This window comes from Afipia sp. OHSU_II-C1 (assembly GCF_000497575.1).
Lineage (GTDB): Bacteria > Pseudomonadota > Alphaproteobacteria > Rhizobiales > Xanthobacteraceae > Afipia.
Genome location: NZ_APJI01000006.1, coordinates 324,452 through 553,767 on the forward strand (window position 1 = coordinate 324,452; position 229,316 = coordinate 553,767).

Annotated in this window: 219 protein-coding genes, 1 tRNA gene and 2 pseudogenes (2 of these 222 running past the window's edge); 88 read left to right on the forward strand and 134 right to left on the reverse strand. The window is 61.1% G+C overall.

All coding sequences use genetic code 11. The annotated features are described in order from the left end of the window. The 4 genes from I554_RS0106760 to I554_RS0106775 form a co-directional block, all read right to left on the reverse strand. On the reverse strand, nt 1–53 hold the start of the coding sequence (locus I554_RS0106760; RefSeq protein ID WP_024574816.1) for an LrgB family protein. The gene continues 670 nt to the left of window position 1, outside the view; the window shows 53 of its 723 coding nt (coding positions 1–53); the start codon lies at nt 51–53; its stop codon lies off the left edge, out of view. Continuing rightward, nucleotides 50–436, reverse strand: a complete 387-nt coding sequence (locus tag I554_RS0106765; protein WP_024574817.1) for a CidA/LrgA family protein — start codon at nt 434–436, stop codon at nt 50–52. The genes I554_RS0106760 and I554_RS0106765 overlap by 4 nt, the downstream gene beginning before the upstream one ends. Before the next feature lie 81 nt (nt 437–517). Then, nucleotides 518–1,312 carry an LssY C-terminal domain-containing protein gene (locus tag I554_RS0106770; protein ID WP_244432724.1) on the reverse strand — a complete coding sequence of 265 codons (795 nt, stop codon included), beginning with the start codon at nt 1,310–1,312 and terminating at the stop codon, nt 518–520. A gap of 73 nt (nt 1,313–1,385) precedes the next feature. Then, nucleotides 1,386–1,904 (reverse strand): hypothetical protein, encoded by a 519-nt coding sequence (locus tag I554_RS0106775; RefSeq protein WP_024574819.1) that lies wholly within the window; start codon nt 1,902–1,904, stop codon nt 1,386–1,388. A gap of 188 nt (nt 1,905–2,092) precedes the next feature. Here I554_RS0106775 and I554_RS0106780 point away from each other — a divergent pair, with 188 nt between their 5' ends. Both I554_RS0106780 and I554_RS0106785 read left to right on the forward strand, forming a co-directional pair. Next, nucleotides 2,093–2,377, forward strand: coding sequence for a PsiF family protein (locus tag I554_RS0106780; RefSeq protein ID WP_029659368.1), 285 nt, complete (start codon nt 2,093–2,095; stop codon nt 2,375–2,377). A gap of 156 nt (nt 2,378–2,533) precedes the next feature. Then, on the forward strand, nt 2,534–3,625 hold the full coding sequence (locus I554_RS0106785) for an AbrB family transcriptional regulator (protein ID WP_024574821.1): 1,092 nt from the start codon (nt 2,534–2,536) through the stop codon (nt 3,623–3,625). 15 nt (nt 3,626–3,640) lie between these two features. Here the strand turns inward: I554_RS0106785 and I554_RS0106790 are convergent, their stop codons facing one another. Then, nucleotides 3,641–4,141, reverse strand: coding sequence for a disulfide bond formation protein B (locus tag I554_RS0106790; protein WP_029659367.1), 501 nt, complete (start codon nt 4,139–4,141; stop codon nt 3,641–3,643). Nucleotides 4,142–4,310: 169 nt separating this feature from the next. On the opposite strand from I554_RS0106790, the gene I554_RS0106795 reads away from it, so the two are divergent. After that, nucleotides 4,311–4,395, forward strand: a tRNA-Leu gene (locus I554_RS0106795). Between the two features lie 211 nt (nt 4,396–4,606). Further along, on the forward strand, nt 4,607–5,977 hold the full coding sequence (locus I554_RS0106800; RefSeq protein ID WP_006018774.1) for a site-specific integrase: 1,371 nt from the start codon (nt 4,607–4,609) through the stop codon (nt 5,975–5,977). 445 nt (nt 5,978–6,422) lie between these two features. Here the strand turns inward: I554_RS0106800 and I554_RS0106810 are convergent, their stop codons facing one another. Further along, the gene (locus I554_RS0106810) at nt 6,423–7,304 is read right to left on the reverse strand and encodes an ImmA/IrrE family metallo-endopeptidase (protein ID WP_006018773.1); all 882 of its coding nucleotides are present in this window, start codon (nt 7,302–7,304) and stop codon (nt 6,423–6,425) included. A gap of 10 nt (nt 7,305–7,314) precedes the next feature. After that, entirely contained in the window at nt 7,315–7,629 is a 315-nt protein-coding gene (locus tag I554_RS0106815; RefSeq protein ID WP_013500416.1) for a helix-turn-helix transcriptional regulator, read from the reverse strand. Between the two features lie 134 nt (nt 7,630–7,763). On the opposite strand from I554_RS0106815, the gene I554_RS0106820 reads away from it, so the two are divergent. The 4 genes from I554_RS0106820 (at nt 7,764) to I554_RS0106835 (ending at nt 10,683) form a co-directional block, all read left to right on the forward strand. Then, nucleotides 7,764–7,988: a DUF2188 domain-containing protein gene (locus tag I554_RS0106820; protein WP_006018771.1), complete on the forward strand. Its 225-nt coding sequence runs from the start codon at nt 7,764–7,766 to the stop codon at nt 7,986–7,988. A 5-nt stretch (nt 7,989–7,993) separates the two neighbouring features. Beyond that, the gene (locus I554_RS0106825) at nt 7,994–9,010 is read left to right on the forward strand and encodes a CBASS cGAMP-activated phospholipase (protein WP_006018770.1); all 1,017 of its coding nucleotides are present in this window, start codon (nt 7,994–7,996) and stop codon (nt 9,008–9,010) included. Further along, nucleotides 9,007–10,206, forward strand: coding sequence for a nucleotidyltransferase (locus I554_RS0106830; RefSeq protein WP_006018769.1), 1,200 nt, complete (start codon nt 9,007–9,009; stop codon nt 10,204–10,206). Before I554_RS0106825 ends, I554_RS0106830 begins: the two co-directional genes overlap by 4 nt. 153 nt (nt 10,207–10,359) lie before the next feature. After that, complete coding sequence (locus tag I554_RS0106835) at nt 10,360–10,683, forward strand: hypothetical protein (protein WP_192817750.1); 324 nt, start codon at nt 10,360–10,362, stop codon at nt 10,681–10,683. 458 nt (nt 10,684–11,141) lie between these two features. Here I554_RS0106835 and I554_RS0106845 read toward each other — a convergent pair whose 3' ends face one another. The 6 genes from I554_RS0106845 to I554_RS0106870 all read right to left on the reverse strand — a co-directional run bounded on the left by I554_RS0106845 (nt 11,142) and on the right by I554_RS0106870 (nt 17,221). Further along, the gene (locus I554_RS0106845) at nt 11,142–12,323 is read right to left on the reverse strand and encodes an FAD-dependent oxidoreductase (RefSeq protein ID WP_006018767.1); all 1,182 of its coding nucleotides are present in this window, start codon (nt 12,321–12,323) and stop codon (nt 11,142–11,144) included. A 146-nt stretch (nt 12,324–12,469) separates the two neighbouring features. Next, the gene (locus tag I554_RS0106850) at nt 12,470–12,970 is read right to left on the reverse strand and encodes an aromatic-ring-hydroxylating dioxygenase subunit beta (protein ID WP_006018766.1); all 501 of its coding nucleotides are present in this window, start codon (nt 12,968–12,970) and stop codon (nt 12,470–12,472) included. Between the two features lie 9 nt (nt 12,971–12,979). Further along, nucleotides 12,980–14,314, reverse strand: coding sequence for an aromatic ring-hydroxylating dioxygenase subunit alpha (locus I554_RS0106855; RefSeq protein WP_237863165.1), 1,335 nt, complete (start codon nt 14,312–14,314; stop codon nt 12,980–12,982). 184 nt (nt 14,315–14,498) lie between these two features. Beyond that, entirely contained in the window at nt 14,499–14,840 is a 342-nt protein-coding gene (locus tag I554_RS0106860) for a non-heme iron oxygenase ferredoxin subunit (protein WP_006018764.1), read from the reverse strand. Between the two features lie 35 nt (nt 14,841–14,875). Beyond that, nucleotides 14,876–15,556, reverse strand: coding sequence for a glutathione S-transferase N-terminal domain-containing protein (locus I554_RS0106865; RefSeq protein WP_006018763.1), 681 nt, complete (start codon nt 15,554–15,556; stop codon nt 14,876–14,878). A 12-nt stretch (nt 15,557–15,568) separates the two neighbouring features. Continuing rightward, nucleotides 15,569–17,221 (reverse strand): FAD-binding oxidoreductase, encoded by a 1,653-nt coding sequence (locus tag I554_RS0106870; protein ID WP_006018762.1) that lies wholly within the window; start codon nt 17,219–17,221, stop codon nt 15,569–15,571. Nucleotides 17,222–17,592: 371 nt separating this feature from the next. Between I554_RS0106870 and I554_RS0106880 the strand changes: the two genes are divergently transcribed. The 5 genes from I554_RS0106880 to I554_RS0106900 are packed head-to-tail and all read left to right on the forward strand — an operon-like array spanning nt 17,593 to nt 23,226. Further along, entirely contained in the window at nt 17,593–18,549 is a 957-nt protein-coding gene (locus tag I554_RS0106880) for an ABC transporter permease (protein WP_006018761.1), read from the forward strand. Nucleotides 18,550–18,553: 4 nt separating this feature from the next. Continuing rightward, nucleotides 18,554–19,456 (forward strand): ABC transporter permease, encoded by a 903-nt coding sequence (locus tag I554_RS0106885; RefSeq protein ID WP_006018760.1) that lies wholly within the window; start codon nt 18,554–18,556, stop codon nt 19,454–19,456. A 33-nt stretch (nt 19,457–19,489) separates the two neighbouring features. Beyond that, nucleotides 19,490–21,187 (forward strand): ABC transporter substrate-binding protein, encoded by a 1,698-nt coding sequence (locus tag I554_RS0106890; protein ID WP_024574823.1) that lies wholly within the window; start codon nt 19,490–19,492, stop codon nt 21,185–21,187. 60 nt (nt 21,188–21,247) lie between these two features. After that, the gene (locus tag I554_RS0106895; protein WP_237863167.1) at nt 21,248–22,189 is read left to right on the forward strand and encodes an ABC transporter ATP-binding protein; all 942 of its coding nucleotides are present in this window, start codon (nt 21,248–21,250) and stop codon (nt 22,187–22,189) included. Beyond that, entirely contained in the window at nt 22,186–23,226 is a 1,041-nt protein-coding gene (locus I554_RS0106900; protein WP_006018757.1) for an oligopeptide/dipeptide ABC transporter ATP-binding protein, read from the forward strand. The genes I554_RS0106895 and I554_RS0106900 overlap by 4 nt, the downstream gene beginning before the upstream one ends. Nucleotides 23,227–23,253: 27 nt before the next feature. Here the strand turns inward: I554_RS0106900 and glcF are convergent, their stop codons facing one another. From glcF to gor, 7 genes are all read right to left on the reverse strand, one after another. Next, nucleotides 23,254–24,561, reverse strand: a complete 1,308-nt coding sequence (gene glcF / locus I554_RS0106905; RefSeq protein ID WP_006018756.1) for a glycolate oxidase subunit GlcF — start codon at nt 24,559–24,561, stop codon at nt 23,254–23,256. 16 nt (nt 24,562–24,577) lie between these two features. Continuing rightward, nucleotides 24,578–25,768 carry a glycolate oxidase subunit GlcE gene (gene glcE / locus I554_RS0106910; RefSeq protein WP_006018755.1) on the reverse strand — a complete coding sequence of 397 codons (1,191 nt, stop codon included), beginning with the start codon at nt 25,766–25,768 and terminating at the stop codon, nt 24,578–24,580. 15 nt (nt 25,769–25,783) lie between these two features. Continuing rightward, a complete protein-coding gene (locus I554_RS0106915) occupies nt 25,784–27,220 on the reverse strand; it encodes an FAD-linked oxidase C-terminal domain-containing protein (protein ID WP_006018754.1) in 1,437 nt (478 codons plus the stop codon). An 87-nt stretch (nt 27,221–27,307) separates the two neighbouring features. Beyond that, nucleotides 27,308–28,177 carry a hypothetical protein gene (locus I554_RS0106920; RefSeq protein WP_006018753.1) on the reverse strand — a complete coding sequence of 290 codons (870 nt, stop codon included), beginning with the start codon at nt 28,175–28,177 and terminating at the stop codon, nt 27,308–27,310. Between the two features lie 127 nt (nt 28,178–28,304). Then, nucleotides 28,305–29,759 (reverse strand): NAD-dependent succinate-semialdehyde dehydrogenase, encoded by a 1,455-nt coding sequence (locus tag I554_RS0106925; protein ID WP_006018752.1) that lies wholly within the window; start codon nt 29,757–29,759, stop codon nt 28,305–28,307. A gap of 25 nt (nt 29,760–29,784) precedes the next feature. Next, nucleotides 29,785–31,341, reverse strand: coding sequence for a class I adenylate-forming enzyme family protein (locus I554_RS0106930; RefSeq protein ID WP_006018751.1), 1,557 nt, complete (start codon nt 31,339–31,341; stop codon nt 29,785–29,787). 215 nt (nt 31,342–31,556) lie between these two features. Next, nucleotides 31,557–32,942, reverse strand: coding sequence for a glutathione-disulfide reductase (gene gor, locus I554_RS0106935; RefSeq protein ID WP_006018750.1), 1,386 nt, complete (start codon nt 32,940–32,942; stop codon nt 31,557–31,559). 202 nt (nt 32,943–33,144) lie between these two features. Between gor and I554_RS0106940 the strand changes: the two genes are divergently transcribed. After that, on the forward strand, nt 33,145–33,873 hold the full coding sequence (locus tag I554_RS0106940; protein WP_006018749.1) for a FadR/GntR family transcriptional regulator: 729 nt from the start codon (nt 33,145–33,147) through the stop codon (nt 33,871–33,873). A gap of 87 nt (nt 33,874–33,960) precedes the next feature. On the opposite strand, the gene I554_RS0106945 is transcribed toward I554_RS0106940, so the two are convergent. The 4 genes from I554_RS0106945 to ugpC are packed head-to-tail and all read right to left on the reverse strand — an operon-like array spanning nt 33,961 to nt 38,330. After that, nucleotides 33,961–34,941: a carbohydrate ABC transporter permease gene (locus I554_RS0106945; protein ID WP_006018748.1), complete on the reverse strand. Its 981-nt coding sequence runs from the start codon at nt 34,939–34,941 to the stop codon at nt 33,961–33,963. A gap of 2 nt (nt 34,942–34,943) precedes the next feature. Beyond that, on the reverse strand, nt 34,944–35,816 hold the full coding sequence (locus tag I554_RS0106950; protein ID WP_006018747.1) for a sugar ABC transporter permease: 873 nt from the start codon (nt 35,814–35,816) through the stop codon (nt 34,944–34,946). 32 nt (nt 35,817–35,848) lie between these two features. Then, on the reverse strand, nt 35,849–37,210 hold the full coding sequence (locus tag I554_RS0106955) for an extracellular solute-binding protein (protein WP_006018746.1): 1,362 nt from the start codon (nt 37,208–37,210) through the stop codon (nt 35,849–35,851). Beyond that, nucleotides 37,170–38,330, reverse strand: a complete 1,161-nt coding sequence (gene ugpC / locus I554_RS0106960; protein WP_006018745.1) for a sn-glycerol-3-phosphate ABC transporter ATP-binding protein UgpC — start codon at nt 38,328–38,330, stop codon at nt 37,170–37,172. Before ugpC ends, I554_RS0106955 begins: the two co-directional genes overlap by 41 nt. A gap of 187 nt (nt 38,331–38,517) precedes the next feature. Between ugpC and I554_RS0106965 the strand changes: the two genes are divergently transcribed. The 5 genes from I554_RS0106965 to I554_RS0106990 all read left to right on the forward strand — a co-directional run bounded on the left by I554_RS0106965 (nt 38,518) and on the right by I554_RS0106990 (nt 44,452). Continuing rightward, complete coding sequence (locus I554_RS0106965) at nt 38,518–39,765, forward strand: CaiB/BaiF CoA-transferase family protein (RefSeq protein ID WP_006018744.1); 1,248 nt, start codon at nt 38,518–38,520, stop codon at nt 39,763–39,765. A gap of 308 nt (nt 39,766–40,073) precedes the next feature. Next, nucleotides 40,074–41,666, forward strand: coding sequence for a GMC family oxidoreductase N-terminal domain-containing protein (locus tag I554_RS0106975; RefSeq protein WP_006018742.1), 1,593 nt, complete (start codon nt 40,074–40,076; stop codon nt 41,664–41,666). Nucleotides 41,667–41,996: 330 nt separating this feature from the next. Beyond that, nucleotides 41,997–42,725: a LuxR family transcriptional regulator gene (locus I554_RS0106980; RefSeq protein ID WP_013500406.1), complete on the forward strand. Its 729-nt coding sequence runs from the start codon at nt 41,997–41,999 to the stop codon at nt 42,723–42,725. Nucleotides 42,726–42,806: 81 nt separating this feature from the next. Further along, nucleotides 42,807–43,436 (forward strand): acyl-homoserine-lactone synthase, encoded by a 630-nt coding sequence (locus tag I554_RS0106985; protein ID WP_006018740.1) that lies wholly within the window; start codon nt 42,807–42,809, stop codon nt 43,434–43,436. A gap of 56 nt (nt 43,437–43,492) precedes the next feature. Further along, nucleotides 43,493–44,452 carry a LysR family transcriptional regulator gene (locus I554_RS0106990; RefSeq protein ID WP_237863168.1) on the forward strand — a complete coding sequence of 320 codons (960 nt, stop codon included), beginning with the start codon at nt 43,493–43,495 and terminating at the stop codon, nt 44,450–44,452. Here I554_RS0106990 and I554_RS0106995 read toward each other — a convergent pair. The 23 genes from I554_RS0106995 to I554_RS0107110 all read right to left on the reverse strand — a co-directional run bounded on the left by I554_RS0106995 (nt 44,425) and on the right by I554_RS0107110 (nt 64,888). Next, entirely contained in the window at nt 44,425–44,664 is a 240-nt protein-coding gene (locus tag I554_RS0106995; protein ID WP_006018738.1) for a DUF2274 domain-containing protein, read from the reverse strand. The two genes, I554_RS0106990 and I554_RS0106995, sit on opposite strands and share 28 nt — an antisense overlap. Before the next feature lie 8 nt (nt 44,665–44,672). Next, nucleotides 44,673–45,884, reverse strand: coding sequence for a TrbI/VirB10 family protein (locus I554_RS0107000; protein WP_006018737.1), 1,212 nt, complete (start codon nt 45,882–45,884; stop codon nt 44,673–44,675). Then, complete coding sequence (gene trbG / locus I554_RS0107005) at nt 45,881–46,915, reverse strand: P-type conjugative transfer protein TrbG (RefSeq protein ID WP_006018736.1); 1,035 nt, start codon at nt 46,913–46,915, stop codon at nt 45,881–45,883. Before trbG ends, I554_RS0107000 begins: the two co-directional genes overlap by 4 nt. Then, nucleotides 46,912–47,595, reverse strand: coding sequence for a conjugal transfer protein TrbF (gene trbF / locus I554_RS0107010; protein WP_006018735.1), 684 nt, complete (start codon nt 47,593–47,595; stop codon nt 46,912–46,914). The genes trbG and trbF overlap by 4 nt, the downstream gene beginning before the upstream one ends. Nucleotides 47,596–47,695: 100 nt before the next feature. Further along, on the reverse strand, nt 47,696–48,919 hold the full coding sequence (gene trbL, locus I554_RS0107015; protein WP_006018734.1) for a P-type conjugative transfer protein TrbL: 1,224 nt from the start codon (nt 48,917–48,919) through the stop codon (nt 47,696–47,698). Next, nucleotides 48,916–49,287, reverse strand: coding sequence for a putative entry exclusion protein TrbK-alt (trbK-alt, locus tag I554_RS0107020; protein WP_006018733.1), 372 nt, complete (start codon nt 49,285–49,287; stop codon nt 48,916–48,918). The genes trbL and trbK-alt overlap by 4 nt, the downstream gene beginning before the upstream one ends. Continuing rightward, nucleotides 49,287–50,015, reverse strand: coding sequence for a P-type conjugative transfer protein TrbJ (gene trbJ / locus I554_RS0107025; protein ID WP_006018732.1), 729 nt, complete (start codon nt 50,013–50,015; stop codon nt 49,287–49,289). The genes trbK-alt and trbJ overlap by 1 nt, the downstream gene beginning before the upstream one ends. Further along, nucleotides 50,012–52,453, reverse strand: a complete 2,442-nt coding sequence (gene trbE / locus I554_RS0107030) for a conjugal transfer protein TrbE (RefSeq protein ID WP_006018731.1) — start codon at nt 52,451–52,453, stop codon at nt 50,012–50,014. Before trbE ends, trbJ begins: the two co-directional genes overlap by 4 nt. 10 nt (nt 52,454–52,463) lie before the next feature. Continuing rightward, nucleotides 52,464–52,727, reverse strand: a complete 264-nt coding sequence (locus I554_RS0107035; RefSeq protein WP_006018730.1) for a VirB3 family type IV secretion system protein — start codon at nt 52,725–52,727, stop codon at nt 52,464–52,466. Beyond that, a complete protein-coding gene (locus tag I554_RS0107040) occupies nt 52,727–53,050 on the reverse strand; it encodes a TrbC/VirB2 family protein (protein ID WP_006018729.1) in 324 nt (107 codons plus the stop codon). The genes I554_RS0107035 and I554_RS0107040 overlap by 1 nt, the downstream gene beginning before the upstream one ends. A gap of 1 nt (nt 53,051) precedes the next feature. Next, nucleotides 53,052–53,966, reverse strand: coding sequence for a P-type conjugative transfer ATPase TrbB (gene trbB, locus I554_RS0107045; RefSeq protein WP_006018728.1), 915 nt, complete (start codon nt 53,964–53,966; stop codon nt 53,052–53,054). Between the two features lie 228 nt (nt 53,967–54,194). Further along, a complete protein-coding gene (locus I554_RS0107050; RefSeq protein WP_006018727.1) occupies nt 54,195–55,523 on the reverse strand; it encodes an MFS transporter in 1,329 nt (442 codons plus the stop codon). Nucleotides 55,524–55,656: 133 nt separating this feature from the next. Beyond that, complete coding sequence (locus tag I554_RS0107055; RefSeq protein WP_006018726.1) at nt 55,657–56,082, reverse strand: CopG family transcriptional regulator; 426 nt, start codon at nt 56,080–56,082, stop codon at nt 55,657–55,659. Between the two features lie 6 nt (nt 56,083–56,088). After that, on the reverse strand, nt 56,089–58,077 hold the full coding sequence (locus I554_RS0107060; protein WP_006018725.1) for a conjugal transfer protein TraG: 1,989 nt from the start codon (nt 58,075–58,077) through the stop codon (nt 56,089–56,091). A gap of 36 nt (nt 58,078–58,113) precedes the next feature. Next, nucleotides 58,114–59,877 (reverse strand): DUF3363 domain-containing protein, encoded by a 1,764-nt coding sequence (locus I554_RS0107065; RefSeq protein ID WP_006018724.1) that lies wholly within the window; start codon nt 59,875–59,877, stop codon nt 58,114–58,116. A 385-nt stretch (nt 59,878–60,262) separates the two neighbouring features. Continuing rightward, on the reverse strand, nt 60,263–60,943 hold the full coding sequence (locus I554_RS0107075) for a lytic transglycosylase domain-containing protein (protein WP_051054937.1): 681 nt from the start codon (nt 60,941–60,943) through the stop codon (nt 60,263–60,265). A 152-nt stretch (nt 60,944–61,095) separates the two neighbouring features. After that, nucleotides 61,096–61,608, reverse strand: coding sequence for a S26 family signal peptidase (locus I554_RS0107080; RefSeq protein ID WP_006018721.1), 513 nt, complete (start codon nt 61,606–61,608; stop codon nt 61,096–61,098). Further along, the gene (locus tag I554_RS0107085) at nt 61,605–62,069 is read right to left on the reverse strand and encodes a DUF2840 domain-containing protein (RefSeq protein WP_006018720.1); all 465 of its coding nucleotides are present in this window, start codon (nt 62,067–62,069) and stop codon (nt 61,605–61,607) included. Before I554_RS0107085 ends, I554_RS0107080 begins: the two co-directional genes overlap by 4 nt. Nucleotides 62,070–62,358: 289 nt before the next feature. Further along, entirely contained in the window at nt 62,359–63,240 is an 882-nt protein-coding gene (locus I554_RS0107090) for a replication initiator protein A (protein ID WP_006018719.1), read from the reverse strand. A 22-nt stretch (nt 63,241–63,262) separates the two neighbouring features. Beyond that, the gene (locus I554_RS0107095; protein WP_006018718.1) at nt 63,263–63,544 is read right to left on the reverse strand and encodes a helix-turn-helix domain-containing protein; all 282 of its coding nucleotides are present in this window, start codon (nt 63,542–63,544) and stop codon (nt 63,263–63,265) included. Between the two features lie 134 nt (nt 63,545–63,678). After that, nucleotides 63,679–64,119, reverse strand: a complete 441-nt coding sequence (locus tag I554_RS0107100) for a DUF2285 domain-containing protein (protein WP_024337242.1) — start codon at nt 64,117–64,119, stop codon at nt 63,679–63,681. 136 nt (nt 64,120–64,255) lie between these two features. Continuing rightward, on the reverse strand, nt 64,256–64,450 hold the full coding sequence (locus I554_RS0107105; RefSeq protein WP_006018716.1) for a DUF6499 domain-containing protein: 195 nt from the start codon (nt 64,448–64,450) through the stop codon (nt 64,256–64,258). Between the two features lie 165 nt (nt 64,451–64,615). Further along, nucleotides 64,616–64,888 carry a hypothetical protein gene (locus I554_RS0107110; protein ID WP_006018715.1) on the reverse strand — a complete coding sequence of 91 codons (273 nt, stop codon included), beginning with the start codon at nt 64,886–64,888 and terminating at the stop codon, nt 64,616–64,618. A 146-nt stretch (nt 64,889–65,034) separates the two neighbouring features. Between I554_RS0107110 and I554_RS0107115 the strand changes: the two genes are divergently transcribed. Beyond that, nucleotides 65,035–65,283: a helix-turn-helix transcriptional regulator gene (locus I554_RS0107115; protein ID WP_024337241.1), complete on the forward strand. Its 249-nt coding sequence runs from the start codon at nt 65,035–65,037 to the stop codon at nt 65,281–65,283. Between the two features lie 101 nt (nt 65,284–65,384). On the opposite strand, the gene I554_RS0107120 is transcribed toward I554_RS0107115, so the two are convergent. From I554_RS0107120 to I554_RS0107155, 8 genes are all read right to left on the reverse strand, one after another. Then, complete coding sequence (locus tag I554_RS0107120) at nt 65,385–65,705, reverse strand: DUF736 domain-containing protein (protein WP_006018714.1); 321 nt, start codon at nt 65,703–65,705, stop codon at nt 65,385–65,387. 188 nt (nt 65,706–65,893) lie between these two features. Further along, nucleotides 65,894–66,190: a hypothetical protein gene (locus tag I554_RS26270; protein ID WP_080654815.1), complete on the reverse strand. Its 297-nt coding sequence runs from the start codon at nt 66,188–66,190 to the stop codon at nt 65,894–65,896. A gap of 92 nt (nt 66,191–66,282) precedes the next feature. Then, a complete protein-coding gene (locus I554_RS0107130) occupies nt 66,283–66,732 on the reverse strand; it encodes a hypothetical protein (RefSeq protein ID WP_006018713.1) in 450 nt (149 codons plus the stop codon). Between the two features lie 140 nt (nt 66,733–66,872). After that, entirely contained in the window at nt 66,873–67,796 is a 924-nt protein-coding gene (locus I554_RS0107135) for a DUF2493 domain-containing protein (protein WP_006018712.1), read from the reverse strand. 339 nt (nt 67,797–68,135) lie between these two features. Further along, the gene (locus I554_RS0107140) at nt 68,136–69,197 is read right to left on the reverse strand and encodes a toprim domain-containing protein (protein ID WP_006018711.1); all 1,062 of its coding nucleotides are present in this window, start codon (nt 69,195–69,197) and stop codon (nt 68,136–68,138) included. Beyond that, nucleotides 69,197–73,516 carry a bifunctional class I SAM-dependent methyltransferase/DEAD/DEAH box helicase gene (locus I554_RS0107145; RefSeq protein ID WP_006018710.1) on the reverse strand — a complete coding sequence of 1,440 codons (4,320 nt, stop codon included), beginning with the start codon at nt 73,514–73,516 and terminating at the stop codon, nt 69,197–69,199. The genes I554_RS0107140 and I554_RS0107145 overlap by 1 nt, the downstream gene beginning before the upstream one ends. A gap of 186 nt (nt 73,517–73,702) precedes the next feature. Then, nucleotides 73,703–75,817, reverse strand: a complete 2,115-nt coding sequence (locus tag I554_RS27205) for a ParB/RepB/Spo0J family partition protein (protein ID WP_006018709.1) — start codon at nt 75,815–75,817, stop codon at nt 73,703–73,705. 97 nt (nt 75,818–75,914) lie between these two features. Next, on the reverse strand, nt 75,915–76,877 hold the full coding sequence (locus I554_RS0107155; RefSeq protein ID WP_024337240.1) for a zincin-like metallopeptidase domain-containing protein: 963 nt from the start codon (nt 76,875–76,877) through the stop codon (nt 75,915–75,917). A 571-nt stretch (nt 76,878–77,448) separates the two neighbouring features. Between I554_RS0107155 and I554_RS0107160 the strand changes: the two genes are divergently transcribed. After that, a complete protein-coding gene (locus I554_RS0107160) occupies nt 77,449–77,727 on the forward strand; it encodes a hypothetical protein (RefSeq protein WP_006022624.1) in 279 nt (92 codons plus the stop codon). Between the two features lie 25 nt (nt 77,728–77,752). On the opposite strand, the gene I554_RS0107165 is transcribed toward I554_RS0107160, so the two are convergent. Then, nucleotides 77,753–77,941: a DUF3606 domain-containing protein gene (locus tag I554_RS0107165; RefSeq protein WP_006022625.1), complete on the reverse strand. Its 189-nt coding sequence runs from the start codon at nt 77,939–77,941 to the stop codon at nt 77,753–77,755. A 104-nt stretch (nt 77,942–78,045) separates the two neighbouring features. On the opposite strand from I554_RS0107165, the gene ligD (I554_RS0107170) reads away from it, so the two are divergent. Further along, nucleotides 78,046–78,966, forward strand: coding sequence for a non-homologous end-joining DNA ligase (gene ligD, locus I554_RS0107170; RefSeq protein WP_006022626.1), 921 nt, complete (start codon nt 78,046–78,048; stop codon nt 78,964–78,966). A 353-nt stretch (nt 78,967–79,319) separates the two neighbouring features. Continuing rightward, entirely contained in the window at nt 79,320–79,523 is a 204-nt protein-coding gene (locus tag I554_RS0107180) for a hypothetical protein (RefSeq protein ID WP_006022628.1), read from the forward strand. A gap of 95 nt (nt 79,524–79,618) precedes the next feature. On the opposite strand, the gene I554_RS0107185 is transcribed toward I554_RS0107180, so the two are convergent. After that, on the reverse strand, nt 79,619–80,221 hold the full coding sequence (locus I554_RS0107185; protein WP_006022629.1) for a hypothetical protein: 603 nt from the start codon (nt 80,219–80,221) through the stop codon (nt 79,619–79,621). A 138-nt stretch (nt 80,222–80,359) separates the two neighbouring features. Between I554_RS0107185 and ligD (I554_RS0107190) the strand changes: the two genes are divergently transcribed. Beyond that, nucleotides 80,360–81,307, forward strand: coding sequence for a non-homologous end-joining DNA ligase (ligD, locus tag I554_RS0107190; RefSeq protein WP_006022630.1), 948 nt, complete (start codon nt 80,360–80,362; stop codon nt 81,305–81,307). Between the two features lie 52 nt (nt 81,308–81,359). Here the strand turns inward: ligD (I554_RS0107190) and I554_RS0107195 are convergent, their stop codons facing one another. The 3 genes from I554_RS0107195 to I554_RS0107210 form a co-directional block, all read right to left on the reverse strand. Continuing rightward, nucleotides 81,360–81,824: a metallophosphoesterase family protein gene (locus I554_RS0107195; protein WP_006022631.1), complete on the reverse strand. Its 465-nt coding sequence runs from the start codon at nt 81,822–81,824 to the stop codon at nt 81,360–81,362. Beyond that, the gene (locus I554_RS0107200) at nt 81,821–82,327 is read right to left on the reverse strand and encodes an NUDIX domain-containing protein (RefSeq protein ID WP_028145790.1); all 507 of its coding nucleotides are present in this window, start codon (nt 82,325–82,327) and stop codon (nt 81,821–81,823) included. The genes I554_RS0107195 and I554_RS0107200 overlap by 4 nt, the downstream gene beginning before the upstream one ends. 284 nt (nt 82,328–82,611) lie before the next feature. Beyond that, on the reverse strand, nt 82,612–83,544 hold the full coding sequence (locus tag I554_RS0107210) for a Ku protein (protein ID WP_006022633.1): 933 nt from the start codon (nt 83,542–83,544) through the stop codon (nt 82,612–82,614). Between the two features lie 145 nt (nt 83,545–83,689). Between I554_RS0107210 and I554_RS0107215 the strand changes: the two genes are divergently transcribed. The 6 genes and pseudogenes from I554_RS0107215 (at nt 83,690) to I554_RS0107240 (ending at nt 91,788) form a co-directional block, all read left to right on the forward strand. Continuing rightward, nucleotides 83,690–84,085 (forward strand): hypothetical protein, encoded by a 396-nt coding sequence (locus tag I554_RS0107215; RefSeq protein WP_024337238.1) that lies wholly within the window; start codon nt 83,690–83,692, stop codon nt 84,083–84,085. Between the two features lie 46 nt (nt 84,086–84,131). After that, nucleotides 84,132–84,581: a hypothetical protein gene (locus I554_RS0107220; protein ID WP_006022635.1), complete on the forward strand. Its 450-nt coding sequence runs from the start codon at nt 84,132–84,134 to the stop codon at nt 84,579–84,581. A gap of 3 nt (nt 84,582–84,584) precedes the next feature. Continuing rightward, nucleotides 84,585–85,310, forward strand: a complete 726-nt coding sequence (locus tag I554_RS0107225) for an SOS response-associated peptidase family protein (RefSeq protein WP_006022636.1) — start codon at nt 84,585–84,587, stop codon at nt 85,308–85,310. Then, nucleotides 85,307–86,402, forward strand: a pseudogene (gene dinB, locus I554_RS25470) (DNA polymerase IV). Before I554_RS0107225 ends, dinB begins: the two are co-directional and overlap by 4 nt. A gap of 191 nt (nt 86,403–86,593) precedes the next feature. Beyond that, entirely contained in the window at nt 86,594–90,052 is a 3,459-nt protein-coding gene (locus I554_RS0107235) for an AAA domain-containing protein (protein ID WP_024337237.1), read from the forward strand. Continuing rightward, entirely contained in the window at nt 90,049–91,788 is a 1,740-nt protein-coding gene (locus I554_RS0107240) for a phospholipase D-like domain-containing protein (RefSeq protein ID WP_006022640.1), read from the forward strand. The genes I554_RS0107235 and I554_RS0107240 overlap by 4 nt, the downstream gene beginning before the upstream one ends. A 311-nt stretch (nt 91,789–92,099) precedes the next feature. Here I554_RS0107240 and I554_RS0107250 read toward each other — a convergent pair whose 3' ends face one another. The 9 genes from I554_RS0107250 to I554_RS0107290 all read right to left on the reverse strand — a co-directional run bounded on the left by I554_RS0107250 (nt 92,100) and on the right by I554_RS0107290 (nt 106,164). Continuing rightward, on the reverse strand, nt 92,100–95,414 hold the full coding sequence (locus I554_RS0107250) for a UvrD-helicase domain-containing protein (RefSeq protein ID WP_006022641.1): 3,315 nt from the start codon (nt 95,412–95,414) through the stop codon (nt 92,100–92,102). Further along, a complete protein-coding gene (locus I554_RS0107255; protein ID WP_244432725.1) occupies nt 95,411–97,867 on the reverse strand; it encodes a PD-(D/E)XK nuclease family protein in 2,457 nt (818 codons plus the stop codon). The genes I554_RS0107250 and I554_RS0107255 overlap by 4 nt, the downstream gene beginning before the upstream one ends. A 194-nt stretch (nt 97,868–98,061) precedes the next feature. Next, nucleotides 98,062–100,092 carry an ATP-binding protein gene (locus I554_RS0107260; protein WP_006022643.1) on the reverse strand — a complete coding sequence of 677 codons (2,031 nt, stop codon included), beginning with the start codon at nt 100,090–100,092 and terminating at the stop codon, nt 98,062–98,064. Next, nucleotides 100,082–101,386: an SIR2 family protein gene (locus I554_RS0107265; protein ID WP_006022644.1), complete on the reverse strand. Its 1,305-nt coding sequence runs from the start codon at nt 101,384–101,386 to the stop codon at nt 100,082–100,084. Before I554_RS0107265 ends, I554_RS0107260 begins: the two co-directional genes overlap by 11 nt. Before the next feature lie 18 nt (nt 101,387–101,404). Then, nucleotides 101,405–102,421: a nucleotidyl transferase AbiEii/AbiGii toxin family protein gene (locus I554_RS0107270; RefSeq protein WP_006022645.1), complete on the reverse strand. Its 1,017-nt coding sequence runs from the start codon at nt 102,419–102,421 to the stop codon at nt 101,405–101,407. After that, nucleotides 102,414–103,007 carry an AbiEi antitoxin N-terminal domain-containing protein gene (locus I554_RS0107275; protein WP_006022646.1) on the reverse strand — a complete coding sequence of 198 codons (594 nt, stop codon included), beginning with the start codon at nt 103,005–103,007 and terminating at the stop codon, nt 102,414–102,416. Before I554_RS0107275 ends, I554_RS0107270 begins: the two co-directional genes overlap by 8 nt. An 81-nt stretch (nt 103,008–103,088) precedes the next feature. Continuing rightward, the gene (locus tag I554_RS0107280; RefSeq protein WP_006022647.1) at nt 103,089–104,420 is read right to left on the reverse strand and encodes a hypothetical protein; all 1,332 of its coding nucleotides are present in this window, start codon (nt 104,418–104,420) and stop codon (nt 103,089–103,091) included. Beyond that, nucleotides 104,420–105,532, reverse strand: a complete 1,113-nt coding sequence (locus I554_RS25955; protein ID WP_006022648.1) for a toll/interleukin-1 receptor domain-containing protein — start codon at nt 105,530–105,532, stop codon at nt 104,420–104,422. The genes I554_RS0107280 and I554_RS25955 overlap by 1 nt, the downstream gene beginning before the upstream one ends. Next, nucleotides 105,529–106,164, reverse strand: coding sequence for a hypothetical protein (locus I554_RS0107290; protein WP_006022649.1), 636 nt, complete (start codon nt 106,162–106,164; stop codon nt 105,529–105,531). Before I554_RS0107290 ends, I554_RS25955 begins: the two co-directional genes overlap by 4 nt. Nucleotides 106,165–106,257: 93 nt before the next feature. Between I554_RS0107290 and I554_RS0107295 the strand changes: the two genes are divergently transcribed. From I554_RS0107295 to I554_RS27210, 12 genes and pseudogenes are all read left to right on the forward strand, one after another. Next, nucleotides 106,258–106,812, forward strand: a complete 555-nt coding sequence (locus I554_RS0107295; protein WP_006022650.1) for a hypothetical protein — start codon at nt 106,258–106,260, stop codon at nt 106,810–106,812. Nucleotides 106,813–106,824: 12 nt separating this feature from the next. Beyond that, nucleotides 106,825–107,748, forward strand: coding sequence for a hypothetical protein (locus I554_RS0107300; protein WP_024337236.1), 924 nt, complete (start codon nt 106,825–106,827; stop codon nt 107,746–107,748). Nucleotides 107,749–107,799: 51 nt separating this feature from the next. Next, complete coding sequence (locus I554_RS0107305; protein ID WP_006022652.1) at nt 107,800–109,194, forward strand: hypothetical protein; 1,395 nt, start codon at nt 107,800–107,802, stop codon at nt 109,192–109,194. A gap of 55 nt (nt 109,195–109,249) precedes the next feature. Then, on the forward strand, nt 109,250–109,924 hold the full coding sequence (locus I554_RS0107310) for a phage exclusion protein Lit family protein (protein WP_006022653.1): 675 nt from the start codon (nt 109,250–109,252) through the stop codon (nt 109,922–109,924). After that, the gene (locus I554_RS0107315) at nt 109,915–110,172 is read left to right on the forward strand and encodes a hypothetical protein (RefSeq protein WP_006022654.1); all 258 of its coding nucleotides are present in this window, start codon (nt 109,915–109,917) and stop codon (nt 110,170–110,172) included. Before I554_RS0107310 ends, I554_RS0107315 begins: the two co-directional genes overlap by 10 nt. Before the next feature lie 18 nt (nt 110,173–110,190). After that, on the forward strand, nt 110,191–110,694 hold the full coding sequence (locus I554_RS0107320; protein ID WP_006022655.1) for a GIY-YIG nuclease family protein: 504 nt from the start codon (nt 110,191–110,193) through the stop codon (nt 110,692–110,694). A 316-nt stretch (nt 110,695–111,010) separates the two neighbouring features. Then, a pseudogene (locus tag I554_RS26280) lies at nt 111,011–111,281 on the forward strand (ArdC-like ssDNA-binding domain-containing protein). A gap of 56 nt (nt 111,282–111,337) precedes the next feature. Beyond that, on the forward strand, nt 111,338–113,128 hold the full coding sequence (locus I554_RS0107330) for an SIR2 family protein (RefSeq protein WP_006022656.1): 1,791 nt from the start codon (nt 111,338–111,340) through the stop codon (nt 113,126–113,128). Between the two features lie 39 nt (nt 113,129–113,167). Beyond that, a complete protein-coding gene (locus I554_RS0107335; protein ID WP_006022657.1) occupies nt 113,168–115,033 on the forward strand; it encodes a hypothetical protein in 1,866 nt (621 codons plus the stop codon). A 39-nt stretch (nt 115,034–115,072) separates the two neighbouring features. Next, the gene (locus tag I554_RS0107340) at nt 115,073–116,347 is read left to right on the forward strand and encodes a DUF4238 domain-containing protein (protein WP_006022658.1); all 1,275 of its coding nucleotides are present in this window, start codon (nt 115,073–115,075) and stop codon (nt 116,345–116,347) included. Between the two features lie 253 nt (nt 116,348–116,600). After that, nucleotides 116,601–116,966, forward strand: a complete 366-nt coding sequence (locus I554_RS27565) for a hypothetical protein (RefSeq protein ID WP_237863170.1) — start codon at nt 116,601–116,603, stop codon at nt 116,964–116,966. Nucleotides 116,967–117,007: 41 nt separating this feature from the next. Then, nucleotides 117,008–117,841, forward strand: a complete 834-nt coding sequence (locus I554_RS27210; RefSeq protein ID WP_006022660.1) for a DUF2971 domain-containing protein — start codon at nt 117,008–117,010, stop codon at nt 117,839–117,841. Between the two features lie 50 nt (nt 117,842–117,891). On the opposite strand, the gene I554_RS0107355 is transcribed toward I554_RS27210, so the two are convergent. Further along, the gene (locus I554_RS0107355; RefSeq protein ID WP_006022661.1) at nt 117,892–118,494 is read right to left on the reverse strand and encodes a hypothetical protein; all 603 of its coding nucleotides are present in this window, start codon (nt 118,492–118,494) and stop codon (nt 117,892–117,894) included. A gap of 761 nt (nt 118,495–119,255) precedes the next feature. Between I554_RS0107355 and I554_RS0107360 the strand changes: the two genes are divergently transcribed. Beyond that, nucleotides 119,256–119,582, forward strand: coding sequence for a hypothetical protein (locus tag I554_RS0107360; RefSeq protein ID WP_024576879.1), 327 nt, complete (start codon nt 119,256–119,258; stop codon nt 119,580–119,582). Nucleotides 119,583–119,642: 60 nt separating this feature from the next. Here the strand turns inward: I554_RS0107360 and I554_RS0107365 are convergent, their stop codons facing one another. The 7 genes from I554_RS0107365 to I554_RS0107395 form a co-directional block, all read right to left on the reverse strand. Further along, nucleotides 119,643–120,056 carry a hypothetical protein gene (locus I554_RS0107365; RefSeq protein WP_244432726.1) on the reverse strand — a complete coding sequence of 138 codons (414 nt, stop codon included), beginning with the start codon at nt 120,054–120,056 and terminating at the stop codon, nt 119,643–119,645. Nucleotides 120,057–120,096: 40 nt separating this feature from the next. Then, the gene (locus tag I554_RS0107370) at nt 120,097–120,864 is read right to left on the reverse strand and encodes a thioesterase family protein (protein WP_024576881.1); all 768 of its coding nucleotides are present in this window, start codon (nt 120,862–120,864) and stop codon (nt 120,097–120,099) included. Between the two features lie 36 nt (nt 120,865–120,900). Then, nucleotides 120,901–121,869 carry a nitronate monooxygenase family protein gene (locus I554_RS0107375; RefSeq protein WP_024576882.1) on the reverse strand — a complete coding sequence of 323 codons (969 nt, stop codon included), beginning with the start codon at nt 121,867–121,869 and terminating at the stop codon, nt 120,901–120,903. Nucleotides 121,870–121,972: 103 nt separating this feature from the next. Next, the gene (locus tag I554_RS0107380) at nt 121,973–122,494 is read right to left on the reverse strand and encodes a hypothetical protein (protein ID WP_244432727.1); all 522 of its coding nucleotides are present in this window, start codon (nt 122,492–122,494) and stop codon (nt 121,973–121,975) included. A gap of 115 nt (nt 122,495–122,609) precedes the next feature. Next, the gene (locus tag I554_RS0107385; protein ID WP_024576884.1) at nt 122,610–123,191 is read right to left on the reverse strand and encodes a YqaA family protein; all 582 of its coding nucleotides are present in this window, start codon (nt 123,189–123,191) and stop codon (nt 122,610–122,612) included. Nucleotides 123,192–123,255: 64 nt separating this feature from the next. Beyond that, nucleotides 123,256–123,717, reverse strand: coding sequence for a phosphoribosyl-ATP diphosphatase (hisE, locus tag I554_RS0107390; RefSeq protein ID WP_024576885.1), 462 nt, complete (start codon nt 123,715–123,717; stop codon nt 123,256–123,258). A gap of 133 nt (nt 123,718–123,850) precedes the next feature. Beyond that, nucleotides 123,851–124,276, reverse strand: coding sequence for a hypothetical protein (locus I554_RS0107395; protein WP_024576886.1), 426 nt, complete (start codon nt 124,274–124,276; stop codon nt 123,851–123,853). Between the two features lie 231 nt (nt 124,277–124,507). On the opposite strand from I554_RS0107395, the gene I554_RS0107400 reads away from it, so the two are divergent. Further along, nucleotides 124,508–125,548 carry an ABC transporter substrate-binding protein gene (locus tag I554_RS0107400; protein ID WP_024576887.1) on the forward strand — a complete coding sequence of 347 codons (1,041 nt, stop codon included), beginning with the start codon at nt 124,508–124,510 and terminating at the stop codon, nt 125,546–125,548. Nucleotides 125,549–125,567: 19 nt separating this feature from the next. Here I554_RS0107400 and I554_RS0107405 read toward each other — a convergent pair whose 3' ends face one another. Further along, nucleotides 125,568–125,864, reverse strand: a complete 297-nt coding sequence (locus I554_RS0107405; RefSeq protein ID WP_024576888.1) for a copper-binding protein — start codon at nt 125,862–125,864, stop codon at nt 125,568–125,570. A 275-nt stretch (nt 125,865–126,139) separates the two neighbouring features. On the opposite strand from I554_RS0107405, the gene I554_RS27215 reads away from it, so the two are divergent. Both I554_RS27215 and ppk2 read left to right on the forward strand, forming a co-directional pair. Then, the gene (locus tag I554_RS27215) at nt 126,140–126,310 is read left to right on the forward strand and encodes a hypothetical protein (RefSeq protein ID WP_155848262.1); all 171 of its coding nucleotides are present in this window, start codon (nt 126,140–126,142) and stop codon (nt 126,308–126,310) included. Nucleotides 126,311–126,390: 80 nt separating this feature from the next. Further along, on the forward strand, nt 126,391–127,200 hold the full coding sequence (ppk2, locus tag I554_RS0107415) for a polyphosphate kinase 2 (protein WP_024576889.1): 810 nt from the start codon (nt 126,391–126,393) through the stop codon (nt 127,198–127,200). A gap of 89 nt (nt 127,201–127,289) precedes the next feature. Here the strand turns inward: ppk2 and I554_RS0107420 are convergent, their stop codons facing one another. Then, nucleotides 127,290–128,393, reverse strand: coding sequence for an alkene reductase (locus tag I554_RS0107420; protein ID WP_024576890.1), 1,104 nt, complete (start codon nt 128,391–128,393; stop codon nt 127,290–127,292). A 156-nt stretch (nt 128,394–128,549) separates the two neighbouring features. On the opposite strand from I554_RS0107420, the gene I554_RS0107425 reads away from it, so the two are divergent. Further along, the gene (locus I554_RS0107425; protein ID WP_024576891.1) at nt 128,550–129,035 is read left to right on the forward strand and encodes a helix-turn-helix domain-containing protein; all 486 of its coding nucleotides are present in this window, start codon (nt 128,550–128,552) and stop codon (nt 129,033–129,035) included. A gap of 52 nt (nt 129,036–129,087) precedes the next feature. Here the strand turns inward: I554_RS0107425 and I554_RS0107430 are convergent, their stop codons facing one another. The 3 genes from I554_RS0107430 to I554_RS0107440 form a co-directional block, all read right to left on the reverse strand. After that, nucleotides 129,088–130,716 (reverse strand): fatty-acid--CoA ligase, encoded by a 1,629-nt coding sequence (locus tag I554_RS0107430; protein ID WP_024576892.1) that lies wholly within the window; start codon nt 130,714–130,716, stop codon nt 129,088–129,090. Nucleotides 130,717–130,885: 169 nt separating this feature from the next. Beyond that, nucleotides 130,886–131,326 carry a nuclear transport factor 2 family protein gene (locus I554_RS0107435; protein ID WP_024576893.1) on the reverse strand — a complete coding sequence of 147 codons (441 nt, stop codon included), beginning with the start codon at nt 131,324–131,326 and terminating at the stop codon, nt 130,886–130,888. 105 nt (nt 131,327–131,431) lie between these two features. After that, nucleotides 131,432–132,178, reverse strand: coding sequence for a TetR/AcrR family transcriptional regulator (locus I554_RS0107440; protein WP_081710745.1), 747 nt, complete (start codon nt 132,176–132,178; stop codon nt 131,432–131,434). Between the two features lie 99 nt (nt 132,179–132,277). Between I554_RS0107440 and I554_RS0107445 the strand changes: the two genes are divergently transcribed. The 5 genes from I554_RS0107445 to I554_RS0107465 all read left to right on the forward strand — a co-directional run bounded on the left by I554_RS0107445 (nt 132,278) and on the right by I554_RS0107465 (nt 139,847). Continuing rightward, nucleotides 132,278–134,080, forward strand: a complete 1,803-nt coding sequence (locus tag I554_RS0107445) for a glucan ABC transporter ATP-binding protein/ permease (protein WP_024576895.1) — start codon at nt 132,278–132,280, stop codon at nt 134,078–134,080. A 288-nt stretch (nt 134,081–134,368) separates the two neighbouring features. After that, on the forward strand, nt 134,369–135,826 hold the full coding sequence (locus I554_RS0107450) for a D-alanyl-D-alanine carboxypeptidase family protein (RefSeq protein WP_051358617.1): 1,458 nt from the start codon (nt 134,369–134,371) through the stop codon (nt 135,824–135,826). Between the two features lie 212 nt (nt 135,827–136,038). Further along, complete coding sequence (locus I554_RS0107455) at nt 136,039–137,736, forward strand: long-chain fatty acid--CoA ligase (protein ID WP_024576897.1); 1,698 nt, start codon at nt 136,039–136,041, stop codon at nt 137,734–137,736. A 100-nt stretch (nt 137,737–137,836) separates the two neighbouring features. Beyond that, entirely contained in the window at nt 137,837–138,376 is a 540-nt protein-coding gene (locus I554_RS0107460) for a DUF924 family protein (RefSeq protein WP_024576898.1), read from the forward strand. Nucleotides 138,377–138,473: 97 nt separating this feature from the next. Beyond that, nucleotides 138,474–139,847 carry a polysaccharide biosynthesis C-terminal domain-containing protein gene (locus I554_RS0107465; RefSeq protein ID WP_192817753.1) on the forward strand — a complete coding sequence of 458 codons (1,374 nt, stop codon included), beginning with the start codon at nt 138,474–138,476 and terminating at the stop codon, nt 139,845–139,847. A 122-nt stretch (nt 139,848–139,969) separates the two neighbouring features. Here the strand turns inward: I554_RS0107465 and I554_RS0107470 are convergent, their stop codons facing one another. The 13 genes from I554_RS0107470 to I554_RS27220 all read right to left on the reverse strand — a co-directional run bounded on the left by I554_RS0107470 (nt 139,970) and on the right by I554_RS27220 (nt 151,628). Then, nucleotides 139,970–140,758 carry a 3-hydroxybutyrate dehydrogenase gene (locus I554_RS0107470; protein WP_024576900.1) on the reverse strand — a complete coding sequence of 263 codons (789 nt, stop codon included), beginning with the start codon at nt 140,756–140,758 and terminating at the stop codon, nt 139,970–139,972. A 14-nt stretch (nt 140,759–140,772) separates the two neighbouring features. After that, on the reverse strand, nt 140,773–141,954 hold the full coding sequence (locus I554_RS0107475) for a patatin-like phospholipase family protein (RefSeq protein ID WP_024576901.1): 1,182 nt from the start codon (nt 141,952–141,954) through the stop codon (nt 140,773–140,775). Between the two features lie 116 nt (nt 141,955–142,070). Beyond that, the gene (locus tag I554_RS0107480; RefSeq protein WP_024576902.1) at nt 142,071–142,580 is read right to left on the reverse strand and encodes a CAP domain-containing protein; all 510 of its coding nucleotides are present in this window, start codon (nt 142,578–142,580) and stop codon (nt 142,071–142,073) included. 193 nt (nt 142,581–142,773) lie between these two features. Next, the gene (locus I554_RS0107485) at nt 142,774–143,823 is read right to left on the reverse strand and encodes a sulfate ABC transporter ATP-binding protein (protein ID WP_024576903.1); all 1,050 of its coding nucleotides are present in this window, start codon (nt 143,821–143,823) and stop codon (nt 142,774–142,776) included. Beyond that, nucleotides 143,813–144,676, reverse strand: coding sequence for a sulfate ABC transporter permease subunit CysW (cysW, locus tag I554_RS0107490; protein ID WP_024576904.1), 864 nt, complete (start codon nt 144,674–144,676; stop codon nt 143,813–143,815). The genes I554_RS0107485 and cysW (I554_RS0107490) overlap by 11 nt, the downstream gene beginning before the upstream one ends. Nucleotides 144,677–144,684: 8 nt before the next feature. Next, on the reverse strand, nt 144,685–145,527 hold the full coding sequence (gene cysT / locus I554_RS0107495) for a sulfate ABC transporter permease subunit CysT (protein WP_024576905.1): 843 nt from the start codon (nt 145,525–145,527) through the stop codon (nt 144,685–144,687). A gap of 26 nt (nt 145,528–145,553) precedes the next feature. Beyond that, nucleotides 145,554–146,558 (reverse strand): sulfate ABC transporter substrate-binding protein, encoded by a 1,005-nt coding sequence (locus tag I554_RS0107500; RefSeq protein WP_051358618.1) that lies wholly within the window; start codon nt 146,556–146,558, stop codon nt 145,554–145,556. A 154-nt stretch (nt 146,559–146,712) separates the two neighbouring features. Beyond that, a complete protein-coding gene (locus I554_RS0107505; protein ID WP_024576907.1) occupies nt 146,713–147,462 on the reverse strand; it encodes a phosphoadenylyl-sulfate reductase in 750 nt (249 codons plus the stop codon). Beyond that, nucleotides 147,459–147,971, reverse strand: coding sequence for a DUF934 domain-containing protein (locus I554_RS0107510; protein WP_024576908.1), 513 nt, complete (start codon nt 147,969–147,971; stop codon nt 147,459–147,461). Before I554_RS0107510 ends, I554_RS0107505 begins: the two co-directional genes overlap by 4 nt. Further along, complete coding sequence (locus I554_RS0107515; protein WP_024576909.1) at nt 147,958–149,613, reverse strand: nitrite/sulfite reductase; 1,656 nt, start codon at nt 149,611–149,613, stop codon at nt 147,958–147,960. The genes I554_RS0107510 and I554_RS0107515 overlap by 14 nt, the downstream gene beginning before the upstream one ends. 25 nt (nt 149,614–149,638) lie before the next feature. Then, nucleotides 149,639–149,950, reverse strand: coding sequence for a DUF2849 domain-containing protein (locus I554_RS0107520; RefSeq protein WP_024576910.1), 312 nt, complete (start codon nt 149,948–149,950; stop codon nt 149,639–149,641). After that, nucleotides 149,947–151,371 (reverse strand): siroheme synthase CysG, encoded by a 1,425-nt coding sequence (cysG, locus tag I554_RS0107525; RefSeq protein ID WP_024576911.1) that lies wholly within the window; start codon nt 151,369–151,371, stop codon nt 149,947–149,949. Before cysG ends, I554_RS0107520 begins: the two co-directional genes overlap by 4 nt. 38 nt (nt 151,372–151,409) lie before the next feature. After that, the gene (locus I554_RS27220) at nt 151,410–151,628 is read right to left on the reverse strand and encodes a hypothetical protein (RefSeq protein ID WP_152528594.1); all 219 of its coding nucleotides are present in this window, start codon (nt 151,626–151,628) and stop codon (nt 151,410–151,412) included. Here I554_RS27220 and cysD point away from each other — a divergent pair. The 8 genes from cysD to I554_RS0107570 all read left to right on the forward strand — a co-directional run bounded on the left by cysD (nt 151,627) and on the right by I554_RS0107570 (nt 161,804). Then, nucleotides 151,627–152,463: a sulfate adenylyltransferase subunit CysD gene (cysD, locus tag I554_RS0107535; protein ID WP_081710746.1), complete on the forward strand. Its 837-nt coding sequence runs from the start codon at nt 151,627–151,629 to the stop codon at nt 152,461–152,463. The two genes, I554_RS27220 and cysD, sit on opposite strands and share 2 nt — an antisense overlap. An 18-nt stretch (nt 152,464–152,481) precedes the next feature. Further along, nucleotides 152,482–154,413: an adenylyl-sulfate kinase gene (gene cysC / locus I554_RS0107540; protein ID WP_024576913.1), complete on the forward strand. Its 1,932-nt coding sequence runs from the start codon at nt 152,482–152,484 to the stop codon at nt 154,411–154,413. A 31-nt stretch (nt 154,414–154,444) separates the two neighbouring features. Next, the gene (cysP, locus tag I554_RS0107545; RefSeq protein WP_024576914.1) at nt 154,445–155,449 is read left to right on the forward strand and encodes a thiosulfate ABC transporter substrate-binding protein CysP; all 1,005 of its coding nucleotides are present in this window, start codon (nt 154,445–154,447) and stop codon (nt 155,447–155,449) included. Between the two features lie 123 nt (nt 155,450–155,572). Continuing rightward, a complete protein-coding gene (gene cysT / locus I554_RS0107550) occupies nt 155,573–156,400 on the forward strand; it encodes a sulfate ABC transporter permease subunit CysT (protein ID WP_024576915.1) in 828 nt (275 codons plus the stop codon). After that, nucleotides 156,400–157,281: a sulfate ABC transporter permease subunit CysW gene (gene cysW, locus I554_RS0107555; RefSeq protein WP_024576916.1), complete on the forward strand. Its 882-nt coding sequence runs from the start codon at nt 156,400–156,402 to the stop codon at nt 157,279–157,281. Before cysT (I554_RS0107550) ends, cysW (I554_RS0107555) begins: the two co-directional genes overlap by 1 nt. Before the next feature lie 205 nt (nt 157,282–157,486). Continuing rightward, complete coding sequence (locus I554_RS0107560) at nt 157,487–159,649, forward strand: malate synthase G (RefSeq protein ID WP_024576917.1); 2,163 nt, start codon at nt 157,487–157,489, stop codon at nt 159,647–159,649. A gap of 227 nt (nt 159,650–159,876) precedes the next feature. Then, the gene (locus I554_RS0107565; RefSeq protein WP_024576918.1) at nt 159,877–161,547 is read left to right on the forward strand and encodes a HAMP domain-containing methyl-accepting chemotaxis protein; all 1,671 of its coding nucleotides are present in this window, start codon (nt 159,877–159,879) and stop codon (nt 161,545–161,547) included. A gap of 56 nt (nt 161,548–161,603) precedes the next feature. After that, nucleotides 161,604–161,804, forward strand: coding sequence for a CsbD family protein (locus I554_RS0107570; protein ID WP_019199909.1), 201 nt, complete (start codon nt 161,604–161,606; stop codon nt 161,802–161,804). A 71-nt stretch (nt 161,805–161,875) separates the two neighbouring features. Here I554_RS0107570 and I554_RS26820 read toward each other — a convergent pair whose 3' ends face one another. The 3 genes from I554_RS26820 to I554_RS0107585 all read right to left on the reverse strand — a co-directional run bounded on the left by I554_RS26820 (nt 161,876) and on the right by I554_RS0107585 (nt 163,695). Further along, nucleotides 161,876–162,037 carry a Thivi_2564 family membrane protein gene (locus tag I554_RS26820; RefSeq protein ID WP_152527659.1) on the reverse strand — a complete coding sequence of 54 codons (162 nt, stop codon included), beginning with the start codon at nt 162,035–162,037 and terminating at the stop codon, nt 161,876–161,878. A 114-nt stretch (nt 162,038–162,151) separates the two neighbouring features. Next, nucleotides 162,152–162,817, reverse strand: a complete 666-nt coding sequence (locus I554_RS0107580; RefSeq protein WP_192817752.1) for a DUF2865 domain-containing protein — start codon at nt 162,815–162,817, stop codon at nt 162,152–162,154. Between the two features lie 53 nt (nt 162,818–162,870). Beyond that, the gene (locus tag I554_RS0107585) at nt 162,871–163,695 is read right to left on the reverse strand and encodes a L,D-transpeptidase (RefSeq protein WP_024576920.1); all 825 of its coding nucleotides are present in this window, start codon (nt 163,693–163,695) and stop codon (nt 162,871–162,873) included. A gap of 224 nt (nt 163,696–163,919) precedes the next feature. Here I554_RS0107585 and I554_RS26285 point away from each other — a divergent pair, with 224 nt between their 5' ends. From I554_RS26285 to I554_RS0107605, 4 genes are all read left to right on the forward strand, one after another. Beyond that, nucleotides 163,920–164,078 (forward strand): DUF3309 family protein, encoded by a 159-nt coding sequence (locus I554_RS26285; protein WP_006022707.1) that lies wholly within the window; start codon nt 163,920–163,922, stop codon nt 164,076–164,078. Between the two features lie 2 nt (nt 164,079–164,080). Then, nucleotides 164,081–165,202, forward strand: a complete 1,122-nt coding sequence (locus I554_RS0107595) for an AI-2E family transporter (RefSeq protein ID WP_024576921.1) — start codon at nt 164,081–164,083, stop codon at nt 165,200–165,202. Nucleotides 165,203–165,268: 66 nt separating this feature from the next. Then, entirely contained in the window at nt 165,269–165,640 is a 372-nt protein-coding gene (locus I554_RS0107600; protein WP_024576922.1) for a DUF883 family protein, read from the forward strand. Between the two features lie 89 nt (nt 165,641–165,729). After that, nucleotides 165,730–166,170 (forward strand): hypothetical protein, encoded by a 441-nt coding sequence (locus tag I554_RS0107605; protein WP_024576923.1) that lies wholly within the window; start codon nt 165,730–165,732, stop codon nt 166,168–166,170. Nucleotides 166,171–166,243: 73 nt separating this feature from the next. Here I554_RS0107605 and I554_RS0107610 read toward each other — a convergent pair whose 3' ends face one another. Beyond that, nucleotides 166,244–166,684: a hypothetical protein gene (locus I554_RS0107610; protein WP_024576924.1), complete on the reverse strand. Its 441-nt coding sequence runs from the start codon at nt 166,682–166,684 to the stop codon at nt 166,244–166,246. A gap of 308 nt (nt 166,685–166,992) precedes the next feature. Further along, on the reverse strand, nt 166,993–167,793 hold the full coding sequence (locus I554_RS0107615; protein ID WP_024576925.1) for a response regulator: 801 nt from the start codon (nt 167,791–167,793) through the stop codon (nt 166,993–166,995). Between the two features lie 229 nt (nt 167,794–168,022). On the opposite strand from I554_RS0107615, the gene I554_RS26290 reads away from it, so the two are divergent. After that, entirely contained in the window at nt 168,023–168,241 is a 219-nt protein-coding gene (locus tag I554_RS26290; RefSeq protein WP_081710749.1) for a NepR family anti-sigma factor, read from the forward strand. Next, on the forward strand, nt 168,241–168,789 hold the full coding sequence (locus I554_RS0107620; RefSeq protein ID WP_024576926.1) for a sigma-70 family RNA polymerase sigma factor: 549 nt from the start codon (nt 168,241–168,243) through the stop codon (nt 168,787–168,789). The genes I554_RS26290 and I554_RS0107620 overlap by 1 nt, the downstream gene beginning before the upstream one ends. A 210-nt stretch (nt 168,790–168,999) precedes the next feature. Here I554_RS0107620 and I554_RS0107630 read toward each other — a convergent pair whose 3' ends face one another. The 15 genes from I554_RS0107630 to urtA form a co-directional block, all read right to left on the reverse strand. Further along, nucleotides 169,000–170,652 carry an HWE histidine kinase domain-containing protein gene (locus I554_RS0107630; RefSeq protein WP_024576927.1) on the reverse strand — a complete coding sequence of 551 codons (1,653 nt, stop codon included), beginning with the start codon at nt 170,650–170,652 and terminating at the stop codon, nt 169,000–169,002. A gap of 474 nt (nt 170,653–171,126) precedes the next feature. Continuing rightward, nucleotides 171,127–171,768 carry an urease accessory protein UreG gene (gene ureG / locus I554_RS0107640; protein ID WP_024576928.1) on the reverse strand — a complete coding sequence of 214 codons (642 nt, stop codon included), beginning with the start codon at nt 171,766–171,768 and terminating at the stop codon, nt 171,127–171,129. Nucleotides 171,769–171,781: 13 nt separating this feature from the next. Then, nucleotides 171,782–172,513: an urease accessory protein UreF gene (locus I554_RS0107645; protein WP_024576929.1), complete on the reverse strand. Its 732-nt coding sequence runs from the start codon at nt 172,511–172,513 to the stop codon at nt 171,782–171,784. Next, nucleotides 172,494–173,069 carry an urease accessory protein UreE gene (locus I554_RS26295; protein ID WP_081710747.1) on the reverse strand — a complete coding sequence of 192 codons (576 nt, stop codon included), beginning with the start codon at nt 173,067–173,069 and terminating at the stop codon, nt 172,494–172,496. The genes I554_RS0107645 and I554_RS26295 overlap by 20 nt, the downstream gene beginning before the upstream one ends. 10 nt (nt 173,070–173,079) lie before the next feature. After that, entirely contained in the window at nt 173,080–173,379 is a 300-nt protein-coding gene (locus tag I554_RS0107655; protein ID WP_024576931.1) for a putative quinol monooxygenase, read from the reverse strand. Continuing rightward, on the reverse strand, nt 173,376–173,675 hold the full coding sequence (locus I554_RS0107660) for a putative quinol monooxygenase (RefSeq protein ID WP_006022719.1): 300 nt from the start codon (nt 173,673–173,675) through the stop codon (nt 173,376–173,378). The genes I554_RS0107655 and I554_RS0107660 overlap by 4 nt, the downstream gene beginning before the upstream one ends. A 37-nt stretch (nt 173,676–173,712) precedes the next feature. Then, entirely contained in the window at nt 173,713–175,428 is a 1,716-nt protein-coding gene (gene ureC / locus I554_RS0107665; RefSeq protein ID WP_024576932.1) for an urease subunit alpha, read from the reverse strand. A gap of 31 nt (nt 175,429–175,459) precedes the next feature. Beyond that, on the reverse strand, nt 175,460–175,765 hold the full coding sequence (locus tag I554_RS0107670) for an urease subunit beta (RefSeq protein WP_024576933.1): 306 nt from the start codon (nt 175,763–175,765) through the stop codon (nt 175,460–175,462). 10 nt (nt 175,766–175,775) lie between these two features. Beyond that, the gene (locus I554_RS0107675) at nt 175,776–176,078 is read right to left on the reverse strand and encodes an urease subunit gamma (RefSeq protein ID WP_024576934.1); all 303 of its coding nucleotides are present in this window, start codon (nt 176,076–176,078) and stop codon (nt 175,776–175,778) included. Nucleotides 176,079–176,105: 27 nt separating this feature from the next. Then, on the reverse strand, nt 176,106–176,942 hold the full coding sequence (locus I554_RS0107680; RefSeq protein ID WP_024576935.1) for an urease accessory protein UreD: 837 nt from the start codon (nt 176,940–176,942) through the stop codon (nt 176,106–176,108). Nucleotides 176,943–176,973: 31 nt separating this feature from the next. Next, the gene (urtE, locus tag I554_RS0107685) at nt 176,974–177,669 is read right to left on the reverse strand and encodes an urea ABC transporter ATP-binding subunit UrtE (protein ID WP_024576936.1); all 696 of its coding nucleotides are present in this window, start codon (nt 177,667–177,669) and stop codon (nt 176,974–176,976) included. Between the two features lie 61 nt (nt 177,670–177,730). Then, entirely contained in the window at nt 177,731–178,492 is a 762-nt protein-coding gene (urtD, locus tag I554_RS0107690) for an urea ABC transporter ATP-binding protein UrtD (protein WP_024576937.1), read from the reverse strand. 5 nt (nt 178,493–178,497) lie between these two features. Then, entirely contained in the window at nt 178,498–179,679 is a 1,182-nt protein-coding gene (gene urtC / locus I554_RS0107695; RefSeq protein WP_024576938.1) for an urea ABC transporter permease subunit UrtC, read from the reverse strand. Then, a complete protein-coding gene (gene urtB / locus I554_RS0107700) occupies nt 179,676–181,232 on the reverse strand; it encodes an urea ABC transporter permease subunit UrtB (protein WP_051358615.1) in 1,557 nt (518 codons plus the stop codon). Before urtB ends, urtC begins: the two co-directional genes overlap by 4 nt. A gap of 162 nt (nt 181,233–181,394) precedes the next feature. Further along, nucleotides 181,395–182,714: an urea ABC transporter substrate-binding protein gene (gene urtA, locus I554_RS0107705; RefSeq protein ID WP_024576940.1), complete on the reverse strand. Its 1,320-nt coding sequence runs from the start codon at nt 182,712–182,714 to the stop codon at nt 181,395–181,397. Nucleotides 182,715–183,242: 528 nt separating this feature from the next. On the opposite strand from urtA, the gene I554_RS0107710 reads away from it, so the two are divergent. The 3 genes from I554_RS0107710 to I554_RS0107720 all read left to right on the forward strand — a co-directional run bounded on the left by I554_RS0107710 (nt 183,243) and on the right by I554_RS0107720 (nt 185,519). Further along, nucleotides 183,243–184,688, forward strand: a complete 1,446-nt coding sequence (locus I554_RS0107710; protein ID WP_024576941.1) for a DEAD/DEAH box helicase — start codon at nt 183,243–183,245, stop codon at nt 184,686–184,688. Between the two features lie 54 nt (nt 184,689–184,742). Next, nucleotides 184,743–185,030, forward strand: coding sequence for a translation initiation factor IF-1 (infA, locus tag I554_RS0107715; protein WP_006022729.1), 288 nt, complete (start codon nt 184,743–184,745; stop codon nt 185,028–185,030). Between the two features lie 276 nt (nt 185,031–185,306). Further along, nucleotides 185,307–185,519 (forward strand): cold-shock protein, encoded by a 213-nt coding sequence (locus I554_RS0107720; protein WP_002714433.1) that lies wholly within the window; start codon nt 185,307–185,309, stop codon nt 185,517–185,519. A 114-nt stretch (nt 185,520–185,633) separates the two neighbouring features. Here I554_RS0107720 and I554_RS0107725 read toward each other — a convergent pair whose 3' ends face one another. From I554_RS0107725 to I554_RS0107735, 3 genes are all read right to left on the reverse strand, one after another. Beyond that, the gene (locus I554_RS0107725) at nt 185,634–186,236 is read right to left on the reverse strand and encodes a TadE/TadG family type IV pilus assembly protein (protein ID WP_024576942.1); all 603 of its coding nucleotides are present in this window, start codon (nt 186,234–186,236) and stop codon (nt 185,634–185,636) included. 12 nt (nt 186,237–186,248) lie between these two features. After that, nucleotides 186,249–186,806: a TadE/TadG family type IV pilus assembly protein gene (locus I554_RS0107730; RefSeq protein WP_024576943.1), complete on the reverse strand. Its 558-nt coding sequence runs from the start codon at nt 186,804–186,806 to the stop codon at nt 186,249–186,251. A 130-nt stretch (nt 186,807–186,936) separates the two neighbouring features. Beyond that, the gene (locus tag I554_RS0107735) at nt 186,937–187,431 is read right to left on the reverse strand and encodes a pilus assembly protein N-terminal domain-containing protein (protein ID WP_024576944.1); all 495 of its coding nucleotides are present in this window, start codon (nt 187,429–187,431) and stop codon (nt 186,937–186,939) included. Nucleotides 187,432–187,737: 306 nt separating this feature from the next. Here I554_RS0107735 and I554_RS0107740 point away from each other — a divergent pair, with 306 nt between their 5' ends. From I554_RS0107740 to I554_RS0107790, 11 genes are all read left to right on the forward strand, one after another. Further along, a complete protein-coding gene (locus I554_RS0107740) occupies nt 187,738–187,899 on the forward strand; it encodes a Flp family type IVb pilin (RefSeq protein WP_024576945.1) in 162 nt (53 codons plus the stop codon). A gap of 282 nt (nt 187,900–188,181) precedes the next feature. Continuing rightward, nucleotides 188,182–188,346, forward strand: coding sequence for a Flp family type IVb pilin (locus tag I554_RS0107745; protein WP_024576946.1), 165 nt, complete (start codon nt 188,182–188,184; stop codon nt 188,344–188,346). A gap of 88 nt (nt 188,347–188,434) precedes the next feature. Next, nucleotides 188,435–188,590: a hypothetical protein gene (locus I554_RS27470; RefSeq protein WP_192818018.1), complete on the forward strand. Its 156-nt coding sequence runs from the start codon at nt 188,435–188,437 to the stop codon at nt 188,588–188,590. 84 nt (nt 188,591–188,674) lie between these two features. Continuing rightward, nucleotides 188,675–189,199 (forward strand): prepilin peptidase, encoded by a 525-nt coding sequence (locus I554_RS0107755; protein ID WP_006022734.1) that lies wholly within the window; start codon nt 188,675–188,677, stop codon nt 189,197–189,199. A gap of 213 nt (nt 189,200–189,412) precedes the next feature. Continuing rightward, entirely contained in the window at nt 189,413–190,198 is a 786-nt protein-coding gene (cpaB, locus tag I554_RS0107760; protein WP_024576947.1) for a Flp pilus assembly protein CpaB, read from the forward strand. Between the two features lie 14 nt (nt 190,199–190,212). Beyond that, the gene (locus I554_RS0107765; RefSeq protein WP_029659358.1) at nt 190,213–191,709 is read left to right on the forward strand and encodes a type II and III secretion system protein family protein; all 1,497 of its coding nucleotides are present in this window, start codon (nt 190,213–190,215) and stop codon (nt 191,707–191,709) included. Nucleotides 191,710–191,730: 21 nt separating this feature from the next. Continuing rightward, nucleotides 191,731–192,468 carry a CpaD family pilus assembly protein gene (locus I554_RS0107770; RefSeq protein WP_024576949.1) on the forward strand — a complete coding sequence of 246 codons (738 nt, stop codon included), beginning with the start codon at nt 191,731–191,733 and terminating at the stop codon, nt 192,466–192,468. Continuing rightward, nucleotides 192,465–193,727, forward strand: a complete 1,263-nt coding sequence (locus tag I554_RS0107775; RefSeq protein ID WP_024576950.1) for an AAA family ATPase — start codon at nt 192,465–192,467, stop codon at nt 193,725–193,727. The genes I554_RS0107770 and I554_RS0107775 overlap by 4 nt, the downstream gene beginning before the upstream one ends. Before the next feature lie 21 nt (nt 193,728–193,748). After that, nucleotides 193,749–195,200, forward strand: coding sequence for a CpaF family protein (locus I554_RS0107780; RefSeq protein WP_024576951.1), 1,452 nt, complete (start codon nt 193,749–193,751; stop codon nt 195,198–195,200). Nucleotides 195,201–195,210: 10 nt separating this feature from the next. Beyond that, nucleotides 195,211–196,182 carry a type II secretion system F family protein gene (locus I554_RS0107785; RefSeq protein WP_024576952.1) on the forward strand — a complete coding sequence of 324 codons (972 nt, stop codon included), beginning with the start codon at nt 195,211–195,213 and terminating at the stop codon, nt 196,180–196,182. A gap of 9 nt (nt 196,183–196,191) precedes the next feature. After that, nucleotides 196,192–197,169 (forward strand): type II secretion system F family protein, encoded by a 978-nt coding sequence (locus I554_RS0107790; protein WP_024576953.1) that lies wholly within the window; start codon nt 196,192–196,194, stop codon nt 197,167–197,169. 66 nt (nt 197,170–197,235) lie between these two features. Here the strand turns inward: I554_RS0107790 and I554_RS0107795 are convergent, their stop codons facing one another. Then, nucleotides 197,236–198,039 (reverse strand): tetratricopeptide repeat protein, encoded by an 804-nt coding sequence (locus I554_RS0107795; RefSeq protein ID WP_024576954.1) that lies wholly within the window; start codon nt 198,037–198,039, stop codon nt 197,236–197,238. Between the two features lie 214 nt (nt 198,040–198,253). On the opposite strand from I554_RS0107795, the gene I554_RS0107800 reads away from it, so the two are divergent. Both I554_RS0107800 and I554_RS0107805 read left to right on the forward strand, forming a co-directional pair. Then, nucleotides 198,254–199,630 carry a leucyl aminopeptidase family protein gene (locus I554_RS0107800; protein ID WP_024576955.1) on the forward strand — a complete coding sequence of 459 codons (1,377 nt, stop codon included), beginning with the start codon at nt 198,254–198,256 and terminating at the stop codon, nt 199,628–199,630. Next, complete coding sequence (locus I554_RS0107805; protein WP_024576956.1) at nt 199,623–200,486, forward strand: C40 family peptidase; 864 nt, start codon at nt 199,623–199,625, stop codon at nt 200,484–200,486. Before I554_RS0107800 ends, I554_RS0107805 begins: the two co-directional genes overlap by 8 nt. 4 nt (nt 200,487–200,490) lie before the next feature. On the opposite strand, the gene I554_RS0107810 is transcribed toward I554_RS0107805, so the two are convergent. The 6 genes from I554_RS0107810 to I554_RS0107835 all read right to left on the reverse strand — a co-directional run bounded on the left by I554_RS0107810 (nt 200,491) and on the right by I554_RS0107835 (nt 208,950). Then, nucleotides 200,491–202,128: an ABC transporter ATP-binding protein gene (locus tag I554_RS0107810; protein WP_024576957.1), complete on the reverse strand. Its 1,638-nt coding sequence runs from the start codon at nt 202,126–202,128 to the stop codon at nt 200,491–200,493. Between the two features lie 7 nt (nt 202,129–202,135). After that, entirely contained in the window at nt 202,136–203,314 is a 1,179-nt protein-coding gene (locus I554_RS0107815; RefSeq protein ID WP_024576958.1) for an ABC transporter permease, read from the reverse strand. Next, complete coding sequence (locus I554_RS0107820) at nt 203,311–204,420, reverse strand: microcin C ABC transporter permease YejB (RefSeq protein WP_024576959.1); 1,110 nt, start codon at nt 204,418–204,420, stop codon at nt 203,311–203,313. The genes I554_RS0107815 and I554_RS0107820 overlap by 4 nt, the downstream gene beginning before the upstream one ends. Before the next feature lie 3 nt (nt 204,421–204,423). After that, entirely contained in the window at nt 204,424–206,319 is a 1,896-nt protein-coding gene (locus tag I554_RS0107825; RefSeq protein WP_024576960.1) for an extracellular solute-binding protein, read from the reverse strand. After that, entirely contained in the window at nt 206,316–208,199 is a 1,884-nt protein-coding gene (locus tag I554_RS0107830; protein WP_024576961.1) for an extracellular solute-binding protein, read from the reverse strand. Before I554_RS0107830 ends, I554_RS0107825 begins: the two co-directional genes overlap by 4 nt. Before the next feature lie 202 nt (nt 208,200–208,401). After that, nucleotides 208,402–208,950: a c-type cytochrome gene (locus tag I554_RS0107835; RefSeq protein WP_006022750.1), complete on the reverse strand. Its 549-nt coding sequence runs from the start codon at nt 208,948–208,950 to the stop codon at nt 208,402–208,404. Nucleotides 208,951–209,161: 211 nt separating this feature from the next. Here I554_RS0107835 and I554_RS0107840 point away from each other — a divergent pair, with 211 nt between their 5' ends. Beyond that, a complete protein-coding gene (locus I554_RS0107840) occupies nt 209,162–209,908 on the forward strand; it encodes a 3-deoxy-manno-octulosonate cytidylyltransferase (RefSeq protein WP_024576962.1) in 747 nt (248 codons plus the stop codon). Continuing rightward, nucleotides 209,905–210,768, forward strand: a complete 864-nt coding sequence (locus tag I554_RS0107845) for a prephenate dehydratase (protein ID WP_024576963.1) — start codon at nt 209,905–209,907, stop codon at nt 210,766–210,768. The genes I554_RS0107840 and I554_RS0107845 overlap by 4 nt, the downstream gene beginning before the upstream one ends. A gap of 6 nt (nt 210,769–210,774) precedes the next feature. Here the strand turns inward: I554_RS0107845 and I554_RS0107850 are convergent, their stop codons facing one another. Then, entirely contained in the window at nt 210,775–211,794 is a 1,020-nt protein-coding gene (locus tag I554_RS0107850) for an LLM class flavin-dependent oxidoreductase (protein WP_024576964.1), read from the reverse strand. Between the two features lie 425 nt (nt 211,795–212,219). On the opposite strand from I554_RS0107850, the gene metF reads away from it, so the two are divergent. From metF to I554_RS0107870, 4 genes are all read left to right on the forward strand, one after another. Then, entirely contained in the window at nt 212,220–213,131 is a 912-nt protein-coding gene (metF, locus tag I554_RS0107855; protein WP_024576965.1) for a methylenetetrahydrofolate reductase [NAD(P)H], read from the forward strand. A gap of 88 nt (nt 213,132–213,219) precedes the next feature. Continuing rightward, nucleotides 213,220–213,606, forward strand: a complete 387-nt coding sequence (locus I554_RS26300) for a DUF559 domain-containing protein (RefSeq protein WP_034473688.1) — start codon at nt 213,220–213,222, stop codon at nt 213,604–213,606. Nucleotides 213,607–213,620: 14 nt separating this feature from the next. Next, entirely contained in the window at nt 213,621–217,478 is a 3,858-nt protein-coding gene (gene metH, locus I554_RS0107865) for a methionine synthase (RefSeq protein ID WP_024576967.1), read from the forward strand. Nucleotides 217,479–217,663: 185 nt separating this feature from the next. Beyond that, nucleotides 217,664–218,212 (forward strand): DUF2462 domain-containing protein, encoded by a 549-nt coding sequence (locus I554_RS0107870; protein ID WP_024576968.1) that lies wholly within the window; start codon nt 217,664–217,666, stop codon nt 218,210–218,212. A 70-nt stretch (nt 218,213–218,282) separates the two neighbouring features. On the opposite strand, the gene I554_RS0107875 is transcribed toward I554_RS0107870, so the two are convergent. The 8 genes from I554_RS0107875 to I554_RS0107910 form a co-directional block, all read right to left on the reverse strand. Next, nucleotides 218,283–218,909, reverse strand: a complete 627-nt coding sequence (locus I554_RS0107875; RefSeq protein ID WP_024576969.1) for a glutathione S-transferase family protein — start codon at nt 218,907–218,909, stop codon at nt 218,283–218,285. Nucleotides 218,910–219,175: 266 nt separating this feature from the next. Beyond that, complete coding sequence (glpK, locus tag I554_RS0107880) at nt 219,176–220,684, reverse strand: glycerol kinase GlpK (protein ID WP_024576970.1); 1,509 nt, start codon at nt 220,682–220,684, stop codon at nt 219,176–219,178. 254 nt (nt 220,685–220,938) lie between these two features. After that, the gene (locus tag I554_RS0107885; protein WP_024576971.1) at nt 220,939–221,712 is read right to left on the reverse strand and encodes a glucose 1-dehydrogenase; all 774 of its coding nucleotides are present in this window, start codon (nt 221,710–221,712) and stop codon (nt 220,939–220,941) included. 117 nt (nt 221,713–221,829) lie between these two features. Beyond that, a complete protein-coding gene (gene pimD, locus I554_RS0107890) occupies nt 221,830–222,969 on the reverse strand; it encodes a pimeloyl-CoA dehydrogenase small subunit (protein WP_024576972.1) in 1,140 nt (379 codons plus the stop codon). A gap of 167 nt (nt 222,970–223,136) precedes the next feature. Then, complete coding sequence (pimC, locus tag I554_RS0107895) at nt 223,137–224,324, reverse strand: pimeloyl-CoA dehydrogenase large subunit (RefSeq protein ID WP_024576973.1); 1,188 nt, start codon at nt 224,322–224,324, stop codon at nt 223,137–223,139. 190 nt (nt 224,325–224,514) lie between these two features. Then, a complete protein-coding gene (locus I554_RS0107900; RefSeq protein WP_024576974.1) occupies nt 224,515–225,699 on the reverse strand; it encodes an acetyl-CoA C-acyltransferase in 1,185 nt (394 codons plus the stop codon). Continuing rightward, nucleotides 225,696–227,378 (reverse strand): dicarboxylate--CoA ligase PimA, encoded by a 1,683-nt coding sequence (gene pimA, locus I554_RS0107905; protein WP_024576975.1) that lies wholly within the window; start codon nt 227,376–227,378, stop codon nt 225,696–225,698. Before pimA ends, I554_RS0107900 begins: the two co-directional genes overlap by 4 nt. 181 nt (nt 227,379–227,559) lie before the next feature. Continuing rightward, nucleotides 227,560–229,316, reverse strand: the 3' portion of a protein-coding gene (locus I554_RS0107910; RefSeq protein ID WP_024576976.1) for a 3-hydroxyacyl-CoA dehydrogenase NAD-binding domain-containing protein. It continues 334 nt past the right edge of the window; 1,757 of the gene's 2,091 nt are visible here — the last part of the coding sequence; its start codon lies off the right edge, out of view; its stop codon occupies nt 227,560–227,562.

The window sequence follows — 229,316 nt, forward strand, 5'->3', positions numbered from 1 at the left end:
AGCAGCGGCGTCTGCGACAGATACACCCAGAGCGAAAACGGATTGCCGCTCATGACGCATTGCGTCCCCGGCGCATCAGGCGGCTGGTGATCAGAAAGGTCCCGACGGTGACAACCAGTGTCACCAGCACCGAAGCCGCCAGGATCACGAAGATTGCAAGACCGTGGTGCGCGAGCAGATCGAGCTGCTGCACCACGCCCACGCCCGCGGGGACGAACAGCAGCGACAGATGCGCCAGCATGCCTTTCGCGGTTCCTTCCACCGCGTTGTCGCGCAGCGGCCCTCGCGCCAGGACCGGAAAACGATCGCGCGTGATGAGCACGGCGAACAGAAGCGCGAGGCCCACCACCGGCCCCGGCACCGGCACCCGCAATCCGCGGACGATGACCTCGCCGATCAACTGACAGATCAGGATGACACTCAGGCTGGCGATCATGGGCGGCTCCGGCGCGGATACGCTGCATAACACGCAAGACAGGTCGCCGCTGTCAATCGCAGCACGCGGATGGAGGCATTGTTATTGCTGCGAGCGCCGATAAAGCTCGGAGATGTTTTTCCAGATCGTATCCTTGAGTTCGTTCGCAACGGGCCCCGTCAGAACCACCGGCGGTCTGTGACGCTTGATGCAGCCTTCAACCAGCCGCAGCACCCATACCTCGCCGTCGGTGTAGTAAAGGTCGCCTTCGCCGTTGCGGCCACGCAATGTGGGACCGACCCCGCCGACCGTGTAGCGCGCCTCGATCATCCCGGCGGCCTGCAGATCGGTTTCGATCAACCGCCGCTCCGCATCGACATCCGGCGCGATGTGATGTGTGACCGCGCCGGTGTAATGGCTGAATCCGACGCTGCGATCGAATGTCACCGCACCGAGCCAGACCGACCGCTTCTCCGCGCCGTCCTTCAGGACCATCCACAACCGGATGTGATGCCGCTGGTCGGCGCTCTTGCCGACGGGCTTTTCGAAGGCGAGATCCTCGCGGCGGCCGTCATAAAACAGCGGGCTGACCGGTGCGTCGGGATAGGGCTTATCCAGCAACACGCTGCCCGATATTTCCAGAGAGGAGCGCAATGTAATCGGATCGGCCGGAAACCATCCTGCCTCGCGCATGGCGCAAAGAATGTCGTTCGACGATCCAACCAGTCCGACATTGATTGGATCGGCGGGAATGCCCTGCGCGGTGACTGTCACCATCGGCAGGCCATCGAGTTTCTTCTGATGTTCGTAATGCCGCCAGAACGACGGCAGCAGCAGATAGGCGATCGCGCCATACGCAACGAGAACAACCGCGAGCGCCATGAGCGCCCGCTTCATGCGGCGCGATGGCGGTCGCGGCGTTGGACCGGCCGGACTCACAGCCGACCGGTCCATAGCCGTTCAACCAGTCTCAGCCTTTCAGCCGCTTGGTGCATTCGCTGTAATAGCCGCCGCCCTTCTGAATCCACTTCAGGCCGCCATTGGCATTGGCCGCCTTGTTGGCGTTGTATTGATCGACGCAGGTGTGCATGCGTGCCTTGCCCGCGGTCTCGCTGGAATACTTTGGTGCGATGGCTGTCGGATACACGGCTGCACCTGCGGCCGCGGGAGCCGCGGCAGGCTTCGGCGCTTCAGCAGCCTTTGGTGCTTCCTTCGGAGCAGCAGCGGCTTTCGGTGTTTCCTTGGGCGTGGCGGCCGCCTTCGGAGTTTCCTTGGGAGCCGCCGTCGTTGCCGCGGCCGGCGTCGCGTCGGCGCCGCATTGCGCCTTGCGGAAATCATTCCACTTCTGGTCACCGAGTGTGCCCGCCGCCTTTGCAGCCTGATATTTGGCGCTGCATTCCTGGGCGGTCAGGGCCTGCGCCGGCATCGCAGCGAAGGTTGCCGCACCAGCCAGCAGCGCCGCACAAAACAGATTGGCTCGGATTGTCATCGAACTCTCCTGAGTGAGGGATCTCGAACGCAGCACATCCTAGCTCACGCCGATTTGCATTCAACGCGCTGCCGCTCGCGCCGATCAAAAAATAATGAACTACAAAAGGCATTCCGCGCTGCGGCGTTCACCGGCGGTTCATCCTCGCGGGCCAAGGCTCGCGCCCATCTGCAACGCGAGACTTCCCCATGATCACTCTCCCTTCACGCATCCTTGTCACCGCTGCCGCCTCGTTGATGCTTGCCGGTGCCGCCTTCGCACAAACCGCGACGCCAGCCGCTCCGGCCGCGCCAGCGGCCAAGACTGAGCCGGCCAAAACTGCGCCTGCCAAGACGGTCACACCCAAAGAGAAAGCCGAACGCACCGCGGCCTCGCTCGAATGTTCGAAGCAGGCCGACGCCAAGGGACTGCACGGCAAGGAGCGCCGGAAATTCCGCTCCGAATGCAAGAAGACCGCCGGGAAGGCGAATTGAGCCTGTGAAACAAGGCGAGCCAGTCACCGGCTGGCTCGCCTTCGTTCTCTTTCGTCACGCTGCGCATGGAGAATGTGCGAGCCATGCTCGCGCTCCGTTTGCGGTGCATGGCGGGATTTGTGATAACGGCGTTGCCGTTCCTCGAATCCCGCCGCAATGACGCCTGTCCTTCAGAAGCTGTCGCGAGCTTTTCGCAACGTCCAGCCGTGCGACATCCTCCAAACGTTTGAAACGCTCCTGATCGGTCTGGCCGGAGGAGCCCTGTTTCGATGGCTGGAATTGCCCGGCGGATTGATCTCGGGCGCGATGATCGCGGTCGGGGCAGGCGCTATCGCGGGACGCCCGATGGGCCTGCCGCCGCTGATGGCGCATATCATCCTGATGACGCTCGGTCTGTCGCTGGGGTCGATGGTGTCGCCCCAGATGCTGACCAACATGGCGAGCTATCCGGTCAGCATCGCGATCCTCGCCGCGTCTACTTTCTGCGCTACGCTCGGCAGCAGCTTCTATCTCCAGCACATCCACAAGTGGGACCGCACATCCGCCCTGCTCGCCGGCAGCCCCGGCGCGCTGTCGCAGATCATCATGCTCGCCAACGAACGACGCGCCGATGTCGCCGGCATCGCGGTGGTGCAGACCATGCGCGTGATCATTCTGACGGCGGCATTGCCGTTGATCCTCGCGGCGTCCGGACTGGCCCCGCACGGCGGCTCCCCGATGCACGCGGCGCCAGCGACACCGCTTGCGCTCACGGTTCTCGCCGCCGTGTGCGTGGCGACATCGCTGCTGCTGCGTGTCATGAAGTTTCCGGCGAGCTGGATGTTCGGCGCCATGCTCGGCTCCAGCATCCTGCACGGCACCGGATCGATCGAAGGAGGCCTGCCGGACTGGGCCTACGCTGCCGCCCTGATCGGGATCGGGGCGCTGATCGGCACACGCTTTGCGAAAATCTCAGCGCGCACGCTGTTGAGCTACATGGCCGCAGCCATCGGATCGTTCATCGTAGCCATCGTCATTTCGGCGATTTTCATCGCGCTCGCGGCGCTGGCCACGCCGGCGCGGTTCGGCGACATCGTGGTCTCCTTCGCACCGGGGGCGATGGACGCCATGCTGGCGCTCGCGCTGACGCTGCACATCGATCCGATTTTCGTCGGCGCACATCATCTGTCGCGGTTTGTTTTCGTCTCGGTGGCGACGCCGGGCATCGTTCATCTGTTCGGCCGTCAACAGATCGACGCGGATGATTAGGTATAAACCCGTATCTTATCGCGCAGTACGTAGGCCCCAAGCAGCCAGCAGGGCCATGCCAAGCGAGATCAACGCGTTGTAACCAGCCAGCGACAGCCCGAGGAAACGCCACTGCACCTCATCGCAGCGGATCACCTTCACCTTGTTGAGGTTGTCCAGCAGGTTTCCGGTGCTGCCGAAATCGACGATCGGCCCGCTGCAATCGGTCGGTCCCTGCCAGAACCCCCATTCGACTCCGGCGTGATAGGCGCCGAGACCGGCATTGGCGAGCAATGCGAGCCCGAGAATGACAAGACCCGCACCGAGAAGGCGCCGCGAAGCGCCCTGCGAGGCGCCGATTGCAATCAGCGCCGCCAGCGGAATGGCGAGGTAGTAGGCATAACGCTGCTCCAGGCAGAGCGGACAGGGCCGGATATCGAGCACCAGTTCGAAGAACCACGCTCCGGCGATGGTCGCGCCGGCGATGACCGCAATTCCCGCACTGGCAATGAATATTGCATCGCGCGTGTGGTTAATGCGTCCCGATGCCGTCGTGGTGCCGTTTGACACGCCAAATCTCCTGTCCGGCATGGGTCCTAGCTTGCCCGCTGCCCGCTGTCGACGTTTGGCGCGATCACAGGCGGTTGACCGCAACGGCGCGCGAGCTATATTCCGCCCGCTTTACGACCCTGCCTTCGGGCAGCGGGCCCCTGTGGCGGAATTGGTAGACGCGCTCGACTCAAAATCGAGTTCCGCAAGGAGTGCTGGTTCGATTCCGGCCAGGGGCACCAACCAGGCTGTTCAAGCCCGTTCCGAAACGTCCGCAACCGTCCGCACCGTGCTCGGAAAGCCTTGAAAAATAGGCACTTCCGCGTACGTTCTAGTTCGTCACCGTTTGTTCTCCTCCGATCCCAGCCGCCCGATTTGCTGGTATTTTTGCTGGTATCGGGAGAACAAACGTTCACGGCGACTTTCGCTTTGCCGAATGAAGGAATTGAGCCGATGGGCGGCAAGAACGACGGCGCGTGCGCCAATCCCAAGCAGATTAAGACCGACGTCGACTGCCGCGCCGCCCGACCGAAATTCGACAATGGCGCGTGGAGTCCCGCTAAGATTTCCGACGTGACCGGCGGCTGGCTCTATCTCTTCGTCACGCCGGACGTGAGCAGGCCCGGCAACGCTGCCTCCAAGCTCTGGCGGATGGACTACCGTTTCCACGGCCGCCAGAAAACCTACTCCATCGGCCCCTACGGCAACGGCAGGGATGGCACGTTCTCGCTCGCAGACGCGCGGCGCGAGCGCGACAAGGCCAAAGACCTGCTCAAGGAAGGCAAAGACCCGAGCATCGAGAAGCAGCTCGACAAGCACAAGCAGGCCGCCGCCCGGCCTTTCGCGCAATGGGCCGATGAGTGGCTCGCCAAGAAGAAGGTGGAGAAAGTCAAGCGCGGCAGGATCGTCGCAGTGCGCGACCCCAAGACCGTCGAGGTGCTCGAGCTGCGCGTCGGCTACGTCAAGGCTCGCTTCGGCAAGCTGTGCAGGCAGGACATCAAGCGTCCCGACGTGCTCGCTTTCATGCGTTCATATGAAGCAGAGGGAAGGCTGGAAACCCGGGACCGAGTGCGCAGCATCGGCGAGCAGATCTGCGACTATGCCGACGTCGAAGGCGACGGCTACAATCCATTCCGCAACCTGAATGGACAGATGATTGCCAACATTTCGACGCCGCGTCCCGGTGTCACCGAACCACGCGACGTCACGCGCGTCTTCAAACTTATCAGCGCACCGTGGACGAGAGCGAGATTTGGTGACGTCGTTGGCCTTGCCTTGCGCTTCAATGCGCTGACCATTCCCCGCCCCGGCATGGTCAATGAAATGGAATGGGGCGAGGTCGATTGGGATGCCAAACGCTGGACTGTTCCAGCTCCCAAGATGAAGACCGGTTGGGACCATGTTGTGCCCTTGTCACGACAGGCACTCGCGATCCTGCGTAGCGTCCAGAAGCTGACCGGCCATCGCCGGTACGCGTTTTCCTGCTCGAAGGACGCGCCGCTATCAAACAATACGCTCAACAAGCGCTTGCGGCTGCTTGGCATTGATACCAAGACTGATCATTGTGCCCACGGATTCCGGACCACGTTCTCGACTCTATCTCACCACGAAGAGATCAAGGACGCCAAGGCATGGGATGGCGATGTCGTCGAGCTGCAGCTCGCACATCTCGATAACTCTACTGTGGAAGGTCTCTACAAGAAGCACGGACCCCTCGCGCTGATCGGCTCGCGCACGAAGCTGATGCAGCATTGGGCTGATCGGATCGACCACTGGCTCGATCCCAAGAAGGTGATGCCGATCAAGGGAGGCGCGCAGGCTTGAGTCGCCTATCATCAGGCCTGTTAAGTTGCCCAATTCAACCCGTCGCAAAGCTCATGTGATAATCGTCGACGCTTGTGCATCTCGTGCTGGAAGGATCGATTTCGCATCCGTTGCATCGCGTTGCGCTTGTCCGCCTGAGATAACCGCAACAGCCGTTGTCGCCTAGATCCAATGCTTTGCCGTGGCTTCGAACGGCCGGATACAATGGAGAAGCAGTGCGACGGAGAGAGTGTCAGTCAGCCCCCGCTGAAAGATAAAGCATTTTCGACCTTCCTGGACTACGGCCACGTCCGAAATATCATCTCCGGCAGCCGAAATTACCGGAAGGGTCATAATACTGTTTCGAAGAGGGGATGGTTGCGGGGGGTGCAACACCCGTATTAGTTCGAGGGCAATCCCACGGCCCGCAGCATGGCCCTGCTAATCGGCCCAATGTCGGATGTGGCTACCGGCCATAAGCGAAGCGGGGTGTCCAGCTTCGCTCCAATTCAGCATCCTCATCCTCCTCATCGAGAGGGGCTTCGGGCAGCCCCTCGCTGGTCAACACGGTCAAGGTGTAGCCGTATTTGCCAAGGCCGATGATCTCTTCATCAAGAGTGATCCGACCCGGGCCGTCGAACCATGTCGCCAAGTCGGTTTCACCAACGGCGCGTTCGGCGCGAAGGACATTCGCCGCATCCGCGTTGAACCTCTGCGTCGCTCCGTCGGGCAAAGGAGCGCCTTTTCGCAAGAACGCTAGCTTGCCGAGATTCTTGAAAGACTCCGAGGTAAACGCATATGCGATCTCGTTGCCCTTGCTGACGATGATCGCCATCGGATAGCTGCCGCACTCCGCGGCCCGAATCGCGGCAGCCGTGATCGAACAATGGGCCTTCTCAGCCAGCTTGAGAATGCCGTCGAGGCCGATCTGATAATTGGAGAGCAGGTTGCGTGTGAGATTGGACGGCAAGAGAAGGCCGCTGGCGAAGTGGTCAGCCTCCAGCTCGATCGACGTATTCTGTGTAAAATTGGCGCGGGACATGTGCGCGCCGCCGGCCTTGATAATCTCCTCGGGATGGCCCGGCAGGAACCAATGCCCCAGCTCATGGCCAATGGAGAAATTCTCGAAGCCTTCGTTGCCGTGCTCGGTGGAGTAGATGATGGTGGCCGAATCACCGGCGAAGATGATCGCGCCGGACACGCCCGTCACTTCGGCTGGTTTCGCCTGGATGACAATATCCCTGGCCTTGGCGATCTCTCGAGGTCTAACTGGAAACTGATTGAAGCCAAATTCCTCAGCGACCTTTTCGCCGTGCTGGGTTGCCATCTTCAACCGAAAGCCCGCCATGTTTCGCCCCCTATTTCTTGTCCTTAATCATTGTGTCGATGATGTTCTGAATAAAAAGTCGATCTTTTGCGCTCAGCTTGTCTTCGTCGCGAAAGGCGGTCGTCGCGGCTTGCGCCCCGAGTAGGTAGTCGGCCGAGACCTTCAGCGCCTTCGCGAGCGCTCGCACGTTGTCGAACGACGGCTTGCGGCGCCCAGCCTCAAAATGGGCGATGGCCGAAGGTTGCATGCCGGCTTCCCTGGCCAGTTCGGATTGGCTTAGCTCCCGCGTTTCGCGCGTTTTGCGCAGGCGAGAGGCGAAGTCTTTTGGTGCGCTTGACTCGGCCATGACAGATCGTATAGAGTTCCATGTCTAGATCGTCGACAGCCCCGCGGGGCTATTTCTTCGGCTCAGGCTATGACAGAGCGTATAGCTACTTATTACGATTTGCGAATCAGGTCAAGGAATCAGGAGTTGTGAGCATGGCAGGCAAGAATCAGCATGTCGTTCCGCACGGTGACGAATGGGCCGTGCGTGGCGAAAGGAATGAGAGGGCAACCTCGATCCATCCGACCCAGGGAGATGCCGAACGGGCTGCACGGGAGATCGCGATCAACCAGCAGAGCGAAGTCGTCATTCATCGGCCGGACGGTCGGATTCGCGACAAGAATTCCTACGGGCACGATCCCTATCCTCCGAAGGGCTAAGCGACATGACGCAGGTTGCAGTTCCTTCAGATAAACCGCCGATTCGTCGAATTCTCTCGATTGACGGCGGCGGCATCATGGGAACGCAGCCGGCGTCCTTTCTTACGTCTCTGGAAGAGGATCTCGACCGGCCCATCGGAGAGTATTTCGATCTGATCGCAGGAACGTCCACGGGCGGCATTCTGGCGATCGGATTGGCGATGGGTCTTCCCGCGCGTGATCTCCTTGACCTCTATGTCCGTCGCGGCCCACACATTTTTGGACAGTCGGGCGGCGCTCTGGCGAGCTTCGCCGGCGACGCGTGGCGTCGCCTCAAGCACATCGTCACCCCGAAGCATGACGCTGATCTGCTGCGGAGCGAACTCTCTACAGTTCTCGGCAGCAGGCGCATTGGGGATGCGAGAACGCGACTGGTGATTCCCGCATGGGATGCCGACCATCGCGGTGTCTATATTTTCAAGACAGCGCATCATCCCCGCCTCAAGACCGATTACAAGCGCCTCGCCGTCGATGCCGCGATGGCGACGGCCGCCGCGCCCACCTACTACAAGCGCCACCGGACCGCCGAGGATGTCGGTCTGCTCGACGGCGGCGTATGGGCCAACAACCCGATCGCGTTGGCGGTGGTCGAGGCCGTCACTTTGCTCGACTGGCCGGCCAGCAGTCTGCGAGTGCTGAGCCTGGGCTGCGTCAACGAGGTCTACATGATCGGCGAGGCGCCTGGTTGGGGCGGTCTCGCAAAGGATGTGACCCGCCTGTTCATGGACGGCCAGTCGCATGGCGCGCTTGGTATGGCGAAGTTGCTTACCGGCCATCAATACGAACGTGAGGCGATTTTCCGGTGCTGCCCGGATGTGCCGAAGGATTTCTTCAATCTCGATGACACGCGCAAGATCGCGCAACTCAAAGGCATGGGCGCCTCATCAGCTCGTAAGGAGCGTCCTCGCATTGAACCCGTTTTTCTGACGGAAACTGCCGAATCGTTCAAACCTATCTACACCGTGAAAGGAATTGAGCCATGAATCAGATGTTCACGGCGCCTCCCCAGACGCATCTGCTTTTGCGCAAAGCCGAGGTTTACTCGCTCCTCGATCAGATTTGCCAAGCGCTGGAGTTGACCGCTGCTCAGCTTGAGGCTGCGCGGACGAGCTACGAGGCTGTCGCGGAATGGCTCTCCGGGTCGGACAACCCTCTTCTGAAGTGGATCGATATTTATGCTCACGGCTCGACCGGCCTCGGCACGACGGTCAAACCGATCGGGCGCGAAGATTTCGACGTCGATCTCATCTGCAAGGTGCTGCGCTTTACCGCTGACCGGCCACCGGCAGAGTTGAAACGCATTGTCGGCGATCGCCTGAAGGAGAACGCGCGCTACGCTGCCATGCTCGAAGAGAAGAAGCGCTGCTGGCGCTTGAACTACGCACGCGAATATCATCTCGACATCTCGCCGACGATCAACAATGCCAAATGCGCAAACGGCGGCGAATTGGTTCCCGACAAGAAGCTGCGGGAATTCAAACCGACGAATCCGAAAGGCTACAAGGCGCTCTTTGAACGCAGGGCAGCCCTAATCCCCACCTTGCGGATGCAAAAGGCTCTCGCTGCCGAGGACCGTGCGGCCGTCGAGCCCTTCCCTGTGCATGGCACCGCCAAAGGCATCCTGCGGCGGACGGTGCAGATCCTCAAGCGGCATCGTGATGTGCATTTCCTGGAAGTCGTCGAGGAGATCGCACCGATCTCCATCATCATCACCACGCTCGCGGCACAGTCGTATGAGTATTGCGTCAAGAGCTTTGTTTTCGATTCCGAACTTGACGTTCTGATCGCGACCATTCGGTTGATGCCACACTTCATCGATAAGCCGGTCGTCAATGGTCGGCGGATCTATGTGGTGGCCAACGAAACCACGGTCGGCGAGAACTTCGCCGAGCGCTGGAATACTGAGCCGGCTCGCGCCGCCGCCTTCTACGAGTGGCATGCGAAGGCACTGGCGGACTTCGAGGCCCTTCCGGATTTGCAGGGCATCGACGTTATCGGCAAGAGCTTGGAAGGAAGCCTCGGGAGTTCGGTCGTTCGCAAAGTTATCGATGCTCGCACCGACAGCATTTCGCAGGCACGCACGGCCAAGAAGCTCTACGTCGCGCCGACGGTCGGGCTCACGCTGTCCAGCGCGGCCAATGCGACGCCGGTTCGCTCCAACACGTTCTTCGGTGACTAGGTGTTTTCGCGTGACCGCCCAGACCTGACGCCCGCGCAGCAGTTTATGTTTCTGCGCGCCAATCCCATCTGTACGGGGACAGGCCGGCTGCACGCGACTGGCTTTATTTGGGATTATCGTGACAGGCCGACGCCCCTTAGCCGTGAATACTCCATGCGCATTACATTTCAGCGGGGCGAAACACCAAGCGTCTTCGTCACGGACCCCGAGCTTTCGGCTTTGGCGGGTGAGCGGCCCCTGCCGCACGTCTATCATGATCCCCTGCGCCTGTGCCTCACGTTGCCAGGAACGCGCGAGTGGACCGGCACGATGCGGATCGATCAGACATTCGTACCCTGGGCCACAACGTGGCTTTACTATTTCGAGGACTGGCTGATCTCCGACGACTGGAAGGGCGGCGGCAAGCACCCCGATCCGACGGATAACGAGCGTTATGGTCGACGGGTGCGTCGCGCGACGCGGCAACCGAGGATCTGACGGCTATATTACAATACATGCGGCGTCCCCTTCTGCTTTGATGCTATCTACCTTAACTGACAACTTCCTCTCGCCTTCCGGCCCCTTATCCGCCGCCATGACGCACTTGAACATCGGCGGGACCAGCTTAGCCGGATCGGGAAGGCGCGGCTGCGAACGCGGTCCCGGCTAGAGCTTCGGAATAGGCAACGAAAACTGCGCATGGCGCGGGCCCAAACCGGCTTTACTATTCGGCCTATTGGAGAGCCGACAATGGGAACCCCGCTCTGACTCTTTCCTGAGGATGCTCTCCGAGGGCTACCCTTCGGCTCGCTTAGCGAAATGACGCACTCGGCGAGCCTTCAAAAAAGCTTCTGTCCGTCGCCATGAACCGCGCCAACATAGGCGCAATGAGTTTGGTCGAAGCCAAGCATATCGCTCGGTATCTCGGTTCTCATGATGAACACGTAATAGGAGCGCTATCTGGCGGCTCTATTGAGCAGTTTCTCTGGAATGATTCCGTCATGAAGCAAGGCACGCTTTAGCATCGAAATATCACGGCCGTTGTTCACCGCGATTGCGCCGGCAATTTTATCGTGACTATCGAGGAAGATTGCCGTCCAATTGTTCGTTTCAGGATCGTCCAGCACGACACTGCGGTCAGCATTTTGCAGCACTCCTAACGACTGAATGTTGTGTCCAAACTGGTCCGACCATAGCCACGGCGGCTCCGCATAATGCGAGTCAATCCCTGCCATGGATTTCGCCGCGACCAGCGATTGGCCCGAGGCCACCTTCCAGGACTCAAGTCGCTGACGAAACGCGCCGCCTAAGACGGGGTGTGACGTCACCTCTCCCGCAGCGAAGATCGCCGGATCAGATGTCTGGCAGCGATCATCCACGACAATACCATCATCGACGTCCAGCCCCGCGTCCGATGCAAGTTGGGTGTTGGGTTGAACCCCGATCCCGACAACGACTGCGTCGACATCTGCGAATGCATTCCAGCGCAATCGCAACGAACCATCATCCTGATGATGAATTGAATCGATCTTTGAGCCAAATTCGAACTGGACTCCGTTCAGGCGATGCAATTTCTCAGCCCAACGGCTCAGGATAGCAGGCATGCCGCGAGATAGTATCCGATCCGTCATCTCAAACAGAAAAACCTCGCAGGCCATCGCTCGAGCGGCGGCAGCAACCTCTAACCCAATGAACCCGCCGCCGATCACAGCAATTCGACGCGATTCCCGAAGCACGGATTTCAAGCGAACCGCGTCTTCAAGCGTTCGCAGATAGAGAATTTTCGAGCTTTGCCCGACGCTATCCGGCAATTTTCTCGCCCGCGATCCGGTCGCGAGGAGTAGCCGATCGTAAGCATAAGCATTTCCGCAAGCGGTTAGAATTTCGGAGCGGTTTCGATCGATCTGCGTCGCGGTTTGTCCGGGATGATACGAAATACCGTTCTCATGATAGGTCTCCGCGTTTGCCAGATAGCGCGGTGCGCCCTCGCCAAGGACTTCTTTGGACAGCGGCGGGCGATCATACGGCAGGCCGAGTTCGTCTCCGAGAATATCGATCTTGGCTTGTGGCGCCAACTCGCGAAGATGCACGGCGGCTGTGTGCCCCGCGAGGCCTGCTCCGACAATCACAAAACGCATTTTAGCGCTCCCTGTAGGGGAAGGGCACATTCGGCGCGCCCGTCCTCCTTATCCGCCGTTGACAGGCGCCGAGCACTCTCACATTCAATACCTTCAGCCGAAGGCTAGTTGGCAGATTCTGCTGATATTCATCTGCGACGCACTTGCTAGACGCTGTAGAAATCGAGCGCAGTGGCCATTTGATCGTTCGTAAGGGAAATCTTTTTGAATCCGATCAGCCAAGCCTCTCCAAGACGGCGCAGCCGAAATTCAAGGCGTCCGAAGTTGGTATGGCTTTTACAAGCGCGCGGATCGTACGTATGAACCGTGAAGCAGGCATTTCCCTCGATCGAATCCGTCGAGGCCGCATCGACCATGATGTTCGTATAGGAATGAACCGTGCGCGGAAGCGGCATCGCCGTGATGGACTTTCGCGACTGTATCCTGTCAATTCGGTCACTCAGCCCATATGAGTTCTCATGATATATCATTGAAAGCTCGCGGTTCGGATTGGACGTCGTCTCGTACTCGTCCTTCCAGGCCGGCACCCAGAAAATCGCATCGTCAGCGTAGAGCTTGACCCAATCGCGGAATTTCTTCTGATCCAGAAGTCTTGCCTCCGTGAAGAGAACGCGAGTAGCAATCTTCAGGTAATCATCCTCTGACATGTCGCTAACCTAGCCTTCCGAGGGATCACGAGTCATAAGGCGCAGCCATTCCCGGTAACCGGAATGAAAGCATGTCTCATCGCCGAACAGGGGCGCTCCATAGGTCCACCGATCAGGTGAAACCTGCAATTCGGAAGAGTAGTTGAGTGCCTCGCCGGACTTCGGCCTCAAGCCTCGCGCATACCCCTGCGTAGGACCAGCGAAACGAGCTCCGTAGCCGGTCTGGCAAAGCTCGTACATGACGTTGTCGTCGGACGTCGCAAGACCGCTCGGATTGAAGAAATCCTCATACAGACGGATGCGAACGCGGCGCGCCTCGTCACTTTCACCAACTGGGGCAAGACAGTGAGACGTAATCTCCGTCTTGTCCGGAGCCAATGGCCGCCACGTCCGCAACTGCAGCGTGCCGATATCAACGATCTGCAGGTTAGGATAAATCGTGAGATTGCGCTGACGAAACATCCACTTGAGCTTGTCTTCCCGAGTCTGCCCCTGAACCGTCGACAGAAGTTTGCCATCCTGATTGAGAGGGCGGAGCTTATAAACCCTTGACGCATGAATGGACCACATCATCGCGTGCCCCCTCGCCAGGCTGAAGCTTCCTTGCGCGTCGGGGTCGGTCTCTGTCGGATTCCACGGCTTTACTTCTAGCGGTCCTCTCCGCACTTCACGCTTCTTGAGAACGTCGATATACGAACTGTGCGTTGAAGCGAAGTGGTAATAATCAAGCCCGTTCTCGAACTGAAGCTTCCAATTGGCGTCGAACGTGTAGCTTACGTTTCCGTCAACGAACTCCAGCCCTTCGATGCCCTGATCGACAACGAGATCGATAAACGCGCGCGCGTCACCAAGATGCTCCTCTAGCGTCGGCACGTCGGGCGACACGCTTGCAAACAGAAGCCCTCGATAGCTTGCAATCTTGGGAACAGGCTTGAGGCCATGATCATCCGCAAGAAAGGACGGCGGATACTGGCCATCCTTCTCATCGGTCATCGAAACATTCTTGCCGGCACTATCGTACGACCACCCATGATAGCGACAAACATGGAATTTCTGATTGCCCTTCTTAAAGGGGCAAACGATCGCCCCGCGGTGGCGACAGGTGTTAAAGAAGCATCGAATTTCTCCAGTCCCGTCCTTTGTAATCAGGACGGGGTGGCGCCCGATGTACGTCGTCACGAAGTCATTCGGCTTGCGTAACTGACTTTCCAGCCCGACGAAAACCCAAGTCCCCTCGAAAACGTGAGTAAGTTCGCGCTCAAAAATATCCTGGTCGGTGAACACCGTCCGATCTACCCGAAATATTCCGTCATCGGGTCGATCGTCCAGCAGCTTCGAAACCATTTCGGGTGTGATTGGCCCACCTCTGACACCACCGTCGCTCGGCCTCACAGGGCTGGGTACTTCCGACCTGAAGCTGGTCAATTCGACCTCCTCTATTTTTCTTGTAGCAAAGCGGAGCGGCTATTTCGGACGAGATGGGGGCGTCACACAAAATGGCGACATCGTCGCCCCCCTTGCCGTTAAGTTAGGTTGACGCGTCGGGATTAGACGGTGCCGAGGTGACATCGATTTCCACAGCATCACCGGCGACACGAACAGGATAGGTTGCCAGGGCCGTTTCTGCTGGTGAGGTCAACGCCGCGCCCGTTCGAACATCGAAGCGGGCGCCATGAAGCGGGCACTCGATCTCGTAACCATCGAGCCAACCGTCGGACAGAAGTGCATAGGCATGAGTACAAACGTCAGACGTGGCAAAATACTCTTCGCCGCAGCGGTAGAGCGCAACTTTGCATCCGTTGATATTGAGCTGCTGAATGCTGTCATCCGACACATCTTTCGTAAGAGCGGCTTTTACCCAGTTAGTCATTCGAGTCGACGCTCGCTTTTGGATTGTTGCGAACTTCAGTTCTTTCCGAACATATTCTTCCAGGCCTCGGTGCCCGGCTTCGCTTCCCATTGTTTGCTGTCGGACAACGTATTTATGCCCGCCCTAACCCCCGGACGGTCTTTGATCGCCTGGTACCATCGATCAATGTTCGGGTACTCCGACAAGTCACGTCGATGCAGCTTTCGCGTGCGAACCCAAGGGAATGTGCTGATGTCAGCGATGGAATACTCGCCGGCGAGATATTCAAATTCGCCAAGGCGCTTCTCGAGAATGTTGTATATTCGACCAACTTCCCGATCATAACGTTCGATCGCGTAATCGATCTTCTCAGTCGCATACACCATGAAGTGGTGCGCTTGGCCCAGCATTGGACCCATCGTCGTATTCTGAAATACAAGCCACTTTAGCGTATCGTAGCGCTTTTCAGGATCCTGAGAGAGAAATCTACCGGACTTTTCCGCGAGATAGATAAGAACGACCGCGGATTCAAAAACTGCATATGGCTTGTTGTGCGGGCCATCGTGATCCACGATGGCCGGCACTTTGTTATTTGGATTGATCTTCAGAAATTCCGGATGAAACTGCTCACCTGCCGTTATATCAACCGGAACTACACGATACTCCAAGTCCAACTCTGCCAGCATTATGGCTGCTTTATACCCGTTCGGGGTTGGCCAGAAGTATAGATCAATCATCGCAGAGGACTCCTATCCGACGATCTTGAGCCCTGCTGGCTTGTCAACGATCAGCCCAGGGTTCAACATCCACTTCGGGTCCAGTTCGGTCTTGGCGGCTGCCAGCACACGGCGGAACAACGGATCGACTTCCTTGTCGTACCAAGGACGGAACGATTTTCCGACAGCATGGTGGTGCGTGATGGTTGCGCCGAGTTCGATTAGCGCGTCCGACGCAACGTCGTGGAGCATCTTATAGGCTTCAAGGCTGTTGGCGTGCGTCGAAGGAGCCATGATCGAATAGTAAGGAGCCGGGCCGTCCGGATACAGGAAGGAGAACCTGCGGCAGACGATGCCGCCGCCAAGATTTTCCTTCTGGGCCTTCCGGATGCGACGCATGATCTCGGTATCGACTTCTTCGAACCGATCCCAAGTGTAGGCAGTTTCGAACGTGAAGCTGACGATTCCCATCGCTGCGCGCGTATGCATCAACCGGGGCAGATATCTGAACTGGTGCCGCCAGTTACCCTGCGGCCCGCTACGGCTGGTCTCCAGCGCGTTGTCCGCAGTTCCCGCCTGTTGCTTCACGACGCCACCGAAGTCCTTGCAGATTTCGAGACTACGCTCCAGCCACGCGTCCACCGGATGGTCGGCGGATTCGAAGCCCAGCAACAGGACCGAATCGGTGCCGTCTCCAGCGCCGTAGAATTTGGCGTCCTGCTCGTCCAGATAGCGACAGTTCGCCGGGAACAGTCCTGCTTGGGTGATCTGACGGACGGCCTTGGCACCCTGATAGAACGTCTTGAAGGAGATCGACGCATTCGCACGGAATTTCACACGCCCCTGTAGACGCATCCATGCATCGGTGATGATGCCCAGCGAGCCCTCAGACCCGATGAACAGCCGATCCGGATTGGGTCCCGCACCCGAGCCTGGCAGGCGGCGGTTCTGGATCGTTCCCGCCGGGGTGACCACGCGCAGGCTTTCCACCATGTCGTCAATATGCGTGAGATGGGTCGCATAGTGACCGGACGAGCGGGTTGCGATCCAACCGCCCAGCGATGAGAATTCCCACGATTGCGGAATATGGCGCAAGGTGAGGCCATGCGGCTTCAGTTGTTCTTCCAGAGCCGGACCGAGAATGCCCGCCTGGATCCGCGCGCAGCGCGACACGGGGTCGACTTCGAGAATCTTGTTGAGGTTGCCCAAGTCGATTACGACGACCCCGGGAAAGGCGTCGCGCTCGGGACCCCAGAAGCCGCCGGTGACGCTCGATCCGCCGCCATACGGGATGCATGCATAACTATTTTCCCCGCACCAGTCGAAGATGGCAGCGATGTCTTCTTCGTCGCGCGGATAGGCCACGACGTCCGGAGCCTTCTTGAAATCGCGCCGGTAGATAAGGGTCATGTCCTTGAAACCCTTACCGTACGTATGAACAATTCTGTCCCATTTTTCCGAGGTACAGAAATCCTCCAGCGTTCGCGGGATCTTTATGCGCGACGCATAAAGTTCAATCTCGTCCAGAGTCGGGTCTGACAGAATTTCGATGTCTTTAATTCCAAGCCGCTGCTCCACGCGGTCTCGCATGGTTCGGATTTCGTCCTTGGAATTAGCTTCACCTTCATATCCCCACGACCAGAACTTCCTTCGCTGGCCGTAGTAGCCACTCTTTTCCTTCGCCACAGCGCTTCTCCTTCGAGATTTTCGACGTAAATCAACCATCCAGGTGCGCATGCGTTTTGGTAGACATCGCGATCTGGTTCGACCAAATTGGCATATCCAATTCGGTCGGTCAATGGTTCTCGGAGTAGATAAGCACCCCGGAGCTACGCCACCGCGACAACATTCGCCTTGACACCGCCGCCAAGAGCACGCTTGAATGGTATGACCAGATTGGATGTGCCAGATTGCAACTGATCTGCAAATAGAGAACTCACCTCATTTTTTGATGAGCGGGCGTTCAGCGGCCTTTTTCACATAGAGAGGGACAAGAGCGTGGTGCTGTCGGACCAAGCCAATCTGCATGGTGAGCGCGCCCTCCAATGGACCGCGTCATGCTGAGATATCTAATTCGTCGCCTTGTCGCCCTTGTGCCGACGTTCCTGTTAGCGAGCGTTATTGTGTTCTCGGCCATTCGCCTGATACCGGGAAACACGATCGACATGATGATGTCGCAGAACGACATCTCGGCCAGCGTCCAGACCCGCGAAGATCTTATCAAGGCACTCGGGCTCGATCAGCCGGTCCTTGTACAATATTGGCACTGGATCAGCTCGATTGTGTTCCACGGAGATTTCGGTCGCTCGCTTTGGACGGGAGATAGCGTCACCCGCCTCGTCGCCGAGCGCATGCCGATTACTCTGTATCTAGGCGTGCTGGCCATGATATTCGCGCTCTTGATCGCGCTGCCCGTCGGGATCATCTCGGCGATCCGGCAAAACAAGCCGGTCGATTATCTCGGCCGTGTCTTTGCCATCACGGCCCTGTCCGTCCCGCCTTTTTGGCTCGGGACATTAGTGGTGGTCGTGCCGGCGATGCTCTGGGGGATCGCTCCGACCGTGCAATATGTTCGGCTGACCGACGATCCCCTCCTTAGCCTCCGCCAGATGGTGCCGCCCGCCATCGTCCTCGGCATCGCCTTGTCGGGAGTGACGATGCGGATGACCCGCACCATGGTCCTCGAAGTCATGCGCCAGGATTATGTCCGTACAGCTTGGAGCAAGGGTCTCGACGAGCGGACGGTCGTCCTGCGCCATGTCCTCAAAAACGCGCTTCTGCCGGTCATAACCATCGTCGGGTTGCAGTTGCCCCTGCTGATCGGTGGCGCGGTCGTGATTGAGCAGATCTTCGTGATCTCCGGTATGGGCCAACTACTCCTGATGGCGGTGTCGCAGCGGGACTATCCGGTCATTACGGGCATCTTTCTTCTCGTGGGCGTCGGCGTAATGACGATCAACCTGCTCGTCGACATCAGCTACGCCCTCCTAGATCCCAAGATTCGTCAGGGCTGAACGCATGACTATCGAGTCACCTCTGAAGATCGAAACAGGTCCCGGGCGAGGCGCTTGGGCAGCACCCGTCAGGACTTTCTTCAGTCGCCTTTTTAAGCAGGATATCCTCGGAACGGTTTGCGCCGGCCTTCTCGCCGCGATCGTGGTCTGCGCACTCTTGGCACCTTGGATCGCACCGTACGACTTCGACGCGATCGACCTTACATCGCTGATGCAAGGGCCGTCCTGGTCGCACCACCTCGGCACAGACGAACTCGGACGCGACATCCTCAGCCGCATCATCTATGGAGCCCGTACTTCCGTTATCGTCTGTATCACCGCCGCGCTGCTATCGCTCGCCCTATCGGTCACGCTCGGGGTTCTGTCCGGGTATTTCGGCGGACGTCTCGATGCCCTGGTTCAGCGGTTCGTCGATACCTGGCAGAGCTTTCCCGACCTAATCGTGCTGATCGCGGGCGTCGCGGTTCTCGGCCCCGGGATCGTGCAGATCATCGCCCTCCTCGGCATCCTCTACGGCGTTGCCGGTTCGCGCATCGTACGCGGCGCGGTCCTGTCGGCGCGCGAGCAACTGTACGTGCAGGCGGGCCATTCCTTCGGCGCCGGTAACTGGCACATTATTCTCCGGCACATCCTGCCGACGATCGCCGCGCCCCTCATCGTGCTTTACACCACGCGCCTCGGCGGCGTGATCCTGGCCGAATCGAGTCTCAGCTTCCTTGGTCTTGGTGTGCCACCGCCCGCACCCGCGTGGGGCCGTATGCTGAGCGATGCCCGCCCTTACATGTTCGAGAACGTCTGGATGGTCGCGGCCCCTGGCCTCGCGATAACTCTGATCGTTTTTTGCGTGAACATCTTCGGAGACTCTCTCCGCGATCTTCTCGATCCACGCGGAATAGTGCGCAATTGAGCGAAAAACCATAACACTAAGGAGGAGCAAGGAATGGTAGGCCGACATCTCGGAACTATGGCGGTTATCGCGCTCGGGACTGTGATTGCGACCCAAGCCGTGAGCGCCCAGGAACCCAAATACGGTGGCACGCTGACCATCGTTCCTTACTCCCCGGGGATTGCGGCGTTGTCGTGGGATCCCGCCGACTGGAACTGGAAGGTCTCTATCGATGCTGGGCCCTACATGGAGCAGTTGATGGTGGGCGATCTAAGCAAAGGCGTACGTGGCGGCGGGAAGAACAACTTTTTCAGCGAGGCCTGGCTCAGCGACGACGTGCTGCGCGGCGAACTCGCAGAGAGCTGGGAGGTCGTCGACAAACCGCTCTCGATCGTTATCAACCTGCGCAAGAACGTGAAATGGCAGGCCTGCAAAGGCATCATGGAAGCGCGCGACTTTACCGCCAAAGACGTCGTGTTCGCGTATAACCGTCTCGTCGCTAGTCCGAAGGCGAACAAAGTCTATTTTTCCTTCATCGACAGGGCCGAGGAGACGGGACCGCACCAGGTGACCTTCTTCCTGAAGGAGTACAACTCGGAGTGGAAGTACCGCCTCGGCTACGGCTATTACGCCGGCATCTATCCCAAAGAGATCACGGAGGCCCCTAACGGCGGTGCTGGCAACTGGCAGAATGCCTGCGGCACGGGTCCCTTCCGGTTGACGCGGTATGAGGCCGGGGCCTTCGGGGATTATCAGGCTAACAAGGAGTACTGGGACCGCGAGACGATCGACGGCAAACCTTACAAGATCCCATTCGTCGATAACCTTGTGATGCGGACGATCGGGGATTCACAGACACGCCTAGCCGCCTTCCGCACCGGCAAGATCGATGTCATGGCGAATATCAACTGGGACGAACTCAAGTCACTGGCGCCGATCCAAGATAAAATCAAAGTCATCGAACACCCCGACTATGCGGGTGAGGCACTGGCAATGCGGGTCGATGCACCACCCTTCGACAACCCGAAGGTGCGTCTCGCCTTGAATCTCGCGGTCGACCGGGCCGCCATCTCGAAGCAGATCTATGGCGGCCACGCCGACTTTCCGCACCTGCCGATGGACGAAACTTGGGAAGGCTATTTCACGCCGCCCGAAAAGATGCCGAACGATGCCCGGGAGGTTCTCCAGTACGATCCGGCCAAGGCCAAGAAGCTCCTCGCCGAAGCGGGTCTTGCGAATGGTTTCGAGTTCAAGGCACAGGTTCCGAGCTTCCCTGAGCAGCTAAAGAAAGCGCAGATTGTAGCCGGATATCTGTCGGCAATCGGCGTAAAGATGACCATCGAGCCAAAGGAGTATGGAGCGTTTCTCAGTCTGATGACCACCGGCAAGCACGGCCCCGGCTATTGGCATCTCGCAGGCATGAGCAATCCGACGGCCTCAATCGAGAAACTGTACCGGTCCTCTTCCGTCTGGAATTCGGCCCGCGTCAACGACCCGAAGGTCGATGCGGCACTCGACACCATCCAGCAGGAGAGGGACCCGGACAAGGTCAAGAAGGGCGTCGCCGCGCTCACCAATGAGATGACCGCGCGAGCGCCATTCCTGTTTCTGCCCAGGCCGCGCTCGTTCACGGTATGGTGGCCGTGGGTCAAGAATTACTATGGTGAGATTTCGGTCTCCGCTCGGCGTGATGCGCCGGTCTGGGCGCGCGCTTGGATCGATCAGGATCTAAAGAAGTCGATGGGCTTCTGATCGATGCACGGAACTTTGGAAATGTCGGGGCCCCCGATACTGGATGTACGCGGGCTCTGCGTGGGCATCTGGTCGGGCAAGACGGAGCTGAGTGCTGTCGCAGACGTTTCGTTCCGGGCCTATTCAGGCCAGGTCGTGGCGCTCGTAGGCGAAAGCGGCGCGGGCAAGAGCATCACCGCGATGTCGCTCACCCATCTACTGCCAATGCCACCGATCAAGATCACGGCCGGCGAAATACGCCTCTCCGGCCGTGATATGCAGACGCAGTCACCAAAACAGATCAGGGACATCCGAGGCAACGAGGTCGGCATCGTTTTCCAGGAGCCGATGACAGCGCTGAACCCAAGCCTGCGCATCTGGCGCCAGATCGCCGAGCCGCTGGTGCGTCATCGCCGGATGTCCTGGAGCGCCGCCAAAGCGCAGGCGATCTACCTTCTCAAGAAGGTCCGCATCCCGGATGCAGAGACCAAAGCCGAGGCCTATCCTCACCAGCTCAGTGGGGGTATGCGCCAGCGTGTCATGGTTGCTATCGCGATCTCCTGCGAGCCAAGACTCATCATCGCGGACGAGCCGACGACAGCACTCGACGTCACCGTGCAGGCGCAGATTTTGACGCTTCTCACTGACCTTACCCGCGGATTGGGCGGGGCGCTGCTTCTCATCACGCACGATCTCGGCGTCGTGGCGCGCTACGCCGACTGGGTCAACGTGATGTATGCCGGCCGCATCGTCGAGACAGCGGCGGCCGACGACCTCTATCGCGATGGGCGCCATCCTTATACGCACGCCCTCCTCGCCTCCGTGCCCAAGATCGTCGGTCCGATCGCTCATCGGCTCGAGTCGATCGCTGGGCAGCCACCCGCCCCCTCCGACGGAACCGGGGGCTGCGCCTTCGCACCGCGCTGCCCACGTCGGACCGAACGGTGCGACGAACGCCCTCCGCTTAGCGGCGACGAACGCACACGGAACGGCCATCTGTTCGCGTGCTGGAATCCGCTATGAACGACGTAGCAACGAATATTCTCGAGGTCTCGGACCTGTGCGTCGACTATGCAAGCACAACCTCTTTCGGCGTAACGGGCGCCCCCTCCGTTCGAGCTGTCAAGGGCATATCCCTCACACTCCAGCGCGGCGAAACTCTCTCGCTCGTCGGCGAAAGCGGTTGCGGCAAATCCACCACGGCCATGGCCATACTACAACTGACGCCGCCGAGCGGCGGCCGGGTCGTGTTCGACGGACGCGATATCACGGGCTTCAGTCATCGCCAGATGCGACCGCTAAGGCGTGAGATGCAGATCATCTACCAGGATCCGTTCGGGTCGCTAAATCCCCGCATGACAATCGCCGACCTGATCGCCGAACCGATGGCGATTCAGGGCGTCGGCAGATCGGGCCACGAGCGCCGCGCGAAGGCTGCCGAACTCCTAGATACGGTCGGAATGGGTACTCGCTTCCTCGACCGCTATCCGCACCAACTCAGCGGCGGCCAGCGTCAGCGGGTCGCCATCGCGCGCGCCCTGTCACTGCGTCCGAAACTGCTCATCTGTGATGAGCCGGTCTCAGCTCTCGACGTCTCAGTGCAGGCCCAGGTTCTGAACTTGTTTTCCGACCTCAAGGAGCAGTTCGGCTTGTCCTATCTGTTCATCTCGCACGACCTCGGCGTCGTCCGACACATGAGCGATCGGGTCGCAGTGATGTATCTCGGACGCATCGTCGAGATCGCGACGCGCGACGACCTCTACGGCGAACCGCTCCATCCCTACACGCGCATTCTTCTCGATGCGGTAGCGGTGCCGGACCCGCAAATCGAGCGCGCCCGCGATCACGTGCTCCTTCAGGGCGAGGTGCCGAGCGTCGCCACCCCCCCGCCCGGCTGTCCATTTCACCCTCGCTGTCAGTCCGCCATGCCGGTCTGCAGCCGCGAAATTCCGCCGCTGCGGTTGCACGGCAATCGGCAGATCGCCTGCCATCTGTATGATGAGACAGCAGCCAATAAGGCAATCGAAGCCGCGATGGACGGAAATGGCAATCCAAACTAGGACGTCAGAGCGGTCGCTTGTCCGCACCTAGCCCAAGCACCCCTTTAGGACGTCAGGCAACGGGCCGCCCATCGCCCAATCGACCAACTCCACCGTGTGGACGACTGGAATGCGTGTTCCAGCACCAATCTGCGTTATGCAGCCGAGATTTCCACTCGCAATGATTTGCGGTTTGACCTTCTCAATGTTGGTGACCTTTCGTGCGCGCAGTCGATTGGCGATCTCAGGCTGCAGTACGTTGTATGTTCCGGCGGAGCCGCAACATATGTGGCCTTCCGGTACTTCTCTCACTACAAACCCCATTCGCCTCAAAAGTGACTTCGGCTGATCTCTAACCTGCTGTCCATGCTGCATCGAGCATGCCGAATGGTAAGCCACGACCTGGCCGGTAGTCCGAACACCGTCTTGAAGCGGTAATTCATGCAAGAATTCTGTGATGTCCCGCGCTAGAGCCGAGATCCGTACGGCTTTCTGAGCGTAGGCGTTATCGTTGCGAAGTAGGAAGCCATAATCTTTAATGACCGTTCCGCAACCGGACGTCGTAACCACGATGGCGTCGAGGCCGCCGTTCTCGATTTCGCGTGTCCATACATCCACGTTGTGTCGAGCCGCATCCAGCGCCCGACTTTCGTATCCCAAGTGCTGCACGAGAGCTCCGCAGCACCCTTCGTCGATCGGTTGAACTACTTCGATACCGTGACGCGTCAACAACCGGATTGCAGCCTCGTTGATGTTCTGGCCGAGGACCTGCTGGGCACATCCGCTCAGAAGCGCAACCCGACCGCGCGGCCTATCGACGGTCGCGCCCGGTAACCTTCGGGTCGGCCTTCTTCGCTTGAATGACGACGAAAGTTCAATCATCGCGGCGAGTTGCGCGCCGCCGGGAAGATTGGCGAGCCACTTTCTGATCGGCCTGCTCACGGTAGCCACGCGTAAAGCCAACCTAAGTCGGCCCGGAAACGGCAGCACCTTCGCCAACATGCCTCGAAGCAACCGATCAGGCAGAGGACGCGTATAGGTTCGGGCGATATGGGCTCGCGCGTGATCGACCAGGTGCATGTAGTGCACGCCGGACGGACAGGTCGTCATGCAGGAAAGACACGTCAGACATCGATCGATATGCTCGACGACCTGAGGGGTCGCCGGCTTTTCCTCCTCCAACATGTCCTTGATCAGATAGATGCGCCCGCGCGGACTGTCCGCTTCGTCACCAAGAAGCAGATATGTCGGGCATGTCGCAGTACAAAAGCCGCAATGCACACAGGCACGGAGGATTTTTTCTGACTCGCTTACATGTGCATCGGCCAAGGCCGTCAGCGAGAAGTTTGTTTGCATACCAGTCCGCCTCGCCTCAGATACCGGCGTACATCCTGCCGAAATTTAGAACGCGGTCAGGATCGAAAGATTTCTTGATTTCCTGCGTCAACTTGAGCACCGCAGGAGGAAGCGGCTCGAACACATCGATCCTGCGGCGAATCTCCGATGAAGCCCGTACGAGTGTGGCGTGCCCACCGGTATTGACCATAGCTTCCCGAACGACCGACGCTCCCGCATCGTCAGCGCCCACGACCGCGAGCCACACGAGACCACCGCCCCAGTCGTAGAAATACCGCACGCCGAGTTTTCGCCGGATGTCAGCAAGAGCACGCGGCGCTTTGGAGGGGGCCAAGGACAACCGCCAAATGGAACGATCCATTGGCTGAGCCAGCCAGTGCGCGTCGCGGATGCGCAACCAAAAGTTTGCGCTTTCATCCCCTTCGATCAGGTCGGGCAGCCCAAAGGAGCACCAGAGCCTGGCAAGTTCGCGGGATCCGTAGGCTACCGAGCCCTCGGACCCCTCTAGTCGAACGATCGTAGTCGAGTCCGACCCAATACTCGCCGGGATATGCGCCGCCGCCGAGACCGCGAAAGTCGACCCGAGCGCTGCGGTTAGCGCCGAAATCGCTGTCATGTCGTCCAAGCCGCGCAATCCCAGCGATAGGGAACGCGCCGGCTTCGGCAACACCTTGAAGATGGCTTCGCTCAAAACGCCGAGCGTGCCCCACGCACCGCAGGTCAGCTTGACCAAATCGAGCCCGGTGACATTCTTCATCACGCGCCCGCCGGATTTCACGATGTCTCCGCGGCCCGTGACCAAGCGAACGCCGATCAGGCTGTCGCGACAAGCTCCGACCGCGACACGACGCGGACCCGAAACATTCCCGGCGACAATACCTCCGATTGTCGGCTCTGCGCTCGTCCCGAACAACACACGATGATCCATCGGCTCGAACGGAAGCATCTGGTTGTGCTTGGCGAGCATCCGATCGATTTCGGAAACCGGCGTTCCAGGCAAAGCACCGATGACGAGCTCTGTCGGCTCATAAAGTGAAACTCCGCGCATGCGCTCGGTCGTTAGAGGCATAGCGTATCCACCCAGCGGTCGGCCCATCGCCGACTTGGAGCCGGCGCCGCGCACGACGAGAGGCATCTTTGCTGTAGCCGCATCCTTGATGGCAGACGACAGTCCGCACTCGTCGCGCGGCTTATAGCAATCGGTCATCACACTCCCGTCACCCTAACCTTGACATCGAAAATCGAGGGGAAACACCTTATCCGTATTGAGCAGCCATCGCGGATCGAACGCGGCGCGCACCCGAATCTGTTGAGCCAGATCGGCATCGTCAAACTGGCAGCGCATTAGATCACGCTTCTCGATACCGACACCGTGCTCGCCCGTCAGGCACCCACCAACTTCAACGCAGAGCCTGAGAATGTCATCTCCCGCTGCTTCCGCCTTCGACTGCTGCGACGGATCGTTCGCGTTGTAGAGGATGAGCGGATGCATGTTGCCGTCACCGGCATGGAAAACATTCGCGACACGCAATCCGTGTCGCTGTACGATCTTGGAGATCTCCGCCAAAACGTACGACAGCTTGCCGGTCGGCACCGTGCCGTCCATGCACAAATAGTCAGCGACTCGCCCGGTCGCACCGAAAGCCGACTTCCGCCCCTTCCAGATTGCCGCCGTCTCAATTGCCGACCTGCTCTCGCGCACTGTCGTCGCACCATTCGCACGAGCGATGGCGGTGATGTCCGCCAGCGTCGCGTCCATCTCGGCGTCGGACCCTTCGACCTCTACAATCAGAAGGGCCTCGACATCGAGCGGATAGCCGGCCTTGGCGAAGGCCTCGCAGATCTCGATGGCGGCCTTGTCCATGTATTCGATGGCTACGGGAATGATACCGGCGGCAATGACGTCCGCAACCGCCTTGCCCGCTCCCTCGCAAGACGGGAAACCGAACAGAACCGGGCGCGCTCCCTCGGCCGATTTCAGAATTCGGAGGGTCGCTTCGGTCACTATCCCGAGCTGCCCCTCGGAGCCGACGACCAGGCCCAGCAGATCGAGTCCAGCGCTATCGAGATAGTCACCGCCGAGATCGATGATCGATCCATCGATCAGTACCATCCTTACGCCGAGGAGGTTATTGGTCGTGACTCCATACTTCAGGCAATGCGCGCCTCCGGAGTTGTTGGCAATGTTGCCTCCGATCGTGCAGGCAAGTTGAGAGGAAGGGTCTGGCGCATAGAAGAAGCCGTTCTCCGCCACCACCGCCGTTACGCTCAAATTTGTGACTCCCGCTTCGACGCGGATGAAGCGGTCATCGTAGTTGACCGCGAGCACCCGATTCATCTTTGAAAGTCCGAGAACGACGGCGTCTTCACTCGGAATTGCCCCGCCGGCGAGAGACGTACCTGCGCCGCGCGGCACGACCTTGACGCCGGTGTCGTGACAGTATTTCAAAACGGCACTCACCTCTTCGGTCGTCTTCGGTAGGACGACGGCGAGCGGCATCTTGCGATAGGCCGTCAACGCATCTGTCTCATAAGCCCGACACTCGTCCGTCGACGTTATTAGCCCAGCGGGGTCAACAAGGCGGGTTAGATCGTTTATGATTGAATCTCGGCGCGCGAGGATTTCTCGATTTGGTTCGGTGAACCTAATTTTGCTCATCGTATCCTCGTCATCGGATATTTTTCCGATGGGTCAGTCGCGGCCTGATGCAATCGACATAAGCCCGACGCATCCACCATCGAGCTTCTATTGCACTAACGCCACGACCCTCTCAGGGTGGCCCGACCAGCGCCAACCAAGCGTCGGCCGCGATAGCCCTAGCATCATTCCGCCAAGGGCCGGAGGATGAAGCCAGAGTTGCTCCGGATCTCGACCGCTCCGCTTCTCCTCGCGCGGATCCAGCGTGTGTCCCACGTCGTCCGCCTTCGCCGATCTTTCGATGCGACCGATCTCTCGGCTTTCGGCATACGCCATATAGAAAGACGAGCCTTGGCGGGCGTGATACCTGCCGAGCGTCTTGGTGAAGTCCGTCGGCGTGATGACTTCAAATCGGTCGAGGCGATCAGGCGCGAAGAGAGTGAGGACGCCCGTATAGCCAAAGAGCTCCGAGGTAATCGTCACGAAATTCCGTGTATCAAGACGAAAGACTTCGGCGAAGCGCGTTACCGCGGCTGCCTGGTCGGCCGCGAGCAAAGTCACCTCATAAAGGAAATCAATCCCGCCGGTCGGCTCCACCGTACGCGGGGGAGAGATTACGAAATGGACCGGCTTCCCCTCGATTTCGAACCGGAGAAAATCCTGGCCATTTTCGTGCTGATGCTCAACTCCGACCGACGTGGCATGATGCACCAGTGCACGCGGGTCGAGTGAGGTCGCGCCGGCGCCGAATAGATGAGATCGCCCGCGTCTTGCCAGTTCGTCCGCGACAACGCCGTTGCCTTCCGGCTCCAACAACTCAATCTCGCCGGTCCCGGCACGCAATGTCACTCGTTTGGCGCCCAATCCCCGGACCCGATCCGCAGAGACTTGTTCCGCCCCCAATCGGCGACGCCACATCTCCGCGGCACTTTTGGCATCCGGCGTCGCGATCTGAACGCGGTCGATGGTCAACAACACTTCGCTAACTCGCTTTAGGCGTTGGATCTTTGGGCCCTAGAGTCTGGCGCGGCGAAGGACCGTCGCGAGGTTTGACCTGCGCGACGCATGCTCCGCGACGGCGTATCAGCATTGCCGATCGCGCATGCTAACCGTGCATCTGGGTCAGGAACTTAGTGTTGAGATACGCGTCCATCGCTTCTGTACCACCTTCCGAACCGTATCCGGAGTCCTTGATTCCTCCGAAGGGAGTCTCCGGTAAGGCAAGGCCTTGGTGGTTGATCGACACCATTCCACTCTCCACGATCGAGCCGAGCGCGCCGATCGTCGCCGCTGACTTCGTATACGCATATGCAGCAAGGCCATAAGGGAGCCGATTCGCTTCGACCATGGCATCCTCGAATGTCGAGAACGACGCGATTGGCACAACAGGGCCGAATGGCTCCTCGTTCATAATGCGCGAGTCCAGAGGCACGTCCGTCAGAACCGTCGGTTGAAAGAAGAAGCCATCGTTGCGCAGGCGCCTTCCACCTGTCCGGATGCGCGCGCCGCGCTGAACGGCGTCCGAGACCAGCGCGTCCATCGCCTCGACTCGACGGAGATTAGCTAGTGGTCCCATTTGGGTCGCTTCGTCGAGGCCGTCCCCGACGACGAGAGCTTTGGCAGCAGCGGTGAATTGTTCAACGAAGTCGTCGTAGACCCGTTCATGGACCATGAACCGGGTCGGAGAAACACAAACCTGGCCGGCATTCCTGAACTTTGCCGCGGACAGCAATTTTGCCGCTTGTTTGACATCTGCGTCCTCGAAGACTAGCGCAGGCGCATGTCCACCTAGCTCCATCGTAACGCGCTTCATGTGACTTCCAGCGAGAGCCGCAAGCCGCTTCCCGACTGGCGTCGAACCCGTGAACGAAATCTTGCGAATGACAGGGTGGGCAATCAAGTATTCCGATATGTCGGACGGCACACCGAAAACGAGATTGAGGACACCGGAGGGCAAGCCGGCATCGACATAAGCATTGACCAGAGCTGCACAACTTGCCGGCGTTTCTTCGGGTCCCTTCAGAATCACGGAGCACCCGGCCGCCATCGCAGCTGATATCTTTCTGACGGCTTGGTTGATCGGAAAATTCCACGGCGTGAAGGCGGCGACAGGCCCAACTGGCTCGCGGATCACGACCTGCTGTACGGCGCCGGAACGTGACGGAATGGTCCGACCGTAGGATCGACGCGCCTCCTCCGCGAACCAGTCGATGATGTCTGCGCCGAGCAACACCTCCATCTTCGCCTCGCCCAGCGGCTTGCCTTGCTCGAGCGTCATGATACGCGCGATTGAGGCGGCTCGCTCGCGGAGCTTTTCGGCAGCCCCACGCATCAATTTGTATCGCTCGAAGGAAGACGTCCTCCGCCACAATTCGAACCCGCGCACGGCCGATTCAAGTGCGTCGTCGAGATCGGGGATAGACGCGTGCGCAACTGTTCCGATCAATTTTCCCGTCGCCGGATTCAGGATGGGCTCGACCTTTCCGCTCGTTCCATCGCGCCAGGATCCATCGATGAACAACTTTGTATCGGGGTACATCTGCTCGCGACTTGTCACCATTTCCGTCCGTCCGGTCTATAATTCGTTAAACTGAGGTAGCCGCTGACAGCGACTCCTCGGCGCGCTTTTTCAAGTCGTGCTTTCTAATCTTCCCGTTCGGGGCTACCGGAAGTTGCGGCAAGACAATGATCTGCTGCGGCTTCTTGTATGGTGCGAGCTGCCGCTCCACGAGCGCGAGCAGTTCGGCCACTTCGATGGTGCTTCCAGGGGTCGGCTCAACGAAAGCGATGATTTCCTCGTTGCCCTCGATTGATCGCCCGACTACCGCGGAATTGAGAACCGCCGGATGAGAATTGAGGACAGCCTCGATTTCGGGCGGATAGACGTTGAAGCCGGACCTGATAATTAGCTCCTTCGACCGGCCTTGGACCACCAGTTCGCCGCCCGGCGACCGGCTGACGATATCTCCGGTTTTCAAATATCCTTCGCGATCGATCGCCTCCGCGGTCATGTCCGGCTGACCATAATACCCCAACATCACGTTGGGCCCGCGAACGAGCAGTTCGCCCGCTTCGCCATCGGGTACTTCCCGCCCATCAGGTCCGACGATCTTGGTTTCGATTCCCGGGATTGGCGGTCCGATGTTGATTTCGTTGCTTCCCATGGCATACAGCGTCCGACTGATGGTCGGAGACGTCTCGGTCAGCCCGTAACCATTATGAAGCACCACGCCGAACACTCGCTCGACGCTCTGTCGCAGAGACAGATCGAGCGGTGCCGTTCCGGTATAGACATAACGAAGGTTATTGGGCGTGAGCTTGATATTGTTCTGATCGACGTAAGCGATGATCCGCGACAACATCGCAGGGACGGCATTGAAGGCGGTCAACGAACCATTCACGACGGCGTCGATTGCTTGCGTGAGAGAGAACCTCGGCATGATCCGCAGGTGTGCGCCGACAAACAACATACCTTGCAGCAACGTCAACCCGTACGAATGAGAGATCGGCATAACGCAAAGCGTGACGTCCTCGGGAAAGAGCGTGTTGGTTCTTTTGCCCCGGCCCGCCACGTAAGCGAGGTTGCGATGACTGAGCATCACTCCCTTCGGGCGACCGGTAGTCCCCGTCGTGTAGATGAGAACTGCAACCTGACGGGCGGGATCCTCATAGACCTCCTCGGGAACGGCGCTCGCCTCCAACTTACCGACCTTGATCGCTCCAATCCCCGTGAACGCTTCGGCTTCCGCGCCGCGCCGGCACGCCGCAGCATCTGCTTCCGCCGATATTCCATGCGTATAGAATACGCGTCTGGGCTTGCAATCACCCTCAATGGCGTCCAGTTCGTGCGGGCCGAGCCGTGCGCTCGTCATCACTGCCCATGCATCAAGCCGGCTCGCCGCATACATCAGGACGATGGCGCCGATTGAGTTCTCGCCCACCACCATGACCCGATCACCGGGACGGATCCCTAGACGCGCCAAGTCACCTGCAACGGCCTCGATCGTATCGATCAGTCTCCGATAGGACCAAACGATGCCCCGCTCGTCAGTAAGAGCCGGCCGGGATGCTCCTGCTTTGGCCCCCTCATCCACAATGAGGTGGATGCGTCGCGGCAGGCTAGTCAAATAATCCACTTCCATGGTGGGCCCAATCTTCTTCGCCAGAACTTCCGCATCCAGCTCCTCGACTACAAGCGGCTGCGGATGGCGAGGTTAGTCTGTTGCTGGATTTTCACCGATACTGGTAGGACCAGTTTGGTATGATCACAATCGTATTGTCAAGTGCGTTTTGAGCGGCGCCGCATAACGCGCGCGCCAACGGCCTGAATTTGCACAATCGATCGAAATTGAGCTTTCTAAGCCGCCGCGTCGCGCACGTAACGTGCAGTGCGGGTACGCATAGTCACCAGTTCCTCGGCGGAGGTCGGGTGCAGCGCCATAGTGGCGTCGAAGTCCGCCTTGGTAGCCTTCATCTTTACGGCAATGGCGATGACCTGAACCAATTCGGCCGCGTCCGATCCAACGATATGGCAACCCACGACGCGGTCGCTCCCCGCGTCAACCACCAGTTTCATCAACACCCGCGACTCGCTGCCGGACAGCGTCGCCTTCAACGGGCGGAACGCCGCCTTGTAGACATCAACGATAGCGAACTGCGCCCGCGCCTGCGCCTCGGTGAGGCCCACGGTGCCGACCTGGGGCTGCGTGAACACGGCGGTCGGAATATCGATGTGATCGACCTTGACCGCCCGCTTGCCGAAAACCGTATCGGCGAAAGCGTGGCCCTCACGGATCGCTACCGGCGTCAGATTGAAGCGATGGGTGACGTCGCCGACCGCATAGATATGTGGCACCGAGCTCTGCGAGGCTTCGTTGACGACGATGCCTCCGTTATCCGGGTTGATGGCGACGCCGGCTTTCTCCAGCCCGAGATTTGCGACGGCGGGGTGACGGCCGATGGCGAACATCACCTTGTCGGACGCGATGCTGGAGCCATTCGACAGGTGCGACGTGTACCAATCGTCGTGCTTCTCAATCCCGTCGACCGTGCAACCGGTCAGGATGGTAATGCCGTTCTTCTCCATCTCATCGCGGACATGGGCGCGGACGTCGTCGTCGAAGCCACGCAGGATGTTGTCGCCGCGATAGACCACAGTCACGAGGGAACCCAGGCCCGAGAAGATGCACGCAAACTCCAGCGCGATATAGCCACCGCCCTGGATCAGGATACGCTTCGGCAATTCGGGTAGATGAAATGCTTCGTTCGATGAGATGACATGCTCGATGCCGGGAATGGCCTTGCCGTGGTTCGGTGCGCCGCCCGTGGCGATCAGGATATACTTCGAGCGCACCCTCCTGCCGCCGTCGAGCACCAGCGTATGCGGGTCCTCGAACACGGCGCGCGACTTGATCACCTGCACGCCAGATTTCTCCACGTTGGTGGTGTAGGCCGCTTCCAGCCGGGCGATCTCCTTGTCTTTGTTGGCGATCAGGGTGGCCCAGTCGAACGTCGCCGGCGGAACGGTCCAGCCGAAGCCCGCGGCATCCGCGATGTCGTGGCTGAAATGCGAGGCGTAGGCGAATAGCTTCTTCGGTACGCACCCGCGAATGACGCAAGTGCCGCCCATCCGATATTCCTCGGCGATCATGACGCGGGCGCCATGGCCAGCGGCGATCCGCGCGGCGCGCACGCCGCCCGAGCCGCCACCTATGACAAACAGATCCGTCTCAAAGCTATCCATGCTGGGAAATCAATTCTTTAGGTGGATTTGGCGCGTTTCAGATGCTTCAATTTCCTCAACCTGATATCTACTGAAGCAGGGCGGATTCGACCGAGATCCTCAAGGTTCCTCCAAAGTACTGGTCGACCAATTTGGTCGGCCATGATTAGCTACCGAGGAAATCGAAATCAAGTGGTCGGCAGGACCAGGCAGGATATTTTAGATGACTGAGCGAAATCGAACCGACAAGCTTGAGGCTCCTTCGAACGCCATCGGAAAGATCCTTTCCTTCATCCGTGAGCGCCGCTATCAGCCCTCCGAACGGTTGCCATCAGAACGCGACTTTGCGGAAAAGTTCGACACCAGTCGCGGCGCGGTTCGAGAGGCTCTGGCCGCACTTGAAACCATGCGAGTGATAGAACGGCGCCCAAATTCTGGAATCTATCTGCGAAAGATCGAAGAGAGCAGCATCGATGCTCTAGTGCTTTATGCTGAATCCGGAGTTCCATTCGAGGCCAAGGAAATCGCCGACGTCATGGAGGTCCGGCGCATGCTCGAAGGGCAGGCGGTCAGGTTGGCCTGCACACGCAGGACCGCGGACAACATTCGCGAGATCACCGCCATACTTGAAGAGACCAACAAGCGCCTATCCAAAAAGCAAAGCATAGAGCGCGAGGACGAGGCGTTCCATCTTGCGATTTTTGCTGCAACCAAGAACGACATTTTGCTGCGCGTGGCGAGATCGTTCTACGAACTGTCCAGGCATCGACGGAAGGTCTACTTTGCCGACCAAAATCGAGGTCGACAATCTTATGAGGACCATTGCACCATCTTGGAAGCGATCGAAGAGCGGCGGGTAGGCCTAGCCGAACAACAGATGAACGCTCACCTCTCGCGAACAGTGGAGGCATGGCAATCGCTTCTAGGGGAAACCAAAGTCACAAAACGTTAGTCTTGCCGGGCACCCCGTCCGCCATCTCTACGCGAAATACCCACGGTCTAGCGCGAAGCACGAGGACGTGCTTCGCTCGAACAGTGCCTAACCTTTGAGCGCACCCGCCGTCAGCCCTGCGACGAAATATCGATAGCAGAACATAAAGATAACGAACAACGGCAGAGCAATAAGGGTTGCGCCGGCGAGTATCTCACCCCAACGCAGATCTTGCGCGCCAAGCATTGATGCCAAGCCCACGGGCAATGTCTTGCGATCATCACTCATGATGAGGATGAGCGCGAATACGTAGTCCGCCCAGGACAGCAAAAACGAGAAGATGCCGACCGTAATCAAGCCGGGGGCCGAAAGCGGAAGGACCACCTTGATGAAGGCGCCGAATTGGGAACAGCCGTCCACCATTGCCGCTTCCTCCAGATCGAACGGCATCGATTTGAAAAAGCCCCATAGCAGCCACACCGCCAGCGGCAGCGAAATCGCCAGGTGAGCGATTAGCAGGCCCCACAAGCTATCGGCTAAGCCAGCTATTCGGAACAAGGCGGACATCGGAATAACCAACATCAATGGCGGAAACATGTAGGCGAACAGCATGGACGCGACCAACGTCGTTTTGCCCCGAAACCGTAAACGCGTCGCTCCATAAGCAATGAATGATGACAGCGTCGTCGCCACGGCAATCGTAGCCATAGCCATCATGACGCTATTAACGAAATTCGCCGGATAGTTCGTAAGCTGCAAGAGTGACTTGTAAGAGCTTAGATCGGGTGGCCAGAAAACCAAGGATGAATCCAGAAATAGCTTTTCGGGCGACCTCAGACTGGAGAGGATCATCCAGTAGATCGGGAAGAAGGAATAGATGCAGATTAGCGCAACCGCGGCATACAAACCGACGCGGCCGGCAATCTGCTTCAGCGACTTGCCGTAATACCGCGTCGTTTTCCCGTGCGAGACTGAAGGTGTGGAGTCTGAGATTTCTCTTCCTGAGCCGCTAGAGCTATGCAACATCCGCACCGCTCGTGAACCAACGACGACAGCGGCAGCAGAGCGGGCTTGATTTTGAGTCGACATCGTCATCGTCCCTGCTTGGCCTCGTCGATCGGAAAAACCCTGAGGTAAATCAAGATAATGCTCGCCAACATCAAGAACGAGATGGTGGCGACAGCGGCCCCCCCTCCCAAGTCGAACTCGAGAAACGCTTTTCGGTAGGCCAACGTGGGAAGCGTCTCGGTTTCGTTGAGCGGTCCGCCCTTCGTTAGAAGCCAGATCACGTCGAACTTGTTGAACATCCAGATCCCTCTCAGGAGGATGACCACGATCAACACTGACCTCAATCCTGGCAGCGTGACATGCCAGAATTGCTTCATAACCCCTGCTCCATCGACCCGGGCCGCTTCATACAGTTGAGCCGGAATGGATTGAAGGCCGGCAAGAACACAGGTCACGACAAACGGCGTCCAGATCCAAACGCTAACAAGGACAATAGTCGCCTTCGCGCTCGTTGAATTACCTCCCCAATCGAACATCCCATATCCGAATGACGCGAAGACACTCTTGAGAAGGCCGTAGTTGGGATCAAGAATCCACTGCGTGATGAGGCAGGCGACGACCGTCGGAAGAAAATACGGCACGATTGACAGCGCCCGCACGACAGTCTGCCCCACAAACTGCCTATTGAGGACGAGCGCAATGGTGACGCCGAGAACGACTTGCAGCACGATCGCCGAGATGGCGATCGTGACACCGTTTAACAGCGAGCCCCAGAACAGCGGCTCACTAAGAACCTTCACGTAATTGCCAAGTCCCACCCACTGCGGCGGGTCGATGAACGACGCCGCTGTGTAGAAGGAGAGCTTTATCGAATAGAGGAGAGGTCCGCCAACAATTGTACCGAGTACCAGTACACCCCCGATGAACAAACCGATGATTCGCCAGTCCTGTCGCATAGCCTCGGGCCTCTATTCACCAGTTCCGATGCTCAGCCAATTTTTCGGATTCGATCGGCGGCGGCTTTCACGCAGTCGCTTGACGACATGTTCTTAAGAACCCGATTTTGCAGCATCTCCGGCATAATGTTCGCATCAAAGACCTTGCACGGTCGCAGATCAAACGACGGACCCGTCATATCTATTGAGTTAAGAACCGTCTTGCTGTCTTCATCAATGAACGACTTCATCTGCTCCATCGTCGCCCAATGCTTCTGAATCATCGGATGATTTTTCCACCGTGGATCTTCGTAAATGTCCAATCGCGCCGGTTGGAAATTCATCCAGGCGGAGTGCAGCCAGCGAATATAGTGCGCGTCAATAAACCATTGTAGAAACTTAAAGGCCGCCTCAGTCTGCTTAGTCTTGTAAAGAATAAAGCCATCGAAGGCGAAGGACAGTGCGTTCTGCTTACCAGCACTGTCTGGAGAAGCGAAAATACCATACTTGTTTGCGAGGTCCGGATTGCGAGCTTCCAGCGCCTCGACTACGCGGCCCGAATAGACGGTATGCGCAACCTTTCCCGTCGCGAAAAGACTCATCAGCTCAGCATAGCTGACCGTGTTCATGCCAGCCGGCATCGTTTTATAAAGATCGGCATATAGATCGAGAAAACGGCCGGTCGGTCCGGCATTCCCCGGCGCATCGAGAACGACGTTCCACTTGTCGTCATAAAACTTCGGCGCGTCTGCAAACAAGTTGCCGAAGCTCGCCCAGTTGGTGGCACTGTCACTCGCGAGCGGTATGACGCACCCCCCTCGCTCTATGTTGCCATCCTTCGCGACAGTCAGCGCCCGGCAATTCTCAAGGAACTCGGCCCATGTGTTGGGAACCTTCAGGCCCTTCTCCTGATACAGATCTTTTCTGTAGAAAACCGTCACCAAATTGTAGTCATAGGGATAGAACCAATTTTCTCCCTTATATGACCAGGTTCCCTGCTTCCCCCACGAATATTTTTTGACAAGATCCGTCAACGGCACGATGTGACCCGCCATCGCGTATTGCAAGATGTGCGCAATGTATCCCGCCGTGGCGATATCGTAAGGAGCGCCAGCATTGATGGCCGCCATCGACTTCGCATAACCACCACTAATCGGCGTCGAGTCGACGACGATTTTTACGCCGAACTTGCTCTCGTATTCATTGCACGCATCGCGCAAGGCCGATTGGCTCGCAGCAGTCGTTTCAGCGTTCAAAATGCGAAGCGTTACCCCGGACTGTGCGTTGACATAGGGCGCGGAAAGTGAGCCCGCGATGCCAGCCGCTGCACCAGCCGTCGTTTTGAGAAAACGCCGCCGATCGATGTCGCTCACGTTAGCCTTGGAACTCGGCGCGCCTAAGCTGAGCTTGTCCATGAAGTTCTCTCCCGTTGCCATTTTCGCCTTTCGTCGAGGTCCGCCTCAGTGTCTTGCCGCTCTCGCGCGAGAACAGGTGCAACTTCTCTTGAGACAAATTCACAAAAATTCGGTCGCCCGCCCTCAGCGCATCGTCCCGAGCAAATACCGCGCGGATTTTGTTGCCATCGATCTTACCCAGCACATAGGTTTGCGCGCCGATTTGCTCGACCAAGCCGACTACCAGCTCAAAAGCCGTGGAGGTTTCCGCGCGCTCGATGTGCTCGGGCCTAATGCCAAGCGTGACATCCCTTTCCGCTTCGGAGAATGACTGGGCAGGCAAGTTGACGCTCAAACCGCCGGAGCGCATTACGAGCGCGCCCCCGTCGCGCATCAACCCGCCATCAATCAGGTTCATCTCTGGAGACCCGATGAAAGTCGCCACGAAGGCGTTCGCGGGCCGATCATAAAGGTCAAGCGGACTGCCCGCCTGTTGGATGAATCCGTCACGCATGATCACGATACGATCGCCGAGCGTCATGGCCTCGACCTGATCGTGGGTAACAAATATCATCGTCGCGCCCAATCGGGCGTGTAGCGTCGCAATCTCTTCTCGCGTCCGGACCCGCAGCTTCGCATCAAGGTTCGAGAGGGGTTCGTCGAGGAGGAATACGTCGGGATCTCTGACTAACGCGCGACCAAGCGCTACGCGCTGCATCTGACCACCCGACAATTGGCGTGGCTTGCGCTCCAGCAGGGCCTCCAATCCGAGACTTGATGCCGCGCTGCGCACCCGACGATCGATCTCCTGCTGTGGCGTCCTACGGACCCGAAGGCCGAAGGCCATGTTTTCGAAGACCGTCTTCTGTGGATAGAGAGCGTAGTTCTGAAAAACCATCGCAATGTTGCGATCTTTCGGCGGAAGCGCGGTGACGTCCCTTCCGTCGATCAGAATCTTGCCGAATGTGACGTCATCTAGACCGGCGAGCATTCGCAACGTCGTGGACTTGCCGCAGCCGGACGGGCCGACGAACACGACCAGTTCGCCATCGGCAATATCCAACGAAAAGTCCTGAACGGCCCATGGCCCTCGATCTCCTCCAAAGGATTTCGCGACATTCTGGAGAGTTACTCGCGCCATACAGCCAGACCTTCACGTTCTTCCCGGTATTTTCATTAATTGGTTAAACCAATTTGGCAGGACCGTATGTCGCGTGATGCGCGGTGTCAAGCAGCATTTGGTTTGACCAATCTGGTCGCTCCACATATAGTTAGTGCGGCCTCGCACGGCGCGCGGCTATTTGACCCGCAGACTTCAAGGAAGCGTGATGGCTGGACCGTTGGCAGGTTATCGAGTGCTGGATCTTTCGAGAATCCTCGCGGGGCCTTGGTTAGCGCAGTTGCTGTCTGATCTAGGAGCCGAGGTTTGGAAGATCGAACGCCCTGGCACCGGCGACGATACGCGGCAGTGGGGCCCGCCCTTTCTGCGGAAAGACGGTGGAATTGATACGACCGAAAGCGCGTATTTCCTGAGCGCCAATCGCGGCAAGCATTCGATATGCGTCGATATATCGACTGACGAGGGTAGCGCCATTGTGCGCGCACTTGCCCAGCAAGCCGATCTCGTGATCGAGAACTACAAGGTCGGCGACATGGCGCGTTACGGCCTCGACTACGAGGCGCTTAAAAGGGTCAAGCCTGACATCATTTACTGTTCCATCACCGGCTATGGCCAGACCGGCCCGATGAAGGACGTCGCAGGATACGATATGGCCATTCAGGCCATCGGCGGCCTGATGAGCATTACCGGAGAGAGTGATGACAAGCCAGGCGGGGGTCCGCAGAAGGTCGGGGTTCCGATCGTCGATATTCTCACTGGCATGTATAGCGCCGCCGGCGTCATCTCCGCATTACTGCATCGCGAACGCACCGGAGAAGGACAGCATATCGACATGGCACTGCTGGACGTCCAGGTCGCGGTTCTCGCCAACCAAAATTTGAATTTCCTCACGACCGGCACGCCGCCGAAACGGTTCGGCAACGCGCATCCAAACATCGTTCCATATCAGGTCTTCAGAACCAGCGACGGTTCCTTCGTGCTCGCCGTTGGTAATGATCAGCAATTCCGGAAGTTCTGTGCAGCTACTGGTTTAAGCGGCCTGGCAACCGATAGCCGTTTCGTCACTAACACCGACCGGCTTAAGAATCGTGATCAACTCATCCCCCTACTCGATGCGCATCTGATACAGCAGACGACCCAGCATTGGATTTCCATTCTGGAGCCCGTGGGCGTGCCTTGCGCACCGATCAACCGGCTGGATCAGGTGTTCGCTCACCCTCAGGTTATCCATCGGGAGATGCAGGTCAATCTTCCTCATTCTTCCGGAACAACAGCCCCTCTCGTCGCCAATCCGATAAAGTTTTCCGGAACGAAGATCGAATATGCCAAAGGACCGCCGCGGCGAGGCGAGGATACTGCAAACATCCTCAAGTCGATACTGAAGTACGACTCGGCGGCCATCCAAGATCTAAGTGAGCGACGGATCATCGATATCGGACGTCCCGAAGTCGGCTAGGGGCCAAGAGCCCATATCACTCGTCGAATCGTCTCTTGGTCCGGCTGGATGGCAGGTTTGGCAGGAGCGAGCAGCAAAACGGCGAGCCCTGCGCCGAGGAGCAGGAACGCGGCCACGATCCTCCGGTATTGAAACATGAGACGAGCTCTCCGTTGACTACCAGGCCTTCGTCGCTATAATTGGATCGACCTGATTGGTAGGACCAATTATAGTTTGGCGATGGCTTTTGCAAGTCGGGAAGGCCTGACCTTGGCGAAACTGGTCGCAAAAACGAACCGATCGTCGGCTTTTGAAATAGGGGACGGAGGATGAAGCTCTCGAAATACGATTATATCGTTGTCGGCGCAGGATCGGCAGGATGCGTGCTCGCCGCTCGATTGAGCGAAGATCCCAACGTCAAGGTGTTGCTGCTCGAGGCCGGACGTCCCTCTTCTTCAATCTTCGTTCACATGCCGGCGGGCATTCGCGTGCTCTACACGAGTCCGAAGCATAACTGGCAATTTTGGACCGAACCGCAGACCGAACTCAACAATCGCAAGATCTATATTCCCCGTGGCAAGGTGGTGGGAGGGTCGTCCGCCATCAACTCCATGATTGCGATCCGGGGAAATCCTCAGGATTACGACTCATGGGAAGCGCAAGGCTGTCGTGGGTGGGGGTACGAAAACCTCCGCCCCTACCTTAGAAAAATCGAGGACGCCGCCCAGGTAACGTCCCAGCCCGATCAGGACCGAGGTTATTCGGGTCCGATCCGACTTTCTTATGGCGTGTTGCAGCATCCAATCTCGAAGGCATTTATTGAGAGCGCCAAGTCGGCAGGCCTCCCCGAGAACAACGGCTTCAATGGTCCGTCTCAGATGGGCGCAGGCTTCTACGAACTTACGATTTCAGACGGCAAGCGTTCAGGTGCTTTCAAGTTTCTCGACCAGGGGAAAGGACGAAGCAATCTGACCATCATGGCCAACACTCAGGTTCGGCGCCTCGCGGTCGAAGGCACGCGCGTTCGGGGTGTTGTCATTGACCACAACGGGCGTGAGGTCACCGTTTCGGCCGAACGAGAAGTCTTGCTGACTTCCGGGGCCATTGGTTCGCCGCAATTACTGATGCTGTCAGGAATTGGACCGGCCGATCACCTCCGTTCACTCGGCATCAAGCCGGTGCTCGATTCCGCCGGCGTTGGAAGCAATCTGCAAGATCATTTGGATTGCGCAATTCGATTGGAGGCGTCGCAGCCGATCACACTGACGCCGTACATCGGATTGTTCAGAGGTGCCTTGGCCGGCGCACAATATATGCTCCGAGGCACGGGGCCCGGCACCTCACAGGGGGTCGAAGCCGGAGCCTTCTGGGGGCCCGATAAAACCTCATCGTGGCCTGAGTGGCAGGCTCATCTCATCGTCGCGCTGCGAAACCCGCCGCAGGGCGAGCGCGTCCCGCACGGCTTTGCCATTCGCGTATGCCAGCTTCGTCCGAAGAGTCGTGGAACGCTGCGCCTGCGGTCGGCCGATCCCTTCGTCGCGCCGGCGATCGACCCCCGCTTTCTATCCGATGAAAGTGATTTCGTCAGCATGCAAGAAGGCGTTCGGCAGATGTGCGAGATCATCGATCAGCCGGCGCTCCGAAAACACATTAAGCGCAAACTCGATATCGATCCGTTTACCAGCACGGAATCCCGCAAAAAGTGGATACGAGCCCGCGCAGAAACGATCTACCACCCGGTCGGAACATGTCGCATGGGTGAGGATCGCGACGCCGTGGTCGATAGCAAGCTTCGGGTTCGGGGCATCGACAATCTACGCGTTATCGACGGTTCACTTATGCCGACCGTGATCAGCGGAAACACCAATCTGCCGATCATGGCTATGGCGGAGAAAGCTGCAGAGTTGATTGCCGGGAAGTGACCCAATGTTCTCTCCCTCAATGGCAGGAACAATCTGAAACCCTGCCTTTCATCGCACAGGCCATCGCTTGATTTCCCGTGGTCCCGCTCGTTGTCGGCGGTCTGACGCGAAGGTGTCAGTAAATGGCAGCAAGCGCCTGAGGGCGTCCTCCCTAGACTGCCCGGGGTCCGATGACGGGTCCCGGGCTTCTTTTATGGATTTGAGTACCCTTTTGGACATCACCCGCAATCGTCAACGATGTCCGTGCTGCTCTGACCGTTCGATAAGGAAGGTTTAACCGGGACAGCCGTGCCGGAGATCAAGTACCGACGCCACCTAACCTAGCTCGACATGCATCGCATATTTCAAGACTTCATTGATCATCTTTCGAGCGCTGAAGATCAAGCAGAGCTTTCGGGAGCCATGGCCGTCACAGCCGCGGCTCTCGACCTGTCTTGCTTTGCGTACCTCGCGCTACCGCAAAAGCTCGATGGGACACCCCGTCTTATGTCGACATACCCAAAGGAGTGGACTTCACACTACCTAAGGAGCCACTACGAACGGATCGATCCGGTTATCATGCAGGCGCTACGGGACACCGAGCCGTTTCGCTGGGGAATCGGATCGACCGAACGATATCTTTCGCCGGCACAGAAGCGGTTGCTGGACGAAGCCTCCCAATATGGCATTCGGCTAGGATTCACCGTTCCTATCCATGACGGACACGGCCCCGTTGCCGCCGTCACCTTTGCCGGCAACCAACGGGAAGCTCAATTCGAACGCTTCGTCACGTCGAACCCTCGAATGCTTCAGTTGATGGCGATGTTCTTCCACTCACACGTTCGCCGCAAACTCGCGAGCGATCTTCGTGTTGATGGAGCAGCTTTGTCCGCCCGCGAGTTCGAATGTCTGGAGTGGGCCGCCCGCGGCAAGAGCGCTTGGGACATCGGACGCATTCTGGGAATATCGCATCACACTGCTATCTCTTACCTGAACAACGCGAAAGCAAAATTGGGAGTGCGAACCGTTGTTCAAGCGGCACTACGCGTGGCCGCTGCCAAACGAGAACAGCAAAACTAAGGCGAACTCCTCCCACAACTAGGGGTGATGCTTCTTAGCGTAACTTCGCCTCAAAGAATCATGGCAACCTTGGAGGATGTCATGATTCAGCTCATCACGGAGCCTTGGTACGGCGAATTCTCCCATACGCTCTTTGCAATACACCAACTACGACATCGCGTCTTCAAGGTCCGGATGGACTGGGACGTTCAAATTAGCGGCGACATGGAAGTTGACAAGTTCGACTCGTTGCATCCGGCATACCTCGCCCAACTCTCGGACGACGGCCGGGTACAAGGCTGCGTCCGCCTGCTTCCAACCAAGGGACCGACGATGCTCCGCGACACATTTCCCGCGCTTCTGAATGGTCAGCCGATGCCCATGAGTCCGCAGATATGGGAAAGCAGCCGCTTTGCGATCGACGCTAGACTCGACACACCAAAAGGAGAACACGGAATAGCTTGTGCCACCTACGAGTTGTTTGCTGGCATGGTGGAATTTGGGCTTTCGCGGCATCTGAGCGATATTGTTACCGTTACCGACGCCCGAATGGAAAGGATCCTGCGGCGCGCTGGGTGGCCGCTACGTCGAATCGGCGCTCCCTCTAAGATTGGGAACACTCTCGCCGTCGCTGGATATCTGGATATCTCCAGTGCGGCGCTCGCGAAACTCCGTGGGGCAGGCGGACTTTCCGGGCCAGTGCTCTGGGCGCCTGTATTGCGCGTCGCCTAGAACGGTCGCACAGCGGACCCCTGGGACGCAGTTTCGCCTACTGACGGGCTACAGGCATGATGGAAATCAACAACATTGACAACCAGCAGCGCACGACCGGAATGCCCGTCATCGGCCTGCGCCTGCTTCGGTTTGCAGTCGTTGCCAACGACTGTGGAAGTCTTCGGCAAGCCGCTGAATTACTTTCCATTCCACATTCTGTCGTGAGCCGCTCCATTGGCCAACTCGAGCGCCTAGTCGGGACCAGCTTGTTTGAGCGGTCGACCGCGGGAGTCCAGCCAACACTTGCTGGTAAAGTAGTCGTGCGGATCGCAAGAATGGTGCTGGAGCAGGTTGATACACTCGTTGCAACCGGCAGATCAATTGGTCGTGGCGAAACTGGCCACCTTTCGGTCGGCTTCTGCACGTCGATTTCAGCAGGCAATCTGCGGACTACCCTCCTCGACTTTAGAACGAGATTTCCTCGGATCGAACTCGCTATAGCCGAACGGCCGCGCACTTTGCTTATGAACGCGCTCCGGAGCGGAACACTCGACGTTCTCATCGTTACGAGCGACACGCCATCATCGGACAACAAGACGCTCAGGGTCTGGAGCGAACGCGTCCTCGTTGCATTGCCTGAGGATCACCCTTTGGCGGCGCGCGACGCGGTTTATTGGACCGATCTTCGCGACGAAACCGTACTACTAAGCCATCACGATTCCAGCCGCGAGTTTGAAGATCTCATCATATCGAAATTTGTATCTACGGACGATCGGCCCAAGATCGACCGACACGACGTCAGCCGAAGCATGATCAAGGGTCTCGTCAGTATGAAACTAGGCATTAGCCTCGTCATGGAGTCCGATATGGGCGCGAGTTTCGCCGGACTGAAATATCGCGAACTACGGGACGGGACAGGATCAAGCCATATCGGCTTTTCTGCACACTGGTGCGCTGACAACGAGAATCCAGCCCTCAACCGCTTTCTCGAAATGCTGGCGGAGCGCTATTCCTCCCCATCTCTCGGCGATTGACACGCGCGTCGTAGACGGGCGAATCCTCGGTCAGCCGCCATGAACCGCGCCAGCATCGGCGCGATCAATTTTGTTGGATCGGCGCGCTGACCCGTTTCACGCGCGATTGCCTCCGCGTACGCAGCAAGGTCCCGGTGGACGGATGCAGGCAACTCCGCGGTCACCTTCACCGGCTTGTCGTCTGGGACGGCGGCGATCTTCAGCTTCGTCATTGAGGTTGTCATCCTGTGTAAGGCTCGAGGCGGAGATCCCGGTTGACGATGACACGAACCGGAAAACCCGGGCGGATCGTCAGGGTCGGCTGGATGTTGAGACTGCGCCGAACCACCTGTTGTCCGGTTTGATTCAGTGAGTCCGAGGCGCCGTGTCGCAAGGCCTGGATAATTGCGCTGTCGTTGCTGTTGGTGTCCGAGCCGGCACCCAGTTCGGTCCCGACCGCCAGAAACGTCGATAGGGCCGCAGCCTTGAACAGCTCACCCCAGTGATTGTCGACCTGGTCTTCGAGGCCTGCATACCCGGCAGCGTCAACGCCAGGCTGCCGCTCGAGAACGATAGAACGTCCGTTCGGCATGATCAGCCGGGTCCAGACGAGCAGGACGCGGGACTGGCCGAAAGTGACCTGGCTATCGTAGATGCCGATCAGACGCGCTCCCTGAGGCACAAGCAGAAAGCGGCCGGTCGGGGTATCAAAAACATTTTCGGTTACCTGCGCTGTAACCTGGCCCGGAAGGTCTGATCGGATCCCGGTGATCAGGGCACCCGGAATGACCGTCCCAGCCTGCACGACATACGGTGAGGCCGGCCTGGTGATGCGGTCAGGGCTTACCGTGCGACGGTCCACAGAGGCGTTGACGAAGGCAAGCTTCCGGTCCTGACCGTTTTGCACAGATCCATCGTCGCCGGTGCTCGTTGCGTTCGGTGGCACGACCCGCTCGCTTCCAACAGCCGCAGTCGCGGACGGACGCACTTCTCGTCCATTGGTCGAAGCGAACAGATGACTGATGCGGGCTGCTTCGGTCTCCTGATCCCGGCGCTGCTGGTCCGGATCAGCGCCGCTCGTCGGCGACTGGCCTTGAGCGGCAAGGATCGGTCGACCGAGGTCACCGGGGAGCGGCGGACCAAGCTGCGGGATTGGCTGGCGCGGAACGCCAGCATAGTCCTTCGGCAGGGTCGTAATGCCGTCGGCAACATTGTGATGGTCGGTGCTGTAAAGCTCATCGGCCGCCTGATTTCGAGCACGATTGCTCTGAAGTGACCACAACACTGCTCCGCCGATAACAAGCAGGGCAACCGCGCTCCCGCCAGCCAAGACCTTCCGCGACAACCGCGTCACGCGCGGATGCTCCGCTCTCAAGCGGAAACTTTCGGACTGCTCCGCTTGTGTCTCCGGCGGAACTGCTTGCTCGTGATCGTTTTCATTCCGGGTGTTCATGACGACGGTCTCCCGTCGGTCCTGACAATCCTGACCTTCTGCTGGTGCTCACCGCCGAGCCGGAGTTCGGCGGCCGCAAACAGCCGATCGACGATCAACACATTGCCGTAGGCGCGATAGTTGACGAGTTCTGTCTTGCCGTCTGGGCCGATGACAAAGAGCGGAGGCATTTCGCCCTGCACGATGCCGAGCGGGAATTCGACGTAGACCTTGCGGCCATCGTCATATGCGGCTAGCGGCCGCCAGGGAGGACTGTCGCCTTCGATGGAATAGCGGGAGATACGCTGCGCTGGGTCCGGAAGAACGGGCTTCAGAGCAGCTGAACGCGACCGTTCGCGTACCGTCTCAGGATAGTACCAAGCAACGGATGGCATGTACGGCCGCTCGCGAGAGCGGAGCTCAATCAGGTAGGTGCGCCGGTCAGTATTGACCACCAGGTTGGTCTCGATCGAGGCTCGGGTCGGCTTGACCAGGATATGGACGCGCCGTGTGTCGCCGCTCCCGCTCTCGGTATCGCCCACGACCCAGCGTACGGTATCTCCGGCCGCGATCGGCCCTGATCCCGTCAAAAGTTCTCCTTCCTCGAGCGCGATATCCGTGATCTGCCCCGGCGCGGCGTAAATCTGATAGAGCGCCCCAGGACTGTAGGCGTAGATTTGCGCTGCGTTGAAATACCCTCGCTTGCGCGGTTCGACCCGGGCCGCGCTATTTGCTGTCTCAACCCGGCTCACAGGTTCAGCGTCTTCCTTCCCTCCCGACTTGCCGCCGAGAGCCGGCTTCCAGAGGGGTGGAATGTGAAGCGGTCGCGATCTGTCGTCGAGAGCCACCGGCGTAGCCGGTAACGGAGGCACTTCGGCGTCATAGCTGATCTCCGGAGGAATGTAGGTCGCGCACCCACCGAGCGCCGAGGAACCAAGCAGGAGAGCAAACAAAACTGCTCGCTTCGCGGTCAAGAACGCGGGCCAAGTGGGACCGATCCCGCAGTCCGGGGCGGGGCGCTTCGAATAAACGTCAAACGGCGTCTTGGTCACTGACTCAACTCCTTTGACCAGTTGATGGCGCGGACGTAAACGCCAAGGGGATTCTTGCGCAGGCGTTCGGCATCGCGGGGCATCTCGATCACGATGGTGAGAATTGCGGTCCAGCGTTCGGTCGAGCTCAGCGAACCGTTGTCATAGGTGCGCTGGGTCCATGCGACCCGAAAGCTTTCCGACGACGCGCGAATGACGCTCGAGACGTCGACGGAGATTTGCGCCTTACCGAGCTTGGCAAAGGGGTCATTGTTCCGCGCGTAGTCGTTGAGCGCAGCGGCGCCGCGATCGGTCGTAAAATCATAGGCCCGGAGCCAGTTTTGGCGTAGAACGATGCCGTCGGCCGGCAGACCTCTGACATCCTCGATAAAGCGCGCCAGATGGTAGGCGATCTGCGCATCAGTCGGTTGATAGTCGAAGTTGGCCGGCGCAACCCTCTGGGCTTGGCCAAGATGGTCGACTTCGACCACCCAGGGCGTGATCGACCCATGGCTTGATTGCCAGACCAACCCACCAGCGAGACCGGCTGACAGTATGAGACAACCGAACGCCATCAGCCGCCAGTTTTTGGCTTGCACGCGGGCGGATCCAATGCGTTCGTCCCAAACTTGGGCTGCTTTTTGATAAGGCGTGATCGGTTCGGGCATGCGCCCGTAGTGAACTAATGGTCGTTTGATCATTGATGATTGCCCCTGAGATCAAGTGATCGGCTTTGAGCCGTGTAGTGTCTGGGTTTGAGGCGCTGCCGCGTGGCGGGTGGCGAAAGTGCGGTGATGCGTCTCAGCGCTCTCCTTCGGACAAATCGACGGAGGAGCCGCTGCCACCATGATCGCCCGAGCGGACGTGACCAGCAGCCGAGGCACCATGCCGAATAGTCTCGGCGCGCTTCATGCGGCGCGCCCAATCGGGCAGCCCTTCGGCCGAAGCGCTTGCGGCCTGCTCGCCAGCTTGCTCGCCCCCGAAGGCAGCCGCTGCACGACGCAATGGACTCATGGCAGCCGAGCTGCCCGCCTCAGCGACGCCAGCAAGGCCGCCGCTTCGATAGGCGGCTGACGCTCCCCTTATGACAGCGCCACCACCGCGCGCGGCGCCCGCAATCGCGCCGCCAGCGAGACCAACACCGCCGGCGGCAAGACCCGCGCCCGCCGCAACAATGCCACCGGCAGCAAGGCCTGTTCCAACCGCGGCACCGGCACCGAGCTGAGGCCCACCCGACACCAGGCCGTTGGCGATTCCAGGACCGAAGATGCCCAGGCCAAGCAAGGAGAGCGCCGCAAGGACCAGGGTCATCGCGTCTTCTATGGTCGGCTGATTGCCACCAAAGCCAGCGGTGAACTGCGAGAACAAAGTCGAGCCGATGCCGACGATGGCGGCCAGGACCAAGACCTTGATCCCTGAAGAGATGACGTTGCCCAAGACCCGCTCTGCCGCGAAGGCTGTCTTGCCAAACAACCCAAAGGGAATGAGCACGAAGCCGGCCAGCGTCGTGAGTTTGAACTCGATCAGGGTGACGAAGAGTTGGATCGCCAGAATGAAGAAGGCGAGCAGCACCACGATCCAGGCAAACAGGAGAACGACGATCTGGACGAAATTCTCGAAGAAACTGATGTAGCCCATCAGATTGGAGATCGAATCGAGCAGCGGTCGGCCAGCGTCAAGTCCGACTTGAGCGATCTTTCCCGGCCGAAGGAAGTCCGACGCGGAGAGACTTGCGCCTGATGCTTTTAGCCCAAGGCCGGCAAAGCTCTCGAAAACGATGCGTGCCAGACTGTTCCAATTACCGATTAGATAGGCAAAGACGCCTACAAAGAGCGTCTTCTTGACGAGGCGCGCGACGATGTCTTCGTCCGGCCCCCAACTCCAGAACAACGCAGCAAGCGTGATGTCGATCGCGGCAAGGGTCGTTGCGAGATAGCCGACGTCGCTACCGAGCAGGCCGAAGCCGTTGTCGATATATCGCGTGAACGTTTCCAGGAATTGGTCGATAATCCCCGTACCCGTCATGGCTTGCTCGCCTCAGGTGTCGCCGGTAGCAGATATCCCTGCGGGATCCGGCTCTGATCCTTTGGGGCCGGCGCCAACGCAGCGGCGGGTTCTTCTTGGCCACGAACCGCGGCACCAGATTTCTTGGCCAAGAAGCGTCGCCGGTTTTCGGCCCAGACCTGCCTGCAATGCTGATAACCTGCCGTTTCCTCCGCAGTGACGCTGCGGCAGCGTGCGAGGTCAGAGCTGGTTGCATCTGTCGTCTGCGCGGCCTTCGGCAGCGCGGGCTGCTCGTCACCACCGCGAAGCTGAATCGTGCAGGCAGTGACGACCAACACGCCGATTGTCGTAAGCAGCGACAACGCCTTGAATGCCCTTATGTCCGTCATCAGTGGAACATCTGTACGTTGGATGACTGATAGCCCTGTCCCGGAGTCAGGAACCGACGAAGCTGTTCTCGTCCCTGATCCTGGGCCGAGGCGCGCTGAGCCGCTTCAAGGCTCTGCGCCCGACCTTGCGCCGTCACGACGGCGGTGAGGTCGGCGAGCTGCTGCGCGTTCAGCGCGAGAATCTGATTGCCAGCCTGCGTTGCCTGCAGCGCGCCGCTGGCACCCTGGCTTGACGTTACGAGCGCGGATGTCTGGATGCGATTGGTGTCGAGGTTGCCAACAATGCCCGCCTGGACGCGAAGCGCGTCTTGCGTTGCGGCATAGGAATTCTGCCAACGTGACTGAGCGTTGGAGATCAGCAACTGGTTCGATTGGCTGCTGGTCGCTGGCGCGTAACTTGTCGAGAAGGCATGATCAATCTGCTGAACGTCGTAGGCGATCCGCTGGGCCTGGGCCAGCAATTGCTGGGTCCGCTGGATCGATGATTGCAGTTGCTGCAGCGATGAATACGGCAGGCTTGCCAAATTCCTTGCCTGATTGATCAGCATCTGTGCCTCGTTCTGCAACGAGGTGATCTGATTATTAACCTGCTGGAGCTCCCGCGCGGCCGTCAGGACATTCTGGACGTAGTTGGTGGGGTCAAAGACGATCAGCGCCCGTGCAGGCACCGTGACGCCAAGCAGCAGCGCGAAGGCGGCCGTGGTCGCCAATAGGCCAAGAGGTCTCATTGCGATTTCTCCAGATTGACGAGGTTGGGGATCAGGTCGAGGGCCCAGGCGACGCCGCGGTGCTGGAGCCAGGCGGGCACGAAGCCGTCAGGTCCATGTTCGGCAAGGAGCTGCGCGATGGCTGCCTGGTCTGTCTTGGAAGAGGCTGCGGTGAAGGCGAGCGCAACCTCACCAAGGCCAAGTTCGAACATCCGGTTGCCGCGACGAGACTGGCAATAGTAGTCGCGCTTTGGCGTTGCCCGGCTCAGAAGTTCGATCTGGCGATCGTTGAGTCCGAAGCGGCGGTAGATGGCGGTGATCTGCGGTTCGATCGCCCGTTCGTTCGGCAGCAACAGGCGCGTCGGGCAGCTTTCGATGATCGCCGGTGCTATCGCGGAGCCATCAATGTCAGAAAGCGACTGTGTGGCGAAGATGACGGACGCGTTCTTCTTCCGAAGCGTCTTCAGCCATTCCCGGAGTTGCCCCGCAAAATCCTCGTCATCGAGGGCAAGCCAACCTTCATCGACAATAAGGAGTGTAGGCCGGCCGTCGAGACGGCCCCCGATGCGATGGAAGAGGTACGACAGCACGGCCGGCGCAGCACCCGTTCCAATCAAACCTTCGGTCTCAAACGCCTGGACCGAGGCTTCGCCAAGGCGCTCGAATTCGGCGTCGAGCAAGCGCCCGGAAGGTCCGCCGAGGCAATAAGGTTGCAAGGCGCGTTTCAGAGAGTTCGATTGGAGCAGGACTGACAAGCCCGTCAGGGTCCGCTCCTCCCTCGGCGCCGAAGCGAGAGATGTCAGTGCCGACCACAGATGATCCTTGACCTCCGGGGTGATCTCGACCTTTTCCCGTGCCAGGATCGCGCCGATCCATTCCGTCGCCCATCCGCGCTCGGAAGGATCCTCAATCCAGGCCAGCGGCTGCAGGGCGACGGGGTTTTCGTCCCCGTCTGACAATGCACCGCCGAGATCATGCCAGTCGCCACCCATGGCGAGCGCAGCCGCCCGAATTGAACCGCCGAAGTCGAACGCAAAGACCTGAGAGTTCGGATAACGGCGGAATTGCAACGCCATCAGAGCCAGCAAAACGGATTTTCCGGCGCCGGTCGGGCCCACCACGAGGGTGTGGCCGACGTCGCCGACGTGGAGAGAGAATCGGAAGGGCGTCGATCCCTCAGTCTTGCCAAACAGGAGTGCCGGCGCCTTGAAGTGCAGATCCCTCGCCTCACCGGCCCACACGGCTGACATCGGAATCATATGGGCGAGGTTGAGCGTCGAGACCGGTGGCTGCCGCACATTCGCATAGACATGTCCCGGCAGGCTACCGAGCCAGGCTTCGACAGCGTTCACCGTCTCGATCATGCAGGTGAAATCGCGGCCCTGAATGACCTTCTCGACCAGCCTCAGCTTTTCATCGGCAGCGTTGGGATCTCGGTCCCACACAGTGAGGGTGGCCGTAACAAAGGCTTGTCCGATCTGATCCGACCCCAGTTCCTGCAACGCCGCGTCGGCGTCGATCGCCTTGTTGTGGGCGTCGGTATCGAGCAGCGTCGACGCCTCGTTGGTCATGACCTCCTTGAGAATGGCGCCAATGGATTTTCGCTTGGCGAACCACTGCCGCCGAATCTTGGTCAGCAGCTTGGTGGCATCGGTCTTGTCGAGCATGATTGCGCGCGTCGACCAACGATACGAGAATGCCAGGCGATTCAGGTCGTCCAGGACCCCCGGGGTCGTCGCGCCCGGAAAGCCGACAATCGTCAAGACCCGCACGTTCGCTGAACCCAGCATCGGCTCAAGCCCGCCGGTCAGTGGCTGGTCGGCCAAAAGCGCATCGATGTACATGGGAATTTCGGGCACGCGAACGCGGTGACGCTTAGTCGAGATCGTCGAGTGCAGATAGGTCAGCGTGGCCTGATCATCGAGCCAGGCGCAATCCGGCATGAACCCTTCGACGAGTTGCAGCACGCGGTTGGTTTGATCGATAAAGCCGCGCAACACCTCCCGGGCATCTGCTCCAACGGTGCGGTCGCGACCTTCATAGAGCAATCGCTCCGCCTTAGCCGCTCCCTCCTCCGGCGGCAGATAGAGGAAGGTCAGGAAATAACTGGACTCGTAGTGGGCACCTGCCTCCTCGAATTGCGCTCTGCGTTCGGCATCGACCAGCGCAGACGCGACATCCGGAAAGGTGTTTGGAGGATAAGCGCCCGCAGAATGACGCTGCGCCTCAACGAACACGGCCCAGCCGGATCCGAGGCGGCGCAAGGCGTTGTTCAGACGACCGGCGACGGCAACGAGTTCGGCCGGCACCGCGCTGTCGAGGTCAGGTCCCCGGAACTTTGCTGTCCGTTGGAAAGAACCATCCTTGTTCAGGATGATTCCCTCGTCGACGAGAGCTGCCCAGGGCAGGAAGTCGGCGAGACGCGCGTTGGAATGACGATATTCGGCAAGGTTCATCATGGCGGAGCGCTCAGGTGTTGAGGTGGCTGGGAATGCGCAGATGTCGGCGCACGACATCGACAAATGCGGGATCGCGCTTGGCGGCCCAGACGGCGGCCATGTGGCCGATGAACCAGAGGATGAGACCCGCGATCCAGAGCCGCAATCCAAGTCCAAGGGCCGCAGCAAGCGTGCCGTTCACGATCGCGACGGACCGCGGCGCGCCGCCCATCAGAATCGGCTCAGTGAGTGCGCGGTGAACGGGCACGACAAAACCTGTGACCGGTTCATCCATCAAACCACCACGCCGCCGCCGAAGGAGAAGAACGATAGGAAGAAGCTCGAGGCGGCAAATGCGATCGACAGGCCGAACACGATCTGGATCAGCCGGCGGAAACCACCCGACGAATCCCCGAACGCGAGCGTGAGCCCGGTCACGACGATGATGATGACCGCGATGATCTTGGCAACCGGACCTTCAACCGATTGCAGGATCTGATTGAGCGGCTGCTCCCATGGCATATTCGAACCAGCGGCCCATGCCGGCGCCGCCGCCAAAAGCACCGTGCCGAAGGCGGCCACCGATGCACCTCGAAGAAAACGAATTTGCTGACGCATGTCAGTCTCCTGCTGTTGAAAGGCTGTAGTCGCCGGCAGCTCCAAGCCCCCGGACGAGCGCGAGCTCAACGAGGCGACGATCAGCGCCACGCCCCGCCAGCACGGCGATAACGTTGATGGTCTCGGCGATCAGGGCACGCGGAACCGTGATGACGGCTTCCTGAATGAGTTGCTCAAGCCGCCGCAGGGCACCGAGCGCGGTACCAGCATGAATGGTCCCGATGCCACCGGGATGCCCGGTACCCCAGGCCTTGAGCAGATCGAGGGCTTCGGCACCGCGGACCTCGCCGACCGGAATACGGTCAGGACGCAGTCGCAGCGAGGAGCGAACGAGGTCCGATAGCGTCGCCACGCCATCGTTGGTACGCAAAGCGACAAGGTTGGGCGCTGTGCACTGCAGTTCGCGCGTATCTTCGATCAGCACGACCCGATCGGCAGTCTTTGCCACTTCGGCCAGGAGCGCATTTGTCAGAGTCGTCTTGCCGGTCGACGTTCCCCCGGCGACGAGGATGTTCTTCCGTGCGGCGACCGCGCTCTTCAGGATCTCGGCCTGCTCCGAGGTCATGATTTCCTTGGCGACGTAATCGTCGAGGGTAAACACCGCGACCGCTGGCTTGCGGATAGCAAAGGCCGGGGCGGCAACGACCGGAGGCAAAAGGCCTTCGAAGCGCTCACCAGTTCCAGGCAGTTCTGCCGAAACCCGTGGCGCCCCGGCATGCACCTCCGCACCTACGTGGTGCGCTACCAGGCGAACAATGCGCTCGCCATCCGCTGCGGAGAGAGTTTTGCCTGTGTCGATCAAGCCACTCGACAGCCTGTCGATCCACAACCGCCCATCCGGATTGAGCATCACCTCGATGATCGCTTCATCTTCGAGGTAGCCGGCAATCGCTGTGCCAAGCGCACTACGAAGCATGCGCGCGCCGCGCGAATTCGCTTCCGATTGAATGGAATGGCTTGGCACCGTCGTCCCCACCCAGTGAGAGCGTCCGCAAAGGGCCCTCAGATGGGATGATTAGAAAAAGCACCTATGGAGTTGGCGCAACAAGCGCTTTCGGTGATCGTAGACTGGCGTAGAAAAAGGAAGACTGAGAACTGATATTGGACTCCTGCTCAATCGTACCAGTCCGCTAAGAGCTATCGCTCACCACTCCGCGCCGTCGTCCGCGGGTATCAGGATGGGCGAATTCTCGTACAAGCCGACCGACTTGACACCATTGGAAACAGAGGCTGGCGTGGAGCGGGAAGTTAAACTCATCCATGAAGCGCAGACTCTACGCCAAGGCAGCGCGAACCAGACCAAGGCTGCGATCTGCAGCGCTACGTTGAGGCCGAACGCGACCTGATAGGCCTGGACGGACCTATGGCCATCGATCGTGTGCCATTGCTCCAGGATCAGGCCTGTCGCGTATTGTGCCAGAAATGCCCAACCAAAGTGCAGGACGTTCAAGACGCCGTTGGCACGACCAGCAAGCTCCGGCGGAAAGTAATCCGCTATTACCGCGAAGCTGACCACGGTTGCCGTTCCGGCAATTGCGACAACCGACCAGGGCAGGATGGACGGCAGGGGCGCTCGCAAGATCAAGGCTGAATCGGCTGCGATGAACAGCACTGCAACCACCACTAATATAGCCTCCGCTCCGATTCCTTTGCGTTTGATGTAATGGACGGCCATACCGAACAACCAGGCACCGCCGCTTAGTACGACGGACATTGTAAACAGCTGTCTGACGAGACTTGTGCGATCAAGCCTCTCCACGTCGATCAGCCACGGTGATGCCCACAGCCCCTGCAGAGACCAGGCTGATCCGACGCAAGTCGCCGACAACGGGGCCATTCGCCAGAAGCGCCGATCGCTGAAAACGGAGCTAAGAGTGGCGCAGGCTGCTGATGGGACAATGCCCCGCTCGGGAACCACGACATAGATGAAAATGGCCGTCGCGCCGGTCGCCGCCGCTAGGATCTCAAAGAGCTGCCGCCAGCTCATCCAAGCGAGTAGGTATTCTACGGGAACCGTAGCGGTCACCGCTCCTAGCGATCCCAGCATGATCATGTAGCCGTTAAGCAAGGCAACTCGTTCTCTGGGGAACCAAAGGACGATCGACTTCAGTCCTGCGGTCAACGCCGCCGCCACGCCAAGCCCGATCATTGCACGCGCGATCAAAAGCGACAGGAAACCGGTCGATATCGCGAAGAGTCCGGCGCCCGCTGCGGCTAGCAAGAGCAGAACACTCTGGACGCGACGCGGACCAAAGCGATCCAACAATATACCGACAGGGATCTGAGCCGCCGCGAATATCAGGAAATAGACTGACGTAAGCAACCCGAGGTCGGCAGTCCCGAGCGCGGTATCCGAGCTGAGATGACTGGCGATCAAAGCGTTGATCGTTCGATACAGATACGAAAGATAGTATCCAGCAGCAAACGGGAGAAAAACGCGCGAGATGAGACGCCATGTCCCGGAAATTTGCATGCTGGCCCTCTTGCTGTCAGCTCGTGCGAGCCGATAGCGCGACCAGCTTTTCGTCAGTTCGGGTAAATCCCTGCGGTCGTAGGGTGGCGTAGAATAAGAAGGATCCGCGAAATGGTCTGTCTACGTGGCTCTCTCAAGTTTCTTCGGCCGGTTCCTGACGACCGATGTCTTCTGGAATCTCCCGGAGAAAGCTTTGCCCCTTTTGCAAACGGCGCCCGAGTGCTTCGACAAATCCTTCAAAACGATCCCTGCCCTTTGCCTGCGCGGCAGCCTGTGCGTCGTTGGGTAGCGGCGGCGTGATCGTCAGCCAAAAGCGGATGAAGAGCGCCAAGCTTTCGGCCGTCAAGCCCACGTCGCGTTCCAGCCGCTGCATCTGGCGCGACAGCCGATCGAGGCGCCGGGTAAACGCCGCTTCTCGCCTGTCCGCTCCATCCGGGGACAGAAACGAAACAACTGCCGCTTCCACGATCGCCGACCGAGAAAGTCTTTTGCGATCGGCGAGCTCTGAGATCTGTTTCAGCAGTTCTGGCGGGAAGTAGACGTTCATCCGGTCGCGCATAATGCCTCAGAGCTCCATACCGTCATTCGGGTCCATGGCGACCTGACGCGCAACGCCGCGCATCTGCTGGCGTATGAGCCGGGACTGGCGGACCCCATCCTCGTCATCGTCAAGAACGGCGGCAAATTCTTCTGCCGGCGTCGGTTCGGTCGTCTCCTTGGCGATCGCGACGTGATCGGGGAGTTCGGGCTCGCGACGGAGTCCGCTGTTCGCCGTGTCTTCCTCGACCTCCGCGGCTTTGTCAGTTGGACCCGCCGTCGGCTTCAATGGTCCTAGCGCTGACCAACCGTCCGTTCTCGATGATCGGCCGGCGCTCGCCGGATTTGGCGGCGGCAGAACCCGCTCGGTGAACCGCCTATCCTCGTAGTAGCGAACTTTCTTCGCCCGGATCGGCGGCGTACCCGCCACCATGACGATCTCGTCCATCGGTGGAAGCTGCATGACCTCGCCCGGGGTCAAGAGAGGTCTGGCCGTCTCCTGCCGCGAGACCATCAAGTGCCCCAACCACGGGTTCAATCTATGGCCGGCATAGTTTTTCATGGCCCGCATCTCGGTCGCGGTCCCGAGCGCGTCCGATACCCGCTTGGCGGTCCGCTCGTCGTTGGTCGCGAAGCTGACGCGGACGTGACAGTTGTCGAGGATGGCGTTGTTAGGCCCGTAGGCCTTCTCGATCTGGTTGAGCGACTGCGCGATCAAGAAGCTCTTGATGCCGTACCCCGCCATGAAGGCGAGCGCAGACTCGAAGAAATCCAGCCGCCCCAGCGCCGGGAACTCGTCGAGCATCATTAGCACTCGATGCCGACGGTCGCGGGCGTGTAGATCCTCGGTCAGGCGCCGGCCGATCTGGTTCAGCACCAGACGGATCAGCGGCTTGGTCCGAGAAATATCCGACGGCGGCACCACGAGGTAAAGCGTCGTCGGGCGACCATCTGCGATCAGATCGGCAATCCGCCAGTCGCAGCGACAGGTCACCTGGGCCACGACGGGATCGCGGTAGAGCCCGAGGAACGACATCGCGGTGGATAGGACGCCGGAGCGTTCGTTTTCGGATTTGTTGAGGAGTTCGCGCGCGGTCGAGGCGACGACGGGATGGGCGCCCTGCTCGCCAAGGTGCGGTGTAGTCATCATCGCCCTCAGCGTGGTCTCGATCGGCTGCTTCGGATCGGACAGGAAGGCGGCGACGCCGGCCAAGGTCTTGTCCGCCTCGGCATAGAGAACGTGGAGTATGGCGCCGACCAGGAGCGAATGACTGGTCTTCTCCCAGTGGTTCCGCTTGTCGAGGGAGCCTTCGGGGTCGACCAGGACGTCGGCCACGTTCTGGACGTCGCGAACCTCCCATTCCCCGCGCCGGACCTCGAGCAGCGGATTGTAGGCTGAGGACTTTGGGTTGGTGGGATCGAACAACAGGACGCGGCCGTGTCGCGAGCGGAAGCCCGCGGTCAGTTGCCAATTCTCGCCCTTGATGTCGTGAACGATGGCCGAGCCGGGCCAAGCCAGGAGCGAGGGGACGACAAGACCGACACCCTTGCCGGATCGGGTGGGTGCAAAACACAACACGTGCTCCGGCCCGTCGTGGCGAAGGTAGTCGCGGTCGAGCTTGCCGAGCACCACACCATCCGGACCGAGAAGTCCCGCCGCTCGAACCTCGTCCGCACCAGCCCAGCGCGCCGACCCATAGGTCGCGACATTCTTGGCTTCGCGCGCCCGCCAAACCGACATGCCGATCGCCACCGCGATCGAAACGAAGGTCCCCGACGCCGCAATGAAGGCTCCTTCGACAAAGACCCGTGGCGCATAGGCGTCGTAGACGAACCACCACCAGAAGAAGACGGGCGGGTAATAGACCTTGAAGCCCAACAGTTCGAACCAGGGCCGCCCAAGCTCCGGTTGCCAGGCGAGCCGCCAGGCCGTCCACTCGGTTGCTCCCCAGATGGCCAGCAAAACGATCAGGCCGACCACGATCACCTGCCCCCAAAGGATTTTGGTTCCGGACATCCCGAACGCCCTTCCGCAGCTGGATTGGTGCGATTGTTAGAGACCGAGGTCGCGCTTGCGACCAAAGCCCCATTCGATTCCACCGCCGTCCTTCACGACGCCGGTGACGTGTTGGCCGAGCCTCCTTTCGAGTTCGCGCGACCAGGGCACGAGTTGGAAGCCGAGCCCATTGTCGATCATGGCGAAGCGTCCCGAGGCGAGCGTCAGACGCTGGCGATATGTCCCCGCCACATGCTCCCCGGATTCGGACTTCACGTAAGGGAGGCTGGTGTCGGCCGAGACTTTTGCGGCCACCTGGTCCAGTTCAAGCTGGCGCAACGTGTTCAGGAGGTTGCGCTGCAAGATGATGCGTTGGCCCTGCCGCCGCGCTAGGCCCTCCCGGATCAGATGCTCGGTACGGGCTTCCATGGCTTGGCGCGTCTCTCGGCCGAATCCGCCCATGGCAAGCGGCATGGAGTCGCGTTCGACCAGCCTGTGGTCAAGCCAGGTCGCGCCTTTTGCGGTGACCTGCTCGGCAAGATCGAGATCGGAGCGGATGGCGAGCACCACGGTCGGCCGTGGATCGCCGGCTTGACCGAAGCGTCGGACTTCGACGATTCCCCCAACGGGCGGAGCATGTTCGAAGGCCTCGATACCTCGAAAGCGCACGTGGTGCGCGCGTCCGTCGGTCCCGTCGATCAGGGCGTAGGCCTCGCCAGTCAGTTCGTCATGCAATCCACGCTCGACCAGTCGTCCCATAAGCTGAGACGTCGGCTGTCCACCCTCGATGACGAAGTCGGCGACGCCGCGCGCTTCCCCGCGCTCGGTAAAGGCGCGGTGCATGGTCTTGATGATGTCGCCGCGCATGCCGAGGTCGCGCAAGCTGCGCTCGGCCTCGAGTCCGACCATCCACTCCCCTGGTGCGGCGGATGCGGCAAGGCCCATCTTCTCGAGGTGCTGAAGACGGCCAACCATCAGGCGGCGGATCTCAGGATCCGCGCTGCCGGGATTCTTGGGTCGAAGATCGATATACCCGGTCTCTTCCGCCGCCAGTCGGACCTCCCGGTCGAGCCGCGTCCATCGTTCCGCCGAGACTTCCCTCTCCAGCGAATTGCGGATCTCGTGCTCCGGTTTTGGACCCAGTTCGATCGCGACCAATTCCTCGGCGCGTGAACGCAGGCCCCGGCTGATGTAGTCGCGGGAGATCACGAGATCAGCGCCCTCTTCGTCGACCCCCCGAACGAGAAGATGGACGTGAGGATTGTCGGTATTCCAATGATCGACAGCCACCCAATCCAGTCGCGTGCCAAAGTCGGCTTCCATCTGCTTGGCGAGGTCGCGGGTGAAGGCCTTCAGGTCGGTCATATCGCCGGCGTCCTCCGGCGAGACAATGAACCTGAAATGGTGACGGTCGTCCTTGCAGCGTTCGGCAAACGCCGCGCTATCGGCGCCGTCGCCGCGGGCATCAAACATCTCGGCCCGCTCACCACTCCGGGTCACGCCATCGCGCTTCAGATACGAGAGATGGGCCGTCAGCGGCGCTGAGCGGAAGGCTCGTCCTTTGTGGCGAACCACGCGCGCCTTCACCACAACGCGCCGCGTCGGGCTGAACAATCTCGCCCGGCTAAAGGCGAGGCGCCCGCGGCCAAACGTCGAACGCCCATGGGCCGCGGAACGCCTGCCGGCCGGGGTCTGACCCGAGGTGTGTCCGGTTTTCTTCGCCGCGCGTAGCACCTGATTGATGAAGCTTTTCGGCTTCGGCGCGCGGGTACTGCGGATGCGCCCGGGCCGGATACGCAGATCGCTGTCGCCCGTGGTCATGACTGCGCCTCGAAGGACGCCAAAACGCGTAGAGTGCCGAAAATGTAGTTGATCTCATTCTTAAAAATCCAAGGCGCGGCACGCGCCCCGACCGACCGGCACGCCGGAACCCAAGCCATGTCAATGGCTTGCGGTTCGAGCGGCGAGCCCCTTTTATCTCGCCGTCCTGCCGTCGTGGTCTCCGGGTCGCCGGTTCCCGAAAGAGCCACCGCGACCTGGCCGCCAACTCGCGAAGCCCCCACTGCTTCCGAGCGCTTGCGATAGCGATCGTTACCCGAAGGGCCGAGACACCCGAAGGGTGGCTCGGTGAGGAGCGAAGCGACGAGTAGAGCGCGGGCCGAAGGCATCGCCCATACACCATCAGCTTGCGAACCCGCACACCTGGTCATCGCGATACTCCCGAATCCGATCGAGGGACGAACATGCCAATTGGCCGGGGGACCATGGGCGAAACATCGGGCGCCGAGAACGCGGTCGTGACACCGCTAGACGGCATGAGCGCCAACAACCGATCACGCGTCTTCATGAGATCGGATCGCGTGACGAATAGCGTCGCAGCTGCTGATGACTGTCCGCCGGACGTCCACCTCGGCGGCAGTTCGACGGCAAGCAGATTTGCAAGCTTTGCGACGTATGCTCGCGTCTCGTCTGGCAGAGAGCCGCCCGCAAGATGCTCTTCATAGCGAGATGGTCCCGCATTGTACGCCGCAAACACGCCAGGCGAGCCATACCGATCGAGCAGTTCGCGCAAGTACGCCGTACCGGCCAGAATGTTGTCGTGCGGGTCGTAGGGGTCGTTCCCGAGATTGTAGCGCACACGAAGTTCCGCCCAAGTCGCTGGCATGATTTGCATCAGGCCCATTGCGCCTTTTGGCGATCTGGCGTGCACGTCACCAGCACTCTCGATGCGTTGGACTGATCGGATCCAGTTCGGCGCAATCGCAAAGCGTTGTGCGGCTTCATTGATGAAGCCGGCAAATGAGTGAGCGGTCTGACTGATCGCCGGCTGGGCGGTTGATCCGCTCTGGGCCAAAGCAGCACCGTCGAACGCGGTCAGAAGAAGCATCACGGGCACGACTGCACAAACGCGCGTGCCCAACCGACCCAAGCACGCGGTCGGGCTCGCGCCAGCCTTGCAGACATCGATCGAGACGGAGGAATGATCCCGCAATCGATCGAACAAGGGCATGGCGAGGAGAACACGTCGAATACGCACGATCACCCCTCCCACGTCCACACCGGCATCGCACGGCCGATCACGCTGGATGCCGGAAGAAATCCAAAATACCGGCCATCAAGAGAGTCGTCCGACTGCCAGTTCATCAGAAACAGATCGCCGTCGCCGACGACGCGGCAGCCCTGCCATTTCGGCAGCGGCCGGCCGCGTCCGTCGCGGTCCTTCGCCTCGCCCACCGCGACCTCGTCGACCGAAATCGTGAGGCCGGTTCTGCAAACACTCTGCCCCGGAAGGGCGAGCACGCGCTTCAGCATGGGCACGCCAATGGGCAAATAGCCGTTCAAATCGAGGAAGGTCGCGAGCGGCTCCGGCGGCTGCACGGCGACCAATTCAGTAACTTGGAATTGGTCCGCCGGTCGGAGGCGGTAGAGACCGATCGGCACGCTCGCGGATGCGTTCCAGATGTATAGCGGAATCGGCTCCAGGACGATCGTCGCGATGAGCGCAGCAGCGACCCCAATCGTCACGGCCAGCATCGGTAGGCGGCCCGTCATCGCATCACCCTTTGGCGATGGAGCCAGGCCTGATGGCGCGCTTTCGTATACGGGCGCGGGTTTTCATTAACGGACAGACGGTTGTGAACGTGATGCCAATGGTCGGGAGCGACATCAGCCGGATCGACGCCGAGCGCCTCAACGGCATCGATCATCTGCAGCACGCGCTCGACCTTCGGCCAGCCGGACAGGCGCAGCAGAATCTCACCGCCGGGCGTCACATAAGGAACGGTCGAGCAGCGCTGTCCCAGTGCGACCGCGCGCAAGATGTCGATGCGCGAAATGATCGTGCCAAAGTCGTTGGAGGTCCACCGGACGAAGGCAAAGATGCTGCCTGGCGCGAATGACAGGACACGCCGATGGCGATCAAGCTTCCGTTCCCCGACAATGCGACCGAACCGAATGCGGTTTTCGATGCGCTTCTCGAGCCACAACACTTCCACTTCCGTGAGATCGCTCATGCGGCGGCTCCCGGACGCTGGGGCTGGCAGCCGTGAGCTTGGGGCTCGGTCGAGAGTGTGTATCGCCTGCAAAGGCAGGCTGGCCTGTCGGACTGCCGTTGCCGAGCGCCATCGACGCCGCTTTCGGCCTGCTCCGTTAGAAGAAATCCGAAGGATTTCCGGTTAGTAAAGTTAGAGCGGCTGGAAAGCGCGGAGAAACAAGCTCTTAAGCTCGATTCCGGTCCCCGATAGCACGAGGATCGGGTCCCCGATAGCACGAGGGTTGCGGTCCCCGATAGCACGAGCTGATTCACAGGTTGTCCTCCGAATTTGGAATGAGACCGCGCCGGCGCAAGCGGGCCGTTAAGGGATCAACAGGCGTGGGTGCAAAGTTCAGTCGCTCGGTGCCATCAGGGTCGCGCGTGAGCACGAGCTGATAACCGGGCAATGTCTGGCGCTGGACGATCTGGCGCACGTCGTAAGCAAAGTGCTTGAGGGGCGAGAGGATGCCGGACTTGGCATGGAGGTGCACCAGATCAAAACTCCAGCCGCCGTCCTGGCGTCCGCCGTGCTTGCGCACAAGACGATAAAGCCACCTCTCAAGTCCGCCCGTCAGCTCGAAATAGGCGCGATCAATCGTCAGCACGAGCGCGTCATCGATGACGCCAGCGTAGAACCAATCCGGCAGGATCAGCTCGATCCCAAATGGGCGGCCATTTGCATCGGCCGTCTCTTTCCACTCGTTGATCCAGGAGAAGCGATGCCGTCGCCGCTCTGCCGGCTGACGGATCGACGTCAGCACGGTCGTTGACTGAAGTCTGTCGAGACCCGCCTTCAGCCGATCATAGTCGCGTGCGCCGGTGCCGCGGCCGACGAACGTCAGAATTTCATACGGCGTTGCAGCCATCAGGCGCGACGTCTTCAGGCCGGCATCACGGGCTTCGACAATCTGGGACGCGGCCCAGATCAGAACGTCTGCATCCCAGATCGTCGCCATGCCGTGTTCCGGCACGGCTTCGACACGAATTGCGATCGCACCGGCACGGAAGTCGATCGGCACGATCCGCTTAGTCTTTGCGAGGGAGAAGAACGGATACGCCATCAGATCCTGCGCGTCGCGCGGCGCAAGATCGCCGGGCAACGCCCGAAAGAGCTCAAGCTGGTCGCGCTCCGAATGGTGTTTGCGCCGCATGGTCACTACTCTCACGCGGCAATCAGCGACGTTCCTGGCCCGCATACGGGCGCAGCGCGGGCTGCTTCTTGGCCGGCAGTACCGTCCCCTTCCCGGGATCGGACGTCGACGTCTTGGCGCCGCGGTCAGCCCACGCTTTCAGGTCATCGACGGCGTAGACAACACGTCCGCCGATCTTCCGATACGTCGGTCCAGTACCGTACGTGCGGTGCTTCTCGAGCGTGCGACCGGACAGGCCAAGATAGCGCGCGGCCTCAGGTGTACGCAGGAATCGCGGTGGTAGACCGGCCATCGGATCGGGCATTTGAGGACTCCAGGAGGACATCGCACTACGCCTGGCTAGGCCGGCGTGTGTGCGGTCATCATGGAGAAGCAAGATCTCGGAGGGGGATGCCGAATATGGAGGGGGCCGCTTTCGATACCCCCCAACCGGAAGGGCTATTCGTCCCTGCGCCCGGACCGCAGAAGTTTGCGGTAACCACCGCGCATCAACGCAAGGCCGCCTTGCACCAAGCGGATTGTTCGATTGCGCAGATCATGGGTCTTCCAGGCACGGTCGGGGATTCGCTTTTTGCCGAAGAGCGCTTCGGCGATAACGCGATAGCTTCCGCCGGCGCTGCGAGCATCAAGCGCACGGATCGCGGCGCTCAAGCGTTCGCGCCGCTGTTTAGATAGTTGGTGAAAGGCAGGACCTGGTGCGCGTCCATTCATCGCGCGCCACAGCCGGCGGGCTGCATACGCACGCGCGCCGAAATCGCCGTCAAATGGCAGTTCGGCTGCATATGACGCGCCAAGCACCGGTGGATCCTTGGACCAGACACGGTGATCCACTGCACCGATGCGCAGCACGGCGTGCCAGCCGTCGGCGGCGCGGCGCATCTGGCCTGCTGCAAGGTCAAGCAGCGGTTGAGGCGCTGAACTGCGATCGGCGGCCGAGGCAACCTTGACCGGAACGACCGCCGCTAGAACCTCAGGCGCCCAAAAGATCGTCTGCTCATCGAACGACCGCCGCGGGTCATGGGCGAAAGCAGAGGCCCCACCTCCTCCTGAATTCGTCAGTCACTTCGCCGTTCGGGCTGTTGGCAATCATCACCTCGTACTCACGCCGGTAACCGGCGTTGCGGCGGAGACATTCCCAGGCGATGTCGGTGATTTCGGCGTCTTGTAGGCTCTTGTAGGATTCCGGCGACCGCCAGTCGAATTCAGGCATTGCTTCCGCCCCATTGCACGCTGCTAACAACGATTGCGCCGCAATAGGTATGAACGAGGCGGTTGTAGGAAGCCCCTAGTTTGGCACCACGTGGTGCACCGGAATGACCACCGATCAGCAAAAGAAAATAGTTCTGCCTGCAAGTCGCCGGCCGGCGGTTTTCTTCTATTTTGAGCCGGTGCCGCGCAAGAGGCGTCCCTGCTCGGTCACCCATTTGGCGCGCGCGAGATGACTCTGATATGCGCTTCGCGCACGGTCCGGCTCCCGCACCGGATCGATATGCAGCACCACTCGAGCGACTTCCATCCAGTCAGCCCCTTGGCTTTCGGCCTGCAGAAGGCGCATGTAGGTCACGACATGCTGCTCATCGTAGGCAGTGAGAATTTGATCTGCAGGCGCAGCGTCGGCGACGCCTGGGTCGAGCGGCGGCTTCCTCATAAGACTCCACGCCTTAGTTTAGACAATTTCTAACACGCGGGCAGGAAGGAGCAGAAGCGCCAAAATTGTCGCGGAAGCCGTCCGGATCGCGTTTTGTCGAAAATACTCCGTGGTGAAATACTCTTCAAGGACATGCCCTCTCGCGTATGGATATACGCGAGATACTTGCAATCAATTTGCGGAAGCTCCGGCAGGCCCGTGGTTTGTCACAGGAGGAATTGGCTCATCGTGCTGAAATTGACCGCACTTATATCAGCGCACTCGAGCGAAGCGTTTATGCGGCGGGTATCGACGTTGTCGATCGGCTCGCTCGCAGCCTGGGTGTCGAGGCCGCCGACCTGCTCACTCGCCCGCCCACAAGCACCAAGAAAAGGACTCGGGGGCAGGCCGAGTGATTGAGCCGACCCGCTCGATCCGGCGGCCGGTTCGCGCTCACTGACGCCTGGAAGGATGGGAAGCCCCGCCCGGCAGACCGGACGGGGCTTGATGAAGTGGCCTACTCGCCGGTCTTGCGCGGCCGCGACCAGAGCAGGGTGTAGCCTTCACCGCCTTCGTCGTCGAACAGGTTCGCGTAGATCGGCGCGTTGAAGGAAGGATCGTCGAGCTTGAGCGAGAGGTAGTCGCGGCCTTCCTCGGAACGCTTCGACCAGGCTGCGCCGATCTCCGCCCGGCCCACATAGATGCGGTGGCTGGGGGCGTTGTCATTGGAGCGGTTGGTCTCGGCGACGATGCGGACGCCCTTGGCCTTCAGGCTCAGGGTGACGATCTCGCCCTGGAATTCGTTACCGACCTTCTTGAAAGAACCGATGTTAGCCATGTCACTTCTCCTGTTGTGTTTCGAGCCCGCGACCACCGCGGCCTCGATGGCGATCTAGGGCCGAGGACGATCGGCGACGCACCCGCTCGGGCCGGAGCGCAGCGGAGGACGTCGTTGTGGCGACTTTCTTGCCTCGCGAGGAATGGGCGAAGCCCAGGGGAAGAAAGTCGCATCAACGGCGTTGCGGCTCAGACGATCGAGGCGAAGCCGGTCTTCGGCCAGATCAAGCCATCAACGAGGCCACGTGCGTCCGCGTGCTGAACCACGATATCTGGAGAAGCGTGGCTATCTCGGTTTTGATGAACAAGAGGCGTGAACGATTCAGCGGGGAAAGAGAAACAATCTCCTGCAAAAGGCGGTATCGTCTCCCAAGAACGGATCGAGATAAGATCGTTCTGCCGCGGCTGCGTGGGCCAGACCGAATGTCGGCAGCTTGATCGATGAATTCCGAGCAGGACGAGATCTCCGCGCTCAAGTTCGATCATCCCGTTCACCGCGCCGATCTACGCGAAACGAAGCTATTCGACATGGCAGCGGTAAGCGATCGCCCCTGGGGCCATGCGGCCGTAAGAATTGGCTAGGACGGTTTCTCCACCACCACATCGGGCTCGAACGGGCGGGTCTTCGCCAAAACCACCAAGCGCGTCATCGCCGTGCCGCCAACGCAAACCGCGCCCAAGGAAGCGAAGACTTCACGCCAAGCCAGCGAGGGCACCCCGATATTGGACACGGCGAACACCACATGATAGCCGGCGACGGCGGCGGGAACAGCGAATGCTGTTGCGATCGCGATGCGCAAGGCCGAGGACCGAGTAACAGCAAAGGCGACCTGGCCGAGGACCAGCGTCAGCGCACCGCCGGCCGTCGCGATAAGCATGGCGCCAATGAGGCCGGCGTCGCTGTGAAACGTCATCATCCCGATAATGAGTGCGACAAAAAACGGCAGGGCATACACGGCAAGCGCAATGATCGCCCAGCAGAACAGACCGATGCCGAGTGTGTTGAGAACAAGCCCAATAGCGAGCATGGTGGTGGCTCCATGTGCATAGATCTACCAGTCGCGCCTTCCACCACCACCACGGCGCAACTCTGGATATGAGACTGAAACGAGGCGGAGTTGCGGCGGGAGCAATTTCGCCTCAAAGACTTCAGTTGAGCAGACGGCGCTCATGCGCCGCCGAACATCCAGACCGGGATGCCGAGCCGTTTCGCCTTGTCGGCGAGGTTGTCCTGGATGCCCGTGCCCGGGAAGTGCATGACGCCGATCGGCAGGAGTTCGAGCATGGCATCGTTGCGCTTGAACGGTGCTGCCTTGGCGTGCCTCGTCCAGTCGGGCTTGAAGGCGATCTGGGCCACTTTGCGGTTGCTCGCCCATTTCGAGGCGATCAGTTCGGCCCCCCTCGGGGAGCCGCCATGCAGCAGGACCATGTCGGGATGCTTGGCATGAACCTTGTCGAGACGATCCCAGATGAGGTGGTGGTCGTTGAAGTCGAGCCCTCCGGTGAGCGCGATCTTTGGCCCTGAGGGCAGCAGGATCTCGGTCTCGGCGCGGCGCTTGGCTGCGATGAAGTCGCGGGAGTCGATCATCGCCGCGGTCAGGGTGCGGTGGTTCACCAGCGATCCCGATCGGGGGCGCCATAATGTGCCGGTGTGAGTCTCGAAGCGTTCGATGGCTTGGTCACGGAAGAGCTCCAGGCAGTTGCGTCGCTCGATCAACGTGGTGCCTTCCGCCGTGATGCGTTCGAGTTCGACGGATCGAACTTCGGAACCGTCCTGCTCGCGCTGACTCTTCCGTTGCGCCTGTTCGTTGTCGTCGAGTTGGCGACCGATGCGGTCGACGGCTCGGTGGAACAGGTTGACGGTCGACCAGAGCAGATCGTCGAGGTCCGGCTCGAGCCGCGTGTCGCTCAACGTCGCGACCAGGGCATCGAAGATATCGACGACGGCACCGGTAATGATCCTGCCGTCGGGAAGCGGCCGTGGATCGGGCTGGTCGTCGAAGGGGCGGTAACCGAAGAGCTGCAATTCGGCAAGAACGTGTTCGGTCGGAGATGCGTCGTGCGGTGGTTCGATGTCATCGTGGTCGGTCATGGAGGCGATCCTTTGCCGGATCGGCCGCGACCATCGCGGCCTTCGTGGCGATCACTCAGACGGCAGGCGGAACGGGCCAGAACCCGGAGCAGAGCGGAGGGCCGAAGCGCAGCGGAGGATGGCGGAGGCCGGGCTATTTTGCTTCGCGATGCAAAGCGCGCTCGCCAGATGGCTAATGTGTCTTCTCGTCGCCGGCGCGCGGCGGAAAATAGCCGGACGCAGCCATTGCCGGTCCGAGCCGCTTGCCGTCCGATCGCCCTCTAGAAGGCCGTGGTCGCGTGCTCTCCCGGCAGTGGCCGCACCGCGACCGACCTGTCGATGCCCATCGAATTGCCGGGGCTATTCCGCGGTTGCCAACGACGAATGCAGCAAACGGACGACGTCCTCTGGTACGAGCTGAAGCCGCAACGATGCGCGGAGGGCTTCGAGGCCAAAGATGTGCAGATCTTCGTTGAAATCGCCCACCCGAGGCGACAGCGGAATCGCTTCAACGCCGGCCTCTACCGCGCGCTGCGTGAGAATCGCCTGTACGGTATCTCCGGCAGCATCGTCATCGCGGGCGATATAGAGCCGACGCAGGCCAGATGGCAGCATCATCGCTGCGAGATGATTAGCCGAAAGCGCGGCCGCCATGGGCAGGGCCGGCAGTGCGTAACGCAGTGACAGCATGGTCTCGATTCCCTCGCCGGCAGCGAGCACATCATCGACCACGCCGAAGCGAACGGCGTTGCCGAGCAGGTCACCCATGGCGCGTCGTGGTGTGTCGATCGGAGCCTTGCCGAGCCGCACGCGATCAAAACCGTGTGGATCTAGCCAGGTGCGGTGCACGCCGGTGATCCGTCCATCGAGGTCGGTGACACAGGCTATCATCGCCGGCCAGGTTTCGGTCGACGAATGCTCATCCGGTCGATAGTAGCAACGAGGATGGAAGCGCAAGCTGCCACCATGGTTGATGCAACTAATTCCGCGACGCTGCAAGTACGCCTCGGCTAATGTCCCTTCAATCGGGTTGGATATCGCAAAGAGCCGACGAGCGGCTTCCTGCGATCCGGCCGGCGCGACTGGACGAACGGGCCTCGGGAGTGATTGCTCCTCGGAACGAGGCAGCTTCAGAAAGCGCCTCGCCTCCTCGGCGACCTCGCGAAAGTCTCGCAAGGCCAGACTTTCGCGGATGATGTCGAGGAGATCACCATGTTCTCCGGTCGCGGCGTCGGTCCATTTCCCAGCGGGTCCCTTCGGTGATTCGTGCAGCCGCACGAACAACGAGCGGCCCGGCGTATTGTAGACGTCGCCGACCAGCCAGTACCGCCCCGCCCGCCTGCCATTAGAGAGATAGTGTCGGCACACCGCCTCAGCCTCGCACGAGAGGCGGCGTGCCAGTTCGGAAGCATCGCCGGCCATCACGCGGCCTCCCGCTCACTGACGCCCGTAACCGGATAGGTGTCGAGCACCCTGGACAGGACCTCGATGCCGCTCGCGTCCGTGGGTACGAACATGCGCAGCTTCCAGGAGATGATCTCCCCAAAGAGGCCGTAAGCACGGAGGCGATCGCGTATCGTGTCGTTGAATCCGGACAGCTCGATGCGATAGGCGCCCATCACCCGGACGCGGCGAAGTTGGAGTTCCTCCGCGAGGTCGAGGACGGTGCGTCCCTCCATCAGCGCGGCAAAGGCAGCGTCCGGCGTCAGCGCGGGCGCGTCCCTCGAAAGGACGTTTGCGACCCATGTGGCCGAAAACTTGCGTCCGATGATGCGTTCGCCCGCATCGGTCTGGAGCCGATAGACGCGGGTTGATTCGTTCGGCAGCCGCTTCCAGATAGGGAGCAGCAAGCCCGCCACAACGTGGATCGTGCTTTCCGTGAACTGGGGCACCTCGGCAAGCTCCGCCACCCAGGCCGCAGCGAAGCGCCCACGGTCCGCTTCGATCCAGTGGCTCTCCGCCATCATGCTCAAGGGGACCGTGTGCTGATCCATCGGCCGGATCAGACGGACGCGCCGCTCGATCTCGCCGTCATCGAGCATGACGCTCGCCGCGGGGACCTGCACGGCGGCTCGTCCCGAGCGCTCATTGACCAGCAGGACGGCCTGACGATCGGAAAGACGAGCAAGAGCGTCATCCAGACTCACCGGATGATTGCGCTGGCGCTGTGTGACAGTGAGCAGCCGGGTCTCGGCGCCGGTCCCCCGCTGGTCATAGATCGTCCGCCGGTCGGTGACGACAAGGCTCTCGGCACGGAGTGTTTCCAACCCGACGTCGTAGGTGCCGGATGCAACCGCGCCTTCGATCCGAGCGGTCAAGAGCTGCTCGAAGGCGGTGAACAGCACATTCTGGAGGTCGATGGTGAGCGCCAATAACCTGTTCAGAAAGGTCGTGATCGGCGGCAGGTCATTCCTGAGCCCATTGGCATCCATGAGCTTCAGACCGGTTGCATCCTCGAACCTCCCAAGCGAGCAACCGTCGACCTTGCCTCGCGCGAGCAGCGTGTAGAGCTGACGCAACGCATCACGTCCATACTGGCTTTCGAGATTGTCCTCGGGCCGGAACAGGCCCTGTCCTCCGGTCTGACGTTGGCCGCGCGTAATGGCTCCCAACGTATCGAGCCGGCGGGCAATGGTGCTGAGAAAGCGCTTCTCGGCCTTCACGTCTGTCGCAATCGGACGAAACAGCGGCGGCTGCGCCTGGTTGGTCCGGTTGGTGCGGCCAAGGCCTTGGATCGCGGCGTCGGCCTTCCAGCCGGGCTCGAGCAGGTAATGGACGCGCAACCGGCGATTCCGCGCCGACAGTTCGGCATGGTAACTCCGCCCCGTGCCGCCGGCGTCGGAGAACACGAGGATGCGCTTGACGTCATCCATGAAGGCCGAGGTCTCGGCGAGATTGGCCGAGCCTGCGCGGTTTTCGACCACCAGCCGGTCGCCCTTGCGGATGACGCGGCGCGAGCGGCCCGTCACCTCGGCGACCAGTTCGGTGCCGAAGCGCTGGATGACCTGATCCAGTGCCCCAGGTACCGGCGGCAGCGAGGCAAGCTTCTCGATGAGGCGGTCACGGCGTGCGACGGCTTCCCGGCTCTCGACCGGCTGGCCGTCGCGATAGACAGGCCGGGAGCAGAGGTTACCTTCCGAGTCGGTGAAGGGTTCGTAGAGCTGGACCGGGAAGGAGTGGGCGAGGTAGTCGAGGACATACTCGCGCGGGGTGATGTCGACCTGGACGTCGCCCCATTCTTCAGTTGGAATCTCCGCGAGCCGGCGCTCCATCAGCGCTTCGCCCGTCGACACGATCTGGATGACCGCGGCGTGCCCAGCCTCAAGATCGTTCTCGATCGCACGGATCAGTGACGGGGTCTTCATCGAGGTCAGGAGGTGACCGAAGAAGCGCTGCTTCGCGCTTTCGAAGGCGGAGCGTGCCGCAGATTTGGCCTGCCCGTTCAGCGTTCCCGTTGCGCCGGTGATGTTGGCGGCCCGCATCGCCGCGTCCAGGTTATTATGGATGACGCTGAACGCACCGGCATAGGCGTCGTAAATGCGGACCTGCTCCGGCGTCAGTTGGTGCTCAACAAGCTCGTACTCGACGCCCTCGTAAGAGAGCGAGCGGGCTGCGTAGAGGCCGAGCGCCTTGAGGTCGCGCGCCAGCACCTCCATGGCCGCGACCCCACCCTCCTCGATCGCTTCGACGAACTCGGCACGGGTGGCGAACGGAAAGTCGGCGCCGCCCCAAAGGCCGAGGCGTTGGGCATAAGCGAGATTGTGGACCGTGGTTGCGCCCGTCGCCGACACATAGACCACGCGGGCATTCGGCAGCGCGTGCTGGAGCCTCAAGCCCGCGCGCCCCTGCTGAGAGGCCGCTTGGTCACCACGCTCGCCCTTGCCCCCGATCGCATTCTGCATGGCGTGGCTCTCGTCGAAGACGATCACTCCGTCGAAGTCCGAGCCCAACCATTCGACGATCTGCCTGACGCGCGAAAGCTTCTCGCCACGCTCGTCGGTCCGTAGCGTGGCGTAGGTGGTAAATAGGACGCCTTCCGCAAGCCGGATCCGGGTGCCCTGGCGAAACCGGGACAAGGGCGTAACGAGCAGGCGCTCCATCCCGAGCGCGGACCAATCGCGCTGCGCGTCCTCGATCAGCTTGTCGGATTTGCTGACCCAGACGGCACGTCGGCGGCCCTTGAGCCAGTTGTCGAGCAGAATCCCGGCGACCTGCCGGCCCTTGCCCGCGCCGGTGCCATCGCCCAAGAACCAGCCGCGGCGAAAGCGGACGGCATTCTCTGCGTCATCGCGCGCGGCGGCGATAACATCAAAGGTCGCATCGACCGTCCAGGAGCCCACGAGAAACTCAGAATGCGCCTCGCCGGCATAGATGACGCTCTCAAGTTGGGCGTCCGACAGAACTCCATCTGCCACCAGACTCGAAGGCAGGTGCGGACGATAGGATGGTTTCGGTGACGCAACGGACGCCATCGCCGCGGACTGCACGAGCTTGGTCGGGTGTGCGCACGATCCGGGAATACGGATCGATTGCAATCCGTATTCCTCGTAAAGGGCATCGGTGAGCCGGGTGCCTTCCGGCGGCGACCATTCGACCGTTTCGTATGTAAGTTCGACGCCTTCTGGCGCGGCGTCTCTCGAAGAAGACGATGAGCGTGGTGCAACGGCGCCCAGCGATCGCGACATAGCCGGCCGCTCGATAGCGACGATCTCCGGTGATATGGCGACGGGCAGCCTTGGAGGCACATGCTGGTTCACCCAGTCGAGCAAGGTAGCGACGTCGGCCGCCATGCCTGGCGAAGCCGGAAAAGCCGTCGGATCGGCAGCGGGCAGCTTGTCGATCACAAGCAGCCGTGTGTCGATTTGTGTTCCGTGCTTCGCGTAGATGGCGCCGTCGATCGCCGCAGAAAACGCTACCTGCCCGCGTTCCTGGAGCCGCACAAAGGCTTCTCGCCATGCCGGGTTATCCGGTGCGAAGCTGGCGCCAGTGATGGCGACAAGGCGTCCACCGTCGCCAAGACGCGCGAGCGCTGAAGCGATGTGACGGAGAGCCGCATCCGTCATCCGTCGGTCTACGTTCGTCAATGCCGAGAACGGCGGGTTCATCAGAACGACGCTCGGCACGACACTCGCGTCGAGGTGGTCGTCGATCTGTGCAGCATCGAACCGCGAGACCTTAACGCCTGCGAAGAGATGATCGAGCAGCGCCGCGCGGGCCTCGGCCAACTCGTTCAAGACCAGAACGCCGCCGGCGAGCTCGGCAAAGACGGCGAGCAAACCGGTCCCAGCAGAAGGCTCAAGAACGCGATCGGCCGGCGTAATGCCAGCCGCGGCGCATGCGGCCAGCCCAAGCGGGATCGGCGTCGAGAATTGCTGAAGCGCCTGGCTGTCCTCGGAACGCCGCGTGTGGGTCGGCAGACAGCTAGCGATCTTCGTGAGCATCGGCAGCATTGCTGCCGTCGACCCAGCCTTGGCACGCATCGCGGGGCCGAACTTGCGAAGGAACAGAACGGCTGCCGCCTCGCAGACGTCATAGGCGGTCTTCCAATTCCAAACGCCGGCCGTGTCCGAGGCGCCAAAGGCAGACTCCATGGCGCTACGCAGAACAGCGGCATCGATGCGACGGCCGCGTTCGAGCTCGGTCAGGACCTGTCGCGCGGCCCTGACAGCGGCAGAGGTGAGATTTGCAGCGGCACGCATGGAGAGCGGCGTGGCGATGCCGCCGGCAAGAGATTCGGTCATGGCAGGAATTCTTTCGGAGAGCAGGAATGGGTCGAACCATCAGGCGCTCTCCTTTGCCCCCGACGGCTCAAACCCTTCCCGGCCCGACTCTCACTCTCCGCCGTTCCCAATAAGAATGGGGACCAGCGCTACACACCGGTCCCCAAGCAACCGCGGGACGGCCAAAGCCGCCCCGCTCTGTGATGATCACTCAGCCGCGTCGAGATGTTGCGGATCTTCGTCGGCGGCGGTCTCCTGATCCTCCTCGTCGGCGAGGAATTCGGGCAGCCGGCCCGCCTCGCTCTCCTGCTCTGACGCCGCATCGGGATCGAGGAGACGCAACGGCTCCGGCAACCAACCCGAGCCATCCAGAAGTCGTTCAGCCTCCTTGGCCATGTCGGCCTTCTTCAGATGGTCGATCAGTTGCGCCGACGACTCGCCCTTGGCCTGCCGCACGGCATCCAGAATACGCGGCTTGGTAACCCGGCCGAGATAGTTGTCGACGGTCGGTCGCCAGCCGGCCTGCACCATGTCGAGCCCGACCGCGCGCGCCAGCACATCGGCCTGGTCGAGACGCGTGCGAACGCCATGGGCGGAGACGCGACCCTGATTGTAGCGATTGGCTGGCTCATGGACGGCGTTGACCGCAAACGACGCACAGTGGGCGAACAGCGACGCCTGTGCACCACCATCGAGAGCCGTCAGCGCATCCCAGAGATCGTTCTCGCTCTTTGGCAACCGTGCCTTCCAGACCTCATGTCGCGCCTCGACTGCTTTGGCCGAGACGCTTTCCCTCAGCCCCGGAGCTTGGGCGGGAAAGTTCGGCGTGCGAAGGCTGATCTCAAGACAGCTCCCGGACGATGCGAACCGGTAAAAGGCCGTCAGCACGAAGTTATGCAGAACTGCCTGGAACGCGACCGCTGGATTTCCCGCCAACGCATCACGCAATGTCAGTGTACGATGCGCCGTCAACTCGATGATGAGACGATCCGGCAAAGGTTTGGTCGCGTCCTCATCATCCTCCTCGGCATCAGCAGCGCCGCCTGCGACCGCGATGACCGTGCGCTGGACGGAAGGGCCCACTTCAAGACCTTCGGTCGACGACGCATCGGCGCCCTGCCCGACATCAGGATCAGTTGCCGGCACCTCGTCCTCCGGCCGGACGTAACCCCGGTCCACGGCGAGGCGTCCTTCGGAGTCGATGCTGATGAAGACACCAGCTCGGGCGATCTCCGCCGGTTCGTAAAGCATCGGCCGGTCTTCGAATGCAGCCAGGGCCGACTCGATTTCGCCGAGACGCTGATCGACCTCGTCGGGCAACTCGTCGGCATCCCGGTAGTCGACTTCCAGCTTGGCTTGCTCGGCGTTCAGCGCATCGATGGTGGCCTGCTCCTCAGGCGAGAGATCGACGGGCTTGCCTTCGATTTGTCGTAGGCCTTGAGTGTGACCGTAGGGGAAATCTACGGCGACCGAGATCCACTTCCAGCCTTCGGCAGCAATCGTCTCAGCTTCGGCCTTGAGCTTCTCGGTTACGAGGCGGTCGAGCAAGACGACGTCCTGAAGCCAGCCGCCGTCGTCGTGCTCGAACAGATCCCGCAGAACGCCGCCACCCGCGCTCTGATAGGCATCGAGGCCCACAAATTGGGCCCGGGGATCGGAACCGCGCACGGTGTTCTCCGTGAGCAGCCGGCGGATCTGGTATGGCTCGTCATAACCGGAGCGGCTGACATTCTCCCAGACTTGCTCCTGGCGGGCGTGATCGGCCGTGACCGAGAACGCCATGAGCTGCTCGAGGGTCATGCCGTCTTCGGCATAGACCTCATGCAGCTTTGGCGAGACCGACGCCAGGCGCAGGCGCTGCTTGACGATTGCAGGGTTCACGAAATGACGCGCGGCAATGTCTTCCTCGCTCATGCCGAGATCGCGGAGTGTCTGGAAGGCCCTAAACTGATCAAGCGGATGCAGGCCGACCCGCTCATCGTTCTCCGCCACCGAATCGTCCTCGGCGATGCCCCCTTCACGCACAACGCACGGCACCGCCTGCGTCTTTGACATCCGCTTCTGTTTTACCAGGAGCTCGAGAGCGCGATAGCGCCTGCCGCCCGCTGGCACCTCGAACATGCCGGTCTCGTTGCCATCTGCATCGACGACGGCCCGGACACTCAGACCTTGCAGAAGCGTACGCTGCGCGATGCTCTCGGCTAGCTGCTCGATCGAGACACCGGCCTTGACGCGGCGAACGTTCGACTGGCCGAGCACGAGCTTGTTGAAGGGAATGTCCCGAGAAGGGGACAGCGTGATCTTTTGTACGGCTTTCGTCATTTTGGCTCTCCACGACGGGTGGCCGTGAGACTCTCTCTCGGCTTCCAACCCGTCGCGAACAGCCTCCCCTCCTCTCACTCTCGCGCGAGGCCAGGCATCACGCCGTCTCGTGATCGGCGACAGCCGAATCCAGCGATGCGGGCTCAATGGACCCGGGAACGAAACCGAGCAAATAGTCCGCGGCCTTGCTCGCCTGCGAGGCGGCCCGCACGATGGCGCGATTGTCTTCACGCAGGACTTCGAGCCAGGAGCCGATATAGTCGGCATGGCGCACGGTGGGGACGATCCCTAGCGACGCGCAGCTGAACGCGGAACTCAATTCGGCGACCAGCTCTTCGAAGGCATATTTCTTGGTACCGTAGGATCCGCTCTGGTCGCGATTGAGACGCGACGGGTGCCCAGTCGCATGACCGAGTTCATGCAAGGCCGTACGGTGCCAGTTGATGGGTTCGAAATAGGCCTGCGGCGGCGGGACCTGAACATAGTCTTCGGCTGTTGCATAGAATGCGCGATCTCCACCGATCCGAAATGGAATTCCGCTGGCCGTGATCAGGGCATCGACCGTCGGTTCGATGAGGCCGGCCGGCGGCGGCGGCGCAGCGGTGGCAATGTCGTCGGGCAGTTGCTCGCACTGATCGGTGTTGAAAACGGTAAATCGCTTGAGGAACGGGATCGCCTGCGCGTCTTCGCCGGTCTCGGCGGCGCGGCGCTTTTCATCATTCGGCACGAAACGATCCGCGTAGACGACGGTAGTCCCGCGCTCTCCCTTGCGAACGTGGCCGCCAAGAGAGAGTGCCTGGCGGAAAGTGAGCCAACTTTGACCGGTAAATCCGCGTTCGATCACGACTCCCCAGAGGATGAGGATGTTCACACCACTGTATTGCCGGTTGGTCGACGCATTTTTCGGCATGGCCAGCGGCGCTTTCGCCGCGGCAGTACCCCAGGGCTGAACCCAGGGGACGCGTCCGGCCTCAAGCTCGGCGATGATCTTGTCGGTGATTTCGTTGTAGAGGTTCGCCCGGTCCTGGCCGGCGCGCGCGCAAGCATTAGGGTTTGACATCGCGGGTCTCCGCGACGGGCACCGCGAGCCTCTCTCGCAGATTGTAACCCGTCACGGAAAACCAGCCTGCACTCTTACTCTCAGCTTCTTGCCTTAGGCCGCAGGCCTGATCCGGCGTGCGCCAGGGGCGCATCGCCCCAAGAGAAATGGCACCCGCAGGAGCGTGAGCATAGCGACGCCGAAGGCGGCACGCGGGACCGAGTGCAGCGACGAGACCGGTTAAAAGGGCACCCGGGAACGGGGCAGTGATAACGATCGCCGCAGGCGAGCCCCTTTTCCGAGTGCCCCCGGCGAGGAGCACCAAAGCTCTGGCGCGAGGGATCGAAGCCGCAGGCCGAGACGCGGCGCGGCTCGGTTCACGAGAGCCCGGTGCGGCCCTGGCCGCACGCGCACAACCACTAAAAGACTTGAGCGAAAGTGATGCTGGCAATCCTGCGAGAACAGCCTGGCAATTTCACAGTGGTCTCAGAACGGGCGAAAACCTTGTCCTCTGCTGACTGAGAATCCCAGCCTTGTGTTAGCAGCCGGAACAAACGGCGGACCACTAGATTCGTGTATTCGGAGTTATTCAATGCTGATGACCAGTGAGCGAAGGCCGGCGATACGGACACTGCAGGGTTGGGCGATCCACGTGCTCCAGGAAGCGGGCGCCATCCGCGAATGCGAAGAGCATGGTTGGATGCAGGACCGCGCCGATCCGCATGCACGAGAGCGAGCCTTCGATATTGCCCGTCGAGACCCGCCAGCAGACGTCTCCCGTCAAGCCGCGGAGGCCGCGCTTCACGACGTGCTCGACTCGATTGGCGATACCTGCCCAGAATGCCCCCCTGACGAGGAGGACCCGCGCTAAGCACCGACGCCGACCCGTCTGCTACTCAGCGGCCTAGCCGTTTCTCCACCCGCTTGCGCGCGTTGCCGACCTTTTTGACGGCCTTTTTCACCGCCGGCGCCGACTTTCCGGTCTTCTTCGCCTCGTACTGCACTTCGTAGTCCTGCCCGCCTGCCACCCGCGCCCGGTCCTGCTTTCGTCCGCGCGCCGTTTTGCTCTTCTTCGCTGCCGCCATCGGTGCCTCCTGTTGGGACATCGAAGCAACGCGACAGGGATTCGCAGGTTCCGGAACGATTCGAACTGTGCCAATTTGAATCGGCTGTAGCGTGGAGTTCTTCAGTGGCGTTTCAGCGTAACAAGCCGGCGGCTATCGGCGTCAAGGCGCCTTTCCCCGCCTTCATCGAACCGGCCCTGGCATCCTCGACAGAGAAAGTGCCGTCGGGAGAGCGCTGGATCCACGAAATCAAGTTCGACGGCTACCGTGTTCAGGTCCATCTGGCCAACGAGACGGCGAAGATCTCCACCCGGCGCGGCCACGATTGGACGCACCGCTTCAAGAAGGTCGCTCATGACGCCTGGCGGATCAAGGCGAACTCTGCGGTGGTGGACGGCGAGATCGTGGTGCCAGCTGCCGATGGCACGACCGACTTCTCGGTCCTGCAGAACGAGCTCAAGGGTAAGTCGAGGAGCATCGTGCTCGTGGCGTTCGATCTGCTCTATCTGAACGGCCGAGATATCCGGAAGCTACCGCTTTTTCAGCGCAAGGCCGAACTCAAGAAGATCCTGACCGGCACCGACATCCAGTTCAGCGAAAGCTTCGCGATAGACGGCCGCGAGATGTTTGCGCACGCCTGCAAGCTTGGCCTCGAAGGTGTCGTCTCGAAGGTCCGGGACGGCGCCTATCCGGCCGGACGCACGAATGACTGGGTCAAGAAGACCTGCGTGCAGCGTGAGACCCTGACTATTGCGGGTTTCGCGCTCGATGGAACGAAGTGGGACGGCATCTACGTCGGCCGGCGTAAGGGCGACGATCTAATATACGCCGGGAAGGTGGACCATGGATTCGACAAGGCATCAGCCGCCGACCTTCAGAAGCGTCTGAAGCCGCTGATCCGCAAGACGCAGCCTTATGCAAAGCGGATTGCGCACAAAGGAATCTGGGTCGAGCCCAAGCTGCTGGCCGAGATAGAGTACCGTGCAAAATCAGCGGAGGGAAAAGTCCGTCATCCCTTCTTCAGGGGGCTTCGGGAGGATCTGTAATGGATGCCTTTGACCGCTTCTGGGAGTGGGCGGAAAAGCCGCTCGATAGTCCGCTGACGATCCCTGCGGAGCTCCATCGAGCGGTTATGGAGCTGTCTCCGGAGGACAGGCGGGACCGCGCAAAGGTCAATGAGGCCGCAGGGCGGGCGGTTTCCGACCGATAGTTACCAGCGAGCGCCCAGTCTGAGCGCGCCCGCTCGAGACCCACCATTCAAGATTGACCTGCTTGAATTGGACAGTGTCCGAATTCGCGAAACGGAGTATGATCTGGTCATCACCGGCAAAGGCACTCTGCCCGCGGGCACCGGTGACTGAGAGACCAATCGCGCTCCCGCCTGCAGCAGGAGCCACCAATGTCTCATTATTCCGAACGTGTCATCCTTGCCCGTCACCATGTTGCCAAAGGACGTCAGATCGTCGAAAGGCAGCAACGGATGGTCCGCAAGGGTGGCGCAAACATCGCAGAAGCTCTGAAGCTCCTGGCTCTCTTTGAAGCAACGCAAAATATCTTCGAGGATGATCTGGAGCGCATCTTGCGGGAAGAGCGCAACTGCTAAGGCTCGCGACTTGGCAGTTTAGAGTCTGGCAATTTCCGGTCTCGGCGGCAAATCAGGCGTCAACGCTAAGACACGAGATGGTCGCACTTTGAGACCTAGCCTCGCGCGCGTCGTAACGCGACTTCCAACCGGGCCTTCTCCTTTTCCCAACGCGCTTCCTCGTCCCGCGCGCTTTCCTCAAGAACTTCGAGCTGTTGTTGAATGTCAGCGGCCTTTTCTTCGTGCTTGCGACGGGCCGCGTCCAAGGCACTTTGCGCCTTGTCGACGGCGTGCTGCCGTCGCTCACGCTCCTTCTGCCGGACGGCCTCCTCCTTGGCACGTTCGCGCTCCCGTTGCATCTGCTCCTTCTCTAAAGCAAGTGCAGCCTTCCGGTCGGCCGCATCGTCGTGGGCCCGCTTAGAAGGCTTCCGCGGTTGACGGCGGCCTGTCTTCTTTGAGCTGCCGCTGGCAAGGTCGGTAGGTAGCTCGGCATGCTCCCTGAATGGCCCGTTGGAGCCGACGGGTCTCTTCAGAACGATGCCCGGCGCAGCCATAGTCGCCTCGATGACGTCCGGATCGTCGCTTTCCTTCGCCGCGCCCTGGTGGAAGAGATTGCTGTCAGCGCCCCAGGCTTCGAGGGCCGCTTTCATGGAGGGAGCGGCGATCGCCAGATCGAAGAAGCCCAGCGAGGTCTGATAGGTCTTCAGTTTTCTGGCCATCGGTCTGATCCGCCCTCGTCGATCGTCAACGTCTCGCACGCCACCATGCCTGCGGAACACGACGCGGCCCCGAAGCGTTCCCCAATCCTTGAAGGACGTCCATGCATTTCGCAACGCGCTCTTAAGGATTGGCCTTGAATGAGCCGGATGTCGACCCTGCCCAAGCGCCTGCAGCCGATGCTTGCTACGCTTACCGAGGCGCCGTTCGACGACCCCAGCTGGGTTTTCGAGGACAAGTACGACGGCTTCCGGATGATCGCGGAAATCCGGCGGGGCAAAGTTGCGCTCTACAGCCGCAACGGCAAGATAATCAGCCGCAGCTATATTGAGGTCGCCAAAGCGCTGGAGGGCGTGAAGGGCGACGCCGTGATCGATGGTGAGCTTGTCGCGATCGGTAAGGATGGCGTCTCACATTTCCAGTTGCTTCAAAACGCGCTGCGCCATGAGGCGAAGCTGCTGTACTGCGCCTTCGATCTCATGTTTGAGAACGCAGCGGACTTGCGCAACCACCCCCTCCTCGAGCGGAAGAAGCGGTTGAAGGCAATACTGCCGCGCGACAAGTTGATCGCCTTCAGCCATCACCGCAAAGCGAACGGCATGAAATTCTTCGCCGAGGCCGAGCGGAAGGGTCTGGAAGGCGTCATGGCGAAGCGCGCCGACAGCGCGTATGCGTCCGGAAGCCGGACGGCGGATTGGCTGAAGATCAAGACAGCAAAGCGGCAGGAAGTGGTGATCGCGGGCTTCACGGCGCCGAGGCGTACAAGACCATACTTCGGCGCCCTGGTCCTCGCCGTGCGGGAAGACGACACATGGCGCTATATCGGACATGTTGGCACTGGCTTCAGCCACAAGGTCCTGGAAGACCTCCACGCCAAGCTCGTGAAGCTGACGATCCCGAAATCACCCTTCCCTGCCAAAGTGAAGGACGAGGCCGCCACGACCTGGGTCAAGCCCTCGTTGGTCGCCGAGGTCAAATTTGCGCAGTGGACGAGCAAGGGCGAACTGCGCCAGCCCGTCTACCTCGGGCTCAGGTCCGACAAGCGGGCGAAGGATGTCGTGCGTGAGCGAGAACGTCCGCGCAAGTAGCTTCCCTTCGGCGAAAGCCGGCAAAAAGGATTGATGCACTCTCCGCCGACACTCACTCGCCTCCAAGGTCGTGGATTTCCGGTCGCATGCCGTCAGGCGTGAGTTCGAGCGTCGCAAACGTGATCGGCAGCTTGAAACGCCGAGGTCCCGCGCTGCCGGGATTCAGGTAGAGAATGCCACCGACCGTGTCGATCTTCGGTACGTGGGAATGCCCGGAGACGATGACGTCGAAGCCGGCGCCGAGATCGGTCTTCAGCGTCTTCAGGTCGTGCAGAACGTAGATCGACTTACCTGCCAGACGGACGAGTTTCGTGTCGGGGTAGTCGCGAGCCCACTTGCCACTGTCCACGTTTCCACGAACGGCCGTGACGGGTGCGATCCGGCGAAGCGCGTCGACGATCTCGGGGCGTCCCATGTCGCCGGCATGAATGATGTGATCGACGCCCGTCAGGCCTCGCTCCGCCTCGGACCTCAACAGGCCGTGCGTGTCCGAAATGACTCCAATCCTGAACATCATTTCCCGACGCTCTCAGCCGAGATCGCCAAAAGACGATCGAGAAACTCTACCTGAGCGGACAGCATCTTGGTCCGCGCTAACTCGATATCAAACCATTCCGCGCGGTCGACTTCGGGAAAGCTCTGCCGTCGACCGCTTCGAGGCGGCCATTCGACATCGAAGGTATTGCTGGTCAGTGCTGCCGGATCAAAGTGTCCCTCGCCGCCGAATGCGATGACGCGCTTGCCTCCTCGCTGTCGGACCTCCCCCAGCGCCTGGAGTGGACCAATCGAAGCGCTCGGGCCGAGTTCTTCGGCAAATTCTCGTTGAGCAACGTTCTCCGGAACATCATTGGCATCGATTTCGCCCTTTGGAATGGACCAGGCGCCATCATCCTTCTCACGCCAGAACGGACCGCCGGGATGAACGAGCAGAACCTCGAGCCCCCGAGCTCCTCCCTTGCGGTATGCGAGAATGCCCGCGCTCAAGGTCGATCTCCTGGAAGTCTTTTTCACCGCAGCCATATGGCTCCTACTTTGCAGAGCAATCGAGAGCCGGCGAGCCGTCGTCCCGCCATACGGGACCGCGTTCGCCAAGCGCCTGCTTAGCTTCGTCCGCGGTCCTATGCACCGTTACTTCGGCCTCGCGCTCGGCCGCCTTCCTGGCGCACGCACCTACCCGCCGGGTCGCCATTAGACGGCGACGAGATGATCTCGCGTGACCTCGTTGAGACGGATTTGCCATTCGCCAGAGCCTGCCACGGACGACGAAGGAGTGCCGTCCGGCGTCACCGGATGCTTCACGACACCTAAGCCGACTTCCGCTGCGGCTTGGCCGCCGGCTTTTTCGCCGCGGCCTCCTTCGCCGGCTTCTTGCCTGCGATCGGCATCAGCATTTCCTTCTGCCCGGCCGCCGCCTTGCGCGGCTTTTTTCCTGATTTCTTGGGTGCCTCTGTCGCTGAGGCGCCCTCTCTTCCGATGCTCTTTCGCAGCGCGTCGATCAGGTCCACCACGTTCTCGCCGCGGGGACGCGCTTTCGCGGTGATGGGTTTGCCGGCGCGCTTCTGATTGATCAGTTCGATGAGGGCGGTTTCGTATTGGTCTTCGAACTTGTCCGGCTCGAAATGGCCCGCCTTCTGATTGACGATGTGCTTGGCGAGATCAAGCATGTCCTTGGTGACTTTGACATCCTGAATGTCGTCGAAATACTCATCAGCTGAACGGACTTCGTAAGGATAGCGCAGTAGCGTTCCCATCAGGCCCTTGTCCAACGGCTCCAGCGCGATGATGTGCTCGCGATTGGTCAGCACCACACGGCCGATCGCGACCTTGTTCATCTCGCGGATGGTTTCCCGAATAACGGCGAAAGCATCGTGCCCGACTTTACCGTCGGGACGCAGATAGTAGGGGCGAATGAGATATCGCGGATCGATCTCGCTGCGGTCGACGAACTCGTCGATTTCGATCGTTCGCGTTGATTCCAGTGCGACGTTCTCTAGCTCCTCCTTCGTCACCTCGATGAAGGTGTCCGTGTCGACCTTGTAGCCTTTGACGATGTCCTCGTTGTCGACCTCCTCGCCGGTATCGGCATCCACCTTAGCGTACTTGATCCGATGGCCGGTCTTTCGATTCAGCTGGTTGAACGAGACCTTTTCGGATTCCGACGTGGCCGGATAGAGCGCAACCGGACAGGTGACGAGGGAAAGACGCAGGAAGCCTTTCCAGTTGGCGCGGGGGGCCATCGCGGGGAACTCCATTACTGATGCCGGATTAAAGACGAACGACCGGGCTTGGTTCCGACATCGCGACCCGCCCCACAGCGGGATTTTTCTCATCGGCCTGCCTGGCCGGACTCGACATTTGTTCTTGTTATGTTCTAATTCGGGCATGACCGACCGACCCGCGAGCTGGCGCATGCCGACCCCGAAACAGATGGAAAAATTGGCCGCTGAAGCCGACCGCAGACGAGCGCCGCCCGCTGCGGGTCCAGATGCCCCCCTCCCGGCCGAATATTGGGAATCGGTCCTGAAAGACGCACGCGCCGGCACGACCGGGGCTCAGATGCGGCAGCGACGTCTTTCCGAGATTCAGCGTCACGTGCTGCGCGTCTCCTGCCGCCGCTGCGAGCGGACCGTGGAAATCCAGACCGCTGATGCCGTTCGACTGTATGGCGCCAACGCGCTCTGGAAGGACGTCGCGCAGCGGCTGCTCGACAATACCTGCCGGCAGCGCACCGGCAGGCATGAAGAAGACGGGTGCTGGCCAGCGTTCGAGACGCCGTAGCCGCTCTGGATTTGCCGATCCGATCTCTTTGCGCCTGGATGTCTGGATGGCCCCGAAGTATCACCCTACGCCCTTGTCGGGCGGCGATCGCAAGGCTCTGGCGAAAGAGCTCGGCAAGGCACGCGCGATGGCCAGCATGCTGGCGACCCAATCGGCGGAGATGCGGGCCAAAGGCGGGGCGATGATCCAGCAAGCCGACAGGCTGCTTTGCGAAAGCTGGAACGAGCGGATGTGGAGTGACGGCGAACCGATCGATCCGTCGCCGACCATCGATCAGGCCGTAAATGGAGGCTTCCCCTGGCTGGAGATCAGGTGCGCGCGCTGCAAGACGCCGAGCGATGTCGACCTGGCCGCGATGAAGCACCCGCCGACCACCTTCGTGCACGATCTCGCCAGCCGGCTGCGCTGTCGCAAATGTGCCAAGGCCGGCCGGCGTCCATCCGCGACTCTGCTACAGTTGACCTGGCAGCCGCGCCACCCTCGAGCCGAATCCTGACCGATGTGCAATCTTTATTCGATCACGACCAATCAAGCCGCGATCAACGCGCTGTTCCGCGTTGTCAACCGATACGTTGGAAATCTGGCGCCGATGCCGGGGGATTTTCCCGACTACAAGGCACCGATCGTGCGCAACGGAGTGGAGGGCCGCGAGCTCGCTACGGCGCGATGGGGAATGCCGTCGTCATCAAAGGCGCTGATGGACGCCACGAAGAAGCGAGCCGAGAAGCTGCAGGCCAAGGGCAAGGCAGTGGATTTCAAGGAATTGCTGCGAATGGAGCCGGACGGCGGCACGACCAACATCCGCAATGTGAAGAGCAAGCACTGGACGCGATGGCTGGGGACTGAAAATCGCTGCGTGGTGCCGTTCAACTCGTTCAGCGAGTTCAACAAGGCCGAGGGCGGTGATATCTGGTTCGCGCTCGATGAGACACGTCCCCTCGCCTGCTTCGCCGGTATCTGGACCAACTGGACGTCCGTCCGGAAGGTCAAGGAAGGCGAGACGACCAACGACCTCTACGCGTTCCTCACGACGGAGCCCAACGCCGAGGTCGGCGCCATCCACCCCAAGGCGATGCCGGTGATCCTGACAACGCCAGATGAAGTCGAGACCTGGATGACGGCCCCTGCGGACGAAGTACTGAAATTGCAAAGGCCGCTTCCGGACGGAAGCCTCCGGGTCGTCGCTCGCGGCGTCAAGGAAGACCCAATAGGGCCGACGACGTGACGGACGAGACCGACTACCAAACGGGGCCAGCACCGCATCAGCGCAAGATCATTCTGTCGATATAGACATCTTCTACGCATCAGTGGAGCAGCGGGACAATCCGGACTTGCGTGGCAAGCCAGTCGCTGTGGGCGGGATCGAAAGAGCGCGGTGTCGTAGCTGCAGCGAGCTATGAGGCGCGAAAGTTTGGAGTTAGGTCGGCATTGCCGTCAGTGACAGCCAAACGGCAATGCAAAGAGCTAATTTTCGTAAAGCCGCCGCGCTTCGAAGTCTACAAGGAGGTCTCTCGACACGTCCGGACAATCTTCGCGGAGCATTCTGACGTCATTGAGCCCCTGTCGTTAGATGAGGCCTACCTAGATGTCACCGAGAACATCCAAGGCCTCCCAATCGCGACAGAGATCGCGACCTTGATTAGAGTCAAGATCCTGAGCGAGACAGGCCTGACCGCGTCTGCCGGCATCTCTTACAATAAGTTCCTGGCAAAACTTGCGTCCGACCAACGGAAGCCCAACGGACAGTTCGTGATCACGCCAAAGATGAGGCCGAGCTTCGTTCAGGATCTCCCAGTCGGCAAATTCCATTGAATCGGACCGGCGACCAGTGCGAAGATGCATGGCCTTGGCATCTTCACCGGCATGAATATGCGCAATCAGTCGCTCGAGTTCATGAACGCCAATTTTGGGAAAGCTGGGGCGTATTATTACTGGATCTCGCGGGGGATTGACGAGCGTCCTGTCCGTGCCAACCGAATCCGAAGGTCCGTCGGCGCCGAAAGCACGTTTCGCGGGACTTGGCAGACCACGAAGCGCTGACCATCGAACTGCGCCCACTGGTCGACAAGGTCCGGCAACACTGCGAGGCGACGGGCGCGCGAGGCCAAACGGCGATCCTTTTCAGATTTCGAGCTGATCACTCGCAGCACGTCCGTACGCATGAACGACACCGCGGACGATCTCTCTAGCCTGGCTCTTGAACTATTAGCGCAACTTATGCCGCCAAAGAGGCCGATCCGGTTAATCGGTATCTCTGTTTCGGGGGTTTGTTGGGTCAGGGCTCGATGATGATCAATTGCCACTCATGCTGGCTTGATTTGGCGGGTCCAACCGCATCTCGTTGCTGCTTGCAATAGGTGCCATCCACTCCCCCAATTTACACAGAGCATGCTTGGGAAAACGCGCAAAATATCGCTTTGCAGTCGATAACTCTGACCCAAAGCATATACTGCGCTATCATATACGAATCACCGCATTTGTACTGTTTCAAGGATGGATTACGGCGCTATGGCGCGAGCTACCATGCAAGGCAAAGCGACGCTCGACGCACGATTCAAGTTTGCTGATACCGCGTTTTCGAGCGGCACCGAAGGTTGGAATTCTCAACTTCGTTTTGCCACCGGCATCGCCGACGGCGAGGACTATCTTCTTCGTCTGTTCAAGAAGACCGGAACCCCGCTGGACGAGGACCTGAAGCGGCTCATCACGCACGGCCTCAGGCGTGTCCGGCGTGTTCTGTCGTCACGCCGTGCGCGCCAGTTATTGGTCGAGGTTCTTGAGATCGTCGAGGACCAGGAAGAGATCGGTATCTTAATGGTTGATCCTGGCAGTCCGATCTGCGGGTCATTGCACAGGGTTCGAGCGCGAGAAGGCCGGCTGCTTACGACGACCGGCCGCAAGATGTTTTGGCGCAATATCTTGCGCGTAGCTGAAGGACTTGCACTTTGTCATGATGCGGGCATCGTGCACGGCGCTGTCAGCGAACATACGATCTTTTCGCATAGCGATGAAAAAGAGGATTTCCGACTCGGCGGCTACGAAGCGTGCGTACACATTGCCGACGGCGATGTGGGCGGCGCGGGACATCTGCTGCGGCCCTCCGGCACCGTCTCGTTTCGCCGGGACTGGAGTGATCTTGGGCAGGCAGCGTCGCGGATCCTCGGCCTGACCGAGGACGGCGGCGGTCCTTCCCTGCTGTCGATCGAGCGACGCATGCTTAATCGTCTTGCCGATCCGCCACGCTACCAGCTTTTCGACGGAAGTATCGTGCTAAACGAGATCGCCGAGGTCGTGGCCGATCTTGACCGGTCGGGGTCAAGCGGCGAAGGCGAGCTAATTCTCTACCCTTCCACCCAGGTTACCCAAAGCGACCTTGCATCGCTTACATCGGGCACCATCCCGGCTGACGATAGGGATGCGGTCCTCCGTTTTGTCGAAGAGGATCTCAGCGGACCAACGGTACGCACTGTTGTCGTAGATGAGGCCTTCGTGCGTATCGTCACCGACCTTGCCGCGTATGGCGTGAAAGTCATCGATGACTATGTCGGCATGATCGAGAACGCCAACAAGAGGCGGCCTGACGACTACATCTATGATGCCGTCGAGGTTCGCCACCGGATTCATCTTGCGCGAACTCGGAGAAGCGCCGAAGAGCGAGTACGCAGGCTTGGCCCTGGCGCCAAACCGTGGATTGACGCGAGTGTCACAACAGGAGTGAGCCGATCAGTCGAAGAGATTCCCACTTGGTACGCCCTCATTCTTCTCGAAGCCTTTACTTGGCTGCGGGAGCAATTCCGAATCTATCCCGTCGAAGTGCTTCACCCGCCGTCCGGCGGGGATTCAGATTTGGCCTGGATCGCCTCCCGCGAAGATCCCGACCGGGACATGCGACGCAAGCTGATGGGACTGCGCCCGGCATACGACGCCTTGGCGCGCGAATTGAAGTACGACGACGGCAAACCAAATTGGACTCTTTCACGCAGCGACGCGCTCGCCGGCGATCGGGAGCGATTTCCGGAACTCAGTTATGAGGGAACGGGCGGTGTCGTCGACGGCCGCCTACCGTTCACGTTCGCGACAAGCGAAGCTGTTGTACCGGGGCAGCTTCTTTTTCTTCGTCCTCGAAGAGATGGTGGATTTGAACGCGCAATTCGCCGCCGCCTTCAAAATATTGTGGCGGCCCGGACGAATATTGAACTCTTGAGAGCGATTGACGATCCGGCGCAGGTCGCGCTGGACGAAGTATTACGTGATATTGCGACCCCGAATGCGGTGCCGCCGGACGAGATGGACGGTTCGAAAAAGGTGGCATGGGACGCAATCGTATCAGGCAAGTCCATCAATGTCGTTGTTGGCCCTCCTGGCGTCGGCAAGACGTTCCTAATTTCGAATCTTGTCAAAAGCATTCTGGACAAAACACCGGACGCAAGGCTTCTAGTGTCGGCGCAAAACCACGAGACCTTGATTCAAATGGAGGACGAACTCAAGGCGACACTGGCGAGCGGCACGAAGATCGTCGTTCGTGTCGAGCGGACACGATCGACCGATGAAGTCAGCTCCTTGCGTGCGAGCTCCGTTGATCTTCTTAGGTCCGTTTCGACGGTCGACCACGCCGCTGAAAGCATGATGGTCAACCAACGCTATCAAATCAAGCAGGCGCTCCGGCCCGTTGATGCGTCGGAAGCGACGGTTGCGGAACGCGTATTTCGCGATACCGACAATCTGCTGCTGCGCTCTTCCGATGTCACGCTTGCCACGACATCGTCGCACATCATCGAGGAGATGATTGCCGATGGCGATCAATTCGACTGGGTCATCGTCGAAGAAGCGGCCCGCGCCAACGGTGCGGAACTGATCGGCGCGCTATTGCTGGGCAACAGAAGAATCATGGTTGGCGATCACAACCAACTCTCTCCATTCGATGCCGCCCAGCGGCAACAATTCTACGATCCCGAGCGCGCAGTTGATCTGCTGCGGGACGCGAAGGAGCGGCTTGAAACCATCTCCGATCTACCGCCGGAAGTTACTGAGGCGCTTGATACAGTTAAGTCGAGCGAACATCTGATGAGGGAGGCTCTCGCAACAGCGGCGCGTCTTGAAGAACCGTTTCGATCAATAGCTGAGCGCGAAATTGAGCGCGAAAAGGACACGGGGCGTCCGAGCACGATCGTCAACACGCTGCTGGAACAGAGCCGCATGCACCCCGCCATCGGCGATCTCGTCTCGAATACTTTTTATGACAGAAAGCTCGCTCCCTCCGACCGCGTCAAGCGTCGCACGCTAACGGTCACGTCCACGGTCGCGTACCTCACCTCTCCAATCGTTCTTCTCGATTTTCCGCCCCTCAGCATGTCAAAACGGCGACATTTCGAACACAAAGTGGAGCGATCATTCCGCAACGAGCTTGAGGCGCAGGCCTTGATAGCGGCCTTGAAAGGGTTGCGGCCGATAGTTGGCGCGGACGGCCGCCGACCGACCCTCGTGATCATCTCGCCCTACGCGGCGCAGGTGAGATGGTTCAAGCGCTTACTGCGCGGCCAAGTCAGGAAAGACAAGACCTTGTTCGGCTTCGCGAGCCCGCGCAGTAATGGTGAGTTCGTCTTTACCAGCGATAGCTTCCAAGGTGGCGAAGCCGATGTCGTGGCCGCCAGCCTTACGCGCAACAATGTCATGGTGGGATCGCGCGCGCTCGGATTCGTCAAAAGCCCACAGCGCATGAATGTGCTGCTCAGCCGCGCCAAGCAAAAGCTGATTCTTGCCACAAGCCAGCGCTTCATTCGCGAAGTGGTCGAAGGAATCGATCCGGATGCAAAAAAGGACGATCTTGAATTCCTACGAAAGATGCTGAAGGAGCTCGCGACCCTCGCCGGGACCGATTACGAGCTCGTCAGGAAGGATGCTCCTAGCATTAAGGTGAAAGGCGCATCCATCGTCGCGATCGACGAGAACGGGAGGCTTCCGGCGTGAAAATCTACCTTCCCGCTTGGCACTATCGCGCGCGCGCCATCGTTCAACGCACATGGGGATGGAGTCCAATCGAAGAAATGATCCTGCTCGCGCTCGATCGCACCCCAGAAACGATCGAAGAGGTGGCAACGTCGCTCGGGATTCCAAGCCAGGTCGCGGGCTCGACCATCGCGCGGTTGATGCAGTTCGGCCTGGTCGAGCTTCGCCTGGCTCCTGTCCCTCAATTGGCGACAAGCGGCGTCGGTCAAGACTTCATCCGGTTGGGTGGCGCCTTGCCGGAGCGAACTGAAGATCGGGAGATTCACATCAGTCTAGTGCTGGAGAAGGTCGGACACTCGGTCTTTCGCAACCGCGACGTCGAGACCGCTCCACTCTATCGGATGACCCATACAGATCACAAGGTCAACTTTCCTCCGGGCCCAGATGAGACCGATGACACAATGGCGGTCCGCGTAACGCAGCTCGTCGCCGGCATGCTCCGTCCCGGCGAATGGCTGCGCGGCGTTCAAACGATCAACTCCGTTCTCGAAAGAAAATATCTCGCGATCGAACTGAACGACGTCAAGAACGGATTGCTCCCTGAGGGGGCCAGCCAGGACTTGATCGGCGCTCTTCAAGCAACAATCAGGACTGGTATTCTGCCGGAAGCTAGCGATCCGCAGCCAAGCCGGTCAGTGACCGTCGATACGATGATTGGCACCGATCAATTGATCGTCGGCGGCGAACAGCATCTCGAATGCTTCGAACGCATCGTGGGTCAGGCCGAGGAAGACGTTTTCGTACTTTCGACTTTTGTGACGCCTCACGGCGAAAAATACACGGAGCAACATGAACGCATTCGAAAAGCTCTTGAACAGGCTGCGCAGCGTGGCGTGCGCTGCCACTTGTTCTACGGTACTGCGCTAGACACCGACAGAAAGAACGCGATCGCGATGCAGGAGCTCAATATGCGGCTCTCGTCGGTCCGTCGCGCGCGTGGCTTTGTGTTCACGCAGCGCGATTCTGTTCGAAGCCATGTGAAATGCCTTGCCGCGGATGACGGCCACGGCGGCGCTGTCGTCGTGCTCGGCTCCTCCAATTGGCTGTCGTCGCCCTTTTCTGCCTTGGAGGTGTCTGTCGAGCTGACAGAGAACCGCGCGGCCGCGGCGGGCCTGGATCTTTTGCGTTCTATCGTGTCACCTCTTTCAAGCGCCAGCCGTTCGATTGAGACGCTCCAATTCATAGCATCGGATTTAAGGCGCTCGCGGAGCGCCTTAACATCTAGCGCCGATGCTGGAGGGAGTATTCCAGTTCGGATGAGCATTCTCCAGGCTGACGATCATGAGCGATTGATTCGGAGGGTTGCTCACGAAGCCGAAGAGCGATTTGTCTGCTGTACCAACAAGGTCGGAGCTCCCATGGTGCCGGCGATCTTTAACCCCGCCGAAATCGCAGGACGCCGACTCGACGACGTCCGTGTTTACTACTCGCGCCAGACCGGGCCGATCAAACGGCGGCACGTCAAGGCCCACCGCGAACGGCTACATGGTGTAGTCGATCTGATCGCCGTGGAGGATCCGCAAGTCCATGCAAAGTTTCTTTTGTGGGACAGAGATCACGTCGTGGTGAGCACGATGAATTGGGGCTCTCAGTCGGGTTCACCGGATAATCCTCTCGACGAGATCGGCCTCCATTTGGAAGGGCCTGGCATAGCCGAGTTCCTCCTAATGAAGTTCGAGAGTCAACTCGACGATTAGTATCTGACACGTATTTTGGGCTGCGTCCAAATTGTCAACGCGCTGCGCGCCAATTGCGCTGAAATTGCTGAGTTCTTTGTTCAAGGTGGAAAGAGAACCTTTCGCCATCTATCATCAGGCGCAGCCAAAACGCCTGATAAATACAAAGCAGACCGAGCTCGCCGATTTTCCTACAGACTACGACGAAGATCGGTATGACCCCCAAAAATCTGCCGTCGTGAAAGCCACGCCGTCATAACGCAACCCGTTTGCAGTGCTTAGCCGGGTGGGCAGCCCCGATCGGGAGCGTCCAAAAGACCGCCTCACGAATTTTACCGTGGCGTTCTAGTCGTGACCCACCGAATGACGCCATCCGTCATGTAAACCACGGCGCCCCGAGGTGCTCCTGTGGCACGAAGATAGTCGCTCAGCTGAGCGGCATGATCGCGCCTATCCTGCTCGCTGGGCGCGACATCGCTCTTCCAATCCAGGACAACGGCAGGCTGACCATCTTGAACAGCGATGGCATCTATCCGCCCAGCCAGCGCAGTCGCCGCGGGTGAAGCCGAGAGCATCGCATAAATTGGCCACTCCGGAGCGAGGCTTGGCCTGAGTGCGGCGATTTCGGGCAGTGCAAGGGTGCGCGCGACGGTCACCGCTATTTCCTCTGGGTCCGGAAGCTTCGCTCCGTTGTCAGCATCAATTATAAGCTGCGTCATCAGCACTCGCGCACGTGCAGCGACGACCGGCATCTCCTCGGCCAGTTCGCCGGTAAGCATCTCCTCCATCAGCTTGTGGAGAATAAGGCCCCGCACGCGGCCGGCGCCGACCGGCAATTCGGTTTCTGGGGCTTCGCCAGGCTCCATCGCGATCGCCTCACCTCTTGGCGCTCGATCAGGATCGTGATCGCTTGGCCGCAGCCACTGGAGCGGCATCGCCGCGGCGGCGATCGCGGCACGCTCTGCCCCGAACAGCTCCGGCGTCTGCGTATTCGGAGGCGCGACGTCGGTCACGCGGGCGACCGGCGTCAAGTGCGACAGGACAAGCTGCGGCAAGTCCCGATGCGCAAGATCAACGATCCGTGCCCAGGACCGCTGCTCAGCCTGAGGCAATTCCGGAACGATCAGAAGTTCGCGGGCGCGCGTGCAGGCGACATACCAGAGGCGCTCCCGCTCGCGGGCCAAGCTATCGTCTTCAGACTCGAGTGCGCGAAGCAGTTCCGGCGGAACCACGTCGCCAATCAGCCAATGCAGTGTTTCGTCGTCGGCGCGGTAGACGAATGCCTCGCGCGAGCGCAGCAAGGTGCCGGTGTTGATCGGAATTACCACCGGCCATTCGAGACCCTTAGCGCTGTGGATCGTGATGATTTCGATCGCATCGCCTTCCGCATCAACTCGTCCCTCATTGTGGGGCACGCCGTCGCGCCATTCCCGGGCGAGATCCCGAACGAACTTCCTGAGGCCTCGCACACCGTAAGGCCGCGCACGTTCCAGGAACGCTTCGAGATTGGCGGCCGCGCGCGCACTACGATCACCCTCGCGCGCGGCGAGGGTTGCACGGACCGCGAGGCGTTCGATCGCTTCGGCCAAGAGCAGCGCAGGCGTGGTCGCCCGCACGCGTTTTCTGAGGTCTTGTAGGATCGCGAGCGTGCGACGTGCCAGAGGATGGGCGACATGATCGACATCGGTCAGCACCGAGAAGCGCTGGGGCGCTTCGGCGCGATCGAGATGCGGCGGAAGACCCACGGTGATGTCGAGTAGCTCCTCCTCAGTAAGCCCGACCAGTGGGCCACGCAGCAGCGCGCCGAAGGCCAATGTGTCGCCAGCGTCGGCGAGTACGCGAGCTAGCGCGAGCAGGTCCTGCACTTCTTGCCGGCGGAACAAACTCTTGCCGGCCTGCGAGGCGATCGGCAGCCCGCGCTGCTCGAGCGCGCGCTCATAACGCCAAAGCTCGGCGCCAGTTGGCGCAAGCAGGGCGATGCCGCCGGCAGTGAGCGGTACGATTGCGCCGTCCTCGTCGCGGATAGGGAGATTGCCGATAAGGCGGGTGCAGAGATCGGCAACGGCTTCGGCCTCCGCGTCGCGGATTTGAGCGGGCCGAGAATCAGGCGGCACATCCACTGTGATTCGCGCCGCGCAGGGCAGATCATGATCGGGGTCGCCGAGCGTCGACGTGAGCGGCACGTAACCGGGCTGGCCTTCTCCCGACAACGGGCGCGCGAAGCAGCGGTTGATGTGCCTAAGGATGTCGGGACGCGAACGAAAATTGGCGGTGACCTGAACGATATTTTCCGGCAATTGCCGCTCAACAGCGGCGCGCGCCTGCGAGTATGAGCCGATATCGGCGCCTCGGAAGCGATAGATTGCCTGCTTCGGGTCACCGACCATGAATAAAGCCCCGGCACGCAGCACGCTGTCCTGCCAGCGTCCGGCGCGATCCTTCCCCGCGATCCCGAAGAGGATCTCTGTCTGAACAGGGTCGGTGTCCTGAAATTCGTCGACGAAGATGTGGCGATAGCGTTCTCCAAGCGCGCGGCGCACGTCGTCATGCTGGCGCACCAGCGCACGCGCCTTCTCGAGCAAGTCGTCGAAGTCCAAGACTGCAGCGGCCCGTTTGAAGGCGGCGTAGTCATCGAGTACTTCGTCGAGCTCGGCCGCAAGCTGGGCGACAAGCGCGGTCGCGAACCGACCAAGAACGGTCCGGTAGCAGCGATTGACCCGCTCAAAGCATGCGGTCGCCTCTTCATTGAGGAGCGCGCCTCGCTCTTTGCCCGCGACACGCTCCCAAGCTGATTTCCGTCTCGGCGTGAGAAGATCGAAACTGTGTCGGCGCATGCACGCGAGCTGTGGCGGATGGGCGAGACGCCAGAGCGTGGCAAAATCCGGTGGAGGGTCGAAACTACCGGCGTAGAAGTTGGCGAGCGTCTCAAGCTCTCCGACCAATTCTAGGGTCTTGGGCTCGACCGGCTGCGACGAAATCCAGCGTCGGAAGTCCGCGACGGCGTCGACCAGGTCGATGTCGGGCCGACCGCCGAGCTCGGCGGGCAGAGCGCGTGCGCCGCGATATCTGAGACGGAAGCGTGCGAGTTCCTGAAGAGTATCGACGATGCGACGCGGATCATCGCGCGAGAGTGTCGCGATGGCATCGCCTGGCCGCTCGGGCGCATTCAATCGCCGTTTCAGCCACTGCTCGAAGACGGAATCGAAGGCCGCCGCCGCCTGAACGGCGTCAAGAATGCGCGCGCCCGGATCAATGTCGGCCTCAACCGCATAGCTGGAGATGATCGTCTGGCAAAATGCGTGAATGGTGGCGGTTGTCAGTTCGTCGAGCTTCGCCGCTGCACCGGAAAGTGCGCGTCGTTGGTCCACGTTTAGTCCGTTGGGCAGAGCAAGCCGCAAAGGTTGAGGCACACGTCCCGCAAGCAGCTCCTCGACATAGCGTTGCACGCGCGTCGCCAGCCCGCTCGCGGCAAGCTCTGTGAAAGTGATCGCGGCGATCGCGCCGGGCTCGGTGCCACGCGCGAGCAGCATGGTCAGGCGTCCGGCCATTAGCGCCGTTTTGCCGGTGCCGGCGGCGGCCTCGACGAGCAACGTGGCGTCGAGATCAGTCAGGATGCGAAGCCGTGCGGGATCGTCGGCGAGTGTCATCGGCAGCCCCACACTCGTGCAAACCCTCCGAAAGCGCGCATGAACGCGCCGTTCTTGAGCTGAAGATAGGCTGCTGGCGACGACGGCAGGGCTATGCGGAAGTCATTGTGCTCTTCCTGAGCGTCGGGGCCAGGCAGGGCATGGCCACCGCGCAGGAGGGTGATGGCCGCCGTGACATGCCCGCCGAGTTCGGCGATCGCCTGGTCGACGTCCGGTAGGCGATAGGGCCTCGGCTCTTTGTTGCCGAGAAAGACGAGGCGCGCGATCACGCGCGGATTGTCGGGGAGCAACTGACTGGCCGCGACCGAATAGATGACGCGCTGAAGCTCCGCACCGCGGCCAAGCACGATCTCCTCCGCTCGGCGCGGTTCTACGCCGGTCTTATAGTCCGACACGCGCACGCCGCGACGGTCGCCGGTGAGATCGAGCCGATCGATATTGCCTCGGATGCGCACCTGGGTACCGGGAATCGTAACAAGGGAATCGGGGCGCCAGGGTAGATCGTGTGCCATCGCACCATCGCCAGCTTGACTGAAAGCAAGCTCCGTCCAGCTTCGCGTACCGGGTTGGAACGTCTCGTCAAGCGTCAGTGCCTTGAGGGCGAGCTGAGCTGCGGCAGCGAGCGTGTGTTTCCAGAGCAACGCGGGCGGCGCCGATCGCTTGAGTGGCCAATGCGTGCGGACCGTCTCCGTCGAGGTCGCGAGCGCAGCTTCGATTTCCTCCCGGGACGCACGCGCATAGCCCGGCACAGGTTCGAGCGCATCAACCGTGCGCTTCAGCAACTCATGGACCAGCTCACCATAAGAGCGTGCGTCCAGCGTGAGGGGCTGATCGTCTTCTGGGACCGCGCGCCAGCCCAGCGCGTAGCGCCAGACGAAGGCGAGCGGATCGCGCAACATCAGCCGCAAGGAGGTGGCGGACTGGACATCACCGATTGCGCGGACGATTTGGGGATGGTCTGCGCGAACCTGGCCATCGTGGGCGGTGACGATCGGGCGCCGCCAGTTGCGCCAGCAGAGATTGGCTGCGGTGAGCGCCGGCGATGTCGCCGCTTCGTCCGGCCGTGCAAGAAGACGATCGGCCTCGCTGAATGCATGCTGCGGAATGCGCGCCCGCTTCAGGATCTGCAAAGATGCGCTCTGCGGGATCAGCGGGCTGGCGGACAACTGCCCACCTTGAGCGTTACGCCGGCTTCGCGAGAGAACGCAGCCGCGCGCCGCCTGACTGGTGATGACGGCAAAGGCGCGTCGATCTTGCTCGGCGACGGGATCAGGGTCAAGCACAGAGCGCGGCAGGATGTGGGCCGGTATCAGTGGGTCCTCGGCCGTGCGGCGCGGCCAAGAGCGCGATGTCATGCCGAGCAGGCGCACCCAGGGACGCGGCGCACCTGCAAGGTGGCTCGCCGGGCACCAGACAGCGCTCGCGCCTGGATCGCGTCCATCGGGCAGCCGCAAGTCCTCTAGTGAGAATTCGAGCCCTTCGGCCGGCGCGCGTCGAAGCGCCTCGGTCCAGAGCGCACGGGCCGCTGTGCCCAATAGCATCGCGCCGGCCTGCGCAGCCGCCTCGGGGCCACTCGCAAGCAGCCGCAGAATGGGCATCACGACCGGTCTTGGATCGCCTGCGTCGGCGCGGCGGCCGGTCGCCTCGTCAAGCGCGCGCTGCCACTGATCAATCTCGAACAGCGCCGCACCAGGCTGGAGGCCGAGCGACCAGTCCGCAGGCAAGTCGGCCAAGGCACGGCTTCGACCCGCGGCATGGCCGAACAGTCGCCGGAGGCGATCCTGGCCAAGCCCGTTGAGCAGGACGTCGGCAAGTGCGGCGCACGCTTGTCCCTCGCGCGATGCGAGGACCGGCACGCCGTGCGAGAAATGGAGTGGGAGATCCGCGTCCGCGACGAGAACCAGGAAGTGCTCGTCCCAGTCCTCGGTGGCCGTGGCACAGATCGCGATCTCATCGGGTCGCGCGCGGCCAGAGGCAATGAGTTCACGCATCCAACGTAGCGCTTCGACTGCTTCGGCGCGCGGGTTCGCGCAGGAAACTAAGGATATGTCCGCAGCCATCTCGCGGTCGCTGGTAATTAACTGGCCCGGAAACCAGTTCGCATCGGAGGTTCCAGGATTGCGCCAAGCGAGTGGGACCGTCTTCGCGAGCGTCGCAAGAAGCGGACGCCAGACCGATGCAATCTCACTGAGCTGATCGATATCGATTGACCCGAGCGCTGCAGCCGCATGGGCCGCGTGCGCAATTGCGGCATCGCGCAAGTCGCGCGGTGTCAGAACCCCTGCTGGGAGGTTGGCGCGAACGCGGCGCTCGACCTCCGCAAGCTCGGCAAGCCGAGCATTGTGGCTAGCGAGCCCCTCAAGATCGAGGTCGGCTTGCCAAACCTTTGCGAGCGTGCGGGCGATTGACCGTGTCGTGCCCGGAAGCTGACGGATACCTTCGAGCTCCGTCAAGCCGCCGGCGGCGAGTGCAGCGCGAATGGCTGGGTCGAGGTCCTGGGATCGCGCCGGTCGGTTAAAGCCTCCGGCGAGACGTGCAGCAAGCAGTGGAAGTGTGAAAATCTGCAGCCCAGAATCCGCTCGCTGTGCGGCAGCGATCCGCGCTGTACGGAATGCAAGCGGCCCTTCGACAACTATCGATCGTCGACTCATTTCCCCTCAGCCGCGACGCTATCATCGCCATGTTCGAAAGTTGCCGGCGTAATGCGAACCTGAGCCGCTCGCCCCTCCTCATGGAACCACAAATCTCTAATTCTCGCGTCATCGCTTGCAGGCAAAGGATTTGCGTCGCGCACGCGAAAGGTCGTGGGAAGGTTCACGGAGGTGCCGAAGACCAGCGCATGCTGCTTCGGAAGCGACGGGAGCCGCTTCAGGACCGCCTCGGAGATGAACGGGGTCATCTGCCGTATATGAGCAAGGTCGTCGGGATTCTGGATTCGATGGATGACGAAATTCGAGCACTGCGAAAGAATGGTCTTCGAGAGTTCACTGGGCCTCTGCGAAGCGGCGAGAATGAACAGCCCGTACTTTCGCCCTTCCTTGGCAATCCGCTCGTAAACTCTGCTGGCGTCTATGGCATAGCGGGATGGCTTCTCCGCGATGTATCGATGCGCTTCCTCAAGAAGCAGATGGATCGGAAACCGATTGCGTGGATCTGCTTGTCGGAGCAGCCGAAAGGCCATTCTAGCGAGCACTGACGCTACGAGCTCGACAACCTCATCCTCCACCGCATTCATGTCGATGATGACGATCTGGTTGCGTTTGACCCAACCCGCTCCGTCGCGTGCCAAACCGAGGAGCTGCTCAAGGAAGTTTTCGAGCGACGGCCCAGCTTGGCTTCCTTGAAGGTCGTAGCGCAGGAACGCATATTCAGGTCGCTCCTCGAGCGACTTAAAACGCGTCAGCATCTGCGAGCAGTAATCTCGGATCTGACGGTTACCGTGAGCCTCCTCGTATAGGATCGCCAGATCGAGCGCCTCTCCCAACGCGGAAAACTCAAAGGGAAGGTTGGCATATGCCGGGAATTTCAAACCTTCGATGATAAATCCGCCGCCATTGGCGTTTCCCAACAAATAGGTTGTTAAACCGGCAGGGTTGGCCATCTGGCCGAAGCCGATTTTGATGAATGGCGCGATCTTTTGATTGTTGATCTCCGGCGTGTTGAATCTTTGCAGCAGACCGACCATGCGATCGTGTTTTGACGGACTGCCTGTGTCGTCACGAAGAATTTGGCTCAGGCAGGTTGCCAGAATGTGGTTCTTGATCCCCTTCAGCTCCGCCGCGCTGCCCGCTGAGAACAATGTTGCCAGCCCGAGCGCCATGCGCAGTATCGGTAGTTGGGTGCGCTCGCTGGCCTGCAGAAGCAGCTCCCACTCTGACTGCTCCAGAAACCAATGGGGCAGACGAAAACGCTCCGTGCGTGCGGTGCCGTCCAGAATGACATGGTCCACGCCGATCTGCTTGCGCTTTGCGAGCGGCGACAGCGCCTTCGCATATTCTCCATTGACGTCGAATACGACGAACGTGGCACCGCGAGCATGGTGTTCTTCCGCCTTTTCGAACAAGGATTGGAGGACCGATGCGACCGTGCAGGACTTCCCGCTCCCTGTGTTTCCCAGGACGGCAGTGTGTCCGCCGAAGAAATCATCGATCCTGACCTTAACGTCGTAACCCTCGAATATGACGGACCGGCCGATCGTCAATGCGCGATAGCGGGTGGCATCAGGTGGCGTGGGTGGAACATTGTCGATCGGGGGTGTAGGCTCCGAAGGATGATCGGTTTCGAAGACTCGATCCAGTTCAGCGTCCAGCGCATACAGTGCGTCGCCGTAGAGTGACGGGAACACGGAGACGCCGAAGCGAAACCTTTCGCGCCGATCTTGAGGCAGCATCCCGACGGGAACGACATCGAGGTACTTCGCCGAAGAAGCCTTATCCAGCTCCCCTTCACTGCGACTAACATGACCAACGTCGCGCTCACGCAGGCCGACGACCTCGACAACCACGTACTCGGTTTGCACCGCGACCATCAGGAACGATCCGAGCCTGGCGACATAGTGAACGTCGTCGAATCCGACGACGGTGAAGTTGTCGGTGCCCGCATGCATCTCGATCACGAAACGGTCGGCCGCGACCGAGACCACCTTGCCGATTGCGCGCTTCCGATCGTCACGACTCATCGTCATCCTCCCCCTTCTGGGGAGCCGCGGCCTCCTTCTTCGGGGCCATCGCCTCGATCACCTTCCGAACGGCGTCATCAATGCGCTCGCTCGGGCGTTGCGGCATGAACTCTTCGATAATGGTGTCGAAGTAATGGGCTTTGCGTCCGGCGCTGCGTCCGGCACCCCCAATGATCCAAATTCGTGGATCATTTAGCGCGCGAAGCTTCGCAATCTCCCCGTCCAAATCTGGATCTACAAAGATCACGAGCCGGAACGTGGGAATCGTCAGGGCCTGATAGATGATATTGTTGATGTGCTCGTCGCCGAAGGCATACCCCATCGTAAATAGCACGCTCTGTTCGCGAACAATGCGTGACTGGAATTCCCGAAACAGATCGGCATAGGGAGACCCAAGGCTCGAATTCTGCTTGGCAGGCGTCGGATAGATCATCACCTTGCCCGGTTCTTTGGAGACGGCCGTTTCTCGGATCGGGAAAAGTCCGTGATCGTCCTCTGTCCAACTAATGGACCCATGAATCTTACACAGATAGACAAAGCCATCGACCGCAGACCACTTGCGGCTGGTGACATCGAGCTGTTCAGCGAGGGCGTACCGAAACGTCGCTGGATTGAACCGCCGTTCGACAACGCCGGAGAAGCCGTTCGTGTATGGCAGGCCGAGCCTATCCATTGCGGTCTCGTTGAAGAGATCGTAGTTCGTGGTGAACACCCAAGGACGCGGAAGAGATCGGTCGCGCAGCACAAGCTTGCGATAGAAGGATTCATAAAGGCCAACGACGGTATGGTCGCCATTCGCGAAGGCGCCGTTCGTGCATTTGGCCCAAAGAAATGTTTGAACCTTCTTGATGATCGATTCGACAGTCTTGAGTCTTGTGGCGGCATCACTCAGCGAACTGCGCACTAAGACGAAGCGCAGGCTGAAAAGAAGCTCCATCAGCCGCTCTAGGTTGCGCGCATACTCCGCGGCACCGAGGTCGATTCCAAACTGCTTCAACAGAGCATCACGTTCGTCGGCTGTCGGGAACGATTGATCCCCTTCCTTCGGTGCCGCCGTGAATTCCTTCGCGAGGGGCGCCATCGTTGGGATGCCGACCTCCTTGTCATTAGCCCACGACGAAGAACAGCCAGCTCCCAGGAGGAACGCCACATTTTTGGCATTCAGTGACTCAGCCAACGCCTTTCTGACAATATCCGCCCCATCAGGCCAATCATAATCAGCCTTCTCACCCTCGACGCCGCGAATAAACTTGAATGTGAGCTTCGATGGCTCCGTCTTGTCTGCATCCGCCACCGCATTCCCCCCAAATCTCTATTTCGCCGCCTCGTTTGCCCGGCGCGCGACATCTGCACTCCGCGCCATGAGGACCTCGAAGGTTTCAGCATCTTCCAACAGCAGACCGTCCTCGACCATGCGACCATAATCTTCTTCCAGCGCCTTCGCGGCATCACCGCCAGGCACGAGCTGCAAACCGCCATTCACGGCAGCCGCATAATCGATCGGACTTCGATCGGCCGCCCTCTCAACGAAGAACATGCCCTTGTGGCGCGCGACCGCGTTCGCCAGCTCCCTATCGGCGAAAGCCGCATCCGCCAGGCCGGCGTCATCCAGACGCGCTATGTCATGCCAGTGGCGTGCGAAGCGATCACCGCGCAGCCGCTGCTGGAGGCAGAAGACGTGGACAGCCGTCGCCTTCTCCCAGAAGGTCCGCTCGGCGTGCATCACGCGCGGCCGCGCTGTTGGGAACGTTACGCCTTCAACCAGGCCGGATGCATCGCATTTGATGTCGCGGAGGCTCGCCGGCTCGCCCGTTGATCGCGCCCCGAACTCCAGCATCACACTCGGTGCGACGTAGCCCGAGCCAGCGGTGGTCGCCTCGTAGTCGACAAACAGCTTCTCGCCTTCCACGCGGACGGCAGCCGCCAACGTCGCGGCAGCCAACGCGTCCGCGACGACCGGCTGCGCGGTGCCCGCCACCCAATCCGGCAAGCGCTTGCGCACCTCGCTCGACCAGCGCTTCTCCTCGCTACGTGTTTTCGGCAACGCCTCGCCGTTGCCGTCCACCAGGTCGGGCGCGATCGCCCGGATGTCGTAGGTCAGGTCGACGTCCTCGGAAAACCGCCGGATGACCCCATAGGCCTTCGACAGTGACGTGCCGCCCTTGAACACCAGATGCTCGCCGAGCGCCGACCCGTAGAGCGTGGCGAGCGCCCAAACCACCCACACATCCTTCTCGAGAAGGTGCGCCGGTCGTCCCGACTGATCGGCCGCGACGCTTAGCGCCTCGCGGCGGTCAGCGACCGGAAGGTGGAGAAAGGCGTCAGCCATGCGCCGCCTTTCCTACGCTGCGCGCGAGCCAGGTCGGAAGCTGCGGCGCTGCCGCGACCAGTTCGCTGAAAGTGGACGGCGAGAGCTTCCGCTTCAACGTTTTCAAGGCGGCTTCCGCTTTCTCCGGCCCAAGCCAGGCCAACGCCCGCACCGCCTCGCCAGCCGGCTTATGAGCCAGGGCGAGTTGCCAGCGCGGAGCATGACGAAGTTCGACAACCTGTTTGCCGAGATTCATCGTTCGGCTGCGGCCGGAGGTTAGATAGACCGACCGAACCGGCACCTGGGTCGTCAGGCCGAGAGTGTTGGCCGCCGCCGCCCCGCTCGGGACGATGACTTCGCCGCGCTGGTTGGCGAGCGCCTCGACCGCTTGCTGGACGGAGGGGGCCCTCGTTCCGAACCGGCTCGTGATGGGACGGAGATAGACGCCGCGACCGGCCCGGATCAGTTGGCCCCGCTCAGTCAGACGCGACAAAGCCTGATCCACCGCGGCGCGATTACCGAGGTGAAGCAAGCTCTTAGCCGCCACGGGCGTACCTTCCGGCAACCCTTCGGCATGCGCGAGAATCTGTTCGGTTAACCGTTGCATGGCCGTTCTCCTGTCAGAAATATACGCGGTTTTCTGACAGTTTTCAAGCCAGCGGACTTGCTGGGGAGCCGTCTATTTCGGCTAGATCAAGGGCGAACCCCTGTCGAGTAGACCATCCAGGAAATCCTCCCGCGAGCTGATCGGCCCCGCGAGCGTCGCAAGGATCAACGCCTCGACGATCTGGCGGGCCAACGACCGCGCCATCACCCGCTCTTTCGTCGAGATGGCGGTCATGGCTCGGCCGTGCAGGAATGCGCTTCGCACGTTGAAGAGCTGCTCATACTGATCGGCGAAGCGTCGATCGCCCAGCAGGCCGGCCACCCGTCCCCGAATTCTATTCGTGGCGCGCATCCCTTTGTGGCGGTCAGGCGCGATGCGAAAATTCTTCTGATAGTCCGCGCGCAAGCCGAGCGCCGCCTCGATCGTCGTGATGTGCGCAAGGAATTCATCCACGCCCTCGGCCAGGAACGCGCGGACGAGGAAGTGAGGGATCGGCGTCTCAAACAAAACCGATTGCTTCGCCTGCTCGACGGTCGTCCATCGGCTCTGGTCCCACACCGTCAGCTCGGTCTTTGCATCCTCTTCTAGGTGCAGCTCGACCGGGCGCTCTTCCTCGTATGTCCCGCCATAGCCATCGTCGTAGACCCGGTCCTCCCAGCTCAACGTGTCGGGGGACGGCGGCGAACTGGGACGAACGAAGATGTCGCTGTCGATCGTGTAGACCCATGGCACACGGAAGCCCCGCCAATCGACTTCCTGCATGGTCGACCAGCTCTCCCAGGGGGCCAGCAGGAGGAAGAACAGCGCTTCTTCCAAGGCAGTCGGGAACCGCCCTTGATGCGGTTCGACCCGCCCCAGATCTAGGCTCAGGTCCATGAACAGGACCGGGACCGCGCGTTCCTCCGGCTCCTGCTCGAGCACCACGACCTCCTCAACGATCAGCCAGTGGAATTCGGCGAAGCGCTCGGCATCGAAGTCCTGACGCGGATAAAGCCGCCTCAGCCGGCGCGCATCGATCACGCCGCGCAGCTCGTCGGCGCTCAACCGGCACACCCTGGCCGGACCGAATGCGTGCGGCGGCAGGTCGGCGGCAAGATCGAGCGGCGCAAGGTGAATGCGCCTGGCCCGGGTAGCGCGCAGCGCCGCGTCCAATCCCTTCGCCGCTTCCTCCACAGGCATGGCAAGATGGGCCGTGTCCTTCTGCAGGTGACATGGAAGGCCCAACGCCCGCAATGCCGTCGAGAGCGCGAAGTTCGGCCCCTTCTTGCCGGCGTTTGGGTAGTCGTCGCGGCAGATCTCACGCAGCCGCATGAAGGCCGGGTGCGCAAGAATATTGTCGGGCCCGGGCGGTCGTATGCGCCACAGGTCCGTCATCGCCATCAGCATCGCCATTCTCGGACCCGTCTCGCTCATCAGGAGATCCGGAGCCGCCGCAAAAGCTTGCCGAGGACCGCCTCGTACTCCTCGGGCTTGGAGAAATCGGCGTAGAGCTTGCCTTTCAAGAACTCTGGCAGCTCACATTCCTCGTAGAGCAGCGGCAGCACGACCACCTCGCCGCTCGCGATCTCGCGGTTCATCGCCACGTCGAGCTCCTTCTTCACCCAAGGAGCGCCGATCGACTTTTTCGACAGGACGACGGCGATGTAGCGGCTGAGCTTCATCCCCTCTTCGATCTTGGCGATCAGCGAGTCCCCGATGTCGATTTCGGCCTCGTCCAGCCACACATGCTCTACGCCATGAGCGAGCAGATCCTTGCGAAGCTGGCGCACGAAGGGTTTGTCGACGCCAGTATGGCTCAGGAAGATGCCGTGATACTTCTCATGCGCCGGATCGGCCTTCTCCAACGCGAGGCTGTCGCGAACGAGCTGGTTCTGGGCTTCCTGCGACGTCGGCGGCGTCAGCAGCCAGCCCGTCGGGGTGCCGAGCATCAGCTGACCGCCGAGGCTGTAGCCCTCCGGCGTCGCGGCGATCGACCCATAGCCTTCGCCGGGATCGGATAGGCACAGCGTCCAGCCGCCGGTCCGCGACAGAACCTCGAAATAGCGCGCGAAGGGGCTGTCGAGATCGACCGGCCCCATCCTGCGCCCCTTCTTAATGAGAAGCTCCGAACGCTTTACGAAACTCGCCACTTTCGGCGCCACATATCCAAGATGGGTTTCGCGATAGCCGAAGAAGTTCACCCGCTTCGGCTCGGACAGGCACCAAACGACCGTCGCGCCACCCGCAATCGCGGCCTCCATCTCCTTGCGTCGGTCCTCGCCATCGAAGGCGGAGTCGAGGTCGTAGCGGTCATTCTGCCCCTTCAGCTTGCCCAGCTCGTAAAGTTCGTTCGAAAACTCTCCGGCCTTACCGAACAGAAAATGCGTGTAGCTCTCCGGATTGATGATGATCGTGTCGTATTCGTAGAGCGGATAGGCCGCCCGCTCTCGATCGACATCGGGCTGGCAGAGCCCGAGATTTTCGATCTCCACGCCATCGATCTTGTCGCCGGTGTAAGTCAGCCCGACAGTCAGCACCCGTTTCACGTGTCGTTCCTTTCCGCCGCCTGCTTGGCCGCCTCTCTAGCTTTCACTTCCAAAACCTCGCCGCGGCTGCCGACGAGCGCGATCTCGATGCCGGCCAAGGCGCACCGCGGCGCGAGCCGCTCGGCCAGGCGCAAGGTGCCGTCCGTCAGCGGAACCACGGCCACCTGACGCCCCTGCGATGGCGTGGCCATCAGCAGGCCTACGGTCTCGCAAAGACCCCGGTAGAGCCGCGACAACTGGCCTGGATGCCGCGCGTTGATAATGCCGCCCTTGCATTCGGCCGAGATGACGTGGTCGCCGATATTCGCGACGACATCACCGAGCCCGGACTTCGGGTTGACGGTGATCGTCTGGCCCGCCGGATTTCGATAGACTCCGCCATAGGCGGTGCTACCGACGCCGGAGACCTTGGTGAACGCTCGCCGCCCCAGCCAGCCCGCGAAATCGAACTGCTTTCCGTGCTCGCCGTCGGGATGGACACGGACGTCCCGTGCGCCCTGCGTGCGGAGCAAGTGCATCGCGTAGGCGACCATCACCGCGCCCTCATACAGATGATGTTCGTGGGCGCCGTCCGATTTTCCGGCGCGGTTCGGCGGCGGCTCGAGCGCCGTCACGAGATCCTCGAAATCCAATCCAGCCTCCCCGCGATATCTGCGGACGCGCAGCGCGCACCATTGACAGGAGCTTATAACCGGCCATATTTGCCCGGTAAAGGAAGGCCTGTCATGTTTACCTATAGCCCCGAAAAATTTGCGTCGCTCTACGCCTCCGAACTTGGCCAGCGCATCTGGGCCTTTCTCACGCGGCCCGAAAACGTCGCCCGCCTGGAGACCGCGTCCGAACTCGGCAAGCCCGCGGTCGAAGGCATCGAGGAGCAGCTCCTGGCGGAATTCCGCGAGGAGGTCTTGGCCGACCGCGTGAAGCAGATGGTCGGCCATATGGTGCGGCAGATCCTGGAGCAGCGAGATTGGGTGCTCGACCAGACCGATGTGAAAGTTCAGTCGGTGCCCTTCAGCAAGGCGGCACGCTATCGCCGGCCTGACTGGTTCACCTTTCACGCCTTCCGCAACAGCAGTGATCCGCGCGACGTCGTTATCACCGATCGCCGGCAAAATCCGACGCTGCCGAACGGCGCGCGCTGGACCTTCTACGCTACCTTCGCCAGCCCGCTAAAAGCGGCGGTGGCGTTCGGCGTCAACGACATCAAGCAGCTTCGTCAGCAGGTCCATTCGCACGGCTTCCACCGTGTTCGCATCGAGCGGATGCTGCGCCGGGCATGAGACGAGCAGATGATGACTGATCTATTCGATGTCGACGGCGCCAATCTCGATCGCGGGTTTGAAAACCTGAAAGCCGCCGAGCTTCCGATCGAGCAGCAGCTTCACGCCATGCTGCAAGAGATGTGGGGGCGTTACGAGCCTTATGCCGACCCCGACTTTCGGCAGGGTTTCGCACGCGATGTCGATGGCCGATTTTGGGAGATGTATCTGGGCTGCACGCTGCTCGAGGCGGGCCGCACCCTGCTTCCCGTCGTCGAGCGCCAGCGCGAAGGCGGTCAGCCGGACCTCTGCGTCCTGGAAGATGGCCGCCGAATCTGGATCGAGGCCATTACCCCAGATGAAGGCGCACCGGGTCCTGACCAGATCGTGCGTCCGGTCCCCCTCAACGAGGGCGGCGGCCTCTTCGCCGCACCGATCCGTCAGGCGCAGTTGCGCACGTCCGGGGCGTTCTGGACCAAGGCGCAGAGGATCGCGCGCTATCTCGAACAGGGTGTGATCGGCCCGGAAGACACGAGGATCATCGCGATCAGTGCGAGCCGCTTCGGCGTCTATGTCGCCGACCAGCCGTTGCCGCTGATCATGACCACGTTATTTCCGATCGGAGATGCCTACATCACCATCGATCGCGAGACCGGCAACGTCGTTGACGAAGGATTTCACCCGGCCCCCTTCATCGACCGCGAACGCAATCCGATCCCGCGCACGGCGTTTCTCGACGAGCGTTTCGCTGACATCTCAGGTGTGATCTGGTCGCGCGTTGGCCTCGGCAACCTCTCGCGTCGAAGCCGCCCGCTGACCTATGTCCACAACCCCTTGGCGCAGGTTCCGCTGGCGACAAGCTGGGGCGTCTGGGATCGCGAGTTCGTCATCACGCCGCGCGGCGACGAGTGGGAGGCCAACGACATTCTGGCGCAAGCCGCAGCGGAGGCATCATGACGATGCGCCCGAGTGCCCGCGTCTGGCGCCTTCCGTTCCGTGAGGTTGATCATGGCCGTCGGCGATGAGCAGCGACTGATCACGCCGATCAGCCAGCGGCAGTTTGAGCTCTATGCGCTGTCGCTCGAACGTGGGCCCAATTTTGATCCCGCGCAGATCTTCGGGAGCTATCAAGCCGGACACGGCAGCGCGAGCGGCTGCATCCTCCTCGATCCGGAGCGCGGGACCTTCACCGCCCTGGCCTTGCGCAGGCGTGTCGATCATCGCTGGGTCCGCGTCGATGAAGGCGGCCCCTATCCCACTCCCGAAGCCGCGCTGGATCAGCTCACCATCAGCATGCGCGCTGGCGAGCCGCCCGAGCCATTGCCGCCGGGCGCACGGCGACGGCCGCTTCTGCTGAAGACCGGATCGCGAGGCACATCGCCGGAGTTCGACCTGCTGACGAGCACGATCAGCCATTTCCCGGCGCTGATGGCGGTCGGCGAATGCTACCTCGCGCTTCCCAATCCGGATGCCAATTTCGTCCCCGATCTGCAGACCAGCAATTTCGCGTCCCGCCTCTTCGAACTCTATCTTCTTGCCTGCTTCCGCGAGCAAGGCCTGATCGTCCGGCAGAAGCATGTCTCACCGGACTTCCTGATCGAGAACGATGGCGCCGCCTGCTGGATCGAAGCCGTGACCGCGAATTCCGAGACGCCCCGCTCCGGCGGGATCGGGGACTGGGTGCATGCTCCGGTCGATCGAAATGAACGCTTAACCGGCGCGCCAGCTGAGCGCTTCGCCAAGACGCTGCGCGGCAAGCTTCAGCGCAACTATCATGAGCTGGATCATGTAAAGGGGATACCCTTCGCTCTGGCGATCGCTGACTTCTATGAATCCGGCTCGATGGTTTGGAGCCGCGAGGCTTTGCCGACCTATCTCTACGGCCTGCGGGCAGATGTCGAAGGCGAAGGCGCCGGGCGACGTGCGATCGGCACGCCGATCAACAATCTTACGGGCAGGCACGGCATTCCGGCCGGGCTATTCCGCGATCCCGACTTCGCTCACCTCTCTGCCGTCATCTTCAGCAACGCGGCGACGCTCGCCAAATTCAACCGCATGGGCTTTCTCGCTGGATGGCGGCCGCCGGGCCTCACGATGACCCGCCGCGGCATTCTCTTCGACCGAACGCCGGGCGCGCTGGAGCCCATTGATTTCGATCTGTCGGTCGACAGCGCCGAATACCAAGCGCTCTGGCCTTGGGGCGAAGCCTGGTGTCAGGAACTGGAGGTCTTTCACAACCCACAGGCGACGCACCCCATTCCCTTCGATCTCATACCCGGCGCGACCCATTGGTTCGAGCGCGGCGGCGACGTCGAGTGCAACACCATGTGGGCGAACTCGGTCATTTCATCGATCACTCATCTGCGCATGGCCGGCGCGCAAGGCGAAAGCGAGCGGCCATGATCTGCCCGCCATGCATGCGTCGCCGTCCTCGCCCATCAAAGGAGCATCGTTGAACATGGAAACGGAACCATCCGACCGGACCATCGTCCTCCATCTCCTGCGCGGGGCTGTACCCGAGCGCGCCGACGAGATCAGCGGCCTATGGAGCCAGTATGGTCATGGTGTGGAAGTCGCGCCGAGCACCAAGGGCGTGACGATGAAGGCCGATGACAAGCGCATCCAGTTCGACACCAAGACGATCGACTTTTTCTGGCTGCTCGGCTTCAGCGCATGGCGTGCCATCGAGGTGTATTCGCCGGCCCTGCTGGTGGCGACATGGACCGGAATGCCGCTTGATCAGGCCCTCAAGATCGATGCCGAACGGGGGCAATACGAATTCGATTACAAGCAGCGCGTCAGCACCGCTCAATCGCTCATCGCGGCCGAACAGACCGCACAGATTTCCTGGCCTGCGGACATCCCCGAGCCGACCGCTGACCGCGACAGCTTGGGAGATGTCCAGCACAAGACGATGTTCGACCTCGTCGCGTTTGCCCTGGCCTTCGCGCTGCTGCACGAATTCCGGCACGTCATGTATTGCGCCGACAAGAGCGCACCGTCGACACTGCCCGAGGAGGAAATCGGCTGCGATAACTGGGCCCGCGAGTTCATGACCAGCGGCCTCGCCGCCTATGCGAAGGAGCATAGGACAACTACGCTCAAGTCCAGCAGAAGCGCGCGATGGGAATAGCGCTCGCCGCCGTGATCATCCATGCGATGACGCCGACCCACGCGCATTGGGGCAATCGGCAGTATCCACCGATCGCCGAGCGGCTGACGGCGATGATCGGAGGCTACAATCTGCCGCCCGGCTCGTCCTTCTGGCCCTTCACGGCCTGCCTTTTGATCACGCTGATGAGGCAGGAGGGCCGGCCGCTCGACATCATCGCGTACTCAAATCAGGAAATGGTCGAGGCCCTGCTCGACCGGCTCCGTTGACGCTGCGGGGAGCGCGACGTGCCGGTCTATTTCATTGGCGAAGATGAAAACGGATGCTCCCCGATCAAGATCGGCGTGGCGAAGAACATCGAGGCGCGCCAGCGCAACCTCCACACGGGGAATCCTTTGGAGCTGCGACTGCTCGGGTGGATCGAAGCGACCGACGCCTTCCAGCTTGAACGAGAGCTGCACAAGCATTTTGGATCGACCCATGTGCGTGGAGAATGGTTCGACATCGAGCCGGGTGACATCCTGGCCATTCTCAAGCGCGCCGGCCGCGCTGGATTTGTCGCCAAGAACGCCGATGCTTTCCAGATCGTCGGTTATGATCGCGACGCCATTCCCGAATACCTCGGCGTGTGGGAATGGGCCGATCTGGAAATCGACGAATGCTGCCCGTTCTGCGGATGTCTATGCGGCATGCATTTTCAGGAAGCCTCGCAGATGTACTATTGCATCCGATGCGACACGCTGACCGACTTTTCCGAGCTCGATCCGCGTGAGTATCCGCCGGACGAGTGATGTCCTGAAAGGCGGAAAGATGCCAATCCTGAGAAGCTGAAACCCGGCTTTGCGCTTCTGAGGGGAACGCCATCCCCTGCGGCCGGCCTTCGTCTCAGCCGCCCCCTTTTGCGGGGAGCCCCCGCAACGCCCCCTTCAGAGTGAGAGTGCGGACCGGCTTCGCCGTGACGGGTTGAGGGCTGAAAGAGGGGCCCCGGCGCCGGTCGCGGAGATCGGTGATGTCCAGAAAGACCTGACAAGCTCGGGCTGGCCAGGACCGGGCGAGCTATACGATGAACTTACCGACAATATCATCGCAGAACTTGAGGCCGGGCGCGTGCCTGGGTCCAACCTTGGAGGACGGCGGCTGCGAAGGCGCCACTTGCCAAACGCCGCGACCGGGCGGAATTATTCCGGGATCAACGTGCTGATCCTTTGGAGCGCCGCGGCACGGCTTTTCGGGCCAGAGCGGGCCCACCTTCCGCCAGGCGCTCGCGCTCGGCGGCAATGTCCGCAACGGCGAGCGCGGCACGTCCGTCGTGTACGCCGACCGATTCGTACCCGACGACGAGAAGCGGCGCGCCCGAGCAGGCGCGAGCGGCGATTGATTGCTGCGCAATCTTGCTATGCTCGGACCCTTCCCTCCTAGTGATTCGCGCCTGCCATGAGCATTTTATCAAGCGATCCGATTACTCAGCTCGCATTCTCGATGTTCGAGAGCAAGGGTGTCTATGCTTTGCTTCTCGGCTCTGGTCTCTCTCGTGCAGCCGGGATTCCAACTGGATGGGAAATCACTTTGGACCTAGTTCGACGAGTCGCGCTCGCGCAAGGCGTCAAGAATCAGTCCGATTGGGCGACGTGGTATCGCAAAACGTATGGTGCGGAACCCGATTATTCAGCGATTCTAGCAGGACTGGCGGCCTCGCCTGCCGAACGGCGATCCATCTTACATTCGTACATCGAGCCTGACGAAGACGATCGTGCAGAGGGTAAGAAACTTCCGACAGCCGCGCACCATGCAATCGCGGGCCTGGTTCGCGACGGGTATGTCCGAGTGATACTAACGACCAATTTCGATCGGCTATTAGAAAATGCACTGCGAGAAGTTGGCGTTGAGCCAACTGTCGTCACCTCCGTCGACAGCTTGTCAGGAGCCGAGCCGCTCACACATAGCCCGTGCTACGTGCTGAAGCTTCATGGTGACTACAAGGATGCACGCATCCTGAATACCGACGAAGAGTTAGGCGTGTATCCGCCGCAATACGATGCGCTGCTCGACCGCATTTTGGATGAGCACGGTCTTATAGTTTGCGGTTGGTCAGGCGAGTGGGATGACGCGCTACGGGCAGCATTGTTGCGCGCTCCTAACAGGCGTTACCCTACTTTCTGGAGCATACGGGGGAAAGTTGGGAGCGGCGCAGAGCCCATCATCAGTCAGCGTAAGGCTGTGACCATTCCGGTTGCCGACGCCGATAGCTTTTTTCTGAAGTTGGCCGAGCTGGTGAAAACACTCGCCGAGACTCGGAAGCAGAGTCCGCTGACGATTGATATCCTCGTCGGCTCTATCAAGCGGTACGTTGCGAGGCCGGAATTTCGCATTCGACTCGATGAAGTCATCACACAGGAAGTTAACAAGCTTTTCGACCGCCTCGACGCGAAGGAGCTCTCTCCGCAGGGTGTGTGGTCCGTTGAGGAATTCCGCCGACGCCTTAAACTCTATGAGGCCACTACCGAGCCGCTCGCGAAAGCCTTTGGTGTTCTCGGACGATGGGGGGATGACGCCGAGCTTGCACTCATTGCCGATACGATCCGCGGCGTCGTTGCCAGGGCGAACAAGGTGGGCAGCGGCCTGAATATATGGCTTGATCTAAGGACGTATCCGGCCGTTCTGCTCATGACTGCATATGGGCTCGGACTTGCGAGAGCAGAGCGTTGGAAGACCTTGCATGACCTGTTTTCTCTCTCGATGCCTAGGGACGAGCGGGACCCAAAACGTCTCGTGAATTCGCTCTTCCTGTGGGACTGGAGGGGGTCAGACGACAATCTCTGGAATAACGTTGAAGGTTTCACGACAGGCAACAACCGCCGAAAAACACCACTCAGCGACCATCTATTCGACGTATCCTTCGAGTGGGGCACGGCGTTTTTGGGCGTCCCCACAGACAATGCTCTGCTGTTCGATCGTTTTGAGGCGCTGGGGGCGTTGGTCCACCTTGAAGAGAACAGTGAAAGGGCACTGAAGGATCAACTGGAGAACGGCGACAGGAAGGCTAGGATGTCTGTCGGTCGCATCGGCTGGCGAAGCGAGGGGCGACGCTCAATAGAACACGAGCTGAAATCAACTCCTACCAGGCAACAACTGCTTAAAGCAGGGTTCGCATTGGGCAGTGAAGCATACCTCGATCTATTCTTGGAAAACCTATCACGGGTAGCACGATGGATGGAGTGGCGCTGACACTCCACCTGGCGATACCGGCCAGGGAGCAGCCGGACGATGTCTATACGCCTGAGAGAACTGTTTGCCTGTACGGAGCAAGGCGGCGCTTTCGTCGCCGAATCTGCCGATGGTCGACTCCTGCATATTGGCGAGGTGCCCTCCGGGCTCGCCTGCAACTGCGTCTGTCCCGGCTGCGGAAGGCGGATGGTTGCGAAAAAGGGAGATGTGCAGGCCCACCATTTTGCGCACAATGCTCAGCAAGATGGCCGGTCATGCGCGTCCGCCGGCGAGACGGCCCTGCATAAGTTTGCGAAACTCATTTTGGATGAGCGCCTGGAAATTACTTTGCCAGCGCAGGTCGTGGAGGAGCAGAAGGATCGCGAAGTTGTTGTCCGGGCGGCGAAGCGTACTTTCGATCGAGCGATCCTAGAAACCAAAGATGGGCAGATCGTTCCCGACGTCGTGCTGCTCTTACGCGATCGCAGGCTCATCGTAGAATTCAAGGTCACTCATCCGTGCGACTCAATAAAAATCGCCCGGATCCAAGCGATGGATGTCGGCGCAATCGAGATCGACCTCTCCCAGTACCGCGACCACAAGCTCAGCGAGATCGGAGACCGGATACTTTACGACGCGCCGCGAACATGGCTGCACAATCCGCGGGAACGTGAAGCGCGCGCACGCCTCGAAGTGAGAGCGCTACAGCGAGCAGAGGAGAGGCGGACGCAAATCGAAAATTACCGCGGCTCCTATCGCCATCGTTCACCGTCAGAATCCCCGGGAAGCGGGGCATGCGAATCTTCGGCCCGGAAAAACGGCCTCGCCGACCTCATCAATCTGCCGGTATATGGGGCTGGTTGCTTCACAGTGGCCGTTGCGGAATGGCAAGCGGCTATTCTGGAAGCATTGCTCGCTCCAACGAAAACGCCTTTCCGAACTCGAAATGGGCTCGCGGCACTCCGAAGCAGACGATGGCTCGACTCATCGTTTGCTGACATTTCGGACGAAATCGTATGTGGGGTGCGAGCGGCCGGGATTCCGTTCAACTCCCCCTTCCAGGCCGTCGAAGCATATCTAACGCAACTCGAGCGCCTTGGCTTCGTTCATTCGGATCCGACTGAGATTTGGCGGCCCTCACATACGCTACAGGCACGGATCGATAAGGCGCGCGAGCTCCGCGCGCGACCGGTCAAGCGTACGCGCGAGCTCCGTCAATTAGTTGAGGAGCTGATTGCCACTCTTCCAGCGGATGAGACCGCTGCTTTCGTATTTGAACAATGGTGGAGTTCAATGCTCCCGGAACGCGGCCATTCACCTCGTGATGCGATCGACTTCGATGAAACGAAGTGGCGATCGCTCACGAACGACCTGGATAATATCGCGACGCAAATCCGGTTCTCGCCGCGAGAACGCTTAGACCTTTTTGGGCTTCCCTACCACGGCGCCCTGGCGCGCGCACTTGAGCGCAAGCATGCAGAAGAAGCCGAACGTCAACGCGCCAATCAAGCGAAAATCGAGGCAGATAAAGCTGCCCGCGTCGCCGATCTGCAGCATCGCGCGCTTCGACAGATCGGGAGAGAAGCGGAACTCTGGCTCGTGACGACAAACTCTAACACTGGGGGACGCCCTCCCATCGAGGTCGCTTTGGATAGCGAAGCTGGTCACGAGGATGCGGTCCGCGCGCTCCATTACCGAGCAAGAGAGATTGAGGTTCAGCATCGAGCAAGCGAGCGGAAGGCAAAAGCCGTGGCGGAGCTCGCCGCGCTCGCCCAATCCCGGTATTACGACGACGAGCGAGCTAATTTATGGATGCGAGGCAGGAGGCGGGAATTAGGTGGTAAATCGCCGGAGGAGTTCACGGTTGATGATGCTACCCGGCAGCGGTGTAGTGAGCTGCTACCTACGAAACGTTCGCGTCGATAGGAACTCGGATGTTCTGTGTCAATACACCGCATAGAGACAATGAACCGGCCTTCTAAAAAGCACCACTTCGTACCACAGGCGCAGCTTCGAAATTTCTCTGCGGACGCGGAGCGCCGTTTTCTCTATGTGCTCGACAAACAAACGGATCGATCATTCCGAACTTCGATCCTCAACGCTGGCTCAGAGAACGACTTCAACACCATCAGTCTCGGCGCCAGCAAGTGGAACTTCGAAGATCTGTTCCAGGAAGTCGACACCCGGTCGGCTTTGCTTATTGCGGAGATCCTCTCGCGCAAATCGCTAGCCTGGCTATCCGAGGATGATCGGCTTGCTTTGGCCGACTTGTTCGCCACCCAGATGCTTCGCACGCATTTCAGTCGAACCACGCGGGCGCACCTCGCTGATCGTCTTCGGGAGATCACACGGCAGCTCGGCTACGATCCGGATCAGAATCCGACCATGGCGACGCCCCCCGATGCAGCACTGCGCCTCGGCGCAGTACGGACATTCCTTGATCGCAGCGAGCAGGTCGTCGCGCTTCTGCGCCTGTATCCCGCCTTATACCGAGCAAACGGGGACCATCGGTTCATAATCTCTGATCATCCCACCGCAGTGATGAATGCTTTTCCCTATGGGGAACTCGGACTTACTTCGCACGGCATACTAGTCGTCCTGCCGATCTCACCAGAGATTATGATTGCCTTGCACTGCCCGACAATTGTGAAGCGCTATGAGTTCGCTGAACAAGCGAGTCTCGAGGCAGATCAAAAGGAGCGAGTGTTCCGATACAGAGACGGCCTCAGGTCCGGCAATCCGATCGATATTGATGAAGATGCGGTCCTGTTCCTCAATCATCAGCAAACGGTTCATAGTGCGCGGTACCTCTACGCGGCCACCGACACATTCGATCGCGCGCGTGAAGCGTTGGAACAGCAACCTCACCTTCGGTCCGTCACGACACACCTTACGTTCGGCGAAATGGGACGGCCGTCTAAACGACATTCAGAGATGCAATCGGGAATACACCTCGTAGTACGCGGTCCTGCCGATCACGGGATCCTCACAATCGAGGAAATCGATCCTTCCGGAGAAGGGATCACCGCTCGGACCGGCCAGATCACATTGTTAGCCCAAATGGCATCGGATCAGGGCATGCTCCGTGTCGAACTCTACGTCGATGGACGCCCCATGCGCACCTTGGGCGCTGCCATGGTGGAGCCTCTTGGAAACACAGCCGATGGCTGGTTCCGCGTAGTTCACCGCGATGCCAGTTTGAGAGAGTTAGGCAAGCGTCTCGATCGCAACCGCTTGTAGCCTTCCATTTCCGGCGAGCAGGTCCCCGATATCAAACTTCGAGCAGTTGGCAGCACAGGCCTGTTCCACAGCATGCAGCGCAACCTCTCACGTCAAAAGCACTAGGTGACAATACAAGCGTCCGCGAGCCGCGCTTCCTCGTCCATCCGATTTGCACGCTACAGCACTCTGGACTTGGGGGCGGCATCAGGGGACCCTTTGTTTGGCATCGTAGACAATTTAGATCGATGCATGGCAATTGGGTTACGCGTAGATGGCGCCGAAACGGGTCAGCAGGAATCTCGTCAGCCACCACAACGGTAGGTCTTCTGGCGAGCCCGCACCGACAGCGTCGCGCCATGGATATGCGCATCTCACTCAGCGCGGTTTTGATCTTATCGGGGGATCATCGAAGCGCTTGCAGGGACTCATGGTTGAGAGTGATAACAACAAGCGGCGCCGGCTCGTCGAGTTCAAGGATGGTTGCCGCTATGGCAAATTTGGAAGAACTAAAGCTTATGAGCTGATCGCCCACGAGAGGATCAGGGCCTACAAGATGGGGGGCAAGACCATGATTGATCTCAACAGCATAGATGAATATCATGCTTCGCTGCCGAGGGTCGAAACGAGAGCAAGCTAGGCCGCCGATCTGCGCAGCCGCTAAGTCCTCACACTGCTGCCATGACCGAAAACACCGATAATGCTCCGTTCGACCCCGCGCTGGGGGCCATCGAACCGCACGCCGGAACGCTGACCGCACCGCCGGACGGGCAACAGCTTTACAAAATCATGACGATTGAGAACCTGCTCCGGTCGGTGAGCGGCGGATACCTCTATTTCAACCGGGTCGATAGCTACAAGGACTTCCGGAATGCCGACGGGCATGACGGTGAGCAGTTGCAACAAGATCGCGCCGCCAATGAGGCCGCCAAGTTCGAAAGGGCACCCGATTTCTCTGGGGCGGACTATTATGACCGCTGCCGAAACCGGACCTATGCGTGCTGCTTCTCGCTGGAGAACTCCGACTACATCTGGCACGAGTACGGGAACGGCAGCGCACATGGTAAAGTCGGCATCGCTTTCGATTTCGCGAAGCTGCGTGCCGTCATCAATGAGATCATGAGCGTCAGGAATGGACTGCTGTACCGGGGAAACGCCTGCAAGCAGATATTCTCCGTAAACTACGGAATCGTCGATTATTTGTCGTGGGAAGAGGTGCGGGAAAATATCGATCGGATGCCCAATCCGATCCGCTACACCTACGTCAAGGACAAGAGCTATGCTGATGAGCGCGAGTTGCGTATTTCGCTTTCGGCGATTGGCATGGGACATTTTGTCTTGGCCGATGGCACGAAAATGGAATTTGCCCCCGGACTCGAACTCGGCTTTGATTATCGAAAGGCCATGACAGATGGCACGATCACGGAGGTTTTTCCCGGCCCCGGCTGCGACCTCGATTTCCTCCGCGATGAACTCGGCAAGCTCGGCATCAAAGCGGTAGACGGCGCGGCCTAAAGGCTAGGCAGATAATCCAGCGGCACTTCGCCGCCGCTGTGCGTCCCAATCTATAGGTCTTGTTCGGGCGCCGGCTTCTTTAAACCGCGCGGCTCCAGTAATTCGGCGGGGGTTTCTTGCAGGCCACAGAATGCGCTTATCCGGTGATTACCGTCGAGGATGCTCAAGCCATCGGGAAGCCTTATCGCAACTAGCGGCTTTTCGAAGACGCCATTCTTCATCAGGTAATCGGCCCCCCTCTTGAATCGCCTCCCGGTCTCCTCATCAATGGTGCCGCTTGCTTTCTCCATCAATATCTGCGCCACAATGACCTTCGTACCCTGGCAGAGATTTGCAAAGCCACAGTCAGTCGTTTCGCGCTTCCAGCTAACCTCTCGCCACCATGAAAGGGGCCTGTATCCAAGGATGGCTGCCCATGCGTGATTGCCGAGCGGCTCCGGCGGCGGCCAACCCGTATCGCCAGCGCTGCGGTTTGCGAGGTAGAACAGCCACAGTTCAATGACTGCATCGGGCCAATGCGGAAGATAGCGCTTTATATCGGCTAGAGATACCTCCGGCGGTCGCCACTTCTTCTTCAGAATCTCGGCGAGTTCTATAGCTTCGAGCAGCGTTAAGCTCCACAATTCCTCGACGAGCTTCGGCACATCAGCCATGGCATGATCCTGCGGTCATGATTTCATTACCACTATCACGCAAACGCCAAACGGAGGCGCACGGCGGCTTTCTGCTTTCCGGTTGCCGACGTGCCCTCATCGTTAAGCAGGGTCGAGGCGATCGAGCGGAAGCCGCGGGCGTAGTGGTCGCTGCCGGCGCTTTCAGTGTTGGTCTGGCCAGGCGCAACCGACTCGCCCCGAAGTCGTTCAACACGAGGTACGTATCTCGCTCGGCATCGTGGGGCAAAGTGTAAAGACTACGCATGACAAGGCGCTCCCTTGACCTCGCGATATCAAGTTTGGGCGATCCTATCGGGATTCGAGTCGGAGCCGGGTTCGATTCCGGTCGTGGCGCTTGTGGAGACCAGAACGGCATGGGGCGCGCCTGCTGCCGGGGAGCCTGCTGGCTTATTTTTTGCCAGCGAGTACCGCGCGTCTCAGCTTGCTGGTATTTCTGCTGGTATCGGCAGCAATCCGTGACTAAAATCGCCATAAATTCGGATAGTTAAGGAAATAGGTGACTGCCGGCCAGGGGCACCAAGACTTCTGTACTAGGCTTTTGTCTAAAGTCCGAACCATCGGCGAGACATCTCCGGTGATGCTATATTCTTTCTGACTGCGCGAACACAAACTACCGACGATACAGGCGTCACGCTTGAAGACCAGCTTCAGCGGCAATACCGGAATGACAGCGCATGCAACACCAGACCAGCCCGCAACAGACGGCACCCTCTGACAAATCCCCGATCCCCGAAACGGCCATGCTCCGCGGCCTGTACAAGGTCGAGTTTGAAACCCCGCGCGGAAAGGCGTTGGGCGTCATTCACGCCGAGAATGGAAAACTTCGGGGCGGAAGCTCGGCGTTCGCGTATATGGGGTCCTATACTCAGGACGGCCAATCGTTCACAGGCAATGTGTCCAGCCTTCGTCACACGCCGGATTCCAGCCATCCCTCGGTGTTCGGTTTCGACGACGTCAGGATCAATTTCAACGGAACGGTCAAGGGCAACTTTGCGATCTGCGAAGGAACTGCGACCGAATTTCCGAGCCTCGCGTTCAAAGCCGTGCTGACGCGGGTGGCCGATTAACCGCACCTCGAAGCACCACCGCCTGCCGGCCGATCAGGCTCGAGCAGGCGAGCCCGCGCCTCAGCCGCATTTCATCTTGCCCTTGAAGTGCTTCTCGCTGCCGGACTGAGGCAGCGACAGGACATATTGCCCGGAATAGCTGTCATCGTCGGCCTTGTACGTGCCGATCAGGATCAGGCTGGCGACAGGTTCATCCTTGGCGGCGGGAATTCCGAAGCGGACCCGCAGTTCCTTGCCATAGATCCACTGCTGCTCGATATTCTTCAACTCAAGGGTGCGCCTGGACCAGAGAGCCTTGTCGTCACCGACCTTGATCTCGATGGACGCCTGGTTGATCTGGACGATGCCGCCTGCACCGCCGGTGAGGGCGAACAATTCAAAACTCAACTGCTTGTCATTGATCGCACAGTCGAGGTTGCCGGTGGCGAAGGCGCTTTGCGCCGCAAGCGGCAGACAGACCAAGGCAATCTTCAATCCTGAAACGATGCACGATCTCATCTGCCGGCTCAGCCGCCTAGCGTGGCTCGACCACAAGGCACTGAATGGCCGCGCCGAAGTAACCCCGGGCATCGCCGAGGCGGGAGACCGCAAGCCCCGCGCCATCCGCGCCCAACATCATTTCCGAGTTCAGCAAAATCCAGTCGCCCACCGGCTGACGCGCGAGAGTCACCGTGAGGTCGGCGTTGATGAATATCCATTTCTTGAAATCGAGCACCGATCCCACGCCGTTGCTGCAGTCGGCGGCAAGGGCCGTGCGCATCGCCTGCGATATCGGCGATCCTTCGACGATCGAACGATTAGGACGAAACCAGATCGCACCAGGCCCTAGTCTGAGAAACCCGCCCTTCACCGCGCGCATGGAAACACCGGCCAGGAACTTGTTCAGAGCCTGCGGCTCATCCCGGCCCGCTTCCGGGCCGGGCACGTCGAGCGGCGAGTGCGCCACCGTGTCAGGCAGGTCGACCGGCTGCACCCTGACCTTGAGGACCGTGGCCCGCACGACCTCGACGCCATCGGCGAAAAGACGAACCTCGCAGAGCTGAATCTTGCGGCCCTCGCGAACCACCTTCGTCTCGATCGTCAGCGGCGCCACCGGCACCGGACGCATCAAGTCTATGGTCAGCCGTGCGACCTGCATCGGCTGCGGCGACGGAATGCGCTCCGCTGCCCAAACAACGAGAGAGGACGGCGCGCCACCGTGCTGCATGCTGGGGTCCCAAGGTCCCCCGGCATGCTCGCTCGTGAACACGCGATCGCCGTCGACACGAAAGACCGCTTCCATCGGTGGGGGTGACCCGGACAACGCGGCGCCTGCCGTCTAGAGCGGCGCGTCGACGGCCGCCTGATATTCGGTCTTGAGACGCGCCACCAGTTCGGCGACCGGCTGCACCTTGTCGACGCTTCCGATGCCCTGGCCGCTGCCCCAGATTTCCTTCCAGGCCTTCGGCTTGTTGCGTTCGCCGCTGGCATCGGTCCCGAAGTTCATCTTCGACGGATCGGACACGGGCAGATTATCCGGGTCCATGCCGGCCGCCACGATCGACGGCTTGAGGTAATTGCCGTGCACGCCCGTGAACAGGTTGGAATAGACGATGTCGTCGGCGGACGATGACGCGATCATCTCCTTGTAGTTTTCCGGAGCATTGGCTTCCTGCGTCGCGATGAATGCCGAGCCGATATAGGCAAAGTCGGCGCCGAGCACGCGGGCCGCGCGGATGGCGCGGCCGGTGCCCATCGCGCCCGAAAGCGCGATCGGGCCGTCGAACCACTGCCGCGTCTCGGCCACGAAGGCGAACGGCGAAATCGCACCGGCATGACCGCCGGCACCCGCGGCAACAAGAACGAGGCCGTCGGCACCCTTCTCGATCGCCTTGCGCGCGAACTTCTGGTTGATGACATCGTGAAAGGTGATGCCGCCCCAGGCATGCACCGCCTGATTGAGTTCTTCACGCGCGCCGAGCGACGTGATGACCATCGGTACCTTGTGCTTCTCGCAGACCGCCATGTCCTGATCGAGACGGTTGTTGGATTTGTGCACGATCTGGTTGACCGCGAACGGCGCTGACGGACGGTCCGGATGCGCCTTGTCGTGCGCGGCAAGTTCTTCCTTGATCCGGTGGAGCCATTCGTCCAGCAGCGCGGCGGGTCGCGCGTTCAACGCGGGGAACGATCCGACGATTCCGGCCTTGCACTGGGCCATGACGAGATCGGGGCCCGACACGATGAACAGCGGCGATCCGATCACCGGAATTGAAAGGCGACCCTTGAACAAGGCAGGCATCGACATCAAAAAAATCCTCTTCCGCAGAATGAAACGCGCGCGAACATCGGTGCCGCGGCAATTGTCACGGTCTTAGGGGCTATAGCCATTTCTTGAAAGAGGCTTGCGTTTACTGGCAGACGGCCCGGGTGACGAAATTTTCTGTCCGGCACGCACCCTGGCCCGAAAAGTATGATTTTGCCGAGCATTTCTGGGTCGATTCGATATCCACACTCCGACCCTCGACGTAGCCTTTCTCCTTGCAGAGCAGGTCTGCCCCGCGCTTGCAGTCCGGCGCGCCGTTGGCGGCGGGCGGGCAAAGGGTTCGCCCACTGGCCATGGTCTGGCCGGATGGAGGCGCGAGCCGCTTCAGGCTGTCGGTCGCATCCTTGGCGCTGGAATTCAGCCCCTCGAGCGCGCGACCAGGACTGGGCAACGTGGATGTCAGACCCGATGCCGAATCCTTCAGCAATTTGCCGATCTCCTCGACCAGTCCCGGATTGCTCGGCGGAGTTGCGGGAGGCGTTGGCGGCGCGGTCTGCTGCGACGGCGCGACCTGAAGCTGCGGCTGCGCCTGCTGCGACCAGGCCGCCGTCGTTCCAAACACGGTCGTCAGCACAGCGATCAGGACAATGCGTCCCCGCACGTCCATAAAAAAATCGCTGGAGTGATTGAACATGACTTGAGCGTAGCCCGCCGTTGCCGCCGGGAAAAGGCTTTATGTTCGGCGTGTTTCGTCACGCGAACGAGTGTCCGCAAACAAATTTCTAGAACAGCCGGAACGCGACGATGAAACCGAGCACCAGACCGCCGGCCAATATCGCAACCCAAAGCCCGAGGCGCTTCTCGATGACTTCGCGAATCCAGGTGCCATAACGATTCAGCACGATTGCGACGATGAAGAACCGGCCGCCACGCGCGATGATCGAAAAAACAATAAACAGCAGCAAATTGTAGTTGGCGAAACCGGATGTGATGGTGACCAGCTTGTAGGGGATCGGCGTCAGGCCCTTCAGCAGGATGATCCATGCGCCGTATTCGGCGTAGGACGCGCGGAACGCCTCCACCTTGTCACCGTAGCCATAGAGATTGATCAACCACTGTCCGACGGAATCATAGAGCAATGCGCCGATGGCGTAGCCGACAACGCCGCCTGCGACCGACGTCACCGTACAGACCAGCGCGTAGAGCCACGCCTTCTGCGGCCGCGCCAGCGACATCGGGATCAGCATCACGTCCGGTGGAATCGGAAAGAACGAGCTTTCCGCGAAGGACACTGCCCCCATCAGCCAGAGGGCATAAGGTTTGTCTGCGGCGGCTATGCACCAGTCATACATTCGTTTCAGCATGGCGCGATGAACCACCGTCCAGCCGATTTGTCCATGTACGGAAATGTGGAATGTCAGCGGCTAATTAGCGCCGTTTCTTGAGCCGGCCGCCCTGGAGCGCGACAATTGGTCGCCGAGCCACCTTTTCAGGGGCTGACGGGGCAATTTTTGGCGCTGCCTTGGCCGCAGGGCGAGGCTTGTCGGCAACAACCTTTTGCACCGGCTTGTCCGCATAGATCTTGGGCAGCTTCTCGGCGATGCCCTGGACCCGCTCACGGCGATCCATTTCGGCCCACACGTCTTCCGGGCGAACACCTGCCGCCACCCAGAGCACCGAGAGGTTGTAGAGCAAATCGGCGCTTTCCCGGACCACGGCGTCGGAGTCGCCATTCACCGCATCGATCACGACTTCGATGGCTTCTTCGGCAAGTTTCTTGGCCATTTTCGCCGGGCCGCGCTGAAACAGCCGCGCGGTGCGCGACGTTGCCGGATCGAGATCCTTGGCCGCGATAATTGCGTGATAAAGCCGTTCTAGCGAATCACTCATCCCTCGAACCTAGATCAAAACCCTCGCCAGCGTGTTAACGCCTGCCCCAACCGGCTGAAAATGCTCCAAAAAAGCAAATCGCCGGGATCACCCCGGCGATCGGCAGATGTCAGCGACGTTACCGGTCGGCCGCTCAGTAGCGCGGGACGGCATAATAGCCGCCGCCGATATACGGATTGCCGCCGTAATAGGCCGGCCCGCCGTAGTAGTGGCCGCCGTAATACGGGCCACCGCCGTAATAGTAGTTGTCGCGATAGTAGTCGCGGCGGCGCTGCTCAGCGACGATCGCGCCCACGGTGCCCAGCGCCAGACCCATGAAAGCGAGGCCTGCGGCGTTGTTGTTGTAGCCGCGGCGCGCGTAGCGACGACGAGCCCGGGAGCTGAAATCGGTGGCCTCGCTGGCGTTCGCCGGCTCGGCAGACGAGGTTTTGGCCGCCGATGAGGCCAGCGGATATGCCTGCGCGGCAGGTGCAACAGCCAATGTCGAGACCAGCGCGGCAGCCGTCGCCAGAACCACAGCTCGGCTGAAGGGTGAAGGCAAAGTCTTCCGAACAAGCATTTCAACGTCCTCACAGGCCATCCCTGGCCTGAATGACCAGTCGAGGATAACCCTTTCTAATACATTGGGTTCCCTGACCTGAATGCAAGCTGAAGGGCAAAAGGCGAAACTGCGGCAAACCGAAGCGGAAAAGGCAAAAAGGTGACGGACGCCGCACAGTGTGGTTGTCATCATACTAACACAGCCGATACCCAAAAGCCGCCTCAGGCCTCCTACGTCCAAGTACCGCGCATGCCCAAAAGTCCCGACCGCATTCTCCGCAAAACACTCCTGCCGCTGATCGCGCTGCTGTGTGCCGCCTGCCTGGGTTCGGCGCCCGGCGCGGCGGCATCGGCCCTGCACTTCTCATACGATCGGCCGATCGACGGCGTGGCGGCGCCGTTCGTGCTGGCGTCCGGCAGGGGTCTGTTTCGTGCCGAGGGCCTCACCGTCACCACCGATTCCGCGACCAGCTCGCTGGATGCCATCGCCCGCGTCGCATCGGGCAGCAGCGACATGGCGCTGGCGGACATCAATGCGTTGATCCGCTACCGCGACAAGGAAGGCAGCCTGCCGATCAAGGCGGTGTTCGTCCTCTACAACAAGGCGCCCTATGCGATCATCGCGCGCAAGAGCCGCGGCATCGCAACCCTGCCGGACATCGAAGGCAAGACCATCGGCGTTGTCGAGGGCGACCTCGCAGCGTTGCTGTGGCCGACCATCGCACGCATGAACCACATCAAGCTCGGCAAGATCAAAACGGAGAGGATCAGCGCCGCGGTGCGCGAACCGATGCTCTCGGCCGGTCAGGTCGATGCGGTCACCGGCTTTTCCTTTCTGTCCGCGATCAATCTGCGTGACCGCGGCGTCCCGGCGAACGATCTCGCAGTGCTGCGCTTCTCCGAATTCGGCAGCGAGGTCTACGGACACGCGCTGATCGTCAACCCGAAATTCGCGGCTGCCAGTCCCGATGCGGTGAAGGCATTCGTGCGCGCCACGATTGCGGGCATCCGTCTTGCGCTCAAGGACCCCGCGCGCGCAGCCGACGAGGTCGTGACGCAAATGAGCAGCGGTTCACGCGAACTCGAACTCGAGCGCCTGCGCGCTGTCCTTCAGGACAACATCGTCACCGACGAGGTGAAGCGGAACGGTCTCGGCGGCATTGAGGACGGCCGTTTCGACGCCGGTGTCGACCAGATCGCCGACACTTTTGAATTCCGTAAGCGCCCCTCAGCCGGCGACATTTTCGACAGTACGTTTCTGCCGCCGGTGAGCGCGCGGAAGCTCAATTGAGCCAGCACGGTTCGCGGATCTATTGTTTCTGAAGCCTGGTGATTGTCTTCATTCCACCTGTTTCGGTGATGGAGTAATTCACCTTGTCGCCGGCGTGCACGGCATCCAGCCATGATCGGTCCTGCGCCCTGAATTCTTCCGCAGCACCGCCGGTGCTCGATCCAACGGTGCCGCTTTCGTCCCGTCGAATCGCAACCGTGCCCCTGGTCCGGTCAATCTTTGTGATCATTCCTGTGTAGGTTTGTTGGGCCAAGGCTGCCGAGCTGATGACGGTGAGGAGCACCGTACCAGCCAAAACGATGTTTGCGATTTTCATGGCAGTCTCCGGTTTTCAGGATATGCCGGACAAGCCATGGTGGCCCGATTGGTTCCTCAAGGCATGCGAGACAAATGGTCCCGCTGCGAGCCATTTGTGCACCTGCGACCGTGGAGGTTTTCCACGACGCGTGACTGCCTTCCTTGAACACACGCAAAATCAATCAAGCCACAGAACCAGAGTGACTGCGGAGCCCTGCCGGCGTTGACCGGGCTGCTCGGCCCTGCCATCATAAATGGCTTGAGCGAGCGCCACCTCCTGCAAGGGACGACCGATTGGCGAGGACGCTATGGGCGACAAACCGTTTCTGGGAATGGCGCGCGCTCAACAGCATGGAAAAGGATTGGCCGGACACACTGATTGGGAGACGCCTTCAGGCCTTCGAGTTCTGGCGCGACCACCTGCAGCCCCAGGGCTACGGCCTGAAGGCGATGATCCTAGACTGACCAGAGGGCTTTCCGGGAGACGTCGGGCTTTTCGTGACCTGGGGCGACACCACGCACTGACAGCCAGCGGGGACTGAAACATGAAGCAGGCCGCCAGGAAGAAACGCAACACCGACGTCCCGGCGCTCAAGCGCAAGGACTACGAACAGAAGCTCCGCAAACTGCACATTGAACTCGTCAAGCTTCAGGAATGGGTGAAGCGCGAGGGCAAAAAGATATGTGTGGTGTTCGAGGGGCGAGACGGCGCTGGCAAGGGGGGTGTCATCAAGGCCATCACCGAAAGAGTCAGTCCGCGCGTTTTCCGCGTCGTTGCCCTCGCCGCCCCGACGGAACGCGAGAAGTCACAGATGTATGTTCAGCGATACATGCAGCACTTTCCCGCAGGAGGAGAAATCGTGATCTTCGACCGCAGCTGGTACAATCGCGCCGGGGTCGAACGAGTCATGGGCTTTTGTACGCCGGATCAGGTCAAGCGTTTCCTGAAAGTGGTCCCTCTGGTCGAAAAGGCCATGGTCGAATCCGGAATTGTACTTCTCAAGTACTGGCTCGAGGTCAGCCCGGAGGAACAGACCAACCGGCTCACCGCGCGGATCGACGACAGGCGAAAGATCTGGAAACTGACCCAGATGGACCTGGATTCCTACAAGCGATGGGACGACTACACGCGGGCGCGAGACGAGATGTTCAAGGCGACCAACTCCGCGTGGGCGCCATGGTTCATCGCCCGATCCGACAACAAAAGGCAGGCGCGGCTCAATATCATAGCGCACCTGCTCTCGCGTATTCCCTACAAGAAAGTGCCGCGAGGGAACGTCAGATTGCCGAAACGCAAGATCGCGCGCGGCAGGCCGCTGAGCGCCTCGCTGAAATTCGTTCCGGAAGCACGATGAAGGCAGGCGCTCCCGTCGCGCCGGCGATACAGGTTTTCGCCGAGGCCGTTTCCAGCCTCGGCGAATTGTGCCGCCGTTTGGTGCGCCGCTTACTCCGCGGCTTCCGCCGATTCCAGCGCGGGATAATCGACATAGCCGACATCGCTGCCGCCATAGAACGTCGCGCGGTTGTAGGGATTGAGCGCAGCGCCAAGTTGCAGACGGCGCGGCAAGTCCGGATTGGCGATGAAGTGCCGCCCGAAGGCAACGGCGTCGCCCTGCCCGGCGCGGATCGCCGCATCGGCCGACGGGCCGATGAAGCCGCCGGCGAGGATCAGGGTGCCGGGCCAGAACGGACGCAGATCGTTGATCGCAAGCGGCGCTCCGGCTTCGCCGGCATCGGTGTTGCGGGATTCGATCAGGTGAACGTAGGCGAGATTGAGCGGAGCAAGCCGGGTCAGAACATGGCTGTAGAGTCCGATCGGGTCCGCCTCGCCGGCATCGTTGACCACGCCGAAGGGTGACAACCGGACGCCGACGCGATCTCCGCCCCAGATCTCGACCAGTGCCGTCATCACCTCCATCAGCAAACGGGAGCGGTTTTCAACCGAGCCGCCGTAAGCGTCCGTGCGCTGGTTGGTCTTGCTGTGGAGGAACTGCTCGATCAGATAGCCGTTCGCACCGTGCAGCTCGACGCCGTCAAATCCGGCAGCCAGTGCGTTCCGCGCGCCTTCACGATAGGCTTCAACGATCGCCGGAATTTCTCCGATATCGAGCGCCCGCGGCGTCTCGAATGGCACCATCTGGAACGACGGCGTGAACGCCTTGCCTGCCGGAGCAATCGCCGACGGCGCGACAGGCTGCACGCCATCCGGCTGGAAGCTCGGATGGGAAATGCGGCCGGTGTGCCAGAGCTGCAGAAAGATCACGCCGCCCTTGGCGTGGACCGCGTCGGTGATCTTCTTCCATCCAGCGATCTGTTCGGCGGAGTGAACGCCCGGCGTTGCCGGATAACCCTGTCCATAGGGCGTGACCTGCGAAGCCTCGGCAATGATCAATCCCCCGGACGATGCGCGCTGCGAATAATACTCGACGGCGAGATCTGTCGGCACATTGCCGGTCGAGCGCATGCGCGTGAGCGGCGCCATCACGACGCGATGCGCGAGTGTGTAGCGGCCAAGCTTGAGCGGGGCGAACAGGTGCGCGGAACTCATGGATTATCCCTCTGGGTTGAGAACGGGCAGAAGCCGCCTGGCACGCGCCGCTCTGGTTTAATTTTGAAACCAGATGACAGCATGATGCAGATGGTTTAAGTTTGCAACCGGTATTTGGATTGGCCCCGCCCGGCGGAGCCGCAGACAAGGAATGCAGTGAAAGGCAAACGCACCAGCCTTGACGGCACAGCCTGCGCCATTGCGCGGTCGCTCGGCGTGATCGGCGACTGGTGGTCGCTCCTGATCATCCGCGATGCGCTGGCTGGCAAGCGGCGCTTCGGTGAGTTTCAGAAAAGCCTCGGGATGGCGAAGAACATCCTGTCTGCCCGGCTGCAAAAGCTTGTCGAGCACGACATCCTTGCCACCGCTCCGGCATCGGACGGCACGGCCTACAAGGAATATGTCCTCACCCGGAAGGGAAAGAAGCTTTACGTCGTCCTGATTGCGCTCTGGCAATGGGGCGAAGAATTCTGCTTCGCGCCGGGCGAACTCACCCACGACATGGTCGACAAGGATACGCAGAAGCCGTTCCAGCCGCTTGAACTCAAGGCGCGAGACGGCCGCGTGCTCGGACCGGCGGATATGCGGGCCTTGCCACGGACCCCCTCAAGGACAAGACGCCGCGCTGCATCAAGCCGGTAATACAGCCCCCCACATCCCGGCAGGCAGCGCGTCCGCCGGGATATGCGAACGTTCACGATGCTGCGCTCGGGAAACGATAATCCTTGAACCGGTCGCGCAGCGTCATCTTGTGGATCTTGCCGGTTGCCGTATGCGGAATGTCATCCACGAAGGCGACGTCCTCCGGCATCCACCACTTGGCGATCCTGCCGTCCATGAAACCAAGGATGTCGTCGCGGGTCGCCGCGTTGTCCTGCTTGAGACGCACGATCAGGAGCGGACGCTCGTTCCACTTCGGATGATGAACGCCGATGACGGCAGCCTCCGCAACGGCGGGATGCCCTGCGGCGAGATTCTCCAGATCGATCGATGAGATCCATTCGCCGCCGGACTTGATCACATCCTTCGAGCGGTCGGTGATCCGCATGTAGCCGTGCCGGTCGATGGTGGCGACGTCGCCGGTGTCGAAATATCCCTCCTCGTCGAGGATATCCGTATCGACGCGGTAATAGGCCTTCGACACCGCCGGCCCGCTGACTTTGAGCCGTCCGAATGTCTTGCCGTCCCACGGCAACGCTTGTCCGTCATCGTCGGTGATTTTCATCTGGACGCCGAACGGCGGAAAGCCCTGGGTCTGCAGGATATCGAGCCGCTCTTCGCCCGTGAGGCCTGTGAACGGCGGCTTCAGCGCAGCCACCGTGCCGAGCGGCGACATTTCCGTCATGCCCCATCCATGGCGCACCCGAATGCCCATATCGACAAACGACTTGATCATGGAGCGCGGCATCGCGGAGCCGCCGCACGCCACCGTTTTCAGATCGGGAAGCTTCAATCCTTCGGCAGCGATATAATTGAGAAGCATCTGCCACACCGTCGGAACGCCCACGGTGAATGTGACTTTCTCGCTCGAGAGCAGTTCGTAGACCGAGGCGCCGTCGAGCTTCGCGCCAGGCATCACCAGTTTGGCGCCCATCGATGGCGCAGAAAACGCAGCGCCCCAGCTGTTGGCGTGAAACATCGGCACCACCGGCATGACGGTATCGGCGGCGCCGGTGCCGAGCGAGTCGCCCGCATTGGCGATCAGCGCGTGCAAGACGTTGGAGCGGTGCGAATAGAGCACGCCTTTCGGATTGCCCGTAGTGCCGGAGGTGTAGCACATCGCCGCCGCGGTGTTCTCGTCGAACGTCTTCCAGGCAAAGTCGCCGTCGACCGTGCCGATCCATTCTTCATAACAAATCGCATTCTTCAGTTTGGTGTCCGGCATGTGCGCGCGGTCGGTATAGACGATGTAGCGTTCGACCGTCGGCAGCATCGGCGCGATGGCTTCGAGCAGCGGCACGAAGGTGAGATCGATCATCACCACCCGGTCGCCGGCGTGATTCAGGATCCATGCAATCTGCTCCGGAAACAGGCGAGGATTCACCGTGTGGCAGATGGCGCCGATGCCCATGATGCCGTACCAGGATTCCAGATGCCGCCAGGTGTTCCAGCCGAGTGTGGCGACGCGGTCACCGATCCTGATCCCGTCCCTGTCCAATCGCTGCGCGACCTTCAGCGCGCGGGCGCGTATCTGGCGATAGTTGGTGCGGTGGATCGGTCCCTCGACTGAACGCGTCACGACTTCACTGTCGCCGTGGATGGCGGCGGCGTGATCGATGATCCGATTGCACAGCAGCGGCCAGTCCTGCATCAAACCAAGCATAAGAAACTCCCCGATGTTCTTTCGCGCACGAGCTCACGCCCATGCCCCTTGGAGACGAGATCGTCCCGAGGCGCACCTGCCGCGTGTTCCGCGCTTTGCGATGATGTTGAAGAAAAAGAGCCGACGACACTCCGTCGGCGAAGTGGCCAGGCCTGAGACAACCCCGGCGCTAGTTTCTGCTGGCGCTCAAGCCGGCACGGGTGAAGGCGTCAACCCGTTGCGTGCCATTCACATAAACATCCTTGCGGGTCACTTCGCCGGCGGGATTCACGGTGAACACGTCGAGCATCTCGATCTTGGCCGTGAACGGCTTGCCGCCCGTATCAGTGAGATCGACAACCATCAGCCATTCGAAAACCCAGAAATCGGAGCCGTAAAGCAGCCGCCCTTCTTCAAACCGGAATTCGAGCCTGTCGAACAACTCAACGCAGTGCTGCCGGAGGGCTTCACGGCCACGGATCGGCCCCGCCCCGTCATGCACCCAGAAGATGGTGTCCTCGGAATGAAGCGACGCGATCAGATCCGGATTCCGGGTCTTCCATCCCACATGATAACGCTCGAACAACGCTTCGGTATCAAGACTCTTTTCAGCAAGCTGCGCTCTCGACATGTTCGTTCTCCCATTGATTTTATTATGGGGGATCATTTACCGACTTTAAGTCGGTAAGTCAAGAGAGCTTCAGAAATGCGGCATCGTGACGCCGTTTGCTTTCGCCTATGTGGTTTTCTGAAGACCGTACAGCATGCTCCTCAGAGTCGCGCAGTAAACGCGCGCGACCTTGACCGGATTGTCGGACGCACCCGTCGCCAGCGCGGCTTCGATAATCGCGCCTGTGACAAGCCGCGCCGCGGAATCGATCTGCTTGCGGGATGCTTTCGGCCCCATGATCTCCACGATCCCGCTGTGAATCGATTCAAAGAAGTGCCGATCGTCCATCTCGCGCCATCGCTGCAAACCCATGACGACCGGCCCGTCCATCAGGATCAGCCGGCGCAGTCCCGGTTCGCTCGCAGCCTTCAGATAAGCGTAGGTGTTCATCGCAACGGTTTCGGGCGTGCGCGGACCCTTGTTGGCTGCAAGCCGCGAATTGAGCTGAGCGGCGAGTTCGGCCTGCGCGCGATCGAGCACCACCTCGAAGATCGACTGCTTGGACGAGAAGTGATGATAGACGCCGCCCTTCGCGATGCCGGCGGCGGCGGCGATGTCATCGATGCTCACGGCCTCGAACCCGCGGCTCATGAAGAGCTTTCGGGCCGCGCTCAGGATTCCATCGATTGTCGCTGCTGATCGTTCTGACTGCCGGGCCATCGTTGTCACGTCCAAACATCTTGAGCCGACAGGGAACTTTCGGCATCGCGAAGTCTTACTTCGTCCGGCGCGAAAACTCACCCTCGTCCTGAAACCATCAACGGCCCAAGAGGTCTGCCACCGCCAAATGCCCGCAATATCAATTGAGTGCATAACGGGTCTGCCCCTGTCTCTCCCGCCCTGTATTCGGCGGCGATCCCCGGCTAGGATGGCCGCTCTTTTCGTTGACGTCAGACTTGCAGGACTGTCCCTTTGATCCGTCTTTATGTTCGCGTTCTTGAACTGCTCGGCAAGGAAGCCCGGCTCGGCTGGTTTCTCGCTGTCGCCAATCTGCTGCTTGCCGTGGCGCAGTTCGCCGAGCCGGTGCTGTTCGGCCGCATCATCGACGTGCTGTCCGGCAAGCCAAGTCCCGACACGCTGTTCGGCGCCATCACATCGCCCTGGCCGCTGCTCGGCGCGTGGGTGGCGTTCGGACTGTTCACGATCATCTGCAGCGCGTTCGTCGCCCTGCAGGCGGACCGCCTCGCGCATCGCCAGCGTCAGGCGGTTCTCACCGGTTATTTCGAACACATCATGCAGCTGCCGCTGACCTTTCACACCGGCACCCATTCCGGCCGCCTGATGAAGGTGATGCTGCAGGGCACCGATGCCTTGTGGCGGCTGTGGCTGAGTTTTTTCCGCGAGCATTTCGCGGCGATCGTCTCGCTGGTCGTGCTGCTGCCGCTGTCGCTCTACATCAACTGGCGGCTCGCGATCCTGCTGTTCGTCCTGTGCGTCGTTTTCACCATCCTGACCACGCTCGTGGTGCGCAAGACCTACGGCCTGCAGATGGAGGTCGAGGAGCATTACGGCGATCTCGCCGCCCGCGCGTCGGACGCGCTCGGCAACGTGGCGCTGGTGCAAAGCTTCGTGCGTGTCGAGGCCGAGGTGCAGGGCCTGCGCGGGGTCGCCGACAAGCTGCTGTCGGCGCAATTGCCGGTGCTGTCATGGTGGGCGCTGGTGGCGGTCATGACCCGCGCCTCCACCACCATCACGATTCTGGCGATTTTCGTGGTCGGCATCATTCTGAACAGTCAGGGTCAGGCCAGCGTCGGCGAGATCGTCATGTTCGTCTCCTTCGCGACCATGCTGATCCAGAAACTCGAACAGGTGGTCAGCTTCATCAACAACGTGTTCATGGAAGCGCCGCGCTTACGCGAATTCTTCGACGTGCTCGACGCGGTGCCTGCCGTGCGCGACCGGCCCGACGCCATCGATCCCGGCCGCCTCACCGGCCTCGTGGAATTCAACGATGTCTCGTTTTCCTATGACGGCAAGCGGCCCGCGATCGAGGACCTGTCGTTCACCGCGCTGCCGGGACAGACCTTCGCGCTGGTCGGCGAAACCGGCGCCGGAAAATCCACTGCGATTGCGCTCCTGCACCGCGCGTTCGATCCGCAATCGGGCTTCATCAAGATCGACGGCATGGACATCCGCGGCATGACGCTCGCGGCGCTGCGCCGGAACATCGGCGTCGTGTTCCAGGAAGCGCTGCTGTTCAATCGCTCCATCGCCGAAAACCTGCGCGTCGGCAAACCCGACGCCACCGACGAGGAATTGCGCGCGGCCGCCGCGGGCGCGCAGGCGCTCGACTTCATCGAGCGCAGCGATCTGAAATTCGAGACCAATGCGGGCGAGCGCGGCCGCATGCTGTCCGGCGGTGAACGCCAGCGCCTGTCGATTGCGCGTGCGTTGCTGAAGAATCCGCCAATCCTGATCCTGGATGAAGCCACCAGCGCGCTCGATGCGGTCACCGAGGCCAAGGTCAACGAAGCTCTCGATACCGTGATGAAAGGCCGCACCACATTCGTGATCGCCCACCGGCTCTCGACCATCCGCAATGCGACGCGGATTCTGGTGTTCGACAAGGGCAAGGTGATCGAAAGCGGAACGTTCGATGAACTGGTGGCCAATGGCGGCTATTTCGCCAGGCTCGCAAGGGCACAGTTCATGGTCCAGGAAGATACCCGTGCCCATTCGCCCGCACTCACCGCAGCCACGACGTCACGGACATAACCCGGGAAGGAACCGGAGCCCTCAAGAAGTGTGGGCATCGCCGAATTTTGGCCCATTTCATGCTTGATTGAGCCTCAAAACCCCTGTTCCGACGGGCGCGCTCCGGTATAAGTAGTGGGCGCATCTGATTTGGCGATTTCGATTGCTCTGAACCCGCATGCAACACGCCGAGGAGACCATGGTTTCATTCGCCGCAGGCGTGCTCTCGAACATCGGAATCCGGTAGTGGCGTTGTTCTCTGCCCTGTTCCGGCTGCCGCCACTGCGATCGTCTGCGCTCATCGCAACGATGCTGCTCGCGGTGATCGCGCCGCGCGTCGCGCAGGCGGAAGCGTTGCTGCTCATCGAGGCCGACACCGGCAAGGTGCTTCAGGCAGAGAACGCGACCTATCCGTGGTATCCCGCATCCGTCACCAAGATCATGACGGCCTATGTTGCGCTCAAGGCGGTCAAGGACGGCCGCATGACGCTCGACACGCTGCTGACCGTGTCACCGACGGCGGCTGCGCAAGCGCCCTCGAAAATGGGCTTCCGGCCCGGTACGCAGGTGACGCTCGATAATGCGCTCAAGATGATGATGGTGAAGTCGGCCAACGACATTGCCGTTGTCATCGCCGAAGGCGTCGGCGGATCAATCGACGGCTTCTCCGCCGAAATGAACAAGACCGCGCAGCGGCTCGGCATGACGCAGACCAGCTACGTCAATCCGAACGGCCTTCCGGCGGAAGGACAAATCACTTCGGCCCGCGACCTCGGCATTCTGGCCCGCGCGATCATCCGCGATCTGCCCGAGTACGAATATTTCATGCACATTCCGGCCATCAAGTTCGGCCGCCGCGTGACCGCGAATTTCAACAAGCTGATCGGCCGTTATCCCGGCGCCGACGGCATGAAGACCGGTTTCATCTGCGCCTCGGGCTTCAACCTTGTCGCGACCGCGACACGCAACAACAAGCGGCTGATCGCCGTGGTGCTCGGCGCACAGTCATCCGCGCAGCGCGCGGCGAAAGCGGCGCAACTGCTCGAACGCGGCTTCGGCGGCAACAAGCTGTCCTGGCTGAAGCCGTCGCTCGGCACCGTCGACGCGCTGGCCCCGATCGACGCTTCGCCGCCGAACCTGCGCGACGAGATGTGCGGACCGAAGCGCAAGCGTCCGGCCGCCGAGAACGAGGAAGACGATCCGGATATTGTGGCGGACAACAACGGCGGCAATGACTCCGGCGTATCGATGTTCACCGCCGGCCTTCAGGGGCCGACCATGAAGGTGTCCGACCTGCTCGCGATGCCCGCGGCCGCGGCAACGCCCGTGATCGTCTATACCGGCCCGGCCCGCACCGGCGCCGCCATTCTGGAGGCCGATGCCGCCGAAGCCGCCAACCAGGCGGCCTCCGTGGCAAAGCGGAAGAAGGGCGCCAAGGCGGCCAAGCTGGCTGCCAAGCCGGAGGCCGAGGCCGCCAAGAAGGACGCAAAACCCGCCGCGAAGCCGGACGCCAAACCGGCGGCAGCGGCCGCAAAGCCGAAGGCCGCTGCGGTGGCTCCTGCCGCCAAACCGGCCGGCGCGCCGAAAGCCGACAAGAAGCCGGACACGGCCGCCAAACCGGCGGCAGCAAAACCTGCAACTGCCAAGCCCGCGGCAGCAAAGCCGGCTGCGGCCAGTTCAGCAGCCAAACCTGCGGCCGCTCCCGCTGCCAAACCGGCGGCCAAGCCTGCCGCCCAGCAAAAGCCAGACGCCGCGCCGCGCGGTTAACGCACTCACCGGGCTGTGATTTGTGCCTTGCGAAATCCGCATACGTGAGCGGGCGCACGCCCGCGTTTAGAGCCCCTAAAGTGCGTCGTTACCACGCACAGGCTTGCTATGGCCTGCGGCTTCGCTCAATACTTATTTCAATACTTGAAACATAGCCCGCGCACCCCGCCACAAGACGGGGGCCGTCAGGAAACAAGCCGAGGGGAGAAATCATGGAACGTATCTGGCTCAAGCAATATCCGGCCGGCGTGCCCGCCGATATCGACGTTAACCAGTATCCGTCGCTGGTGGAATTGCTCGAAGAGAGTTTCAAGAAGTTCGCCGATCGCAAGTCCTTCATCTGCATGGACAAGTCGATCACCTACCGCGACCTCGACGAGATGTCGGCGGCGCTCGGCGCCTACCTGCAGAGCAAGGGCCTGAAGAAGGGCGCACGCGTCGCCATCATGATGCCGAACGTGCTGCAGAATCCCGTCAGCACGGCGGCGGTCCTGCGCGCCGGCTACACCGTGGTGAACGTCAACCCGCTCTACACGCCGCGCGAACTCGAGCACCAGCTCAAGGACTCCGGCGCCGAAGCCATCCTGCTGCTGGAAAACTTCGCCACCACGCTGGAGAAGGTGCTGCCGAACACCAGCGTCAAAACCGTCATCATCGGCTCGATGGGCGACCTGCTCGGCTTCAAGGGCGTCATCGTCAACTTCGTCGTGCGCAACGTGAAGAAGATGGTTCCGGCCTACGCGATCCCGAGCGCGGTGTCGTTCAACGATGCGCTGGCGCAAGGCCGCAAGCTGAAGCTGAACAAGCCGACACTGACCGGCGATGACGTTGCGTTCCTGCAATACACCGGCGGCACCACCGGCGTGTCCAAGGGCGCAACGCTGCTCCACCGCAACATTCTCGCCAACGTGTTGCAGAACGATGCGTGGCTGCAACCCGCGCTCAAGAAGCCGCCGATTGTCGATCAGCTCTTCATCGTCTGCGCGCTGCCGCTCTATCACATCTTCGCGCTGACCGCGTGTTACCTGCTGGCGGTGCGTGCCGGCGGCGTGAACCTCTTGATCCCGAACCCGCGCGACATGGCGGGCTTCGTCAAGGAGCTGTCGAAGTATCAGGTTAACAGCTTCCCGGCGGTGAACACGCTCTACAACGGCCTGCTCAACACGCCCGGCTTTGACAAGCTCGACTTCTCCAAGCTGAAGAGCTGCTTCGGCGGCGGCATGGCGGTGCAGAAGCCGGTGGCCGACAAGTGGACGCAGGTGACCGGCGTGGCGCTGTCGGAAGGTTACGGCCTGTCCGAGACCTCGCCGACGCTGACCTGCAACCCGGCTGACACCGACAAGTTCTCGGGCTCGATCGGCATTCCGGTGCCCTCGACCTGGCTGTCGATCCGCGACGACGACGGCAACGAAGTGCCGCTCGGCGAGCCCGGCGAGATTTGCGCCAAGGGTCCGCAGGTGATGGCGGGCTACTGGAACCGGCCGGAAGAAACCGCGAAGGTGATGACCGCCGACGGCTATTTCCGCACCGGCGATATCGGCATCATGTCGCCGGACGGCTACACCAAGATCGTGGACCGCAAGAAGGACATGATCCTGGTCTCGGGCTTCAACGTCTATCCGAACGAGGTCGAGGAAGTGATCGCGAGCCATCCGGGCGTGCTCGAATGCGCGGTGATCGGCGTTCCGGATGCGAAGTCGACCGAGGCCGTGAAGGCCTTCGTGGTCAAGAAGGATCCAAACCTCACCGCCCAGGACATCATCAAGTTCGCGTCAACCGAGCTCACCGGCTACAAGGTGCCCAAGCACGTGGAGTTCCGGACGGAATTGCCGAAGACCAATGTCGGCAAGATCCTGCGCCGCGAGCTGCGCGACGAGAAGCCGAAGGCGGCGGCGGCCGCGGCAAGCTGAGATCGACTGCCGTCATTGCGAGGAGCGATAGCGACGAAGCAATCCATGTTTGTTAAAGCGTGGATTTCTTCGCTTCGCTCGCAATGACGAAAGATACTTCATGATCTCCTCCCCCTCTGACATCGTCTCCTTCTGGCGCAATGCCGGATACGAGCGCTGGTACGGCAAGGACGATGCGTTCGATCAGGAACTGCGCGACCGCTTCATGGGCACATGGGAAGCGGCACGCGACGGCAAACTCAGCGCATGGCAGGACAGCGACGAGGGCGCGCTGGCGCTGCTGATCGTGCTCGACCAGTTTCCGCGCAACATGTTCCGCAACGATCCGCGCGCCTTCTCGACAGATGCTCTCGCCCGCACCATTGCGTCGCGCGCCGTCGCGGAGGGGCGCGACCAGCGCATCGAAACGGGCTTGCGCGCCTTCATCTATCTGCCGTTCGAGCATTCCGAGGACATGGCCGATCAGGAGCGCAGCATCGAACTGTTCGCGCCGCTCGGCGCAGACAGCCTGAAATGGGCGGTGCTGCACGCCGACATCATCCGCAAGTTCGGCCGCTTCCCTCATCGCAATACGGTACTGGGACGGACCACGACGCCGGAAGAAGCGGCGTTTCTGAAGGACGGCGGCTTTTCAGGCTGACCATCCGGTTACCCGATCCAACCAAATCTTAACGAATCCTTGCTAAGGCGCATCCTGCCGCCCGGTTGGCGGCTCAGGATCGAATGCCGTGGCCATCATGGAAGCTGAGCGCGCGTCTGGAGCGAAACCCGCGGGTGTCATCGCAAGGCTGCGCGACGTGCTCACCGGTACCTCCGAAGCTTCGCTGACCAAGCGCCTCGCCGGCACTGTCTTCCTCATTCGCGTGCTGAGCGCCGGCCTCGCCTATTTCTCGCAGGTGCTGCTCGCCCGCTGGATGGGCGGCTCGGACTACGGCATCTATGTCTATGTCTGGACCTGGGTTCTGCTGCTCGGCAGCGTGCTGGACTTTGGCATCGCGGTGTCCGCGCAGAAGATCATTCCCGAATATCGCGCCAGCGGACAGCTCGCATTGCTGCGCGGATTCCTGTCAGGCAGCCGCTGGATGACGCTGGCGGCCTCCACCACCGTCGCGCTGTTGCTTGGGGGACTGGTGAAAATCCTGTCGCCCTGGATCGATGCGCATACCCAGATCCCGCTCTACATCGGCTGTCTTATCCTGCCCGCCTTCGTCGTCGCCAACACACAGGACGGTCTCGCGCGCTCCTACGACTGGATGCGGCTCGGCCTGATGCCGCAGTTCATCATACGGCAGACGCTGATTATCGGATTCACCGCAGGCGCAGTCGCGCTCGGCATGAAACTCAACGCGACCGATGCGATGATCGCCAGCGCCGCAGCGGTGTGGATCGCGATGATCGGCCAGTTGATCGTTCTCAACCGACGCCTGACTGCCAGCGTCGAGGCCGGACCGAAGGCCTATGAGGTCCGGAGTTGGCTGAAGGTGTCGCTGCCGATCATGATGGTCGAAGGCTTCTACCTGCTGCTGTCCTACACCGACGTGCTGGTGCTGCAGCAGTTCCGCTCATCGGAGGAAGTCGGCGTCTACTTCGCGGTGGTGAAGACTCTCGCGCTGGTGTCGTTCATTCACTACGCAATGTCCGCGACCACGGCCCACCGTTTCAGCGAGTATCACGCATCCGGCGACAAGGAACGCCTGTCGGCCTATATCGCCCATGCGATCAAGTGGACCTTCTGGCCGTCGCTCGCGGCGACCGCAGTTCTGCTGGCGCTCGGCAAGCCGCTGCTCTGGCTGTTCGGACCGCAGTTCACCGCCGGCTACGGCATCATGTTCGTCGCCGCCATCGGCCTGATCGTACGTTCCGCCATCGGTCCGGTGGAACGGCTGCTCAACATGCTGGGGCACCAGAACATGTGCGCGCTGGCCTACGCGCTGGCGTTCCTGGTCAATCTCGTGCTGTGCGTCTTGCTGGTGCCGCGCTTCGGCGGTTACGGCGCTGCCGCCGCAACCTCCATCGCACTGGTGTTCGAGACGGTCCTGCTGTTCTGGATCACCAGAAACCGCCTCGGCTTTCACGTTCTCGCGTTCGGGAAGAAGGCGCTCTCAACATAACCGTCATTCCGGGACGCGCTCTTCGCGCGGTCCCGGAATCTCGATCAGTCTGACATCAGAACTTATAGCATCTGGATTCCGGGCTCGCTCGCTATGCTCGCGCCCCGGAACGACGGCGATAATTACTCCGCCGTCCAGCCGCCATCGATCGACAGGTTCGCGCCGGTGATCTGCGCCGCAGCGTCGCTGGTGAGAAACAGCGCCAGCGCCGCAACCTGATCGACGGTGACGAACTCCTTGGTCGGCTGGGCGTCGAGCAGAACGTCGTTGATGACCTGCTCCTTGGTCAATCCGCGCGCCTTCATGGTGTCGGGAATCTGCTTTTCCACCAGCGGCGTCCAGACATAGCCCGGCGAAATACAGTTGGCCGTGATCTTGTGGGTCGCCACTTCCAGCGCCACGGTCTTGGTCAGGCCGACGATGCCGTGCTTGGCGGAGACATAGGCCGACTTGAACGGCGAAGCGACCAGCGAGTGCGCCGACGCGGTGTTGATGATGCGGCCCCAGCCGCGCTTCTTCATGCCGGGCACCGCGGCGCGAATGGCGTGGAACGCCGACGACAAATTGATCGCGATGATCATGTCCCATTTCTCGATGGGAAAATCCTCGATCGGCGAGACGAACTGGACGCCCGCGTTATTGACCAGAATGTCCACCGAGCCGAACGTCTTTTCGCCAAGCGCGATCATTTCGGCGATTTCCGCGGGCTTGGTCATGTCGGCGGGCGAATGAACCGCCTTGACGCCGAACTCCTTCTCGATGGCCGAGCGCTCTTTCTCGATGTCGGCCGGCACACCGAAGCCGTTGATCACGATATTCGCGCCCGCGCTGGCAAAGGCGCGCGCATATGCGAGGCCGATGCCGCTGGTCGAACCCGTCACCACTGCCGTCTTGCCGGAAAGAGTACCCATTTATTCGCTCCTGTTTACCGCTTGATGTATTGCAAACCGTTCTCGCAAAGATCGTAAGTCACCATGGTCTCGCCGGATTGCGGCCGGTTCAGCCATTCCGGATGAGACATGGAGGTGTAGACGTCGCGCTCGCCCGCCGCCCAGTGCTCGACCATTCCGATCCGCGAGAAATCGTAATCCTTCGACGAGGCTTCATGCGTCTTGCTGCGATAGATCAGGTGAACCACCGTCACGGTGTTCTCCTTCGCCGCCTCATTGAGCGTGGCGACCAGCGGGTCGTCCTTGAAACTCTCCGGCAGCTTGGCGATCAGTTCGCGCACGGCCTTCTTGGCATCGTGAACCTTCTTGGCCTTGTCGGTGTTCATGCGCGTTCGGCTGGAATACCGGATGTCCTTTTCACGCTCGGCCGCCTCGACCAGTGACTGCGGCAACGGCCCGCGCGCGCTGAACAGATCGACCTGAAAAATCAGGAGATCGGTCTTGGTCTCGGCATCCAGCACATAGTCCAGCGGCGTGTTGGAGGCGATGCCGCCGTCCCAGTAATGCTCGCCCTCGATTTCGATGGGCGGGAAACCCGGCGGCAACGCGCCGGAGGCCATGATGTGCTCCGGCCCGATTTTCTTGCCGCGTTTCTTGAACTCGTGATTGTCGAAGTATTCGAAATTCCCCGTCCTGATATTGACCGCACCGACACTCAGGCGCACGCCGTCACTGTTGATGCGATCGAAATCCACCAGCCGCTCCAGCGTTCCGCGCAGCGGCGTGGTGTCGTAATAGCTCTGCGACTGCGGGCTGCCCGGCGGCCAGACCGGCGCCGGCGGAAAACGCGGCGTGAAAAAGCCCGGCACGCCGAAGGTCGCGATCAGCGCGGCGCTGGTTTCGTTGAACACCGAGCGCACATGATCGCTCTGCACGAGCGGAGCCCAGGGCATCGGCGAACCCGACGACACCAGTTCCCAGAACTCCTTGAGCTTTCCGACCCGTTTTTCTCTCGGATTGCCGGCAATGATCGCAGCGTTGATCGCACCGATCGAAATACCCGCAATCCATTTCGGCTCGAAATCGTGATGACAGAGCGCCTGATAGGCCCCGGCCTGATAGGAGCCAAGCGCGCCCCCGCCTTGCAGGACCAGCACGCGCTGCGCCTCTGCGGGGATCGATACGGCTGTCTCTCTGTGGGGGGAAAGCTGATCCATAGGCCATCACTCGACGACACCGGCAGGGAACCGATGTTGCAGCACGGTGGCCCCAGTTCGCAGCCGCGTCAATCGGCGAAAATGCGAGGAACGTCACAGAAGTTTTATCTGGCTGCCTATCTGGAATCCGGCGCGGCCAGGATCAATGTCCAGAACACCTTGTATTTGGTGTTCGGGACATAAGTCGCCGCAATGCCCATTTTTGTGACACCGCTGGCCAGCATGTTGGCCTTGTGCGGCGGCGAGTCGCGCCATCCCGAGAAGGCTTCCGCGAGGGTGTGATAGCCGGCCGAGACGTTTTCGACCGCCTTGGTGGCGTCGAAACCCGAGGCCTTGATGCGCTTGTCGAGCGGTCCCGCCACGTTGTGATCGAGTTTGTTGCGGGCGCCCATGGCGTTCGACTGCGCCTCGGCGGCCTTCATCAGCAGGGGATCGACCTGAACCGCGCCGAGGCCGTTGTTCTGCCGGTAGCCGGAGATCATCGAGGCCGCGACGTTGGGATCGAGCTTCGCACCGGCATTGGCCATGCTGAGATAGAACGCCGGCTGCTCGGTGGACGGTTCGCCGCCCGTTCCGCAGCCGCTCAGGATCGTCAGCGCCAGAATGGCCCCCGCCACGCGTATCATATGCTTCCCCAACCAATGGTCGGCACTTGTTGCACACCAACCGTGGCTGAAAGGTGAACGCGGCGTTGATTAGGGGAACCTGCCATTCCGGCGACAGTCCCAACGGTCATTGCGAGCGAAGCGAAGCAATCCATTCTTGGGAAAGCTGGATTGCTTCGTCGCTTGCGCTCCTCGCAATGACGGAAAAGAGCGATCAGGAGGCGGCCGGGAACAGCCGGTAGCGGCGCGGCTGCAGGCTGACCACATCGCCGGGCTTGAGGTCGCGGTCGCGCGGCGCATCGATCTCGATCAGGGTCTCGTTGGCGCCGTTATGCAGCACCACGTCCGCCCGCTGGGTCGGGCCGAACGCACGCACATACTTGACGTCACCCTCAAGGATGCCGCTGCCGTTCGGCACGATCGACACGTCATGGCGACGGATAAAGAGGTTCGACGGGCCGGACGCGGCGTCGCGCGGCTCGAGGTTCAGCACCTTGTCGCCGAGGCGGACCTTGCCGTCCGACACCTGCACCGGCAGCACGATGGATTCACCGATGAAGCCGTGCACGAAGGCGGTGGCCGGATTGTCGTAAACGTCACCGGGCGTGCCGATCTGCTCGATCTTGCCCTTGTCCATCACCACCACGCGGTTGGCGACTTCCAGCGCCTCTTCCTGATCGTGGGTGACGAAAATCGAGGTGACGTGAATCTCGTCATGGAGCTGGCGCAGCCAGCGGCGCAGTTCCTTGCGCACCTTGGCATCGAGCGCGCCGAACGGTTCGTCGAGCAGCAGGATGCGCGGCTCGATGGCGAGCGCACGCGCCAGCGCGATGCGCTGCCGCTGACCGCCGGACAACTGGCTCGGATAGCGGTCCGCCAGCCAGTCGAGCTGCACCAGATCGAGCAACTCCTTTACGCGCTTCTTGATGTGCGCCTCGTCCTTGCGGACCGATCGCGGCTGCACGCGAAGACCGAACGCGACGTTCTCGAACACGCTCATGTGGCGGAACAGCGCGTAGTGCTGGAATACGAAACCGACATGACGCTCGCCGGCGCCGCGCGACAGCGCATCCTCGCCGTCGAAGATCACCGAGCCTTCATCCGGCCAGTCGAGACCCGCGATGATACGCAGCAACGAGGTCTTGCCCGATCCCGACGGCCCGAGCAGCGCCACCAGCTCGCCGGTGGCAACCTTGAGATCGACATGATCGAGTGCGGCAAAGGTGCCGAACTTCTTCACGATGTTGCGGACTTCAATCGTCACTTGCGGTCTGTCCTTCTTCGAGATGGCTTTCGAGGACCGTTTTCACGATCAGCGTGACGAGCGCCAGGAATGCGAGCAGCGAGGCGATCGCGAACGAAGCCACAAACTGGTACTCATTGTACAGGATTTCGACGAGCAGCGGCATGGTGTTGGTCTCGCCGCGGATATGGCCCGAGACCACCGAAACCGCGCCGAATTCGCCCATGGCGCGGGCATTGCAGAGCAAAACGCCGTAAAGGATGCCCCATTTGATGTTGGGGATGGTGACCCGCAGGAAGGTGCGCAGGCCGGATGCGCCGAGCGAAATCGCCGCCTCCTCCTCCTGGGTTCCCTGCTCCTGCATCAGCGGGATCAGTTCGCGCGCCACGAACGGAAACGTCACGAAGGTCGTCGCCAGCGCGATGCCGGGCACCGCGAACAGGATCTGGACGCCATGCGCCATCAGCCAGGTGCCGAAGTAGCCCTGCGCGCCGAACAGCAATACGAACACCAGACCCGAGATCACCGGACTGACGGAAAACGGAAGATCGATCAGGGTGATCAGGAACACCTTGCCGGGAAATTCGAACTTCGCGATGGCCCAGGCCGCGATCACGCCGAACACGAGGTTCAGTCCCACCGAGATGACGGCGACGGTCAGCGTCAGCCTGATCGCCGACAGCGCTTCAGGATCGGACAGCGCAGCGAGATAAGCGCCGATGCCTTTCGAGAACGCTTCGGTGAACACCACGACCAGCGGCAGCACCACAAAGATCGTCAGGAAGCCGACGGCAATGGTGATGAGAAACCAGCGCACCCAAGCGGGCTCGGTTCTGACCTGATACGCGGGCGCGATGCGTTGTTTGGTGGCCATGACGCCGCTCAGACCGAAACCGCGACGCCGCGCGTTTGCGCCCAGCGTTGAATGCGGTTGATGGTGAAGATAATCAGGAACGAGACAACCAGCATGATCACAGCGATCGCCGTCGCATCCGCGTAACGAAACTCCGACAGCCGGATCACGATCAGGAGCGGCGCGATTTCCGAGACGTTCGGCAGGTTGCCGGCGATGAAGATGACCGAGCCGTATTCTCCAACGGCGCGAGCGAACGCGAGCGCGAAGCCGGTGAGAATCGCCGGCGTCAGGCTTGGCAGGATCACACGCCGGATAATGTCCCAGCGCGACGCGCCGAGACTTGCGGCGGCTTCCTCGACCTCGACTTCAAGATCGAGCAGCACCGGCTGCACCGTGCGCACCACGAACGGAAAACCAATGAAGATCATCGCCACGAAAATGCCGATCGGCGTGAAGGCGACTTTAATGCCCCACTCCGCCAGTGGCGCACCGAGCCAGCCCTTCTGCGCGAACAGCGCCGTCAGCGCCACGCCGGCAACAGCCGTCGGCAGCGCGAACGGGACATCGACAATGGCATCGAAGATACGGCGGCCGGGAAACCTGTAACGCACCAGCACCCAGACGATGACCATGCCCATCACGAGATTGACGAGCGCGGCAAGGAACGCGAGGCCGAACGAAATCTTCAGCGCGTTGAGCGTGCGCCGGGCGGTGAGAATGTCCCAGAACTGAAGCAGGCTCAGTTCGGAGGTTTTGAGGAAAAGACCCGCGAGCGGAATCAGCACAATGATCGACAGCCATGTCAGCGTCAGCCCCATGGTGAGGCCAAAACCCGGCAATGCCCGTCGTCGTCCTGCTCCTCCGCTCACGATGCCCCCATCACTCCGCGATCAGATCAGTTCTTGTAGATCTGATCGAAAACACCGCCTTCACCGAAGTGCTCCTTTTGCGCCTTGGTCCAACCGCCGAACACGTCGTCGATCGTAAAAAGGTCAACCTTTGCAAAGGCGTCCGCATATTTCTCGCCGACCGCTGCGTCGCGCGGGCGATAGAAATTGCGCGCCGCAATTTCCTGGCCTTCCTTGGTGTACCAGTATTTCAGGTAGGCTTCAGCAGCGGCGCGGGTGCCCTTCTTGTCAGCAACCGTGTCCACCACCGCGATCGGCGGTTCGGCCAGGATCGACAGCGGCGGCGCCACGATCTCGAACTTGTCCTTGCCGAATTCCTTCACCGCGAGGAACGCCTCGTTCTCCCACGCCAGCAGCACGTCGCCGACGCCGCGCTCCACGAACGTCACCGTCGAGCCGCGCGCGCCGGTATCGAGCACCGGCACGTTCTTGAAGATATCGCCGACGAATTTCTTGGCCTTGTCCTCGGAGCCGTACTTCTTCAGCGCGTAACCCCACGCCGCGAGATAATTCCAGCGCGCGCCACCGGAGGTCTTCGGGTTCGGCGTGATGACCTGCACGCCGCTCTTGATCAGATCGTCCCAGTCCTTGATGCCCTTCGGATTGCCCTTGCGCACGAGGAACACGATGGTCGAGGTGTACGGCGACGAATTCTGCGGCAGGCTCTTCTGCCAGTCCTTCTTCAGCAGCCCCTTGCCCGCGATCGCATCGATGTCATAGGCGAGCGCCAGCGTCACCACATCGGCCTGCAAACCGTCGATCACCGAACGGGCCTGCGATCCCGAGCCGCCATGCGACTGCTTGATCTCGATGCTCTTGCCGGTGTCCTTCTGATACGCAGCAGCGAACGCCTTGTTGAAATCACCATAGAGCTCGCGCGTCGGATCGTACGACACATTGAGCAGCGACACATCCGCAGCAAGCGCCGAGCCTGCCCAGACCAGACTTCCGATCAGCAGAAGACGGCTAATCACTGAATTGGGGCGAACCATTTCAAACTCCATTCGAACTGACGACATCATCGCCATCAGGGAAGGCGTGAAACTCTGGAACTCGCGTGGTTATGTCAACGAAACCGGATTTCATTCTTAGCAAGGATGCTGGACAAACGTTCCAAGAAATCGCGATTTTCAAGAAGGCAAAATTTTACGAAGTTTTGGTGACGTGAATCCCGCACTCCGTCTTGCCTCGGTCGCGCCAGCGGCCCGCGCGCGGATCCTCGCCGGGAAGCGTTCGGCTGGTGCAAGGCATACACCCGATCGAGGTGAAGCCGGATGCGACCAAAGGATGCGGCGGCAGATTCATTGTTGAATACAGCGCTTTCAGTTCATCCAGCGTCGCATTCGCAAGAGGATTGAACTTCAGCCGCGCACCGTCGGCCTCGACCACCGGAATTGCGGCGCGGTCGCCGCCCTGGAACCGCTTGCGGCCATTGATCCAGCCATCGAACGACGACAGCGCACGCGCCAGCGGCTCGACCTTGCGGATGAAGCAGCACTGATCGGGGTTTGAGAACCACAGATCGCGATCCTTGTCCTCGCGATCAAGCGTCTCCGTCAGCGGATGAATCGTGCGCACATCGGTCAGCCCAAGCAGCTTCGTAAGCGTATCGCGATAGGCCAGCGTTTCCTCGAACAGCCAGCCGGTGTCGAGAAACACGACCGGGATCGCCGGATCGACATCCGCTGCGATCTTCAGCAGCGCCGCCGACTCGGTGCCGAATGACGACACCACCGCCAGCTTGTCGCGGCCGACAGCCTTGATGGCAGCCGTGATGATCTCTCCCGGCGACGCCTTGGCGAGCGCGCGGTCGAGTTCGGCCGCTTCGGCAACGATCCGCGATGACGACGGCGTCGCGGATGACGGCGACAGGAAGGACGGTGTAGCAACGGTCATGAGCGTACTCCTTCCGGCAGATGCATCAGCCGGCGATGAAACGCCGTGACGCGGCCGTCGCCAGTCGGCTGATAGAACACCGAGTAACGCTTCGCGACGATTGCAAAGGCCTCGGCATCGCTCTGCTTCTTCACTTCAAACGCATCGAACCCGGCGCGCAGCATGAACACGAACTGATCGCGCAGCACCTGACCGGTGGCGCGCAGCTCGCCGCGAAACTTGTAACGCTCCCGCAGCAGGCGCGCCTGCGTGTAGGCGCGGCCGTCCCGGAACACCGGAAACACCAGCGCCACCGCCGCCAGTCTGCCGAGATATGGCAAGAGATCGTCGACGTCGCGGTTGTTCGGCCAGATCACGCCAGTCTTGCCGCTGCGCGACAGCGCGGCTTCCGGATCTTTCAGGAAGCGCTCGGCGGGAACCAGCACCGCGCCGCCGGCGGGAAGTTCCGCGTCGTCGGCAAGATGCACGAATTCGTCGGTGACGATGGCGTTGCCCTTAACGAGTGGCATAGACCCGCTCCTTGAAAGGCTCGACGCCAAGACGCTTCACCGCATCGACGAACAGCTCCTGGGGCCGCTGGCGCAGCGCCAGATAGGCTTCGACAATGTCCTCAATCACATCGGCCACCTGATCGAACGGCACCGCAGGCCCCACGAGGTTGCCGAGCACGGCATTCTCGTCGGCGCGGCCGCCGATGGTGATCTGGTAGAATTCCTCGCCGTTCTTCTCGACGCCGAGAATGCCGATATGGCCGACATGGTGATGACCGCAGGCATTGATGCAGCCGGAGATATTGACGTGCAGCCGGCCTATCAGGTTCGCCGTGTCGTGGTTGGCGAACCGACGGGTGATCTCCTGTGCGATCGGAATCGAACGGGCGTTGGCGAGCGAGCAGTAATCGAGACCGGGGCAGGCAATGATATCGGTGACGAGATTCACGTTCGGCGTCGCGACGCCGATCTTGTCGAGCGCACGCCACAGCGCCGGCAGATCGCGCCTGGCGACATGCGGCAGCGCCAGATTCTGCTCGTGACCGACCCGGATTTCGCCGAACGAATATTTGTCGGCGAGATCGGCGATCTCATCGAGCTGCTCGGCGGTCGCATCGCCCGGAGGGCCGCCCACCGGCTTCAATGACAGCGTGACGATGCCGTAACCGGGCTGCTTGTGCTCAGCGACGGAGTTCTTGTACCACGCCTCGAAATTCGGATTTTGCAGCGCCTTTTTCAGCTCGTCCGGCGTGTCCGAAAGCTTTTCGTACTTCGGATAGAAGAAGCGCGAGCGGATGTCCTCGATCTCGGCCTCGTCGAGCGCCAGCGCGCCGTCGCGCATCTGCACCCACTCCTCCTCGACCTCCCGCTTGAATTTCTCGATGCCAAGCTCGTGGACCAGGATCTTGATGCGCGCCTTGTAGATATTGTCGCGGCGGCCGTACTGGTTGTAGACGCGCAGAATCGCCTCGACATAGCTCAGGATGTCGCGGTGGCTGACGAATTCATTGATGGTCTTGCCGATGAACGGCGTGCGGCCCAGACCGCCACCGACCAGCACCTCGAAGCCGGTCTCGCCGGCGGCATTCCTGTGAATGCGCAGGCCGATGTCGTGAACCTTGATGGCGGCGCGATCGTGTTCGCTTGCGGTGATGGCGAACTTGAACTTGCGCGGCAGGAACGAGAACTCCGGATGCAGCGTCGAATACTGCCGCAGGATTTCCGCCCAGATGCGCGGGTCTTCGACTTCGCCCGGCGCCACGCCCGCCCACTGGTCGGAGGTCACGTTGCGAATGCAGTTGCCCGAGGTCTGCATGCCGTGAATGCCGACCTCGGCGAGATCCGCCAGCGCGTCGGGCAATTCGGCGAGCTTGATCCAGTTGTACTGGATATTCTGCCGGGTGGTGAAATGGCCGTAGCCGCGGTCATACTTGCGCGCGACATGCGCCAGCGCGCGCATCTGCTTCGACGACAGGGTCCCGTACGGGATCGCGATCCGCAGCATGTAGGCGTGCAGTTGCAGATAGACGCCGTTCATCAGGCGCAACGACTTGAATTCGTCTTCCGTCAGTTCGCCGGACAGACGGCGCGCCACCTGGTCACGGAATTCCAGGACGCGTTCGTTGACGATGGTCCGGTCGAGTTCGTCGTAAGCGTACATAACGATTGCCTTGAAGGGTCGCGGCTCAGGCCGAAACGAGAAGATCGATGGTGACGCCTTGCTGGCGGATTTTCTCGCGCAGATTGCCCGGCTGGATGCCATCCTCGCCGATTTCCACCGGCGCGATGTAGGCGCCCACCGCGCCGACATCGTCGGCGACCGATTCAGCGAGCAGGGCGCGCGCATCATCTGCGTTCCGGACGATGGCGGCGTCGGACAGCCTGACCGACCAGCCATGAGAAACGGTGCGATAGATCACGGCTCCATCGCCGGTGCGGTTGGCGGTGACGATGGACGGGCCGTTGATTTTGATTTTCTGTTGCAGAGGTGAGGTCATTCGGCAGCCATTAATAGGTCAGAGATGAGGTCATCCGGGTTCGCATTGCGCCACGGGGCGGATCGAGCGACGACGTCGCCGATAATCAGGATTGCGGGACCACGCTCGACCTGTTCGGCGAGCGCAGGCAGATCGCGAAGCTTGCCGACCACGGCCTTGGCGTCCGGCCGCGTCGCGCGCGCGAACACACCCACCGGCGTTTCGGGCGAGCGTCCAGCAGCCAGCAGGCCTTCGCGAATGGTCGGTGCGGCCGTCATGCCCATGTAGACCACGACGGTCATCTTGGTGTCGGTCAGCGCGGACCAGTCGACGTTGCCGGCGTCCTCCGCCTTGTGGGCGGTAAGGAACGTGATGCGCAGCGCCTCCTGGCGATAGGTGAGCGGCACTTCGGACTGGGCTGCGGCGCCCAGACCGGCTGTGATGCCGGGAATAACAGAGTAAGCCACACCTGCCGCGCGCAGCGCCGCGATCTCTTCGCCGCCGCGCCCGAAGATAAAGGGATCGCCGCCCTTGAGACGCACAGCTCGCTTGCCGGACTGCGCCGCTTCGATGAGCAGGCGATGGATCTTGTCCTGTCCGATGCCGGGCTTGCCAACACGGCGGCCCACCGGCACCCGCGCGGCGTCGCGGCGCACACGATCGAGAATCTCGGGCGTCACCAGATCGTCGTAGAACACCACGTCGGCATCCTGCAGCGCGCGCAGCGCCTTGACCGTCAGCAGATCCGGATCGCCCGGCCCCGCGCCGACCAGCGTGACAAAACCTTCGCCGCCGCTCGCCGCGAATGCCACCGGATCATGAATCGAGATCAGCTTGCGCTCGGCGTCCTGCGTGCGTCCCGCAAGCACGTCCGCCCCGATCGGCCCGTCGATCACGCGCTCCCAGAACAGCCGGCGCATGGCGAGATCGGGGAGCCGCGACTTGATCGAGTCACGCCAGCGTCCGGCAAACGACGCGAGATCGCCGATGCGCGCAGGCAGCAGCGCCTCGATACGCTCGCGCACACGGCGCGCGACCACAGGCGATGTACCGCCGGTGCCGACGGCGACGACAACGTCACCGCGATCGACGATGGCCGGGACAATGAATGTAGAATGCGCGGCTTCATCCATCACATTGACGGGAATGCCGAGGACGCGTGCGCGCGCCGCCATGGCGTGACCGGTATCACCGGCGCCTGCGCAGAGAATGGCAATGACATGGGAAAGATCGGCGGCGAGCGGATCGCCGTCGGCGCGCTCAATGCGCTCGGCCGACGCAGCATCAAGCCGCGAGACATCATGATGGCCGTCGGTCGCGTACCAGCGCACGCGTGCATCCGCCGCCAGCAGCAGGCGTAATTTTGCCTGTGCAGGCTCGCCTTCCCCCACCAGAACGATGGGACCGGCTTGCAGATCAAGGAATACCGGCAGAAACCGCATGCGAAACTCCGCTTCCCCATTTACAGGGTTGACTGAAATTATTTTCTATTTATGTATCTTGCAAGCGGCATAAAGAGAAAATTATTTCTTCTACGCTGCGCCGCAAAATTAGAATTTGGTACCACAAACAGCGCGCAAAAGAGATGCATCTTCTCATCACCCATCTGGATGGCGATCCGTCCCGTCTGAGGGCTGCTGCGTTCCGCGAAACCGATAGCCTTTGGGCGCCCGCCGCGTCCGGGATGGAGTAACGTCATGGCGTCTTCTTCCGCACCTTCCAAACTGTCCGTGCCTTCAATGGACCATCTGGACGAGCTCGAAGCGCAGAGCATCTACATTTTCCGGGAAGCCTTCGCGCGGCTGAAGAAGCTCGCGCTGCTGTGGTCGCTCGGCAAAGATTCCAATGTGATGATCTGGCTGGCGCGCAAGGCGTTCTTCGGCAAGGTGCCGTTCCCGGCGCTGCACGTCGACACCCAGAAGAAATTCCCCGAGATGTATGCCTTCCGCGATCAGTACGCGAAGGAATGGGGTCTCGATCTCAAGGTGGATTACTGCCCGCCGATCGAAGAGATCGATCCGACACTGCCGCCAGCCGCCCGCTCCGCCGCGCGCAAGACCGAAGGCCTGAAGCTGGCCCTCGCCAAATATGGCTTCGACGGACTGATCGCCGGCATCCGCCGTGACGAGGAAGCGACCCGCGCGAAAGAGCGCGTGTTCTCCCCACGCGGCCTTGAAGGCGGCTGGGACGTGCGCGACCAGCCCCCGGAATTCTGGGATCATTTCAACGCATCGCCGCCGCAAGGCGCTCACCTGCGCATCCATCCGATCCTGCATTGGACCGAGGAAGACATCTGGGCCTACACCCAGCGCGAAAACATTCCGATCATTCCGCTCTATCTATCGAACAACGGCAAGCGCTACCGCTCGCTGGGCGATCAGGACATCACCAATCCTGTGGTATCGGATGCCTCGAACATCGAGGAAATCCTGGCCGAACTGAAAGCCACGAAAGTGCCGGAGCGTGCCGGACGCGCGCTCGACCACGAAACCGAAGATGCCTTCGAGCGGCTTCGTGTCGCCGGTTATCTCTGACGTTAGATGAGCGCCCCGATGAACATCGCTGTTTCCAAAATCGAGTCCAAGGCTTCAATCGCCCCCGCGCCGCATAGTGCGACCCGTCCTCAGGTCCGCATCGTCATCGTCGGACACGTCGATCACGGCAAGTCGACGCTGGTCGGACGCCTGCTGCATGAAACAGGCAGCCTGCCCGACGGCAAGCTGGAGATGCTGAAGGCCGTCAGCGCAAGGCGCGGCATGCCGTTCGAATGGTCGTTTCTGCTCGACGCATTGCAGACCGAGCGCGACCAGGGCATCACCATCGACACCACGCAGATCCGCTTCCGCACCCCGTCGCGCGACGTGGTACTGATCGACGCGCCCGGCCACGCCGAATTCCTGCGCAACATGATCACCGGCGCCTCGCAGGCCGATGCCGCCGTACTGATCATCGACGCGCTTGAAGGCGTGCGCGACCAGACCCGCCGTCACGGCTATCTGCTGCATCTGCTCGGCGTCAAACAGGTCGCCGTCGTCGTCAACAAGATGGACCGCGTCGACTACGGCGCGGCGCGCTTCAAGGAGATCAGCGACGAAATTTCGGCGCATCTCACCGGGCTCGGCGTCACACCTACCGCGATCATCCCGATTTCGGCCCGCGACGGTGACGGCGTTGCCGAACGAACGCCCAACATCAAGTGGTACAGCGGACCCACGGTGGTCGAAGCGCTCGATGCGCTGACCCCGGCGCGCCCGCTCGACGAACTGACGCTGCGGTTTCCGGTGCAGGCGATCTACAAGTTCGACGACCGCCGTATCGTCGCCGGCCGCGTCGAATCCGGCAACATCGGCCCCGGTGATGAAATCGTCATCATGCCCGCAGGCAAGGTGGCCAAGGTCAAGTCGGTCGAGAGCTGGCCGCAGACCCCGCTGCTCGCACGGCAAGGTGCAGGCCGCTCGGTCGGCATCACGCTGGACCGCGAACTGTTTCTGGAGCGCGGCGACATCATCGCGCATTCGCATGCCACGCCCCGCGACACCCGCCGGCTTCACGCACGCATTTTCTGGCTGCACGACACGCCGCTGAAAGCGGGCATGTCGGTGCTGGTCCGCCTCGGCACCATGGAGACCCGCGCCACCATCGTCGAGATCAACAAGGCTGTCGATCCCGGCGAACTCGCCAGCGTCGAGACCTCTGCGATTGCGCGCAATCATGTCGGCGAGATCGACATCGCGCTGGCGAAGCCCGTTGCGGCCGACCCCTACACGGACAATCCGCGCACCGGACGCCTTGTGATTGAGGTGAACGGCCGGATCGCCGGTGGCGGCCTGGTGCTCAGCGTCGATTCCGGCCAGCGCGCCGAGCCGGTCGATATCGTGCCGGTCGAATCCGCGCTGCGGCCGGATGAGCGCTCCGCACGCTTCGGCCATGGCGGCGCCGTGGTCTGGCTGACCGGATTGCCGGGTTCGGGAAAATCAACGCTGGCGCGCGCGCTCGAACGCAAGCTGTTCACGCGCGGCGGCTCGCCGGTCCTGCTCGACGGCGACACCGTGCGCGCAGGCCTCAACCGCGACCTCGGATTCTCGCACGCCGACCGCACGGAAAACATCCGCCGCCTTGCCGAGGTGGCGACGCATCTGGCGCGCAACGGCCATATTGCCATTGTCGCCGCCGTCTCTCCCTCCAGCGACGACCGGGCACAGGCGCGGCACATCGCCGACGACCTGTTCCGCGAGGTCTATGTCGCGACACCGGCCGAGGTTTGCGAAAGCCGCGATCCGAAGGGCCACTACGCCAAGGCACGCGCCGGCAACCTGCCGAGCTTCACCGGCATCGCCAACGATTATCAGCCGCCTGCCAACGCCGAACTGACCATCGACACGTCGGCACGTTCGGTGGCGGACGCGGCCGACGAAATCGAACGGCTGCTGGCGAATACCGGCGTCCTGTTCGGCGAACTCGTCGATCTCGCCGCCAATATCTGAGCGTCTTCGACGCACGTCACAGGAGACCACATTGCGTAAGACCCTTATCGCTCTCGCCGCCAGCTTCGGTTTCATCACCGCGGCCCACGCGCAGACACCGAACACGCTTTTGAACGTGTCCTACGACATCGCCCGCGAGCTCTACGCGGCGATCAATGTCGAATTCGCCAAACAGTGGAAGGCCAAGACCGGACAGGACGTTACCATCAACCAGTCGCACAACGGCTCGACGCGTCAGGCCCGCGCCATCCTCGAAGGCCTTGAAGCCGACGTCGTGACCTTCAATCAGGTGCCGGACGTTCAGGTGCTGCACGACAAGGGCAAGCTCATTCCCGCCGACTGGCAGAAGCGGCTGCCGAACAATTCGTCTCCGTACTATTCGCTGCCGGCGTTCCTGGTGCGCGCAGGCAATCCGAAGAACATCAAGGACTGGGACGATCTGGTGAAGCCCGGCGTGCAGGTGATCTTCCCGAACCCGAAGACCTCGGGCAACGCCAAGTACACCTATCTGGCCGCCTATGCCTACGCCAAGACCAAGTATGACAGCGCCGAGAAGGCCGACGAGTTCGTCAAGAAGCTGTTCGCCAATGTCCCGGTGTTCGACACCGGCGGCCGCGCGGCGACCACCACCTTCGTCGAGCGCCAGACCGGCGACGTGCTGATCACCTTCGAGGCCGAGACCAACGGCATTCGCGACATCGCCGGCGCCGACAAGTATCAGGTCGTGGTGCCGTCGCAGAGCCTGCTGGCGGAATTTCCGGTGGCTGTGGTCGACAAGTATGCCGACAAGCACGGCACGCAGGCGCTCGCCAAGGCCTATCTGGAATTCCTGTACACGCCGGAAGGACAAACCATTCTGGCCAAACAGTACAATCGCGTGAACGACAAGTCGGTCGCCGAGAAGTTCAAGGACAAGTTCCCGGCGGTGAAGCTCGTCACCATCGAGAAGGAATTCGGCGGCTGGGACAAGGTCAACGCCGAGCACCTCAATCCCGGCGCGAAGCTCGATCAGTTGTTTGGCGGCGCGAACAGGTAAGGCGATTGTTTCGTCATTGCGAGCGAAGCGAAGCAATCCACCGAAGATGGATTGCTTCGTCGCTACGCTCCTCGCAATGACAGGGAAAGATCGTTCTTTCACTTCGGAAGTGGATGATTCAATTTGCGACGCCGGGTCATCCCAGGTTTCGGATTGGCGCTGGGCACGACGGTCCTCTATCTCGGGGCAATCGTCCTGCTCCCGCTTTGCGCGCTGCTGCTGAAAGCATCGGGCATCGGACTGACACAGCTTTGGGACATCCTGTCGTCGCCGCGCACGCTCTCGGCGATCCGGGTCACCGTGACGATGGCCTTCGCGGCCACGATCTTCAATGCCATTTATGGTTTGCTGCTAGCCTGGGTACTGGCGCGCTACGAGTTTCTCGGCAAGCGCATTCTCGACGCACTGGTCGATGTCCCGTTCGCGCTGCCGACCGCGGTTGCAGGCCTCGCCCTGACAGCGCTGTTCGCCAAGAACGGCTGGTTCGGTGCGCCGCTCGACAAAATCGGCATCGCGGTTGCCTACACGCCGCTCGGCATCGCGATGGCGATGGCCTTCACCAGCATCCCATTTGTTGTGCGCACGGTGCAGCCGGTGATCGAGGATCTCGGCTCGGAAGTCGAGGAAGCGGGCCGCTCGCTCGGCGCCAACGATTTCCAGATTTTGTGGAAGATCATCTTCCCTGCGATCTTCCCGGCCTTCCTTGCCGGCTGCTCACTGTCATTCGCCCGCAGCCTCGGCGAGTTCGGCGCGGTGATCTTCATTGCGGGCAACCAGCCGATGAAGACCGAAATCGTCGCGCTGCTGACCTACATCCGGCTTGAAGAATACAACTATGAGGCTGCGGCGGCGATTGCCACCGTCATGCTGCTGATGGCGTTCGTGATGCTGCTCTTCACCAACGTGGTGCAGGCCTGGCATCTGCGTTACGTTGGCCGCGGGGAAGTTTGATGTCGATTGCACCAGACCGCGCCAGCGAACAGGCCGAATGGATGCACCACCCGGTGGGTGGCGGCAAGGTCACGCGGCGGATCGTGCTGTGGACCGTGCTGGTTCTGACGGCATTTTTTCTGGTGGCACCGCTTGTGCTGATCGTCACGTCGGGTCTGTCATCCGGCGTCGGCGTTTTCATGCGCAACCTCACGGAACCCGCGACAGTCCACGCCATATTCCTGACGCTGCTGACGGCGCTGATCGTGGTGCCGATCAACATCCTGTTCGGCCTCGCGGCGGCGTGGACGGTGACCAAGTTCGATTTCCCCGGCCGCACGCTGCTGATCTCGCTGATCGAACTGCCCTACTCGATCTCGCCGATCGTCGCCGGTGTCGCCTATCTGTTCGTCTACGGCTCGCAGGGGCTGTTCGGACCGCTGCTAGAGTCGCTGGGCATCAAGGTGATGTTCGCACTGCCGGCGATCTTCCTGGCGAGCCTGTTCGTGACCGCACCCTTCGTTGCGCGCGAACTGATTCCGCTGATGCAGGTGCAGGGCACCGACGAGGAAGAAGCCGCGGTGACGCTCGGGGCGGGTGGCTTCACCACATTCTGGCGGGTGACGCTGCCGAACGTGAAATGGGCCGTGGTCTACGGCGCCATTCTCTGCAACGCGCGGGTGATGGGCGAGTTCGGCGCGGTCTCGGTAGTCTCGGGCAATATCCGTGGCCAGACCACCACCCTGCCGCTGCAGATCGAACTGCTCTATCAGGACTACAATGTCGCCGGGGCCTTCGCCGCCGCGACCGTGCTGACCGCCGTGGCGCTGATCACCATCCTGATCAAGATGGCGCTGGAACGCTACAGCAACGAAGTACCGCACAGCGGAATTGGCCACTAATCGCGGCAGAACTGCCTGCGAAATGCGCTGGTTGACGGCCCCTGCGGACGGGGTGGTATACGCCTTTCGGACGAGGGAAGGGCCTTCTCATGGGCCCGTCTTTGGCGCTAAAACCTTCCGCACGACGCCACTTTCCGTGGCCATCATCACCTTACCTGAGGCCTCAAAACAGCGTTTTAGAACGCCGTTTTCCGTGGGATTTATCATGAAACGTATCGACGCCAGCGGTCTGAAGATCGCTCCTGTTCTGTTCGACTTCATTGCCAAGGAAGCAACCGCCGGTACCGGCGTATCGACCGACGCCTTCTGGGCGGGCCTTGCCGGAATCGTCAAGGATCTGGCCCCCCGGACCCGCGAGCTGCTCGCCACCCGCGATGCGCTGCAGGCCAAGATCGACGGCTGGCACAAGGCGAACAAGGGCAAGGCGTTCGATATGAATGCCTACACCGCCTTCCTCAAGGAGATCGGCTACCTGCTGCCGGAGCCCGCCGCCAAGGAAGTGCAGACCGCGAATGTCGATGAAGAACTCGCCTCGATGTTCGGGCCGCAGCTTGTGGTGCCGCTCACCAATGCGCGCTATTCGCTGAATGCGGCGAACGCCCGCTGGGGCAGCCTCTATGATGCGCTCTACGGCACCGATGCGATCCCGCACGATCCAAGCGAAGGCGGCAAGGGCTACAACAAGGCACGCGGCGACAAGGTGATCGCCAAGGCCAAGGCGTTCCTCGATCAGGCCGTGCCGCTCGCGACCGGCAACCACAGCGACGTCACCGCCTATCACATCGAGCACGGCCAGCTTGCCGCCAAGCTCAAGAGCGGCAACGCCACCGCGCTCAAGAACAAGGCCCAGCTCGTCGGCTATCAGGGCGATGCCGCCTCGCCGACCTCGATCCTGCTGGTCAACAACGGCATGCACATCGATGTGCAGATCAACCGCAACAACACCATCGGCAAGGACGATCCGGCCGGCGTGGCCGACATGATTCTGGAATCGGCCGTCTCGACCATTCTCGACATGGAAGACTCGGTTGCCGCCGTCGATGCCGAGGACAAGGTTCTGGTCTATCGCAACGTGCTCGGCCTGATGGACGGCACGCTGTCGGCCGACTTCGAGAAGGGCGGCAAGACCCTGACCCGCGCGCTCAATGCCGACCGTGTCTACACCGCGGCAGACGGCAAGGGCGAAGTGAAGCTGCACGGCCGCAGCATGATGCTGATCCGCAACGTCGGCCATCACATGTTCACCGACGCCGTGCTCGACAGTTCGGGTGAGGAAATTCCGGAAGGCATTCTCGATGCCGCCGTCACCGGTCTGCTCGCGCTTCATGACCTGAAGGGCAAGGGCAAGCTGAAGAACAGCCGCAAGGGCTCGGTTTACATCGTCAAGCCGAAGATGCATGGCCCGGATGAAGTCGCGCTGACCGTCGATCTGTTCGGCCGCGTCGAAAAGATGCTCGGCCTTCCGGCCAACACGCTCAAGGTCGGCATCATGGACGAGGAACGCCGCACCACGGTGAATCTTCAGGCCTGCATCCAGAACGCAGCGCAGCGCATCTGCTTCATCAACACCGGCTTCCTCGACCGCACCGGCGACGAAATCCATACGTCGATGGAAGCAGGCCCGATGATCCGCAAGAACGACATGAAGGCGCAGCCCTGGATCAAGGCCTACGAGGACTGGAACGTGGACACCGGTCTGGCCAACGGCCTGCCGGGTCACGCCCAGGTCGGCAAGGGCATGTGGGCCGCGCCCGACAAGATGGCCGACATGCTGGCGCAGAAGATCGCGCATCCGCAGGCCGGCGCATCGACCGCGTGGGTCCCCTCGCCCACCGCCGCAACGCTGCACGCCCTGCACTATCATCAGGTCGACGTCGGCGCGCGCCAGAAGGAACTGAAGAGCCGTCCGAAGGCGAAGCTGTCGGACATCCTGACCATTCCGGTGTCGCAGTCGAACTGGGCGCCGGACGACGTCAAGCAGGAGATCGACAACAACTGCCAGGGCATCCTCGGTTATGTGGTGCGCTGGATCGATCAGGGCGTCGGCTGCTCCAAGGTGCCGGATATTCACGATGTCGGTCTGATGGAAGACCGCGCCACGCTGCGCATCTCCGCGCAGCATCTCGCCAACTGGCTGCATCAGGGCGTCGTCACCAAGGATCAGGTGATGGAATCCCTCAAGCGCATGGCGGCGATCGTGGACAAGCAGAACGCAGGCGATGCGCTCTACAAGCCGATGGCGCCGAAGTTCGACGGCGTGGCATTCCAGGCCGCGTGCGACCTGATCTTCAAGGGCCGCGAGCAGCCGAACGGCTACACCGAGTTCATCCTGCATGCGCGCCGCAAGGAAGCGAAAGCGGCAGGCTGATCGGCCGACTTCATTGACGTAAAGATGGAAACCCCGGCGCCCGCGCCGGGGTTTTTGTTTGAGCGGGCCCAGATACCAAGGCGTTCTGCGGTTCGTTTACGGTTTACGCCATCTTAACAACGCGTCGTGAATGATCGATTCGGTGGCACGCCTCGCGCTGACCACCCTCAAAGACGGTCCCGCCCTTCCTGCGCGAATGCAGGGCTCACACAAGGAAGAAGAACTCTATGCGTGCATCGCTTGCCACGAAGCTGTCCTCTATGGCCGCCATCGGCCTCGCCGCAGTCACCGGCGCCAGTCTCTGGATCGCGGACGCCAGCATCGAATCCGAACGGCAGGCGGTCGCACGGCAGGCCGAATTCAAGCAGTTGGGCGCCGATCTCGCCGCCGGCTCCGACTTGCTGACCAACGAGGCGCGGCGATACACCATCTTCGGTGAGAAGAAGCATTACGACGCCTATTGGCGCGAGGTAAATCAGACCAAAACCCGCGACCGCGTCGTCCAGCGCCTGACCCAGCTCGGCGCTCCGAAGGCTGAACTGGACTTGATCGAAAAGGCCAAGGCCAATTCCGACGCCCTGATCAAGACCGAGGAAGCGGCGATGGCCGCCGTGCAGAAAGGCGATCTCGAGCAGGCCCGCAAGCTGATGTTCGATGCGAACTACGATCGCAACAAGGCCGTGATCGTGCAGCCGCTGGATGAATTCCAGAGCAAGATGAACACCCGTGCCAGGCTCGAAGCGGAAAGCGCCCAGAGCCGCGCACGCTGGATGGGCAACATCGCCGAGGTGATGACCATCCTGTCCGCCCTCACTTTCATCGCGATCCTCTATTTCGTGTTCAACCGCCGTGTGGTCACGCCGCTGACTCAGCTTGTCACCGTCGTAACGCGCCTTGCCAAGCAGGACTACGCCGCCGAGGTGCCGAACACGCAGCGGCAGGACGAAATCGGCGACATGGCCCGCGCAGTGCAGATCTTCAAGCAGAACGGTATCGAGCGCGAAAGGCTCGAAGCTGAACAGCTCAACGAACGCACCGCCAAGGAACGGCGCGCCGCGCAGATGGAACGGCTGACGCTCGAGTTCGAAGGAAAGGTCGGCAATCTCGTTCAACTCCTGTCGAAGGCGTCGAGCGACATGCAGATGACAGCTCAATCGATGTCGGCCACCGCGGAAGAAACCAACCAGCAGTCCACCGCCGTTGCTTCCGCCGCGGAAACGGCATCGCTCAACGTCGAATCGGTCGCCGCGGCGGCAGAGGAGCTTTCATCGTCGATCGGTGAAATCAGCCGTCAGGTCACGCAGTCGGCGACCATTGCCAACACCGCAGTGGCCGAGGCTCAGCGCACCGACCAGACGGTGCAGGCGCTTGCCGAAGGAGCCCAGAAGATCGGCGAAGTGGTCACGCTGATCCAGACCATCGCGTCGCAGACCAACCTGCTTGCGCTCAATGCCACGATCGAAGCGGCTCGCGCGGGTGAAGCGGGACGTGGCTTTGCCGTCGTTGCGACGGAAGTCAAAAGCCTCGCCACCCAGACCGCCAAGGCCACCGAGGAAATCTCGGCGCTGGTGGACGAGATTCAGATCGCCACGCGCGATGCCGTCGGCGCGGTGCAGAACATCGGAACGACGATCAACGACATCAGCAAGATCGCGTCCGCCATCGCTGCCGCAGTCGAAGAGCAATCCGTCGCAACCAAGGAGATTGCCCAGAACGTGCAGCTCGCTTCGGCCGGCACCGCGGAAGTCACCGCCAACATTGGCGGCGTCCGGCAGGCTGCAACCGATACCGGTTCTGCTGCCGAGAAGGTACTTGGTGCGGCTGGCCGGTTGTCGCAACAGTCTGACGATTTGCAGAGCGAGGTTCGCGTGTTCCTCGGCAGCGTGAAGGCGGCTTAGCGGGAACGTTCACGCCACCGCATCGTTATCGGTCTTTCCAACACTGGAGGATGACGATGGATTGGAACCGCGTTGAAGGTAACTGGAAGCAGTTCAAGGGCGCCGCCAAGGAAAAATGGGGCAAGCTCACCGATGACGATCTCGATGTCATCGAGGGCCGCCGCGAACAGCTCGAAGGTAAGCTCCAGCAGCGCTACGGCTTCGCCAAGGATCAGATCCACAAGGACGTGGACGACTGGTTCAAGACGTTAAAGTAATCGCACCAGATTGATGAAAAGCCCCGGCATTCCGCCGGGGCTTTTTGTTTGTCACGAACCGGTCGCGACGACTAGAACACCGCGAGATATTTCAGGATCGAGATAATGCCGATGATAATGACAATGGCACGCACGATCTGCTTGGCGCGGCCGTCGATCGGCAGCAGATTGACGAGATAAAGAACGAGAATAACGACAAGAAACGTGATCAGGATACTGATAAGCAAAGACATGGTAACCCCTCATGATCGGTTCGGCTGGGTGCGAGAGCCATGTCCCGTATCCCGGCACGTCAACAATTCCGCTGAGGTTTGGTTCCCTTTAGGGAACAACGATCATGGTCATGCTTACTGCGCAGCGACGACAGGCAGCCGTTCGAATTTCGCGCGAACGGATTTCGGTGCCGGCGTAAAATTCAGCGCGGCGCTGCGGCGGCTATAGCCCGCAACCATCAGGCCATCCGCGCCGGCGACGATGTCGCCGCTGCGCAGGGTCGGATCATCTTCGATCTTGACCGGTGCCAGTCCGACGGAATCCTTGCCGTTACAGGTACAGCCGGCGACAAGCTCCTTGCGATAGCGGAACGCGTTCGGCAGATCCGAATACGATCGGCCGGTATCGCTCGACGCGTTGTCGATCGAGCCGCCGTGATAGATTTTCGTCTCGGTCGCAGGACAGAAGCTCTTGCAGGCCTCCGCTTTGGTCTGCCCGTCGGATGCGGTGACGGGGAAGTAACGGCCATCGCAAGTCCGCACGCAGTACGTCGTCGATCCGCCGCTGTAGCTGCCGCCATAGATGTTGACGCGCCGGTTTGGCTGCTGCCCGTCGCCGAACGGAGAAGCGAACGGCATCGACTCCGGCGGCGGGCTTGGACGCGCGTTATCATTGAAGGCGCCGCCGAAGAAGGACGAGAAAAAATCGCGGGCATGCGCTGAGGGTGCACCAGCTAACGCGACAAGCCCAATCGCGACGGCAGCCGCCATCGATCGGTAATACAACTTTCCCTGACGCATCATGCCCCCTTCAGCCTCGGTCCATCCGCTACACTGCATGCTCAAATTTTCGCTCAATACAATCCGGACAATTTGACGTTATGTGACGTGTGCGGCACCGTGTCGCTGACGCGAAGCGGCTTCGGCGCGCCTGCCCTCGGCACCACTCGTTCCTTGCTCACACCCGCTTCGAGACGGCTGCTCTTCGGCAGCACGATCACTTTGGTGCCGACGGTGACGCGGCTGGCCAGATCCTGCACGTCCTCATTGGTCAGGCGGATGCAGCCGCTGGAGACAAACTTTCCGATGGTCGAGGGATCGTTGGTGCCATGAATGCGATAGGAGCTGGTGCCGAGATACATCGCAGCAGCGCCCAGCGGATTTCCCGGACCGCCCGCAACGAACCGCGGCAGGTACGGCTGGCGTGCGATCATCTCCGCCGGCGGATGCCAGTCAGGCCACGCCGCCTTGCGCGAGACGGTCTGCACGCCCGACCACGTGAAGCCCTCTCGGCCGACGCCCACGCCATAGCGAATGGCGCGGCCCTGGCCCAGCACGTAGTAGAGCGTGGTGTTGCCGGTATCGATCACGATCGTGCCCGGCGCTTCGCGGCTTTCGAACGAGACGATCTTGCGCTGAAGCCGTTCGGGAAGAACCGTAGCGCCATCGTCTTCGGTCACGCCCGGCGAGGGCAGAGACTGCTGGTCCGACCAGAAGGTCCTTTCCGGCGCTCCCTGGTAAACACCTGCATATCCAAGCGTTTGCGACATCGCCGGGGTCGCCGCAAAGATCGGGAAAGCCAGCGCCGCGACGGTGAGACCGCGGGCGGATCGAAGGGACGCGGTGAAGATCCGGGAAGAATTTCGAGACACTGAATTCGCCTGTGCCGAATGTGTCATGACCTGCCCTCGGGTTCTGCGATGGCATCGTGTGATGCGGATACAGAGCGAACGCGGGCCTGCGGCTTTTGGTTCCGAACGCGCCTCGCCCCGAAATGATTTGTGAGAATCCGCAGCCGGCAGGTTCAAGCCGCGGCGGCGGAACATTGGGACTGCCTGCCGGTTAGCGGTCCCTGAAGCCGGTGCATGACAGTGGGCCCCGGCGCAAATCGAGGACTTTAGTCATGTCTCTTGGCACCATTCTCGTCATTATTTTGATCCTGATCCTGCTCGGCGTCATTCCAAGCTGGGGCCATAGCGCGAACTGGGGTTATGGCCCGTCGGGAATTGTCGGCACCATTCTGGTGATCGTGGTCATCCTTCTGCTGCTAGGCAGAATCTGACGATGCCCAGCTTGCGCCGGGAGGTGCGCGAGTCAAAAGGTCCGGCGGTAACAGAACCGCCGGACGAGCGGAAAGAACAGCGGCCTCTGACCGTGAGCCGTGCGGACATCATTTCGTTTTCGCTGGTCGCATTGCTGATCATCAGCGTCATCGCCGTTCTCTATGTCGCGCGGGCATTCTTCCTGCCCACGGTCACCGCACTGGTGATCGGAACGATGCTCTCGCCGGCTGCAAAATTTCTCGAGAAATACGGAATTCCCCGATCGGCGTCGGCGGTGCTCATTGTTTCCGCCACCTTCGCCGCGCTCGTTTTCATGATCGCGCTCATCTCCGCGCCGGTGATGGAATGGTCGACGCGGCTTCCGGAGCTCGGTCCGTCGCTGAAGGACAAGTTTCATGTCTTCGATCGGCCCCTCGCATTCTGGCATCAGTTGCAGGCGCTGTTTGGGGCAACCCCTGCACCCGGCGAGCCGGCCTTTTCCCTGCCGAAGATCGAATGGGTCCAGCCCACGCTGGAATTCCTGTCTCCCACGCTTACCGAGATCCTGCTGTTCTTCGCGGTCCTCGTTCTTTTCATTGCAAGCTGGCCGGACCTGCGCCGGGCGCTGATCCTGAACTTTACCGATCGTGACGAGCGGCTGCGCGTCCTGCGCATCCTGAACGAGATCGAAAGCAGCCTCGGCGGCTATCTCCTCACCGTGACACTGATCAACATGGGCCTCGGCATCGCGACCGGACTGATCTGCGCCGTCACCGGGATGCCGAATCCCGCAGGCCTCGGCGCGCTCGCCGCGACACTGAATTACATTCCGATCATCGGTCCGATTGTGACATTCGTCGTGCTCGCCGCCGTGGGCGTTATTACGTCAAGCACGCTCGCCGGCGGGCTGGCCGCCGCGGGCGGCTTTGCCATTGTCGCCTTCATCGAGGGGCATTTTGTGACCCCATCGATTATCGGCCGGCGGCTGGCACTGAATGCGCTCGCGGTCTTTATCGCACTCGCTTTCTGGACATGGCTGTGGGGACCGATGGGTGCGTTTCTGTCGTCGCCCATCCTGATCGTCGGACTGGTCCTCAAGGAGCACTTGATGCCGGTCAAAGACACCCAGTTACCAGACCCGTAAAGCGATGGAACCTTCACGAGAACCGCGCGTTTTCGCACCGCGCCCCGTGGCTATCAGGAGTTTTAGATGTCGAGCACCGATGGTGAAGACGCGATGAAGACCATGACGGACAAAGCAACATCCGAACGCCTTCAGAAGGATTTAGACGCCGTGAAAAACGATATTTCCGCACTCGCAGAGCAGCTCTCGGACGTGATCGAAGCATTCAAGGGCGACGCCCGCAAGCAGGCCAGGCGGGCCTACAAACAGGCCCGTTCCGACGTGGATTCGGTGATGTCGGACATGAGCAAGCGCGGTAGCGAAGCGCTCGACGCGGCGCAGGATTATGCCGGCACGCTCGAGGAGTCCCTTGAAGACGCCATCACGCAGCGCCCGCTGGCTGCGGTCGGCCTCGCCATCGGGCTTGGCTTTCTGATCGGTGTGACATGGCGCCGTTAATCGCCGGATTTTTTCCCGGCCACCGCCGGCATCCGCGCCAGCGGTGGTAACGCCCTGCCATTTTTCGACGAATACTGATCGGGTTTTCAATGTTTCAGAAGTTCATCGATGACTTCCGGGAGAGCACCGGCAGCGCATTGCGGCTCACCTCGCTGGCGATTGCGGTTGCGGTCTGCCTCTTCATCACGACCTCGTTTCTGTGCGCAGCCGCCTTCGTGTTCGTCCTCCAGAAATACGGATTGCTGCAGGCCTGCTTCGCGGGAGCAGGCGTATTCTTCGTGGCAACCGTGCTGGCGGCGATCTGTTACGCCGTCCGCAAACGGCAGATCAAAAAGAAGCCCGTTGAAGCGGCGAAATCCACCATGCAGGCCGCGCTGAGTGATCCCATGGTGCTTGCGGCCGGACTGCAGATCGTGCGTACGATCGGGCTCAAGCGCATCATTCCACTGGTCGCGGTCGGCGGCATTGCACTGGGCCTATTGGCCAGCCGCCGTCCGGCAGCCGGCGACCAACCCGACGAAGAAGAATAAGTTTCGCAACAGCAACAAAACGAAAAAGAGCGCCGCCTGGCGCTCTTTTTTGTTGTTCGCTGGAAGCCGCAGATCAGGTGATGCAACGGCCGGGGGCAAGCTGCCTGGCGACGTCCGTGAGAACACTCACAACCGGTTCGCACGCCACGGGGCGCGTTCCTGCCGATGATCCCTTGCCGGAGCCCACGGTCGATGCCGGGGCCTTGCGCAGGGCATCTGCGCCCTCACCCGCAGGCATCCGGACCATCACCGACGCATCGGCCACGCCCGGCACCTTGAAGGAAATCGTCACGCCGCCAGCGGCAGCCACCACCGGGGCACGATCACCCTTGGCCGAACGATCGACGTTGATTGTGACGGCTTCGCGAGCCGGAGCAGCCGGCATCGCTGTGCTGGCATCACCACGCTGGACCGGACCGAGCAGATCGTTTCCTGCCGACACTTCGAGATGCACGGCACCCAGTGCCAGCACTGCGGCCACCACTCCAAGACTTCCAGAAGCCATGTACGACATCTGACGCCCCTACGCTGCCATGCCGCATGATTGCGGCTTTCGGATTCAACGTGGGCCGCCCGGCTTTCGTTCCGAGCTCACGGGCAAGCGGCTGGAGAAAAAAAGCGCCTCTGGCTGGGAACACTTTCGTGAGACCGGCGTCTTTTCCAGAGCCGGTCAATCCCCCTGCCCCTAATCGACCGGCGTACGGGGGTGTGGTCGTGGTGATGCCGACCGCACCCCTTTTCTTTGTTTGCGTTGGACTGCGAATAGAAAAAGCCGGAACACGGCAAACCCGCGTTCCGGCTTTTTGTGCAATGCCTGATGCCTCAGGAAGCCGCCGCCTTGGGACGGCTACGGGAGTTGCGCTGAAAGAAAAGGGCCTGGCTCGCCACGGCGGACACCATGGCCGGCTGGAACGGCTTCGAGATCAGGAAGGCCGGTTCAGGCCGTTCGCCGGTCAGAAACCGCTCGGGATATGCGGTGATGAAGACCACCGGCACCTCGAACGTCTTCAGCAGTTCATTCACTGCATCGAGCCCCGAACTGCCATCGGCCAGCTGAATATCCGCCAGGATCAGACCGGGCTTCTTCGACTTCGCCAGCGTAATGGCGTCGGTATGGGTCCGGGCGACGCCGATGACATTGTGTCCGAGATTCTTGACCAGGCTCTCGAGATCCATCGCGATGAATGTTTCGTCTTCGATGATCAGCACATCGGTCGCGATTTCGGCGGCCAGTTCGCGGCCGGCGGAATCCGCCAGTTCACGAACATGTGTGATTTCGGTGTTGAGGATGTGGGCGACTTCCTCTTCCGAGAAACCTTCGAGCGACAACAGCAGGAAAGCCTGACGCGGAAGCGCCGTCAGATTCGACAGCCGCTGCTCGGACGCCTGCGCAGGACCCTTGTCGGTGTTCTCATTCAGGGACACCGAATTCCAGATCTGCGTGAATAATCTGAACAGCCCGACGCGCGGCCCGAATTTTTCTTCCAGCAGCGAGGGGTCTTGCAGCAGGGCTTCAAGCATGGCTGCGACATAGGCATCTCCTGATGCCTGGCTTCCGGTCAAAGCGCGGGCATACCGCCGCAACAGTGGCAAATGTTCAGCTACGAGCTGAGAACGAGACATACCCCCTCCAATCGGTCATCAATTCAGGTTCGGCCCGACAGCGCGATTGACCGCCGGTTCCCCCGCTTCGGACTATCTACGCATAAATCGGAGAAAAGTTCCTCCCAGTCGGAACTTTCCGCTCACCCTCCCGTTTATGACTGGATCAGGCGGGCTAACGCTTCGCCGGGGGGACAAAAACTCCCGTGTTTTTAGCGAGTTAGCTCATGGGGAAAAACGGATAAAGCCAATGAAAGATCAAAAGCCGCCGTCAAGCAGGCCACCGGGCAAGCCGGGAGGGCTGAATTCCGAAATTCAATCCAGGATCGGACATCAGTTGCGCGCCATGTACGACGATGTCGTGCGTCAAGGAGTACCGGATCGCTTTGCCGATCTGATTCGTCAGCTTGATTCACAAGAGGCGGCTTCACAGATATCCGGAGAACCGACAAAAGATGGGAGGGACTAATGCCTCTCACTGATTCACTTCGCGATGATATCCTCGCCACTGTTCCTAGTCTGCGTGCGTTCGCTATTTCGCTGAGCGGCAATGCTGACCGCGCCGACGACCTCGTGCAGGAAACGCTGCTGCGTGCGCTTGCGCATATCGACTCGTTCCAGCCGGGATCGAATCTTCCAGCGTGGCTGTTCACAATCCTGCGCAATCTGTTTCGCTCGGACTATCGCAAGCGGCGGCGTGAGGTCGAGGATGCCGATGGCAGCTATGCCAAGACGCTCAAGTCACAGCCAGCCCAGGGCTCGCACCTCGAGTTTGAGGAGTTCCGGACCGCGCTCGACAAGCTTCCGCAGGATCAACGAGAAGCGCTCATTCTCGTGGGCGCATCCGGATTCTCCTATGAGGATGCCGCGGCGATCTGCGGATGCGCAGTCGGCACCATCAAGAGCCGCGTCAATCGCGCGCGGTCGAAGCTGAGCGCCTTGCTCTATGTCGAGGGTGCGGAGGACTTCGGGCCGGATAACACCATTCGCGCCGTGATCGGCGGAGGCGGCGGCTAGCCTGCCACCTCACTGCAAATGAAAAAGCGGCCACCCGCAGGTGGCCGCTTTTGCGATTAGTTGAGGCCGCCAAAGGCCCAGATCAGGATCAGAACGGGAATAGGAATTCCGAGAAACCACAACAGCAGGTATCGTCCCATGGAACTTTCCTTCGCGTGACACCTGCTGCCTAATTCTTCGCGCGAAAGTTTGTTCCTGCGTCGGCCTGGATCAACGCTTCTTCACCGGCTTGCCGATGCGCTCGGTGCGATCCATTTCAGCCTCGTCCACCACGGTCTCCATCGGAGCGGTGAGCTCATAAACGTAGCTGACATCCGTGAAGTAACGCTTCGACGCACCGCCCAGCGCCTCGGGCGCAACGCGGTCCAGAAGCACGAGACCGAATTCGCTGTCCGCACGGCGGGTGGCTGCGCTGGTGTTGAATTCCTCCCAGCGGAAATGGAAAACCGCATCAGGTCCATCGGACACCGTCCAGCCGGCGACGATATGCGGATGCTTGCCGACCAGCGATAAACCTTCATCCGCATGCGATGCCAGTTCGAAGAACAGCAGCGACAGGCTTTGCGCCGCGCGCGCACTGACAGTGATGTCCGGCCCGGTGAGCGCAATGCGATCCGCGTGCGGAATCGCACGCGACTCGAACAGTCCTTTGAGCTTGACGCCCTGCCACTGGCTTTCGCTGAGCAACGACACGACATGCGACATCGCGTGAATCCGGCCGATCAGGAGATCGCGCGCAATATCGACGTCGGCGCCATGACGCATCGTGCGGGTCACGATCGACTGGATCACCGCAAGAATGTTCTTTACGCGATGATTGAGTTCATCGATCACGGCGGTCAGCCGCCGCTCGAAGTCGATGCGGGTCTGGATCTCCCGGCTGAGCCGGACGTTGTTGTAGGACACGTATCCGAACAGGCCGCAGAAAATGAGGGTCAGCGCCGCGCCGATCAGCGACACGATCGCTGCCAGTTCCTGCGCCCGCGTCGCCACATTGGTTTTTGCGTAGTAGATCAGGGTCCAGTCCCGCGCGCCGAAGGACACGACACGCAGCAGCGGCGGATTGTCGGCATCCAGTTGCAGCGGAACGGATGTGACGTTTCCGTCGGCGTCGGAGGTCAGATTGTCCGAAGCATTGCGCGGATCGCGCAGCGCCACCGAGAACAACGACAACTCGTCATTGGTGAGCATCAGCGGCGCCAGCCGATAGGATATGGTCAGAAAGCCTGCAACGGTGGGGCTCGTATCCGCCCGTACCGGCGAGGCCAGCACGATGCCCATGGGACCACCGGTACGCAGCAGCACGAAGGGATCGGAAGATACCGGCCTGTCCTCCTCCACCGCACGATTGAACATCTCCGCGATCACCGGATGATTATTCAGCATGCGACCGACAAAGGTCTTGGTTTCATCGTTCTGCGGCTCGACATCCATCACCACGGTCGCCGGATCGGGTACCGCCACCGGATTCAACGGCGTGTCGTTGAAGTTCCGGATTGTCGGGTTCGGAAAACCGGCAGCCTTCAGTTCGTTCTGCGCCCGGCCGAAATCGGCACGCGGAATACGGGCCACCCAGCTTGCGACAAGAAAATCGGTCTTGAAGGCATAAATCGACGACCGCAACGGCTGCAGTGCATTGGCCATGTTGCCCGCCGGCGAGCGGAACAATCCGACCGCGACACGGGCGAGCAGTTCGCGCTCACTCAGCCGCTCCTGAACCAGACTTGCGTGGGTATCGACCGCGCGCGCCAGCGTGGTCTGTCCGATGGACAGTTCCTGGTCGTAAACCTTCATGGCAGCGAGACCGGAAAGGACCAGTCCGATGATCGCCATCAGTCCGATGATGAAACCGAGACGGAGCACGCAATTACTCGAAAAGGAGAAGGGATGAAAAATGACACCGGCCGGCGAGGCCGGCCTGGCAAAAATCGACGTTGTACGCAGATACCGAACTGCAGGTCATGAGTGCTCTGAACTGACGGATCGTTCGGGCAAACGAACCGGCACGGCTTGAATGGGTCGCGAATGGATTAATGTAAGCGCTGACAGATGGTTCCAGCGACGGGAAAATATACCTCTCAGCGCTCATGGTAAATCCGGCGCAACTCCCCCGTAGCCCGCACGAACGGCAGGCTAGGCAACAACCAGGGCCAGCCCGACGACGACGGCGACGATTCCAAGCAGAACCGCGCCAAGAAAGACGCCGCTATAGTCTCTGCCGGATGCTGCTGCGAAAACAGAATGCTTCATGCATGACTAACACTCCGGCCACCCAGGCGTTCCAGAAAATACCGATGCGGAAGGACGCACCCCCTGTGCAGAAAGGCAGGCGTTGCCTCAGTTAACCTTCTCCGGAACCGAAACCTGAAGGCCGCCCTTTGCCTCGATGAAGCGGATGATGCGATCCAGCCCTTCGCTCTTTTTCAGGTTGGTCATGACGAAGGGGCGCTCGCCCCGCATCCGCTTCGCATCGGTGTCCATCTTCTCGAGCGAGGCGCCGACATGGGGGGCGAGATCGATCTTGTTGATCACCAGCAGATCCGAGCGGGTGATGCCGGGGCCGCCCTTGGACGGAATCTTGTCGCCCGCCGCAACGTCGATCACATAGATGGTCAGGTCGGCCAGTTCCGGCGAAAAGGTCGCCGCCAGATTGTCGCCGCCGGATTCGATCAGCACAAGATCGAGATCGGGAAACTTGACCCGCATGTCGGCCACTGCCGCGAGATTCATCGAGGCATCTTCGCGGATCGCCGTATGCGGACAGCCACCGGTCTCCACGCCCGCAATGCGATCCGGCGTCAGCGAACCTGAGCGAACCAGAAACTCCGCGTCCCACTTTGTATAGATATCGTTGGTGATGGCCGCGATCTCGTAACGCTCGCGCATCGACTTGCAGAGCAGGTCCATCAGGGCGGTCTTGCCCGATCCGACAGGTCCGCCGATGCCGACGCGCAACGGTCCGTTCATGCTGGTGCTCATAGGGACATCTTTCTCAAGATCGAAACAGCCTCGTGTACTGCGTTTCATGGCGCATGCTGGCGAGATCGGCGCGGAACGTCGCGCTGCCGAGATCGTCCAGCGAACCCTGCAAGGATTTCTCCGCCGTCGCGGCGATCGCGCCCTCAAGTGCGGCGAGCACATGCTGGCTGTCGGTTTGCCCGAGCGGGATGAGACGCACGCCAGCCGATATCCAGTTCGACGTCGTGGCGTGGAGAAACGCATGCAGCGTCGAAGACAGCTGAATATCATGCCCCGCCGCGAGAACTCCCACGGCTACCGGGTAGGTGACCGGGCCCGTCACATGCGCGGATAGCAAATCCAGCGCCTCGCAATTCCAGGCCGAGCGGGCAATCTCGACAAAGGCGCGGCCCTGCGCCGTTGTCTCCAGATGCCGTTCGCGCGACGGTGTGAAAGCCGCGGCAAGTTCGGCAATCTCGCCCAGCGTCCCACCGTCACCCACCTCGGCGGCGCGCCATGCGTGGCACAGAAACAGGCCGTCGCAGAAACCGGCGCCCTCCAGCAGCATCGCGGCGAGCCAGTCCTGCAATGTCGCCCTGTCCTTGATGTCGCCAGCTTCGACCGCCCACTCGATGCCGCTGGAATAGGAGAACGACCCGACCGGAAACGACGGCGACAGCCATGTCATCAGGCGAAAGAGCGCAGCCGACTCCTCCGCCCCGGATTCGACGCCATTCTGATCGCGCTCATTTATGGTCATGAGCATGGGAATGACCGTGGTGATGATCATGGTCATGCCCGCCGTGACCATGATCGTGCGCGTGATTATGGTCATGGCGCGCATGATCGTGGTGGCCGTGACCGTGATGATCATGACCATGCGATCCATGACCGCCACCGGAATACGCTCCACCCTCGGGATCGAACGGCGCTTCAATGATGATCACACGCGCGCCGAGGCCGCGCACCATGTCCTCGATCACATGATCGCGGCGGATGCGAAGGCCCTTGCCGATGATCTGTGTCGGCAAGTGACGATTCCCAAGATGCCAGGCGACCCGCACCAGATGATGCGGATCGGTGCCGCGGATCTCCACCAGCGGTTCGGGCGCGGCGACCACCTCGATAAGTCGCCCGTCTTCCAGCACCAGGGCATCGCCGCCGCGCAGGGCGACGGCTTCCTTCAGGTCCAGCAGGAATTCCAGCCCTCGCGTACCGGTCATGGCCATGCGGCGCCGGTGCCGGTCGTCGAAACCGAGGACCACCGTGTCGGCAGCCCCGGTCCAACTGCCGGGCGGGCGAACCTGCGTCGCGCGGATCATGACGGCGTGCTCATAGTTTCTGGACTTCGCCTCCGCTGATGATCTCGATCTCGGTCGGCGAGGCTTTCAACGGCGCGGACAGTTCGCGCCACGCCTTCAGATGCGGCGCGCGGCTGTGCGCGGTGAGATCATCGCGCGTTTCCCAGCGCTCGACGAAGACCAGGGTGTTCGGATCATTCACGCTGGAATGGAGCTCATAGGAGATGCAGCCCTTCTCCTTGCGGGTCTCGGCGATGCAGGTTTTCGCACCAGCGATGAAGGCCTCGCGGCCTTCCGGTTTCACCTTGGTGGTGGCGACGACGTAGATCATCGAACCTCCACGTTCGCCGGCGTAATGACTTCGATCTTCGGCGGCGCTGCGAGACAATTCACGACCACGCGTCCGAACGTCTTCATGTGCTCGGCCTTGCGGTGCGGCACCAGCGCCTCGGCGTTTTCCCACTGCTCGACGAAGACCAGCTTGGTGGGATCTGTCACGCTCTCATGCAGATCGTAGGCGATGTTCCCGGCTTCCTTGCGGGTCTCGGCGATGCAGGCTTTCGCGGCGGCAATCATGTCCGCACGCGTTTCAGGCTTGATGGTCAAAGTCGCAACAACGTAGATCACGGTAATCCTCCCGGCTTTTACTGTTAAGGCCGGGACCCTAGTACATGAAATAGCGCTGCGCCATGGGAAGGACCTCCGCGGGCGCGCAGGTCAGCAATTCGCCGTCGGCGCGCACCTCGTAGGTCTCGGGATCGACCTCGATATTCGGGGTCGCACCGTTGTGAATCATGCTTTTCTTCGATATCCGGCCACGCGTGTTTGAAACACCGTAGAGCTTCTTGTCGATGCCGAGTTTCTTGGCGAGCCCGCCTGCAATCGCCGCTTTCGACGTGAAAACCACCGACGACGCGGTGAGGGACTTGCCGTAGGCGGCGAACATCGGCTGATAATGCACCGGCTGCGGCGTCGGGATCGACGCATTCGGATCGCCCATCGGAGCTGCGACAATGGAGCCGCCCTTGACGATCAGATCGGGCTTGACGCCAAAGAACGCCGGCGACCACAGCACGAGATCGGCCATCTTGCCCTTCTCGACCGAACCGATCAGCTTCGACACGCCATGCGCGATCGCAGGGTTGATGGTGTATTTCGCGATGTAGCGCTTCACGCGGAAATTGTCGTTGTCCTTGCCCTTGTCCTCCGGCAGCGAACCGCGCTGCTTCTTCATCTTGTCGGCGGTCTGCCAGGTGCGGATGATGACTTCGCCGAGGCGGCCCATCGCCTGACTGTCCGACGACAGCATCGACAGCGCGCCGAGATCGTGAAGGATGTCCTCTGCCGCGATGGTCTCCTTGCGGATGCGGCTTTCGGCGAAGGCCAGATCTTCCGCAATCGACGGATCGAGATGATGACAGACCATCAGCATGTCGAGATGCTCGTCGATGGTGTTGCGGGTGAACGGTCGGGTCGGGTTGGTCGACGACGGCAAGACGTTCTTCAGACCTGCGACCTTGATGATATCCGGCGCGTGGCCGCCCCCCGCGCCTTCGGTGTGGAAGGCATGGATGGTGCGACCCTTGAACGCCTTGACGGTGTCTTCGACAAAGCCGGATTCGTTCAACGTGTCCGAATGCAGCATGACCTGAATGTCGTAGTCGTCGGCGACCGACAGGCAGTTGTCGATGGCGGCGGGCGTGGTGCCCCAGTCTTCATGGAGCTTGAGCGCACACGCACCGGCCTTGATCATCTCCACCAGCGCGGCGGGACGCGAGGCGTTGCCCTTGCCGGAAATGCCGAGATTGACCGGAAACGCGTCGAACGACTGGATCATCCGCGCCATGTGCCACGGTCCCGGTGTGCAGGTGGTCGCGAAGGTGCCGTGCGATGGACCTGTGCCTCCGCCAAGCATCGACGTGACGCCACTCATCAGCGCATGTTCGATCTGCTGCGGACATATGAAATGGATGTGCGAATCGAAGCCGCCGGCGGTGAGGATCTTGCCTTCACCCGCGATGATGTCGGTGCCGGGACCGATGATAATGGTGACGCCGGGCTGAATGTCAGGGTTACCCGCCTTGCCGATGGCCGAGATGTAGCCGTCCTTGATGGCGACATCGGCCTTGACGATGCCCCAGTGGTCCACGATCAGCGCATTGGTGATGACGGTATCGGCCGCGCCCTGCTTGTTGGTGATCTGCGACTGGCCCATGCCGTCGCGAATCACCTTGCCGCCACCGAACTTCACTTCTTCGCCGTAGACGGTGAAATCCTTCTCGACCTCGATGATCAAGTCGGTATCGGCCAGCCGGACCTTGTCCCCTGTCGTGGGACCGAACATGTCCGCATAGACGGAGCGAGAAATTCTGGTGGCCATTAGTATGCCCCTGTCCTGAAATTGATGCCGCTCACAACTTGCCGCTCACATCGCCGCGGAAACCGTAGATCGTACGTTTACCAGCCACCGCGACGAGATTGACCTCGCGCGTCTGGCCCGGCTCGAAGCGAACGGCTGTCCCCGCCGCGATGTCGAGCCGCATGCCGCGCGCTTTCTTGCGGTCGAACTTCAGCGCCGGATTGGTCTCGAAGAAATGATAGTGCGAACCAACCTGAATGGGCCGGTCGCCGGTGTTGGCCACCGTCAGCGTCACCGTCTTGCGGCCGGCATTGAGTTCGATATCGCCGTCCTTGATGAAGAGTTCACCGGGGATCATCCTGAAGTCCTCAACGAATGGGTTCGTGAACGGTGACCAGCTTCGTCCCGTCGGGGAACGTCGCTTCGACCTGAATGTCGTGAATCATCTCGGCGATGCCATCCATGCACTGCTCGCGCGTGATGACCTCCGCACCGGCTTTCATCAATTCGGCGACGGTGCGGCCGTCACGCGCGCCTTCAATGATGAAATCCGAGATGATCGCAATCGCTTCAGGATGATTGAGCTTCACGCCTCGTTCGAGGCGCCGCCGCGCGACGATGGCGGCCATGGAAACCAGGAGCTTGTCTTTTTCGCGAGGAGACAAATTCATGCGGGCAGTATCCGGTTTATCTGAATTCTAGTTAAGCCAAAGTCGCGGCAAGCCCGATGGGCTCACACGTTCCAGCACTTTCATCATATCGGCGCGGAGCCGCGCCGCATCCTGGGCGCAGAAACGCGCCATTGCAAATCCGTTCCACGCCGAGACCCCGGCCTCGGCCCCGAATGCATCGGAGACTTCACGGATGTGCTCGACGATGGATTCATCGCCCGGCACGATCAACGCCGTACCGACGGCGACGCCGCCGTTCGCGACAGCGCGGCGGGCCAGCTTGGCCGCAATGTCGCCTTCGAGCCGGATGGTTTCGGCAAAGGCAAGCTTGCCGCCGATCCGCATCCGCCAGCGATCGGTGAAACTGCCGTGCGCCATGATCTCGCCCATGGCGGCGCGCCCGAACACAACGATTTCGCACAGCAGAAGCGACGCGCTCTGCGCTAGGTCGATGTCGATCCGGCGCAGGACCCGGGCCTGATCGAACACAATGGTTTCCTGAGGCAGCCAGCACAGCCGCGCATCGGCCGCGGCGCGCAGCGCAATGTTCACCTGGGCTTCGGGCCCGTGAGAACGGTAGACCTTTTCCGCAGCGGCCGTGGTCACGGTGAGATGGGCGCCATCCCCGGCGGCGATGTCGATATCGAAGCGGTCGCCGCCTGCGACCCCGCCGGCCGTGTTCACGAACACTGCGGAAAGCCCCTGCTGCTCGGGGGAGGGAAACCGCACCCGCAGCGAGCCTTCTTCATGCAACTGGCGGCGGCGCGTGGCGCCGTCTTTCAGATGCACATCGAACTTCACCGCGCCGACCGCACGGTTAGCCGCGAATGTCTCGGACACCGTTGGTGTGATATCGCCCCGCATCCGCCTGCCAGTCCCTGCAAAATCCCGCGCGTTACAGCGCCATCTGACGGCTGATCTCGGCGGGATCCAGATTGCTGCGGTCGCAGGTGAATTTCACCGCACCGCGATCCATGACCGCGAAATTGTCGCCGAGCTCGCAGGCAAAGTCGAGATACTGTTCGACCAGAACAATGGCCATGGTGCCAAGGCTGCGCAGATAGGAAATGGCACGGCCGATGTCCTTGATGATCGACGGTTGGATGCCTTCGGTCGGCTCATCCAGCAGCAGGAGCTTGGGCCGCATCACCAGCGCACGGCCGATAGCGAGCTGCTGCTGCTGCCCGCCCGAGAGATCGCCGCCGCGCCGCCCCAGCATGGTTTGCAGAACTGGAAACAGCGAAAACACGTCGTCGGGAATGGTGCGGTCGTTGCGCTTCAGCGGCGCAAATCCGGTCTTGAGGTTTTCTTCCACTGTCAGCAACGGAAAGATTTCCCGGCCCTGCGGAACGAACGACATCCCCTTGCGCGCACGCTCATACGGCCTGAGGCCGGCAATATCGGCCCCATCGAAGGTGATCGAGCCGTCCTTGATCGGATACTGCCCGACCATGGCGCGCAGCAAACTGGTCTTGCCGACCCCGTTGCGGCCGAGCACGCAGGTGACCTTGCCGGGCTCTGCCGTCAGCGACACGCCGCGCAAGGCCTGCGCTGCGCCGTAGTAGAGCGTGATGTTTTTGACATCCAACATAGCTTTACTTTCTGCGCATGATCTTGCCCGAAAACCGGTACCCACTTTTCGGGATCATGCGCTAACGCCCCAGATACACTTCAATGACGCGCTCGTTGGACGACACCTGATCGAGCGTGCCTTCCGCGAGAACCGAACCTTCGTGCAGACATGTGACGCGGACGCCGAGTTCGCGCACGAATGTCATGTCGTGCTCGACGACAACGACGGTCTTTTCCTTGTTGATCTCTTTCAGCAGTTCGGCGGTCTGATGCGTCTCCACATCCGTCATCCCCGCCACCGGCTCGTCGACCAGCAACAGTTTCGGGTCCTGCGCCAGCAGCATGCCGATCTCGAGCCATTGCTTTTGCCCGTGCGACAGAGCACCCGCGAGGCGATCGCGTGAATCCTTCAGGCGGATGGTCTCAAGCACGCGCTCGATCCGCTCGCTTTCATCCGGCGTTTCGCGCCAGAACAGCGTGCCACGCACCTTGTGATCGACATTCAACGCCAGCAGCAGATTGTCCTCGATAGTCTGGCTCTCGAACACTGTCGGCTTCTGGAATTTACGGCCGATGCCAAGCTCGGCGATCTGCGTCTCGTCGAGTCGCGTCAGATCGGTCTTGCCGTCGAACAGCACATCGCCCTCGTCCGGCTTGGTCTTGCCGGTAATGATGTCCATCATCGTGGTCTTGCCGGCGCCGTTGGGGCCGATGATGGCCCGCATCTCACCCGGCGCAATGACCAGCGACAGGTTGTTGATGGCGTGGAAGCCATCGAACGAGACGTGCACGCCGTCGAGGTAGAGCATGGCCGACGTCGCGCGGGTGTCCATGACGTTCATGCGCCCTACTCCGCCAGACTTGGTTTGGTGAGACCCGGTTTGGTGACGCCGTCTTCCGCTGCTGCGCTGATTTCGTCCGCGGCGAGTTGCTCCCGCCGGCCCGCCCACCAGTCCTTGACGGTGCCGACGATACCTTTCGGCAGCAGCAGCGTCACCAGAATGAACAGTGCGCCCAGCATGAACAGCCAGTACGGCGCGAGCACGCCGGACGTGAACACCGTCTTCGCATAGTTCACGACGATGGCGCCGAGCGCAGCGCCGGTTAGCGTGCCGCGGCCGCCGACCGCCACCCAGATGACGGCCTCGATCGAATTGCCGGGGGCGAATTCGCCGGGATTGATGATGCCGACCTGCGGGACGTACAGCGCTCCGGCTACGCCGGCCATGCAGGCCGACAGGGTGAACACGAACAGCTTGTAGTTTTCGACACGGTACCCGAGGAAGCGCGTGCGGGATTCCGCATCGCGGATCGCGATCAGCACCTTGCCCAGCTTGGATGTGACGACGGCGCGGCAAATCAGGAATGCGAGGGCCAGCGCGATACAGGACAGGATGAACAGCACGGCGCGCGTCCCCTGCGCCTGCACATTGAAGCCGAGAATGTCCTTGAAATCGGTCAGGCCGTTATTGCCGCCAAAGCCGAAGTCGTTGCGGAAGAACGCCAGCAGCAGCGCGTAGGTCATCGCCTGGGTAATGATCGACAGATACACACCGGTGACGCGGGAACGGAACGCCAGCCAGCCGAAGCAGAAGGCGAGCAGTCCCGGCACCAGCAGCACCATCAGCGCCGCGAACCAGAACATGTCGAAGCCGTACCAGTACCACGGCAGCGCCTTGTAGTTCAGGAACACCATGAAGTCCGGCAGCACCGGGTTGCCATAGACGCCGCGCGAACCGATTTGCCGCATCAGGTACATGCCCATCGCGTAACCGCCGAGCGCGAAGAACGCGCCGTGGCCGAGCGAGAGAATGCCGCAATAGCCCCAGATCAGGTCGATCGAGAGCGCGAGAATGGCGTAGCAAAGATACTTTCCGAACAGCGCCATCAGATAGGTCGGCACCTGCAAGGGCGACGACGCCGGCAACAGCAGATTCGACAGCGGAACGAGAATGCCGACAGCGGCGACGATCAGCAGAAAGACCGTCGCGCTCTTGTTGAGCGAGCGTGTGAGCAGGTACGGCATCATGCTTCCACCGACCGGCCCTTGAGCGCGAACAGGCCGCGCGGCCGCTTCTGGATGAACAGAATGATGAGCACCAGAATGGCAATCTTGCCGAGCACCGCCCCCGCCACCGGCTCGAGGAACTTGTTGGCCATGCCGAGCGTCAGTGCGCCGACCAGGGTGCCCCAGAGATTTCCGACGCCGCCGAACACCACCACCATGAACGAGTCGATGATGTAGCTCTGGCCGAGATTGGGGCTGACGTTGTCGATCTGCGACAGCGCCACGCCCGCGATACCTGCGATGCCGGAACCGAGACCGAAGGTGAGCGCATCGACGCGCGAGGTGGCGATGCCCATCGACGCCGCCATCCGGCGGTTCTGCGTGACCGCGCGCATTTCAAGCCCGAGGCTGGTGAAGCGCAGCATGCCGAGCAGAATGAAGAACACAGCAATGGTGAAGACCACGATCCAGAGCCGGTTGTAGGTGATGGTCATCTGGCCGATCTCGAACGCGCCGCTCATCCACGACGGGTTGCCGACTTCGCGGTTGGTCGGACCGAACATGGTGCGGACCGCCTGCTGCAGCACCAGCGACAATCCCCAGGTCGCGAGCAGGGTCTCCAGCGGGCGTCCATAGAGAAAGCGGATGATGGTCCGCTCGATGATCACGCCAATGAGTCCCGCTACAAGGAAGGCGAGCGGCACGGCGATCAGCAGCGAGTAATCGAACAGGGCGGGATTGGTGGTGCGGATCAGTTCCTGGACCACGAAGGTGACGTAAGCGCCGATCATCACCATCTCGCCGTGCGCCATGTTGATGACACCCATCACGCCGAAGGTGATGGCAAGGCCGATAGCCGCCAGCAGCAGCACCGAGCCGAGCGACAGGCCATACCATGCGTTCTGCGCGGTGGCCCAGATCGCGAGGTTGCTCTGGATCGAACTGATCGCGGACGCCGAGACGCGTCCAAGCGCGGACGCCGGATCGAACGACAGGCCCGTCAACAGCGCCAGCGCTTCCTGATCGCCGCGATCCCGGATCACCGAGATCGCATCGAGCTTGTCGGCTTCGGAGGCCTTCGGATCGAACAGCACGATCGCGGCCTTGGCCTCAGCAAAGGCCCGCTTCGCGCCGCTGTTGGTTTCCTTCTGCAGCGCGCCTTCAATGACCGGCAGGAATGCGGCGTCATGTGTCTTGAAAACGGATTGCGCCGCCTGAATACGCCTGGCGGGATCGGGAGACAGCAGCGTCAATCCGCCGAGCGCGGCCTCAACGGTGCGGCGCAGGCGATTGTTGAGTCGTACCGCTACAGCGCCCGATGGCGCGGTCGCAGCCTCTCCGGTCGCGGCGTCGGTGACCTTGCCGCTCTTGTCCTTGACGAAAACCTTCCTGCTCTGCGGATCGGCCAGCAGGCGGCCATCCTGAAGCGCGTCGATGATCGGAAATGCGAGCGGATTGCCGCTGGTCGCGAGCGCGCCGACGGCGGCTTCGGTATCGGAAAATGAATCGTTGGCGAATTGCGCGACGGCATCTTCAAAGGGACCAGCCAGCACCGGCACGCCCGAGACGATCATCAATATCAGCGCAATGGCTGCCGCACGGCAGCGATGAAGACATGAGAAAAACACGTGACAACCCCGGCAGAGGTGAGAGGAAGGCGGCGACTGCCGCCGCCTTCCGGTCGTTTCAGGTCAGAGCGCGATGCGCCTTGGATGCATCACGCTGCGTGACGTTGCTCAGGAACCCTGACCACCGCACTTGTTGGTCTTGGTGTTGAAGTTGCCGCACTTCTTGCCGACCCAGTCGCCGATCAGGTCCTTGGAGCCGTCGAGCTCCTTCGACCAGGCGTCGCCGGCGACGAGGCCAGGGGTCTTCCACACCACGTCGAACTGGCCATCGGCTTTGATTTCGCCGATGAACACAGGCTTGGTGATGTGATGGTTCGGAAGCATTTCCGACACGCCGCCAGTGAGGTTCTTGGCCTTGGTGCCGGGAAGAGCGTCGATCACCTTATCGGCGTCAACCGAACCGGCCTTCTCGACAGCCTTCACCCACATCTCGAAGCCGATCACATGCGCTTCCATCGGATCGTTGGTCACGCGCTTCGGGTTCTTGGTATAGGCCTGCCAAGACTTGATGAAAGCCTCGTTCTCTGGCGTCTTGATCGACTGGAAGTAGTTCCAGGCGGCGAGATGGCCGAGCAGCGGCTTGGTATCGATGCCGGCGAGTTCTTCTTCACCGACCGAGAACGCGACGACTGGAATATCGGTCGCCTTGATGCCCTGGTTGCCGAGTTCCTTGTAGAACGGAACGTTGGCGTCGCCGTTGATGGTCGAAACCACCGCCGTCTTCTTGCCAGCCGAACCGAACTTCTTGATGTCGGCCACGATGGTCTGCCAGTCACTATGACCAAACGGCGTGTAGTTGATCATGATGTCTTCGGCCTTGACGCCCTTCGACTTCAGATAGGCCTCGAGGATCTTGTTGGTGGTGCGCGGATAGACGTAGTCGGTACCGGCCAGAACCCAGCGCTGCACCTTCTCTTCCTTGGCGAGATAGTCGACCGCAGGGATCGCCTGCTGGTTCGGCGCCGCACCGGTGTAGAACACGTTGCGCTCGCTCTCTTCACCCTCGTACTGCACCGGGTAGAACAGGATCGAGTTCAGTTCCTTGAACACCGGCAGCACAGACTTGCGCGACACCGAGGTCCAGCAGCCGAACACCACGGACACCTTGTCCTTGGTGATCAGTTCGCGGGCCTTTTCCGCGAACAGCGGCCAGTTCGACGCCGGATCGACCACGACGGCCTCGAGCTTCTTGCCGAGAACGCCGCCCTTCTTGTTCTGCTCATCGATAAGGAAAAGCACCGTATCCTTCAGCGTGGTTTCGCTGATGGCCATTGTTCCGGAAAGCGAATGAAGGACGCCGACCTTGATGGTCTCCTGCGCCTTGGCCCCGCCGATCGTGGCAAGACCTAAAAAAAGACCCGCAGTTGCGGCCAGCCATTTACGGCGGCTGAACGGTGCAACTGCAGCGCTGCTGAAATGCGTAGTCATGCGATGTCATCTCCCTGACGCAGACGTGAAACGCTGTGCGACGGCCCTCGGCCGGCGGCGTTAAGGGAATCGCAAGAACTATGCCATGGGACAGATTTGCCTAATTATTTGATTTCTAATGGATAAATCGAATTTCAGTTTGACGTGTATTTTGCCTGCTCATTTTTCAGCCAGCTGAACTGACCTTGCTTTTGGCAATTGCATAAAAATTCATCATAAAATCCTCATTGTCTACAATTCGGGCAGGAAACGGTGCCGCATGTTCGGGTTTGTTGAGCTTCCCGGCTCCAGTTACCGCTATGCGGTCGATTTCACCTTGAAAGCGCCGTGTTCCTGTTCCATATGAGCGCCACGACCTTGAGAATCATCGGGTCCTTGCGAGCCGCGTGTACTGATCCCGTTCAACGGTTTCTGGCTTGCCCCTTCAGCTAACCGAAACCGACGCCCCAGACACGCGGGTGTCTCCGACACCCGCCCGCACCTGGCACTCCGTCGGGCGCGCGTTGCGACTCATAGAAAGATACCCTTTTGACCTCCTTCCAGGATTTCGGCCTCGCCGATCCCATCTCGCGTGCTCTTAAAGAAGAAAATTACGTCACGCCCACCCCCATTCAGGCCCAGACCATTCCGATCGCGATCACCGGACGCGACGTTATCGGCATCGCGCAGACCGGCACCGGCAAGACCGCGTCCTTCGCGCTTCCGATCCTGCACCGCCTGCTGGAAAACCGTATCAAGCCGCAGCCCAAGACCTGCCGCGTGCTGGTGCTCAGCCCCACCCGCGAACTCTCCGGTCAGATCCTCGACAGCTTCAACGCTTACGGGCGCCATATGCGCCTGACCTCGGCGCTGGCGATCGGCGGCGTTCCGATGGGCCGCCAGGTCCGCTCCGTGATGCAGGGCATTGAGGTCATGGTGGCAACACCGGGCCGGCTGCTCGACATGGTCCAGGGCAATGCCCTCAAGCTCAATCAGGTCGAATTCCTTGTGCTCGACGAAGCCGACCGCATGCTTGACATGGGCTTCATCAACGACATCCGCAAAATCGTCGCCAAGCTGCCGACCCGGCGCCAGACGCTGTTCTTCTCGGCGACCATGCCGAAGGACATCGCCGATCTCGCCGACCAGATGCTGAACAACCCGGCGCGCGTCGCTGTGACCCCGGTGTCTTCCACCGTCGAGCGCATCACGCAGAAGGTCCTCCAGGTCGATCACTCGGCAAAGCCCGCCATTCTGGCGCAGATCCTCAAGACCGAGCAGGTCAACCGCGCGCTGGTGTTCACCCGCACCAAGCACGGCGCCGACAAGGTTGTGAAAGGCCTCGTAAAAGCGGGTATTCCTGCCGAAGCTATTCACGGCAACAAGTCGCAGAACCATCGCGAGCGCGTGCTGGCGGCGTTCCGCACCGGCGACATCCGCACGCTGGTCGCAACCGATATCGCGGCGCGCGGCATCGACGTGGACGGTATTAGCCATGTCATCAACTTCGACCTGACCAACGTTCCGGAAACCTACGTTCACCGCATCGGCCGCACCGCGCGCGCCGGCGCTGACGGCACCGCGATTTCGCTGGTGGCCGGCGGCGAGGAGCTTGGCTATCTGCGCGACATCGAAAGGCTGATCAAGGTCACCCTGCCGAAGGAAGACCGCCGGACGCCGGGACATCAACAGCGTCCCGCCGCAGCCGCGCCCGCGCAGCATCACCGTCCGGCACGGTCAGGTGGTCACGGCCACAACGGACACAGCCCACGTGCGAATGACGGCGCCCCCGGATCGAAGGGTCCGCGCCGCCGCCGTCGTCCGGGTGGAGGCGCTCCCGCGCAAGCGAACCGCTTCGAGGGCAATCGCCATGAGCAATCCCGGCCGTCACAGGGTGGCAAGAGCGAGGGTATTCAGGGCGTCGCCTTCTTGCATCGTGAAAGCCGTCCGGCGCAAAATCAGCCCAATCGGAATCAGCGCCCGCAGCGGTCCTGAACCGGACCTGCGGACAGAATTAGCGAACTTGATTAGAAGGACTTGGAGACCCCTATGGCCAAAGAAGAGTTGATCCAGTTCGAAGGACTGGTGACCGAAATTCTTCCCGACGCACGCTATCGCGTCCAGCTCGATGCCGGACATGAGATCGTGGCCTACACCGCCGGGAAGATGAAGAAGAACCGCATCAAGACGCTGGCAGGCGACCGGGTGACCATCGAAATGTCACCCTACGATCTCGAGAAAGGCCGCCTGATTTTCCGGCACAAGGACGAGCGCCCCGGTGGGGCCGGCGGACCTCCCCGCGGCACCCCGCCGCGCGGCCAGTTTCGCCGCAGATAAGCGGGTTTCTCCGCATCATACGGATCGCGCATGGCACGCGTCATGCGCGATCTCCTGCTTCCGGAGCACGCTGGACGGGCATCAAAAATCCGCACCCGTCAGGATTGTTTCGGGGGCCATTTTCACGTAATATTGAGATATCGATCTTCGGCCGGACGACATAGCTATCCACCGGTACAGCCGGTTTAGACGCTGACGACCTCATCCAAATTTCGATCTCACCAGCCCATTTAGACGTGGGCTTTGACGATATCTATCTTGAGAAGGACTACCTGCGTGAGCATGGGAACAGTGAAGTGGTTCAACGCGACTAAGGGTTACGGTTTCATTCAGCCTGACGATGGCGGAAACGACGTGTTCGTTCACATCAGCGCCGTCGAGCGCGCTGGTCTGGGAACGCTGCGCGAAGGCCAGAAGATCAGCTACGAAATCGTTGCCGATCGCCGTTCGGGCAAGTCGTCGGCCGACAATCTTCGCGCCGCCGGTTAACTGAAATTCTTGCGGCTCACGCCGCAGGACATTCAGAACCGAGAACCAGATATTGAAAAGGCCGTGCGGATCGCACGGCCTTTTTGTTTTGGCGCCTGAAAAGCTGCTTTGCGATCAGCTTGTATAAGTCACCGTGTCGGACTGGCGAGGCCGGGTGTAGCAGTCCTCAGACAGCGGCACGTTGGTCTTGATGATGTATCCGGTGATCGGCGTGAAGGTGTAAGTCACCTCGCTCCAGATCAACTGCGTGTTCGCGACAAGAAGATCGGCCGGGATCGTTGTGATGACTGTATCCTTGGCATAGCCGGTCGTGACCGTGACAGAGCTGGCGCCGTTGACCGCGCCGGAATAGCTCCAGACCACCTTCGCCTTCTTCGATGCATCGATGCTGACCGCGGATATCTTCTGCGTCATTGTCGCCGGCGTGACGGCGTACGGTGTCATGATGGCGCTGCCCATCTTGAAGAAATTCGAGATGTCCGTGGACGATACTTTTGTGCCCTGCGACACAAGGTCGGACAGCGTGCGCGCGGTCAGCGTCACCTTGCGGTCGATGGCGACCCCGCTCGAAACGTCGATCATTCCGAGCATGAGCGTCAGCATCAACGGCAAGATGAACGCGAACTCGACGGCGGCCACGCCGCGCCTGTCGTTACCGAACCGAACTGCGAGCCGGCGGCCGCGGAGAACATGCCTGAAAAGCGAAATCAGTTTCATGATTGTTCGTCCTCAAGGCTCGACGCGGAACGCAGCCGTCGCCGCGAGGAGGCGCTTGCTGTTCGACGTGTTGCGTCCGATGTTTGCGATGTTGTAGCCAAGCCCGGTGACGAACATCGGCCACTGATAAAAAGCGCGGACGACCACGGTGGCGGCGCTACCGGCGGGCGTCGTCTGATAGCTGAAGTTGTTGACGAAGTTTCCAGATCCATCGATCGGGTCGGTGATGTTGACCGTCGCTCCCTCGGCGAATGACTTCACATCGACATAGATGCCGTCGCAGCTGAACATCACGCTGATGCGGTCGCAGAGATCCTGCTTGAACTGGGCCTGCGTCATGCCGGCATCCTGCGCCTGGTGCGTCAGCATCAGGCGCGCTGAATTCTGTGTACCGGTCTCAAGGATCTGCGCGGCGAAAAATACCATCGCCGTTTCCATGACGGCGAAAAGCAGCACGAAGAAGATCGGAGCGACAAACGCGAATTCGGTGGCGGCCGAAGCGCGCCTGTCGCGGCGAAACCGGCGCAGCGCCTTGTTGATCGCGGTCATGGATGTCGCGGGGTGAGGCATCGGGCTATCCTAAGCATGCAGCGGAAATAACTACCGCCGAGAATAGCCGACAGAGATTGTTGAATGCTTGCGCCGGATACGAACAACATCCGGCGCGGAATTAACCGGCTGTTAAGGAATCAATCCGGTCTCAGGGCCGCGCGCCAGCAGCGCTGGCCTGGTTGTTCAGCACGTTGGTCTGGCCGAGGGCGGTTTCGAAGTAGGTCCGCCCGTCACCGAGAGTCACACGCCGCTGGCAATCAGGTGTGCAGCTATAGGATTCGCGCTCCAGGCCGCGATACACGGTGACCATCTTGTCCGCCGGACCTTCAACCTGAATGGAGCGGCTGGCCAGAACCTCGCCGGCGCGATCCATGGCGATCATGTTGGTCGAGCCGTAGCCCTTGCCGGTGACAACCACCATCCCGCCGGGCTGAAGGTTAACGTCTGCGATCAGGGGGTTTCCGACCACGATGGTCGCGACTTTCTCGGGCAGTTTGACCACCTTTGCCTGATCCACAAAAACCGCAACGGGTTCATCGCCGGTACCGGCGAATGTCGCGATCGGGAACATCAGGAAGCCAGCAACAAGAAAGCGCAGCGCTACGGCTTTATGCACGTAACGGCGCGAGACATTGATCGACATACTCTACTCCGGGGCGTGTACAAGCCGGCAAAAGCGATACGCAGCGGTGCCGGCGCCCGACATGGCAAATCTGCCGTTAATTGATGAACGAACTGCAAACGGCTTGCAGACATCGGCCGGAACGGATCGTTGAGTACCTGCAATTACAGGTTGTCTGTTAAGCAGGAACTCACCCCTCTTTCGCTTTTTGCAATCATGTTAAGGAACTGGAACTTTTACCGGCTCTAGGTTCCTCGCCGGGAACTCAATCGGTTCTCTTTTCAGAATGCTCGTTTCGACATTCAACGCATAGATGGAGAATTGGATATGACGCTCGTTGTCCGCTTCCTCAAGAATGAGTCCGGCGCGACTGCAATCGAGTATGGCCTGATCGCAGCCGGCATTGCGCTCGCGATCATTGCCGCAGTGAACGGTCTCGGCACCACCCTCAACACCAAGTTCACCAATATCAACGCTTCGATCAACTAACGGGGAGCACGTGGGTTCATAAAGGCCTCGGGAAACCGGGGCCTTTGTTTCATCCGGCTGTTCGAGCCGGCTCCTGGACTGTGCCAGCGAAACCCGCCCTATTCGTACAATGCCGTTAAACCAGCATTTACCGTCCGCAAGAAGAAGCGGATACCTCAGTCTTTCGGCAATCGAATTAACTGCGCTGCAATTCCTGCTGCGTAGGTTGACCCTATGGTCACGGTGGTTTCCGCCCCCGCAACGGCCAGAGTTCTACAGCCACGTGTACAAATGGAGTTATAGATGACCAAGCTCGTTGCTCGCTTCGTCAAGGACGAATCCGGCGCCACCGCGATTGAGTACGGCCTGATTGCCGCGGGTATTGCGCTCGCGATCATCGCTGCCGTGAACGGCCTCGGCACCACGCTGAACAGCAAGTTCACCAACATCAACGCTTCGATCAAGTAATCGGTCGGGTTTCGATAAAAAAAGGGGCTTCGGGAAACCGGAGCCCTTTTTTGTGTCCGCGCCACTCCGACGGAACTGTGTAAAGCGTATGAAACCGTCTTCTGCCGAGAAACGTTCGAATTTCGGGCACTTGTTTGTATCGCTTTCCCGCGAAGAGCCGATCCGGCTGGTCTGCGCGGGTCTTGTCCTCGCCTGCCTCGCGGCCTTGTTCCGGATCGTCAGCATCTGGCCCGGCGCGTTTTAGTATTGTTCATTTCTGCCGGGTAGCCTGCCGTTCGCTCAACCGGACCGAGTTCCTGCGGCTCAATCTGTCAGACCCGGCAACCCCATGATCCTCGATCTCGCGCGCGTCTTCCTGTTTCCCGCCTTGATGGCCTTCGCCGCCGCGAGCGATCTCTTCACGATGACGATTCCCAACCGGATCTCGCTGCTGCTGGTGGCGGGTTTCTTCGTGCTGGCCGGGTTCAGCGGCATGCCGCTGTCCGAGATCGGGATGCATGTGGCGGCCGGTCTGACGGTGCTGGTCATCGCGTTTGCCTGCTTCGCCTTCGGATGGATGGGCGGCGGCGATGCCAAGGTCGCGGCCGCTGCCGGGCTCTGGTTCGGGTTTCCGCCTCTCGCCAGCTACCTTGTCTATGCGTCCCTGTTCGGCGGTGCGCTGACACTTTTGATGCTTCAGTTCCGGCAGTGGCCACTGCCGTACTCACTGATTTCGCAGGAATGGCTGCAACGGCTGCACCGCAAGGACAGCGGCATTCCGTACGGTATCGCCCTCGCTCTCGGTGCGCTGATGATCTATCCCGAGACCGAATGGATGAAGGCCGTCGATCTCACCCGCTTCATCGGCCACTGAACCCGTCGCCGCTCTGAACCAGAAACCTGCTTCAGTCACAGCGCTCACTGGCAACATGCTGGAGAAGCTCGCGGACTTGCAGGCCGCCGCACGATGGCAACATCTCATTAACGCGATTTAGATACGCCTCATTAACCATGCTTTGACGTTTAGCTGGTCAAATCCGACCACAGCGACAGGTCCGTCGCGGCGTGATGTGGAAAGTGAAAGCGTATGAATACCGCGCGGATTGTCGTCCTGGCCATTGCCGTCTGCGCCGGCGGCGCGGCTGCATATCTTGCAAGCGGCTCCGATCCGAAGCCGGTTGCGGCGCCAACGACAATGGACACCACCGACGTACTAGTTGCCCGCACCGACATCCCGCTCGGCCAGACCGTTACGCCCGATGATATTGCGTGGCAGAACTGGCCGTCGTCGACCGCAAGCTCCAACTTCATCCGCCGCAACGATCAGCCCGAAGCCATGACCCAGATCGTTGGGTCGATCGCGCGTTCGCCGTTTCTCGCGGGCGAACCGATCCGCGAGACAAAGCTCGTCAAGGGCAACGGTTCCGGCTTCATGGCCGCTATCCTGCCGACCGGCATGCGCGCGATCTCGACGGAAATCTCGCCGGAAACCGGCGCCGGTGGTTTCATCCTGCCCAACGACAAGGTCGACGTCATTCTCACCAAGCGCGAGAGAGTCGCCAGCCGCACCGGCACGAATGACGTCATCAACTCCGAAATCATCCTGACCAACATCCGCGTTCTCGCCATCGACCAGACAGTCGGAGAAAAGGACGGGCAGAAGGTCGTGGTCGGCAAGACTGCGACACTCGAATTGAAGCCTGAGCAGGCGGAATCGCTCGCGCGTGCGCGGCAGTCAGGCACCTTGTCGCTCGCATTGCGCAGTCTGGTCGACGCCAACCGCAACGACATCAATATCGACGACGGCAGCAAGAGCGACAGCGTCAATGTCGTTCGCTACGGCGTTTCCACGCAAATGACGACACGGAAGTGATCGAGAGGACCGGCATGACGAGGCGAGAGGGACATCAGGCACCTGTGCGGACCTTCATGGTGCGTGCCCTGTCGTTTGCCGCGGTTTCCGCGCTGACGCTGAACCCGGTCATGTCGCCGGTGATCGCGAGCGATTACCGCGTCCCCGCGGCTGCGGCCGTCGCATCGAATGCTGGCCAGTTGAATGCACGCTTCCTGCCGCTCGGCATCGGCAAGTCCGTTGTCATCGACCTGCCGCGCGACATCAAGGACGTTCTGGTTGCGGACCCCAAGATCGCCAATGCCGTGGTGCGCTCCGCGCAGCGCGCCTACATTATCGGCGCGGCAGTCGGCCAGACCAACATCGTTTTCTTCGACACGTCGGGCCAGCAGATCGCCGCTTACGATATCGCAGTGACGCGCGACCTCAATGGCGTGCGCGCCGCGCTGAAGCAGTCGTTCCCGCTGTCCGACATCCGGATTGAAGGCGTCGGCGACGGCGTCGTGCTGTCGGGCTTTGCCGCCAGCCCTATCGAGGCGCAGCAGGCCCAGGAAATGGCCGCGCGTCTGGCCGGCGGCCCCGAAAAGGTCGTGAACAGCATCGCGGTCCGCGGCCGCGATCAGGTGATGCTGAAAGTCACCGTGGCGGAAGTTCAGCGCGACATCATCAAGCAATTGGGCGTCGATCTCAGCGCCACGATGAACTACGGCACCGCAGTGGTGAACTTCAACAACACGAATCCGTTCACTGCATATGGCCGCCCGCTTGTCGCCGGCAATAGCCTGGTCGGTGCGGCGGGTCAGGCAACAAACCTGCTCGGTCAGCGCGTCCCCGCGGTCACCGCAACGCTACGCGCAATGGAAACCGCCGGGGTCGTCCGCACGCTCGCCGAACCGAACCTCACGGCGATTTCGGGCGAATCCGCAACCTTTGTCGCAGGCGGCGAGTTCCCACTGCCCAAGGGATACACCTGCGACCCCGTCTCGCGTGCGTGTACCACCCAGATCGATTTCAAGAAATTCGGCATCACCCTGAACTTCACGCCCATCGTCCTGACCGAAGGACGGATCAGCCTGCGCGTGCTGACCGAAGTCTCCGAACTTTCGCCCGACAACTCGATCACGCTCGATCAGTCGGGAAACACCCTTACGATTCCTTCGATCAAGACCCGTCGTGCCGAAACCACCCTCGAAATTCCCTCGGGCGGTTCTATGGCGATGGCCGGACTGATTCAGGAGCAAACCAAGCAGGCCATCAACGGTCTGCCCGGACTCTCGCAGGTGCCGGTGCTCGGAACGCTGTTCCGCAGCCGCGACTACGTCAATCGCAACACCGAACTCATGGTGCTGGTTACCCCGTTCGTGGTCCGCGCGGTCGCGCAGAAGGACCTGTCGCGTCCTGACGACGGCTTCGCCGACGCCGCCGATCCGCAGTCGGATCTGCTCGGCAACATCAACCGCATCTATGGCGTTCCCGGACGCGTTGAGCCCGGCCGCAAGTACCGCGGCACCTACGGCTTCATCACCGACTGAGATGGGACAAGGACAGTAGCAATGACGACGAGAGTACCCAATCTCAAGCGCAGCCTGCGGATCGCAGTCGCTCTTCTCGGGGCGTCTGCCGCGTTAGGGGCCTGCACGCATACCGATCAGGACACGCCCACCAGCAGCATCCCGCTCGACTACCGCCAGCGTCATCCCATCGTGGTTCAGGAAGCGAACCGCACCACCGAAGTCTTTGTCGGCACCGGCCGGGGCGGTCTCACTGCCGCGCAGCGATCGGATATCACCGGTCTCGCCGAGACCTGGCTGCGCGAAGGCACCGGCGGCATCATCATCGACATGCCGACCAATACGCCGAACGCGCGCGTGGCAAACGACTCGCTGCGTGAGATTCAGGCTATCCTGGCTGCCGCCGGCGTGCCGTCGCGCGGCATCACCGTCAGGAATTATCGGCCCACGGATCCCCGGCTGTTTGCGACCATCCGCGTCAACTATCCGCGCATCGTGGCGGATGCCGGTCCATGCGGTGTTTGGCCGGAAGACCTCGGCCCTTCAATCAAGAACAAGGGCTATTACGATAACCGGCCGTATTACAACCTCGGCTGTGCGAGCCAGCGCAATCTGGCCGCGATGGTCGACAATCCGTCCGATCTCGTCCAGCCGCGCGCCGAAACCCCGGCCTACACGCCTCGCCGCAGCGTGGCCTTCGACAAGTATCGCAAGGGCACGACCACGACGACTGCATATCCGGAAGCCGACAAGGCCAAACTGAGCGAAGTGGGCAAATGATCAGTTACGCGCGTCAGGATCAGGAGGACGGGACGGCCTCGACCGCCGCCGAGGAGCATATTGCACCGGCGCCGCGCGTTTCCGTCCAGGCGTTCTGCGAAACCGTCGAAACCGCAGCAGCCGTGCAGGCCGCCGGCGAGGACCGCCGGCTGGACAAGGCGCATCTCAAGATTCAGATGGGCGGCATGACGGCCGCCATCGAGGCATACCGGACAGCGCCGACCCCGAACGTCATCCTGCTCGAAACCGAGGGCCGCAACGACATCCTTTCGGGTCTTGATCAGCTGGCAACGGTTTGCGACGCGGGCACGCGCGTGATCGTGATCGGCCGCGTCAACGATGTCGTGCTGTACCGCGAACTCGTACGCCGGGGCATCAGCGACTACGTGATCGCTCCGGTTGCGCCGCTCGACGTTGTCCGCTCGATCTGTGGCCTGTTTTCGGTTCCCGAAGCCAAGGCCGTCGGCCGGATCATTGCCGTCGTTGGCGCAAAAGGCGGTGTCGGCGCGTCCACCGTCGCGCATAACGTCGCCTGGGCGATCGCGCGCGATCTCGCGCTGGATTCGGTGGTCGCCGATCTCGATCTCGCGTTCGGAACCGCCGGTCTCGATTACAACCAAGACCCGCCGCAGGGCATTGCCGACGCGGTGTTCTCTCCCGATCGTATCGACACGGCTTTCGTGGACCGCCTGCTCTCCAAGTGCACCGATCATCTCAGCCTGCTCGCCGCGCCCGCAACGCTCGACCGCGTCTACGATTTCGGTGCGGAGGCGTTCGATTCGATCTTCGATACGCTGCGAACCACGATGCCCTGCATCGTCCTTGACGTTCCGCATCAATGGTCCGGATGGACCAAGCGCGCGCTGGTCGGCGCCGACGATATCCTGATCGTCGCAACACCTGACCTCGCCAATCTGCGCAACACCAAGAACATGTTCGACACACTGAAGGCTGCCCGGCCCAACGACAGGGCGCCGCTGTACTGCATCAACCAGGCTGGCGTGCCGAAGCGGCCCGAGATCAGCACCGGCGAGTTTGCTAAGGCCATCGAAAGCCCGCCGATCGTGACAATCCCGTTCGAACCGCAGATCTTCGGGGCGGCGGCGAACAACGGGCAGATGATCGCGGAAATCGCAGCCAATCACCGCACCTCCGAGATGTTCCTGCAGATCGCGCAGCGCCTGACTGGCCGTGGCGAGGCCAAGAAGCCGCGCAATTCGTTTCTGGCGCCTTTGCTCGGAAAGCTCCGGGCCAAATAGACTTTCGCGTGGAGTACCGTCGTGTTTGGTAAGCGTAGCGGATCAGAGGCCGACGTCCGGGGCATTCAGCCCGCGGATCGCGGCCACGTGACAGCGCCCGCCGCTGCAAGGCCGGCCGTGAGCGTCGCATCGCCGCCGCTCGCGCCCGCGCGCCCTCCTGCGCCCGCACCCGTTGTCGAAGCCCGGCGCTCCGATACCTACTATCAGGTCAAGGCGACGATCTTCGGCGCGCTGATCGAGGCGATCGACCTCGCCCAGCTTGCGAAGCTTGACGTCGAGTCCGCGCGCGAGGAAATTCGCGACATCGTCAACGAGATCATCGCGATCAAGAACATCGTGATGTCGATCGCCGAGCAGGAAGAGCTGCTCGACGACATTTGCAACGACGTGCTCGGTTACGGACCGCTTGAACCGCTGCTTGCCCGCGACGACATCGCCGACATCATGGTGAATGGCGCCGGCACGGTGTTCATCGAAGTCGGCGGTAAGATCCAGAAGACCGGCATTCGCTTCCGCGACAACCAGCAGCTTCTCAATATCTGCCAGCGCATTGTCAGCCAGGTCGGCCGGCGTGTCGATGAATCCTCGCCGATCTGCGACGCCCGCCTCGCCGACGGTTCGCGCGTCAACGCGATCGTTCCTCCGCTGGCCATTGACGGCCCGGCGCTCACCATCCGCAAGTTCAAGAAGGACAAGCTGACGCTGGATCAGCTTGTCAAATTCGGCGCGATCACGCCCGAGGGCGCCCAGATCCTGCAAATCATCGGCCGTTGCCGCGCCAACGTCCTGATTTCCGGCGGCACGGGCTCCGGCAAGACCACCCTGCTGAACTGCCTGACCAACTACATCGACGAAGACGAACGCATCATCACCTGCGAAGACGCCGCGGAATTGCAATTGCAGCAGCCGCATGTCGTGCGCCTCGAAACACGCCCGCCGAACATCGAGGGCGAGGGCCAGGTGACCATGCGCGATCTGGTCAAGAACTGCCTGCGTATGCGGCCGGAACGTATCATCGTCGGCGAAGTCCGCGGACCCGAGGCATTCGATCTGTTGCAGGCGATGAACACCGGCCACGACGGATCGATGGGAACGCTGCACGCCAACAATCCCCGCGAAGCGCTGTCGCGTTGCGAATCCATGATCACCATGGGCGGCTATTCGCTGCCGTCACGCACCATTCGCGAAATGATCTGTGCTTCGATCGATGTCATCGTGCAGGCAGCCCGCCTGCGCGACGGCTCGCGCCGCATCACCCACATCACCGAAGTGATGGGGATGGAAGGCGACACCATCATCACCCAGGACATCTTCCTCTACGACCTGATGGGCGAAGATCTGAACGGCAACATTATCGGTCGGCATCGCTCGACCGGCATCGGACGTCCGAAGTTCTGGGAACGCGCACGGTACTACGGCGAGGAGAAGCGGCTCGCCGCGGCGCTCGACGCTGCCGAAGTGGCCGAGGTATAGGGAGCGCCCCATGAACATGCAGGCGCTGGCACTGGCTTTCCTCTCCGCCGTCACGGTGGGCGGACTCGCCTGGGTTTTCATCTATCCGCTACTCTCCGGCGAGAAGCAGACCGAGAAGCGCGTTCAGTCCTTTGCGCGTACCGAACCTGCATTGCGTATCGACGACCGCTCGCGGACGCGCCGCGTCCAGGTCGAAGACACGCTGAAAGAGCTTGAACAGAAGCTGGCCGAGTCCAAGAAGGTTTCGATCGAGACCCGCATCGCCCAGGCGGGCATGAACTGGACCAAGCAGCAATTCATGATCGGCTCCGGAATTCTCGGCGCGATCGCGCTGATCGGCTCCTATATGGCCGGCGCGCCTCTCCTGGCCACGCTTGGCTTTGCCATCGGCGCAGGCTTCGGATTGCCGCGCTGGGTGCTGGGCTTTCTCAAGACGCGCCGCGAAACCAAGTTTCTCGACGCGTTGCCGGATGCCGTCGACGTCATCGTCCGTGGCATCAAGGCGGGCCTTCCTTTGTTCGACTCGCTCAAGGTCGTTGCCGCCGATGCGCCGGAGCCGCTGCGCAGCGAGTTCAACGCGATTATCGAAACCCAGACCATCGGCATGCCGCTCGGCGACGCCTGTCAGCGTCTTTACGACAGGATGCCGCTTCCGGAAGCCAACTTCTTCGGCATCGTGATTGCGATCCAGACCAAGTCCGGCGGCAACCTGTCGGAGGCCCTCGGCAATCTCTCGAAGGTGCTTCGCGACCGCAAGAAGATGAAGGCCAAGATTCAGGCGATGTCGATGGAAGCCAAGGCCTCGGCCGGCATCATCGGCGCGCTGCCGCCGCTCGTGATGCTCATGGTCTACATCATGACACCCGAATACATCTCCCTGCTCTGGACCCACCCAACCGGGCGGCTGATGCTGGCGGGCTGCGTGCTCTGGATGTCGACCGGCATCCTTGTCATGAAGAAAATGATCAACTTCGATTTCTGACGAGGAACCATGGTCGATCTTCTCATCGAAAAGTTCCACGACGTCAGGTTCATGACGATGCTGATGGCGGCGATCGCCGCCGCGGCAGCCGCCTACGCGGTGGTGTCTCCGATGTTCGCCGGCGACGGGCTGGCCAAACGCATGAGAGCTGTTGCCAGCGAGCGCGAGCGGCTGCGCCAGCGCGAACGCGACCGCCTGAATCGCTCAGAGAAGGTTTCGCTGCGCCAGACGCCGAAACAGGTCGTGGCGAGAGTCGTCGAGGACTTCAACCTCGGCAAGTGGGTGGCGCAGGAAGAAGCCCGCGACAAGCTGGTCATGGCCGGCTATCGCGGCCAGGCGCCCTACGTGACCTTCCTGTTCTTCCGCCTGGTCATGCCGATTGTGTTCCTGATCGCCGCCATTCTCTACGTGTTTGTGATCTCGAACATGCAGCAGCCGACGGCGATGAAAATCGGCATGTGCCTGGGCGCAACATGGTTTGGCATGCAGGCGCCCATGCTGTTCCTGAAGAACGCCATCACCAAGCGCCAGTTGTCGATCCGGCGCGCATTTCCGGATGCGCTCGACCTGCTGCTGATCTGCATCGAATCCGGCATGTCGATCGAAGCGGCGTTTCGCCGGGTGAGCCAGGAGATCGGCAGCCAGTCGATCGCGCTTGCGGAAGAATTCTCGCTGACGACCGCGGAACTTTCCTATCTGCAGGACCGCAAGATGGCTTACGAGAATCTGGCCAAGCGCACCGGAACCGAGGGCGTGAAGTCCGTCTGTCTGGCCCTGCAACAGTCGGAGCGCTATGGCACGCCGCTGGGGCAGACCCTGCGCGTGATGGCTCAGGAAAACCGCGACATGCGCATGAACGAGGCCGAGAAGAAAGCAGCCGCCCTGCCCCCGAAACTCACCGTGCCGATGATTGTTTTCTTCCTGCCGGTGCTGTTCGTGGTCATTCTCGGGCCCACCGGCATCAAAGTCGCAGAGTATATGAAGTAATGCAGGCGGCGCCGGTCAGGCGCCGCTGCGTTATTCAACCTCAAGACATGGAAAATGAAGCGCGGCCTATGAGCGGCTGGGGTCTGCCACGGCCGTCGTGCGCGGGCCTCGTCCACCATCGCGGCTGAGCATCTGCTTCAGATAGGCGACGTTGGCTTCCGCCTCTTCGGCCGGAAGGTCCGCCTTCACGATGGTTTCGGCCTCCGCGAAGCGCCCCTGAAGCCCGACCACGAGGCCGAGATTCTGGCGAACGCGAGCGTCTGCCGAACCACGATTATAGGCCCTGCGCAGCACCGACTCGGCCTTGGGCAGATCCTTGGACAGAACATAGGACATGCCGAGGTTCGACAGCACGGACGGCTCTTCCGGCGCAATCTTCAGGGCGCTCGCATAATAGCGGCGTGCCTCGTCGTGATTGCCGAGCTGGTCGAGTGTCGTGCCCTGCACCGACAGAATGCGCCAGTCGGGATTTGCCGGCGTATGGGCGCGGGTCAGGATATCGAAGGCCTGCTGAAAGTTTCCGTTGTCCGCCAGCGCGCGGCCATAGGCCGCCAGCAGCGCCTTGTTGCCGGGATTGGCGATCGTCGCCTGCTCCAGCACGGCGACGGCCTGCTGGCGCTGCCCGTTCAGACGCAACGACTGGCCGTATTGAAGCGCCGCGGCTGCGTCGCGCGGATTGGCGCGATAGCGTTCGCCATAGGCTTCGATCTCATCGCGTGACGCAACGCCAGGCGCCGCTTCGGCACGGCCATTGAGCGATCCGGTGATGTCGGGCGAACGCGCGGTCTGGCAGCCGCCAAGGCTGGTTGCGAGGAGCGCCGCGACTGCGGCGGACCCAAAGTACCTGGCGAAACGGGATGGATTACGCATGACGCTTGGACTCGCTATCGAGGTTTGGCGAAGCCGGATGACGCCAGCAATAGACTGTTAACCCTAATGGCTGGTTAATTCGTTGAGGGGCGGCGGCGCCCGACCGCGTGCCTTCCGGTCGGAAAGACCCGTAAAAACACGATCTTGAGCCTGCTGCGCGGCGCGCCCGCACTGCTATAGTGCGTGCCTGTCACACACCCTGTCCGGGACCTTCATGCATCCAGCCTTCCAGAACGCCACATCTGCCGTCCCCATTACCTTTGCCACCAAGTCAACCTGGGACACCGTCAGCGCCGCCCTTCCCGCAGCGGCCCGGCGGTTCGCGGCGGCCAATGCTTTCACCGCCAAGCCAAGCCAATATCTTGCTCTGCCCGCTGACGACGGGTCGCTGGCCCATGTCGTGTTCGGCATCGAGGATGCCTCCAGCGAATGGCTCGACCCGTTCCGGCCCGGACAATTGCCCGGCCTGTTGCCTGCGGGCAGCTACAGTTTCGCCAATGCGCCCCACGACACGCGGCTCGCAGCGCTTGCCTTTGCGCTCGGCAGCTACCGGTTCAACCGCTATCGCAAGAACGACGCTCCCGGCGCACGGCTCGTCCCGCCCGACGGCATCGACATGGTTGAGCTGACGCGCATGGCGGACGCCGCGGCACTGGCGCGCGACCTCATCAACACGCCCGCCAACGACATGGGGCCGGAGGAACTCGAGCAGGCCGCGCGCGCCCTCGCAGAAAAATACGGCGCCGGATTCATCAGCATCGTGGGCGACGAACTGCTGGCCGGCAATTTCCCGCTGATCCATGCGGTTGGCATGGCGTCGACACGCGCACCGCGCCTGATCGACATCACGTGGGGCGATGCATCGGATCCGAAAGTGACGCTGGTCGGCAAAGGCGTCTGCTTCGACACCGGCGGGTTGGATCTCAAGCCGTCGAGCGGCATGCTGATCATGAAGAAGGACATGGGCGGCGCAGCCAACGTGCTCGCGCTCGCTCAGATGATCATGGATGCGAAACTCAGGGTTCGCCTGCGTGTTCTGATTCCCGCTGTCGAGAATTCTGTCGCGGGGAATGCCTTTCGCCCGCTCGATATTTTTCCGTCACGCAAGGGCGTCAATGTCGAGATCGGCAACACCGATGCGGAAGGACGTCTCGTGCTGGCGGACGCGCTGGCGCTCGCCGATGAGGAACAACCAGATCTCCTGATCGACCTCGGTACCCTGACGGGTGCGGCGCGCGTCGCGCTGGGGCCTGATCTGCCGCCGTTCTACACCAATGACGAAACACTGGCAGCAGACGTCGCGCGCCATGCCCGCACGGAGAACGATCCGCTGTGGCGCATGCCGCTGTGGATGCCCTACGATTCCTGGCTGGATTCCAAGACCGCAAATCTCAACAACGCTCCGGGCGGTGCGTTCGCAGGGTCGATCACCTGCGCGCTGTTCCTGAAGCGCTTTGTCGAAAGCGCGAAAAGCTGGCTTCACGTGGACATCTACGGCTGGACGCCATCGGCGAAGCCTGCGCGTCCCGAAGGCGGTGAATGCCAGGCCGCACGCGCGATCTACAAGCTGCTGAGCGAGCGGTATGGCTGATTCAAAATCCGCCTTCGATCCGAGGATCACGCCCGCGCGGCCCGATCTCGCGGCGAAACACCTTGAAGGCAGGGTGAACGCCGCGCGATTTATCGAAGGAACAGAATTCGAGGTGTTTGATCCCATTGCGCCGGTCCGGCGCGAACCCTCGCACGATGCCGCCCTGGATACCGAGGCGCTGAAGGGCGAACGCGTGACGATATACGACCGTGACGCGGAAGGATGGGCATGGGGTCAGCTCAAGGCTGACGGATATGTCGGATGGTTCCCCGATGTCGCGCTGGTCCAGCCGCGCTCCACGCCGACGCATAAAGTGACGGCATTGCGAACATTCGCGTTTCCGGGACCATCCATCAAACTGCCGCCGGTGGAAGTCCTGCCGCTCGGCGCGCGTGTCGAAATCGTAAAGTTCGAAGGCGATTTCGCAATCACCGGCCAGCGGCATTATCTGCCCGCGCAGCATGTGGCTTCGCTCGAGACGAATGAGACCGATTTTGTCGGCGTTGCAGAACGCTTTGTCGGTACGCCATACCTGTGGGGCGGCCGGACAAGCCTCGGCATCGACTGCTCCGGGCTGGTTCAAACCTCGCTTGCAGCCGCGGGCATCATCGCTCCACGTGACAGCGACATGCAGGAAACCACGCTGGGAACGGCGCTGCCGTCCTCGCAATGGCATGATCTCAAACGCGGCGATCTGATCTTCTGGAAGGGCCATGTCGCGATCGTGCGCGACGGCAGCACCATTGTTCACGCCAATGCGCACCACATGGCAACCGCCATCGAGCCGATGCAGGCGGCGATCGCGCGCATCAAGGCCGCAGGAAGCGACGTCACCAGCATCAAGCGGCTAGGCTGAAAGATTACATCTCCGGAACAATATTCGGAGCGGCCTCGATGTTGAAGGCGGCGGCGAACAGCGCGCGGGTGTAGTCGGTCTTCGGATTCTTGAAGATATCCGCCGCTGCGCCCTCCTCCACCACCTTGCCGTGACGCATCACGATCAGATTGCTTGCGAGGGAGGCCACAACGCGCAAGTCGTGCGAGATGAACATGTAAGTCAGGTCCCGCTTGCGCTGCAGATCGCGCAGCAAATCGACCATCTGGGCCTGGAACAACATGTCGAGCGCGCTGGTCGGCTCGTCCAGCACCACGAAGTTCGGCTCCAGCACCACGGCACGTGCGATACTGATGCGCTGACGCTGGCCGCCGGAGAATTCATGCGGATATCGGAAGCGTGTCGCCGGATCGAGCCCGACATCCTTCAGCGCTTTGACCACCCGCGCCTCGCGCTCGTTCTCGCCGAGCGATGGCTGATGCACACCGAGACCCTCAGCAACGATGTCGCCGACCGACATGCGCGGGCTGAGCGCGCCGAACGGGTCCTGAAACACGATCTGCATGTCACGGCGAACCGGACGCATCTCCTTGAACTTCAGGCCCTGGATATTCTTGCCGAGGAACACGATCGGTCCGTTCGACGAAATCAGGCGCAGCAGCGCCAGCCCGAGCGTGGTCTTGCCTGAACCGGATTCGCCGACCACGCCGAGCGTTTCCCCCTTGCGCACCCTGACACTGACGCCATCGACCGCCTTGATGTGCCCGACCGTCTTGCGCAGCAGGCCGCGCTTGATCGGAAACCAGACCTTCAAATCATCGGATGACATCACCACCGGCGATTCCGGCCGCGGCGGCGCGGGATCCGGCTTCGGCTCCGCCGCCAGCAGCGCCTTGGTGTAAGGATGCTGGGCCGCCGTAAACACCTGCTCCACCGGCCCCTGCTCGACGATCTTGCCGTTGTTCATCACGCAGACCACGTCGGCGATGCGCCGCACGATGCCGAGGTCGTGGGTGATGAACAGCATGCTCATGCCGAGGCGCTCGCGAATATCGGCCAGCAGCTTGAGGATTTGCGCCTGCACCGTGACGTCGAGCGCCGTGGTCGGCTCGTCCGCAATCAAAAGGTCCGGCTCGTTTGCCAGCGCCATCGCGATCATCACACGCTGACGCTGACCGCCGGAGAGCTGGTGAGGATAGCTGGCGAGGCGCGTTTCCGGTTCAGGGATGCCGACCTGTGTCAGCAGCTCCAGCGTCCGCGCACGCGCCGCCGCGCCGCGTACGCCGCTGTGGAGATAGATCACCTCGCCGATCTGCGCCTCGATGGTGTGCAGCGGATTGAGCGAGGTCATCGGCTCCTGAAAAATGATCGAGATGTCGTTGCCGCGAATGCCGCGAATCTCGTTCTCGCTCATGCCGAGCAGATCCTGCCCCTTGAAGCGGATGCTGCCGGTCGGATGATGCGCCGTTGGATATGGCAGAAGCTTCAGGACGGACAGCGCACTGACCGACTTGCCCGACCCGGACTCGCCAACCAGCGCCACGCATTGTCCGCGCTCGATCGAGAACGAGATCTTGTCGACCGCGACACTCTCGGTTCCGCCCTGACGGAACGCCACCGACAGTTCGCGGACATCGAGCAAAGGCTGGTTGATGGAATCCAGCATGATCTCACCTGAACGTCTTGCGCGGATCGAAGGCGTCGCGCACGCCCTCGCCGATGAAAATCAGAAGCGACAGCATGATGGCAACCGAGAAAAAACCGGTGAATCCAAGCCACGGCGCCTGCACGTTGGCCTTGCCCTGCGACAGCAACTCGCCGAGGGATGGCGAGCCCGGCGGCAGGCCGAAGCCGAGGAAGTCAAGCGCTGTCAGCGTCATCACTGATGACGACACAATAAACGGCAGGAACGTCATGGTCGCGACCATGGCGTTGGGCAGCAGGTGGCGGAACATGATGGTGCCGTTCGACACGCCCAGCGCCCGCGCCGCCTGGATATATTCGAAGTTACGTCCGCGCAGGAATTCCGCGCGCACCAGGCCAACCAGCGACACCCATGAGAACAACAAAAGGATTCCAAGCAGCACAAAGAATCCGGGCACCAGCACCGAAGAGAGGATCAACAACAGATACAGCGATGGAATCGCGGTCCACACTTCGATGAACCGCTGGAAGCCAAGATCGACCCATCCGCCGAAATAACCCTGCACACCGCCGGCCGCGATGCCGATCACGGAGGAGATGATCGTCAGCGTGAGACCGAACAGCACCGATATCCGGAAGCCATAGATCAGGCGTGCAACCACATCGCGGCCCTGATCGTCGGTGCCGAGCCAGTTGTATTCGAGATCGCGGCAGCCGCGCACGCCCTTCTTCTCGACCACCGCCTTGCATTGCGCCTCGGTGAGCATCCATGTCGGCTTCGACGGCGCTGGCGTCGGCAGATCGAGATTATGCGTGCTGTAGGAATAGCGGATCAACGGCCAGATCACCGTGCCGTTCTTTTCCTTGATCAGTTTCTGCAGATACGGATCGCGGTAGTCGGCAGCCGTCTCAAAGTCCCCGCCAAAGGCAGTTTCGGGATAGGTCACGAAGGCCGGGAAATACAGTTTGCCGTCGAACTTGATCAGGAACGGGCGATCGTTGGCGATCAGTTCCGCGAACAGCGAGACAAAAAACAGCAGCGCGAAAATCCAGAACGACCAGTAGCCGCGCCGGTTGGACTTGAAGTTCCGCCAGCGCCGCTGATTGAGCGGCGATATGCCGAGCGGGTGACGCGAAGGCGGCACGGCTTCGCCCATCGGGGACGGGGCGGCGGTCTCGACCGGCGGTGCAGGAGCGATGGTCATACCTCGCGCGCCTCGAAATCGATCCGCGGATCGATCCACATATAGGCAAGATCCGAGATCAGATTCACCACAAGACCGACCAGAGAGAAAATGAACAGCGTGCCGAACACCACCGGATAATCGCGGTTCAGCACGCTCTCGAAACCAAGCAACCCGAGGCCATCGAGCGAGAAGATGGTCTCGATCAGCAGCGAGCCGGAGAAGAACGCATGAATGAATGCGCTCGGGAAGCCGGCAATCACGATCAGCATGGCGTTACGGAAAATATGTCCGTAGAGCACCTGCCGCTCGCTGCATCCCTTGGCGCGCGCGGTCATCACATACTGCTTGCGGATTTCATCGAGAAACGAGTTTTTGGTCAGCAGCGTCATGGTCGCGAAGGCGCCAAGCGCCATCGACACCAGCGGCAGCGTGATGTGCCAGAAGTAATCGGTGATCTTCTGGTACCACGGGAATTGCGCCCAGCCGTCCGAGGTCAGCCCGCGCAGCGGGAAGATGTCGAAGAATGATCCTCCCGCGAACAGAATGATCAGCAGAATTGCGAACAGGAAGCCCGGGATCGCGAAACCGATGATAATGATGCCCGACGTCCAGGTGTCGAATTTCGAGCCGTCCCGGATGGCCTTGCGGATCCCGAGCGGGATCGAGATCAGATAGGTCAGCAGCGTCATCCAGATGCCGAGCGACATCGACACCGGCAGCTTCTCCTTGATGAGCTGGATCACGCTGACGTCTCGAAAGTAGCTCTTGCCGAAATCGAAGCGCGCGAAATTCCACAGCATCAGCGCGAAACGCTCGGGCGCGGGCTTGTCGAATCCGAACTGCTTTTCAAGGCTCTTGACGAAATCCGGATCGAGCCCCTGCGCGCCGCGATACTTCGAGCTGACAGCGTCAGCCGATGCGCCCGCCTGCGGCCGTGAGGCGAAATCGCCGCCGGACGATCCGGAAATGCGCGAACTTGCGCCGGTGTCGGAGCCGGACAATTGCGCAATCACCCGTTCGACCGGGCCGCCGGGCGCGAACTGCACCACAACAAAGGACACGAACAGGATGCCCAGCAGCGTGGGAACCATCAGCAGGATGCGGCGGGCGATATACGCGGTCATGGACTATTTCGCCTGCACGGGCTTGGTCTGCTCGGGCTTTCTGGCCTTTGCTTCATCGTACCACCACAGGTCAGGCGTGCCGACGCCATTGGAATAACGCGGAATGTTCGGAGGATGAGCGAACACATCCCAATACGCAATGCGATGGCTGGCCGAATACCATTGCGGCACCCAGTAACGTCCGGCGCGGAACACACGGTCGAACGCCCGGCAGGCGGTCCGCAGTTCATCGCGGTTGTCGGCCGCGATAATGCGTTCGATCAGCGCATCGATGGCGGGGTTCTTGATTCCAGACAGATTCTGCGATCCCTTGATGTCGGCAACCTGCGACGAAAAGAACGTGCGCATCGCGTCGCCCGGGGTCGAGGACATGCTGAAGCGCTGGATCGCGACATCGAAATCGAAATCGTCGACCCGCGCGCGGAATTGCACCGGATCGACCAGCCGCACGCTGGCGTCGATACCAAGCACACCGAGATTCTTGATGTAGGGCGCATGGTGCGCCTGAAATGCGGGCTCTTCGAGCAGGAACTCGACCCGGAATGCATCCCCGTTCGGCAGCCGGCGCTTGCCGTCCTTGATGACGCATCCGGCATCCTGCAACAATTGCGACGCCTTGCGGAGCAAGGTGCGATCCTGTCCCGATCCATCGGTGACCGGCGGCAGGAACGGCGCGCCAAAGACCTCGTCGGGCACCTGGCCGCGGAACGGCTCCAGTAGTTTGAGTTCTTCCGGCGGCGGCGGGCCTTCGGCCATCAGATCGGAGTTCTGGAACGGCGAGACTGTGCGCGCATAGGCACCGTACATGATGGTCTTGTTGGTCCACTCGAAATCGAACGCCTGGATCATCGCCTCGCGAACGCGCGGGTCCTTGAACTGCGCGCGGCGTGTATTCAGGAACCAGCCTTGCGCCCCCGACGGCGTATCGTCCGGCAGCAATTCCTGTTTGACGCGCCCATCCTTGATGGCGGGGAAATCGTAGCGCGTGTTCCAGATGCGCGCGGTGAATTCCTCACGATAGAGATAATTGCGGCCGGTGAAGCCTTCGAACGCAACATCGCGGTCGCGATAAAACTCATAGCGCACGGTGTCGAAGTTGAAGGCGCCGCGCGACACCGGCAGATCCTTTGCCCACCAGTCCTTGACGCGATCGAACTCGATATACCGTCCTGCCTCGAAACGGCCGACCTTGTAGGGGCCAGAGCCGAGCGGAATGTCGAGGGTGGATTCGTCGAACGGTTTCTTGTCGTAATAAGCCTTCGAGAAGATCGGCAGTCCGGCCACATACAGCGGCACATCGCGGCCGCGCTTGGCCGCGAACGTCACCGTCAGCGTGGCGTCGTCATTGGCTTCCGCCTTGATCATGTCGCGCAGCTGCTGCTGGATGATCGGATGCCCCTTCTCCTTGAGAACGGTCAGCGAGAACGCTGCATCCTTCGCCGTGATGCTGCTGCCGTCGTGGAAACGCGCTTCGGGCCGCAGTGTGAACCGGTATGTCAGCTTGTCAGGCGAAATCCGCACCGAGCGGGCAATCAGACCGTACATCGCATCCGGCTCATCGTCGGCGCGAGCCATCAAGGATGAAAAGGTCAGCTCCATTCCCTTCGCGCCGTCACCTTTCAGAATAAAGCTGTTCAGCGAGTTGAACGTAAAGAACGACTGATTGTAGGCGCGCGACGACGGAACAGTCGAGAACACGCCGCCTTTCGGTGCGCCGACATTGACGTAATCGAAGTTCTTGAAGTCCGCCGGATATTTCAGATCGCCGAAGGCCGACATGCCGTGGCTATCGGGAGCGGCGTCGATGCCGGATTGAGCCATGGCCGACAGCGGCGACCATGCCGCAGCCATCGCGCTGCCGCCAAGGACAAGAACCCGTCGCCGCGAAAGGCCGGTCAAGAACGCTTGCCGATCTTGTCGGCCTTCTCTTTGTCGAACCACCAAAGCGCCGGCAGACCGGAGCGGCCGTATTTCGGAAGCGGCGCGTGGCTGAAGCGATCCCAGCGCGCGTAGCGCGAGAATCCGTAGGTAAATTGCGGCACGACGTAATAGTGCCAGAGCAGCACACGATCGAGCGCCTTGGTTGCGGCCACCAGCGTCTCGCGATCCTTTGCGAAAATGATCTTGTCGATCAGCTTGTCGACGACGGGATTCTTGATACCGATGGTGTTGCGCGAGCCGGGAATGTCGGCTGCCTGCGAGCCCCAGAAATCGCGCTGCTCGTTGCCCGGCGAGAGCGATTGCCCCCAGATGTCCGAGATGATGTCGTAATCGAAATTCCGCACGCGGTTCTGATACTGCGCGTCATCGACTGTACGCACATTCACGGTGATGCCGAGCCGTTCCAGCGACGGCTTGTAGAACAGCACGATGCGCTCGAACGATGGATTATCCAGCAGAAATTCGACCGCGACCGGCGTGCCGTCTTTTTTGACCAGCTTTCCCTCGCGGACTTCATAGCCGGCTTCGCGCAGAAGCCTTGTAGCGTTGCGAAGATTATCGCGCACCTTCTCCGGATCGCCGCCAACCGGATTTTCGTAAGGCTTGGCGATCACTTCCGGCGGAATGTCGCCGTAGACCTCCTTGAGAATTTCGAATTCTCTCTGAACCGGAACGCCCGAGCTGGCGAGTTCAGTGCCTTCGAAGTAGCTGTTGATGCGTTTGTACTGGCCGTAGAACAATTGCTTGTTCATTTCCTCGAAGTCGAACGCATAATTGAAGGCGCGGCGCACGCGCTTGTCCGCAAACAGTTCACGGCGGATGTTGAACGCAAAGCCCTGCATCCGTCCGGAGTCATTGATCGGAAATTCTTCAAGGACGACGCGCTTCTCGGTCACGGCGGGGAAATTATAGGCCGTTGCCCAGCTCTTGGCGGAGGACTCTATGATCCAGTCCGCCTGGTCGGCCTTGAACGCTTCCAGCGATACCGTCGTGTCGCGGAAGAACTCAAACCGCATCTCGTCGAAATTGTTCTGACCAACGCGCGTCGGCGCCTTCTCGCCCCAGTAATTCTTCACCCGCTCCAAGGTGACGGCACGGCCCGCGACAAAATCCTTGATGGCATAAGGCCCGGAGCCGAGCGGCTTCTCCAGCGTCGTCGCGCCGATGTCGCGCTTGCGGCCCTCGCTGTCCTTGCCTTCCCACCAGTGCTTCGGAAGCACTGTCAGTTCACCGACGATGGTCGGAAGCTCGCGATTGCCGGGCGCATCGAACGTGAACTTGATGTCGTGAGAGCCGACCTTCTCCGCCTTCACCACATGCTTGTAGTAGGACGAATACATCGGACTGTATTTCTTCAGCGACTCCAGCGAGAACAGCACGTCTTCCGGAGTCACCGGCTTGCCGTCATGCCACTTCGCGTCCTTGCGAAGACGATAGATCACCCACGAATGATCGTCGGGATGCGATACCGACTCCGCCAGCAGACCATATTGCGTGGTCGCCTCATCCAGAGACCGCGCCATCAGCGTCTCGTAGATCAGCCCAACTGCGGGCGCGATCGTTCCCTTCACGCCGGCGACAGCGAGATTGAAGTTGTCGAACGTGCCGATCGAAATCTGCCGGGCAAGGCCGCCCTTCGGCGCATCCGGATTGACGTAGTCGAAACGCTTGAAGTCAGCGGGATATTTGATGTCGCCGAACAGCGACAAAGCATGTTTCCATTCCGGAGCGGTCTGGGCTTGCGCGGAAGCGATCACGTCCAGCCCCGCCGCTTTCAGCATCGGAACCGTGGCAACAAACGCACCGCTCTGAAGAAGATCGCGTCGGGAAATGCTCAAATTGAATGTTCCTGTTGCTGATCGAAAAACAGATGCCGAGGCAACGTCTTGGCCGATTATGTCGGTTTTTGGATATGACGCCAGCCCGTTGCGGCGCGTTCTTTGCGGCGAAATGTCCGGCTCGAAAACAGCAGCAATTGCAACGCAAAACGGCCAGGCGAACCTGGCCGTTTTAGGATTAAATTTCTGTCACGCGCCGAGCTTATTTGCTGGCGGTCGGCAGCGGCACCGGGGTGTCGGCCAGCGTGCGCAGGTAGGCGATCAGATCCGCGCGCTCGCTGTCCTTGCTGATGCCGGCGAAGCCCATCGCGGTGCCGGGGATAAAGCCCTTCGGGCTGGCGATGAACTTGTTGATGGCATCGTAGGTCCACTTGCCGCCCTTGCCCTTCATGGCAGCGGAGAAGTTGAAGCCGTTACGGCCATGGCCGATCTCGTCGTCAATCACGCCATAGAGATTCGGACCGACCTTGTTCGGGCCGTTCTTCTCGAAGGTGTGGCAGGCGGCGCACTTCTTGGCCGCGGCAGAACCCTTCTCGACAGAGGCGGTCTGGAGCAGCTTCTCGATCGGCTCGCTCGGCGCAGCCGCGGCAGCGGGACCCGCGCCTTCAGCTTCCTTGATCGCGATTTCAAAACCGGGCTTTTCGGGCTTCTTCGGCGAGAAAATCGCGTTGGCAGCCATATTCATGGAGAGGAGAACGAGGCAGGTGGCGAGCACCGCACCCATGATCTTGTTGAGTTCGAAGGAGTCCATTTTCGATCAGGCCCCGAGCCGGAAAGTCGATACATTTAGCCGCGCAGAGCGACCTTGGATTGCTACCGGGAACAGGCGTGCAGCGCAATACAGGCAGCGGGATCGAGATAACGGTTTGCCTGCCTTCTGGCAACCCGTATAAACGCGCCGACCCCTTGAAAACACCGTCATTTTCCTCGCCAACCTGGCGGTCCCGAGCCCAGCGTCTCCCATGAAAGAAACCCGCGCCCTGGTGCTGATTCCCGCCCGCATGGCTGCGACCAGGCTGCCGGGAAAGCCCTTGCTGGACATTTCCGGTCTGCCCATGATCGTCCATGTCGTGCGCCGTGCGGACGCCGCGCGAATCGGCCGCGTGGTTGTGGCGACCGACGCACCGGACATCGCCGAAATTGTCACGGCGCATGGCGGCGAGGCCGTCATGACCCGCGCAGATCATCCGTCCGGGTCCGACCGGATTTTCGAGGCGCTTCAGACCCTCGATGGCGCAGGGCAGATCGACACCATCATCAATGTGCAGGGGGATCTTCCCACCATCGCGCCGGAGGACATTCGCGCCGTGCTGGCGCCGCTTGCCGATCCCGAAGTCGATATCGCCACGCTGGCCGCCGTGATCGCCAAGGACGAGGAACACACCAATCCGAACGTGGTGAAGGTCATCGGATCGCCGCTGAGCGCGACCCGGCTGCGCGCGCTTTATTTCACGCGGGCGACGGCTCCCTATGGAGACGGCCCGCGCTATCACCACATTGGGCTTTATGCCTATCGCCGGAGCGCGCTGGCGCGGTTCGTCGCCCTACCGCCCTCGCCGCTCGAAACCCGTGAAAAGCTCGAACAGCTTCGCGCCCTCGAGGCCGGCATGCGGATCGACGTGACGGTGGTTGACACCGTGCCGCTAGGCGTCGATACGCCTCACGATCTCGAGACCGCGCGGCAGATGCTGGCAGGCAAGGCACCATGACCAAATCGATGAAAATCGCCTTTCAGGGCGAACCCGGAGCCAACTCGCACATCGCGATCCAGGAAGCCTTTCCGGACGCGACGCCGCTGCCATGCGCGACCTTCGAGGATGCGCTGGCTGCGATCTCGTCAGGCGAAGCCAGCCTCGGCATGATTCCGATCGAGAATACGCTGGCCGGCCGTGTCGCCGACATTCACCACCTGTTGCCGCAGTCCGGGCTTTTCATCGTCGGCGAATGGTTTCTGCCGATCCGTCATCAACTGATGGGGCCGCGCGGGGCGAAGCTGAGCGACATCAAGACGGTCGAAAGCCATGTCCACGCCATCGGGCAGTGCCGCAACATCATCCGCAAGCTCGGCATCAAGCCGATTGTCGCAAGCGACACGGCGGGCGCAGCGCGCCTGATCGCGGAGCGCGGCGATAAAAGCTGCGCGGCAATTGCGTCCCGTCTCGCTGCGGATATCTATGGTCTCGACATTCTGGCCGAGGACATCGAGGACGAAGCCCACAACACCACGCGCTTCGTGATCCTCGCGCGCGAGCAGCTTTGGGCCGCGCAGGGCTCCGGCCCGCTGGTGACGACTTTTGTTTTCCGGGTACGCAACCTTCCGGCGGCGCTCTACAAGGCGATGGGCGGCTTTGCCACCAATGGCGTCAACATGACCAAGCTCGAGAGCTACATGGTGGAAGGCAACTTCTTCGCCACGCAGTTTTACGCCGATGTCGATGGCCATCCTGACGACCGCAACCTCGCCTATGCGCTGGAAGAACTGAAGTTCTTCTCAAAGGAATTGCGGATCGTCGGCGTCTATCCGGCGCATCCGTTCCGTGTCGCGTTCACGGAAAAGGCGGCGGAATAAGGCTAACTAGGCCGCCGCCTGCTTGCCGATGCCGAACGCGTCCGCCAGCAGGCTGTACGAGCGCTTGCGCGCATCGTGATCGTAGGTCGCGGTGATGACCATCACTTCATCTGCCTTGCAGGTCTCGATCAGCGGCGTGATTTTCTCCATCACTGTCTGCGGTGAGCCGACGAACAGCCGCGAGCGGTTGCGCGCAATGCTTGCGCGCTCGGCATCTGAGTAGGGATAGGCCTGCGCCTCCTCGATGCTCGGCAGCGGCCGGTATTGCCCGCGGTCGCGTAGCAGACGATTGAGATCGGCGGACGCCGCCAGCCGGTCTGCCTCTTCATCCGTCTCCGCCATGATCACGGCAATCGCCAGAATGGCATACGGCGTTTCGCGCCAGTGCGACGGCTTGAAATGGGCGCGATAGTGAATCATCGCGTCGGCCGCATCGTGCGAGGCGAAGTGATGCGCGAACGCGAAGCCCATGCCGACCTGTGCTGCGAGCTGCGCGCTGTAATCGCTCGACCCCAGCAGCCAGATCGGCGGCAGCGGCGCATCCTCGGGCATCGCAATCACGTTGTTATAGGGATGGCCTTCGGGGAAGTTGCGCGTCTCCCATAACGTCAATTCGATCAGGCGTTCGATGAAGTCGTCGCCGCCGCGTGGATCGAACCGCTGGCGCAGCGCATGCATCGTGGTTTGATCGGTGCCGGGCGCGCGGCCGAGACCGAGATCGATGCGGCCCGGAAACAGCGCTTCCAGCATCTTGAACCGTTCGGCGACCATCAGCGGCGCGTGGTTCGGCAGCATCACGCCGCCGGAGCCGACACGGATGCGCTGCGTCGCTGCTGCGATCTGTCCGATCATGATTTCGGGTGCGGGAGATGCCACAGAGGCGAGGCTGTGATGCTCGGCCAGCCAGTAGCGCGTGTAGCCGAGGCGGTCGGCATGCTGCGCCAGATCGATGCTGTTGCGCAGCGACTGGGAAGGCTTGGTGCCGGTGGTGACGACCGAAAGGTCGAGAACGGAAAGCGGGGTCATGGGGCCAAATTAGTCACTCGTCTGCGCCTGACAAAGCATTCCACCCAGCCGGGTTGTTAAATGTTTGTGGGCAGCTATATGACAGCTAGATTTTATGGGTCAGGAACTGCCCACTTCTCAATGATCGAATTCGTCGGATATATTCTGAAATATCCGATTTTATTGGCAAAAACGCACCAATTCGGCCTCAGAAATTCCTGTCCGGCACGCCCTCCATTTCGAAAAACGGGGCACATTGGGCAATTTCCCACAGCGAAAGCCTGGCGGATGGGCTGTCGGAAACCCCCGGCTTCGCTTATTTTGGTCCGTAAAGGCGAAACGGTGACGAAGTCCGGCCCAAAGGGCGGAATGAAGGCGCACCCAGTTCGCGGAGGCCGCTGCCCATTCCGGCCCCGCGCCGCCATCGAGATGTGGAGTTGAGAAGCGTGACGAGCGAAGCAACCGCCCCGGCCGGATCGCAGGGGCAAAAACGTCCGGCGATTTCCTTCGAGTTCTTCCCGCCCAAGACGGAAGAGATGGAGCGCAATCTCTGGGAAGTCATCAACCGGCTTGCACCGCTGACGCCGAACTTCGTGTCGGTGACCTACGGCGCCGGCGGCTCGACTCGCGAACGCACCCATTCGACCATCGCCCGGATTCTCGGTGAGACCAAACTCACGCCGGCCGCGCATCTGACCTGTGTCGACGCTACCAAGGCGGACATCGATGACGTTGTCGCGCGCTATCATGACGTCGGCGTGCGTCACATCGTGGCGCTGCGCGGCGATCCGGTGAGCGGTATCGGCAATGCCTACACCGCGCATCCCGAGGGCTATCAAAGCTCCGCCGACCTCGTCGCCAGCATCAAGCGCAATCATCCCGATATGGAAGTCAGCGTCTCGGCGTATCCCGAGAAGCATCCCGAAAGCCCCACGCTCGATGCCGACATCGACGCGCTGAAAGCCAAGGTCGATGCCGGCGCGACCCGCGCCATCACCCAGTTCTTCTTCGATAACGATCTCTACTTCCGTTATCTCGACCGCGTCCGCGCCGCCGGCATCACGATTCCGATCGTTCCCGGAATCCTGCCGGTGCAGAACTTCAAGATGGCGTCCAATTTCGCCAAGCGCGCCGGTGCATCCATGCCGGAATGGCTGTCGGCAAAATTCGAAGGCCTCGACGACGACGCCGACACCCGCCGCCTGGTGGCGGCGACGGTTGCCGCGGGGCAAGTGCAGAAGCTCGCCAAGCACGGCGTCGAGAATTTTCATTTTTATACGATGAACCGTGCGGATCTTGTGTTCGCCATTTCGCATCTGCTCGGCATCCGCCCGAACGGCGCGCAGAAGGCGGCGTGATTTGTTGTGGGGCTGCGCAGTTTCTTCCCCCTCTCCCCTTAGGGGAGAGGGTTGGGGTGAGGGGGTTCGGAAGCATCGCGAGACAACGATGACCGACAACACGTCACTTGCCCGAAGACTGCGACGGCAACAAACCGATGCCGAACGCATCCTGTGGCTGCGACTCCGCGACCGGCGGTTGAACGGCTGGAAGTTCAGGCGACAGGTACAGATCGACAGGTTCTTTGCTGATTTCTGCTGCGCCGAAGCAAAACTCGTTATTGAACTCGACGGCGGACAGCATGCGGTTCAAACGACTCAGGACGCAGAACGCACGCAGGTCCTCTCCGCGATGGGCTATCTCGTGCTGCGTTTCTGGAACAATGACGTTCTGACCAACATCAGCGGGGTTCTGGAAGAAATTCTCTCAACGCTTCCACAACACGCTCCGGTCCCCCCTCACCCCAGCCCTCTCCCCGACGGGGAGAGGGAGTAATGTCGAGTCCGCTCATGTCATCCCGCCCCACGTCACCCATCGCCGACAAATTCCGCGCGCTTGCCCGCGAGCGCATCCTCGTGCTCGACGGCGCGATGGGCACCATGATCCAGGGGCTTCAGTTCGACGAAGCGGCCTTCCGCGGCGAGCGCTTCAAGGATTTTCACCGCGACGTCAAAGGCAACAACGATCTTCTGATCCTGACGCAGCCGCAGGCAATCGAGGACATCCATTTCGCCTATCTCGACGCCGGCGCGGACATCGTCGCGACCAACACATTCTCTTCGACCTCCATCGCGCAGGCCGACTACGACATGGTCGACCTCGCCTATGAGCTGAATCGCGACGGCGCGAAGCTGGCGCGCAACGCCGCCAATCGCGCCACCGCGAAGGACGGCAAGCCGCGCTTCGTCGCGGGTGCCCTTGGCCCGACCAACCGCACCGCCTCGATTTCGCCGGACGTCGCCAATCCCGGCTACCGCGCCGTGACCTTCGACGACCTGCGCATCGCCTACAGCGAACAGATCAACGGATTGCTCGACGGCGGCGCAGATATTCTGCTGGTCGAAACCATTTTCGACACGCTGAATGCCAAGGCCGCGCTGTACGCCATCGCCGAGATCACCGAAGCGCGCGGCATCCATGTGCCGGTGATGGTCTCCGGCACCATCACCGATAAATCAGGCCGCCTGCTATCGGGCCAGTTGCCGGAAGCCTTCTGGTATTCGGTCCAGCACGCCAATCCGATCACCATCGGCTTCAACTGCGCGCTCGGCGCCGAAGACCTGCGCGCGCATATCGCCGACATCGGCCGCGTCGCCGACGCCCTTGTTTGCGCTTATCCGAACGCTGGCTTGCCGAACGAATTCGGCCAGTATGACGAAAGCCCGGAATACATGGCGCGGCTGGTCGGCGAATTCGCTCAGGCCGGTCTGGTCAACGTGGTCGGCGGCTGCTGCGGCACCACGCCCGCGCACATCAAGGCGATTGCCGAGGCCTGCGCGCCGCACAAGCCGCGCATCGTTCCCGAAATTCCGCCGCTGCTGCGATTGTCGGGACTGGAGCCATTCAACCTCACCTCCGATATTCCGTTCGTCAATGTGGGCGAGCGCACCAACGTCACCGGCTCGGCCCGCTTCCGCAAGCTGATCAAGAATGGCGACTACACTGCCGCGCTTCAGGTGGCGCGCGATCAGGTCGAGAACGGCGCTCAGGTTATCGACGTCAACATGGATGAAGGCCTGCTGGACTCCAAGCAGGCGATGATCGAGTTCCTCAATTTGGTCGCTTCGGAGCCGGATATCGCCCGCGTGCCGGTGATGATCGACTCGTCGAAGTTCGACGTGATCGAGGCCGGCCTGAAATGCGTTCAGGGCAAGCCCATCGTCAACTCGATCTCCATGAAGGAAGGCGAGGAAAAGTTCCTGCATGAAGCGGGGATCGCACGCCGCCACGGCGCGGCTGTGGTGGTCATGGCGTTCGACGAAGTCGGACAGGCCGATACGTTCGAGCGCAAGATCGAGATCTGCAAACGCGCCTATGATCTGCTGGTCGAGAAGCTCGATTTCCCGCCGCAGGACATCATCTTCGACCCGAACATCTTCGCCATCGCCACCGGCCTTGAAGAGCACAACAACTACGGCGTCGATTTCATCGAGGCCACGCGCTGGATCCGCCAGAACCTGCCGCATGCGCATATTTCCGGCGGCGTCTCCAACCTGTCGTTCTCGTTCCGCGGCAACGAGCCGGTGCGCGAGGCGATGCATTCGGTGTTCCTGTATCATGCCATCAAGGCCGGCATGGACATGGGCATCGTCAATGCCGGGCAGATGGTGATCTATGACGACATCGATCCCGAACTGCGTCAGGTCTGCGAAGACACCATCCTCAACCGCGATCCCGGCGCATCGGAGCGGCTGCTTGAACTGGCCGAGAAATTCCGCGGCCAGGAAAAGCAGGTCAAGGAACAGGATCTCGCCTGGCGCGAATGGCCGGTGGAGAAGCGCTTGAGCCACGCGCTGGTCAACGGCATCACCGAATATATCGACGCCGACACCGAAGCCGCGCGCCTGACGGTCGAACGGCCGCTGAATGTGATCGAAGGGCCGCTGATGGACGGCATGAACATCGTCGGCGACCTGTTCGGCGCCGGCAAGATGTTCCTGCCGCAGGTGGTGAAGTCCGCACGCGTGATGAAGCAGGCGGTCGCTTACCTGATGCCATTCATGGAAGAGGAAAAGGCGCGCAATCAGGCCGCCGGCATCGAAGGCAGCGGACGCAGCTCCGCCGGCAAGATCGTGCTCGCCACCGTGAAGGGCGACGTCCACGACATCGGCAAGAACATCGTCGGCATCGTGCTTCAGTGCAACAACTTCGAGGTGGTCGATCTCGGCGTCATGGTGCCCGCTGCCAAGATCATCGAGACGGCAAAGGCCGAGAACGCCGACATCATCGGCCTCTCCGGCCTGATCACCCCGTCGCTGGACGAGATGGTGTTCCTCGCGTCCGAACTGGAACGTCAGGGTCTCGATCTGCCGCTGCTGATCGGCGGCGCGACCACCAGCCGCGTGCATACCGCCGTGAAGATCGACCCCGCCTACAGGCGCGGCCCGGTGGTGCATGTCAACGACGCCAGCCGCGCGGTCGGGGTCGCCTCCTCGCTGCTGTCGCCGGAGAAGAAGGCGGACTACGCCCGCGAGGTCCGCGCCGATTACGCCAAGATTTCCAATGCGCACTTCAAGGCGCAGCAGGACAAGAAGCGTCTCTCGCTGGAAGCGGCGCGCGCCAACGCCCACAAGATCGACTGGAGCAAGACCCAGCCGAAGAAGCCGGCGTTCATCGGCCTCAAGAGCTTCAGCGATTATTCGCTCAAGGAGCTGGCGGAGTACATCGACTGGACGCCGTTCTTCCAGACCTGGGAACTGACCGGCCGCTTCCCGGCCATTCTCGACGATCCGAAGGTCGGCGAGGCCGCGCGCGCGCTCTATGACGACGCCCGCAAAATGCTCGACCGCATCGTCTCGGAAAACTGGTTCAAGGCCAGCGCCACCATCGGTTTCTGGCCGGCCAATGCGGAAGGCGACGATATCGTTCTCTACAGCGATGAAGCCCGCACCAAACCGCTGACCACGCTGCACACCCTGCGACAGCAACTCGAAAAGCGTGAGGGGCGGTACAACGCCGCCCTGTCGGACTTCATTGCGCCGATCTCAACCGGCGTGCCGGACTACATTGGCATGTTCGTGGTCACCGCGGGCATCGGCGAGGATGTGATCGCGGACCGCTTCAAGAACGCCAACGACGACTACTCGTCGATTCTGGTGAAGGCGCTGGCGGATCGCCTCGCGGAAGCCTTTGCCGAGCGGATGCATCAGCGCGTGCGCAAGGAGTTCTGGGGCTATGCGCCGGATGAGAATCTGTCGTCGGATCAGATGATCCTCGAAGAGTATCAGGGCATTCGCCCGGCGCCGGGCTATCCGGCGCAGCCCGACCACACCGAGAAGGCGACGCTGTTCCGCCTGCTCGATGCGGAGCGCACCGCGGGCGTGACGTTGACTGAAAGCTTTGCGATGTGGCCCGGCTCGTCGGTGTCCGGCCTCTATTTCAGCCATCCGGAGAGCTATTACTTCGGCGTCGGCAAGATCGAGCGCGATCAGGTTGAGGACTACGCCGAACGCAAGGGAATGAAGCCCGAGGAGATCGAACGCTGGCTGGCGCCGATCCTCAACTACATTCCCTCGCGCGACGCGCGGCCCGACGCCGATGAGCCGGATGTCGCGACGCTGCCGCTGGCGAAGCATCCGCCGGGCTGCGGCTGCGCAATGCATCTGCGCATGAACGGCAAGCCAGTGGCGGATGCCGACGCGCGCTGAAGTTGATTCAATTTCACTGAATCTACAGATTGATGCCGCGCGATCTTTGATCGCGTTATATTGATGTGTTCCAAGCACGCGCGTGAACTCACGCGCGTGTGACATCAACTGTTGTGAAACCTGGAACCCCCTCCCGCATGAGGCGTTGGTGCGCCGCAAGCTTCAACCTCACAAAAGGAGAGATCATGAGCAAGGTGAGCTTTTTCGCCGCCGCTGCGGCTGTAACCGCTTTGGTCGCCACTCCGGCACTCGCGCAGGACACGGCAAAACCGCGCGCCGCGATGCAGGGCAAGAGTGACAAAGCCAAGCAGATCAAGCCTATGAAGCACAGTGCAAAGCACACCAAGCATATGAAGCACAGCGCCCGTATGCACAGCCGTAACGAGGCCTACATGCGCTCCGCCGCCGTGGACACTCGGAGTGATTGGGATCGCGGCTGGGATAACCGCGGCTTCTGGCCGGGTGCTGTTGCCGCCGGCGCGGTGGGAACCGCGGGCGCTGTCGCAGCCGGTGCCGTAAATACTGCAGGCGCCATCGCAACCGCGCCGTTCGGCGGACCGTATCGCGACGGCTACGCCTATCGTGACACTTACGCCTATGGTCCGGGCTATGTGGACACCACCTACACTTACAACGGCGTAGCGATTCCGCAGTCGTCGAATTATGCGGCGCGAAATGGCTTCATGTGTCAGCCGGGCACCTTTATCAAGGGCACGCGGAACATCTGCCAGTAACGTTTTGATCGCGATTTAATTTGAACAAACAAGCGGTGGGCGGAATCAATCCGGCCACCGCCCTGGCGTGTCAGCTCGGCGGCGCCAGAGGCTGCACGATATCCTGAAACGGCTGCAACGCTTCGCAGGTTTCCGCATGGCGGTCGAGTGCGGGATAGCGCGCCGCGTCGAACAATCCGGCATGAGCCTCCCGCGTGAAACGGATCACGCAGGCCACCGCAATGTCGGCATGGGTGATGTTGTCGCCGAACCAGTATCGCGTCTTGTGCCGCGCACGATCTTCTTCAAGAACAGCCAACACGCCCGCGATCTGCGAGCGGCAACGCTCGACCCAGCGCTTCGATTCTTCTCCGCGCAGCACGCGCTCATACAGCAGGCTCACCGCCTTGTCGGCGAGGCCGGTGGCCAGCGCGCAGATATGCAGCACCTCGCGCCGGACATGACCACAATCGGGGATCAGCGCCCGCGACGGGCCGGATATCTCGTCGAGATAATCGAGAATCGCCGTGCTCTCGATCAGCACCTCGCCGTCGTCCAGCACCAGCGTCGGCACGCGCATCAGCGGATTGTACAGCGCGATCTTCTCCGCGTCACCGAAGGTCGACCACGGTGTGTGCTCGAACGGCAGGCCATAGAACCGCAGCGCGAGTGCGACCCGCCGCACAAAGGGAGAATCGTATTGGCCGATCAGGTTCATCAGGTGATCTCCGCCGCGAGATTGCGGCCGCGATTACACCCGGCAAGACACCCGATTGGCAAGCATGTTCGCAACCTTACTCGCATGTCGCCACAAGGCCGATATGCTCCCTCCCCAGAGGGGAGAGGGTTGGGGTGAGGGGGTTTCAATCTATCGAGATTCTACGCCCTCCCCCGCCGCGCTCCGCGCGTCGACCTCTCCCCACGGGAGAGGTGAAGAGCCGAGTTCTGCTTTTAAAAACAAGCTCAGCTTTCAAAAATCTGAACTCAGTCTTCACCAGGATCGGATGCCAGCACGCCCTTCACCGCCTGTGACCAGCCCTTGAGTTTGCGCGTGCGAGTCGCTTCCGACATGTTCGGCTTGAATCGCCGCTCCAGCCGCCAGGAATCCGCGAACCGCGCGGGCTCCGGGTGAACACCGGCGCCAAGGCCGGCAAGATAGGCAGCGCCGAGCGCCGTGGTTTCCTGAATCATCGGCCGGTCCACCGGCGCGTTGAGCAGGTCGGCGAGGCGCTGCATGGTCCAGTCCGATGCGGTCATGCCACCATCGACGCGCAGCACGGTGTTGGTCTCCTTCGCCTCCGGCCAGTCGGCACGCATCGCCGCCCACAGGTCGTAGGTCTGGTAGCAGACGCTTTCCAGCACGGCATGCGCGAGTTCGGCGGGGCCGGTGTTGCGCGTCAGCCCGAACAGCGCGCCGCGCACCCGCGGATTCCAGTACGGCGCGCCGAGGCCGACGAACGCCGGCACCAGATAGACCGACTGCATGGTATCGTTTTCATCCGCCAGCGATCCGGTTTCGCTCGCCTGCTTGATCAGGCCGAGCCCGTCGCGCAGCCACTGCACCGCGGAGCCTGCGACAAAGATCGATCCTTCCAGCGCATAGGTGCGCTGGCCGTTCAACTGATAGGCGATGGTGGTCAGCAGCTTGTTCTTCGAGGCCACCGCTGTGGTGCCGGTGTTGAGGAGCGCGAAACAGCCGGTGCCGTAGGTGGATTTCATCATGCCCGGTGTGAAGCACGCCTGCCCGATCGTCGCGGCCTGCTGGTCACCGGCGATGCCGCGTACCGCGATGGAGCCGCCGAGCAGCTCGGGCACGGTGGTGCCATAGCTCGCGGAGGAATCGCGCACATCCGGCAGCATCGAGCGCGGCACGCGCAACAGCTTCAGGAGATCGTCGTCCCACTCGCCCTTGTGAATGTTGAACAGCAGCGTGCGCGAGGCATTGGTGGCGTCGGTGGCGTGGACCTTGCCCCCGGTCAGCCGCCAGAGCAGATACGAATCCACCGTGCCGAACATCAGTTCGCCGCGCTCGGCCCGCTCGCGCGCACCCGGAACGTGATCCAGAATCCACGCCACCTTGGTGCCGGAGAAATACGGATCGATGATGAGACCGGTCCGCACGGTGACGAGCGGTTCATGGCCGTCGGCTTTCAGCCTGGCGCAGATCTCCGCGGTGCGCCTATCCTGCCAGACGATGGCGCGATGCACGGCCTGCCCGGTGGCGCGGTCCCAGACCACCGTGGTCTCGCGCTGGTTGGTGATGCCGATGGCGGCAATGTCGGACGCCTGCACGTTCGCCTTGCTCATGGCCTCGCGGCAGGTCGCAAGCGTTGAGGTCCAGATATCCTCCGGCTCGTGCTCGACCCAGCCGGAGGCCGGGAAATGCTGCTGGAATTCCTGCTGGGCCTGGGCGGCGATGGAGATGTCGGAGCGGAAGACGATGGCGCGCGATGATGTCGTGCCTTGATCGATCGCGAGAATATGGGACGCCATGCCGTTTCCTCGAATGCTTTTCGTTTTGGTTTCGAAACGCAAACAAAGCGATTACGGGTGCGCGCGTCAAGGCGAGCGCCGTCGTGAAGATCAACAGGGATGCTTGCGATTTCCCTCCCCCTTGTGGGGAGGGTCGGCCGAGCGAAGCGGAGGCCGGGGTGGGGGAAACGCAACGCAGTAATATCCCCCACCCGGCGCGTCATTCGCTCCGCTCACACGCGCCACCCTCCCCACAAGGGGAGGGATAAAGCAAATTACACCGCCGCCGTCGTCACACCGCCGTCGATGACGATGGTCTGGCCGGTCATGAAGGTCGAGGCATCGGACGCGAGATAGACCACTGCGCCGGCGATTTCATGCGGTTCGCCGATCCGGCGCAGCGGCGTGGTCGCGGTGCGGCGCTTCAGGTTCTCCTGATCCTCCCACAGCGCACGGGCGAAATCGGTTTTGACCAGACCCGGCGCGATACAGTTGACCCGCACGTTCTTCGGGCCCCACTCACCGGCCAGGCTGCGCGCCAGCGAGAAATCCGCCGCTTTCGAGATGCCGTAGGCGCCGATCACGGTCGAGCCGCGCAGGCCGCCGATGCTTGAGACGATGACCACCGAGCCGCCGCCGCGCTCGGCCATGTGCGGCATCGCCTGCTTGCAGAGCCAGATGTTGCTCTTGATGTTGGCGCCCATGATCTTGTCAAAGGCTTCATCGGTGATGTCGAGCAGCGGGCCGTAATAGGGATTCACAGCGGCGTTGCAGACGAGGATATCGATCTTTCCATAATGCCTGATGGTGCCGGCGATCAGCGCGTCGACGTCTTCACGCCGCGAGATGTTGCAGGGAATGACATGGGCATCCCCGCCCGCCTTGCGGATGCCGTCCGCAACAGTTTCGCAGGCGTCGGCCTTGCGGCTGGAAACGACAACCTTCGCCCCCATCTGCGCCAGCATTTCCGCCGAGGCGCGACCGATGCCGCGGCTCGACCCGGTGACGACAGCGACTTTTCCGGTGAGATCGAAGGGTGAAGTTGGCATGACGTCCACTGTTTTCGTTGGACAGTTGTTTCGTCATTGCGAGCGAAGCGAAGCAATCCACCCTTTTAAAAGATGGATCGCTTCGTCGCTACGCTCCTCGCGATGACGGTGAAAGAATCAGACCAGCGAGCCTGCCGCCGCAACGCGGCGCAGGTGATAATCGGTGTCGCCGTACGAGGTCTCGATCATCGACAGCCGCTTGAAGTAGTGGCCGATCGCCGCTTCCATGGTCATGCCGATGCCGCCATGGAGCTGGATCGCCTGCTGGCCGACGAACTTCGCCGACTTGCCGACCTGCACCTTGGCAGCGGCAACCGCCGATGAGCGTTCGTCTTCCGGAAGATCGGTCGCCACTACCGCAAACAGCGCCATGCTACGCGCCTGCTCGAGGTTCACGAACATATCCGACGCGCGGTGCTGCAGCGCCTGGAAGGTGCCGATAGCGACGCCGAACTGCTTGCGGGTCTTGAGATACTCGACCGTCATCTTGAGCGACACTTCCATCGCGCCGATGGCCTCGGAGCACATGGCGATGCGCGCTTCGTCCACCACGCGTTCGACCAGCGCGAGACCCTTGGCCGGATCGCCAAGCACGGCGTCCTTGCCGACTTCGACGCCCTCGAACCGGATGTCGGCCGCGCGCATGTTGTCCTGCGTTGCGTAGCCCTTGATGTGGACGCCCTTGGCGTTGGCCGGCACGAGGAACACGCCGATGCCGTTACGGTCGCGCTGGCCTCCGGAGGTGCGGGCCGTCACAATCAGCGTATTGGCGCTGTCCCCGTGCAGCACAACGAACTTCTCGCCTTCAATCACCCAGCCATCGCCCTTCTTCTTGGCGGTGGTGGAGACATCGGCGAGGTCGTAACGCGAATTCTTCTCAAGCTGGGCAAACGCCAGCGTCTTGCTGCCGTCGATGACCGACGGAATATGCGCCGCCTTCTGCTCGGCGGAGGCACCGTGACGGAGGAAACCGCCGCCGATCACCACCGTGGTCAGATATGGCTCGAGCACCAGCGAACGGCCAAGCGATTCCATCACGATCGCGGTTTCCACCGCGCCGCCGCCGAAGCCGCCGTCTTCTTCCGAAAACGGCAGGCCCAGCAGGCCCTGCTCGGCAAGCTTGCCCCAGACCTGACGGCTCCAGCCATCCTTTTCGGCAGCGTATTTCTTGCGCTGCTCGAAATCATACGAGTCAGCCAGCAGCCCGTCGACGCTGTCTTTCAGGAGACGCTGCTCCTCGGAGAGATCGAAATCCATAATGTGTTCCTCGGCTAAACCAAACTACATCGTCATTGCGAGGAGCGAAGCGACGAAGCAATCCAGTTGAATGATCCAAAGCTGGATTGCTTCGCTACGCTCGCAATGACGGAACGTGAGAACGTTGCAAGCCCTCTCCCCGCGAACGCGGAGAGAAGGAGGCGTCACTAAAGTCCCAGCACCGCCTTCGCGATGATGCCGCGCTGGATCTCGTTGGACCCGCCGTAGATCGAGACCTTGCGGTAGTTGAAGTAGTGCGGAGCGGCGTGCGACTCCCAGCCTGCTTCCTCGTTGCCGATGCCCTCTTCCGGAATGTACGGCGTAGCGAAGGGACCGGCGACCTCGACCAGCAGTTCGGAAATGGTCTGCTGGATGTCGGAGCCCTTGATCTTCAGGATCGAGGATGCCGGGTCCGGCTTGCCCTTGCCGTTCTTGGTCTCGTTGGCGATGACGCGCATCACCGACAGTTCCAGCGCCTTGAGTTCGATCTCGGTGGCTGCAAGCTTCTCGCGGAAACGATCGTCCTCGATCAGCGGCTTGCCGTTGGCCTCGACCTTCGACGCCAGTTCACGGACGCGGCGGATGCGTTCCTTGGACATGCCGACACGGGCGATGTTGGTACGCTCGTTGCCGAGCAGGAACTTGGCGTAATCCCAGCCCTTGTTTTCCTGGCCGACGAGATTGGCGACCGGCACTTCGACGTCGTCGAAGAACACTTCGTTGACTTCGTGACCGCCGTCGATGGTCTGAATCGGCCGCACGGTGATGCCGCGCGACTTCATGTCGATCAGGATGAACGAGATGCCTTCCTGCTTCTTCGCTTCCGGATTGGTGCGGCAGAGGCAGAAGATCCAGTCGGCATGCTGGCCGAGCGTGGTCCAGGTCTTCTGGCCGTTGACGACGTAGACGTCGCCCTTGCGCTTCGCCGTGGTCTTGAGCGAGGCGAGGTCGGACCCGGAGCCGGGCTCCGAGAAGCCCTGACACCACCAGTCGTCCAGATTGGCGATGCGCGGCAGGTAATACTTCTTCTGCTCGTCGTTGCCGAAGGTGTAGATCACCGGCCCAACCATGTTGACACCGAACGGCAGCGGCGACGGCGCCGGAGTTGCCTGCAGCTCTTCAAGGAAGATGTGCTGCTTGGCCGGCGACCAGCCGGTGCCGCCGAATTCCTTCGGCCAATGCGGAACGCCCCAACCCTTCTTGTTCAGGATCCGCGTCCACGTGATGATGTCTTCCTTGCTCGGATGACCGCCGTCGATCAGCTTCTTGTGCATCGCGGGCGGAATATTTTCGCGGAAGAACTTCCTCACTTCGTCGCGAAATGCGTTTTCTTCCTGGGTGAAATTGAGATCCACGGGGGTCCTCCTTGAAGTCTGACTGGAAATAACAGTCCGGGATTTTCGGCCTCTTGTTCTGTCCGGCGATTGTAGACCGGCGCAGGCGGGAGGCAATTCGGCAATCAAAAGATTTGAGTGCTCTTACGTCCGGACGCTCTCCGGCCCGCTCCTCCCCATGCGGAGAGAGAACGGGCCGGTCGCGAGATACTTACTGCAGGATTTCGAACAGGCCGGCAGCGCCCTGACCGCCACCGATGCACATGGTGACGACGCCGTACTTCGCCTTGCGGCGACGGCCTTCGATCAGGACATGGCCGGCAAGACGTGCGCCGGTCATGCCGTAAGGATGGCCGACCGCAACCGAACCGCCGCTGACATTGAGCTTCTCGGGGTCGATGCCGAGCTTGTCGCGGCAGTAGATCACCTGCACGGCGAAAGCCTCATTCAGCTCCCACATGTCGATGTCATCAATCTTGAGGCCATGACGCTGGAGCAGACGCGGAATCGCGAACACCGGACCGATGCCCATTTCGTCGGGCTCGCAACCGGCGGCGACGAAGCCTCGGAAAATGCCGAGCGGCTTGAGGCCACGCTTGGCGGCTTCCTTGTCGCTCATGATGACGGTGGCGCTGGCGCCGTCCGACAACTGGCTGGCGTTGCCGGCGGTGATGGAGCCGCCTTCGCGCACCGGCTTCAGGCTTGCGAGGCCTTCCGCGGTGGTCTCGGGACGCGGACCTTCATCCTGCGACAGGGTGATGTCCTTGTAGGAGACTTCCTTGGTGTTCTTGTCGACGACAGCCATCTTGGTGGTGATCGGCGCGATTTCGTCCTTGAAACGGCCGCCCTGCTGCGCGGCAGCGGTGCGGCGCTGGCTCTCCAGCGAGTATTCGTCCTGCTTCTCGCGCGAAATGCCGTAGCGCTTGGAGACGACTTCGGCGGTGTCGAGCATCGCCATATAGACGTCGCCCTTGATCGCCTTCAGCGCGGGATCGACCGCGTGGAACATGTTCATATGCTCGTTCTGCACGAGGCTGATCGACTCGCCGCCGCCGCCGACCGCGACCTGAACGCCGTCAAAGATCACCGAGCGCGCAGCGAGCGCGATGGCCTGAAGGCCCGAAGCGCACTGGCGGTCGATGGTGGTGCCGCCGACCGTCACCGGAAGACCCGCGCGCAGCGCGGCCTTGCGGGCAATGTTGCCAGCGGTGGCGCCCTGCTGCATGGCGGCGCCCATCACCACATCCTCGATCTCCGCGGGATCGACACCGGCGCGCTTGACCGCCTGTTCGATGGCGTGGCCGAGCAGCGTCGCGCCTTCGGTGTTGTTGAGCGCGCCGCGATAGGCCTTGCCGATCGGGGTGCGGGCGGTGGAAACGATAACGGCTTCGGTCATGAACGACCTCCTGTTGCAAGTTTTGGTTGTTGAGATTGGTTGCGTTGCTGGTTGCGTAATTCGTGGCGAGAGAGTTTTCCGACGCTGGTGCGCGGCAGTTCCTTCATGAACTCGACCGCGACCGGCAATTCGTGCTTGCCGAGCTTGCCGGCGAGGAAGGCGCGCAGTTCCTCGATGGTGAACGGCTCCGCACCCGCACGCAGCGTCACGAACGCCTTGGACGCTTCGCCGCGATAATCGTCGGGAATGCCGATCACGATGACTTCCTGAACCGACGGGTGGGTGTAGATCGCCTGCTCGATCATCTGCGGATAGACGTTGAAGCCGCCGGAGATGATCATGTCCTTCTTGCGGTCGACCAGATAGAAATATCCGTCGCTATCCATATAGCCAATATCGCCGGTCAGGAAGCGGTCGCCGACAAAGGCTTCGGCGGTCTCCGCCTCGCGATTCCAGTATCCCCTGGTGACATTCGGGCCGCGGATGCGGATTTCACCGGTTTCGCCGACCGGCATCACCTTTTTCGGATCGTCGAGCGAAACCACATCCATCTCGATGCCCGGCAGCATCAGGCCGATCGAGCCGGGCTTCTCCGGGCCGTCGGGCGGATGGCCGGTGCCGGGTGAGCAGGTCTCTGTCATGCCCCACCCGCTTTTCAATGCGAGCTTGGTCTTGCGCTCGAACACCTTCGCGACTTCCACCGGAAGCGGCGCGCCGCCGGAGCCGGCAAACGCCAGCGACGACAGGTCGCGCTTGTCGAGATCGGGCAGGCTGGCGATGGCGATCCACATGGTCGGCACGCCGGGGAACGCGGTGGCGCGTTTCACTTCGATGTCGCGCATCACGGCCTCAAGATCGAATCGCTGGTGCAGCGAGATCAGGTCGCCGTTCTTCAGGGTGCGCAGCAGGACGACGGTGAGCGCATAGATATGAAACAGCGGCAGCACGAGGATGACGCGCTCGATGGTGTTGCGCTCGGCCTTCTGGTTCGCGCCCCACACATCATAGATCGAGACCGCCGACGTCAGGTTGCCGTGGGTCAGCATCGCGCCCTTGGGCAAGCCGGTGGTGCCGCCGGTATATTGCAGCAGCGCGATGTCGTCGGCGCTGACCTGCGGCCAGCTTGCCGGCGGCTGCGCATCCCTGACGAAGTCCTTGAACGTGACAATTGCCGGGCTGGACGGGATCGCGGCCTGCGGGTTGCCGACGTCGCCCCAGGTCTGGTCCTCGCAAACGATGAGCTTGTCGAGCAGGCCCTTCTCGAGGAATTTCAGCGCCGTCGGCAGCAGGGTCGCCAGACTGCTGGTGACCAGAATGCGCGCGCCGGAGTCTTTCAGCTTGTGAGTCAGCGCGATCTCGCCGTCGAGCGGTGACAGATGAACCACACGTGCGCCGGCCTTGAGCGCACCGAAGAAATTCACCGGATGATCCGGAGAATTTCCCAGGAACAGCGCAATCGACGATCCCTTGCCATAGCCGGCGCGAAGAAACGCCGACGCGGCGACATCCACCATTCCTTGCAGCTCAGTGAAGGAAATGGGCCGGTCGCGGAACTCAATCGCCGTCCGCGATCCGAAATCCGCAGCCGCCTTTGACAATAAATCCGGCAGCGTGCCGCGCGGGATCGGAGAATCCCAGCGGACACCCTGCGGATAGAACTGTTCGCCCGGATGGGTCATGGATTGAGCCGCCACGTAGCCACGAGACAGAAGCGCTCCCTCTCCCGTGGGGAGAGGGTTGGGGTGAGGGCGTAGAATCCATCGTGAGAGCGTACCCCCTCACCCGGCGCTGCGCGCCGACCTCTCCCCATGGGAGAGGTGGGATTCTGCAACGGAGCATGCACCGTTGTCATCACAAGACTTATCCGCCCTTGGCGAGGGACGCGAATGTCTTGCCTTCGTCTGCCAGACGCTTGAGCAGCGGGGTCGGCTCGAGCGACGGATCGTTGGTCTGCTTGGCGTAGAACGACAAGCGCTCCGCGATCTTCTTGAGGCCGACGCTGTCGGCGTAGAACATCGGGCCGCCGCGGTAGATCGGCCAGCCGTAACCGTACAGCCAGACCACATCGATGTCGCTCGGACGCGCCGCGATCTTCTCTTCAAGGATGCGCGCACCCTCGTTGATCATCGGATACATCAGGCGCTCGAGGATTTCCTGATCGTCGATCTGGCGGCGCTTGATGCCGAGCTTGGCGGTGGTTTCCTCGATCAGCTTTTCGATTTCCGGATCCGGCAGCGGCGCGCGCGAACCGGCTTCGTACTTGTAATAGCCTTTGCCGGTTTTCTGGCCGAAGCGGCCCGCCTCGCAGATCGCGTCGGCGATTTCCGACTTGATGCCGCGGTCCTGACGCGAACGCCAGCCGATATCGAGACCAGCGAGATCGCCCATCGCAAACGGGCCCATCGGCATGCCGAACTTGGTCAGCACGGCGTCGACCTGCTGCGGCAGCGCGCCTTCGAACAGGAACTTCTCGGCCTGCTTGCCGCGGGCGGCGAGCATGCGGTTGCCGACGAAGCCGTCGCAGACGCCGACAACGACCGGCACCTTGGCGATGCGCTTGGCGACAGCCACTGCGGTCATCAGCGCGTCAGGCGCGGTCTTTTCGCCGCGGACGATTTCGCACAGCTTCATGACGTTGGCCGGCGAGAAGAAGTGCATGCCCAGCACGTCCTGCGGACGCTTGGTCATGGCGGCGATCTGGTTGATATCGAGATACGAGGTGTTGGTGGCCAGAACCGCGCCAGGCTTGGCAAACTGGTCGAGCTTGCCGAACACGTCCTTCTTGATGGCCATGGTCTCGAACACCGCCTCAATGATGAGGTCAGCATCCTTGACGTTTTCGATGCCGACCACACCCTTGATCAGGCCCATGCGCTTGGCCGGGGCGTCGGCGGGAATGCCGCCGCGAGCAGCGGTGGCTTCATAGTTCTTCTGCATGATGCCGAGGCCACGCTTGAGCTGCTCGTCACCGGTCTCGATCAGCGTGACCGGGATGCCGGCATTGGCGAACGACATCGCGATGCCGCCGCCCATGGTGCCGGCGCCGATGATCGCAACCTGCTTCACGTCACGCGCCTTGGTGCCGTCCGGCACGCCGGCAACCTTGGCCGCCTCGCGCTCCGCGAAGAACGCATAGCGCTGCGCCTTCGACTGTTCGCCGTTCATCAGCTTCAGGAACAGGTCGCGCTCGGACTTCAGCGCCTGATCGAACGGCTGGTCGAGCGAGTGGCTGACAGCCTCGGCGGCGGCGAGCGGAGCTTCCAGACCGCGGTTGCGCTTATTTGCCGCAGCAGCCGCGTTGGTGAAGATCGACTTGTCCGCCTTGGCGGCAGCGAGCTTGGAATCGTCGTCGCGCAGCTTGCGCAGCGGACGCTTCTCGGCGAGCACCTTGCGCGCGAAAGCTTCACCGCCGACGGCGGGTTCGCCATCGACGACCTCGTCGATCAGGCCGTTCTTGAGCGCGTCGGCCGCACCGATCGGATCGCCGCCGACAATCATCTTCACGGCAAGCTCAGGACCGACTGCACGCGGCAGGCGCTGCGTGCCGCCTGCGCCCGGCAGCAGGCCGAGCTTCACTTCGGGAAGACCGAGCTTTGCATCCTTGGTGGCGACGCGGA

Excerpts from the sequence above, each read along its gene's own strand:
- I554_RS0106765 (WP_024574817.1), bottom strand. The coding sequence starts at position 436 with ATGATCGCCAGCCTGAGTGTCATCCTGATCTGTCAGTTGATCGGCGAG.
- I554_RS0106770 (WP_244432724.1), bottom strand. The coding sequence starts at position 1,312 with ATGAAGCGGGCGCTCATGGCGCTCGCGGTTGTTCTCGTTGCGTATGGC.
- I554_RS0106775 (WP_024574819.1), bottom strand. The coding sequence starts at position 1,904 with ATGACAATCCGAGCCAATCTGTTTTGTGCGGCGCTGCTGGCTGGTGCG.
- I554_RS0106780 (WP_029659368.1), top strand. The coding sequence starts at position 2,093 with ATGATCACTCTCCCTTCACGCATCCTTGTCACCGCTGCCGCCTCGTTG.
- I554_RS0106785 (WP_024574821.1), top strand. The coding sequence starts at position 2,534 with ATGACGCCTGTCCTTCAGAAGCTGTCGCGAGCTTTTCGCAACGTCCAG.
- I554_RS0106800 (WP_006018774.1), top strand. The coding sequence starts at position 4,607 with ATGGGCGGCAAGAACGACGGCGCGTGCGCCAATCCCAAGCAGATTAAG.
- I554_RS0106810 (WP_006018773.1), bottom strand. The coding sequence starts at position 7,304 with ATGGCGGGCTTTCGGTTGAAGATGGCAACCCAGCACGGCGAAAAGGTC.
- I554_RS0106815 (WP_013500416.1), bottom strand. The coding sequence starts at position 7,629 with ATGGCCGAGTCAAGCGCACCAAAAGACTTCGCCTCTCGCCTGCGCAAA.
- I554_RS0106820 (WP_006018771.1), top strand. The coding sequence starts at position 7,764 with ATGGCAGGCAAGAATCAGCATGTCGTTCCGCACGGTGACGAATGGGCC.
- I554_RS0106825 (WP_006018770.1), top strand. The coding sequence starts at position 7,994 with ATGACGCAGGTTGCAGTTCCTTCAGATAAACCGCCGATTCGTCGAATT.
- I554_RS0106830 (WP_006018769.1), top strand. The coding sequence starts at position 9,007 with ATGAATCAGATGTTCACGGCGCCTCCCCAGACGCATCTGCTTTTGCGC.
- I554_RS0106835 (WP_192817750.1), top strand. The coding sequence starts at position 10,360 with ATGCGCATTACATTTCAGCGGGGCGAAACACCAAGCGTCTTCGTCACG.
- I554_RS0106845 (WP_006018767.1), bottom strand. The coding sequence starts at position 12,323 with ATGCGTTTTGTGATTGTCGGAGCAGGCCTCGCGGGGCACACAGCCGCC.
- I554_RS0106850 (WP_006018766.1), bottom strand. The coding sequence starts at position 12,970 with ATGTCAGAGGATGATTACCTGAAGATTGCTACTCGCGTTCTCTTCACG.
- I554_RS0106855 (WP_237863165.1), bottom strand. The coding sequence starts at position 14,314 with ATGGTTTCGAAGCTGCTGGACGATCGACCCGATGACGGAATATTTCGG.
- I554_RS0106860 (WP_006018764.1), bottom strand. The coding sequence starts at position 14,840 with ATGACTAACTGGGTAAAAGCCGCTCTTACGAAAGATGTGTCGGATGAC.
- I554_RS0106865 (WP_006018763.1), bottom strand. The coding sequence starts at position 15,556 with ATGATTGATCTATACTTCTGGCCAACCCCGAACGGGTATAAAGCAGCC.
- I554_RS0106880 (WP_006018761.1), top strand. The coding sequence starts at position 17,593 with ATGCTGAGATATCTAATTCGTCGCCTTGTCGCCCTTGTGCCGACGTTC.
- I554_RS0106885 (WP_006018760.1), top strand. The coding sequence starts at position 18,554 with ATGACTATCGAGTCACCTCTGAAGATCGAAACAGGTCCCGGGCGAGGC.
- I554_RS0106890 (WP_024574823.1), top strand. The coding sequence starts at position 19,490 with ATGGTAGGCCGACATCTCGGAACTATGGCGGTTATCGCGCTCGGGACT.
- I554_RS0106900 (WP_006018757.1), top strand. The coding sequence starts at position 22,186 with ATGAACGACGTAGCAACGAATATTCTCGAGGTCTCGGACCTGTGCGTC.
- glcF (WP_006018756.1), bottom strand. The coding sequence starts at position 24,561 with ATGCAAACAAACTTCTCGCTGACGGCCTTGGCCGATGCACATGTAAGC.
- glcE (WP_006018755.1), bottom strand. The coding sequence starts at position 25,768 with ATGACCGATTGCTATAAGCCGCGCGACGAGTGCGGACTGTCGTCTGCC.
- I554_RS0106915 (WP_006018754.1), bottom strand. The coding sequence starts at position 27,220 with ATGAGCAAAATTAGGTTCACCGAACCAAATCGAGAAATCCTCGCGCGC.
- I554_RS0106925 (WP_006018752.1), bottom strand. The coding sequence starts at position 29,759 with ATGGTGACAAGTCGCGAGCAGATGTACCCCGATACAAAGTTGTTCATC.
- I554_RS0106930 (WP_006018751.1), bottom strand. The coding sequence starts at position 31,341 with ATGGAAGTGGATTATTTGACTAGCCTGCCGCGACGCATCCACCTCATT.
- gor (WP_006018750.1), bottom strand. The coding sequence starts at position 32,942 with ATGGATAGCTTTGAGACGGATCTGTTTGTCATAGGTGGCGGCTCGGGC.
- I554_RS0106940 (WP_006018749.1), top strand. The coding sequence starts at position 33,145 with ATGACTGAGCGAAATCGAACCGACAAGCTTGAGGCTCCTTCGAACGCC.
- I554_RS0106945 (WP_006018748.1), bottom strand. The coding sequence starts at position 34,941 with ATGTCGACTCAAAATCAAGCCCGCTCTGCTGCCGCTGTCGTCGTTGGT.
- I554_RS0106950 (WP_006018747.1), bottom strand. The coding sequence starts at position 35,816 with ATGCGACAGGACTGGCGAATCATCGGTTTGTTCATCGGGGGTGTACTG.
- I554_RS0106955 (WP_006018746.1), bottom strand. The coding sequence starts at position 37,210 with ATGGACAAGCTCAGCTTAGGCGCGCCGAGTTCCAAGGCTAACGTGAGC.
- ugpC (WP_006018745.1), bottom strand. The coding sequence starts at position 38,330 with ATGGCGCGAGTAACTCTCCAGAATGTCGCGAAATCCTTTGGAGGAGAT.
- I554_RS0106965 (WP_006018744.1), top strand. The coding sequence starts at position 38,518 with ATGGCTGGACCGTTGGCAGGTTATCGAGTGCTGGATCTTTCGAGAATC.
- I554_RS0106975 (WP_006018742.1), top strand. The coding sequence starts at position 40,074 with ATGAAGCTCTCGAAATACGATTATATCGTTGTCGGCGCAGGATCGGCA.
- I554_RS0106980 (WP_013500406.1), top strand. The coding sequence starts at position 41,997 with ATGCATCGCATATTTCAAGACTTCATTGATCATCTTTCGAGCGCTGAA.
- I554_RS0106985 (WP_006018740.1), top strand. The coding sequence starts at position 42,807 with ATGATTCAGCTCATCACGGAGCCTTGGTACGGCGAATTCTCCCATACG.
- I554_RS0106990 (WP_237863168.1), top strand. The coding sequence starts at position 43,493 with ATGATGGAAATCAACAACATTGACAACCAGCAGCGCACGACCGGAATG.
- I554_RS0106995 (WP_006018738.1), bottom strand. The coding sequence starts at position 44,664 with ATGACGAAGCTGAAGATCGCCGCCGTCCCAGACGACAAGCCGGTGAAG.
- I554_RS0107000 (WP_006018737.1), bottom strand. The coding sequence starts at position 45,884 with ATGAACACCCGGAATGAAAACGATCACGAGCAAGCAGTTCCGCCGGAG.
- trbF (WP_006018735.1), bottom strand. The coding sequence starts at position 47,595 with ATGATCAAACGACCATTAGTTCACTACGGGCGCATGCCCGAACCGATC.
- trbL (WP_006018734.1), bottom strand. The coding sequence starts at position 48,919 with ATGACGGGTACGGGGATTATCGACCAATTCCTGGAAACGTTCACGCGA.
- trbK-alt (WP_006018733.1), bottom strand. The coding sequence starts at position 49,287 with ATGACGGACATAAGGGCATTCAAGGCGTTGTCGCTGCTTACGACAATC.
- trbJ (WP_006018732.1), bottom strand. The coding sequence starts at position 50,015 with ATGAGACCTCTTGGCCTATTGGCGACCACGGCCGCCTTCGCGCTGCTG.
- trbE (WP_006018731.1), bottom strand. The coding sequence starts at position 52,453 with ATGATGAACCTTGCCGAATATCGTCATTCCAACGCGCGTCTCGCCGAC.
- I554_RS0107035 (WP_006018730.1), bottom strand. The coding sequence starts at position 52,727 with ATGGATGAACCGGTCACAGGTTTTGTCGTGCCCGTTCACCGCGCACTC.
- I554_RS0107040 (WP_006018729.1), bottom strand. The coding sequence starts at position 53,050 with ATGCGTCAGCAAATTCGTTTTCTTCGAGGTGCATCGGTGGCCGCCTTC.
- trbB (WP_006018728.1), bottom strand. The coding sequence starts at position 53,966 with ATGCTTCGTAGTGCGCTTGGCACAGCGATTGCCGGCTACCTCGAAGAT.
- I554_RS0107050 (WP_006018727.1), bottom strand. The coding sequence starts at position 55,523 with ATGCAAATTTCCGGGACATGGCGTCTCATCTCGCGCGTTTTTCTCCCG.
- I554_RS0107055 (WP_006018726.1), bottom strand. The coding sequence starts at position 56,082 with ATGCGCGACCGGATGAACGTCTACTTCCCGCCAGAACTGCTGAAACAG.
- I554_RS0107060 (WP_006018725.1), bottom strand. The coding sequence starts at position 58,077 with ATGTCCGGAACCAAAATCCTTTGGGGGCAGGTGATCGTGGTCGGCCTG.
- I554_RS0107065 (WP_006018724.1), bottom strand. The coding sequence starts at position 59,877 with ATGACCACGGGCGACAGCGATCTGCGTATCCGGCCCGGGCGCATCCGC.
- I554_RS0107075 (WP_051054937.1), bottom strand. The coding sequence starts at position 60,943 with ATGCTTCTTCTGACCGCGTTCGACGGTGCTGCTTTGGCCCAGAGCGGA.
- I554_RS0107080 (WP_006018721.1), bottom strand. The coding sequence starts at position 61,608 with ATGACGGGCCGCCTACCGATGCTGGCCGTGACGATTGGGGTCGCTGCT.
- I554_RS0107085 (WP_006018720.1), bottom strand. The coding sequence starts at position 62,069 with ATGAGCGATCTCACGGAAGTGGAAGTGTTGTGGCTCGAGAAGCGCATC.
- I554_RS0107090 (WP_006018719.1), bottom strand. The coding sequence starts at position 63,240 with ATGCGGCGCAAACACCATTCGGAGCGCGACCAGCTTGAGCTCTTTCGG.
- I554_RS0107095 (WP_006018718.1), bottom strand. The coding sequence starts at position 63,544 with ATGCCCGATCCGATGGCCGGTCTACCACCGCGATTCCTGCGTACACCT.
- I554_RS0107100 (WP_024337242.1), bottom strand. The coding sequence starts at position 64,119 with ATGCGCCGCGCCGCCGACGGCTGGCACGCCGTGCTGCGCATCGGTGCA.
- I554_RS0107105 (WP_006018716.1), bottom strand. The coding sequence starts at position 64,450 with ATGCCTGAATTCGACTGGCGGTCGCCGGAATCCTACAAGAGCCTACAA.
- I554_RS0107110 (WP_006018715.1), bottom strand. The coding sequence starts at position 64,888 with ATGAGGAAGCCGCCGCTCGACCCAGGCGTCGCCGACGCTGCGCCTGCA.
- I554_RS0107115 (WP_024337241.1), top strand. The coding sequence starts at position 65,035 with ATGGATATACGCGAGATACTTGCAATCAATTTGCGGAAGCTCCGGCAG.
- I554_RS0107120 (WP_006018714.1), bottom strand. The coding sequence starts at position 65,705 with ATGGCTAACATCGGTTCTTTCAAGAAGGTCGGTAACGAATTCCAGGGC.
- I554_RS26270 (WP_080654815.1), bottom strand. The coding sequence starts at position 66,190 with ATGATCGAACTTGAGCGCGGAGATCTCGTCCTGCTCGGAATTCATCGA.
- I554_RS0107130 (WP_006018713.1), bottom strand. The coding sequence starts at position 66,732 with ATGCTCGCTATTGGGCTTGTTCTCAACACACTCGGCATCGGTCTGTTC.
- I554_RS0107135 (WP_006018712.1), bottom strand. The coding sequence starts at position 67,796 with ATGACCGACCACGATGACATCGAACCACCGCACGACGCATCTCCGACC.
- I554_RS0107140 (WP_006018711.1), bottom strand. The coding sequence starts at position 69,197 with ATGGCCGGCGATGCTTCCGAACTGGCACGCCGCCTCTCGTGCGAGGCT.
- I554_RS0107145 (WP_006018710.1), bottom strand. The coding sequence starts at position 73,516 with ATGACCGAATCTCTTGCCGGCGGCATCGCCACGCCGCTCTCCATGCGT.
- I554_RS27205 (WP_006018709.1), bottom strand. The coding sequence starts at position 75,817 with ATGACGAAAGCCGTACAAAAGATCACGCTGTCCCCTTCTCGGGACATT.
- I554_RS0107155 (WP_024337240.1), bottom strand. The coding sequence starts at position 76,877 with ATGTCAAACCCTAATGCTTGCGCGCGCGCCGGCCAGGACCGGGCGAAC.
- I554_RS0107160 (WP_006022624.1), top strand. The coding sequence starts at position 77,449 with ATGCTGATGACCAGTGAGCGAAGGCCGGCGATACGGACACTGCAGGGT.
- I554_RS0107165 (WP_006022625.1), bottom strand. The coding sequence starts at position 77,941 with ATGGCGGCAGCGAAGAAGAGCAAAACGGCGCGCGGACGAAAGCAGGAC.
- I554_RS0107180 (WP_006022628.1), top strand. The coding sequence starts at position 79,320 with ATGTCTCATTATTCCGAACGTGTCATCCTTGCCCGTCACCATGTTGCC.
- I554_RS0107185 (WP_006022629.1), bottom strand. The coding sequence starts at position 80,221 with ATGGCCAGAAAACTGAAGACCTATCAGACCTCGCTGGGCTTCTTCGAT.
- ligD (WP_006022630.1), top strand. The coding sequence starts at position 80,360 with ATGAGCCGGATGTCGACCCTGCCCAAGCGCCTGCAGCCGATGCTTGCT.
- I554_RS0107195 (WP_006022631.1), bottom strand. The coding sequence starts at position 81,824 with ATGATGTTCAGGATTGGAGTCATTTCGGACACGCACGGCCTGTTGAGG.
- I554_RS0107200 (WP_028145790.1), bottom strand. The coding sequence starts at position 82,327 with ATGGCTGCGGTGAAAAAGACTTCCAGGAGATCGACCTTGAGCGCGGGC.
- I554_RS0107210 (WP_006022633.1), bottom strand. The coding sequence starts at position 83,544 with ATGGCCCCCCGCGCCAACTGGAAAGGCTTCCTGCGTCTTTCCCTCGTC.
- I554_RS0107215 (WP_024337238.1), top strand. The coding sequence starts at position 83,690 with ATGACCGACCGACCCGCGAGCTGGCGCATGCCGACCCCGAAACAGATG.
- I554_RS0107220 (WP_006022635.1), top strand. The coding sequence starts at position 84,132 with ATGGCCCCGAAGTATCACCCTACGCCCTTGTCGGGCGGCGATCGCAAG.
- I554_RS0107225 (WP_006022636.1), top strand. The coding sequence starts at position 84,585 with ATGTGCAATCTTTATTCGATCACGACCAATCAAGCCGCGATCAACGCG.
- I554_RS0107235 (WP_024337237.1), top strand. The coding sequence starts at position 86,594 with ATGGCGCGAGCTACCATGCAAGGCAAAGCGACGCTCGACGCACGATTC.
- I554_RS0107250 (WP_006022641.1), bottom strand. The coding sequence starts at position 95,414 with ATGACACTCGCCGACGATCCCGCACGGCTTCGCATCCTGACTGATCTC.
- I554_RS0107260 (WP_006022643.1), bottom strand. The coding sequence starts at position 100,092 with ATGAGTCGTGACGATCGGAAGCGCGCAATCGGCAAGGTGGTCTCGGTC.
- I554_RS0107270 (WP_006022645.1), bottom strand. The coding sequence starts at position 102,421 with ATGGCTGACGCCTTTCTCCACCTTCCGGTCGCTGACCGCCGCGAGGCG.
- I554_RS0107275 (WP_006022646.1), bottom strand. The coding sequence starts at position 103,007 with ATGCAACGGTTAACCGAACAGATTCTCGCGCATGCCGAAGGGTTGCCG.
- I554_RS0107280 (WP_006022647.1), bottom strand. The coding sequence starts at position 104,420 with ATGAGCGAGACGGGTCCGAGAATGGCGATGCTGATGGCGATGACGGAC.
- I554_RS0107295 (WP_006022650.1), top strand. The coding sequence starts at position 106,258 with ATGTTTACCTATAGCCCCGAAAAATTTGCGTCGCTCTACGCCTCCGAA.
- I554_RS0107300 (WP_024337236.1), top strand. The coding sequence starts at position 106,825 with ATGACTGATCTATTCGATGTCGACGGCGCCAATCTCGATCGCGGGTTT.
- I554_RS0107305 (WP_006022652.1), top strand. The coding sequence starts at position 107,800 with ATGGCCGTCGGCGATGAGCAGCGACTGATCACGCCGATCAGCCAGCGG.
- I554_RS0107310 (WP_006022653.1), top strand. The coding sequence starts at position 109,250 with ATGGAAACGGAACCATCCGACCGGACCATCGTCCTCCATCTCCTGCGC.
- I554_RS0107315 (WP_006022654.1), top strand. The coding sequence starts at position 109,915 with ATGGGAATAGCGCTCGCCGCCGTGATCATCCATGCGATGACGCCGACC.
- I554_RS0107330 (WP_006022656.1), top strand. The coding sequence starts at position 111,338 with ATGAGCATTTTATCAAGCGATCCGATTACTCAGCTCGCATTCTCGATG.
- I554_RS0107335 (WP_006022657.1), top strand. The coding sequence starts at position 113,168 with ATGTCTATACGCCTGAGAGAACTGTTTGCCTGTACGGAGCAAGGCGGC.
- I554_RS0107340 (WP_006022658.1), top strand. The coding sequence starts at position 115,073 with ATGAACCGGCCTTCTAAAAAGCACCACTTCGTACCACAGGCGCAGCTT.
- I554_RS27565 (WP_237863170.1), top strand. The coding sequence starts at position 116,601 with ATGGCGCCGAAACGGGTCAGCAGGAATCTCGTCAGCCACCACAACGGT.
- I554_RS27210 (WP_006022660.1), top strand. The coding sequence starts at position 117,008 with ATGACCGAAAACACCGATAATGCTCCGTTCGACCCCGCGCTGGGGGCC.
- I554_RS0107355 (WP_006022661.1), bottom strand. The coding sequence starts at position 118,494 with ATGGCTGATGTGCCGAAGCTCGTCGAGGAATTGTGGAGCTTAACGCTG.
- I554_RS0107360 (WP_024576879.1), top strand. The coding sequence starts at position 119,256 with ATGCTCCGCGGCCTGTACAAGGTCGAGTTTGAAACCCCGCGCGGAAAG.
- I554_RS0107370 (WP_024576881.1), bottom strand. The coding sequence starts at position 120,864 with ATGGAAGCGGTCTTTCGTGTCGACGGCGATCGCGTGTTCACGAGCGAG.
- I554_RS0107375 (WP_024576882.1), bottom strand. The coding sequence starts at position 121,869 with ATGTCGATGCCTGCCTTGTTCAAGGGTCGCCTTTCAATTCCGGTGATC.
- I554_RS0107380 (WP_244432727.1), bottom strand. The coding sequence starts at position 122,494 with ATGGACGTGCGGGGACGCATTGTCCTGATCGCTGTGCTGACGACCGTG.
- I554_RS0107385 (WP_024576884.1), bottom strand. The coding sequence starts at position 123,191 with ATGCTGAAACGAATGTATGACTGGTGCATAGCCGCCGCAGACAAACCT.
- hisE (WP_024576885.1), bottom strand. The coding sequence starts at position 123,717 with ATGAGTGATTCGCTAGAACGGCTTTATCACGCAATTATCGCGGCCAAG.
- I554_RS0107395 (WP_024576886.1), bottom strand. The coding sequence starts at position 124,276 with ATGCTTGTTCGGAAGACTTTGCCTTCACCCTTCAGCCGAGCTGTGGTT.
- I554_RS0107400 (WP_024576887.1), top strand. The coding sequence starts at position 124,508 with ATGCCCAAAAGTCCCGACCGCATTCTCCGCAAAACACTCCTGCCGCTG.
- I554_RS0107405 (WP_024576888.1), bottom strand. The coding sequence starts at position 125,864 with ATGAAAATCGCAAACATCGTTTTGGCTGGTACGGTGCTCCTCACCGTC.
- ppk2 (WP_024576889.1), top strand. The coding sequence starts at position 126,391 with ATGAAGCAGGCCGCCAGGAAGAAACGCAACACCGACGTCCCGGCGCTC.
- I554_RS0107420 (WP_024576890.1), bottom strand. The coding sequence starts at position 128,393 with ATGAGTTCCGCGCACCTGTTCGCCCCGCTCAAGCTTGGCCGCTACACA.
- I554_RS0107430 (WP_024576892.1), bottom strand. The coding sequence starts at position 130,716 with ATGCTTGGTTTGATGCAGGACTGGCCGCTGCTGTGCAATCGGATCATC.
- I554_RS0107435 (WP_024576893.1), bottom strand. The coding sequence starts at position 131,326 with ATGTCGAGAGCGCAGCTTGCTGAAAAGAGTCTTGATACCGAAGCGTTG.
- I554_RS0107440 (WP_081710745.1), bottom strand. The coding sequence starts at position 132,178 with ATGCACTCAATTGATATTGCGGGCATTTGGCGGTGGCAGACCTCTTGG.
- I554_RS0107450 (WP_051358617.1), top strand. The coding sequence starts at position 134,369 with ATGCTGCTCGCGGTGATCGCGCCGCGCGTCGCGCAGGCGGAAGCGTTG.
- I554_RS0107455 (WP_024576897.1), top strand. The coding sequence starts at position 136,039 with ATGGAACGTATCTGGCTCAAGCAATATCCGGCCGGCGTGCCCGCCGAT.
- I554_RS0107460 (WP_024576898.1), top strand. The coding sequence starts at position 137,837 with ATGATCTCCTCCCCCTCTGACATCGTCTCCTTCTGGCGCAATGCCGGA.
- I554_RS0107465 (WP_192817753.1), top strand. The coding sequence starts at position 138,474 with ATGGAAGCTGAGCGCGCGTCTGGAGCGAAACCCGCGGGTGTCATCGCA.
- I554_RS0107470 (WP_024576900.1), bottom strand. The coding sequence starts at position 140,758 with ATGGGTACTCTTTCCGGCAAGACGGCAGTGGTGACGGGTTCGACCAGC.
- I554_RS0107475 (WP_024576901.1), bottom strand. The coding sequence starts at position 141,954 with ATGGATCAGCTTTCCCCCCACAGAGAGACAGCCGTATCGATCCCCGCA.
- I554_RS0107480 (WP_024576902.1), bottom strand. The coding sequence starts at position 142,580 with ATGATACGCGTGGCGGGGGCCATTCTGGCGCTGACGATCCTGAGCGGC.
- cysW (WP_024576904.1), bottom strand. The coding sequence starts at position 144,676 with ATGGCCACCAAACAACGCATCGCGCCCGCGTATCAGGTCAGAACCGAG.
- I554_RS0107500 (WP_051358618.1), bottom strand. The coding sequence starts at position 146,558 with ATGGTTCGCCCCAATTCAGTGATTAGCCGTCTTCTGCTGATCGGAAGT.
- I554_RS0107505 (WP_024576907.1), bottom strand. The coding sequence starts at position 147,462 with ATGACCGTTGCTACACCGTCCTTCCTGTCGCCGTCATCCGCGACGCCG.
- I554_RS0107510 (WP_024576908.1), bottom strand. The coding sequence starts at position 147,971 with ATGCCACTCGTTAAGGGCAACGCCATCGTCACCGACGAATTCGTGCAT.
- I554_RS0107515 (WP_024576909.1), bottom strand. The coding sequence starts at position 149,613 with ATGTACGCTTACGACGAACTCGACCGGACCATCGTCAACGAACGCGTC.
- I554_RS0107520 (WP_024576910.1), bottom strand. The coding sequence starts at position 149,950 with ATGACCTCACCTCTGCAACAGAAAATCAAAATCAACGGCCCGTCCATC.
- cysG (WP_024576911.1), bottom strand. The coding sequence starts at position 151,371 with ATGCGGTTTCTGCCGGTATTCCTTGATCTGCAAGCCGGTCCCATCGTT.
- cysD (WP_081710746.1), top strand. The coding sequence starts at position 151,627 with ATGGCGTCTTCTTCCGCACCTTCCAAACTGTCCGTGCCTTCAATGGAC.
- I554_RS27220 (WP_152528594.1), bottom strand. The coding sequence starts at position 151,628 with ATGACGTTACTCCATCCCGGACGCGGCGGGCGCCCAAAGGCTATCGGT.
- cysC (WP_024576913.1), top strand. The coding sequence starts at position 152,482 with ATGAACATCGCTGTTTCCAAAATCGAGTCCAAGGCTTCAATCGCCCCC.
- cysW (WP_024576916.1), top strand. The coding sequence starts at position 156,400 with ATGTCGATTGCACCAGACCGCGCCAGCGAACAGGCCGAATGGATGCAC.
- I554_RS0107560 (WP_024576917.1), top strand. The coding sequence starts at position 157,487 with ATGAAACGTATCGACGCCAGCGGTCTGAAGATCGCTCCTGTTCTGTTC.
- I554_RS0107565 (WP_024576918.1), top strand. The coding sequence starts at position 159,877 with ATGCGTGCATCGCTTGCCACGAAGCTGTCCTCTATGGCCGCCATCGGC.
- I554_RS0107570 (WP_019199909.1), top strand. The coding sequence starts at position 161,604 with ATGGATTGGAACCGCGTTGAAGGTAACTGGAAGCAGTTCAAGGGCGCC.
- I554_RS26820 (WP_152527659.1), bottom strand. The coding sequence starts at position 162,037 with ATGTCTTTGCTTATCAGTATCCTGATCACGTTTCTTGTCGTTATTCTC.
- I554_RS0107580 (WP_192817752.1), bottom strand. The coding sequence starts at position 162,817 with ATGCGTCAGGGAAAGTTGTATTACCGATCGATGGCGGCTGCCGTCGCG.
- I554_RS0107585 (WP_024576920.1), bottom strand. The coding sequence starts at position 163,695 with ATGACACATTCGGCACAGGCGAATTCAGTGTCTCGAAATTCTTCCCGG.
- I554_RS26285 (WP_006022707.1), top strand. The coding sequence starts at position 163,920 with ATGTCTCTTGGCACCATTCTCGTCATTATTTTGATCCTGATCCTGCTC.
- I554_RS0107595 (WP_024576921.1), top strand. The coding sequence starts at position 164,081 with ATGCCCAGCTTGCGCCGGGAGGTGCGCGAGTCAAAAGGTCCGGCGGTA.
- I554_RS0107600 (WP_024576922.1), top strand. The coding sequence starts at position 165,269 with ATGTCGAGCACCGATGGTGAAGACGCGATGAAGACCATGACGGACAAA.
- I554_RS0107605 (WP_024576923.1), top strand. The coding sequence starts at position 165,730 with ATGTTTCAGAAGTTCATCGATGACTTCCGGGAGAGCACCGGCAGCGCA.
- I554_RS0107610 (WP_024576924.1), bottom strand. The coding sequence starts at position 166,684 with ATGTCGTACATGGCTTCTGGAAGTCTTGGAGTGGTGGCCGCAGTGCTG.
- I554_RS0107615 (WP_024576925.1), bottom strand. The coding sequence starts at position 167,793 with ATGTCTCGTTCTCAGCTCGTAGCTGAACATTTGCCACTGTTGCGGCGG.
- I554_RS26290 (WP_081710749.1), top strand. The coding sequence starts at position 168,023 with ATGAAAGATCAAAAGCCGCCGTCAAGCAGGCCACCGGGCAAGCCGGGA.
- I554_RS0107620 (WP_024576926.1), top strand. The coding sequence starts at position 168,241 with ATGCCTCTCACTGATTCACTTCGCGATGATATCCTCGCCACTGTTCCT.
- ureG (WP_024576928.1), bottom strand. The coding sequence starts at position 171,768 with ATGAGCACCAGCATGAACGGACCGTTGCGCGTCGGCATCGGCGGACCT.
- I554_RS0107645 (WP_024576929.1), bottom strand. The coding sequence starts at position 172,513 with ATGCTCATGACCATAAATGAGCGCGATCAGAATGGCGTCGAATCCGGG.
- I554_RS26295 (WP_081710747.1), bottom strand. The coding sequence starts at position 173,069 with ATGATCCGCGCGACGCAGGTTCGCCCGCCCGGCAGTTGGACCGGGGCT.
- I554_RS0107655 (WP_024576931.1), bottom strand. The coding sequence starts at position 173,379 with ATGATCTACGTCGTCGCCACCACCAAGGTGAAACCGGAAGGCCGCGAG.
- ureC (WP_024576932.1), bottom strand. The coding sequence starts at position 175,428 with ATGGCCACCAGAATTTCTCGCTCCGTCTATGCGGACATGTTCGGTCCC.
- I554_RS0107670 (WP_024576933.1), bottom strand. The coding sequence starts at position 175,765 with ATGATCCCCGGTGAACTCTTCATCAAGGACGGCGATATCGAACTCAAT.
- I554_RS0107675 (WP_024576934.1), bottom strand. The coding sequence starts at position 176,078 with ATGAATTTGTCTCCTCGCGAAAAAGACAAGCTCCTGGTTTCCATGGCC.
- I554_RS0107680 (WP_024576935.1), bottom strand. The coding sequence starts at position 176,942 with ATGCGGGGCGATATCACACCAACGGTGTCCGAGACATTCGCGGCTAAC.
- urtE (WP_024576936.1), bottom strand. The coding sequence starts at position 177,669 with ATGTTGGATGTCAAAAACATCACGCTCTACTACGGCGCAGCGCAGGCC.
- urtD (WP_024576937.1), bottom strand. The coding sequence starts at position 178,492 with ATGAACGTCATGGACACCCGCGCGACGTCGGCCATGCTCTACCTCGAC.
- urtC (WP_024576938.1), bottom strand. The coding sequence starts at position 179,679 with ATGATGCCGTACCTGCTCACACGCTCGCTCAACAAGAGCGCGACGGTC.
- urtB (WP_051358615.1), bottom strand. The coding sequence starts at position 181,232 with ATGATCGTCTCGGGCGTGCCGGTGCTGGCTGGTCCCTTTGAAGATGCC.
- urtA (WP_024576940.1), bottom strand. The coding sequence starts at position 182,714 with ATGACTACGCATTTCAGCAGCGCTGCAGTTGCACCGTTCAGCCGCCGT.
- infA (WP_006022729.1), top strand. The coding sequence starts at position 184,743 with ATGGCCAAAGAAGAGTTGATCCAGTTCGAAGGACTGGTGACCGAAATT.
- I554_RS0107725 (WP_024576942.1), bottom strand. The coding sequence starts at position 186,236 with ATGAAACTGATTTCGCTTTTCAGGCATGTTCTCCGCGGCCGCCGGCTC.
- I554_RS0107730 (WP_024576943.1), bottom strand. The coding sequence starts at position 186,806 with ATGCCTCACCCCGCGACATCCATGACCGCGATCAACAAGGCGCTGCGC.
- I554_RS0107735 (WP_024576944.1), bottom strand. The coding sequence starts at position 187,431 with ATGTCGATCAATGTCTCGCGCCGTTACGTGCATAAAGCCGTAGCGCTG.
- I554_RS0107740 (WP_024576945.1), top strand. The coding sequence starts at position 187,738 with ATGACGCTCGTTGTCCGCTTCCTCAAGAATGAGTCCGGCGCGACTGCA.
- I554_RS0107745 (WP_024576946.1), top strand. The coding sequence starts at position 188,182 with ATGACCAAGCTCGTTGCTCGCTTCGTCAAGGACGAATCCGGCGCCACC.
- I554_RS27470 (WP_192818018.1), top strand. The coding sequence starts at position 188,435 with ATGAAACCGTCTTCTGCCGAGAAACGTTCGAATTTCGGGCACTTGTTT.
- I554_RS0107755 (WP_006022734.1), top strand. The coding sequence starts at position 188,675 with ATGATCCTCGATCTCGCGCGCGTCTTCCTGTTTCCCGCCTTGATGGCC.
- cpaB (WP_024576947.1), top strand. The coding sequence starts at position 189,413 with ATGAATACCGCGCGGATTGTCGTCCTGGCCATTGCCGTCTGCGCCGGC.
- I554_RS0107765 (WP_029659358.1), top strand. The coding sequence starts at position 190,213 with ATGACGAGGCGAGAGGGACATCAGGCACCTGTGCGGACCTTCATGGTG.
- I554_RS0107770 (WP_024576949.1), top strand. The coding sequence starts at position 191,731 with ATGACGACGAGAGTACCCAATCTCAAGCGCAGCCTGCGGATCGCAGTC.
- I554_RS0107775 (WP_024576950.1), top strand. The coding sequence starts at position 192,465 with ATGATCAGTTACGCGCGTCAGGATCAGGAGGACGGGACGGCCTCGACC.
- I554_RS0107785 (WP_024576952.1), top strand. The coding sequence starts at position 195,211 with ATGAACATGCAGGCGCTGGCACTGGCTTTCCTCTCCGCCGTCACGGTG.
- I554_RS0107790 (WP_024576953.1), top strand. The coding sequence starts at position 196,192 with ATGGTCGATCTTCTCATCGAAAAGTTCCACGACGTCAGGTTCATGACG.
- I554_RS0107795 (WP_024576954.1), bottom strand. The coding sequence starts at position 198,039 with ATGCGTAATCCATCCCGTTTCGCCAGGTACTTTGGGTCCGCCGCAGTC.
- I554_RS0107800 (WP_024576955.1), top strand. The coding sequence starts at position 198,254 with ATGCATCCAGCCTTCCAGAACGCCACATCTGCCGTCCCCATTACCTTT.
- I554_RS0107805 (WP_024576956.1), top strand. The coding sequence starts at position 199,623 with ATGGCTGATTCAAAATCCGCCTTCGATCCGAGGATCACGCCCGCGCGG.
- I554_RS0107815 (WP_024576958.1), bottom strand. The coding sequence starts at position 203,314 with ATGACCATCGCTCCTGCACCGCCGGTCGAGACCGCCGCCCCGTCCCCG.
- I554_RS0107820 (WP_024576959.1), bottom strand. The coding sequence starts at position 204,420 with ATGACCGCGTATATCGCCCGCCGCATCCTGCTGATGGTTCCCACGCTG.
- I554_RS0107835 (WP_006022750.1), bottom strand. The coding sequence starts at position 208,950 with ATGGACTCCTTCGAACTCAACAAGATCATGGGTGCGGTGCTCGCCACC.
- I554_RS0107840 (WP_024576962.1), top strand. The coding sequence starts at position 209,162 with ATGAAAGAAACCCGCGCCCTGGTGCTGATTCCCGCCCGCATGGCTGCG.
- I554_RS0107845 (WP_024576963.1), top strand. The coding sequence starts at position 209,905 with ATGACCAAATCGATGAAAATCGCCTTTCAGGGCGAACCCGGAGCCAAC.
- I554_RS0107850 (WP_024576964.1), bottom strand. The coding sequence starts at position 211,794 with ATGACCCCGCTTTCCGTTCTCGACCTTTCGGTCGTCACCACCGGCACC.
- I554_RS26300 (WP_034473688.1), top strand. The coding sequence starts at position 213,220 with ATGACCGACAACACGTCACTTGCCCGAAGACTGCGACGGCAACAAACC.
- metH (WP_024576967.1), top strand. The coding sequence starts at position 213,621 with ATGTCATCCCGCCCCACGTCACCCATCGCCGACAAATTCCGCGCGCTT.
- I554_RS0107870 (WP_024576968.1), top strand. The coding sequence starts at position 217,664 with ATGAGCAAGGTGAGCTTTTTCGCCGCCGCTGCGGCTGTAACCGCTTTG.
- I554_RS0107875 (WP_024576969.1), bottom strand. The coding sequence starts at position 218,909 with ATGAACCTGATCGGCCAATACGATTCTCCCTTTGTGCGGCGGGTCGCA.
- glpK (WP_024576970.1), bottom strand. The coding sequence starts at position 220,684 with ATGGCGTCCCATATTCTCGCGATCGATCAAGGCACGACATCATCGCGC.
- I554_RS0107885 (WP_024576971.1), bottom strand. The coding sequence starts at position 221,712 with ATGCCAACTTCACCCTTCGATCTCACCGGAAAAGTCGCTGTCGTCACC.
- pimD (WP_024576972.1), bottom strand. The coding sequence starts at position 222,969 with ATGGATTTCGATCTCTCCGAGGAGCAGCGTCTCCTGAAAGACAGCGTC.
- I554_RS0107900 (WP_024576974.1), bottom strand. The coding sequence starts at position 225,699 with ATGACCGAAGCCGTTATCGTTTCCACCGCCCGCACCCCGATCGGCAAG.
- pimA (WP_024576975.1), bottom strand. The coding sequence starts at position 227,378 with ATGACCCATCCGGGCGAACAGTTCTATCCGCAGGGTGTCCGCTGGGAT.